This window comes from Chryseobacterium cucumeris, assembly GCF_016775705.1.
Taxonomy (GTDB): domain Bacteria; phylum Bacteroidota; class Bacteroidia; order Flavobacteriales; family Weeksellaceae; genus Chryseobacterium; species Chryseobacterium cupriresistens.
In genome coordinates, this window is sequence record NZ_CP068760.1 from 1 (window position 1) to 230,686 (window position 230,686).

General features: G+C 36.2%; 217 protein-coding genes, 1 tRNA gene, 1 other RNA gene and 2 pseudogenes. 76 read left to right on the forward strand and 145 right to left on the reverse strand.

The genetic code is table 11. The features are described 5' to 3' along the window. A pseudogene (locus JNG87_RS00005) lies at positions 1 to 206 on the forward strand (IS110 family transposase); the annotation flags it as partial. A gap of 212 nt (positions 207 to 418) precedes the next feature. On the opposite strand, the gene JNG87_RS00010 reads toward JNG87_RS00005, so the two are convergent. The 3 genes from JNG87_RS00010 to speB form a co-directional block, all read right to left on the reverse strand. Then, a complete protein-coding gene (locus JNG87_RS00010; RefSeq protein ID WP_202844134.1) occupies positions 419 to 1,027 on the reverse strand; it encodes an alpha-ketoglutarate-dependent dioxygenase AlkB family protein in 609 nt (202 codons plus the stop codon). Positions 1,028 to 1,168: 141 nt separating this feature from the next. Continuing rightward, entirely contained in the window at positions 1,169 to 2,011 is an 843-nt protein-coding gene (locus tag JNG87_RS00015; RefSeq protein WP_202844135.1) for a bifunctional helix-turn-helix domain-containing protein/methylated-DNA--[protein]-cysteine S-methyltransferase, read from the reverse strand. Between the two features lie 70 nt (positions 2,012 to 2,081). Beyond that, on the reverse strand, positions 2,082 to 2,939 hold the full coding sequence (speB, locus tag JNG87_RS00020) for an agmatinase (RefSeq protein WP_062674087.1): 858 nt from the start codon (positions 2,937 to 2,939) through the stop codon (positions 2,082 to 2,084). Positions 2,940 to 3,179: 240 nt separating this feature from the next. On the opposite strand from speB, the gene JNG87_RS00025 reads away from it, so the two are divergent. Beyond that, positions 3,180 to 3,839: an HAD family hydrolase gene (locus JNG87_RS00025; protein ID WP_202840973.1), complete on the forward strand. Its 660-nt coding sequence runs from the start codon at positions 3,180 to 3,182 to the stop codon at positions 3,837 to 3,839. A gap of 116 nt (positions 3,840 to 3,955) precedes the next feature. On the opposite strand, the gene JNG87_RS00030 is transcribed toward JNG87_RS00025, so the two are convergent. The 6 genes from JNG87_RS00030 to JNG87_RS00055 all read right to left on the reverse strand — a co-directional run bounded on the left by JNG87_RS00030 (position 3,956) and on the right by JNG87_RS00055 (position 11,283). Continuing rightward, entirely contained in the window at positions 3,956 to 5,350 is a 1,395-nt protein-coding gene (locus tag JNG87_RS00030; RefSeq protein ID WP_002977177.1) for a decarboxylase, read from the reverse strand. Positions 5,351 to 5,472: 122 nt separating this feature from the next. Further along, complete coding sequence (locus tag JNG87_RS00035; RefSeq protein WP_202840976.1) at positions 5,473 to 6,348, reverse strand: tyrosine-protein phosphatase; 876 nt, start codon at positions 6,346 to 6,348, stop codon at positions 5,473 to 5,475. A gap of 206 nt (positions 6,349 to 6,554) precedes the next feature. After that, entirely contained in the window at positions 6,555 to 7,202 is a 648-nt protein-coding gene (locus JNG87_RS00040; RefSeq protein ID WP_202840978.1) for a thiamine diphosphokinase, read from the reverse strand. Further along, on the reverse strand, positions 7,192 to 7,761 hold the full coding sequence (locus JNG87_RS00045) for a cob(I)yrinic acid a,c-diamide adenosyltransferase (RefSeq protein WP_041461407.1): 570 nt from the start codon (positions 7,759 to 7,761) through the stop codon (positions 7,192 to 7,194). The genes JNG87_RS00040 and JNG87_RS00045 overlap by 11 nt, the downstream gene beginning before the upstream one ends. Before the next feature lie 170 nt (positions 7,762 to 7,931). Next, positions 7,932 to 10,352 (reverse strand): TonB-dependent receptor plug domain-containing protein, encoded by a 2,421-nt coding sequence (locus tag JNG87_RS00050; RefSeq protein WP_202840979.1) that lies wholly within the window; start codon positions 10,350 to 10,352, stop codon positions 7,932 to 7,934. A 346-nt stretch (positions 10,353 to 10,698) separates the two neighbouring features. Further along, the gene (locus JNG87_RS00055; RefSeq protein ID WP_202840980.1) at positions 10,699 to 11,283 is read right to left on the reverse strand and encodes a hypothetical protein; all 585 of its coding nucleotides are present in this window, start codon (positions 11,281 to 11,283) and stop codon (positions 10,699 to 10,701) included. A 173-nt stretch (positions 11,284 to 11,456) separates the two neighbouring features. Here JNG87_RS00055 and JNG87_RS00060 point away from each other — a divergent pair, with 173 nt between their 5' ends. Continuing rightward, the gene (locus JNG87_RS00060) at positions 11,457 to 11,948 is read left to right on the forward strand and encodes a DinB family protein (protein WP_202840981.1); all 492 of its coding nucleotides are present in this window, start codon (positions 11,457 to 11,459) and stop codon (positions 11,946 to 11,948) included. A gap of 159 nt (positions 11,949 to 12,107) precedes the next feature. Here the strand turns inward: JNG87_RS00060 and JNG87_RS00065 are convergent, their stop codons facing one another. The 4 genes and pseudogenes from JNG87_RS00065 to lptB all read right to left on the reverse strand — a co-directional run. Further along, positions 12,108 to 13,061 (reverse strand): helix-turn-helix transcriptional regulator, encoded by a 954-nt coding sequence (locus tag JNG87_RS00065; protein ID WP_202840982.1) that lies wholly within the window; start codon positions 13,059 to 13,061, stop codon positions 12,108 to 12,110. 62 nt (positions 13,062 to 13,123) lie between these two features. Next, on the reverse strand, positions 13,124 to 14,851 hold the full coding sequence (locus JNG87_RS00070; protein WP_202844136.1) for an ABC transporter ATP-binding protein: 1,728 nt from the start codon (positions 14,849 to 14,851) through the stop codon (positions 13,124 to 13,126). Positions 14,852 to 15,013: 162 nt separating this feature from the next. Further along, complete coding sequence (locus JNG87_RS00075; protein WP_202840983.1) at positions 15,014 to 15,214, reverse strand: hypothetical protein; 201 nt, start codon at positions 15,212 to 15,214, stop codon at positions 15,014 to 15,016. Positions 15,215 to 15,601: 387 nt separating this feature from the next. Further along, positions 15,602 to 16,327, reverse strand: a pseudogene (gene lptB, locus JNG87_RS00080) (LPS export ABC transporter ATP-binding protein); the annotation flags it as partial. A gap of 152 nt (positions 16,328 to 16,479) precedes the next feature. Here lptB and JNG87_RS00085 point away from each other — a divergent pair. Then, complete coding sequence (locus JNG87_RS00085; RefSeq protein ID WP_110009997.1) at positions 16,480 to 16,773, forward strand: TM2 domain-containing protein; 294 nt, start codon at positions 16,480 to 16,482, stop codon at positions 16,771 to 16,773. Positions 16,774 to 16,850: 77 nt separating this feature from the next. Here the strand turns inward: JNG87_RS00085 and hemB are convergent, their stop codons facing one another. Continuing rightward, a complete protein-coding gene (hemB, locus tag JNG87_RS00090; RefSeq protein ID WP_202840985.1) occupies positions 16,851 to 17,840 on the reverse strand; it encodes a porphobilinogen synthase in 990 nt (329 codons plus the stop codon). 118 nt (positions 17,841 to 17,958) lie between these two features. Here hemB and JNG87_RS00095 point away from each other — a divergent pair, with 118 nt between their 5' ends. The 3 genes from JNG87_RS00095 (at position 17,959) to JNG87_RS00105 (ending at position 20,645) form a co-directional block, all read left to right on the forward strand. Next, a complete protein-coding gene (locus tag JNG87_RS00095) occupies positions 17,959 to 18,309 on the forward strand; it encodes a T9SS type A sorting domain-containing protein (protein ID WP_110009998.1) in 351 nt (116 codons plus the stop codon). 109 nt (positions 18,310 to 18,418) lie between these two features. Further along, a complete protein-coding gene (locus tag JNG87_RS00100; RefSeq protein WP_202840987.1) occupies positions 18,419 to 19,330 on the forward strand; it encodes an ABC transporter ATP-binding protein in 912 nt (303 codons plus the stop codon). Between the two features lie 4 nt (positions 19,331 to 19,334). Further along, positions 19,335 to 20,645, forward strand: coding sequence for an ABC transporter permease (locus JNG87_RS00105; protein WP_202840989.1), 1,311 nt, complete (start codon positions 19,335 to 19,337; stop codon positions 20,643 to 20,645). 105 nt (positions 20,646 to 20,750) lie between these two features. On the opposite strand, the gene JNG87_RS00110 is transcribed toward JNG87_RS00105, so the two are convergent. The 9 genes from JNG87_RS00110 to JNG87_RS00150 all read right to left on the reverse strand — a co-directional run bounded on the left by JNG87_RS00110 (position 20,751) and on the right by JNG87_RS00150 (position 29,140). Next, positions 20,751 to 21,422, reverse strand: coding sequence for a porin family protein (locus tag JNG87_RS00110; RefSeq protein ID WP_202840991.1), 672 nt, complete (start codon positions 21,420 to 21,422; stop codon positions 20,751 to 20,753). Positions 21,423 to 21,437: 15 nt separating this feature from the next. Continuing rightward, a complete protein-coding gene (sucD, locus tag JNG87_RS00115; protein WP_002977143.1) occupies positions 21,438 to 22,310 on the reverse strand; it encodes a succinate--CoA ligase subunit alpha in 873 nt (290 codons plus the stop codon). A gap of 90 nt (positions 22,311 to 22,400) precedes the next feature. Further along, positions 22,401 to 23,303, reverse strand: a complete 903-nt coding sequence (locus JNG87_RS00120) for an LpxD N-terminal domain-containing protein (protein WP_202840993.1) — start codon at positions 23,301 to 23,303, stop codon at positions 22,401 to 22,403. 67 nt (positions 23,304 to 23,370) lie between these two features. Then, entirely contained in the window at positions 23,371 to 23,937 is a 567-nt protein-coding gene (gene efp, locus JNG87_RS00125) for an elongation factor P (protein ID WP_002977139.1), read from the reverse strand. Positions 23,938 to 23,954: 17 nt separating this feature from the next. Continuing rightward, on the reverse strand, positions 23,955 to 24,626 hold the full coding sequence (locus tag JNG87_RS00130) for a hypothetical protein (protein WP_137905072.1): 672 nt from the start codon (positions 24,624 to 24,626) through the stop codon (positions 23,955 to 23,957). Next, a complete protein-coding gene (gene lpxA / locus JNG87_RS00135; protein WP_076596575.1) occupies positions 24,626 to 25,420 on the reverse strand; it encodes an acyl-ACP--UDP-N-acetylglucosamine O-acyltransferase in 795 nt (264 codons plus the stop codon). The genes JNG87_RS00130 and lpxA overlap by 1 nt, the downstream gene beginning before the upstream one ends. Then, positions 25,421 to 26,818, reverse strand: a complete 1,398-nt coding sequence (locus JNG87_RS00140) for a bifunctional UDP-3-O-[3-hydroxymyristoyl] N-acetylglucosamine deacetylase/3-hydroxyacyl-ACP dehydratase (RefSeq protein ID WP_110010003.1) — start codon at positions 26,816 to 26,818, stop codon at positions 25,421 to 25,423. Further along, a complete protein-coding gene (gene lpxD, locus JNG87_RS00145) occupies positions 26,811 to 27,842 on the reverse strand; it encodes a UDP-3-O-(3-hydroxymyristoyl)glucosamine N-acyltransferase (protein ID WP_110010004.1) in 1,032 nt (343 codons plus the stop codon). Before lpxD ends, JNG87_RS00140 begins: the two co-directional genes overlap by 8 nt. A 71-nt stretch (positions 27,843 to 27,913) precedes the next feature. After that, positions 27,914 to 29,140, reverse strand: coding sequence for an HD domain-containing protein (locus tag JNG87_RS00150; RefSeq protein WP_202840995.1), 1,227 nt, complete (start codon positions 29,138 to 29,140; stop codon positions 27,914 to 27,916). Positions 29,141 to 29,377: 237 nt separating this feature from the next. Here JNG87_RS00150 and JNG87_RS00155 point away from each other — a divergent pair, with 237 nt between their 5' ends. The 4 genes from JNG87_RS00155 to JNG87_RS00170 all read left to right on the forward strand — a co-directional run bounded on the left by JNG87_RS00155 (position 29,378) and on the right by JNG87_RS00170 (position 34,044). Next, positions 29,378 to 31,018 carry a S41 family peptidase gene (locus JNG87_RS00155; RefSeq protein WP_202840997.1) on the forward strand — a complete coding sequence of 547 codons (1,641 nt, stop codon included), beginning with the start codon at positions 29,378 to 29,380 and terminating at the stop codon, positions 31,016 to 31,018. A gap of 132 nt (positions 31,019 to 31,150) precedes the next feature. After that, positions 31,151 to 32,695, forward strand: a complete 1,545-nt coding sequence (locus tag JNG87_RS00160; RefSeq protein WP_110010007.1) for a bifunctional response regulator/alkaline phosphatase family protein — start codon at positions 31,151 to 31,153, stop codon at positions 32,693 to 32,695. A 118-nt stretch (positions 32,696 to 32,813) separates the two neighbouring features. Continuing rightward, a complete protein-coding gene (locus JNG87_RS00165) occupies positions 32,814 to 33,191 on the forward strand; it encodes an MliC family protein (protein WP_202840998.1) in 378 nt (125 codons plus the stop codon). An 88-nt stretch (positions 33,192 to 33,279) separates the two neighbouring features. Continuing rightward, positions 33,280 to 34,044, forward strand: coding sequence for an exodeoxyribonuclease III (locus JNG87_RS00170; protein ID WP_202840999.1), 765 nt, complete (start codon positions 33,280 to 33,282; stop codon positions 34,042 to 34,044). A gap of 65 nt (positions 34,045 to 34,109) precedes the next feature. On the opposite strand, the gene JNG87_RS00175 is transcribed toward JNG87_RS00170, so the two are convergent. From JNG87_RS00175 to JNG87_RS00365, 39 genes are all read right to left on the reverse strand, one after another. Next, positions 34,110 to 34,481 carry a septal ring lytic transglycosylase RlpA family protein gene (locus JNG87_RS00175; RefSeq protein ID WP_202841000.1) on the reverse strand — a complete coding sequence of 124 codons (372 nt, stop codon included), beginning with the start codon at positions 34,479 to 34,481 and terminating at the stop codon, positions 34,110 to 34,112. 565 nt (positions 34,482 to 35,046) lie between these two features. After that, on the reverse strand, positions 35,047 to 35,694 hold the full coding sequence (locus JNG87_RS00180; protein WP_202841001.1) for a hypothetical protein: 648 nt from the start codon (positions 35,692 to 35,694) through the stop codon (positions 35,047 to 35,049). An 81-nt stretch (positions 35,695 to 35,775) separates the two neighbouring features. Continuing rightward, positions 35,776 to 36,402: a hypothetical protein gene (locus JNG87_RS00185; protein ID WP_202841002.1), complete on the reverse strand. Its 627-nt coding sequence runs from the start codon at positions 36,400 to 36,402 to the stop codon at positions 35,776 to 35,778. Between the two features lie 371 nt (positions 36,403 to 36,773). After that, positions 36,774 to 38,075: a 30S ribosomal protein S12 methylthiotransferase RimO gene (gene rimO / locus JNG87_RS00190; protein ID WP_202841003.1), complete on the reverse strand. Its 1,302-nt coding sequence runs from the start codon at positions 38,073 to 38,075 to the stop codon at positions 36,774 to 36,776. Between the two features lie 95 nt (positions 38,076 to 38,170). Beyond that, positions 38,171 to 38,716, reverse strand: a complete 546-nt coding sequence (rfbC, locus tag JNG87_RS00195; RefSeq protein WP_110010014.1) for a dTDP-4-dehydrorhamnose 3,5-epimerase — start codon at positions 38,714 to 38,716, stop codon at positions 38,171 to 38,173. 14 nt (positions 38,717 to 38,730) lie between these two features. Then, positions 38,731 to 39,300 carry a sugar transferase gene (locus tag JNG87_RS00200; RefSeq protein WP_202841005.1) on the reverse strand — a complete coding sequence of 190 codons (570 nt, stop codon included), beginning with the start codon at positions 39,298 to 39,300 and terminating at the stop codon, positions 38,731 to 38,733. 15 nt (positions 39,301 to 39,315) lie between these two features. Then, entirely contained in the window at positions 39,316 to 40,452 is a 1,137-nt protein-coding gene (locus tag JNG87_RS00205; protein ID WP_202841007.1) for a DegT/DnrJ/EryC1/StrS family aminotransferase, read from the reverse strand. A gap of 20 nt (positions 40,453 to 40,472) precedes the next feature. After that, the gene (locus tag JNG87_RS00210) at positions 40,473 to 41,066 is read right to left on the reverse strand and encodes an acetyltransferase (RefSeq protein WP_110010017.1); all 594 of its coding nucleotides are present in this window, start codon (positions 41,064 to 41,066) and stop codon (positions 40,473 to 40,475) included. A 9-nt stretch (positions 41,067 to 41,075) separates the two neighbouring features. Beyond that, positions 41,076 to 41,678, reverse strand: coding sequence for a sugar transferase (locus JNG87_RS00215; protein ID WP_202841009.1), 603 nt, complete (start codon positions 41,676 to 41,678; stop codon positions 41,076 to 41,078). Between the two features lie 21 nt (positions 41,679 to 41,699). After that, positions 41,700 to 42,905, reverse strand: a complete 1,206-nt coding sequence (locus tag JNG87_RS00220) for a glycosyltransferase family 4 protein (RefSeq protein ID WP_202841011.1) — start codon at positions 42,903 to 42,905, stop codon at positions 41,700 to 41,702. Beyond that, positions 42,902 to 44,038: a non-hydrolyzing UDP-N-acetylglucosamine 2-epimerase gene (gene wecB, locus JNG87_RS00225; protein WP_202841013.1), complete on the reverse strand. Its 1,137-nt coding sequence runs from the start codon at positions 44,036 to 44,038 to the stop codon at positions 42,902 to 42,904. Before wecB ends, JNG87_RS00220 begins: the two co-directional genes overlap by 4 nt. 4 nt (positions 44,039 to 44,042) lie before the next feature. Further along, positions 44,043 to 45,116, reverse strand: a complete 1,074-nt coding sequence (locus JNG87_RS00230; RefSeq protein ID WP_202841015.1) for an EpsG family protein — start codon at positions 45,114 to 45,116, stop codon at positions 44,043 to 44,045. A 3-nt stretch (positions 45,117 to 45,119) separates the two neighbouring features. After that, entirely contained in the window at positions 45,120 to 46,238 is a 1,119-nt protein-coding gene (locus JNG87_RS00235) for an NAD-dependent epimerase/dehydratase family protein (protein ID WP_202844137.1), read from the reverse strand. A 2-nt stretch (positions 46,239 to 46,240) separates the two neighbouring features. After that, the gene (locus tag JNG87_RS00240) at positions 46,241 to 46,663 is read right to left on the reverse strand and encodes a WxcM-like domain-containing protein (protein ID WP_202841016.1); all 423 of its coding nucleotides are present in this window, start codon (positions 46,661 to 46,663) and stop codon (positions 46,241 to 46,243) included. Between the two features lie 3 nt (positions 46,664 to 46,666). Further along, on the reverse strand, positions 46,667 to 47,701 hold the full coding sequence (locus JNG87_RS00245) for a polysaccharide biosynthesis protein (protein WP_202841017.1): 1,035 nt from the start codon (positions 47,699 to 47,701) through the stop codon (positions 46,667 to 46,669). Continuing rightward, positions 47,685 to 48,815, reverse strand: a complete 1,131-nt coding sequence (locus tag JNG87_RS00250; RefSeq protein ID WP_202841018.1) for a glycosyltransferase family 4 protein — start codon at positions 48,813 to 48,815, stop codon at positions 47,685 to 47,687. The genes JNG87_RS00245 and JNG87_RS00250 overlap by 17 nt, the downstream gene beginning before the upstream one ends. After that, positions 48,812 to 50,161 (reverse strand): O-antigen polymerase, encoded by a 1,350-nt coding sequence (locus tag JNG87_RS00255; protein WP_317193488.1) that lies wholly within the window; start codon positions 50,159 to 50,161, stop codon positions 48,812 to 48,814. The genes JNG87_RS00250 and JNG87_RS00255 overlap by 4 nt, the downstream gene beginning before the upstream one ends. Then, positions 50,158 to 51,276, reverse strand: coding sequence for a glycosyltransferase family 4 protein (locus tag JNG87_RS00260; RefSeq protein WP_202841020.1), 1,119 nt, complete (start codon positions 51,274 to 51,276; stop codon positions 50,158 to 50,160). The genes JNG87_RS00255 and JNG87_RS00260 overlap by 4 nt, the downstream gene beginning before the upstream one ends. Beyond that, complete coding sequence (locus JNG87_RS00265) at positions 51,269 to 52,510, reverse strand: hypothetical protein (protein ID WP_202841022.1); 1,242 nt, start codon at positions 52,508 to 52,510, stop codon at positions 51,269 to 51,271. The genes JNG87_RS00260 and JNG87_RS00265 overlap by 8 nt, the downstream gene beginning before the upstream one ends. 11 nt (positions 52,511 to 52,521) lie before the next feature. Continuing rightward, positions 52,522 to 53,163 (reverse strand): acetyltransferase, encoded by a 642-nt coding sequence (locus JNG87_RS00270; protein WP_202841024.1) that lies wholly within the window; start codon positions 53,161 to 53,163, stop codon positions 52,522 to 52,524. Beyond that, a complete protein-coding gene (locus JNG87_RS00275) occupies positions 53,153 to 54,109 on the reverse strand; it encodes an NAD-dependent epimerase/dehydratase family protein (RefSeq protein ID WP_120232066.1) in 957 nt (318 codons plus the stop codon). Before JNG87_RS00275 ends, JNG87_RS00270 begins: the two co-directional genes overlap by 11 nt. 32 nt (positions 54,110 to 54,141) lie before the next feature. Beyond that, positions 54,142 to 55,248: a DegT/DnrJ/EryC1/StrS family aminotransferase gene (locus JNG87_RS00280; RefSeq protein ID WP_202841026.1), complete on the reverse strand. Its 1,107-nt coding sequence runs from the start codon at positions 55,246 to 55,248 to the stop codon at positions 54,142 to 54,144. A gap of 2 nt (positions 55,249 to 55,250) precedes the next feature. Next, positions 55,251 to 56,264 carry a Gfo/Idh/MocA family protein gene (locus JNG87_RS00285; RefSeq protein ID WP_202841029.1) on the reverse strand — a complete coding sequence of 338 codons (1,014 nt, stop codon included), beginning with the start codon at positions 56,262 to 56,264 and terminating at the stop codon, positions 55,251 to 55,253. Positions 56,265 to 56,272: 8 nt separating this feature from the next. After that, positions 56,273 to 56,845 carry an acyltransferase gene (locus JNG87_RS00290; RefSeq protein WP_202841031.1) on the reverse strand — a complete coding sequence of 191 codons (573 nt, stop codon included), beginning with the start codon at positions 56,843 to 56,845 and terminating at the stop codon, positions 56,273 to 56,275. Between the two features lie 12 nt (positions 56,846 to 56,857). Continuing rightward, positions 56,858 to 57,982, reverse strand: a complete 1,125-nt coding sequence (locus tag JNG87_RS00295) for a DegT/DnrJ/EryC1/StrS family aminotransferase (RefSeq protein ID WP_202841033.1) — start codon at positions 57,980 to 57,982, stop codon at positions 56,858 to 56,860. Between the two features lie 31 nt (positions 57,983 to 58,013). Continuing rightward, the gene (lhgO, locus tag JNG87_RS00300) at positions 58,014 to 59,204 is read right to left on the reverse strand and encodes an L-2-hydroxyglutarate oxidase (protein ID WP_202841035.1); all 1,191 of its coding nucleotides are present in this window, start codon (positions 59,202 to 59,204) and stop codon (positions 58,014 to 58,016) included. Between the two features lie 6 nt (positions 59,205 to 59,210). Beyond that, positions 59,211 to 60,506: a nucleotide sugar dehydrogenase gene (locus tag JNG87_RS00305; RefSeq protein WP_202841036.1), complete on the reverse strand. Its 1,296-nt coding sequence runs from the start codon at positions 60,504 to 60,506 to the stop codon at positions 59,211 to 59,213. Further along, positions 60,506 to 62,896, reverse strand: a complete 2,391-nt coding sequence (locus JNG87_RS00310; RefSeq protein WP_202841038.1) for a GumC family protein — start codon at positions 62,894 to 62,896, stop codon at positions 60,506 to 60,508. Before JNG87_RS00310 ends, JNG87_RS00305 begins: the two co-directional genes overlap by 1 nt. Before the next feature lie 8 nt (positions 62,897 to 62,904). Then, complete coding sequence (locus JNG87_RS00315) at positions 62,905 to 63,726, reverse strand: polysaccharide biosynthesis/export family protein (protein WP_202841040.1); 822 nt, start codon at positions 63,724 to 63,726, stop codon at positions 62,905 to 62,907. 40 nt (positions 63,727 to 63,766) lie between these two features. Next, positions 63,767 to 65,695: a polysaccharide biosynthesis protein gene (locus JNG87_RS00320; protein WP_202841042.1), complete on the reverse strand. Its 1,929-nt coding sequence runs from the start codon at positions 65,693 to 65,695 to the stop codon at positions 63,767 to 63,769. A 356-nt stretch (positions 65,696 to 66,051) separates the two neighbouring features. Next, complete coding sequence (locus JNG87_RS00325) at positions 66,052 to 66,510, reverse strand: regulatory protein RecX (protein ID WP_202841043.1); 459 nt, start codon at positions 66,508 to 66,510, stop codon at positions 66,052 to 66,054. Between the two features lie 57 nt (positions 66,511 to 66,567). Further along, on the reverse strand, positions 66,568 to 67,833 hold the full coding sequence (gene glyA, locus JNG87_RS00330) for a serine hydroxymethyltransferase (protein WP_110010036.1): 1,266 nt from the start codon (positions 67,831 to 67,833) through the stop codon (positions 66,568 to 66,570). A 150-nt stretch (positions 67,834 to 67,983) separates the two neighbouring features. Further along, a complete protein-coding gene (locus tag JNG87_RS00335) occupies positions 67,984 to 68,886 on the reverse strand; it encodes an NAD(P)/FAD-dependent oxidoreductase (RefSeq protein ID WP_202841044.1) in 903 nt (300 codons plus the stop codon). Positions 68,887 to 69,072: 186 nt separating this feature from the next. Next, complete coding sequence (locus JNG87_RS00340) at positions 69,073 to 70,599, reverse strand: glycosyltransferase family 39 protein (protein WP_202841045.1); 1,527 nt, start codon at positions 70,597 to 70,599, stop codon at positions 69,073 to 69,075. A gap of 50 nt (positions 70,600 to 70,649) precedes the next feature. After that, positions 70,650 to 71,216, reverse strand: a complete 567-nt coding sequence (locus JNG87_RS00345) for a hypothetical protein (protein ID WP_202841046.1) — start codon at positions 71,214 to 71,216, stop codon at positions 70,650 to 70,652. Positions 71,217 to 71,341: 125 nt separating this feature from the next. Then, the gene (locus tag JNG87_RS00350; protein ID WP_202841047.1) at positions 71,342 to 72,553 is read right to left on the reverse strand and encodes an efflux RND transporter periplasmic adaptor subunit; all 1,212 of its coding nucleotides are present in this window, start codon (positions 72,551 to 72,553) and stop codon (positions 71,342 to 71,344) included. Between the two features lie 101 nt (positions 72,554 to 72,654). Further along, complete coding sequence (locus JNG87_RS00355) at positions 72,655 to 73,926, reverse strand: ABC transporter permease (protein WP_110010041.1); 1,272 nt, start codon at positions 73,924 to 73,926, stop codon at positions 72,655 to 72,657. 71 nt (positions 73,927 to 73,997) lie between these two features. Further along, entirely contained in the window at positions 73,998 to 75,227 is a 1,230-nt protein-coding gene (locus JNG87_RS00360; protein WP_202841049.1) for an ABC transporter permease, read from the reverse strand. A gap of 91 nt (positions 75,228 to 75,318) precedes the next feature. Beyond that, a complete protein-coding gene (locus JNG87_RS00365) occupies positions 75,319 to 76,008 on the reverse strand; it encodes an ABC transporter ATP-binding protein (RefSeq protein WP_034699055.1) in 690 nt (229 codons plus the stop codon). 424 nt (positions 76,009 to 76,432) lie between these two features. On the opposite strand from JNG87_RS00365, the gene JNG87_RS00370 reads away from it, so the two are divergent. From JNG87_RS00370 to JNG87_RS00390, 5 genes are all read left to right on the forward strand, one after another. Beyond that, a complete protein-coding gene (locus tag JNG87_RS00370; protein ID WP_062674779.1) occupies positions 76,433 to 77,407 on the forward strand; it encodes a ribonucleotide-diphosphate reductase subunit beta in 975 nt (324 codons plus the stop codon). Between the two features lie 108 nt (positions 77,408 to 77,515). Then, positions 77,516 to 77,806: a hypothetical protein gene (locus JNG87_RS00375; RefSeq protein WP_202841051.1), complete on the forward strand. Its 291-nt coding sequence runs from the start codon at positions 77,516 to 77,518 to the stop codon at positions 77,804 to 77,806. A gap of 55 nt (positions 77,807 to 77,861) precedes the next feature. Further along, positions 77,862 to 79,520 carry a ribonucleoside-diphosphate reductase subunit alpha gene (locus tag JNG87_RS00380; protein WP_062673967.1) on the forward strand — a complete coding sequence of 553 codons (1,659 nt, stop codon included), beginning with the start codon at positions 77,862 to 77,864 and terminating at the stop codon, positions 79,518 to 79,520. A gap of 162 nt (positions 79,521 to 79,682) precedes the next feature. Then, the gene (locus JNG87_RS00385; RefSeq protein WP_202841052.1) at positions 79,683 to 80,573 is read left to right on the forward strand and encodes a DUF72 domain-containing protein; all 891 of its coding nucleotides are present in this window, start codon (positions 79,683 to 79,685) and stop codon (positions 80,571 to 80,573) included. Positions 80,574 to 80,688: 115 nt separating this feature from the next. Further along, positions 80,689 to 80,919, forward strand: coding sequence for a hypothetical protein (locus tag JNG87_RS00390; protein ID WP_137905090.1), 231 nt, complete (start codon positions 80,689 to 80,691; stop codon positions 80,917 to 80,919). Positions 80,920 to 80,962: 43 nt separating this feature from the next. On the opposite strand, the gene JNG87_RS00395 is transcribed toward JNG87_RS00390, so the two are convergent. From JNG87_RS00395 to JNG87_RS00420, 6 genes are all read right to left on the reverse strand, one after another. Continuing rightward, a complete protein-coding gene (locus JNG87_RS00395) occupies positions 80,963 to 81,556 on the reverse strand; it encodes a hypothetical protein (protein ID WP_202841053.1) in 594 nt (197 codons plus the stop codon). Positions 81,557 to 81,783: 227 nt separating this feature from the next. Then, positions 81,784 to 82,428, reverse strand: coding sequence for an HD domain-containing protein (locus JNG87_RS00400; protein ID WP_202841054.1), 645 nt, complete (start codon positions 82,426 to 82,428; stop codon positions 81,784 to 81,786). Then, complete coding sequence (locus JNG87_RS00405; RefSeq protein WP_202841055.1) at positions 82,425 to 83,270, reverse strand: serine aminopeptidase domain-containing protein; 846 nt, start codon at positions 83,268 to 83,270, stop codon at positions 82,425 to 82,427. The genes JNG87_RS00400 and JNG87_RS00405 overlap by 4 nt, the downstream gene beginning before the upstream one ends. A gap of 90 nt (positions 83,271 to 83,360) precedes the next feature. Further along, on the reverse strand, positions 83,361 to 84,251 hold the full coding sequence (locus JNG87_RS00410; RefSeq protein WP_110010050.1) for a PfkB family carbohydrate kinase: 891 nt from the start codon (positions 84,249 to 84,251) through the stop codon (positions 83,361 to 83,363). Positions 84,252 to 84,318: 67 nt separating this feature from the next. Continuing rightward, positions 84,319 to 84,954 carry a DUF4241 domain-containing protein gene (locus JNG87_RS00415; protein WP_202841056.1) on the reverse strand — a complete coding sequence of 212 codons (636 nt, stop codon included), beginning with the start codon at positions 84,952 to 84,954 and terminating at the stop codon, positions 84,319 to 84,321. A gap of 86 nt (positions 84,955 to 85,040) precedes the next feature. Next, positions 85,041 to 87,656 carry a valine--tRNA ligase gene (locus tag JNG87_RS00420; protein ID WP_202841058.1) on the reverse strand — a complete coding sequence of 872 codons (2,616 nt, stop codon included), beginning with the start codon at positions 87,654 to 87,656 and terminating at the stop codon, positions 85,041 to 85,043. 128 nt (positions 87,657 to 87,784) lie between these two features. Here JNG87_RS00420 and JNG87_RS00425 point away from each other — a divergent pair, with 128 nt between their 5' ends. Both JNG87_RS00425 and JNG87_RS00430 read left to right on the forward strand, forming a co-directional pair. Continuing rightward, positions 87,785 to 88,249, forward strand: coding sequence for a DUF1573 domain-containing protein (locus JNG87_RS00425; RefSeq protein ID WP_110010053.1), 465 nt, complete (start codon positions 87,785 to 87,787; stop codon positions 88,247 to 88,249). A 271-nt stretch (positions 88,250 to 88,520) separates the two neighbouring features. Beyond that, complete coding sequence (locus JNG87_RS00430; protein ID WP_202841060.1) at positions 88,521 to 89,390, forward strand: polyphosphate kinase 2 family protein; 870 nt, start codon at positions 88,521 to 88,523, stop codon at positions 89,388 to 89,390. Between the two features lie 98 nt (positions 89,391 to 89,488). Here the strand turns inward: JNG87_RS00430 and rnpB are convergent. After that, an RNA gene (gene rnpB / locus JNG87_RS00435) (RNase P RNA component class A) lies at positions 89,489 to 89,812 on the reverse strand. A 188-nt stretch (positions 89,813 to 90,000) separates the two neighbouring features. On the opposite strand from rnpB, the gene JNG87_RS00440 reads away from it, so the two are divergent. From JNG87_RS00440 to JNG87_RS00450, 3 genes are read left to right on the forward strand one after another with little or no spacing between them, the layout of a single operon-like run. Beyond that, the gene (locus JNG87_RS00440; RefSeq protein WP_002976998.1) at positions 90,001 to 90,492 is read left to right on the forward strand and encodes an RNA polymerase sigma factor; all 492 of its coding nucleotides are present in this window, start codon (positions 90,001 to 90,003) and stop codon (positions 90,490 to 90,492) included. After that, on the forward strand, positions 90,485 to 91,159 hold the full coding sequence (locus JNG87_RS00445) for a beta-carotene 15,15'-monooxygenase (RefSeq protein WP_202841062.1): 675 nt from the start codon (positions 90,485 to 90,487) through the stop codon (positions 91,157 to 91,159). Before JNG87_RS00440 ends, JNG87_RS00445 begins: the two co-directional genes overlap by 8 nt. 58 nt (positions 91,160 to 91,217) lie before the next feature. Then, positions 91,218 to 92,843, forward strand: a complete 1,626-nt coding sequence (locus tag JNG87_RS00450; protein ID WP_110010056.1) for an AMP-binding protein — start codon at positions 91,218 to 91,220, stop codon at positions 92,841 to 92,843. Positions 92,844 to 92,889: 46 nt separating this feature from the next. On the opposite strand, the gene rpoN is transcribed toward JNG87_RS00450, so the two are convergent. The 5 genes from rpoN to JNG87_RS00475 all read right to left on the reverse strand — a co-directional run bounded on the left by rpoN (position 92,890) and on the right by JNG87_RS00475 (position 99,904). Continuing rightward, entirely contained in the window at positions 92,890 to 94,353 is a 1,464-nt protein-coding gene (rpoN, locus tag JNG87_RS00455) for an RNA polymerase factor sigma-54 (protein WP_110010057.1), read from the reverse strand. Between the two features lie 160 nt (positions 94,354 to 94,513). Then, a complete protein-coding gene (gene asnS, locus JNG87_RS00460; protein ID WP_202841064.1) occupies positions 94,514 to 95,962 on the reverse strand; it encodes an asparagine--tRNA ligase in 1,449 nt (482 codons plus the stop codon). Positions 95,963 to 96,700: 738 nt separating this feature from the next. After that, positions 96,701 to 98,404 carry a helix-turn-helix domain-containing protein gene (locus JNG87_RS00465; protein ID WP_202841067.1) on the reverse strand — a complete coding sequence of 568 codons (1,704 nt, stop codon included), beginning with the start codon at positions 98,402 to 98,404 and terminating at the stop codon, positions 96,701 to 96,703. 177 nt (positions 98,405 to 98,581) lie between these two features. Continuing rightward, a complete protein-coding gene (locus JNG87_RS00470) occupies positions 98,582 to 99,223 on the reverse strand; it encodes a hypothetical protein (protein WP_202841069.1) in 642 nt (213 codons plus the stop codon). A gap of 18 nt (positions 99,224 to 99,241) precedes the next feature. After that, entirely contained in the window at positions 99,242 to 99,904 is a 663-nt protein-coding gene (locus tag JNG87_RS00475; protein WP_202841072.1) for a hypothetical protein, read from the reverse strand. Between the two features lie 250 nt (positions 99,905 to 100,154). Between JNG87_RS00475 and JNG87_RS00480 the strand changes: the two genes are divergently transcribed. The 5 genes from JNG87_RS00480 to JNG87_RS00500 all read left to right on the forward strand — a co-directional run bounded on the left by JNG87_RS00480 (position 100,155) and on the right by JNG87_RS00500 (position 105,722). After that, positions 100,155 to 101,084, forward strand: coding sequence for a helix-turn-helix domain-containing protein (locus tag JNG87_RS00480; RefSeq protein WP_202841075.1), 930 nt, complete (start codon positions 100,155 to 100,157; stop codon positions 101,082 to 101,084). Further along, positions 101,081 to 101,887: a helix-turn-helix transcriptional regulator gene (locus JNG87_RS00485; protein ID WP_137905098.1), complete on the forward strand. Its 807-nt coding sequence runs from the start codon at positions 101,081 to 101,083 to the stop codon at positions 101,885 to 101,887. The genes JNG87_RS00480 and JNG87_RS00485 overlap by 4 nt, the downstream gene beginning before the upstream one ends. A 165-nt stretch (positions 101,888 to 102,052) precedes the next feature. Continuing rightward, a complete protein-coding gene (locus JNG87_RS00490) occupies positions 102,053 to 102,892 on the forward strand; it encodes an SDR family NAD(P)-dependent oxidoreductase (protein ID WP_202841077.1) in 840 nt (279 codons plus the stop codon). 166 nt (positions 102,893 to 103,058) lie between these two features. Beyond that, entirely contained in the window at positions 103,059 to 103,973 is a 915-nt protein-coding gene (locus JNG87_RS00495) for a helix-turn-helix domain-containing protein (RefSeq protein WP_202841079.1), read from the forward strand. Between the two features lie 96 nt (positions 103,974 to 104,069). Further along, a complete protein-coding gene (locus tag JNG87_RS00500; RefSeq protein ID WP_202841081.1) occupies positions 104,070 to 105,722 on the forward strand; it encodes a serine hydrolase domain-containing protein in 1,653 nt (550 codons plus the stop codon). A gap of 53 nt (positions 105,723 to 105,775) precedes the next feature. Here JNG87_RS00500 and rimM read toward each other — a convergent pair whose 3' ends face one another. The 7 genes from rimM to JNG87_RS00535 all read right to left on the reverse strand — a co-directional run bounded on the left by rimM (position 105,776) and on the right by JNG87_RS00535 (position 110,009). Next, a complete protein-coding gene (rimM, locus tag JNG87_RS00505; protein ID WP_110010066.1) occupies positions 105,776 to 106,318 on the reverse strand; it encodes a ribosome maturation factor RimM in 543 nt (180 codons plus the stop codon). Positions 106,319 to 106,332: 14 nt separating this feature from the next. Continuing rightward, positions 106,333 to 106,899, reverse strand: coding sequence for a 30S ribosomal protein S16 (locus JNG87_RS00510; RefSeq protein ID WP_062673921.1), 567 nt, complete (start codon positions 106,897 to 106,899; stop codon positions 106,333 to 106,335). 114 nt (positions 106,900 to 107,013) lie between these two features. Further along, complete coding sequence (locus JNG87_RS00515; RefSeq protein WP_202841084.1) at positions 107,014 to 107,598, reverse strand: hypothetical protein; 585 nt, start codon at positions 107,596 to 107,598, stop codon at positions 107,014 to 107,016. Next, positions 107,599 to 108,108 carry a nitroreductase gene (locus JNG87_RS00520; protein WP_120232096.1) on the reverse strand — a complete coding sequence of 170 codons (510 nt, stop codon included), beginning with the start codon at positions 108,106 to 108,108 and terminating at the stop codon, positions 107,599 to 107,601. 44 nt (positions 108,109 to 108,152) lie between these two features. After that, positions 108,153 to 108,788, reverse strand: a complete 636-nt coding sequence (locus JNG87_RS00525; RefSeq protein WP_202841086.1) for a DoxX family membrane protein — start codon at positions 108,786 to 108,788, stop codon at positions 108,153 to 108,155. A gap of 108 nt (positions 108,789 to 108,896) precedes the next feature. After that, positions 108,897 to 109,346, reverse strand: a complete 450-nt coding sequence (locus JNG87_RS00530; protein ID WP_202841088.1) for a hypothetical protein — start codon at positions 109,344 to 109,346, stop codon at positions 108,897 to 108,899. 138 nt (positions 109,347 to 109,484) lie between these two features. Further along, positions 109,485 to 110,009, reverse strand: coding sequence for an SRPBCC family protein (locus JNG87_RS00535; protein WP_202841090.1), 525 nt, complete (start codon positions 110,007 to 110,009; stop codon positions 109,485 to 109,487). A 214-nt stretch (positions 110,010 to 110,223) separates the two neighbouring features. On the opposite strand from JNG87_RS00535, the gene JNG87_RS00540 reads away from it, so the two are divergent. From JNG87_RS00540 to JNG87_RS00610, 15 genes are all read left to right on the forward strand, one after another. Then, complete coding sequence (locus JNG87_RS00540) at positions 110,224 to 112,242, forward strand: M3 family metallopeptidase (protein WP_202841092.1); 2,019 nt, start codon at positions 110,224 to 110,226, stop codon at positions 112,240 to 112,242. Positions 112,243 to 112,259: 17 nt separating this feature from the next. Then, the gene (locus JNG87_RS00545; RefSeq protein WP_202841094.1) at positions 112,260 to 112,673 is read left to right on the forward strand and encodes a hypothetical protein; all 414 of its coding nucleotides are present in this window, start codon (positions 112,260 to 112,262) and stop codon (positions 112,671 to 112,673) included. 86 nt (positions 112,674 to 112,759) lie between these two features. After that, positions 112,760 to 113,179 carry a DUF1801 domain-containing protein gene (locus tag JNG87_RS00550; RefSeq protein ID WP_202841096.1) on the forward strand — a complete coding sequence of 140 codons (420 nt, stop codon included), beginning with the start codon at positions 112,760 to 112,762 and terminating at the stop codon, positions 113,177 to 113,179. Between the two features lie 92 nt (positions 113,180 to 113,271). Then, positions 113,272 to 113,655, forward strand: a complete 384-nt coding sequence (locus JNG87_RS00555; protein ID WP_202841098.1) for a tetratricopeptide repeat protein — start codon at positions 113,272 to 113,274, stop codon at positions 113,653 to 113,655. A 28-nt stretch (positions 113,656 to 113,683) separates the two neighbouring features. Further along, positions 113,684 to 113,917: a YqaE/Pmp3 family membrane protein gene (locus JNG87_RS00560; RefSeq protein WP_202841100.1), complete on the forward strand. Its 234-nt coding sequence runs from the start codon at positions 113,684 to 113,686 to the stop codon at positions 113,915 to 113,917. 128 nt (positions 113,918 to 114,045) lie between these two features. Next, positions 114,046 to 114,366: an ArsR/SmtB family transcription factor gene (locus tag JNG87_RS00565; protein WP_047378845.1), complete on the forward strand. Its 321-nt coding sequence runs from the start codon at positions 114,046 to 114,048 to the stop codon at positions 114,364 to 114,366. Positions 114,367 to 114,431: 65 nt separating this feature from the next. Next, positions 114,432 to 114,935 (forward strand): SRPBCC domain-containing protein, encoded by a 504-nt coding sequence (locus JNG87_RS00570; RefSeq protein WP_202841102.1) that lies wholly within the window; start codon positions 114,432 to 114,434, stop codon positions 114,933 to 114,935. Between the two features lie 2 nt (positions 114,936 to 114,937). Further along, positions 114,938 to 115,351 carry an SRPBCC family protein gene (locus tag JNG87_RS00575; protein ID WP_202841104.1) on the forward strand — a complete coding sequence of 138 codons (414 nt, stop codon included), beginning with the start codon at positions 114,938 to 114,940 and terminating at the stop codon, positions 115,349 to 115,351. Between the two features lie 219 nt (positions 115,352 to 115,570). Continuing rightward, positions 115,571 to 116,302, forward strand: coding sequence for a class I SAM-dependent methyltransferase (locus JNG87_RS00580; RefSeq protein ID WP_202841105.1), 732 nt, complete (start codon positions 115,571 to 115,573; stop codon positions 116,300 to 116,302). A 385-nt stretch (positions 116,303 to 116,687) separates the two neighbouring features. Then, positions 116,688 to 117,311 (forward strand): hypothetical protein, encoded by a 624-nt coding sequence (locus JNG87_RS00585; RefSeq protein WP_202841106.1) that lies wholly within the window; start codon positions 116,688 to 116,690, stop codon positions 117,309 to 117,311. Between the two features lie 136 nt (positions 117,312 to 117,447). Beyond that, positions 117,448 to 117,969, forward strand: a complete 522-nt coding sequence (locus tag JNG87_RS00590; RefSeq protein WP_238349640.1) for a GNAT family N-acetyltransferase — start codon at positions 117,448 to 117,450, stop codon at positions 117,967 to 117,969. A gap of 11 nt (positions 117,970 to 117,980) precedes the next feature. After that, positions 117,981 to 118,799, forward strand: coding sequence for a helix-turn-helix domain-containing protein (locus tag JNG87_RS00595; RefSeq protein WP_202841107.1), 819 nt, complete (start codon positions 117,981 to 117,983; stop codon positions 118,797 to 118,799). A gap of 75 nt (positions 118,800 to 118,874) precedes the next feature. Continuing rightward, on the forward strand, positions 118,875 to 119,465 hold the full coding sequence (locus JNG87_RS00600) for an NAD(P)H-dependent oxidoreductase (RefSeq protein WP_202841108.1): 591 nt from the start codon (positions 118,875 to 118,877) through the stop codon (positions 119,463 to 119,465). 479 nt (positions 119,466 to 119,944) lie between these two features. Continuing rightward, the gene (gene tyrS / locus JNG87_RS00605) at positions 119,945 to 121,144 is read left to right on the forward strand and encodes a tyrosine--tRNA ligase (protein ID WP_202841109.1); all 1,200 of its coding nucleotides are present in this window, start codon (positions 119,945 to 119,947) and stop codon (positions 121,142 to 121,144) included. Positions 121,145 to 121,380: 236 nt separating this feature from the next. Next, positions 121,381 to 121,821 (forward strand): GNAT family N-acetyltransferase, encoded by a 441-nt coding sequence (locus JNG87_RS00610; protein ID WP_202841111.1) that lies wholly within the window; start codon positions 121,381 to 121,383, stop codon positions 121,819 to 121,821. A gap of 170 nt (positions 121,822 to 121,991) precedes the next feature. Here JNG87_RS00610 and JNG87_RS00615 read toward each other — a convergent pair whose 3' ends face one another. From JNG87_RS00615 to panD, 8 genes are all read right to left on the reverse strand, one after another. Continuing rightward, the gene (locus JNG87_RS00615) at positions 121,992 to 123,503 is read right to left on the reverse strand and encodes a helix-hairpin-helix domain-containing protein (RefSeq protein ID WP_202841113.1); all 1,512 of its coding nucleotides are present in this window, start codon (positions 123,501 to 123,503) and stop codon (positions 121,992 to 121,994) included. 5 nt (positions 123,504 to 123,508) lie between these two features. Then, complete coding sequence (locus JNG87_RS00620; protein WP_202841115.1) at positions 123,509 to 124,786, reverse strand: PP2C family serine/threonine-protein phosphatase; 1,278 nt, start codon at positions 124,784 to 124,786, stop codon at positions 123,509 to 123,511. Next, positions 124,786 to 125,829 carry a TerY-C metal binding domain-containing protein gene (locus JNG87_RS00625; RefSeq protein WP_202841117.1) on the reverse strand — a complete coding sequence of 348 codons (1,044 nt, stop codon included), beginning with the start codon at positions 125,827 to 125,829 and terminating at the stop codon, positions 124,786 to 124,788. The genes JNG87_RS00620 and JNG87_RS00625 overlap by 1 nt, the downstream gene beginning before the upstream one ends. A gap of 17 nt (positions 125,830 to 125,846) precedes the next feature. After that, entirely contained in the window at positions 125,847 to 126,485 is a 639-nt protein-coding gene (locus JNG87_RS00630) for a vWA domain-containing protein (protein ID WP_202841119.1), read from the reverse strand. Positions 126,486 to 126,573: 88 nt separating this feature from the next. Further along, the gene (locus tag JNG87_RS00635; protein ID WP_202841121.1) at positions 126,574 to 127,251 is read right to left on the reverse strand and encodes a TerD family protein; all 678 of its coding nucleotides are present in this window, start codon (positions 127,249 to 127,251) and stop codon (positions 126,574 to 126,576) included. A 27-nt stretch (positions 127,252 to 127,278) separates the two neighbouring features. After that, entirely contained in the window at positions 127,279 to 127,854 is a 576-nt protein-coding gene (locus JNG87_RS00640) for a TerD family protein (protein ID WP_047420681.1), read from the reverse strand. A 170-nt stretch (positions 127,855 to 128,024) separates the two neighbouring features. Continuing rightward, entirely contained in the window at positions 128,025 to 129,053 is a 1,029-nt protein-coding gene (locus JNG87_RS00645) for a lysylphosphatidylglycerol synthase transmembrane domain-containing protein (protein WP_202841124.1), read from the reverse strand. A gap of 3 nt (positions 129,054 to 129,056) precedes the next feature. Then, positions 129,057 to 129,407 (reverse strand): aspartate 1-decarboxylase, encoded by a 351-nt coding sequence (panD, locus tag JNG87_RS00650; protein WP_002976902.1) that lies wholly within the window; start codon positions 129,405 to 129,407, stop codon positions 129,057 to 129,059. A 399-nt stretch (positions 129,408 to 129,806) separates the two neighbouring features. Here panD and JNG87_RS00655 point away from each other — a divergent pair, with 399 nt between their 5' ends. Further along, the gene (locus JNG87_RS00655) at positions 129,807 to 130,097 is read left to right on the forward strand and encodes an HU family DNA-binding protein (RefSeq protein WP_002976900.1); all 291 of its coding nucleotides are present in this window, start codon (positions 129,807 to 129,809) and stop codon (positions 130,095 to 130,097) included. Between the two features lie 255 nt (positions 130,098 to 130,352). On the opposite strand, the gene pdxH is transcribed toward JNG87_RS00655, so the two are convergent. Continuing rightward, complete coding sequence (gene pdxH, locus JNG87_RS00660) at positions 130,353 to 130,994, reverse strand: pyridoxamine 5'-phosphate oxidase (RefSeq protein ID WP_202841126.1); 642 nt, start codon at positions 130,992 to 130,994, stop codon at positions 130,353 to 130,355. 24 nt (positions 130,995 to 131,018) lie between these two features. On the opposite strand from pdxH, the gene JNG87_RS00665 reads away from it, so the two are divergent. Both JNG87_RS00665 and JNG87_RS00670 read left to right on the forward strand, forming a co-directional pair. After that, complete coding sequence (locus JNG87_RS00665) at positions 131,019 to 131,567, forward strand: YqgE/AlgH family protein (RefSeq protein ID WP_110007966.1); 549 nt, start codon at positions 131,019 to 131,021, stop codon at positions 131,565 to 131,567. 104 nt (positions 131,568 to 131,671) lie between these two features. Then, complete coding sequence (locus tag JNG87_RS00670) at positions 131,672 to 132,256, forward strand: N-acetylmuramoyl-L-alanine amidase (RefSeq protein WP_202841128.1); 585 nt, start codon at positions 131,672 to 131,674, stop codon at positions 132,254 to 132,256. An 85-nt stretch (positions 132,257 to 132,341) separates the two neighbouring features. Here the strand turns inward: JNG87_RS00670 and JNG87_RS00675 are convergent, their stop codons facing one another. From JNG87_RS00675 to JNG87_RS00720, 10 genes are all read right to left on the reverse strand, one after another. After that, complete coding sequence (locus JNG87_RS00675) at positions 132,342 to 133,157, reverse strand: aminotransferase class IV (RefSeq protein WP_202841130.1); 816 nt, start codon at positions 133,155 to 133,157, stop codon at positions 132,342 to 132,344. Positions 133,158 to 133,235: 78 nt separating this feature from the next. After that, positions 133,236 to 133,622, reverse strand: a complete 387-nt coding sequence (locus JNG87_RS00680; protein WP_034696870.1) for an START-like domain-containing protein — start codon at positions 133,620 to 133,622, stop codon at positions 133,236 to 133,238. 188 nt (positions 133,623 to 133,810) lie between these two features. Continuing rightward, positions 133,811 to 134,986: an aspartate aminotransferase family protein gene (locus tag JNG87_RS00685; protein WP_202844141.1), complete on the reverse strand. Its 1,176-nt coding sequence runs from the start codon at positions 134,984 to 134,986 to the stop codon at positions 133,811 to 133,813. Positions 134,987 to 135,082: 96 nt separating this feature from the next. Next, positions 135,083 to 136,822 (reverse strand): OstA-like protein, encoded by a 1,740-nt coding sequence (locus JNG87_RS00690; protein WP_202841132.1) that lies wholly within the window; start codon positions 136,820 to 136,822, stop codon positions 135,083 to 135,085. 3 nt (positions 136,823 to 136,825) lie between these two features. After that, the gene (locus tag JNG87_RS00695) at positions 136,826 to 137,299 is read right to left on the reverse strand and encodes a Fur family transcriptional regulator (protein WP_002976876.1); all 474 of its coding nucleotides are present in this window, start codon (positions 137,297 to 137,299) and stop codon (positions 136,826 to 136,828) included. Between the two features lie 64 nt (positions 137,300 to 137,363). Beyond that, positions 137,364 to 139,358, reverse strand: coding sequence for a KUP/HAK/KT family potassium transporter (locus tag JNG87_RS00700; protein ID WP_110007970.1), 1,995 nt, complete (start codon positions 139,356 to 139,358; stop codon positions 137,364 to 137,366). A gap of 114 nt (positions 139,359 to 139,472) precedes the next feature. After that, complete coding sequence (locus tag JNG87_RS00705; RefSeq protein WP_110007971.1) at positions 139,473 to 140,453, reverse strand: pyruvate dehydrogenase complex E1 component subunit beta; 981 nt, start codon at positions 140,451 to 140,453, stop codon at positions 139,473 to 139,475. A gap of 20 nt (positions 140,454 to 140,473) precedes the next feature. Further along, positions 140,474 to 140,623 carry a hypothetical protein gene (locus JNG87_RS00710; RefSeq protein WP_202841134.1) on the reverse strand — a complete coding sequence of 50 codons (150 nt, stop codon included), beginning with the start codon at positions 140,621 to 140,623 and terminating at the stop codon, positions 140,474 to 140,476. 54 nt (positions 140,624 to 140,677) lie between these two features. After that, the gene (locus JNG87_RS00715) at positions 140,678 to 141,097 is read right to left on the reverse strand and encodes a DUF2147 domain-containing protein (protein ID WP_110007974.1); all 420 of its coding nucleotides are present in this window, start codon (positions 141,095 to 141,097) and stop codon (positions 140,678 to 140,680) included. A 206-nt stretch (positions 141,098 to 141,303) separates the two neighbouring features. Further along, complete coding sequence (locus JNG87_RS00720) at positions 141,304 to 143,232, reverse strand: LTA synthase family protein (RefSeq protein ID WP_202841136.1); 1,929 nt, start codon at positions 143,230 to 143,232, stop codon at positions 141,304 to 141,306. Between the two features lie 89 nt (positions 143,233 to 143,321). On the opposite strand from JNG87_RS00720, the gene JNG87_RS00725 reads away from it, so the two are divergent. From JNG87_RS00725 to JNG87_RS00745, 5 genes are all read left to right on the forward strand, one after another. After that, positions 143,322 to 144,035, forward strand: coding sequence for a CDP-alcohol phosphatidyltransferase family protein (locus JNG87_RS00725; protein WP_202841138.1), 714 nt, complete (start codon positions 143,322 to 143,324; stop codon positions 144,033 to 144,035). 40 nt (positions 144,036 to 144,075) lie between these two features. Beyond that, positions 144,076 to 144,840, forward strand: coding sequence for a 3'-5' exonuclease (locus JNG87_RS00730; protein ID WP_131435691.1), 765 nt, complete (start codon positions 144,076 to 144,078; stop codon positions 144,838 to 144,840). A gap of 2 nt (positions 144,841 to 144,842) precedes the next feature. Beyond that, entirely contained in the window at positions 144,843 to 145,241 is a 399-nt protein-coding gene (locus JNG87_RS00735) for a DUF2007 domain-containing protein (RefSeq protein WP_202841140.1), read from the forward strand. 85 nt (positions 145,242 to 145,326) lie between these two features. Continuing rightward, entirely contained in the window at positions 145,327 to 145,932 is a 606-nt protein-coding gene (locus JNG87_RS00740; RefSeq protein ID WP_202841142.1) for a fumarylacetoacetate hydrolase family protein, read from the forward strand. A gap of 59 nt (positions 145,933 to 145,991) precedes the next feature. Further along, complete coding sequence (locus JNG87_RS00745) at positions 145,992 to 146,429, forward strand: universal stress protein (protein WP_062673831.1); 438 nt, start codon at positions 145,992 to 145,994, stop codon at positions 146,427 to 146,429. 84 nt (positions 146,430 to 146,513) lie between these two features. On the opposite strand, the gene JNG87_RS00750 is transcribed toward JNG87_RS00745, so the two are convergent. Beyond that, complete coding sequence (locus JNG87_RS00750) at positions 146,514 to 146,747, reverse strand: DUF6341 family protein (protein WP_002976854.1); 234 nt, start codon at positions 146,745 to 146,747, stop codon at positions 146,514 to 146,516. A 42-nt stretch (positions 146,748 to 146,789) separates the two neighbouring features. On the opposite strand from JNG87_RS00750, the gene JNG87_RS00755 reads away from it, so the two are divergent. Next, on the forward strand, positions 146,790 to 147,695 hold the full coding sequence (locus JNG87_RS00755) for a DUF6427 family protein (protein ID WP_110007980.1): 906 nt from the start codon (positions 146,790 to 146,792) through the stop codon (positions 147,693 to 147,695). A gap of 6 nt (positions 147,696 to 147,701) precedes the next feature. Continuing rightward, positions 147,702 to 148,286: a DUF3109 family protein gene (locus JNG87_RS00760; protein ID WP_110007981.1), complete on the forward strand. Its 585-nt coding sequence runs from the start codon at positions 147,702 to 147,704 to the stop codon at positions 148,284 to 148,286. Between the two features lie 77 nt (positions 148,287 to 148,363). Here the strand turns inward: JNG87_RS00760 and JNG87_RS00765 are convergent, their stop codons facing one another. From JNG87_RS00765 to JNG87_RS00825, 13 genes are all read right to left on the reverse strand, one after another. Next, on the reverse strand, positions 148,364 to 151,207 hold the full coding sequence (locus tag JNG87_RS00765) for a M16 family metallopeptidase (RefSeq protein WP_202841144.1): 2,844 nt from the start codon (positions 151,205 to 151,207) through the stop codon (positions 148,364 to 148,366). Between the two features lie 429 nt (positions 151,208 to 151,636). After that, a complete protein-coding gene (locus JNG87_RS00770; protein ID WP_202841146.1) occupies positions 151,637 to 152,323 on the reverse strand; it encodes a hypothetical protein in 687 nt (228 codons plus the stop codon). A 249-nt stretch (positions 152,324 to 152,572) separates the two neighbouring features. Further along, positions 152,573 to 153,907: a trigger factor gene (locus tag JNG87_RS00775; protein ID WP_202841148.1), complete on the reverse strand. Its 1,335-nt coding sequence runs from the start codon at positions 153,905 to 153,907 to the stop codon at positions 152,573 to 152,575. 136 nt (positions 153,908 to 154,043) lie between these two features. After that, entirely contained in the window at positions 154,044 to 154,616 is a 573-nt protein-coding gene (locus tag JNG87_RS00780; protein ID WP_202841149.1) for a hypothetical protein, read from the reverse strand. Between the two features lie 48 nt (positions 154,617 to 154,664). Continuing rightward, positions 154,665 to 157,049: a TonB-dependent receptor gene (locus JNG87_RS00785; RefSeq protein WP_202841150.1), complete on the reverse strand. Its 2,385-nt coding sequence runs from the start codon at positions 157,047 to 157,049 to the stop codon at positions 154,665 to 154,667. Positions 157,050 to 157,306: 257 nt separating this feature from the next. Further along, a complete protein-coding gene (locus JNG87_RS00790; RefSeq protein ID WP_238349641.1) occupies positions 157,307 to 157,663 on the reverse strand; it encodes a hypothetical protein in 357 nt (118 codons plus the stop codon). A 148-nt stretch (positions 157,664 to 157,811) separates the two neighbouring features. Beyond that, positions 157,812 to 159,740 (reverse strand): ABC-F family ATP-binding cassette domain-containing protein, encoded by a 1,929-nt coding sequence (locus JNG87_RS00795; RefSeq protein WP_137905759.1) that lies wholly within the window; start codon positions 159,738 to 159,740, stop codon positions 157,812 to 157,814. A gap of 200 nt (positions 159,741 to 159,940) precedes the next feature. Beyond that, on the reverse strand, positions 159,941 to 161,287 hold the full coding sequence (locus JNG87_RS00800) for a T6SS phospholipase effector Tle1-like catalytic domain-containing protein (protein ID WP_202841151.1): 1,347 nt from the start codon (positions 161,285 to 161,287) through the stop codon (positions 159,941 to 159,943). A gap of 149 nt (positions 161,288 to 161,436) precedes the next feature. Beyond that, a complete protein-coding gene (locus tag JNG87_RS00805) occupies positions 161,437 to 162,114 on the reverse strand; it encodes a response regulator (protein ID WP_202841152.1) in 678 nt (225 codons plus the stop codon). After that, the gene (locus JNG87_RS00810) at positions 162,083 to 162,715 is read right to left on the reverse strand and encodes a sensor histidine kinase (protein WP_238349642.1); all 633 of its coding nucleotides are present in this window, start codon (positions 162,713 to 162,715) and stop codon (positions 162,083 to 162,085) included. The genes JNG87_RS00805 and JNG87_RS00810 overlap by 32 nt, the downstream gene beginning before the upstream one ends. Before the next feature lie 149 nt (positions 162,716 to 162,864). Next, positions 162,865 to 163,488, reverse strand: coding sequence for a hypothetical protein (locus tag JNG87_RS00815; RefSeq protein ID WP_202841153.1), 624 nt, complete (start codon positions 163,486 to 163,488; stop codon positions 162,865 to 162,867). A 16-nt stretch (positions 163,489 to 163,504) separates the two neighbouring features. Next, complete coding sequence (locus JNG87_RS00820) at positions 163,505 to 164,284, reverse strand: hypothetical protein (RefSeq protein ID WP_238349643.1); 780 nt, start codon at positions 164,282 to 164,284, stop codon at positions 163,505 to 163,507. Between the two features lie 62 nt (positions 164,285 to 164,346). Continuing rightward, complete coding sequence (locus JNG87_RS00825) at positions 164,347 to 164,967, reverse strand: DUF5715 family protein (RefSeq protein WP_202841156.1); 621 nt, start codon at positions 164,965 to 164,967, stop codon at positions 164,347 to 164,349. A 218-nt stretch (positions 164,968 to 165,185) separates the two neighbouring features. Between JNG87_RS00825 and aqpZ the strand changes: the two genes are divergently transcribed. Continuing rightward, complete coding sequence (aqpZ, locus tag JNG87_RS00830) at positions 165,186 to 165,902, forward strand: aquaporin Z (RefSeq protein ID WP_110008304.1); 717 nt, start codon at positions 165,186 to 165,188, stop codon at positions 165,900 to 165,902. 278 nt (positions 165,903 to 166,180) lie between these two features. Here aqpZ and JNG87_RS00835 read toward each other — a convergent pair whose 3' ends face one another. The 11 genes from JNG87_RS00835 to aceB form a co-directional block, all read right to left on the reverse strand. Next, positions 166,181 to 166,726, reverse strand: a complete 546-nt coding sequence (locus tag JNG87_RS00835; RefSeq protein WP_202841158.1) for a hypothetical protein — start codon at positions 166,724 to 166,726, stop codon at positions 166,181 to 166,183. 181 nt (positions 166,727 to 166,907) lie between these two features. Continuing rightward, positions 166,908 to 167,900, reverse strand: coding sequence for an acyl transferase (locus tag JNG87_RS00840; RefSeq protein ID WP_202841160.1), 993 nt, complete (start codon positions 167,898 to 167,900; stop codon positions 166,908 to 166,910). A gap of 193 nt (positions 167,901 to 168,093) precedes the next feature. Next, positions 168,094 to 168,864 carry a UDP-2,3-diacylglucosamine diphosphatase gene (locus JNG87_RS00845; protein WP_202841163.1) on the reverse strand — a complete coding sequence of 257 codons (771 nt, stop codon included), beginning with the start codon at positions 168,862 to 168,864 and terminating at the stop codon, positions 168,094 to 168,096. Between the two features lie 20 nt (positions 168,865 to 168,884). Next, positions 168,885 to 169,331 (reverse strand): 6-pyruvoyl trahydropterin synthase family protein, encoded by a 447-nt coding sequence (locus JNG87_RS00850; RefSeq protein ID WP_202841165.1) that lies wholly within the window; start codon positions 169,329 to 169,331, stop codon positions 168,885 to 168,887. A gap of 187 nt (positions 169,332 to 169,518) precedes the next feature. Then, positions 169,519 to 169,911, reverse strand: coding sequence for a hypothetical protein (locus tag JNG87_RS00855; RefSeq protein ID WP_202841167.1), 393 nt, complete (start codon positions 169,909 to 169,911; stop codon positions 169,519 to 169,521). A gap of 32 nt (positions 169,912 to 169,943) precedes the next feature. Next, positions 169,944 to 171,110, reverse strand: coding sequence for a hypothetical protein (locus JNG87_RS00860; RefSeq protein WP_202841169.1), 1,167 nt, complete (start codon positions 171,108 to 171,110; stop codon positions 169,944 to 169,946). Positions 171,111 to 171,198: 88 nt separating this feature from the next. Continuing rightward, positions 171,199 to 171,528 (reverse strand): hypothetical protein, encoded by a 330-nt coding sequence (locus JNG87_RS00865; RefSeq protein WP_202841171.1) that lies wholly within the window; start codon positions 171,526 to 171,528, stop codon positions 171,199 to 171,201. 229 nt (positions 171,529 to 171,757) lie between these two features. After that, a complete protein-coding gene (locus tag JNG87_RS00870; RefSeq protein ID WP_202841172.1) occupies positions 171,758 to 172,147 on the reverse strand; it encodes an acyl-CoA thioesterase in 390 nt (129 codons plus the stop codon). Between the two features lie 129 nt (positions 172,148 to 172,276). Beyond that, positions 172,277 to 172,849 carry an OmpH family outer membrane protein gene (locus JNG87_RS00875; protein WP_202841173.1) on the reverse strand — a complete coding sequence of 191 codons (573 nt, stop codon included), beginning with the start codon at positions 172,847 to 172,849 and terminating at the stop codon, positions 172,277 to 172,279. A 167-nt stretch (positions 172,850 to 173,016) separates the two neighbouring features. Continuing rightward, a complete protein-coding gene (gene aceA / locus JNG87_RS00880) occupies positions 173,017 to 174,297 on the reverse strand; it encodes an isocitrate lyase (RefSeq protein ID WP_238349644.1) in 1,281 nt (426 codons plus the stop codon). Positions 174,298 to 174,405: 108 nt separating this feature from the next. Next, positions 174,406 to 175,980: a malate synthase A gene (gene aceB, locus JNG87_RS00885; protein WP_202841174.1), complete on the reverse strand. Its 1,575-nt coding sequence runs from the start codon at positions 175,978 to 175,980 to the stop codon at positions 174,406 to 174,408. Between the two features lie 127 nt (positions 175,981 to 176,107). On the opposite strand from aceB, the gene JNG87_RS00890 reads away from it, so the two are divergent. From JNG87_RS00890 to JNG87_RS00900, 3 genes are all read left to right on the forward strand, one after another. After that, positions 176,108 to 177,589, forward strand: coding sequence for a helix-turn-helix domain-containing protein (locus JNG87_RS00890; protein WP_202841175.1), 1,482 nt, complete (start codon positions 176,108 to 176,110; stop codon positions 177,587 to 177,589). 313 nt (positions 177,590 to 177,902) lie between these two features. After that, on the forward strand, positions 177,903 to 178,556 hold the full coding sequence (locus JNG87_RS00895; protein WP_202841176.1) for a ComF family protein: 654 nt from the start codon (positions 177,903 to 177,905) through the stop codon (positions 178,554 to 178,556). A 186-nt stretch (positions 178,557 to 178,742) separates the two neighbouring features. Further along, complete coding sequence (locus JNG87_RS00900; RefSeq protein WP_137905768.1) at positions 178,743 to 179,429, forward strand: alpha/beta fold hydrolase; 687 nt, start codon at positions 178,743 to 178,745, stop codon at positions 179,427 to 179,429. Here the strand turns inward: JNG87_RS00900 and upp are convergent, their stop codons facing one another. Continuing rightward, the gene (upp, locus tag JNG87_RS00905) at positions 179,430 to 180,080 is read right to left on the reverse strand and encodes a uracil phosphoribosyltransferase (protein ID WP_062676151.1); all 651 of its coding nucleotides are present in this window, start codon (positions 180,078 to 180,080) and stop codon (positions 179,430 to 179,432) included. It abuts the gene before it with no gap. 162 nt (positions 180,081 to 180,242) lie between these two features. After that, complete coding sequence (gene der, locus JNG87_RS00910) at positions 180,243 to 181,553, reverse strand: ribosome biogenesis GTPase Der (RefSeq protein ID WP_110008006.1); 1,311 nt, start codon at positions 181,551 to 181,553, stop codon at positions 180,243 to 180,245. Positions 181,554 to 181,915: 362 nt separating this feature from the next. Here der and JNG87_RS00915 point away from each other — a divergent pair. Then, positions 181,916 to 181,986 (forward strand) — tRNA-Gln (locus JNG87_RS00915). 370 nt (positions 181,987 to 182,356) lie between these two features. On the opposite strand, the gene JNG87_RS00920 is transcribed toward JNG87_RS00915, so the two are convergent. The 7 genes from JNG87_RS00920 to katG form a co-directional block, all read right to left on the reverse strand. Beyond that, positions 182,357 to 182,878, reverse strand: coding sequence for a hypothetical protein (locus JNG87_RS00920; RefSeq protein WP_202841177.1), 522 nt, complete (start codon positions 182,876 to 182,878; stop codon positions 182,357 to 182,359). A gap of 4 nt (positions 182,879 to 182,882) precedes the next feature. Further along, on the reverse strand, positions 182,883 to 183,866 hold the full coding sequence (locus JNG87_RS00925; protein ID WP_202841178.1) for an RHS repeat-associated core domain-containing protein: 984 nt from the start codon (positions 183,864 to 183,866) through the stop codon (positions 182,883 to 182,885). A 541-nt stretch (positions 183,867 to 184,407) separates the two neighbouring features. Continuing rightward, a complete protein-coding gene (locus tag JNG87_RS00930) occupies positions 184,408 to 188,010 on the reverse strand; it encodes a DUF6443 domain-containing protein (RefSeq protein ID WP_202841179.1) in 3,603 nt (1,200 codons plus the stop codon). 5 nt (positions 188,011 to 188,015) lie between these two features. Beyond that, positions 188,016 to 191,588 carry a DUF5977 domain-containing protein gene (locus tag JNG87_RS00935; protein ID WP_202841181.1) on the reverse strand — a complete coding sequence of 1,191 codons (3,573 nt, stop codon included), beginning with the start codon at positions 191,586 to 191,588 and terminating at the stop codon, positions 188,016 to 188,018. 3 nt (positions 191,589 to 191,591) lie between these two features. Further along, positions 191,592 to 192,461 (reverse strand): T9SS type A sorting domain-containing protein, encoded by an 870-nt coding sequence (locus tag JNG87_RS21625; RefSeq protein ID WP_238349645.1) that lies wholly within the window; start codon positions 192,459 to 192,461, stop codon positions 191,592 to 191,594. After that, the gene (locus JNG87_RS21630) at positions 192,458 to 193,186 is read right to left on the reverse strand and encodes a hypothetical protein (RefSeq protein WP_227942830.1); all 729 of its coding nucleotides are present in this window, start codon (positions 193,184 to 193,186) and stop codon (positions 192,458 to 192,460) included. Before JNG87_RS21630 ends, JNG87_RS21625 begins: the two co-directional genes overlap by 4 nt. A gap of 575 nt (positions 193,187 to 193,761) precedes the next feature. After that, the gene (gene katG, locus JNG87_RS00945) at positions 193,762 to 196,038 is read right to left on the reverse strand and encodes a catalase/peroxidase HPI (RefSeq protein ID WP_202841183.1); all 2,277 of its coding nucleotides are present in this window, start codon (positions 196,036 to 196,038) and stop codon (positions 193,762 to 193,764) included. Positions 196,039 to 196,471: 433 nt separating this feature from the next. Here katG and JNG87_RS00950 point away from each other — a divergent pair, with 433 nt between their 5' ends. Further along, positions 196,472 to 196,939, forward strand: coding sequence for a heme-binding domain-containing protein (locus JNG87_RS00950; RefSeq protein ID WP_202841185.1), 468 nt, complete (start codon positions 196,472 to 196,474; stop codon positions 196,937 to 196,939). A gap of 4 nt (positions 196,940 to 196,943) precedes the next feature. Next, positions 196,944 to 197,354: a thiol-disulfide oxidoreductase DCC family protein gene (locus tag JNG87_RS00955; RefSeq protein WP_202841187.1), complete on the forward strand. Its 411-nt coding sequence runs from the start codon at positions 196,944 to 196,946 to the stop codon at positions 197,352 to 197,354. A 311-nt stretch (positions 197,355 to 197,665) separates the two neighbouring features. Here the strand turns inward: JNG87_RS00955 and JNG87_RS00960 are convergent, their stop codons facing one another. Beyond that, complete coding sequence (locus tag JNG87_RS00960) at positions 197,666 to 199,105, reverse strand: alpha-amylase (RefSeq protein WP_202841189.1); 1,440 nt, start codon at positions 199,103 to 199,105, stop codon at positions 197,666 to 197,668. Between the two features lie 188 nt (positions 199,106 to 199,293). Here JNG87_RS00960 and JNG87_RS00965 point away from each other — a divergent pair, with 188 nt between their 5' ends. Beyond that, positions 199,294 to 199,959 carry a DUF4290 domain-containing protein gene (locus JNG87_RS00965; RefSeq protein WP_202841191.1) on the forward strand — a complete coding sequence of 222 codons (666 nt, stop codon included), beginning with the start codon at positions 199,294 to 199,296 and terminating at the stop codon, positions 199,957 to 199,959. Next, positions 199,959 to 201,266 carry a UDP-N-acetylglucosamine 1-carboxyvinyltransferase gene (murA, locus tag JNG87_RS00970; RefSeq protein ID WP_202841193.1) on the forward strand — a complete coding sequence of 436 codons (1,308 nt, stop codon included), beginning with the start codon at positions 199,959 to 199,961 and terminating at the stop codon, positions 201,264 to 201,266. The genes JNG87_RS00965 and murA overlap by 1 nt, the downstream gene beginning before the upstream one ends. A gap of 384 nt (positions 201,267 to 201,650) precedes the next feature. Here murA and JNG87_RS00975 read toward each other — a convergent pair whose 3' ends face one another. Further along, positions 201,651 to 201,962 (reverse strand): NIL domain-containing protein, encoded by a 312-nt coding sequence (locus JNG87_RS00975; RefSeq protein WP_062676181.1) that lies wholly within the window; start codon positions 201,960 to 201,962, stop codon positions 201,651 to 201,653. 160 nt (positions 201,963 to 202,122) lie between these two features. Next, positions 202,123 to 202,752, reverse strand: a complete 630-nt coding sequence (locus JNG87_RS00980; protein WP_238349646.1) for a YiiX/YebB-like N1pC/P60 family cysteine hydrolase — start codon at positions 202,750 to 202,752, stop codon at positions 202,123 to 202,125. 130 nt (positions 202,753 to 202,882) lie between these two features. On the opposite strand from JNG87_RS00980, the gene JNG87_RS00985 reads away from it, so the two are divergent. Further along, on the forward strand, positions 202,883 to 203,587 hold the full coding sequence (locus JNG87_RS00985; RefSeq protein WP_202841195.1) for a response regulator transcription factor: 705 nt from the start codon (positions 202,883 to 202,885) through the stop codon (positions 203,585 to 203,587). Positions 203,588 to 203,614: 27 nt separating this feature from the next. Continuing rightward, complete coding sequence (locus JNG87_RS00990) at positions 203,615 to 204,976, forward strand: ATP-binding protein (protein ID WP_202841197.1); 1,362 nt, start codon at positions 203,615 to 203,617, stop codon at positions 204,974 to 204,976. An 85-nt stretch (positions 204,977 to 205,061) separates the two neighbouring features. Here JNG87_RS00990 and JNG87_RS00995 read toward each other — a convergent pair whose 3' ends face one another. Beyond that, positions 205,062 to 205,913, reverse strand: coding sequence for an EamA family transporter (locus tag JNG87_RS00995; protein WP_202841199.1), 852 nt, complete (start codon positions 205,911 to 205,913; stop codon positions 205,062 to 205,064). Positions 205,914 to 206,317: 404 nt separating this feature from the next. Between JNG87_RS00995 and JNG87_RS01000 the strand changes: the two genes are divergently transcribed. Genes JNG87_RS01000 through JNG87_RS01015 form a run of 4 tightly spaced genes read left to right on the forward strand, consistent with a single transcriptional unit; the run spans position 206,318 to position 212,271 of the window. Further along, a complete protein-coding gene (locus tag JNG87_RS01000) occupies positions 206,318 to 206,800 on the forward strand; it encodes an MgtC/SapB family protein (RefSeq protein ID WP_227942839.1) in 483 nt (160 codons plus the stop codon). A gap of 4 nt (positions 206,801 to 206,804) precedes the next feature. Next, entirely contained in the window at positions 206,805 to 207,905 is a 1,101-nt protein-coding gene (locus JNG87_RS01005; protein ID WP_202841202.1) for an efflux RND transporter periplasmic adaptor subunit, read from the forward strand. 15 nt (positions 207,906 to 207,920) lie between these two features. After that, entirely contained in the window at positions 207,921 to 211,016 is a 3,096-nt protein-coding gene (locus tag JNG87_RS01010; protein ID WP_202841204.1) for an efflux RND transporter permease subunit, read from the forward strand. Then, positions 211,006 to 212,271, forward strand: coding sequence for a TolC family protein (locus tag JNG87_RS01015; RefSeq protein WP_202841206.1), 1,266 nt, complete (start codon positions 211,006 to 211,008; stop codon positions 212,269 to 212,271). Before JNG87_RS01010 ends, JNG87_RS01015 begins: the two co-directional genes overlap by 11 nt. A 209-nt stretch (positions 212,272 to 212,480) precedes the next feature. On the opposite strand, the gene JNG87_RS01020 is transcribed toward JNG87_RS01015, so the two are convergent. The 5 genes from JNG87_RS01020 to JNG87_RS01040 all read right to left on the reverse strand — a co-directional run bounded on the left by JNG87_RS01020 (position 212,481) and on the right by JNG87_RS01040 (position 219,457). Then, positions 212,481 to 212,936: a DUF1801 domain-containing protein gene (locus JNG87_RS01020; RefSeq protein WP_110008029.1), complete on the reverse strand. Its 456-nt coding sequence runs from the start codon at positions 212,934 to 212,936 to the stop codon at positions 212,481 to 212,483. A gap of 24 nt (positions 212,937 to 212,960) precedes the next feature. Continuing rightward, complete coding sequence (locus JNG87_RS01025; protein ID WP_202841208.1) at positions 212,961 to 214,382, reverse strand: hypothetical protein; 1,422 nt, start codon at positions 214,380 to 214,382, stop codon at positions 212,961 to 212,963. Positions 214,383 to 214,392: 10 nt separating this feature from the next. Next, positions 214,393 to 215,577, reverse strand: coding sequence for a hypothetical protein (locus tag JNG87_RS01030; RefSeq protein ID WP_202841210.1), 1,185 nt, complete (start codon positions 215,575 to 215,577; stop codon positions 214,393 to 214,395). Positions 215,578 to 215,721: 144 nt separating this feature from the next. Beyond that, complete coding sequence (locus JNG87_RS01035) at positions 215,722 to 216,687, reverse strand: T9SS type A sorting domain-containing protein (protein WP_202841212.1); 966 nt, start codon at positions 216,685 to 216,687, stop codon at positions 215,722 to 215,724. Between the two features lie 277 nt (positions 216,688 to 216,964). After that, positions 216,965 to 219,457 carry a GEVED domain-containing protein gene (locus tag JNG87_RS01040; protein WP_202841213.1) on the reverse strand — a complete coding sequence of 831 codons (2,493 nt, stop codon included), beginning with the start codon at positions 219,455 to 219,457 and terminating at the stop codon, positions 216,965 to 216,967. 214 nt (positions 219,458 to 219,671) lie between these two features. On the opposite strand from JNG87_RS01040, the gene JNG87_RS01045 reads away from it, so the two are divergent. The 4 genes from JNG87_RS01045 (at position 219,672) to proC (ending at position 223,552) form a co-directional block, all read left to right on the forward strand. Beyond that, the gene (locus JNG87_RS01045) at positions 219,672 to 220,877 is read left to right on the forward strand and encodes a pyridoxal phosphate-dependent aminotransferase (protein WP_110008033.1); all 1,206 of its coding nucleotides are present in this window, start codon (positions 219,672 to 219,674) and stop codon (positions 220,875 to 220,877) included. Positions 220,878 to 220,887: 10 nt separating this feature from the next. Further along, positions 220,888 to 221,373, forward strand: a complete 486-nt coding sequence (locus JNG87_RS01050) for a hypothetical protein (protein WP_202841214.1) — start codon at positions 220,888 to 220,890, stop codon at positions 221,371 to 221,373. Positions 221,374 to 221,377: 4 nt separating this feature from the next. After that, complete coding sequence (gene murB / locus JNG87_RS01055; RefSeq protein WP_202841215.1) at positions 221,378 to 222,391, forward strand: UDP-N-acetylmuramate dehydrogenase; 1,014 nt, start codon at positions 221,378 to 221,380, stop codon at positions 222,389 to 222,391. Positions 222,392 to 222,748: 357 nt separating this feature from the next. Further along, on the forward strand, positions 222,749 to 223,552 hold the full coding sequence (gene proC, locus JNG87_RS01060; protein ID WP_202841216.1) for a pyrroline-5-carboxylate reductase: 804 nt from the start codon (positions 222,749 to 222,751) through the stop codon (positions 223,550 to 223,552). Here the strand turns inward: proC and JNG87_RS01065 are convergent. Continuing rightward, positions 223,542 to 223,955 (reverse strand): VanZ family protein, encoded by a 414-nt coding sequence (locus JNG87_RS01065; RefSeq protein ID WP_202841217.1) that lies wholly within the window; start codon positions 223,953 to 223,955, stop codon positions 223,542 to 223,544. The genes proC and JNG87_RS01065 overlap by 11 nt on opposite strands. 56 nt (positions 223,956 to 224,011) lie before the next feature. Between JNG87_RS01065 and lnt the strand changes: the two genes are divergently transcribed. Beyond that, complete coding sequence (gene lnt, locus JNG87_RS01070; protein WP_202841218.1) at positions 224,012 to 225,646, forward strand: apolipoprotein N-acyltransferase; 1,635 nt, start codon at positions 224,012 to 224,014, stop codon at positions 225,644 to 225,646. A gap of 36 nt (positions 225,647 to 225,682) precedes the next feature. Beyond that, entirely contained in the window at positions 225,683 to 226,900 is a 1,218-nt protein-coding gene (locus tag JNG87_RS01075; RefSeq protein ID WP_202841219.1) for a hypothetical protein, read from the forward strand. 62 nt (positions 226,901 to 226,962) lie between these two features. Here JNG87_RS01075 and JNG87_RS01080 read toward each other — a convergent pair whose 3' ends face one another. Then, complete coding sequence (locus JNG87_RS01080; protein WP_238349647.1) at positions 226,963 to 228,672, reverse strand: T9SS type A sorting domain-containing protein; 1,710 nt, start codon at positions 228,670 to 228,672, stop codon at positions 226,963 to 226,965. Between the two features lie 243 nt (positions 228,673 to 228,915). Here JNG87_RS01080 and rpmB point away from each other — a divergent pair, with 243 nt between their 5' ends. The 4 genes from rpmB to JNG87_RS01100 all read left to right on the forward strand — a co-directional run bounded on the left by rpmB (position 228,916) and on the right by JNG87_RS01100 (position 230,558). Next, a complete protein-coding gene (gene rpmB / locus JNG87_RS01085; RefSeq protein WP_002976757.1) occupies positions 228,916 to 229,158 on the forward strand; it encodes a 50S ribosomal protein L28 in 243 nt (80 codons plus the stop codon). A 6-nt stretch (positions 229,159 to 229,164) separates the two neighbouring features. Then, positions 229,165 to 229,347, forward strand: a complete 183-nt coding sequence (gene rpmG, locus JNG87_RS01090) for a 50S ribosomal protein L33 (protein ID WP_002976756.1) — start codon at positions 229,165 to 229,167, stop codon at positions 229,345 to 229,347. 20 nt (positions 229,348 to 229,367) lie between these two features. Further along, entirely contained in the window at positions 229,368 to 229,520 is a 153-nt protein-coding gene (locus JNG87_RS01095) for a DUF4295 domain-containing protein (protein WP_002976755.1), read from the forward strand. A gap of 81 nt (positions 229,521 to 229,601) precedes the next feature. Then, entirely contained in the window at positions 229,602 to 230,558 is a 957-nt protein-coding gene (locus JNG87_RS01100) for an MBL fold metallo-hydrolase (protein WP_202841221.1), read from the forward strand. The last annotated feature ends 128 nt before the right edge of the window (positions 230,559 to 230,686 follow it).

Below are 230,686 nucleotides of genomic sequence, written 5' to 3' on the forward strand. Positions count from 1 at the left end.
ATAAAAACCATCAGGATTTGTTTCAAAGAATTACAGAAAAAACAGGAATTAAAATGAAGGGATTGGTTGCTGTACAAAGAAAACTCTTGGAACTGATGTATATTTTATTTAAAAATAAAACTTTTTATCAGATAGATTTTGAAGAAAGTAGGGTAAAAATCAAAGACGTTCACCCTACGCAAGCTAACTCAAGGTCGCTTTTATAAATATAAATGTATAAAAAATATTTGGAAGTTAACACAGAATCTAAAGCCGGATGATTTTGTTCTTTTGGTTTAAGTGGGCTAAAGCCCACTTCTATTGATGGAAATGATAAGCGTAATTCTCTAAAGTCTGCGTAAACAGCTTGCCATTAGATAAAGCATCATTAGGACTCCTTCGGAGTGACAAACGTTATGGATAAAATTTCTCTTAAAAACTATTCTTCAATGGTTCTGAAAGTCAGGTTTACTCTTGGAGTTTTCACTTTTGTAGTGGGTGGAAGCCTGTGAAGCCAGTTGTCTTGGGTAGTTCCTTTCATAATTAATAAACTTCCGTTTTCGAGGAATATCTCAACTTTTTCTTTGGTTACTTTATGTTTAAATAAAAATTTTCTTTCGGCTCCGAAGGTCAGAGAAGCAATGGCTCCATGTTTTTTCAGATCTGTCTCGCCATCGCTATGGTAGGCCATTCCTTCACTTCCGTCGTGGTACAAATTAAGCAGACAGGAATTGTAGGTTTCTCCCGACGCTTCTTCACATTTTTTCTTCAGTTCCAGTAATTCGGGAGTCCAGAATTTTGCATATTTTGTCCTTTTTGAATAAGTGTATTCAAATGCTTTTTCTCCAAACCAGGCCACTTTTCTTTTGGTTAAAATCAGTTTTCCAAAGATTACCGCCTCATCATTTTCCCACGGAATCTGATTAAGCAGATATTCATAGTAAAAATCTGATTGTTCTTTGGAGAAAACTTTTCCGTAGTAGTGAACGGTTCCATCGTGTGGAAGGATATTCAGTGGATAATCTGATATTTCTTCGAAAAGACTCATCATCGTTTTAATTTTTTTTAATTAAACACTAATTACACTAATATTTTTCACAAATAACACGAATTTTTATATCAATAGGAATGGACTTTAGTCCGTTTTATTAATATGGCCCTTTATAAAATCTTTTGTGGTAAAAATACGCTACGAGTACACCTGTGATCCTTCCCAGCCTACTATCAGCTGTTTCCTGTCACTTCCCCAGCGATAACCACCGAGATGTCCTGTAGACTGAATCACGCGGTGGCATGGGATAAGAAATGCAACCGGATTACTTCCCACAGCTGTTCCCACAGCTCTGGAGGCTTTAGGATTTCCTATTTTTTCGGCTAAGGTGCCATAAGTAGACAGTTTACCCATCGGAATGGTCAGCAGACTTTCCCATACTTTCAACTGAAAATCGGTTCCTTTTAAGTGTAATTTTATCGTGTTGAGTTTTGTCCAGTCTTTATCAAATATGGACAGTGCGTTCTTTTGAAGGGCATCCTGTTTTTCAATAAAAGAAGCATTGGGGAATTTTTGTTTCAGTTCCCCGAATGCTTTTTCTTTATCGTCTTCAAAAGCCATATAGCAGATTCCTTTTTCTGTAGAAGCTGCCAATAGAGTTCCGAAAGGACTTTCGGAAAAACTATAATGAATACTAAGGCTTTTTCCTCCGTTTTTATATTCTGCCGGAGACATTCCTTCTATTTTCACAAACAGGTCATGAAGCCTGCTGGTACTTGAAAGACCTGTCTCATAGGCGGTATCAAACAAGCTTGCTTTTTCTTCCTTCAATAAATTTTTAGCATGTTCAAGACTGATGAACTGTAAAAATTTTTTCGGACTTGTTCCCGCCCAATCCGTAAAGATCTTCTGAAAATGAGCCGGGCTCAGGTGAATATTCTCTGCCACTTCCTCCAAACTTGGCTGAAGCCTGAAATTGCTCCGGATATATTCTATCGCCTTGGCAATTCTGTTATAATCTATCTGACTTTGTGTGGACATCATATTATTGTTTTTACCTCACAAATATCCAAAGAATATACGGCAGAAAAAATCCGATTCTTGCGGAATATTAGTTGTTGTTATAAATATCGTAGTAAGCAAGCATTTTGTAATATAACTTTGCAGATAGGAAAGCCGTTGGCTTAGCCATTGGTGAATCCATTAATTCTACAATGTCAAATGCTACAACGTTACATTTTTCAAATACTTTTCTTAATAATTCCAACGTTGGATACCATTGTAATCCACCCGGCTCAGGAGTTCCTGTAGATGGGGCAATAGAAGGATCAAAAGCATCTAAATCAATCGTGATATACACATTTCCCGATACTTTTTCCAATACATCGTTGATCCAGTTTTCGTTGTTGGCAATTTCGTGAGCAAAGAATACTCTTCCTTCAGGTAAATACTGCGCTTCTTCAATATCCATAGAACGGATTCCCACCTGTACCAGATTATGCTTTTGATTGGCTTCAAAAACAGCACAAGCGTGGTTGGAAGTAGAACCGTGAAACTCTGGACGTAAGTCTGTATGAGCGTCTAATTGAAGTACTGTTAAATTTTCAAATTTTTCTCCTACTGCACGGATAGAACCGATAGAAACAGAGTGCTCTCCACCGAAAAGAGTAAATAATTTACCGTCATTGTTCAAAAGCTCTTTTGTTTTCTGATAAACGGCTTCCGTCATTGCTTCCGGACTGGAGTTTTCAGAAACTTCTCCTGCCAAGTAAACTCCCTGAAGGTATGGTTCTGTCTGCGTTTCAATATCATAAAGCTCCATGTTTTCAGAAGCGTTTAAGAATAATTCCGGACCTTTATCAGCTCCTTTCCCCCATGTTGAAGTTCCGTCATAAGGAACAGTTACCAACATTACTTTCGAATTCTCTAACGTTGCGTTTTCCTCGGGAATTCCTGCGTATGTTCTCATGCTTTATTTAAAAATTTTAATGTTTTAAAATTGAAATATTGACCACAAAGATACAAAGAGTTTATGAGTTGGAGAGTAAGAGTGTAGGAGAGTTTATGAGGATCAGAATTTACCACTCGCAGTCTATTACCTGCTACCTAAAACCTATCATCTATCATCTATCATCTATCATCTATTATCTGTTACCTCTTCCCTTTCCACTCTCAACTCAAATAACTATTTTTGTATAAAACTCATTATATGCCTTTAAAAGCTGTACTTTTCGATATGGATGGTGTTATTGTAGATACGGAACCATTACATAGAAAAGCTTATTTCAAAACTTTTGACGAACTGAAAATCGTAGTTTCCGAGAAGCTGTACACTTCTTTTACTGGTGCTTCCACCAAAAGAGTCTCTGAAACATTGATTAATGAATTTAATTTAGATCAGACTTATGAAGCCATTGCTGGAATCAAAAGATCTCATTTCAAGGATTATTTTTACAATGATGATGAGTTTGATTTAATTCCGGGAGTAAGAAAACTGATCGAGCATTATCATGAAAACGGACTCAAACTGATTCTGGCATCTTCTGCTACAATGGTAACCATCAATATGGTTTTTGAAAAATTCGGACTGGAGCAATATTTCAGCGGAAAGATCAGCGGTGCCGATTTAAAAGAATCAAAACCTCATCCTGAAGTTTTTTTACTGGCCGCAGAAATGGCTGGAGAACCTGTTGAAAACTGTATGGTAATTGAGGATTCTACCAACGGAATTCTGGCAGCCCACAGAGCAAAAATTTTCTGTGCCGCATACAGAAGTCCTCATTCTAAAAATCAGGATTACACGTTGGCAGACACTGTGGTTTCTGATTATGAAGATCTGGAACTGGATAAAATTTCAAAATATTTTTAAATAAAAAAGCTCTCAGAAAAACTGAGAGCTTTTGTTTTCTATAAGTTTTGGCTAAAGCCAATTGATTTTTCTATTGAGTGTAAACGGGCTAAAGCCCATTCCTATTGATCATCAAATTATTTATAGCCAAGAAGTTTCAATACATCTTCCGGCTCCTGTTTCTCACGGAAAATCTCATATTGCAATTCGCCGTTTTCATCTTTCTGAATCAGGACGTGTCTCGGCTGAGGCATCAGACAGTGGTGTACTCCGCCATATCCTCCGATTGTTTCCTGGTAAGCTCCGGTATGGAAGAATCCGATATACAAAGGTTTTGTATCACTGAAAACAGGTAAATAAATGGCATTGGTATGCTGTTCAGAGTTATAATAGTCATCTGAGTCACAAGTCAGTCCTCCCAAGAATACTCTTTCATACGTATCTTCCCAACGGTTAAGCGGAAGCATGATAAAGTGTCTTGAAATGGCCCATGTATCAGGAAGAGTGGTCATGAAAGAAGAATCAATCATATTCCATTTTTCTCTGTCGTTCTGACGTTTCTGAGAAATGATTTTATAAAGGTTGGCCCCACTTTCTCCTACGGTAAAGCTTCCGAACTCAGTATAGATATTAGGTTCTTCTACTCCTTCCTCTTCACAGAATTTTTTGATCTGAGAAACGATTTCTTCCACCATATACTGATAATCATAATCAAAATTCAAAGAAGTTTTGATTGGGAAACCACCACCGATGTTCAGTGAATCCACTTCCGGAGCGATTTTTTTCAGACGTGCATATACACGAAGACATTTATACAATTCATTCCAGTAATATGCTGTATCCTTAATCCCTGTATTGATAAAGAAATGAAGCATTTTCAGTCTTGCGTTCGGATGTTCCGCGATCTTCTGGCTGTAATAAGGAATAATATCTTTATATCCGATTCCTAATCTTGAGGTATAAAATTCGAACTTCGGTTCTTCCTCTGATGCAATTCTGATTCCGATATCAAAAGTGGAATCAATACTTTCAGTAAGCTTATCCAGCTCTCTGTAATTATCAAGAATCGGGGTAATATTTTCAAATCCGCTATTGATCATATCTGAAATCTTTGCCAGATAATCATCGGTTTTAAAACCATTACAGATCACTTCGATATTCTTATCTACCTTACCCTTCTCATAAAGAGATTTTACGATATCCATATCATAAGCTGAAGATGTTTCTATTGAAATATCATTCTTCAGAGCTTCTTCCAATACAAAATTAAAATGACTGGATTTTGTACAGTAGCAGTAGGTATAATTCTTTTTATATTCGGTTTTCTCAAAAGCTTCTTTAAACCAGCCTTTCGCTTTCTGAATATTTTGAGAAATTCTCGGCAGGTAGCTAATCTTTAGCGGGGTGCCAAATTGTTCAACAACATCCATTAACGGAATATCGTGAAACAACAAATTGTTCTCAGAAACATTAAATTCCTCCGTAGGAAAATATAATGTCTGATCAATAAGTTCCGAGTACTTTATTTTCATTTCTAAACAAGTGAATTAAGAAATGCAAAATTGCTAAAAAAGTTTCATTTTTAGGTGTTAAAATTATTATAATTTTAAATTAACACCCGATATTGAATCTCAGAAAAATTTATCTCTGATAATCAATACGTAAACTTCTGAATATATTCTTTTCTTTTGGCATCTGAAATCCCTAATACCTGCTGAATATAGACATCTGTAGAGCCATACTTTTTATTGATCTCCTCAAATGCCGCATCAAGGTATCTTTTTTCTACCCAGCTGAGTTTTTCCAGCACCTGCAAATCCATCTTCGGATAGAGGAAATGTAAAGTATGGGCAAGGCGTAATCTTTTTTGAACAAGATTTTTTCTGTAGTTATTGGATAAAAGATATTCATTATAAACAGTCTCTTTATCAAACTTCAGAATGGTAAGAATTAATGCGGTGGTAATTCCGGTTCTGTCTTTTCCTGCAGTACAATGGTAAAGGATAGGATCTTCGGATTCCAGTATTTCCGTAATAATCCTTTTTATCATTTCCGGATCTTCGGTAACATACTCACGGTAGAAATCGATCATTCTTTTATCAGCATCGGAAGCATTTACTTTACCTTTAAGAACAAGTTTTTTGGCCTGAGCCAGCTGGTCTCCTTCATCTTCAAATGCTGAGAAGTTTTTGTAAACATTTTCCGAAGGCAGCTGATCGGGCTTTTGAACAATTTCCCTGGAGTTTCTGAGATCAATAATTTCTTTGATTCCCAACTTTTCAAAATCGTCGAAAGATTTCTTTTTAAGCTTATGAAGATGGGCACTCCGGTAAAATTTCCCTTCTTTTAAAGTTCTTCCATCTGTATTTTTGATATTTCCTACCGTACGGAAATTGGTTACTTTCCTGATCGGGATCACTTTTTCAGTTTCATTTTTACCATATTCAGGTGTTTCAAAATGCTGTGTTTTACATGAGAAAATACAGCATAATGAAATGGTGAAAACTGATATTCTGATTAGTTTATTCAATGGTTTTTAATAAGTTTTGGCTGAAGCCAATGGATTCCTGTATTTTATTAAATGGGCTTCCTTCGTCTAAGCTCAGGATTATTGCCCGTTTCTATTGATATAAAAATTAGTGCCACTTGTGAAAAACATTGGTGTAATTTGTGTTTAATGGCAGTCTTTTTTTAAAATGGGTAAGGCCCGTTTCTATTGATATATAATGAGATCCTTTAGTAGATTGTAGGATATTCTATCTCTTTATTTCCTGCAAAAAACAACACATCTCCTGATTCATACTCTATAGAAACCTCATCTTCAACGGCAAAATTCCGGGTTCCTATTCTTGAAGTAATGCTAAGGCTTTCATTAGTCAAAGGCCAATTGAGACCTTTTGTCGTGATATTATTCACTGATGGAAACGGATAAAGAGAAATCATCCTGTTTTTCGCTCCTTTCAATGTAAAATGATTGGAAATAAAATAATATTCTGAAAACTCATCATAAAATTTAATATTCATCAAGTCTTTGAATGCAAAAGCAACGGTAAGATTCCCAAGAAAATGATCCTGTTCACCACCGCTTCCTCCAAAAACATCGACCTCTGAAAAACCTTTATCCTGAATAATTTCCAGCGCTTTATGAAAATCTGTTTTTTCCTGATCTAATGTAAGGATGAATTTTTCCTCATACATATCTTCATCTGATCCGGAGTGCGAATCAAAATCGCCGGATATAAAAGCCAGCTTATCCAAAGGAAATCCCATTCTTTTTAAATAATGAAAGGCACCGTCTGTGCAGGCAATCAATTCATAATTTGCAGGGCTGGGTAATGATTTTGGAGCATCTCCGTTGATGAAAAGTAATGTTTTATCTTTCATTCGGGTTCCAGTATTCTTCCGGTTCGTTGTTCAGTTTTGAAATATATCTGGCCAATACAAAAAGATAATCTGAAAGCCTGTTTAAATATTTAATCAGTTCGGGACGTACTTCCTCAGATTCGTTCAGGAATACCAATGAACGCTCTGCTCTTCTGCATATTGTTCGGGCTGCGTGTAAAAAGGTTGCCGGTTTACCTCCTCCAGGCAGAATAAAATACTGAAGCGGTTCCAGTTTTTCGTCAAAAGCATCCATCCATTGTTCCAGTTCTTCAATTTCTGTTTCTGAAATAATGATCGGAAGACGGGATTTTCCATTGGCAAGCATCAGCTTATCCACAGGTGTTGCCGCTTCTGAACCTACGGTGAATAAATCAAACTGTATTTTCTTCAGCTGTCTCAGCACTTCTTCATCTTCGATATGGCTTTTTGCAATTCCGATGAATGAATTCAGCTCATCTATATTTCCATAACTGTCTACTCTTGCACTGGCTTTGGAAACTCTTGTTCCGCCGTACAATGCAGTCTGACCTTTATCTCCTGTCTTTGTATAAATTTTCATAGTACTAAAATACCTTTTTTTATACAATGTAAAAAGTAAAATGTAGTAATAACTTCCTGTTCTATCTTAAAAAATAAAACTGACATTAGAAATTAATGTCAGTTAGTATTTGCGTAGATGGCTTTTATATCTTTAGGAATTACTTTCCTTGCTAATTCTTCATTTATACATTAAAAAGTGTAATTAACATTAAGCTGAAAAGTGGTTCCGTTAAATCCAAACTGGTTGACCTCCCACGGATATTTGAATCTTCCTCCAAGATCTGTCACTACATCTCCTTTGCTGTCTATGACGTCCGGGTAAACATTAAATAAATTATTTACAACTCCGGAAACTTTAAGGTCATTCGTAATTTTATAGGTTAAAACTATATCTGTAACCACCTTACCGGAAAATGTCTGATCTTTGGCAGGATCAGTGGCATGCTGCCATGTAACAGAACCAAAGTAAGTATTATTAAGGTTAAAATTAAACTTTGTAATGTCATAAGACAGACTAAGGATTGTTTTTGTTTTTGGCCTTGCAGAAGTAATTCTGGATTGTTCCTTTCTGTCAAAAAAGTTTTCTGAATAGCCATTTTGCGCCAAAATAGACGGAACAGCAATATTATCGACTATTTTAGTTTCGTTATAATTGAAGGCAGCAATAACGCCTAATCTTCCTTTTCCAATAGCAGAAGTATAATAGTTCGCAACGAAATCTACTCCCTGAGTAACTGTATTGACAGCATTGGTGAAAAACTTCAGGGAAGTTATTTTATTATTGTTTAATATGACTTCCACAGGGTTTGACAGATCCGGACTTCCCGGAGCACCTGTTTTGTATCCAATATCTCCTGAAAAAAGTACACGGTCTTCAATTTTTATTCTGTAATAATCTGCTGTAATAGTAAGGTTTTTAAAAGGTTTTACGGCCAATCCCCCGGTAATGTTAAAGGCTTTTTCAGCATTTAATTTTGGAACCCCAAGGTCAGATCTTACAATTGGAGAGTCATTATTAAAGGTCCCCTGATTAGCTACCGTATTCCCTGTAATTTTGGTCTGAACATTGGAATAATATATCTGGTGCAAGGAAGGTGCACGGAATCCTGTAGAAACAGATCCACGGAAAACCAATTTATCATCCAGCAATTTATATCTTGCATTTCCTTTCCAGGAAACATTATTTCCGAAATCACTGAAGTTTTCATATCTCACCGTTCCTCCAACTAATAAGTTTTTTGTAACATCCCATTCCGCATTGAAATAGGCTCCGATATTCTGACGGTTTTTATTGACTTCATTTTGAGGCTGCAGTCCCGGAAAGGATTCTGCGCCACTTCCCATATAAGAAGCTTCTTCTCCTGCCCTTGCCTTATAGTTTTCATTGCGCACCTCAACTCCGGCTCCTAAAACAAGCGCACCAAAATCCCGGCTGACATCTATGTTTCCTATAATATTACTGAACTGATGACCACCTGCCTTAAAACTTGTTGGTGACTTTGCACCCAAAGATGTATTAATGGTATTTCCTACTACATAATCTACTGCATTAGAGCCAAAGGTGGCACTCCCGTCAAAACTCCATTTTCCAAACATTCCTTTCCATCCGGAGGTTAAATTATAATCATAAACATCTGTTTTAAATTCCGGCTGAAATCCATTGTAAACCTGCCCTTTTGGAGTTAATAAACCAAAATCTGACGGTACCCAATAGGGTGTTCTATACAAAGCGAAACTGGTCCCATTTCTATAAGTTGTACCCCCAAAAGCATAAAATTTACCCGTCTCACCTGTTGGCAATTCAAAATTTACAAACATATTGCCCACTTTGGTCTCCGGTTGCCCGATGATCATTCCTAAACCGGGATTGGCCTGCGTCCAGGCATTATCTACACCAAAAAGTTCATCTTTTGTAACAGAACCTGCGCGGTTCGTTTTATTTTGGGAAGAAAATCCTAAGGTAATATTCAGGCTTCCTGTTTTTGCAACCCTGATTCCTGTATTAAAATCTGCACCGATATTAAAACCGTCTCCTTTTGAAGTAATTCCGGAAAAGAGATTCACTGTGCTTTTCCCAACACCATTCTTAAGGATAATATTGATCACTCCTGCAATAGCATCAGATCCGTATTGTGCAGATGCTCCATCCCTCAGGACCTCTACGTTTTGTAAGGCTGCTGAAGGAATACTTTTCAGGTCTGTACCTACTTCACCTTTTCCCGGTGTATCATTTACGTAAATGAGAGCACTTTGATTTTTTCTTTTATTATTAACCAAAACTAGTGTTCTGGAAGGTCCCAAACCCCTTAAATCTGCCGGATCAAAATGGGCCGTGGCATCAGAAACAGTTTGTTGTGATGAATTAAAAGAGGGAACAGCATAGGTTAAAGCTTTGTCAAAAGTAACCTGTCCTGTAGATTTTAGCTGCGCTGCTGAAATATTGTCTATAGGAATTGCTGAGGTAATGATGGTTCTGGGCTTAGTTCTCCCCGTGGTCACCACCACTTCGTCTATTTTATTTTGTTTTATGCTGTCCTGAGCATATCCCATAACACCAGCTCCGCTTAATACTAAGACATAGATTTTTCTATTCAATAAATTTTCCTTCATGTCGATTGTTAATTATTCAATAAAACTAGTAAAAAAATTAACATTAAACATGAAAATAAAAAATATAATATCAATTCTATTTCATATTTGCGAAAACTATGCCATTTAACAAAAACAGGAATTAATACTCGAGACGTAAAGTGAATTATTAATAACATGAAAAAATATAAATCAACAACATCATATTTGTATAAAAAAATTAATTAGTTGACATCACAAATAAACATGATTTTATTCGTTCTGAAAGGTAATTTTCAATGAGTTAAGATGGGTTCGCTTTGGCTCGCAATGACTGGAAAATGAATGGAAATAAAAAAATGGCCGGGAGAAACCGGCCATATCCAAATTATTTATTTACCTCTACGTATTGTATGATGGTCTGATTTTTTGGGTTGTAGATAATGGTACTACTGTTCGGAAATCTTTTCAGCTTATAATACTGAATATTTTTATCGGATTTAATATCTTCGAGAATACTGGTGTCAAATGTATTATCAGGAAGAAATTTTGATAAAAAGCTTATTTTGTCAATAATGTTCTGGCCATCAATCTTTCTGGTAGTTTTATCAGATTTATTTTCATCAGACGTTGGCTGACTTTCCAAAAATGGCAGCAACACTGCAATGTCGGCTTTATATTTAAAGATATATCCTTCTGGTCTTCCCGGAATTTTAATTTTCTTTCCTTTTTCTTCAGAAACAATGGAAGCCCCTGTACCAGGGAAAACGGTATTAAACTTTACGTCTTCGGCGTTGGTTAAAGAATTTATAGATTCATTGACTGTTTTCTTTACTGTTTCTTCTACAGCCTGCTGTGTTTTTTGTTGTACTGCTTCGGTTGTTTTCTGGACAGTCTGGTCAATTTTTTCCTCAATCTTATTGCATGATACTAATAAAAAACCAGTAATAACAGGCAAAATATACTTCTTCATAATTCTAATAATAGCGTTTTTTTTATTAATATCCTCTTTTCTAACGTAAAAACGGGCCAGGATATTTTAGCAAAGAAAAAAATATTTTTTCAATATGAAAAATCCTGCTGACAAACTGTTGTCATAACCCTCTCTTACCTTTGTATCAACAACAAACAAAAAAACAAAACATTATGACAACTACAGCAACAGCCACTAAACAATTCATGACTACAGATCAGTTATTAAAAGACTGGCAGGGACACAGAAATCTTACAAGAAGAGTGATTGAAGCTTTTCCTGAAAAAGAATTATTTGAATTTTCCGTTGGAGGAATGAGACCTTTTGCCAAACTTGCCACAGAGATGATCAGCATTGCAGGTCCTGCTTTGAAAGGAATCATTGAAGGAAATATGGAAGGTTATAATGAAGAAGGCTTCAATCCTTCAACTAAAGAAGAGTTATTAAAAAAGTGGGATGAAGAAACAGAAGTGATCAACCACTATTTCAATCAAATTTCTGAAGAACGTTTCCAGGAAGTATTCAACCTGTTCGGACAATATGAATTCCCGGTGTATGAAAATATCCTGTATTTTATTGATAACGAAATCCACCACCGTGGGCAGGGATATGTTTATTTAAGAGCTTTAGAGATTGAACCACCTTTCTTCTGGGAGAGATTTTAATACAATGGGAAGGTAAGATTGCAGAAAGGATAAACAAAACTTATATCTTTTTTTGCGACACATCAAATTTTCTTATTTGCAATTCTGCCTTTTCCTTAAACCATTTCATTTATTGCCTCAATTAAGTCTTTAAACCTCAACAGTCTTGTTGGGGTTTTATTATTGATGTCTTTCAACCATTTTTACAAGCAGTTCATTCAAACGGATGCGAAGACTTTCCGGTTCCAGAACTGTAGCATAATCTGCAAAAGTAATGAGCCAGCGGGGAAATCCATCACTGATCCATTCTGTTTCAAAGGTGAGTTCCATCCCCTGCTCGGTTTCCACTTCTTCTATCAGTCCGTAATATTTTTTAGAATTTACCAGGTGATTCATGATTTTTTTATCAACCAGCAGCCTAGCTTTAACCTTATTTCCGTTTGATTTTTTACGGTAATCATTCACTTGTCCGTATTCCTGTAAAAAAGGATTCTGTGTTTTTGAGATTTCCAGAATTCGGTCGATACGAAACTGTCTAAAATCTTTTCTCAAGGTACAGTAGGCCATGATATACCAGAAATTAAATTCGAAAAACATCCCGACTGTTTCAATCGTTCTGTTGTTTACTCTTTCATCTACGGTTTTATACCTGATATTGAGCTGGGTTTTCTCCGCAATGCTTTCGAGAATGATAGGAATTACGTTTTTAAGAGAATCTCCGGAATCTGTATGAAAACTGAAAACATCAATCTGCTTCTCGATATTTTTAATCAGATTTTTATCAGAATATTTCAGTACCGAACGCACTTTTTCCATAGCTGCCTGATAGTGATTTCCCAGGCTTTGGTGGGAAAATTTCTGCATCAGTTTTTCAGCAGTAATGAAACTTAACACTTCTTCTTTGGTAAACATAATCGGAGGAAGCTTATAGCCTTCCATTAAAGAATAGCCGTTTCCCGCTTCTCCAACAATAGGAATACCCGCATTTTCCAGGGTTTTTACATCACGGTAAATGGTTCTGATGCTTACATCGAATTTTTCAGCCAGATCCTGTGCGCGTACAACAGGTTTCGACTGCAACTGGGTAAGGATAGCCGTTACCCTATCGAGCTTTTTTAAATAGTGATCGTTCATGATGGAGCAAAGCTAAAATTCTTTTTTGAGGTATGACTTATAAATGAGATAGCTTTTTGACTTTAATTTTCTTTAAAAGTATTCACCAGTTTATCAAGATTAAGACTGCGTGCAGAGGCATCAAAAATCTCACGGTATGTTCCTTCTTTGTTATAAAGCTCATCATGAGTTCCATTTTCCACCACTCTACCTTTTTTCATCACATAAATCGTATCTGAATCCAGAATCTGTGAAAGAGAATGGGAAATGATGATCACCGTTCGTCCTTCTTTAATAGCATCCAGAGAATTTTTGATCTGTTCTGTAGCAATGGCATCCAGGCTGGCTGTAGGTTCATCCAGAAAAATAATCGGTGGATTTTTAAGGAACAGTCTGGCAATGGCAATTCTCTGCTGCTGTCCTCCTGAAAGCTGGGTGGCATCATGCTGATATTTTTCAGGAAGATCCATGATCTGATCGTGCAGATAAGCTTTTTTTGCAGCCTCCTGAATTTTTTCAAAACCGGCATTCATATCTCCGTAGCGGATATTATCTTCTATGCTTCCCTGAAAGATATGATTTTTCTGAAGTACCAGCCCCAGATCACTTCTCAGGAAAGTATTTTCATATTCATTAAGGTTGACTCCATCCAAAAGAATCTCCCCGGAATCAGGAAGGTAAAATTTGCATAAAAGATTGATGACTGTTGATTTTCCAGCTCCGCTCAATCCTACCAAAGCAGTCGTTTTTCCGTTTTCAATTTTCATGGAAACATTGTGTAAAGCTTTCGTACCGTTAGGGTAAGTAAAATCAACATTTTTCAATTCAAAAGTTCCTTTGATTTCTTTTTCTACAAAAGTACCGTTTGATTCTGTCTCATTATCTGCATTTAAAATATCGAAATATCCTTCGGCATAGATCATGGCATCGTTCATATCATCATAAATCCTGTGAAGCTGCCGGATCGGTGCCGAAACATTGTTGAAAAGCATAATATGAAGCATAATTGCTCCAATGGTCATTTGCTGGTCAAGCACAAGATAAACGGTTAAAAGAATGATCAAAACAACACCGAACTGCTCAATAAAAGTTTTTAAACCATCATAAATAAAATTGGTTCTTCTTGTGATCATCTGGCTTTCCATCAGCTCCATCTGAAGGTCATATTGTTTTTTCCCTTCAAATTTTTCCCGGACAAAACTTTTAATGACCATAATAGAATTGATCAGGTTCAAAAGTCCAGAGGTCTTTTTTTCTCTCTGATTCCTAAGCTGACGCCTCACTCCGCCCAGTTTTTTGGCCTGCAGGGAGCTGATGTAGAAATAGATCGGTACAATAATCGTAGAAACCAGTCCCACATACACATTCTGCATATACATAATGATGAGGGCAATAATGGCATTGGAAAAAAGAGGCAGGATATCAATAAAAAAGTTCTGAACCAATCTGGTAAGACTTTCTATTCCGCGGTCTATTCTGATCTGTAATTTTCCGGATTCATGGTTTTCATCATTAAAATAAGCAACTCTATAGGTTAAAATCTTATCAATGGCTGATTGTGCCAGCACTGAGCTCACATTGATCCTTATTTTTTCGCCATAAAATTTCTGTCCGAAGTTGATAAAGATGTTCAACAATTCTTTCCCCAGTAAAATAATGGAAATAATAATGAGAATATGAATTCCCTCCGACATCGGATGCGGAAGATGCGTAAGTTTAGTGACTTCATCCACCGTGTATTTCAAAACAATCGGGTTCACCTGTGCTGCCAGAGCTCCCAGAAAAGTAAGAAACAAGGTTCCGTAAATCATAGGTCTGTAAGGTCTGATGAACGGGACAAGCTGTTTATAGATTCCGAATAAGGTGACAGTTCTGTTAAAAGGTTTAGCCATAGAAATCATTTTAAATGAAAAACGTACCGCTTTCAAAAGAAAAAGGTACGAATTATTATTAACTGGTCATCTAGGATTTATTTAAAAATCTTTCAATGTACCATCGTCATTAATGTATTTGAATTGGTAGTTTGGATCAATTATCTTCCCTCCCATTTGTACAAAAGGCCCCCACATTCCTAACCAATCTTCAAAATCATTTTCAACAGATGTATCCCAGCGGATTACGGTTGAACTTTTATGGAACTGTACATCCACTATAATACCATATTCATTATCCAAATAAACTTTGGTTCCTACTTGAAAATCTTCATATCTATAAAGATCATCCATTTATCCTTCAAATACATAAGTTGTAAGATAATGCAGCTCTTTTCTGCTGGCTTCTTTAGACTCTGCTTCTGCCTGTTCTAAAGAATAGTGGGAATTGATTTCCTTCTTCTGTAAAACAAATGAATTGTTAGCGTTCTTATCCACTACATCATTGAAAATATGTTCAATTTCAGAGTTCGCTAAGGTTGCAAAGCTGACTTCTTCAAAGCCATGTAACAATCTAAGATCATCAAACTGACTGAAATTTTCATTCACAAATCCCTGCAGCTGTGATTTTGAATCAAAATTACCAGCCCAGATATTGTAAGCGTATTTCTTCTTTTTAGGTTTATCTAAAATACTTTGATACACGAAGTTTTCACCCAGATAGGCTTCTCTTACCTGTGGATCATTGGCAAGATCTTCCGGAAGTCCTTCTTTAAGGATCTTTCCTTCAAACATAATATAGGTTTTATTGGTAATCGCCAGGGTTTGCTGTACGTTGTGGTCGGTAATCAGAATTCCGATATTTTTATCAACAAGACTTCTTACGATTTTCTGAATATCTTCTACGGCAATCGGGTCTACCCCTGCAAAAGGCTCATCCAGAAGAATGAAGTTCGGGCTTGTGGCAAGACAGCGTGCAATCTCGGTTCTACGTCTTTCTCCCCCGGAAAGAAGATCTCCTCTGTTTTTACGAACATGCTGTAAAGAAAACTCTTCAATCAGTTCATCACATTTGATCTGCTGTTCACGTTTTGAAAGCTTGGTCAGCTGTAATACGCCCATGATATTTTCCTCTACAGATAGTTTTCTGAAAACCGAGGCTTCCTGAGCAAGATACCCGATTCCCTTCTGGGCTCTTCGGTACATAGCATCGGTAGTAATCTCCTGCTTGTCTAAGAAAATTTTTCCTGAAGTAGGCTTAACCAACCCTACAATCATATAAAACGATGTGGTTTTTCCTGCCCCGTTCGGACCCAGCAAACCAACAATTTCTCCCTGTTGAACCTGTACAGAAACGCCTTTTACAACTTTTTTAGGACCGTATTCCTTGATTAAGTTTTCTCCTCGTAAAATCATAGGGCAAATATATCAAAAATATAAACTTCACTTATAGGTTAATATCAACTTGTTTACGTTAAACGCAAACTTATTCATTTACAACCTATTGTAACTTTTCACTACTTTAATCTACTTATCGTAAAACATCAATCAATTATAAATAGTAAGAAATGGAAAATTACGGTTATACAAAAACAGAAAATGTGCAAAACCAGCAAAGCAATGTTCCCTACCGTTCAGAAAAGAAAATCCCTGCTGCTATATTGGGAATTCTTGTGGGATGGCTGGCTTTAAATAAATTTTATCTTGGATATACGAAGGAGGGAATTATTCAGCTTGTCCTGAATGTTGTTACATTAGGAGCTGCCTCTGTTATTCCTTTTATCGAAGGTATTTTATATCTTTTTATGAGCGATAAACAATTCGATGATACGTATGTGTATGGGAAAAAAGGATGGTTGTAAAATTATTATTACTTCGTTAGAAATAAAAAGAGACTACCGATTGAGTAGTCTCTTTTTTATCTGAATGAACTTAATCATTATTTATGTAAAAGAATAGCTGCTTCTTTTGCAAAATAAGTAAAAATCATATCTGCACCAGCTCTCTTGAAACAGGTCAAGCTTTCAATGATCGTTTTGTCATTATCCAGCCAGCCGTTTTGAGCCGCTGCTTTTACCATGGCATATTCTCCGCTTACATTGTATACTGCAATCGGAAGATCGATGGCTTCACGTACTTTGGAAACAATATCGAGGTAAGGAAGTCCCGGTTTAATCATGATTACATCGGCTCCTTCATCTATATCTTTAAATACTTCATTCAAGGCTTCGCGTGAGTTGTGGAAATCCATCTGATATGTTTTTTTATCTTTCGGAATTTCCATATCATCTTTCGGAGCACTGTCTAAAGCACTTCTGAAAGGGCCATAGAAAGAACTTGCATATTTGGCAGCATAACTTACAATTCCTACATCTGTAAATCCGCTTTCTTCCAAAGCTTCACGAATGACCATTACTCTGCCATCCATCATATCACTTGGTGCTACAAGATCGGCTCCTGCTTCTGCATGAGATACCGACATTCTTGCCAGTGCATCATTGGTAGCATCATTTACAACTTTTCCGTTTTCAATAATTCCATCGTGTCCGTAGATTGAATAAGGATCTAAGGCTACATCGGGCATCACAATCATTCCCGGAACGGCATCTTTAATGGCTTTGATCGTATTCTGCATCAATCCGTCTTTGTTCCAGGCTTCTTTTCCTGTATTGTCTTTCAGATGTTCTGACACTTTCATGTACAAATTGACAGCTTTTACCCCCAAAGAAAATAATTCCTTACATTCCTTCACTGTTAAATCTATACTCCGCCTGAAAATTCCCGGCATAGACGGGATTGCCTCCTGCTTGTTTTCGCCCTCCATTACGAAGATCGGCATTACAAAATCATCAGTTGTAAGCACATTTTCTCTTACCAGACTTCTGATAGATTCATTAACTCTAAGTCTTCTATTTCTTGAATGTATCATTTTGGAATACTTTTTGAATAAGTTTCTACAAATTTAATATAAGTTCTGCAAAAAACTATTGTACGAAATTGCAGAATGTATTACATTTGTTATATATATTCGAGAAATTATAAATTTGATGAAAAAACTTTTACTTTTATTTCTATTTGTAGGCACTTTTGTTGGTTTTTCCAACAATTTCAAAGCTCAGCTTAGAGAGCCGGGTTCCACCACTCAAAAGGCGGATGACGGCGTACTGCTTGCCTATCCAAATCCTGCAAAGGATTTCCTTATTATTAAGGCAAAAGATTCTTCTTTAAGAATCAAAAGCGTGACTTTTTATTCAATTTTGGGTATGCAGGTCGCTAATTATACGGTGAATATGAATTCCGGAGAGATTAATATTGAAAAATTAAAGCCCGGAAAATATATGATCCGATATATTTTAAGTGACAACACACAGAAAGTTACTCAAATCGTGAAACAATAAATTAAAATCCTGATAATCATCAGGATTTTTTCTTTTTACATTAATTCTGTTTTAATATTTCCGTAACTTTCGGGACTTTTTCATACTAATAGTAAAAAGAAACGATTTAATGCTAAAAGCTGAACATATTAAAAAGACCTATAATGCCGGAAAAAAGGTCGCCCTGGATGATTTCAGCATCCATGTCCCGAAAGGCAGTATTTATGGCCTTTTAGGTCCTAACGGAGCCGGAAAGACTTCTTTTATCCGTATCATTAACCAAATTACTCAGGCAGATTCCGGAGAAATCCATATCAATGGCCAAAAGCTTAATCCAGGTCATATTAAAGATATTGGCTATATGCCTGAAGAAAGAGGACTGTACAAAAACATGACGGTTGGTGACCAGATTCTCTATTTCGGGGAACTGAAAGGCATGAAAAAAAGTGATGCCTTGAATGAAGCCAAAAAATGGTTTGAAAAGCTGAACATCGACCAATGGTGGAAGAAAAAGCTTTCTGAACTTTCTAAAGGAATGGCTCAAAAAATCCAGTTTGTAGTTACTGTTCTTCACAGGCCTCATCTTTTAATTCTTGATGAGCCGTTTTCAGGTTTTGATCCGGTGAATGCCAACTTAATTAAAGATCAGATCATTGACCTTAAAAATAACGGAACGACCATCATTCTTTCTACCCACAGAATGGAAAGTGTGGAGGAAATGTGTGATTATGTTGCGTTGATCAACAATTCAAAGAAGATTATTGACGGAAGGGTTTTTGACGTAAGGGAAAAATTCAAGAAAAATATTTTTGGGATTACGCTTTCTGAAGTAAGCAATGATCAGTTTGAAAATTTCAGAAACAAATATGAGATCTTCAATTTATCCAATGAAAATAATCTTGTTTCTTTTGACCTGAAAAATGAGCAGAGCCAGAATAATGTTCTTCTTGATCTTGTACAGGTAGGTAAAGTGAGATCATTCGACGAAAGAATACCAAGTATGAATGAAGTGTTTATTAATGCTGTAAGTAACCATTCTTAATTTTATGAATAATATTTTTTTAATTACCAAGAGAGAGTTTCTTACCCAGGTTAAGAAAAAATCCTTTATCATATTGACTCTGCTTGCCCCTGTCCTGATTATTGCTTTCGGAGCAGTGGTAGGGCTAATGTTTAAGGCGAATGAATCGCATAGTATCATAGAAGTGGTTGATAAGAGCGGCTTGTTTACCAATCAGCTTCAATCAAATGATAAATTAAGCTATGTTTTTGTTTCTGCAGCGGATGAAAAGTCCAAGATTAACAATCTAAAAGGGAATGAATCTCTCGATGGCATCCTGATTCTTCCACAGCTGAAAAACCAGAATTTTGATGAGCTTGAAAAGGAAACCAGACTGATTATCAACAGTAAAATCGGGTTTGACACAAAACAGAGAATTGTATCTGATATCAGTAATGTTGTCCGAAAAGAAAAGATCAAGCAGCTGGGTATTCAGGAAACTCAATTAAACGATCTTGATAAAAACTTCAGCTTAAAAACCATCAACGTTACGGATAATAACAAAGAGGACTCGGATCTTGTTTTCGGGGTGAAATCCGGATTGAGTATGGTACTGATGTATGTTACTTTTATGTTCATCATTATTTACGGGGTAAGGGTGATGAGAAGTGTACTTGAAGAAAAAAACAACCGTGTTGTAGAGATCATTATTTCTTCTGTAAAACCTTTTGAACTGATGATGGGTAAAATTCTGGGAGTAACCATGGTTGCACTGACCCAGTTTCTGATCTGGATTACCATGTCTGTTATTGGTGCATTGGTACTCAATACAGGGTTCTCTCCTCTTCAGAAGAATATTCCGGGGGGAAATGAGGAGATGGCAAGTAAACTGGATATGGGACAGCTTGCTACCCAGATTTCTCACAGCCTGCTGGAGTTGAACTTCCCGCTCATCATTTTTGTATTCATCGTATTTTTCCTTTTAGGATATATCTTCTATAGTTCTATTTATGCAGCCATTGGGTCTGCAGTGGATAACGAAACAGAAACCCAGCAGTTTACTTTATTTGCTATTTTACCGCTGACATTAGGTATGTATGGAAGCTTTACATTGATGAACAATCCGGAAGGTCCTTTAGGCTTCTGGTTATCCATCATCCCGTTTACTTCACCGGTTGCTATGATTGCGAGAATTCCGTTTGGAGTTCCTGCATGGCAGATTGCATTGTCTATTACATTATTGCTGGTAACCACTATTTTCATGATCTTCCTTGCCGGCAAAATCTATCGTGTAGGAATTTTAATGTATGGAAATAAAGCTACATTAAAAGAGCTTTGGAAGTGGATTAAAGGGTAATGGCTAAATAACGGAAAAGCTGAAAACGCTGATTGATTTGCCAACTGATATAAAATAAAAATCCCGGAAACTGCGTTTCCGGGATTTTTTATATTCTGAAATATTCTATTTGAATATATAGCTTAAAGTAAGTGCAATTACCTGTTCTGATTTTTTCTTATCAGTACCTTTGGTTTCTTTAGCAAGACCAGGATAAGTATCGCTTAGGCCTAAGTCATATTTTACCGCTACTTCAAGTTGTCTTTTGTAGCTATATCCTACGCCCAGACCAAGTCCCCAGTTAAAACTGTTCGCCTTACCGTTTACGCCTGCCGGCTGGTTAGGATCAGTAACATCGGGATCATAATAAGGTCTGCTTACAGGAGCGTCTTTAACGTTCTGGCTCAGCAAGAAGTTAAATCTAGGTCCTATCAATCCAAAGAATTCTGATTCTGCTTCAGAAAAATATCCTTTGAAATAAAGAGGCACACTCAGGTAGTTATTAGCATATAATGCGTCATAACCACTTACCCCTTTAGCATCTTTATCTTTTCCTGTTTCTCCTGCACCATAATACAGAACTTCAGGTTGAATAAAGAATTGGTTTGCCTTTCCTACGGGAATCAATGCCAAAGCTCCAGCCTGGAAAGTGTATCTTGGGCCTGAAGGATTATGGGCGTTAGATACTCTGGAGTAGTTTAAACCTCCTGTCACTCCAAATCTTGTACTTTTCCACTGCACTTGAGCAAATGATAAAGCAGAAAGCATTAAAGCTGAGGCTAATAAAAGTTTTTTCATATGCTGGGTTTTATATTATCCTAGAATCTTAGCTACAGTAGCACCAATATCAGCAGGAGAATCAACAACGTTGATACCGTTTTCTCTCATGATTTCCATTTTTGCCTGAGCTGTATCTTCAGCACCACCTACGATAGCACCTGCGTGTCCCATTGTTCTTCCTTTTGGAGCAGTCTGTCCGGCGATGAAACCTACAACTGGCTTAGTAGATCCGCTTGCTTTGTACCATCTTGCAGCTTCAGCTTCAAGACCTCCACCGATTTCACCGATCATTACAACAGCTTCAGTTTCAGGATCGTTGATGAATAGCTCTAATGCTTCTCTTGTCGTTGTTCCGATGATTGGGTCACCACCGATACCGATTGCAGTAGAGATACCGTAGCCTGCTCTTACTACCTGGTCAGCAGCTTCATAAGTAAGCGTTCCTGATTTTGAAACGATACCTACTTTTCCTTTTTTGAAAACGAAACCTGGCATAATACCAATTTTAGCTTCTTCAGAAGTAATGATTCCAGGGCAGTTTGGTCCGATTAATCTGCAGTCTCTGTCAGCGATATAAGATTTTACTTTTACCATATCAGCTACAGGAATACCTTCAGTAATACATACAATTACTTTGATCCCTGCTTCAGCAGCTTCCATGATAGCGTCTGCTGCGAATGCCGGTGGTACGAAAATGATACTTACGTTTGCTCCTGCTTTTTCAACAGCGTCAGCTACTGTATTAAATACCGGCTTTCCCAGGTGCTCGCTACCTCCTTTTCCCGGAGTAACACCACCTACTACGTTTGTTCCGTATTCAATCATCTGACCAGCGTGGAAAGTTCCTTCGTTCCCTGTAAATCCTTGTACAATTACTTTAGAATCTTTGTTTACTAAAATTGACATTTTATTGTTGTTTTAATTTATTTATTATTTTATTAATGCTCACAAATTTACTCAAATTTCTTTGATTTTGGATAAAACCTTTGGAATTGTTTATTTGAGATTTCTCAGTTTTACTTCTTTTTTCAGATAAGTTTTAAAATCTTCTGCAAACATCCCGATATAGGTTCCTTTTTCAAGATCTCTGTTGACGCCGGTTTTTCCCAAAAGTACAGATCCCGACTCAATTTTGTTTCCGGAAGCGATTCCTACCTGTCCCCATAATGTCACTTCATCACCGATGATACAGCATCCTGCAATTCCAACCTGAGAAGCAATCAGACATTTTTTTCCGATAATGGTATCATGTCCGATCTGAATCTGGTTATCCAAAACGGAGCCTTCCCCAATGATGGTAGAGTCTGTAACTCCTCTGTCAATGGTACAGCCGTTTCCAATCTCCACATTGTTTTCAATAACAACATTTCCAACAGAAATCAGACGGTCAAAATTTCCGTTTAATTTTCTGTAATAAAATGCATCACCTCCTAAAACGGTGTTGGACTGAATAATTACGTTATCTCCGATTTCCGTACGGTCACCAATGACAACATTAGGAAAGATTAAGGTATTTTTCCCGATTTTCACGTTGTTCCCGATTACTGCCGAAGAATGGATTTTTGTTCCCTCTCCTATTTCAACATCGTGTAATTCTTCCGTGAAATTATAGATTCTGGTAAAATGGGTATTGATTTTATTAAAGTCTCTGAAAGGATCATCAGAAACCAAAAGCGCTTTGCCTTCCGGGCAATCTACTTCTTTATCAATTAAAATAATAGTAGCTGCAGAGTTTAATGCTTTGTCGTAATATTTAGGGTGATTCACAAAAACAATATCACCTGGTTTTACCATGTGAATTTCATTGGTGCCCAATACTTCGAAATCTTCAGGGCCTACAAATGCAGAGCCTATTAAATCTGCAATGGTTTTAAGCTTTTGCGGAGAATGGAATCTCATAACAATAGATTTTCTTATAAAACAAAATTCGGAGTGCTGATGCAAACCGAATTTATGTAAATTTTATTTATTCTTTTACTCTTTCTAAGTAGCTGCCGTCTTCAGTGCTTACTTTAATTCTGTCTCCCGGTTCAATGAACAAAGGAACCATTACTCTTGCTCCTGTTTCAACGATTGCGTTTTTAAGAGCATTGGTTGCTGTATTTCCTTTTACACCCGGATCAGCTTCGATAACATCAAGGTATACGGATTGTGGAAGTTCAGCAGAAAGTGGAGTTTCATCAGCTTCTTTCAAAATGATAGTCACTTCTTCACCCGCTTTCATAAACTGAGAGTTCTCAATCATTTCTTTGTTGATGTATAACTGAGAGAAATCATCATTGTTCATGAAGTGGAATCCGTTCTCATCATCATACAGATACTGGAATTTTCTGGTGATTACTTTTACTTCATCAATTTTGTGTCCTGCAGAGAAAGTATTATCAATTACTTTACCGTTCGTCACTGACTTTAATTTTGTTCTTACGAAAGCAGGTCCTTTTCCCGGTTTTACGTGAAGGAACTCGATTACTTTATAAATATCATTGCTATATTCGATGCATAGCCCTTTTCTGATATCGTTACTTGTTGCCATTAATATATTATATTCTTTTATTTATTATTCTCTTTGTTCACCAAATCAATTATATCCTCTAAGTAATACTGATTGGTCTTTAGTTTTGAAATGACTTCAGGATCATTATCTGTGAGCTTCACAATAAGTTTTGTATCTACTACCAATCCGAAGCTGACATCTCTTTTATCAGAGGTATTATTTGATTTTTCAATATCAATCAAAAGAACCTTGTAAGAATTTCCTTTTTTATCCTTCCATGCAAACTTAGGAGTCAGCCCTGCATTTAAAGCACCTCCCAGCAAACCTCCTCCATAAGGATTATTGTATGAAATTGCTTTTTTATCTTTTACTTCATCAAGATAGACCAGAAAATATTTCTTCCCAATTACATTGACTCTTGCAAATGTATCAAAAGAATAGATATACGCTGCATAGGTCATACTAAAATACAGATTATCCTGATATTTCATCAGCCATGCTCTATTCTCCTTCTTTGCTTTTTTATCCGTATCTGTATATCTGAATGGAGATATTTTGATGTAATCTTCATTCTGACTTTTTACTTCTGCATAAACACTGGGTTTAGCAAGGCTGTCTTTTTTATAGTCCGAGAAGCCGTAATAGAACTCCATACCTGTTATTCTCTGGTTCTGGGACAGATAAAAATGGGAAATCGCCAGTACAAAAAGGAAAGACAATTTTTTCATCAGTTACTCTCTTTACCGGTTCCGTATCCTTTTACGATACCTCTTGGTGAGTTTTGAATAAACTGTAAGATCTCATCTCTCTCAGCCGTTGGAAGCATTTCTTTTTCAATATGGGAAATAGCCTGTGAAACGTTCATCTTCATCTGGAAGATGGCTCTGTAGATTTTCTGGATTTCAAAGATTTTCTCATTGGTAAATCCTCTTCTTCTTAAACCCACAGAATTGATACCGGCATAAGACATAGGCTCTCTTGCAACTTTTACGTAAGGCGGAATATCTTTTCTTACCAGAGTACCTCCGGAAATCATGACATGTTTTCCGATTTTACCGAATTGGTGAACTGCTGATAAACCTCCCATTACAGTATAATCTCCAATCTCCACATGTCCTGCAATACCACAACCGTTTACAATGATAACGTGATCTCCGATAACACAATCATGGGCAATATGCGAGGTAGCCATAATAAGGCAGTTCGCTCCTATTTTAGTATATCCCAAAGCCTTTGTCCCTCTGTTTACGGTAACACATTCTCTGATTGTTGTATCATCACCGATAATTACCTGGGTATCTTCACCATCAAATTTCAGATCCTGAGGAATTGCAGAGATTACAGTACCCGGAAAAATCCTACAGTTTTTTCCTATTCTTGCGCCATCCATAATGGTTACATTAGGACCAATCCATGTTCCTTCTCCAATTTCTACATCCCCTGCAATGGTAGTGAAAGGTTCTACGATTACATTTTTGCTGATTTTCGCACGTTTATCTACGGCTGCTAATTGATGAATCATTTAATCAACTTTATTTTTTGCAACTTGAGCCATAAGCTCTGCTTCTACTGCTACAGTATCTCCAACATATCCATACCCCTGCATATGAACAATTCCTCTTCTGATAGGCTCTATCAATTCAATTTTGAATATAAGTGTATCTCCCGGAATTACTTTTCTCTTGAATTTCACCTTATCAATTTTGATGAAATAAGTAGAATAGTTTTCAGGATCCGGAACGCTGGCCAATACAAGAATTCCTCCTGTCTGTGCCAATGCTTCTACCTGAAGAACTCCAGGCATTACAGGTTCTTTAGGGAAGTGTCCCACGAAGAAAGGTTCGTTCATGGTTACGTTTTTCAAACCTACTACGTGAGAGTCTGAAAGTTCAAGAACTTTATCGATCAATAAGAACGGAGGTCTGTGAGGCATAAGCTTCATAATTCCGTTGATATCGAATACTGGTTCTTTTGTCAGGTCAAAATCCGGAACGTTTTTCTTTTTCTGCAATTTCCACTGGCGGTTTAGTTTTTTCGCAAACTGAGTATTCACAAAGTGTCCCGGTTTGTTAGCAATAACTTTACCTTTTATTTTTACTCCTGCCAAAGCAAGGTCACCGATTACATCCAGTAATTTGTGTCTCGCCGCTTCGTTAGGATAGTTTAAGTTAAGATTGTCAAGAATACCGTTGGGTCTTATCGATACATTATCTTTCCCAAAGGCTTTCTTTAATTTTTCTGTAGTTTCAGGAGTAAGATCTTTATCTACATATACAATGGCATTGGAAATATCTCCACCTTTGATCAAACCATGATCTAAAAGCATTTCCAATTCATGCAGGAAGCTGAATGTTCTTGCTGATGAGATTTCGTCTTTAAATTCTGAAATATTTTTAAGAGTAGCATTCTGAGTACCTAATACTTTAGTCCCAAAATCTACCATAGTAGTTACCTCGTAAGTATCCGAAGGAATGATTGTGATTTCCGAACCAGTAGCCGGATCACTGTAGGTAAGAACCTCTTTTACAACAAGATATTCTCTTGCAATGGCTTGTTCTGCTACTCCCACACTTTCGATAGCTTCCACAAAGTATTTTGAGGATCCATCCAAAATTGGTGGTTCAGAGGCATCCATTTCTAAAATTGCGTTATCAATATCACAGCCAACAAGGGCTGCCAGAAGATGTTCGCAAGTGGTAATTTTTACCCCTAATTTTTCTAATGTAGTTCCTCTTTCGGTTGCTACCACATAATTTACATCAGCTTCTACCTGAGGATGTCCCTCCAAGTCTGTTCTTACAAATACAAAACCTGTATTTTCTTTAGCAGGTTTAATGGTAAGTTTTACTTCTTTACCTGTATGAAGGCCAATTCCAGAAAGAGTTACCTCTTGCTGAAGTGTTTTTTGCATATCACTCATTAGTATTATCTTTTGAGTTATTCTCAAGATTATTTATTCTATTTACAATTCCAGGTAAGTTCCTGAAATGAACATAACTCCTTAAATAGTCATTGTAACTGATTGCTGGTGAACCGTACAAAGTTTCTCTGTCATTAACACTGGAATTCACTCCACTCTGAGCCTGAATTTTCACCTGGTTTCCTATTTTGATATGTCCTACGACACCTACCTGGCCACCAATCTGATTCCAGTCTCCGATAGTGGTGGAACCTGCAATTCCTGCCTGTGCAGCAATTACGTTGTTCTGACCAATTTTCACGTTGTGGGCAATCTGAATCAGATTATCAATCTTGGTCCCTTTACCTATTATTGTAGAACCTATTGTAGCTCTGTCGATACTACAGTTTGACCCGATTTCTACATCGTCTTCAATGATTACATTTCCAAGCTGCGGAATTTTCTTGAAGCCTTCAGCCGTTGGCTGGAAACCAAAACCGTCTCCTCCGATTACCGTGTTGGAATGAATCACACAGTTATCTCCAATAATACAGTAGTCGTAAATTCTGGCACCACTGTCTATCTTACAGTTTTTACCAATTTTCACTCCTTTCCCTATATATACATGTGGATAGATCTGTGATCCTTCCCCGATCTTAGCTTTCTCGGAAACATAAGTAAATGCCCCGATATACGCTTTATCTCCTATGACAGCGGTATCATGAATAGATGAACCGTTCTCAATACCTTCTTTTCTTCCCTGCATTTCCTGATATAAATTCATCAGAATCTGAAAAGAAAGATAGGCATCTTTTACAACGATTAAGGTAGGGTTATAATGATTTTTCTCCAGAAGTTTTTCCGAAACGATGATAACAGAGCATTTTGAGCTATCCAAAAAATGAGAAAACCGATCTTGTGCTATAAAAGAAAGATGTCCCGATTCCCCATTTTCAATTGGTGAAACTCCCGTAATAAGTGCATTCTCGTCACCTATTATTTTTCCGTCAATAAAACTTGCAATTTGCGAAGCTGTAAATTCCATATTCTGCAAAGATAAGAAATTCTATAATTTGCAAACATGTTTTAGTTTCAGATCGTAAATTTTAATATTCTTTAAGAGTCCAGTCTGGAGATATCTCTTGGAAACATAAGGATATAGCGGGTCGTCTTATTTACGATTAATCCTGATAAAAGCTGATCTTCCGACTCATGCAGCCTTGTTCTTTTTCCATTTTTATGCAGTAAATAAATGGGCTGTTTCTCTGCATGATAAGGCAATAATTTTCTTTTAATTTCATGAACCAATTCATCACCATTATCGATTCCGAAAAGTTCGTTACTCTTTTTTATTTTTTCCTCAATTATTTCCTGGCCAAAAGGATGTGATGAAATAATTGTTTTAGGCAAATTTCTCTGAATTACACATTTACACCAGTATGACAATACAAAATCTTCTGAATTCTGCCATTCTTTCATGGCCTGAATTACATCATTATCATCAAGCTGAGTAAATCTTTCTATATCTTCATCTGTGGCACCGCTCTTTTCACGGTATAAAAAATATTTCAGATTGTCTGTTGCCGGAAGTTCTACCCCCTGGGAAATCAGATATTTTGCCCTTTCAAGGATTTTAACCAAAAGAAACTCTGCCAAGGCTGAAGTTTTATGATAATACACCTGCCAATACATAAACATTCTGGCAGTAAGGAAATTTTCAATGGAATAAATTCCTTTTGCATCAATCACCAGTTCGCCTTCTTCGCAGACATTCATCATAGAGATAATTCTCTGGGTATTAATATTTCCTTCGGAAACACCTGTAAAAAAACTGTCTCTTTTAAGATAATCCAAACGGTCAACATCCAGTTGGGAAGAGATCAGCTGATTAAAAAACTTTCTGTGATACTTCCCCTGAAACATTTCAATAGCCATGGATAGTTGGCCCTGGAATTCCTCATTAAGCTTATTCATCAGCAGCAAAGAAAGATTCTCATGATGCCAGTCATCCATCAGCATACTTTCCAATGCGTGTGAAAACGGACCATGACCGATATCATGCATCAAAATGGCCAGCATCGCTCCTTTTTCTTCTTCCTCAGAAATTTTCACTCCTTTCTGCTTCAATGTTTCTAAAGCTGTAAACATCAAATGCATCGCTCCAAGAGCATGATGAAATCTTGTATGGGTAGCACCGGGAAATATCAGGTTCAGAAGTCCGGTCTGCCCGATTCTCCTTAATCTCTGAAAATAGGGATGCTCAATGATATCAAATAAAATTTCGTGTGGAATTTTGATAAACCCGTGAACAGGATCGTTGATGATTTTTAGCTTATTCTGCATTGAAACTTCAGTATTAGTAAACAAAGTTAGGCATTTTAAAATTTAGCCTTTTATTAAATTACTATTAAGATTTTGGGATAACATGATTATACACCAAATATTTTTCGTCAAAAACATCTTCATATCAACTTCAGAAATTCATAAATATCTATTTATTATCAATTCGAGATTTTTTGAAAACCTTTTGCGTCTGTTATATTAAAGGATTATCTTTGAGAGAAAACACAGCAACCTTTAATGAGACGCTTCCCGCTTTTCCTCTTTTTACTTTTAAGTTTGAACATTTCCGCACAGATCATCACTGAGACCCAAAAGCTGGAATCTCTTTGCAGGATTTGGGGATTTTTAAAATATTACCATCCCCGTGTGGCAAAGGGAAATCTTAACTGGGATAAGCAGCTTTTTCAAAAAATATATGAACTTGAAAATATTAATGATAAACAGTCTCTCAATAATTTTTATTCTGAATGGATTGAGAGTCTGGGAGAAGTTCCGCCATGCAAAGAATGTTCAGCTAAAGATCAGAAGGTGTATTTCCTTAAAAATTTTGATCTACGCTGGATGGACAATTCACAAATTTTCTCTGATGATGTATCTCAAAAGCTTCGTTATATCGAAAAAAACAGAAATATTGGAGACAATCACTTTGTGGGAAAAGGGGGAAGAAAAATATATTTCAGGAATGAAAAATCCTATGGGTCTCAATTCACTTCCACAGCCATTAGTTTACTGGAGTTGTTCAGATACTGGAATTACGTGGAATATTTCTTTCCTTATAAATATGAAACCGATCAGAACTGGAATGATGTCCTTACAGAAATGATTCCCAAATTTCTATTGGTTGATAATGATGAAAATTTTCACTTAACATTAGCAGAACTAGTGGCTAAAACGGATGATTCACACGCTTATCTTTCTTCAAAGGAGATTCAGCTTCATCTGTATGGTCAACGAAAAGTTCCTGTAGAATATATTTATGCTGAAGGAAAACTAGTGATTACAAAAGTTAATGACACACGGCCTGAACATCAAGGCCCACTGCATACCGGAGATGTTATTTATGATATTGAAGGAAAAACTATTCCACAGATGATCAACAGTTTGGGAAAGTATGTACCTGCCTCCAATTCATGGGGCAAGGTCAGCAAAATAAAAGACAAGCTGCTTTTCACTAGCAATGATTCTGTTTCTTTAAAGATTGAAAGAGAAGGACAAAATATAGAAATAAAAACCAGAACATATCTTAGTAAGAATATTATTCGTGAAAAGAAACCTGTTGTAAAAAAGTGGAAATTGATGGATGATGAAAAGACAACCGGATATGTTAATATGGGGATGATTGAAAAGGATGATCTTGATGAGATGTACAGCAGTTTAAAATCCACAAAATCCATTATCTTTGATCTCAGGAATTATCCAAAACAAACGATTGTACCCTTAAGCTTTCTTCTTCTTCCCAACCCGGTAATCTATTATCAGTTTACTTTTCCTGATACCAGCTATCCCGGCAAATTCTACAGCAGAAAAAATGTCATCGGCAGGAAAAATCCTGAATACTATAAAGGAAATGTCATCGTTTTAGTAGATGAGAATACACAAAGCCAGGCAGAAACCACGACAATGATGTTCAAACAGCATCCGAAAGCTAAAATTATTGGTAGTAATACTTCAGGAGCCAACGGAGATGTCATTATGTTTAAAATTGCTGATCTCAATACACGGTTTACAGGCCTAGGTGCTTATTATCCTGATGGCAGGGAAACCCAAAGAATAGGAATCATTCCCGATATTCTGGTAAAACCAAGTATTGAAGGGATAAAAAACGGAAAAGATGAAGTGCTGGAAAAGGCTTTGGAGTATATAAAAACCACTAATTAAGTGAAGTGAAAATGTGAATTATCCTACGCCATTTTCATTTAACTTATATTTAACTTTTAATCTTTTGAATTTGTGAGATTTTAAAAGGATTTGGTCAACATTTTGATAGAATAACCATGTAAAAAATAAATTATGTCAGAAAAGATATTATGGATCGATGATGAAATAGATTTACTTAAACCTCATATCGTATTTTTAGAAAAGAAAGGTTATCAGGTAACCCCTGTTAACAATGTCAATGAGGCTTTGGAGCTTATGGATTCAGAGAAATTTGCTTTAACGCTAATTGATGAAAATATGCCGGGTATTTCCGGTCTGGAGGCAATTCCTATGATTAAGGAAAAAGATAATGCCTTAAAAATCGTCATGGTAACCAAAAGCGAAGAAGAACACATTATGGAAGAAGCGATCGGTTCCCAGATTGCCGATTATATATTAAAGCCTGTAAATCCCAATCAGATATTACTGTCTTTAAAGAAAAACCTTCAGCAGGATAATCTTGTGGAACAAAAAACAATTTTACAATACCAGCAGGAATTCAGAAACCTTTCCATGGAACTTTCTTATTTGAGAACGTATCAGGAATGGGCTGAGTATTATAAAAAGATTCTTAGCTGGGAAATCAAATTTGATAAGGTAGCAGACAATGAATTTGCCGATCTTCTGCAGTCTCAGAAGGAAGAAGCCAATATTCAGTTTGCCAAATTCATTGAGAAAAATTATGAAAACTGGCTTACAGATTCAGACAAACCGATGATGAGCCACACGCTTTTCAAGGAAAAAGTGAAGCCTGAAGTGGAAAAAGAGAAAGTTCTTTTACTGATGGTGGATAATCTTCGGTATGATCAGTGGAAAGTAATCGAACCTTTATTTACAAAATACTACAATAAAATATCGGAAGATTATTATTATAGTATTCTTCCGACAGCAACACAATATGCAAGGAATTCTTTCTTTGCAGGATTAATGCCGTCTGAGATAGAAAAACGCTTCCCTGATAAATGGTTTAATGATAACGAAGAAGGAAATAAAAATGAGTTTGAGCGTGACTTCCTGGAAGATCAGATGAAGAGAATCGGTCTTGGTTCAAAGTCTATGAAGTATCTTAAAGTACTGAACGCTGATTTTGAAAGAAAGATCTATGACGATTTCAACCAGCATAAAAATAATGACCTGCTGGTTATTGTGTACAACTTTATTGATATCCTGTCGCATGCAAAAACAGACAATCATATTGTAGACCAGCTGATTCGTGATGATAAGACTTTCCGTTCCCTTACCTTCAACTGGTTTGAAAACTCTTCTTTATTGAAGATCATTAAGGCAGCTGCAGAAAACGGATATAAACTGGTGATCACAACAGATCACGGTACTGTATATGTTAAAAAGCCAAGTAAAGTGGTAGGAGACAGAGAAACTTCTACGAATATCAGATATAAAACAGGCAAAAGCTTAACGTATGATGACAGTGATGTATGGGCTATTACCAATCCGGAAAAGCTTTTCCTGCCCAAAGGAAATTTAAGTTCGAAATATATTTTTGCTAAAAACAATATATTCCTGGCGTATCCTAAAAATTACAATCATTTTGTTAATTACTATAAAGAAACTTACCAGCATGGTGGAATTTCACTTGAAGAGTGTATTATTCCTATCAGTATTTTAGAACCCAAGTAGTTTTTTTCATAGTTTATTTAATTTTGGGTTTAAAGGCGGAAAAAATCTTGCGATTTTTTCCGCCTCTTTTTTAAGGCACTTATTTTGCATATCAACAGACAACCTTAAATATATATTTATGAAAAAACACATTTTTATTGCAGCAGCATTCTCAGCATTATTTTTAACCTCATGTAATAAAGAAAAGACAACAACAGATTCTACTCCCGCTTCTGTAGACAGTGTTGCATCCAAGCCATCTGATTCAGCAGCTGTTTCAGGTACTCAGGATGAAATTGTAAAAAGTACTTCGAAAGACAAGAACGGGAAAACCCTGGATATGACTTTCAACAATACCAAAAATACGGCTACTTTAGTATTCAACAATGAAACCATTGAGCTTCAGGGACAAAAACCTGCATCAGGAATATGGTACAAGAATGACCATTATGAACTGAGAGGAAAAGGCGAGGAAATAGAACTGACAAAAGACGGTAAAACAGTTTTTAAAAATTAAAATCACTTACTCAGTATATAAAAGTCGGATTTGAAATTCAGAACCGGCTTTTTTTATTTCCCTACATTTGAAAAAATTTATTTTGTTTATGAGATTAATCACCTACAATGTTAATGGAATCAGGGCGGCTTTTACGAAAGATTTTCTGGGCTGGCTGAAGACTGCCGATCCGGATATCATCTGTATTCAGGAGAGTAAGGCCGGAAACGATCAGATAGACATCGAAAGCCTTGAAAAATTGGGATATCACAGTTATTGGCACTCAGCGGTAAGAAAAGGCTACAGCGGGGTCGGAATTGCCTCAAAAATAAAACCCAACCATGTAGAGTATGGTTGTGGTATCGAAAGCTATGATAATGAAGGAAGAATCATCCGTGCAGATTTTGACGGATTTTCCGCGATTTCGGTATATGTTCCTTCTGCATCTAATATTGAGAGGTTAGATTTTAAAATGCAGTTCTGCCATGACTTTCTTGGGTATATTAAAAATTTAAAAAAAGAAATTCCTAATCTTATTATCTCCGGAGACTTTAATATCTGCCACGAGGCTATCGATATTCACAATCCTGTCGGTTTAAAGAATGTTTCAGGGTTTCTTCCTATGGAAAGAGAATGGATGACCAATTTTATCAATGAATGCGAACTGATTGACAGTTTCAGGTTCTTTAACAATGAACCTGACAATTATACATGGTGGAGCTACAGACAAAACTCAAGGGAAAGAAATAAAGGCTGGAGACTGGATTATAATTTCACTTCCTATAGTTTAAAGGATAAGCTCAGCAGGGCTGTCATTTTAAAGGAAGCGGTACATTCCGACCATTGTCCTGCTTTAGTCGAACTAGATGTATAAAAAACAGATATCCATACAAAAAGCCAGCTGAATCAGCTGGCTTTTTTTTAATTTAAATCATAAAATTAATCGACAATTTCATATTCGACTGGAATAGTACCATGACTGATATCTCCAATCTCATCGAACGCAGCTTTAGACATATCTAAAGATCTTGATGAATGGTAAGGCCCTCTGTCATTAATTCTCACTATTACCTCTTTACCATTTTTAAGGTTGGTTACCTTAACATTTGTTCCAAATGGAAGCGTTCTGTTTGCTGCAGTAAACTTTGAATTATCAAAGATTTCTCCGCTAGCGGTTTTTCTACCGTTAAATCTATCGTGGTAGTACGATGCATAACTTGTTTTTTTCGCATCTAAGGTATTACTTGTAAATGAGTAAACACCTAGGGTTGAAATCATCATTATGATTACGAGAATGAATCTTTTCATCATTTTGAACTTTTATTGGTTTTGACGGGACAAAAGTATCAGGAATCTTCAGAAAACCCTACTCCATATGTTAAAATCAGTTAACAAAACACTAATAAAAAGTTAACAATCCTTGCAAAGCACTATAAATAGGGCTTTTAAGTTACACTGTTAAAAAATGTTAAAAAAAGATCTAAAAAGTTAACGTAATTAACTAATTCATGCATAATTTAAAAATAACAAATCTAAAATATATTGATAATCAATATTTTACAAAAATCATAAAGTTAAAATAAAATTTCAAAACTACTTGTTAAAATTTTAAAGTCTTAAAATTCAACTTTAGGAAAAACTTTTCTCAGAAGCTCTTTAGCTTCATCTGTTGAAATTATGCAATTGATTTTTAACACCTTTTATTTTGTTAAAATGTAAAGTCTGATTCATTATCAGTCCATATTTGATTTCAATTGTTCAAAAAGTGATTCAATCACGATGTATTACCCGAAAAAATAAAAGAACATCCTTCTCTGTAAAAAGCAAAAAACCAATGATTTCTCATTGGTTTTTTATTATATAATTAAGTATTATACTATTTTAAATATTCTAAAACATAATCATATGTACCACTTGGATATACTACAGACATACTAGGAGAACCTGTAACAGCAGCTCCAGTAGATATATCATATGAATACAATTCTCTGGAATATACATTATTAGTACCTGCCTTATAAATAGTAATTCCGTACAATGCTGTAATTCCACCTGGCGCTGGAATTGTTACTGCAGTAGTAGTTCCATTTGCAGTAAAAGTTCCTTTGATACCATAAATCTGCGCATTATTTACTTGTCTGTTTGTAACAGTTTCAGTAGTAAGAATATTTTCTTTCGGAGCAGACCCTAATGGTAACCATTGTCCTGAAGCCGAAGAGAATGCTGGTGTTGGAGTAGGGTTGCTGAAATAGTAAAAACCTACACCTACCGTTTGGTTTCCGATACCTGATCCTGTAGCAGGAGTAGTACCAGCAGTGGAGTTATATACAATCATCCCATCATATGCTGTAGGGAAATTAAGTGCACTAGTTACTGGTGTTACAAAAGTGAACGTAGTTAAATTTGTTCTAGGAAATGCTAATCCTTTACCATTACTAGTTGATGTTGTAAAGCCGTTTGCAGAAGCATCTAAGAATACGGATTGTGTAGCTACTGTAGCACTGACAGTACCATTTGATCTCAATTGAGCGAAAAAAGTGCTTGATGCCGCAACAATGGCAAACAATGCTGATGTTAAATATACTTTCATAATTGTGTTTTGTTATTAGAATGAACTATAGCTATACCAGTTTGTCCCATCACAAATATAAGACAAAGATCCACCTGATTGAAGAGGTGTCGTTGAAGCAGTACTATGAGCTCCCGATACACTAAAGAAGGCTCCATTGGTTGCATCTATAAATGTAATAGTTTTACCGTTGGTTTTCGTTAATGTAGCTAAGTTAAATGTAACATTTGAAGTAACCAGGATTGCATTATTCAAGTCTGCATCTGAGATTGTAGAAGCTGTTTGTGCTCTTACAGTCATTCCTGAAGGAGCTGCACCACCCCCAAAAGGCTTCCATTCTGGAACCGTATTATCAAAATAATAGAAACCAGGGCCAGTAATTTTAGCTTTTCTAGCTCCTGTACCGGTTCCTGAAGTAATGTAAACAATGGCTCCATTTTGAGGCGCAGCATATGTTCCACTAGTATCATCCTTAGCGGATAATTCGGCTGCTGTCATACGAGGGACTAATAAGGCGTCAGGTCTTGCATTATCCGTAGTGTTTGCTACTACATCTAAAGTCGCGGCAGGTGTGGTTGTGTTAATCCCCACTCGCCCCTGTTGAGCTTTAGAAACAGCCGAAAGGCCAACAAGCATAATTGCTGTTAATAAAAATTTTTTCATAAGTTTTTAAAGATTTTTAATTACATTTTTTTTCATCAATATTTCCAAAAAGAGATGATACATCTCAACTTGTGAACATTAAAACAAAGCCAAAGTAATACAATAACTATTTCAATTGACTTTTAGCTTATTTAATGATTAACTTGCTGAAAGCACATGATTTAAAAATATTGCTTCTTGCGCAAATTTAAGGATAATTTTCGATTTTAATTACATTATAAAAGAAAATTAAAAATTCTTAATTACACAAAAAACTCTAATTATATGATTATCAATAAAATAAAAATATATTACCGAGAAAATTCTATGTTAATTTTCATTAATAATTTGATTTTGGAAATACTATTTTGACTTGATTAGTAAGCCTTTAGCTAAACTAACTCTCCGTATAAGTCAAACTCTTCGGCAGAAGTAATTTTCACGTCTGCAAATTCACCAATAGAAATATAAGTATCTTCGGCTGAAACCAAAACCGTATTATCTACATCCGGTGAATCGTACTCAGTTCTTCCGATGAAATAATTACCTTCTTTACGGTCAAAAATACATCTGAATACTTTACCGATTTTTTCCTGATTTTTTTCCCATGAAATCTGAGACTGCAATTCCATAATTTCTTCTACTCTTGCCTCTTTTACTTCCTGTGGAATATCATCTTCCAAAACATAAGCTGTAGTATTCTCTTCATGCGAATAGGTAAAACATCCTAATCGGTCAAACTTCTGCTCTCTTACCCATTCTTTAAGTTCCTGGAATCTTTCTTCTGTTTCACCGGGATATCCAACAATAAGCGTTGTTCTGATTGCCATATCAGGAACTTTCTCTCTGAATTTTCCTAAAAGGGCATCTGTTTTCTCATGCGTAGTTCCTCTTTTCATAGATTTCAACAAGTCTGAATTGATGTGCTGAAGAGGAATATCTATATAATTACAGATTTTAGGTTCTTCGCGGATAATATCAAGAACATCTTCAGGGAAACCGCTTGGGAAAGCATAGTGAAGACGAATCCATTCTACTCCTTCTACTTTTACCAACTCTTTTAAAAGATCACCTAATGCTCTTTTTTTATACAGATCCAACCCATAATAGGTAAGATCCTGGGCAATAAGAATTAATTCTTTTGTCCCTTTTTTTGCCAGTTTCTGAGCTTCCAAAACCAGTTTTTCGATGGGTGTTGAAATATGCCCTCCTCTCATCAAAGGGATGGCGCAGAAAGAGCATGGCCGGTCACAACCCTCAGAAATTTTAAGGTATGCGTAATGTTTTGGAGTTGTTGTTAATCTTTCTCCTACCAGTTCATGTTTATAATCTGCTCCCAGATGTTTTAAAAGTACCGGAAGATCTCTTGTTCCGAAATATTGATCTACATCCGGGATTTCTTTGATCAGATCCGGTTTATATCTTTCAGACAGACATCCTGTAACGAATACTTTTTCCACCTCGCCTCTGTTTTTAGCGTCAACGTAATCGAGGATCGTATTGATAGATTCTTCTTTGGCATTATCAATAAATCCGCAGGTATTGATGACCACAATGTCCCCACGGTCTTCGTGAACCACTTCTTTGCCATTGGCTTTCAGCTGGCTCATTAATACTTCAGAATCATATACATTCTTGGAACATCCAAGAGTGACTACATTGATTTTCTTCTTCCCTACAGATTTTGTACGCATCGTTTTGATTTTGAGTCTGCAAAGATACAAAATATTGGAGAGTTAGGATTAAAAAATAAAAACCACTTTATAAAAGTGGTTTTCAGGGATATGCTTTAAAAGTTTTTTTCTTTAAATCCAGGAGCGTTCTGATCTTTTTCGGAAAGTATGGCATCTTTTTCATCTACCTTCCAATCGATATTAAGATCAGGATCATTGAATTTTACACTGCCTTCTGACTCTTTATTGTAAAAATTATCACATTTATACGAAAATACAGCATGGGTACTTAATACAGAAAAACCATGTCCGAAACCTCTCGGCACATAAAGCTGTAATTTGTTTTCAGCAGTAAGTTCTATTCCGAACCATTTTCCGAATGTAGGAGAATCTTCCCTAAGATCTACAGCCACATCCCAAACGCTTCCTTCAAGACAGGAAACCAGTTTTGCCTGGGCATGTTCTCCTTTCTGAAGATGCAGGCCTCTTAATACTCCGTAGGAAGATCTGGAAATATTATCCTGCACAAAGTGCCCGTTCATTCCGGTAAGTTCTTCGAATTTTTTTTCATTAAACTTTTCAAAGAAGTAGCCTCTTTCATCTTCAAATATGGTAGGCTCTATGATGTAGCAGTCTTTAAGCGGGGTTTCTTTAATTTTCATAATAGTTAAAAACTCTATTTCAATGTGGTTATTAATGTTTTAAACAAGATCTTTATATCGTTTTTGAAAGACATCTTTTCAAAATAGTCCAGATTCATTTTTACTTTGTTCGGAAATAACACTTCATCATTGTAAGCTAAAGGATCTTCCTGGTTTTTCAGAAGGTATTCTTCGTCTCTATATTTAATACTTGCTTCACAGGTAAGCCCGGGTTTCAGCTCCAGAACTTTCCTGTCTTCTCCGACAAGTTTATCGTAATATCCTTCAATATCAGGCCTGGGACCTACAAAACTCATATCACCTTTTACAATATTAAACAATTGCGGAAATTCATCGAGCTTAAATTTTCTGAGAGTCTGCCCTATTTTTGAGCATGTTCTCTTCTGTTCATGAATTGTTTTAATCTTAAAAATGGTAAAAGGCTTTCCATACTGCCCTATCCGGGTCTGAAAAAAGATTCCGTTGGAAGATGTATCCAGACTTGCAATCACAAATAAAATAATCAGTACAGGCATAAGAAAAAGGATCAATATTGCCGATAAGACAAAATCAAAAACTTTTTTCCAATATTTATACTGATTCATTAAGTTCAAATAATATTAAAGTCCAAAGTAAGAATGAACAACCTTTGCTATTCTTTCTTTGTCATCCTCTGACAGATTAGAGCCTGAAGGAAGGCATAATCCGTTATCAAAAAGTTTTTCAGAAACATTCCCGCCATAATAAGGAGAAGTTTCAAAAACCGGCTGCAAATGCATAGGTTTCCAAAGCGGTCTTGATTCTATATTATCTTCTAAAAATGCAAGTCTTAAACCTTCTCTGTTTTTTCCTGTCATTTCCGGATCAACAATCACTGCAGATAACCAGTGGTTGGAATAAAAATCATCATTCGACTCTGAGAGTACAGTTACCCCTTCAATATTGCGGAAAAGGTCAACATAGAAATTGTGCATTGCTCTACGGGCAGCAACCCTGTCCTTAAGCACTTCCATCTGTCCTCTTCCTATTCCTGCTACAATATTGCTCATTCTGTAGTTGAAACCGATGTGTGAGTGCTGATAGTGGGGAGCATTATCTCTGGCCTGTGTAGAAAGGAAAACGGTTTTATCTTTATCTTCCTGAGTATGACAAACCAAAGCTCCACCTCCTGAAGTGGTAATAATTTTATTTCCGTTAAAACTTAAAATTCCAAAACGGCCGAATGTACCGCAAGCCTGTCCTTTATAAGTTGAGCCCAGGGCTTCAGCAGCATCTTCTATCAAAGGGATCTGGAATTCCTGAGCAATGGCAGTAATTTCGTCCATTTTTGCCGGCATACCATACAGATGTACTACAATGATTGCTTTAGGTTTTGTTCCTTTTTGGATTCTGTCTTCGATGGCTTCTCTCAGTGCTTTAGGGCACATATTCCATGTAACCGGTTCACTATCAACAAAAACAGGAATTGCCCCACAATACGCAATTGGATTGGCTGAAGCAGAGAAAGTCATGGATTGACAGATCACCTCATCGCCATGTACAATTCCGCATTCGATAAGAGCAAGGTGTAATGCTGCAGTACCTGCAGACAGCGCAGCCACTTTTACACTTCCACCTAAAAACTGCTCCAGATCACCTTCAAATCCGTTAACATTAGGTCCCAACGGAGCTACCCAGTTTTCTTCAAATGCTTCGTTGATGTATTTTTGTTCATTCCCTCCCATATGCGGTGAGGACAGCCAGATTTTAGTATTCATATTTTTGATTAGTAACTTGTTTATATAATATTTTTCTTGATAATTCTCCCCGGATTTCCCACAATAACTGAGTAATCGGGAACATCGGTAATGATGACTGCACCGGCACCAATTACACACCATTTTCCTATTTTGATTCCCTGGATTACAGAAGCTCCTATTCCAATCTGAGAGCCTTCACCTACTTCCACTCCTCCGGCAAGTGCTGAGTTGGGAGAAATATGAACAAAATCTTCAATCACACAATCATGATCTACAGATGCATTGGTATTGATGATACAATGTTTTCCAATGGCCGTATCTGCATTAATTACCACGCCTCCCATGATTACTGTTCCTTCTTCTATTTTCACAGAACCTGAAATGATTGTTTTGGGATGTATTAAAGTGCCAATTTTATGATTAATCTGTTCTGCGATTTTCTTACGGATCAGATTGTTGCCAATTGAAATAATCAGTTTTTCTTTATCATCCGGTAAATTATTCAAAACCGGAGATCCATAGCATTCCTTTTTAGTGACATCCTGATCTATAAATGCCTTAATTTTTATGTCATTAGCAGCAGCAATATCTGCAATTACCTTTCCATGTCCGCTTGCTCCAAATAAATACATAGCTATTAATTAATTTCCTTGAAATGGTTCTATGGTAACGTGTCCATCGGCTGAAATACCTTCTTTTATAAAAACTTTCTTTATAGTAAGAAATATTATTTTCAGATCCAGGATAAAGGATACATGATCCACATACCAGACATCTAAATTAAACTTTTCTTCCCAAGAAATAGCATTTCTACCGTTAATCTGTGCCCAGCCGGTAATTCCCGGTCTTACTTCATGTCTTCTTGCCTGATGATCATTATAAAGCGGCAGATATTGTACCAGTAACGGTCTTGGCCCTATTAATGCCATATCTCCTTTCAAAACATTAATCAGTTGAGGAATTTCATCTATAGATGTTTTACGGACAAACGATCCCACTGCCGTAAGTCTCTCTGCATCTGGCAATAGATTACCTTCAGAGTCTGTTTTGTCATTCATTGTTTTGAATTTTATAATGGTAAAAATTTTACCGTTTTTGCCAGGTCTTTTCTGAAAGAAAAAAGGTTTCCATTCATTTGCGATGGCCAAAGCAATAAAAAAAACAATAAACACAGGACTTATTATAAGCAAACCGGTTAAGGCTAATATAAAATCAAAAACTCTTTTTACAAAAACACGATACATCTTTTTCTTTTCTCTTTATTTTTAAGCGTTAATAATTTTATCATAAGATTGTTGTACCAAAAATTCTCTTTCCAGGAATTTTCTGCTGTTTTCTCTCATTTCTTCAAAATCATTACTGTCCATTTCTACAAATTTATCTATTGCTTTTATCATCTCCTGAAGATTTGCCGAATGCACGGCTATGCCACAATTATTCTTAACTACATCTGTTCCGATATCTGTAGAAGAGTCTGTAGCTGTAAGGACCGGCAATCTGAACTCAAGATATGAGAGTAAACGAGATGGATAATTCGGGATGGTGAAATCTTTATGCAGAAAGATCAACCCGACATCACAGGACTGTACCAGCAGGTCATACTCAGTTTTTGGAATAGCAGACAAAAGCAAAGCATTTTTGGGGCGGAAAGTATCAAACCACTTCCTCATTTTGCCAAATTCTGTTCCTGAGCCCACTATCACAAAAAATAATCTGTCATCTTCTGATTTAGTTTTTAAGGTTTCTATCACAAAATCAATTCCCTGAGGTTTTCCCAAATTCCCACCATAAATAAAGATTTTCCTATTTTCAGGGATGCCATACTTAGCATGAATTTCTTTATATTGGTAACTCATTTCTTTATTTATAGGTAAGAGCTCAATAGCATTTGGATTTACCTCCAGTTTTTCTTTGGGAATAAAAGGATTATGCTCCATCACAAATTTTAGATTGGCATCAGACATACACCCAATTTTATCTGAAATCAAATATAATTCTTTTTCTTTATTTCTAAAGTAGTTGTATAGTAATCCTTTCTTAGACATCAGCTGCATATCAACAGCATTCTGGGGGAAGATATCCTTTAGGAGCAGATATGTTTTAGCCTGATCTCTTTTTTTGATATATTTAATAAGGTTTGTAAAAGTAATAGGAGGCGTGGCATAAATAATCAGATCAAATTTTACTTCTGGCAAGTGTTTATTGATGGCTCTCAGAAATAGTTTATCGATTGTTAAGGTAGAAATTCCCTTTTCAATAAAGTTCGTTTTCTGGATATTAAGTGTCTTTACATTCAGAAAAACAGTATTCCCTTCTTTTTTCACATTAGTTTTTTGATTTTCGCATCTTTCAACAGGGGAAACTATATACAGGTAATGCCCATGCTGGGAAAATTCCCGCATTAAATCTTGATAAATACCACGTTCTTTTAAGGTATTTATCTTCACTAAGGTAAGAAACATTATATTCATAATTTACTCCAGACTACTCTGTTAACGTAATCGGTATAGCTTACAATAATTCTAACCGTTTTTTCTGACACATTGGGCATAGAATAATCTGCCACAAGTCTGTAGTTTCTATTTTCTCCTGTCTGCTGCTGCTTAAGCTGTACCAATCCCTGCAAAATTCTCTCAGGAGATAATCCCACCATCATAACAGAAGCTTCTTCCATAGCTTCAGGTCTTTCATGTGCTTCTCTGATGTTAAGCGCTCTGAAATTAAGGATTGAGGATTCTTCTGAAATAGTACCGGAATCCGACAGTACAGCATAACTTCTCATTTGAAGAGCATTGTAATCATGGAACCCAAGGGGTTTTAGAAACTGAATTTCAGATCTCACCTGCACCTGCATTTTATCAATCATATTTCTTGTTCTGGGATGAGTTGAAAAAATGATTGGATATTGATATTCTTCTGCAATTGCATTAAGGCTGTTGATGAGTCCTCTGAAATTTTTATCTGAATTAATATTTTCTTCTCTATGGGATGATACTACAAAATACTTTCCTTCTTCAAGATTTAATCTAGTAAGAACATCGGAATTTTTAATTCTGGGAAGATAATGATTCAGAACCTCGTACATCGGGGATCCCGTCTTAATGATTCTGTCAGCAGGAAGTCCTTCTCGCAAAAGGTATTCTCTGGCAATATCAGAGTATGTTAAATTGATATCTGAAATGTGGTCTACAATTTTCCTGTTGGTTTCTTCGGGAACTCTTTGATCAAAACACCTGTTTCCGGCTTCCATGTGGAAAATCGGAATCTGTCTTTTTTTGGCAGGAATAGCACATAAACATGAGTTTGTATCTCCGAGTACTAAAAACGCATCTGGCTTCACTTCCTCGAGAAGCGGATCAATTTTAACCAAAATATTTCCAATTGTTTCTGCAGCTGTTTTTCCTGCTGCTTCCAGGAAATGGTCAGGTTTTCTTAAACCTAAATCGTCGAAAAAGATCTGGTTAAGTTCATAGTCGTAATTTTGTCCTGTATGGACTACAATGTGTTCTACTGCTTCAGAAGTATCTAAAGCGGCTAACACTCTTGATAATCTAATGATTTCCGGCCGTGTGCCCACGACTGTCATTACTTTTAATTTCATCATATGGTTATAAAAAAGTTATTCTTATAAAATGGAGAACTACAAAGGTAAAAAACGCGAGTAAAGTTTGCGAGAACAACCTGTATTTGTTTCTCAATTTTTCATCGTTATTAATAAAAAACGGATAAAAAATGATTAATGAAGCTAAAAACCAGGATAAATAGGCAAATCTATGAGCGTGATTTACTCTTACCAAAAATAAAAATATAGTATTTGTAAAAATAAAAACATTCACTATCCTATGATAAGTGACATCTTTTATCTTTTCAATGAATATAAAATAATAAGAAATTGCCATGATAACCGAACTATAGGCAATCAGATCCCAACGGAATACCTGCTCATCAATATTTTCTATAAAATATTGTGCTCTTTCATCCGGGATTAAGTTGGCAACAGTATGTTCAATTTCAATTCCAAAAAAATAAGAAGCAGGAATTGCCAATCCCCAAATCCAATAGAATTTTCTATCAACTTTGCTTATCAGTCCTGAGAAGATATATACCAATACCGGAAGTCCCAAAGAAAAATGAGATCCAAATGCTAGTAACATGAGTAAAGACTTCCACCATTTGTTTTTAATAAAAACCCCATATAAAAACATGACGGATGCCATCCCCTGTCTGATACCATATACATTATAATTCCAGTAATAAAGGGAAGCTGTATGACAGATAAAAAATAATATCCAGTGCTTTTTAGAAATATGTTTTGATACCAATACCAACAGTGCTACCGATACTAAACCACATAAGATAAAAAAACCTCTCTCATTGGTAATATAAGAGGTAAACAAAATAAAATACCCGAAAAACAAATCCTTATTCGGCATGGGCGAAATACCTTCTACACGTGCTATATCAAAGAATTCCCTATACATTTCGGAGTCTGTGAAACCAGTGATACCTACGGGTCTGAAACCAATAAGGATAACTAAAAACAGAGGAATAAGATAGAAATAGCCTGTATTTCCATCTATACTGAGTAACCGTTTTTTTGAATAACTATCTATCACAACTGCTGTGACCAGCAATGATGTAAACAGATAGAATACAATTGAAAAAGCAACCGGTGTATACATTGATTATACTTTTACGAAATATGTATCAGGATCTTCCGGGTTGAATGCTTCGTTAATCCAAAAAATGGTATAAAGATCTTCATTTCCTATATTCTTAATATTATGGGTATACCAGATAGGCATATCTACATAAGCGGGCTCATCCCCTTTCAGATAAAAATCGAAAATTTCATCAGTATCAATTTTTCGCAACTGGATAAGTGCTTCTCCTTTTATTACTGCGAACCTTTCAATTTTTCTGGTATGAAAATGGTCTCCTCTCGTAATTCCGGGAACTGTTGTAGAGAATGAACACTGACCGCCTATTCCAAGTCTGATCACCTCTACAAAAGCTCCTCTCGGATCTGTATGTTGTGTGAATTTGACAGGATAATGGTTTTTAATATCAAAATAACAACGGAAAGTATTAAACAAGTTCAGATCAAAAGCTGATGTAAGCTGTGGAACCTCACCATTATCAAAATATAATTTTTTATAATTTTCAAGTTTTAACAATACTTCAGAGACTTTATTTACTGAAGTATGCTCTACTTCGTAAAACTCTTTGGAATCTGACGCTTCTATCTGGCCGATGATTTCCTGTACGAGCTCTCCTACGTAGATTAGCTTCACTTCGCCGTCATTATCAATAACAGGGGTTTCACCATGTGTAAGCTTGTAACAGAAGGTGGCAACGAAAGAGTTATAGTTTGGCTTTCCAAAAGGTCCGAAAACATTAGGAATAATCATTCCTGTAAATTTTCCGCCAGCTTTTTTTGCCCAGTCTGCCAAAAGCATTCTTCCTTCTTTTTTCGATTTTCCATATAGATTATCTCTTTCTTCCTGAGAAGATGATGAAAATAAAACATGAGCCTTTGATTCCGTTCGTTCCAAAGAATCTATTAATTTCCTTACGAGTTCAATATTGTTACTGAAAATCACTTCAGGATCCGGATGACGATTCATTGCTGCAAGATGTACAATGACATCACATTGTTTTGCAAATGCATCCAGCTGATCCGGATGATCAAAAAAAGATCTGTCAAACTCAATCCTTTTATACCGCTCAGGCTTTAGCCCCAGTGTATTGTACAGATGTGATCCTACAAAACCGTTTTGTCCGGTTATTCCTATTTTTATCATCATTACATATTTTCAAAATAATCCAGAGGGAAACGATGGTCATCATCAATTTCACCTAAAGAATAATTTACCATTACTAAAAGTTTCGATCCCTTTTCTTTTGCCTGAATTGCAGAGGCATACCCTGCCGGCATATGAAGTACATCCAATTTTTCGTCATTCAACTCAAAAGTAAGAATCTGAAGATCTTTTGAGGGTTCACCCCAGTGATCAATTTTTACCAATTTAATCATAAAAGCTCCCTGGATGGCTGTAAACCAACGTTGTTCTGTCTTATGTCCGGCCCATCCTCTTATATAATCGATATTACTATTCTCAATGCAATATATTCTTTTTATTGCAGAAGCATTATAATTATTATTGAAAAACAGATTTCCTCTTTCATCAGCATATTTTCCACCCTCAATAATTTCCGGATTATTCATTTTTTAGTCCGGATATTGCATTACATCTTCTCCTAATACTTCTTTTCTGATCAAAGGAAGCTTCAAAAGAAGTTTTTTCATTCCTTCAACATCCTGCTGCTTCGTATTATGAGAATGATAATCTTCTATTTTTGAAATGTCTTTCATACCTTCTGAAAAATACTTATCATAATTAAGATCTCTGTTATCTGCAGGAATTCTGTAGAAATCTCCCATATCTTCTGCCTTCAGCATTTCTTCACGTGTACAAAGAGTTTCATAAAGCTTTTCCCCATGTCTTGTTCCAATTACTTTTATCGGACTGCCTGCTTTAAACAATTCTTTAAGAGCCTGAGCCAGATCACCGATAGTTCCTGCCGGTGCTTTATTGACAAATAGGTCTCCAGTATTTCCATTTTCAAAAGCAAATAAAACAAGTTCGACAGCTTCCTCCAATGACATTAAAAATCTCGTCATCTTTGGATCTGTAATAGTAATAGGTTCACCGTTTTTAATCTGTTTAACAAATAATGGAATCACAGAACCTCTGGATGCCATAACGTTTCCGTATCTCGTAAGACAAACTGTTGTATTTTTCAAATTTCTGGAAGCTGCTACTACTACTTTTTCCATCATTGCTTTGGAAATACCCATAGCATTGATAGGATAAGCTGCCTTATCCGTACTCAAACAAATCATTTTCTGAACATGATTTGCTTCAGCTGCATCAATTACATTCTGTGTTCCTTCTACATTGGTTTTTAATGCCTGCATCGGGAAAAACTCACACGAAGGTACCTGCTTCAAGGCTGCAGCATGAAAAACATAGTCTACTCCTCTCATAGCCTGTTCAATACTTCTGTAATCTCTTACATCTCCGATATAAAATTTCAGTTTATCATTTTTAAATTGATTTCTCATATCATCCTGCTTCTTCTCATCACGGGAAAAAATACGGATTTCTTTAAAATGATCGGTATTGATAAATTTTCTTAGAACGGCTGTTCCGAAAGAACCTGTTCCTCCAGTAATTAGTAATACTTTATTTTGAATATTCATGGAAAATTTTTATTATATTATTATAATGACTGATAAAAGAATAGCTGTTCTTAAAATGTTTCTGAGCATTCAGACTCATTCTTTTAAAGTCTTGTTCATTCACGTTACTGATCATTTCTGCAATAGCCTCAGGATCGTTATAATTTACAAAAAAACCTGTTTCTTTATCCAAATTCATATACTGAATGTCTCTGTATTGGGTTGTAATCAGCACACAGCCATTCTTTAATCCTTCTATCAGAGATATAGGCTGCCCTTCTGCATTATAATTGGTGGGTAGAATCAAAAAGTCAGCATTCTTTAAAAGCTGATCTTTGGCTTCACCCTGAACCAACCCTTTATAGACAACATTGTCTTCCAGCTTATTTTCTTTCACAAAATTATGAAAGTAATCTTTTGCTTTTTCAACGCTGTCAAAAGTCACATCATCCGAGTTACTTAAAAAGTTTCCACAGAAATAAACTTGTGGAGAAATATTATATTTTTCTTTAAGAATCAGGGACGAATGCAAAACATCCAGATAGCCTTTACTCTCAATAAGATTAGAAAGATACAGGATCACCGGTCTGGTCGGATTATATTTTTTTTCTATTGACTCGTCGTTATCAAATTCCGGAATTCCATTAGGAACTACCTTTACTTTTTCTTTATAGTTATCTACAAAATCAAAAAGATCAGTATATACTCTGGACAAAACAATAATACAGTCACATTGGTCGTATGTTTTTTTGATTATTTTCTGAAGGAAAGGAGACTGTTCAAGATAGAATGTTTTAAAATTGCCTCCATGCAGGTGGGCTACGATTTTCTTTCCGAATAATGCAGAAATCCAGACAAACATAAAATCTCTGTAAAAGCCCAGTCTGGACTGTGCTACTGCAATGTAGATCATCTTTGACTTACCTATTGTCGTTATATAAAAGTAAATCAGTTTGATGCACGCTGTAAGATATTCCAGTATCTTCTGAAAATTACTGTCGGTATCTACGCTTACTGTGATATACTTGAACGGAATCATTTGCTTTTTCAGTTCGTCCAAAAGCATATCAAAACATATAGACTGACCACTTATATTTTTAGGGGAGGATTTTACTCCCATTAAAACAAATTTCATCTTTGTAGTTTTATATTACCCGGGCTAAAAATTCTGATAATAACAAATACAATTACCAGGGTAATAGAGTTAATAATAATATTAAGGAGACCAATATTCGAAAAGGCAACAGATCCCGAAATAAAGAGTGTATAAAAATAAATATATTTAAATCGTCCTTTCTTACATCCCTGATAGAGAGTATTGGCAATTCCTCCAAGAAGAAAGTAAGCCAATAACAGTCCTATAATTCCAAAGTTCATATAGGCTGCATAATTACCTACAGGAAAGGAAGTCATATAATCATCATCTACACGGTAAGGTTTATCAATAAACCGTTTTTCGTTTGACATTACTGCCAGGTAAAGGCCATCATCTCCTTTTGGTAGCTTACTTACATCGCTTCTTATAATGGGATGCAGTAAAATTTTTACTACATCTACATATCCTTCTCCATACCAGAAGCCATGTCTGTCAAACATATCTATGATAAATAAATACCTATCCAGTCCACTCATATCAGAAAGCAACTGATAAGACTGATAAGAGTTTTCATCTTTAGTTGTCATCACAGATACCAATCCTTCATTATTCCATGCTGCCGTTCCTCTGAATTTTGGGATGATATACATTACTCCGAAGAAAAGTGCCATCAATAAGATGTACTTGGGCTTAAAGAATTGTTTAATAGATGCTGGCTTTTTTATTTGTATAACAATAAAACAGAATATAAGCATGTACAATATCTGAGTACGTCCGCCGGTAAGCAGGGAAGATAACAGGAAGGTAATAAAAAACACTCCCAGGTTGATCTTTTGTACCAAGTTTAACCGGTCTCTTAAAAGATAGAGATATAATATATAATATCCGATAATTTGTTGAGTGAAATAGATATATCCCAGTTTACTTATATTTTCATTTCTATTGATAAAAATTTGAAAAAGATTGTCAAGCTGTAAGGATTTAAAGTTATAAACAGAAAGTAAGTAAAATATAATACTTAATAAAAATAACAAATTCTTACTTTGTCCCACCGTAATAATATCCAGCTTACTAATCAAAGAACTTAACATTTTTTTCAGAAAAGATACAGTCCCTACAATAAAAAAAATAATACAGCCTACATGCAAAAGAATATACTTGAACAGCAAGTTATTTAAATTATCAGTATCAACAGGTGTATAGATAATATCAGGATGTTTCACTATATAGAACATATAGGGAGTAGCCAATACCGAAAAAAACAATATAATATTTATGGGTAAAAGAAAATCATACTTTTCATACCCAAAAAGCCTGTAATTCTTCCTAAAAAAGAAAAATACCAGAGTAAGAAATATTATATATAATATTATAAAAAAAATCATCTAAACTGTTTTAGAATTTTCTCATTGATAGAAAGAAATGCGGGCCATGAATATTTTTCTTCTGCCAGTTTTCTACATCTTGCAGGCATTCCATCCTTTTCAGAAATATTTAATATTTCCAACACTTTTAAAGCTATATTTTTAGGATCTGTAGTAGATATTCCACCTACATTTTCGTTACAATAGGTATCAAGGATCATAAATCTTTCTTCCTCATTATCAGCAAGCATAATGACTGGGACTCCTGAACTGAAAGCTTCAAGTGTTACCAGTCCTAAATTGGGACCGTCCACAGTTTGTAAGTAAAGATCAAACATTGGAATAACTTCATTAACATTATCTATAAATGGTCGCAAAAAGACTTTATCCAATAATTGAAAATCTTTTATCATACCCAGTAGTCTTTCTTTTTCAGGACCTTCTCCATAGATAACACCTATTGTATCTTCATCCTCAATATGTCTGAAGGCTTCTACAAAAAGATCAACCCTTTTTATAGGATAGAGTCTGCAACATATTCCAACAATCCTCTTATTTAGAGGTAAATTAAACTGCTCTCTCTCTTTTTTATCGGCAACATTAAATTTATTAATATCTACAGGGAGCCTGTTGATTATTACTTTCGAAGGATCTACCTTATTTTTTTGCTTTAGCTGTAAAGATAGGTATTCACTCAGTCCGATAAAAATGTCCGTACTTCTATTAGGCAGGTTAGTTTTCCAGATAAATTTTTCTTTGGCATCAGCATTTTCATATACATGCATGGTTATATATATGATTTTAATTTTTTTATTAAAAATTTTTAATAACCAAAAAATCAGTGCAGAATCAGGCTGGCTACAGTATATTGTATCAATATTATGATCCTTAAGGTATTTTTTTACTTTAAAAATCTTTGAAAGCATTTTAAAAGTATTGGTTCTATCAGAATCATCAAACTGATGTATTTTTTTTCTATCAATAGCAGGGAAACGTTCCAGTAAATCCATATTGCATGAAAAAACAGCATAATGCAGATTATCATACTGCTGCTCCAAATTTTCGAATAACTGTGCAGAAAAACTTTCTGCCCCCCCAAAACACAGTGTATTAGAAACAATCAATATGTTATTCATTTCCTTTTAAAATTTGTTTGTTAATAATATACATAGAAATACCAAATAAGCTACCACACCAAAGTATATTATATCCTAAAAAAGCAATTACAGACCCCGTAAGACCAAAATAAAACGTAAACGGATAATATAATAATGCTGCAACAACAATCATAAAGACTGAAAAATACAAGGCCACTTTATTTTTATCCATCACTGTAAATAGGTAATTGTAAGGTATCTGGATGAAATAAACCAAAATTGAAATTAAAGATAGTTTCAATAACCACAAGTGGTTCATATCAAAATTCTTGAAGAGATAATTGATGTAGTCTGAAACAAAATAAGAAATCAATAAAATAATAAGTCCTGCAGCAAATAATGGAATTGCAAGTTTTATTGAATTTATTTTTAGCCTTTGAAGTGACACTTTATACCATTCTACCTGTTTATTAATCAAAAAACTACTGATTGCACTTGTAAAAATAGAAAATATCCCCAGAATAGTAATAATTATACTAAACAGACCAAAATCCTCTGGGCTGCATATCTTTTTTACAATAAATAAATTCAGCTTTGCAGATAATAAGTATATGGTGCTGCTCATTAACAGGGGCAATGTTCTTTTAAAAAGATCAGTCTGATAAGTATCAAGAAATATGATTTTTTTAACAATTCCCTTTTCAAAAAAAAGAAGAATAAAATTGACCAAACACCAGATTATACTGTTTAATAAAAATATATAGCTGATCTGATGGAGATCAAACCCCTTATAAATCCCAAGAATGACAAAGGATATAAGGCTTATATAGTGCATGCTTTTTAATATTGAAAATTTTAAAATTTCCTCCTTAGAAAGCAATGTATAATAATAAGTTTCAGACAAAGAATCGATTCCTCTGGAAACTATCATTAGCAGTACTATTTCGCTGAAAAGGTTTAGTTCCAATAGTACAAATGAAATAATAAATATAGATAATGAAATCAGGATTCTAATGATATATAAAGATATGGCATATTTATCCCTAAGTGCTGTCTTCAGTACAAAATCACGCCGCATAGTTGTTAACAAGGCAACAGCTAAAACACTGGAAACCAACTGCCCCACAGTATTAGCAAATGTAAGTTCTCCAATTTCTGCTAGAGATGCTTTCTTGGAAAAAGAGATCAGGATAACAAAAACTGAAAATCCGGCAATATACTCCGGTGCAGACATCAACAGCATATTTTTGAAAGCTCTAATTTTATGTTTCATAAATCTCCTATTTAGTCTGATTTCTCAGAATATTCCTTTGCAGGATTACCTTTTACCATTTTATTATCTCCAATGTTACCAACCACATTGCTTCCTATACCAATAAGACTTCCATTGCCTATCTTTACTCCATTTCTGAAATTTGAAGAAGCTCCCAAATAGCAGTTCTCTCCGATGATGACATCTCCACAAATAGTATTATTCGCTGCAACCAAGGTATAATCCCCGATTTTAGAATCATGATGAACAACAGTATTAGGGAGAATACAAATATGATTTCCTATTTCTGCGTTTGCAGTAGCTACAACTCCGGCCATAATAAGGACGTTTTTTCCTACCTTTACATTCCTTCCGATAACAGCTTTAGGATGGATAAGTGTTGTAAATCTGTCAGTCTCTATTTCAAGCCCATCAATTATTTGCTTTCTTTTTTTATAAGAATCAGGACTGCCATTGACAGCCAGGACTTTAGCTTCAGGAAATTCCTGAAATGCCTCTCTGCTATAAATTTTAATGCCATACTGTTCCGTTCCGATCATCGAAGGATTATCAGAAATAAAACCTATACAACACTGCTCTTCAGACAGACAGTCTAATGCCTCAATACCAGTCCCGCTATAAGGAAATATTAATATTTCTTCTTTAGTTTTCAATAGATTTAAAGTATTCAGCTGTTCTTAAAATACCTTCTTCAAGATCTACTTTTGCTTCAAAGCCTAAAATTTCTTTTGATTTTGCTACACTTGGGATTCTCATTTCAATGTCAGCACTAAGAGCATCTTTGAAGATGATTTTACTGTTGCTCTTCAGTACTCTGCATACAGATTCAGCTAAACCTAATGTTGTAATAACCGTTCTCTGGTTACCTAGGTTAAAGCTTTCTCCGATAGCTTTCGGATCTTCAATACATCTGATCAGGCAGTCTACAAAATCATCAACAAAGCACCAGGCTCTGATTGCCGTACCGTCTCCATAGATATAGATATCTTCATTTTTAAGCGCTTTTTTGATGAAAATCTGTAAAGCACCTTCCCCGGTTTGTCCAGGACCATATACGTTGAAAGGTCTTACAGTAACCACCGGAAGTTTATGCTGCTTGTAATACGCGTGAGCCAAATGTTCTCCGGCAAGCTTACTTACTGCATATACCCATCTTGCTTCTCCTACGCTTCCTGCAACCGCAGTGTCTTCTTCTCTACTTTTGAAAGCGTGGCTACCAAAAATTTCAGAAGTACTGAAGTCTACAAATCTGTCTTTTATTCCATTTATTTTTGCTGCTTCCAACGCATTCGCAGTTCCGATCATGTTTACGCTCATTGTTCTTACCGGATCTTTGATTACAGTATCAATACCTGCAATACCTGCTGCGTGAACAACAACGTCAGCACCTTTCATGCTTTCTGTTAAAAATGCTAAGTCTAAAACATCTCCTTTGATGACCGTCAAATTCTGGTGATTTGCTAACCCGCTTGAACTTAATGTATCTCTGTGAAAGTTATCATACACCACAATTTTATTATTCTCTATGTAATGTTTAATCAGAGTATTGGCAATAAATCCTGCACCTCCGGTGATAAAAATCGTTTTGTTAGTTATCATTTTAAATAAATTTTTTTTGATTCGTTATATCGTTATATTTTGTTGACTATTTGCGAGATTTTGAAGACTGTATCTTCTGTCAGTTTTTCATACAATGGTAAGGCAATTCCCTTAGAATATGCCCTGTAAGCATTCGGGAACTTTTCTCTATAATCCAGATTGTATTTGTCTGCATAGTATTTCATAGCAGGAATACATTGAGCTCCGTAGTTTGCCCCAATTTTATTACTTCTTAAAAATTCAAGCACTTCATTTTGCTGTAAACTGTCGTCGATTAAGACGTGAAAAGTCTGCCATGTATGGTTTCTTCCTTCAGGCACTACAGGTAATGTGATCTTTGGGTTATTAATTTCCGATAGATACACCTCTGCCAAAGTTTGTTTCATCGTAAGGATATTATCCAGTCTCTGGATCTGGCTGTGAGCCAGTGCTGCCTGAAAGTCTGTCATTCTATAGTTGTATCCTGCTTCTACAAATTCCATTCTGCCATCCTGCATTTCAATACCATGATTTCTAAGTATTCTTATCTTAGCTGAATACCCGGCATTATTTGTTGTCAGAATTCCTCCCTCACCGCTTGTAATACTTTTACGCGGATGTAACGAGAATGAACCGAAATCACCAAATGTCCCTACTTTTTTGTTATTCTGGGTTGCTCCCAAAGCACATGCAGCATCTTCAATAACATACAGATTATGCTCGCGGGCAATATCCATTACACTTTCTATGTCGCAGGCTAAACCAAACTCATGAACAGGGATAATAGCTTTTGTATTCGGAGTAATAACTTCTTTTATTTTATTGACATCAATATTAAATGTATTTTCATCAATATCTACAAAAATACATTTTGCGCCTACCAGTTCCACTACATTAGCTGTAGCCACATAACTGAATGCAGGTACAATGACTTCATCACCAGCACCAATTCCTAATGTAATTAATGCCAGGTGCAAAGTAGAAGTTCCGTTACTCAGAGCTGAAGCATATTCTGCTCCCAAATAATCAGAGAAGAAGGTTTCTAATAAACCAACATTCTCTCCCTGCACCAGCATTCCTGATTTTAAAACATCCACAACACGGTTAATATCTGTTTCATTAATATCCGGGCTTGCCAGCGGAACAAAATTTGACAACATAATTAGTTTTTTAATTGATAAATCCTTTCAATAATATCTACTACTTTCAACCCTTCCAAAGCATTTGTTGTAATAGTATTTCGTCCTTTTAACACGTCTACTACATTTTCAATAATGTAGTGATGGTTGGCTGCAGAGCCTTTGTATGCGCCATAATCATTTCCAGGGTTTGTAGGTGGTAATTCTGGCATTACATAATCTTTCACATTGCATACCTCCACTTTATCCATATATTGGCCGCCAATTTTTATAGCACCGTTCTCTGCAATAATTGTCATTGAACTTTCAAGGTTTTGATTCCATACTGAAGTAGAATAGTTTAATGCTCCCATCCCACCGTTTACGAAATCGAAACTAATAAATCCTGAGTCTTCAAAATCTGTAAGAGTCTGATGATTAAAATCTGCAAATTTTGCCTGTATATTGGTAATATCACCGAAAAGCCAATACATAATATCGATAAAATGAGAAAACTGTGTAAATAATGTTCCTCCATCCAGATTTTTCTTTCCGTGCCATGACTCCGGCTTATAATATCTGTCATCACGATTCCAGTAGCAATTAAGCTGAACCATGTATATTTCACCCAATTTTCCGTTTTCTACCATACCTTTCACCCAAGCAGAAGGTGGAGAGTAACGGTTTTGCATTACCGCAAAAACCTGTTTGTGTTTGTGCAAAGCCTGGAAAATAAGTTTTTCCGCATCCTGCTTGTTCAAAGTCATTGGTTTTTCCACTACAATATGCTTTCCGGCATCAATGGCTTTATAAGATTGTTCAAAGTGGAATCCGTTGGGAGAAGCGATATTGATAACATCTGCTTCTATCCCTGATTTCAAAAATTCATCTAACGATGCAAAGAAAGGAACATCGTAGCTTTCAATTCCTAAAGCAGCTTTATCCTTTATGTCTATAAGAGCTACAAGCTCACATTCTGAATTTCTTGTGATCATCTCGGCATGTCTCTTGCCAATATGTCCGCAGCCCACTACTGCAAATTTTATTTTTTCACTCATTTGCATATTTAAATTTTTGAAACTTTATTATTTTCTAATTTATATTTTTCTCCACTTTCTTCACAAACGGCAATATTATCTGCATCAAACTGAAGTTTATGCCCGAATTCGCTCATCCAACCCATTTGTCTGGCTGGGTTTCCCACTACCAATGCATAATCCGGAACTTCTTTTGTAACCACAGCTCCTGCACCGATAAAAGCGTACTGACCTATATTGTGCCCGCAAACGATAGTTGCATTAGCACCGATGGAGGCACCTTTTCCAACATGAGTCTTCAGATATTCATTTTTTCTGTTTACTGCACTTCTGGGATTTATCACATTGGTAAAAACCATTGAAGGACCTAAGAAAACGTCATCATCACATGTTACTCCTTCATAGATGGAAACATTATTCTGAACTTTTACATTTTTCCCCAAAACGACTTTAGGTGAAATGACAACATTCTGTCCAATATTGCATTTTTCGCCCAAAATGCAACCTGTCATCAGATGTGAAAAGTGCCAAATTTTGGTTCCGTTTCCTATTTGACATCCATCGTCAATAACGGCCGTTTCGTGTGCAAAAAAATCCGACATATCTGCTTTATATTAATTAAAATAATTCTTAATTTCTGTAATAATAATATCCAGTACTTCCTGATCAAATTCTGTATGTACAGGAAGAGAGATTACTTCTTTGCAAAGCTTCTCTGTAACCGGAAGACTAAAACCTTCTTTCACATATTGAAGAAAAGCTTCCTGTTTGTAAAGAGGCAAAGGATAATATATCATACTTGGAATATTCTTTTCTGCCAGATATTTTTGTAATCCATCTCTTTTTCCATTTTTCACTCTAAGGGTATACTGATGAAATACATGGGTAGAATTCGCAGCTCTTTTAGGAGTTTGAATTTCTGATATACCAGCAAGATTGGCATCATAATAATCCGCCATTCTGTTTCTGGAAGCTGAATACTCATCCAAATGTTTAAGCTTAATTTTCAATACTGCAGCCTGAATGGTATCCAATCTTGAGTTACAGCCTAAAACTTTATGATAGTATTTCTTTTCCTGACCGTGATTAGCAATCATTCTGATTTTGAAAGCCAGTTCATCATCATTCGTCATCAATGCACCTCCATCGCCATAACATCCAAGGTTTTTTGACGGAAAAAACGAAGTACATCCGATATGTCCGATAGTTCCCGTTTTTTTTACAGTTCCATCTGAAAATGTATAATCAGAGCCTATTGCCTGAGCGTTATCTTCTATAACAAAAAGGTTGTGTTTTTCTGCAAATTTAAGAATTTGTTCCATATCAGCACTTTGGCCATATAAATGAACAGGAACAATCGCTTTGGTATTGGGGGTAAGATATTTTTCAAGACCTTCCAGCTGTATATCAAAAGTATCTTCATTTACATCTACCATTACAGGTTTTAATCCTAAAAGACCAATAACTTCAGCAGTCGCTACGTAGGTGAAAGCAGGGCAGATTATTTCATCTCCAGGCTGCAGCTTAAAGGCCATCATGGCAATCTGAAGAGCATCTGTTCCGTTAGCACATGGAATCACATGTTTTACTCCCAGATATTTTTCAAAATCCTGTTGAAATTCTTTTACAGCAGGACCATTAATAAATGCAGTATTATCAATACATTCCTGAATACTAATATCTACCTCTTGTTTTATTTTCAGGTACTGACCTTTAAGGTCAACCATTTGAATTTTCATATTTTAGTTTTTTGAGTGGATATAAAGTGTTTTAACTTATAATAAGTTCACTAATTTTATTTCCTATAGAAAGGCAAGATGTAGCCGCCGGAGAAGGAGCATTTCTAACATGAATAATATTTCCGTTTTTCACGATGTCAAAATCATCAATCAATCCTCCATTTCTGTCACAAGCCTGTGCTCTAACTCCTGAACCTCCTGATAAAAGATCATTCTCCTGTATTTCCGGTAGAAGTTTCTGAAGTGCTTTTGTAAATGCAGATTTGGAAAGTGAACGGTACATTTCTCCCATTCCCGTTTTACCATATTTTGCTACAATTTTTCTAAATCCTGGCCATAGCATGGTTTGCATGGTTTCATTGAAATTGAAATCGAAAAAATGGTATCCTTCTTTTTTGAAGGCCAGAACAGCATTAGGGCCGGCTTCAATATTACCGTCAATCATTCTGGTAAAGTGAACACCGAGAAATGGAAAACTGGGGTCAGGTACCGGGTAAATAAGATGTTTTACCAGGTATTTTTTTTCATCCTTGATTTTATAATATTCTCCCCTGAAAGGAATAATGACCACATCATTTTTTTCATTGGTCATTTTGGTTATCTTATCAGAATATAATCCTGCACAGGAAATAAGTTTTTTGGTCTTAAACTCGGAAATATTAGTGCTGACAATAATTTCAGATCCTTTATCAATAATGTTTTTTACTTCATTATTAAATCTTACTTCACCTCCTGATTCTTCAAAAAGTTCTTTTATTTTTTTTGCGATTCCAGGATAGTCGATAATTCCGGTTTGTGGAACTTTAATTGCTTTTACGCCTTCACAGTGGGGTTCAATTTCGCGAAATTCTTCTCTGGAAAGATATTTTAAATCCTGAAGTCCGTTTTCAACTCCTCTTTTATATATATTATCTAAAAGGGGTAATTCTTCCTGTGAAGTAGCTACAATTATTTTTCCGCAAAGATCATATCGTATGCCGTATTTCTCAGCAAAGTTAATAACGGAATTATACCCTTCGATACAGTTTTTAGCTTTAAGGCTTCCCGGTTTGTAATAAATCCCACTATGGATTACTCCACTGTTATGTCCCGATTGGTGCAATGCCACATCGTTTTCTTTTTCCAAAATGAGAATCTTAGAATCAGGATTTTTCAGCTTAGTCTGATAGGCTGTAGCCAATCCTACCAGACCTGCACCAATGATTATAATATCATAGCTCATGATCTTTTATAATCTTGCATCAACCAGATTTCTGTCTAAACATGCTTTGGTATCAAAAACCACTGCATTTTCTTTTTTAAGCAGATCCAGATCCATTTCCAGGAACTCATTATGAGATACTGCAATCACTAAAGAATCATACTTTTTACCTTCCTGAAGAACGTCAAGAATATCAATTCCATATTCGTGCTTTACTTCTTCTTTGCTTGCCCACGGATCATAAATATCAACATTTACTCCGAAATCAGCAAGTTCTCTATAGATATCTACAACTTTAGTATTTCTGACATCCGGACAGTTTTCTTTGAATGTAACTCCTAAAATCAGCGCATTCGAATTTTTGATCACTCCTCCTTTTGCAATCAGAAGCTTCACGACTTTAGCAGCCACAAACTTTGCAATAGAATCGTTTACTCGTCTTCCAGATAAGATCACATCTGGATGATATCCCAGCTGTTCCGCTTTGTGTGCAAGATAATAAGGATCTACGGAAATACAGTGTCCTCCCACCAATCCTGGTTTATACTTAAGGAAATTATATTTTGTTCCTGCAGCTTCCAATACATCATTCGTATCAATACCTACCCTATCAAAGATTAATGCTAATTCGTTAACAAAAGAAATATTAACATCTCTCTGTGCATTTTCAATAGCTTTTGAAGCTTCTGCAACTTTAATACTAGGTGCTTTATGAGTTCCGGCTGTAATGATTTTCTTATATAGATTATCTACTTCTTCGGCAATCTTTTCTGTAGAACCTGAAGTTACTTTTTTAACACTGGTAAGCGTATTTACTTTATCTCCCGGATTAATTCTTTCCGGAGAATAGCCTACAAAAAAGTCTTCATTAAACTTAAGTCCTGAATATTTTTCAAGAACCGGCACACATTCTTCTTCTGTACACCCAGGAAAAACTGTAGATTCATAAATAACAATATCATCTTTTTTAATAATTTCTCCCAACATTTTTGAGGCCGAAATCAATGGATTAAGATCGGGAGCATTATATTTATCAATAGGGGTAGGAACTGTTACAATGAAAACATTAGCTTCAGCAATATCAGATAACTGGCTTGTTGCTTTATAACCTAAAGAGCCATTAGATTCCCTGTATTTTTTCAGTCCGTTATTTAATTTATCAACATCAGCTTCAAGCGTTATATCCTTTCCGTTATTAAGCTGATCAACACGCTGTGTATTGATATCAAATCCAAAGACAGGATAATGATCTGCAAATTCAAGAGATAAAGGAAGACCTACATAACCCTGGCCTATAACCGCTATTTTATATGTTGTTGCCATTAACTAAATTTATTTTTTATTTTTTGAAACCAAGATTGTTCTGTATGCTGGTTATAGCCATAACCGTATTTGTTACTATATCCTAAATTTTCTCTGCTTACATCATTAAGAACAAATCCTACATTTCTGATTTTTTTCTGATCAATATTTCGGTTGGCAAATTCCAATAATGCCTTTTCTGTGTATTTAGATCTGGAAACATAAATGGTTACATCAGAAAGTTCAGCAATAAGGAAAGTATCTGTTACAAGAAGCAATGGCGCAGTATCAAGAATAATATATTCATATTTTTCTTTCAATTCCGTCAGAAGAATTTCATAACGGCCGTTAGATAGCAATTCTGTCGGGTTCGGTGGAATCATTCCTGAATAAATTACATCCAGATAAGGATTAAAAGATGATACATGAATAATGTCTTCAAGTTTAGTATCGTCATTGTAAAGATACTCCGTAAGCCCGGCAAGTCCTTTTCTGGCAGGATTATATCTCTGAAGCTGCGGGTTTCTGATATCAGACCCTATGATAATTGCTTTTTTCTTAGGATTGGCTAATGTTAAAGCCAAGTTTACAGATGTGAATGTTTTCCCTTCTCCTTTTACCGTTGAAGTAACAAATACTATTTTTCCTTTTTTCTCTTTTGAAAGCATGAAATTCATATTGGTAATAAGAATTCTGAATGCTTCCGCCATAGGAGTAATATCATTCATTTTAACAATCTCAGAGTCTCCTTTTTCAAGACTTGGCAGTTCTGCAATAATAGGTGCATGTACCAGCTTTTCAAGATCGTGTTTTGTAACAACCTTATTGTTGAAAATAGTAGATAAATAAATAATCAAAAATGGAATTAAAAGTCCCAAAAACAATGATGAAATAAGGACAATCTTTCTGTTAGGTGCAATAGGGCTTGATGACGCGTATGCTTTATCTATTATTCTTGCTTTAGGAGCAGTAATAGACTCAGCAATTGCTGTTTCTTCTCTCTTTTGAAGTAATAACAAGTATAAATTCTCCTTAATCTGCTGCTGTCTTTCAATACTTCTGAACATTTTTTCAATAGAAGGAAGTTTAGATATTTTATCTGAAACTTTATTCTGCTCACCAAGATATTCATTTCTTGCCAGCTCAAGACCTGTTTTGTTTCTCTGCAAACTCTGCTCAATAGATTGACGCATTGTGTTGATCTGTTTGGTAATATCTACCACTGTTGGGTTTTCTACAGTTGCAGACTCTAAAAACCTGTTTCTCTGAAGAACAAGCTGGTTGTAAGTAGCAATTCCTGCAATAGCTTCAGGGTTTTTCAGTCCTACATTGGAAGGTAAAGCCTGATACTGGCCCTGTTTATTTACAAAACTGATCAAAGCATTAGTAAGTTCCAGCTGCGCATCTACATCAAGCTGTTTTTCTCTTGCTGCGGCAGAACTTTCCAGGCTTATTTTTGCTTCTGTTTCAAGATCTGTAAGGTTATTTTTGGATTTAAATATTTCTTTTTGACTTTCTACATCCCCAAGTTCTCCAGTAAGTCTTTTAATTCTGTCTTCAATAAAGTCCAATGTCTTTTTAGATTCAGAATTCTTATCTAAAATAGCGTCATTGTTATATGCTACAACCAAAGCATTAAGTACATCTTCCGCTTTTGTAATTTGTGGATAGCTCATATCCAATTTTAATACAGTAGCATCCTTATTAATTAAGCTAACCGCAAGCATGCTTTGCAGCATGTCTACTTTTGCATCTACTGTTGAAATGTAAAGTTCAAGATCATTCAGATTTACTTTTTTTAAAGCAGCCGGATTATATTTATCATTTTTAGTGATAATAATATTGGCAAAGGGAAGACCTATTGTCTTACCATAACCGGTAATAATTTCTTTTTGAGGTTCGTCTGTACTTACTATTAGTTTTTCCCCCTCTATTTTTAGCAGAACAGGAGTAGAAATCCCCCCCGGTTTTTCATTAATTACCCTTACTTCAATCGGTGAGGTATCTTTATAGAGTTCAATTTTTCTAAGTTTAGACTTTGCAAAAATATCGGTCTGAAGGTTTTTATTAATGACTACTTCTTTCATTAGTCTTTTTGACTTCAGCATCTCAATTTCATTAGCAATACTGTTTGTTTTCAGACCACCTAAATTCGAAAAGTCTGGTAAAACACCCAAATCATTATTTATGGGAGACGAGGAGTTTTTAGCATCTTTTACAAGTACTGTTGTCTGTACATTGTAAACAGGAGTCATAAACTTCAATGCAATATAGCCAATTACCAAAGCAATAAAGGCACTCAGAGCAAACCACGGCCATTTTCTTAAATAGGGCTTTACTATTTCATTAATATCAATATTCCTTGAACTATTTTCTACTTCTAAAGGTGCTGAAGACTGTTGGGTGTTCATTAATTTTTTTATTTCTTAAATAAACTTATTACTACTGCTATTGCTGTGATAGCTATAGAAGCTGCCGTAAGGTAAAGAGTTGTATTGGGATTCTGTTTTGCTAAAACATCTTTGGTATTACTTGAGGAAACAATAATGGCATCCCCTTGCTTCAGGTTGTAATAAGGAGAATTAATGAGATTGGCATCCCGAATATTAATACGGCCATGAGAAACAACACCATTTTCTGTTCTGATTACCAATATGTCTTCTCTTTTCCCATATTGCGTCAGGTCACCAGCCATACCTAATGCATTTAAAATAGTTGCCTGCCCGCTTGCTATAGTATAGTCTCCCTGTCTGCTGACTTCTCCAAGTACTGTAACTTTAAAATTTGAGAGCCTGATATTAATTGTTGGGTTAATAACATATCTCGTCATTTTTTCTCTAAGTTCGTCTTTAAAAGCGGTCAGACTTTTATCCGATGTATTCAGTTTACCTAATATAGGGAAGTCGATATCTCCATTTGCATCTACAATATAAGTTGGTCCTGAAATTACTGTTGATCCCTGATTAGGAGTATTTCCGCCGGCCATTGCATTTGTCTGGATAAGTTCTGAGGAAGAATAATTCTGATTAAAAGGCTTTACAACATCCATATCTTTTGCAGTGATCAGAATAACCAACTGATCTCCCACCTGGATTGTGTTTGCTGAATTTTTCGCAGATGCATTAATTGCGACCTGTTCTATATTCTGCATATAATTTAAATCATTCTTAGCATTGGGGTTCACTTTGCAGGAAATCACCAAAGAGGACACCAATACTAATGTTAATATTTTTCCTTTCATTATCTTGTTAAATTGTGCAAATATACATTTATATTTTTTCCTATTTATCCAAAGCTTCATAAATTGAATTATTGCTTCGGAATTCCGGCACTATTGTTTTAAGAATCCTTACAACCTCCACTTTATCCCTTCGCAGGGAAGCCTTGGTAATTTCTTTAGTAAGCCTGTCTATATCTTCAAATCCCATTGAAGGATCTTTAGAAATCATAATTTTGTCGTTATGAGTAGGAAGTGTTTTTGCATCATCACTCAGAAGTTCTTCATACAGTTTTTCTCCCGGTCTCAATCCCGTATAGATGATCTTGATATCTATATTAGGTTCGAATCCTGATAACTTTATCATTCTTTTCGCAAGATCAATAATTTTTACAGGCTCACCCATATCAAAAACAAAGATCTCACCTCCTTCTCCCATTGTTCCGGCCTGAAGTACCAGTTCACATGCCTCAGGAATTGTCATGAAATATCTTACAATTTCCGGATGAGTAATTGTTACCGGCCCTCCGGCTTCAATCTGCTTTTTAAAATGAGGAATTACAGAACCGTTGGATCCTAATACATTTCCAAATCTTGTTGTAATAAATTTGGTAACGTTACCTTCAACATTCTGAAGCGATTGTACAAAAAGTTCAGCAGCACGCTTTGAAGCTCCCATTACATTGGTTGGATTTACAGCTTTATCTGTAGATACCATTACGAACCTGTTTACTTTATACTTGCTGGATAGTTTTGCAACAATCTTAGAACCTAATATATTAACAAAGATCGCTTCATGAGGGTTTTCCTCTACTAAAGGTACATGTTTATAAGCAGCCGCATGATATACCATTGAGAAATTATAGGTCTGGAAAAGAGATTCCATCCTGTGATGATTGGATACATCTCCCAAGACAAATTTGAAAGCGATATGAGGGAACTTTTCTCTCATTTCAAGTTCAATTTCATAAAGTGGTGTTTCTGCCTGATCTAAAACGACAATCAATGAAGGATTGAAAAGAGCAACCTGTCTTACGATCTCACTTCCTATGGATCCTGCTCCACCGGTTACTAATACTGTTCTATCAAAATGTCTGCTTTTAACTTTTTCGTTCTGAATTTTGATAGGTTTTCTATTTAACAAATCTTCAATCTGAAGATTTCTAATAGATCCACCCAGATCACTGTCTCTCAGTTTTTGTACTGATGGTGCTTTAAAGACATTAAGATCTTTCTCTAAAAATAGATTCACCCATGAATTCATCTCATCTCTGGCCATCATTTCTTTAACAATAAGAACGCCGTCAATAATAAGATCTTCTTTGGTATTTTCTTCTATTTTTTCTTTTTCATAAATGGGCTTTCCCAACAGGGACGCTCTTTTAGAATCTGTTCTTTGTGTCAAGAAACCTACTACCTGATAAGGTAAACTCGGGTTATCAAGAATTGCACGTGCAATAGCAATAGACTGCTCATCAATTCCCAATACTAAAATTCTTTTTTTCAGTGCGCTTCTTCTGTATTCCCTCACAATATGGAAAAATTCCTTCACATAGAGTCTGAAAAGAAATAATCCCATAAATGAAATTACGAAATAAAGCATCAGATAAGGAGTAAGGATAAACTTACTTCCTGTGATCCAGAAATAGCAGATGTTTATTGTTCCGATAGCCAGCATTGTGCAAAAACAGGATATCAGAAGCTTAAATAAGTCTATAAATGTGGAGTGACGGATAATCCCGGCATAAGTCTTGAAGACATACATAAAAGCAGCATTCACAAGGATAATAAAAGCGAAAATCAGGCTTTTATCATCATGATATATAAATTCCTGCTTGGTAATCTTTGCGATAATGTAAGTGGAAAGAAATAAAGATATTACAAGAATAATAATGTCTATTACAAGAATTATCCATCTAGGAAGATATCTTACGTCTGAGAGATTGACAACATTATCCCCTCCAAATATTGTTTTTCTAAGAGAATTGTACATTGTCTGTATTGGTGTTCATATTTAATTAGGTATAATATCTGATTATCCAATCAAAGATAATTTTGATACAATCATGCAAAAATAAATAAATTTATTTCAATATGTTGAAATCAAAAATAAATTTGATGTTATATTTATAAAATCTAACAATTTCATTTCGATACAGCTAAATCCAGAGACAAAAATCATACCATATAAACTCTTTATGAAGATAATATTTACCTGTATAAATTCTTGTTATCAGCTGTTTTTCTTTAAAATAATTATTAAATGTTTATATATCAACATATTTCCATGAACTGATTGTTTTTTTTCTATAAGTCATACTTCAAGTTTTTTTTTAAATTTATTAATATTTAGCCAAAAATATCGATTATTTTCTCATATTCAAAACCTTTACTCATCAAATGTTTTATAGTTTTGGTTTTTTTTTGATATTCTTTCAAGCCTGTTTGTTTGGTGTAATAATTATCATAAATTTTTCTGATTGTTTTTTCATAATCAACATCATCAATTTCATCAAAACAGGAATTTATCAACTTTTCAGAAATCTGTTTTTGTTTCAGATTGATTTTAATTTTGGTTTTCCCCCAATGTTTGATGTAAAATTTTCCCCGGATATAGCTTCGGGTAAATCTTTCTTCGTTGAGATAATTTTCTTTCAGAAGAAATAAAATTATTTCTTCTTTCGCTTCATCAATAAGCAAAAACTCCCTCATCTTCTGTTCCACTTCGGCATGACAGCGATCCTGGTAAACACAGTAATTAACCAGTTTCTGTTTAATTTCGTCGAAGGTATACGATTTCTTTTCCATTTGAATAAAAAAAGAATGAGCAATCCGCTCATTCTTTATATGATATTGGAATGTCTGTTAGTAATTGAACAGAGCTTTACCTTCCATTAATTCGTTCACTTTCTTTCTTACAGATCCAAGAACCTCTTCATTTTTGATATTGTCTACCACTTCAGAAATCAATCCTGCAATAGTATCCATATCGTTTTCTTTCAATCCTCTTGTTGTAATCGCTGCAGTTCCCAATCTGATACCAGATGTTGTAAATGGTGACTTATCATCAAAAGGAACCATATTTTTGTTACATGTAATATCAGCAAGTACCAATGCTTTTTCGGTTTCTTTACCGTTTACCCCTTTATTTCTAAGGTCTACCAGCATCAGGTGATTATCTGTACCACCACTTACGATATCAAAACCTCTGTCGATCATTGCTTTTGATAATGCCTGAGCATTAGCTTTAACCTGTTTTGCATAATTTTCGAACTGTACATCCAAAGCTTCCCCGAAAGCTACAGCCTTACCAGCAATCACGTGCTCAAGAGGTCCTCCCTGAATACCCGGGAATACAGCTCCGTCCAGCACCTGGCTCATCATTTTGATTTCTCCTTTTGGAGTTTTGTGACCGTATGTATTTTCAAAGTCTTTCCCCATCATGATCATACCTCCTCTTGGCCCTCTCAGCGTTTTGTGAGTAGTAGTAGTTACAACATGGCAGTGTTCGAATGGAGAGTTTAATAATCCTTTTGCCACTAAACCAGCCGGGTGAGCGATGTCTGCCCAAAGGGTAGCCCCAACTTCGTCTGCTACTTCTCTGAATTTAGCATAATCTAAATCTCTGGAATACGCTGAGAAACCTGCGATAAGCATTTTTGGTTTTTCTCTCAACGCTACTTCTCTCATTTGGTCATAATCAATAAGGCCTGTTTCCTGCTGAACTCCGTAAGAAACTACATTATATTGAATTCCTGAGAAGTTCACTGCAGAACCGTGAGTAAGGTGTCCTCCCATTGAAAGGTCCATCCCCATAATTTTATCACCTGGTTTCAAAACTGCAAGATAAATGGCTGCATTCGCCTGAGAACCGGAATGTGGCTGAACATTCACATAGTCAACTCCAAAAAGTTCCTTAGCTCTGTTGATGGCTAAAGTTTCAACCTCATCTACTACTTCACATCCTCCGTAATATCTTTTTCCGGGATATCCTTCAGCATATTTATTTGTCAGTACACTTCCCATTGCTTTCATTACATTTTCAGAAACAAAATTTTCTGATGCAATAAGCTCTAAACCATGGGTTTGTCTTTGTCTTTCCTTTTCAATCAGGTCGAAAATAATATCCATTTTACTTTTAGTTTTTGAAATTTTCACCCCAAATGTACGGAATTTTCATCGAGATTTCCCTATTGAAAAAATGATTTTTAAACACTAAAAAATGAAAAGACCCATGAATAAATCCTGTATTATGATTGTCTTTATTGTACTAAAAAGCCTCTAAAATTCTTCATCTGACAGTTCCTTATTCACTACGGCTCCTGCAAAATTACCCTGTGCAACGGCATTGGCTACGGAGCGCATCATGGTTACATTATCTCCACAGGCAAAAACTCCGGGAACGGTTGTTTTCTGCATCATATCTACTTTAATAAATCCCTGTTCTGTTATTTCACAACCCAGATCATCAACATTGATATTTTGTTCAAAAGGAATTTTCGCATACAAAGCCTGTAAAGGAATTTCCTTTCCATTTTTGAAAATAATTCTTTGAATAAAGCCGTTCGTATGTTCTATACCTGCAATTTCATCTTCGTTAAGAATGATTTTATTCTGATTTAGTTTTTTAAGCTGTTCTTCGGTAAAAGCTGCTTTTCCATTCGTAAACAGTGTGAGATTTTTAGTCAGATTAAAAATCAGTTTCGAAAATTCATAAGCCATATCTCTGTTGGAAAGAATTCCCGTAACCTCGTTTTTCACTTCATAACCATGACAGTATGGGCAATGTATCACAGAAATCCCCCAGCATTCTGCAAACCCGGGAATATCCGGCATTGTATCTTTTACGCCTGAAGCCAGAATCAGTTTTTTAGCCTTAAATTTTTCACCGGAGGAAATTTCAACCTCAAAACCTCCGATCACTTTTTCTGTTTTCGCTACAGTTCCGTTATAAAAATGTACTGTATTGTATTTTTCGACATCTTTTCTGGCAAGCTGTGCAATTTCTGATGGTGTTTTCCCATCGTGAGTGACAAAGTTATGAGAATGCGGAGTTTGTCTGTTGCAAGGTTTTCCGTTATCAATAATCAGGACATTTCTTAAAGATCTTCCCAAAGCCATTGCTGCAGATAATCCTGAATAACTTCCTCCTGTTATGATGACATCAAAGTTTTTGTTTTCCATAGTTTAGTTGATAATTGATAATTGATAATTGATAATTGATAATTGATAATTGATAATTGATAATTGATAATTGATAATTGATAATGCAAAGTTAATCTAAAATCAATTAACGCAATAAAGTTGCAATAACATTTATCTATTAGCTTTATCCTATCTGCAAATCATCATTTCCAACGTTATTGAAAACTATTTCCATTCATTTTTAACTTCGATAATTTCGTCCTGAATTCTCTTGTTGATATCTATTTTCGCTCCCTGCAAACTGAAAATTGCAGTTCCTCTTTCTCTCGCGTAAGGATTGGTAATGGAATCTTTTAATGTTGCAACTTCGAAAAAGGAACCGGATTCTTTAAGTTCTTTTCCTGCTTCAGATGCCTCTTTAACCCTGATCACATTTTTATATTTTTTGCTTACATCTATCCAATTGATATAATCTGCATTAAATGACACTGCCACGACTCCGGCTTTTGAGTAATAATTAATAGCTCCGGTCTGTCCGTAATTATCACATAGTACCATGGTATTTCTGGTTTTTGACAATCTGGAATACTCTTTATCTACTTTTTGAGCCAGCTCTTTCCAACCCTGCATATCAGCAAAATCCTGTGGCAGCGGATGATCTTTTCCATCTTCCCAGCGAAGCAGTCCTAATTTTTTATACTGGCTTTGGTGGGATACGATATATTCAGGACTTTTATTTGGAAAAGCCACATTATACAAAGGCAGGAATAAAAGTATTGGAATAAGTATGCTAACCGGTTTTAAAAATCTTTTCCAGCCTTTTTCAAATACATTTCCGAGAAAAACAGCACCAAAAGCAATATAAACAGGATAGAGCCCTATCGCGTAGTAATCTTTTGCTTTAAAGAACAAAAACAAAGTAATTGTGATGATATAGCTCCAAAAGAAAAACCTGTATTTTTCAAAAGGTTTGTATAACAGCAATGCTCCCCAGCCAGCAATAATCACAAAAATAACTCCGGCAAAAAATAAAATCTGGGATTTCATAAAATCCATTCTATCTACATGTACAAGCTGCCGTTCAGAAAGTTCTTTCATATGATGGACAACCGGGAACTGATTCTGATACTGCCAGAGGAGATTAGGAAAAATAATAATTAAAGCCAAAACAGCTGCCCAATATATATGAGGCTGCATAAAAACCTTCCTTTGCTCCGTCAGTAATAAGGCAGGAATAAGCCCTAATAATGAAAAGGCAATATTGTATTTATTTAATAATCCGATTCCGACAATGACGGCTCCTGTGTAAAGCCACTTTACTTCTTGGGAATTGAAATATTTGATCAGGCTGTAATAAAGGAAAAGCCAGAGAAAGATCTCCAGAGATGTCGGCTGGAACAGCATATTGACCCGAAGAAGTACTGAAAATAATATTCCTGTAGAAGCCAGTATTTTAGCAAACAGGCTTCCCTTGAGTTCTTCCACAACTTTCCATGTAAGGACAATCGTCAAAGTTCCAAACAGAGCTGGAAAAAATTTAACCCAAAATATGGAATTCCCCAACATTTTAATGATCCAGGCTATCCAGGAATTGGCAGGCGGAACCGAAAGATATCCCCATGCAGGATGATTCGCCTGATCAAGATGCAGGTATTCATCCCGGTGAAGTTCATACTCAGGGCTTATCAGAGAGTATTGAAGGGCAAACTTTGCAACGATAAAAAGAAACAGAATCCAATAGTCTTTTTTCATGGGATATAGTTTGGAATTTTAAAGATAAGACAGTTTCAACCTCTTTTCCGTTACAATATTATTTCAAATCTGTTATCAATAATTTCAGTTTTTATCTTCTGGATATTGTCAGACCAATACTTTATTTCGTCATTCTTCTCAGGACATTTTTCTATAGGAAGCTTCTGGCAGGCAGCTAAATATTCCTGATATGTTTTCAATATATTATTCAGATACGTTTCATAGTCTTTAGGATTTCCAGGAATATACCCTATTCCATCACAGCCACATGAGTGAAAGCATTTCCCTGTTTTAAAAAGGCTTTCTATAATCTTCCATTCTTTGAGAGCTGTTTTTTTAGGGGCTTTAAAATCTTTCCCCATATCAGCCATCATACTGCTGCATTCAGGACATTTTATAGTCCGGTTTTCAATCTCTGAAACAATTTTTTCCAGCTCTTGTGTTCCTGCCTTTGTAAAAGCATATCCTACATTACGGACTGACTTCCCTGGTTCATGGTATACTTTTTCTTTTTCGATCCTTTTTATAATATCATAAGCATCCGGCTGTTTAAATGATTTCCGGCATTTGAAACAGACATAATGTGATTTATAAGTTTTCTGGGCGTAGCGACACATTTTTTCATGGATTTATATATTCAAATATAAGAATTTACACCTGCAAAAGATTTTGACGTAAAAAAGAATCCCCGAGAAAAAAATTCCTCAGGGATTCACAGTTTAAAAGTGTATAGTGTAGTTTATTATTTTTTATTCGCTTTTTCTTTAAGCTCTTCTTTATCTTTATCAGATGGATTCCACACTTTAATTTCGGTGTCTTTTGTAATATTTGATCCCGGAAGAATCTGAACATTGATCCCATCACTTGCTCCCAGTTTTACATATACTTTTTTGAATTTCCCGTCTTTTTGTTTCACTTCCACGAAAGGAACATCTTTTCCTTGTTTCTTTTCATACTGAATTAAAGACTCATCCAATAATAATGCATTTTTCTGAGAACTTAAAACAATTTCACCGTTGGCAGAAAAACCTGCTCTAATATACTCATTATTAGGATTAGTTACATTACCTTCTACCGGAAATTTAATAGTTCCTGCATTATCCTTACCTTTTGGAGCAATCATGGTTAGTTTTCCGGGGAAAGTTTTATTCTGAAGAGCACCGATCACGATGTTCATATCCATACCTTCACTTAGCTTTCCGGCCTGGGCTTCATCAATTTCACCTTTAAAGATCAGAACATTCAGATCTGCCACTGAACAGATGGTAGTTCCGGCGTTAAAGTTATTGGCTTCAATCACCTGGCTTCCTGCTTTTACAGGAACTTCAAGTACAGTACCTGATGCTTTGGAACGGATTTCTGTAGTGGCCAAACCTTGTCCTTTAAGTTCAGGAGTTGCCCCTGTTTTAGCGATCTGCAATCTTTTTTGAGCGGTATTCAACTGCTGCTGGGCATTTTTCAAAGTCTGCTGCTGAGAGTACAACTGCTGCTGAGCGTTCAGATACTCCTGCTTAGAAGCGACTCCCTGCTTGTAAAGCTTATCCTGCATATCAAACTGCTTCTGCATGTTTCCTACATTCATCTGGGCATTACTGATCTGAATCTTTGCATTCTGAACTTCCTGCTGAGCGGCATTTACTTCAGAGATACTCGGAACAATTTTTACGGTAGCAATTAACTGCCCTACTTCTACCTTATCTCCTTCTTTTACTAAAATTTTATCTATAATCCCTGCAATGTTGGGCTTGATTTCAATTTCTTCTTTGGGAACAATTTTTCCTGTTGCCATTACTTTATCATCCATATTCTGAACGGTAGGCTTACGGGTAAGGAAAGCTTCTCCTTCTTTAGAGTTTGATTTGATAAGATAGCCAAGCCCTGAGAACAATGCCACTGCAAATAAAAGCCCTAATACTATATAAATGGCTTTTTTCCAGGTGAATTTCTTTTTCATATGTATAGTTTATTTTTTATTCAATAGATTGAAAGATTTAAAAAGGCTGATTCTCTATATCCTCTTATTTAAATCTTAAAATTGTTTTATTTTCAAATTAATTACTCTGTTCTTAATGCTTCAATAGGCCTGATCTTTACGGCTCTCTGTGCCGGAATCATCCCGATTATTAATCCCAGAATCACCATAACAGCCATTGCAGCAAATACGTTTCCGTAGTTCACTGTCGGATTATAGAAAGGAAATGAATCCTGACCCTGGGTAACCGCATTGAGAATCATTAATACAAAGATTCCAAACATGAAACCTATTAATCCCGAAGAGAGTGTAATGACAACACTTTCCAGGAGAATCTGATTTCTTACTTCAGCAGGCTTCGCTCCTAACGCTCTTCTGATCCCGATTTCTTTGGTTCTTTCTTTTACTGTAATCAAAAGGATATTTGAAATCGCAATGACTCCCGCAAGGATAGTCAGTGTACCTACAATGATTGTTAACAACTGCATTCCCGTAAGGAAACCTGTGAGCTTTTTAAATTCTTTTCCAAGGTTGAAACTTCCGAAAGCATTGGTATCTTCAGGGGACACTTTATTTTTGCTTTTTAAAACCTGTTTTACATCTTCTTCTACGGAATTGACATTGGCATTCGGCTTACTGACAATGGCAAACATGTCTATCTGATCTCCTGCATTATACATTTTCGTATAAGTGGAAAGTGGAATAAAAGCCGTTTGGTCATTTTCAAATCCTCCTCCTTTTTTTACCCGGAAAACGCCGATAACATTGAAGAACAGCCCTTTAATATTGATTGATTTTCCTATTGGATTCTCTTTTTTCTTGGAATCGAAGAAGTTTTTGTAAATCTCTTCTCCAATAACAACTACATTTTTATTCCCGGAAACATCGGCATCATTGATATAACGTCCGAAGATCAGTTTCTTTTCTGAAATTTTATTTCCCACAGAATAATCTCCGGTAAGCGAATAGGTTCCGTTCTTACCGTTTCTGGACATTGCTTCTCCGGGAGTTCCTGTAAAGCTTCCTCTCGCATTTTGCGGCGAGATATAATCTATGGCTGTTACTTTTCTTTTCAGCATTTCCATATCGTTTAAGTTCAGATGAACTTCTCTTCCTTTAGGAAATCCTTCATAGGGAATTGATGTTTTTTGTGCCCACAGGAAGATTGAATTGGTGGCAAAACCGGAAAATAATTTATCAAAACCATTCTCCATTCCTTTTGCTGCTCCAAGAAGGCTTACATACAAAAACATTCCCCATCCTACACCGATCATGGTAAGAAATGTCCGGAGTTTATTATTCCTCAATGAATAATAAATTTCCTGCCAAGTATCTTTTTTAAATATGATATTCACCTTGTTGAATTATGAGTTATACATTATGAGTTATGAATTCCATCAATCTGCATTTTTGCCTTTTGTTTATATTATTCCGTTCTCAGCGCTTCAATCGGTTTGATTCTGGAAGCTCTGTATGCGGGTACAAATCCTGCGATCAGTCCTGAGAAAATCAGTGCAATGAATGCCATAATGATGGATCCCCAGCCTACACTTGGGTTTTTAATAAAAAACTCTTCAAGGCTGTTCCCGATAAGGTTTAAGGTCAAAACACCTATTCCTACTCCAACAAGTCCGGACACCACTGTAATCACAACACTTTCCTGAACAATCAGCCCTACAATTCCGCTTGGTTTTGCGCCAATAGCTTTTCGTACTCCGATTTCTTTGGTTCTTTCTTTTACGATATACACCATAATGTTACTGATCCCAATGATTCCGGCAAGCAATGTTCCTAATCCGATAAACCCTACAATTGCTGTAAGTACCGCCATAAACATGAATGTGTCGTTCATATTTTTAGCATTATTCCAGACACGGACACCGTTTTCATCATCAGGAGAAACATTTTTCCTTGATTTCAGCTTATCTTTAAGTTCATCTCCGTATTTAATGGCTTCCTGAGGAGTCAGTTTATCACTGTATGAGATATAGGCAATATTCACCGTATCGGAACCTTTTTTCATCTGCTGCAAAGTGGTAATCGGCACCGTGATATGTCTTTCATCCCAGTCTCCACCATCATCTGAAAATACGCCCACCACTTTAAACATAGTTCCATTGATATCCAGTTCTTTTCCTACAGGACTTCCGTTCTTGATCAAATCCCGCTGTACCATTCTTCCAATGACTGCCACATTTTGCTTTCCTTCCAGATCTCTTGGAGAAATATATCTGCCGTCTATCATTTTCCGGTTCTCAATCACCTGCTCTCCGGGTTCTGCTCCATGGATCTGATAGATTCCGCTTTCTTTACCATATTTCACCATTAAACTGGCATTGTATCTCGGGCTGGAAGCTCCTACATTTTTTTTCTCAGCGTTAATAAGAAAATCATAGTCACCATTATTCAGTGTAACGGTTCGGTCTGACTGCAGTCCTTTATAGGCCAATGTCGTTTTTCCGGTAGTAATGGTGATCAGGTTTTTGGCATCACCTGAGAATCCTTCAGAAAAAGCATTCTGAAGACCTGTTCCAATTCCAAAAAGTACGATGAAAATAAACAGTCCCAAAGCTACTGTAAACCCTGAAAGCACTGTCCGAAGTACATTACTCCGGATAGAACTGAATATTTCCTGCCAACGATCTAGGTCAAACATTTTTATCGGTATTTAAAGATTGAAAAATTTAAAGATTAAAAAACAGAATCATTAAATTTTCAAATTATCTCATTTTCAAATTATCAAAATCCTAAAGCACAATCTGCTTAATAAACTCATCACTTTCAATAATCCCATCTTTCAGTACTACATTTCTTTTGGTCTGTGCAGCTACATCAGGCTCGTGGGTTACAACGATGATTGTTTTTCCTTCATTATTGATATCCTGAAGAAGTTTCATAATATCATGAGTTGTTTTGGAGTCTAATGCTCCGGTTGGCTCATCTGCCAGTACTACTTTAGGATCTGTAATCAAAGCTCTTGCAATGGCTACTCTCTGCTTCTGCCCTCCGGAAAGTTCACTTGGAAGGTGGTTTGCCCATTGTGCCAATCCTACTTTTTCCAGATATTCCATAGCTTTCTGATTTCGCTCTTTTCTTGGTACATTCTGATAGTACAAAGGCAGGGCAACATTTTCCAAAGCTGTTTTATAATTGATAAGGTTAAAAGACTGGAAAATAAATCCCAGGAATCTGCTTCTGTATTCTGCAGCCTTTACCTCGGATAAATGTTCAATAGGAACTCCATCCAACTCATAGGTTCCGGAATCTTTTTCATCCAGAATTCCAATAATATTAAGAAGGGTAGATTTTCCGGAACCGGAACTTCCCATAATGGAAACAAACTCCCCTTCAGAAATATTCAGATTAATTCCTTTGAGAACATGAAGCTTGCTTTTCCCTGTATCGTATGACTTATTTAAATCCTGAATTACTAACATTAAGTGATGTATGTTTTATACCCAATAAGTAGATGATATTTTCAAATTGTTACAAGAATAAAAATTTATTCAAATATTTTTTTGTTTAATACATTAATACTTTATTAATAATACTTTACAAAATATTGTTTAACTGTAACTCCCAATTTATATCTATTTATCCTCAAGATTGCTGTCCAGCCTATTATCCGAGCCAGTTTCATGTAAATGTGGAAAACTTTTCAGGCTAAAAGTCAGCCTATTAGTATTTACCCCTTTCAAAATCAGTTCTTTTTTTCGAACTTTGCTATTAGTTCTTTACAAGAAATATGAATTTGGGGAAGTGAATAACTTTAATTCACAACTTCCAGATAAACAAAAAGTTAAGTATTTCCGGAACGTTATCCACAAGGATCTAAATTATTTAATTATAAAGATATTTAATATGGGAATTTTTGATAAAAGAGTAAGTTATAAGCCATTTGAATACCCGGAGGTTCTTCAATTTGTAGAAGCCATCAACAAATCGTTCTGGGTGCATTCGGAAGTGGACTTTACTGCAGATGTTCAGGATTTTCATTCGCAGTTGGAACCACATGAGAAGCATGCTGTGAAAAATGCGCTGTTAGCCATTGCACAGATCGAGGTGTCTGTAAAGACATTCTGGGGAAATTTATACAACCACCTACCCAAACCGGAATTCAATGGATTAGGATCTACTTTTGCAGAATGCGAATTCCGCCATTCTGAAGCATATTCCCGTTTATTAGAGGTATTAGGATATAATGATGAGTTCCTTAATGTTATCGAAATTCCTGCTGTAAAAGGAAGAATAGAGTTTCTGGGAAATGCTTTAAAACATGCTAACTCTGCAACACCTAAAGAGTATGTTTCCGCTTTATTATTATTCAGTATTTTAGTGGAAAACGTTTCTCTTTTCTCGCAGTTTGCCATCATCCTTTCTTTCACAAGATTCAAAGGGTTTATGAAAAATGTTTCCAATATCATTGCATGGACTTCCGTAGATGAGCAAATTCACGCTAACGCAGGAATTTATCTGATCAACAAAATCCGTGAGGAACAGCCTGACTTGTTAACAGACAGCGATATCGAAGACATTTACACTTTGGTGGATGAATCTATCGCAAGAGAAGGAGACATTCTTAGCTGGATCTTTGAACTGGGAGAAATCGACAACGTTTCTAAAGAAGATCTGTTAAACTTCATGAAATACCGTGTGGATGACAGCTTGAAGAAAATCAACATGAAAACAAAATACAACATTACGCCTGAACAATACAGACCAATGGTATGGTTCGAGGAAGAAGTTTTCGCCAATTCATTAGATGATTTCTTTGCAAAAAGACCTGTTGACTATACAAAACACGATAAGAGTATTACAGCAAACGATTTGTTCTAATATTGGGGCGCGAGCGAAGCGAGCGTCAAAGCGGTCAGTATCAGGACTACCCTTTTCTGATTAATAAGTGAAATTGTTGTTCATCAGTAAAGCACAAATACAAAAGAAATGATTAATGTAATAGTAACCTATACGGTAAACCCCGAATTTGTTCCAAACAATAAAACCAATATCCAAAAATTTCTGGTAGACTTCAAGAATTTAGATGCTTCCACTTTTGAATATAAGGTTTTTGTAAAGGAAGATGGTGTTACTTTTGTACATTATTCAAACTACATCAATGAAGAAGTTCAGCATGAGGTTTTGAATGTTCCGTCTTTTAAAGAATTTCAGAGATTAAGAGATGAAAGCGGGCTGAACGGTTCCCACAAAGTAGAAATTTTACAATCAATAATATAAAAAAACAAAATTCCGGAGTGATTCTCTCATTCCGGAATTCGAAAATATAACATCTATGGAAGAGCAAAATTCAAATATATGGTGGCTCAATGAAGAGTCTGAGCAGATGCTGAACAGAGGATATCTGTTGAAAGGTGAAACGGTAGACGGCGCTATCGACAGAATTACCACTGCCGCTGCAAAAAGGTTATATAAACCTGAACTTCAGCCGGCTTTCAAAGAGATGATCACGAAGGGATGGATCAGCTTCTCTTCTCCTGTATGGGCTAATATGGGAACAGAAAGAGGTCTTCCTATTTCATGTTTTAACGTTCACATTCCGGACAGCATTGAAGGAATTACCCACAAAATGGGTGAAGTTATCATGCAGACTAAAATCGGAGGTGGAACTTCAGGATATTTTGGAGAGTTGAGAAACAGAGGAACCGCTGTAACGGATAACGGAAAATCTTCAGGAGCTGTTTCATTCATGAAGCTTTTCGACACGGCTATGGATGTTGTTTCTCAGGGAGGAGTAAGAAGAGGTGCCTTTGCTGCTTACTTAGATATTGACCACGGGGATATTGAAGAATTTTTATCCATTAAAGATATCGGCAGCCCGATTCAGAACCTGTTTACCGGAGTATGTGTACCGGATTACTGGATGCAGGATATGATCGATGGTGATATGGAAAAACGTAAAGTTTGGGCAAGAGTATTGGAAAGCCGCCAGCAAAAAGGGCTTCCGTATATTTTCTTTACAGATAACGTCAACAGAAATAAACCTCAGGTTTATAAAGACCTGGGAATGACCGTGAATGCAAGTAACCTTTGTTCTGAAATCATGCTTCCGTCTACTATGGAAGAATCTTTCATCTGCTGTCTGTCTTCCATGAACCTGGAATTGTATGATGAATGGAAAGATACAGACGCTGTAAAACTGGCAGTATACTTCCTTGATGCTGTATTATCAGAATTTATTGATAAAACTGAAGGAAACTATTACCTACAGGGTGCAAGAAACTTCGCGATGCGTCACAGAGCTCTTGGATTAGGAGTTTTAGGATACCACTCTTATTTACAGAAAAACATGATTCCGTTTGAAAGTTTTGAAGCGACTCAGTTCAATGCGAGAGCATTCAGACATATCAAAGAGCAGGCTGAGCAGGCTTCAAGAGAACTTGCCAACATCTATGGAGAACCAGAAGTATTGAAGGGATACGGATTAAGAAATACCACAACAATGGCTATTGCTCCTACCACTTCAAGTTCTGCCATCTTAGGACAGACTTCTCCGGGAATCGAGCCTTTCTCTTCCAACTATTATAAAGCAGGTCTTGCGAAAGGAAACTTTATGCGTAAGAATAAATACCTTGCACAACTATTGAAAGAAAAAGGACTGGATAACGAAGAAACATGGAGAACAATCATGCTGAACCACGGATCGGTACAGCACCTGAACGAGCTTACTCCTGAAGAAAAGGCAGTATTCAAAACGTTCAAAGAAATTTCTCCAATGGAGATTATTTCTCAGGCAGCGCAGAGACAGCAATATATTGATCAGGCACAGTCTCTGAATCTTCAGATTCCTTCTACAATGCCTGTAAAAGATGTCAACTACCTTTATATTGAAGCCTGGAAAAAAGGAGTTAAAACACTTTACTACCAAAGAAGTTCATCTGTTTCAAAAGAAATGATGGTTAACTTCGTATCATGTTCAAGCTGCGAGGCATAGGACCAAGTAATAAACACGCTATATTTACAAAAGCATACCGAAAGGTGTGCTTTTGTCGTTTTCAATACTGATTCTGTCTGATTACTTTCCATAGAAATCATAGAATGCTCTGAGATTTTTGGTTTATATTTGTGTTCATTGTTTAATACCAAAACTACAGATATGAAATTCGGACAAGTAGAAGACCCATCAAAAATAGATTTCACATTACCTAAAGATCATCCCAGAACGAAAGAAATACTGGCCCTTAATAAAAAAGGCCTGGAAAATATTTCTATCGGGTGTGCAAAATGGAATAAAACAGATCTCAAAGGATTCTATCCTAAAGGAACCAAGGATGAACTCACCTATTATGCCACTCAGTTTAATTCTATCGAATTGAATGCTACTTTCTATGGAATGCCCACTCCGGATCAGGTAAAAACCTGGAAAGAAAAAACACCGGAAAATTTTAAATTCTTTCCTAAAATCACAAATACCGTTTCCCATTTCAGAAGGCTGATTGATGTGACGGATCCTGTGACTCATTTTGCTTCCGCTGTTATTAATTTTGATGAAAAACTGGGAATGGCTTTCCTTCAGCTTCATGATAATTTTAAACCTAAGGATTATGACAGACTGGAAAAGTTTGTAAAGGAATGGCCAAAAGAAGTTCCGTTAGCCATAGAACTCCGAAATACGGAATGGTTTACCGATGAAGAAATACTTAATACAACATGCGAACTCTTTGAAGCTCATAATATTACCAATATCATTGTAGATACTGCAGGAAGAAGAGATATGCTTCACATGCGTCTTACCACACCCAACGCATTTATCCGTTATGTGGGAGCCAATGCAGAAAGTGACTACGAAAGACTGGATGACTGGCTGAAGCACCTTACCAAATGGAAGAAAGAAGGTCTTCAGAACCTTTACTTCTTTGTACACCAGAATATTGAAAAAGCATCTCCTCTATTATCTGCTTATTTTATCAAAAAAGTGAATGAGGAATGGAAAACGGATATTCATATTCCGCAAATGGCAGCAGAAAGCACCGGAACCCTCTTTTAATATGATATAAAGTCAATGTGGAGATAGACTGTAGCTTATTCCTTTACATAACGAAAAAATTCATATATTAGAGTATAATGTATTTCACTCAACATTATACTTTAAAACATAAATCATGGAAAAGGAAATTTGTACAATCAGTATTGCTACCAACTGGCTTGGTGATGACTATATTTTTTATGAAAACCATACGATAAAAAGAGTATATGATAATCACAGTCTGAATTTCAACAAGATTGAATGGCTTGAACCCAAAGAAATCAGTAAACAAAATAAGGATAGATTGATTAAAGCCTGTCCTGAAGAGTTTAAAGAGCGGATTATGCAAATTCTGGATTATCCTTAATAGAAACAAAAAGGTAATGAGTATTTGAAACTCATTACCTTTTTTATTTATTTTTTCTAAGAAGCAATACGAGATTGAGAAACAGGAGCAGGAAGTCTAATGTAATCCAGATACCTAGCTTTGTATTCTCATAATTATAAGCATCCACCTGTTTTTTGGCAGCATCAGAAAGCTTCATACTTTGATTGATGTAGTTCTGCACTTCTACAATCTGGTCGATATTTTTATTGGGTACAGAATGTTGAGAAAAGTACACAAGGTTTTTCTTTCCAAGATAGCCTGCAATCCAATATTCATCAGACTTATCCATTTTGAGATACTCTACTCTGTAGTACTCCGGACGTATTTTTCCGATATGTTTAGGTTCAAGAGTAGTGTTCTGATCTGTTTTATTTACTTTGATTAAATAAAAGTCTAATGCCTGTGGAAGCTTATTAATCACCTGAAGCCCCACAGAATTATCCACGAATGCCACAGCACTTTTCTTGATAAACCAATACGTAAAAACAGAAATTGAAAAAACCACCGTTACAATACGAAACAGCTTTGTCCATCTGGCCACGCTTCCTGATTTAACCTTAAAGAGAACCAAGGAAAGAACAGAAGCTAAAAATATTATGAAAATAATGAGTGTCATATTTTACAAAGATACTTCTTATCTCTATTTTATCCATGTCCAAGGCCAATTTTTAATTTTAACCAGCCCTAAAAATAGTTTTTTATCTTTATTTCCTTTGAAGTAACCTGGCATATATGTTCATAAAAACTATCCGAACAGATAATGTTAAATACCATATTTATTCAGATAGTTAATTTTTGGCAAGCAGAAGCAGACTCTGATTCAATTCATTCCAATTCTATTTTCTAATCTACATTCCATTCTTTATAAAACTGGTCGAGGAAATTCAGCATATAATTATGTCTTTCTTCGGCCATTTTTTTCCCTTTTTCAGTATTCATCATATCTTTCAGAAGCAGTAATTTTTCATAGAAATGATTAATAGTGGTCCCGTTAGATTTTTTATACTCTTCTTTTGACATTCCCAGTTTGGGCTTCATATCCGGATGATACATCAGATTATTTTTAAAACCTCCAAAATTGAACGTCCTGGCAATTCCAATAGCGCCTATGGCATCAATACGGTCTGCATCCTGTACAATCTGAAGTTCAATGGGTGGGTTTACCGGCGCCTGATCTCTGTTTTTGAACGAAATATTTTCGATTACAAATAAAACCTTCTGAATGGTTTCTTCAGGTACATTCTGCCCTTCAAGAAATACTCTTGATATTTTGGGAGCGATGGTTTCATCTCCGTTATGAAATTTAGGATCAGCAATATCATGAAGAAGGGCAGACAATTCCACGACCTCTTTGTTACAATCTTCTGTTTCTGCTATCTGAGCAGCCAGTTTCCAGACCCTTTCAATATGGAACCAGTCGTGCCCGGCTTCTGCCCCTTCTAATTTTTCTTTTACAAATGCTACTGTGTTGTCAATCGTACTTTTCATTTATCTGTCAGTTCATTTAAAATAATATCCCAGAGTTTGCTGTTGTAACTTCTAAAAAAATTAATATGTCCGATTTCTTTTTTATCAGATTCTGAAGCAGCCACCAGTCTGTACGTAGGTTTAAGATTTGAATAGGTATTATTTAATAAACTTAATACTCCTTTTTCTGTTAACCATACATCATCTTCAGCCCGGATTACAAATACTTTCTGAGTTAAATTTTTAGAAAAATCATCAATTTTTTCCAACAGCTTGTTGGTTGATTTCTTGTTTAAAATTAAGGTTCTCCAGTCATATGCACAATTTTTTGGAAGACTTTCTCCCAATCCAAACCAATGCGCCGGAAAATATCCTAACAGTGAAGTAGTTAAAGGCTGCGCAATTCCAAAGCCTAAATACGCTTCAACTTTTGTTCTCCCTTTAAGGTTTCCTACAAAGGCATTTTGAGTTCCTACAAAAACAAATTCTTCAAAGATGTTGGAATCCTCATTCATTCCCAGAATCAATGCACCTACAGAATGCCCCAAACAGTACTTTTTATAGTCTTTAAATTCTGATTTGATATATTGAGTTACCGTTTTATAATCTTTTGAACCCCAAAGCCTCATAGAGCCTTGAAATCCTCTCATATTTTTCGGTTTGGAAAGTCCAATTCCCCTGTAGTCATAGGTAATGACTGTAAATCCCTGTTCACAAAAGTAGCTGGCAAAAGAAAAATAGATCTGCTGCTTTACTCCTGTCGCCGAATTGATCAGTAATAATTTTCCATGGTCTCTTTCCGGTTTAAACAAATGGGCAGTTAGTGTGACATGGTCTTCTGTGGTTAATATTAGTTTTTCCATAGTATAAAAAGAAAAAATCCACTATAAAAGTGGACATTTTACTTATATTTTTATGTTAAGTTTCAGACTTTTGATATGTCGTAAATAGCTTTAGGAAAAGAAATCTGAGATTCTTGGCAATCCTGTCTGAGAGCCTTTGCCTCCTGAAACCCTTGATGAAACTTCATTCCCGAATTTCACACAATCTTCGATAGAATTCCCATGGCATAATGCAATGGCAAATCCTGATGTAAATGCATCCCCCATTCCCATTTTATATACTTTTTCGTCCTTATCGTTTCTGTAATATTTCATTTCTGTACCATCAAAGTAAATGGTTGAATTGGTGTCATCCCTTACAAATACCTTATTGAAATATTTTTTAAGAACTTCTTCTCTTTTTTCTTCCCCAAAAATAACATACAGCTCATTACTTTTAGCCACAATAAAGTCAACCATTTCTAAAATTTCTTCACTGACTCTCATGGCAGGTGAGGCATATAATCCTACCTTTTTCCCATATTTTTTAGCTTTTTTAACGGTATGCTCTACAACATCCATAGAGACTTCAAGCTGTACCAGCACAAGATCGGTGGTGTTGAAATATTTCTCAGCTTCATCTATATGCGATTTGCTGAGATATTTATTGGCTGCAGGTACTACAACAATTGCCGCATTTCCGTGAGAAGTCGTCACATAGGCCGTTCCCGTAGCTTCTTTATCTGTTTCATGAACAAATCCTACATTTACATTTTCACTTACCAGATTCCTCATGATCTGCTGTCCAAGAGGATCCATCCCAACGCATCCGATAAAGTATACACTTGCTCCCAACCTGGCTGTACCTACTGATTGATTAGCACCTTTACCTCCAAAATAACTATCTGATTTGACAGCTAAGACGGTTTCATTAGGCAAAGGAAGTTTTTCGGTTTCAAGAACCAAATCTATCGATGAGCTGCCCACAACAATAATACGAGGTTGTTCTGATGAGAAATTCATTGTGTTTTGTATTAGCTTTAAAATTTATAACTGACAAAATTGTGTCTCAAAAATAACTAATTTAAAATTAACTTATCTCAATAAATTCAGTAATTATTTTCACGGGTTGTTGATCTTTATCATAAGCGATATAGCTGGCATAAAATCCTTCTCCATATCCGGTTTCAAAAGCAAATATAGTTCCGGGATGGTCCTTTGCCGGCTTGAGAAAGGCATATTGATCTATGGCACCGTTTTCATCAAAGAAATAATCATGGAAAAACTCTTCATAGATTCCCATAAAATCTCCTCCTTTATTCTGATACAATCTCTGTTCCAGTTCGTTAAGACTGTTTTGGGTATCAACATCCATCAGGCATCCCATCCCGCTTTCTACAGGATATCCAAACACTTCTCCTTCTTCAAGATCTTTTATTTTCTGTCCTGCTGTGGTTGCCAGTTTCCATTCTTTAATTTCGGAATCACTGAATATAATCTCGGCATAGGCCACACAGTTACTTTCTCTTTCTTTATGAAGCATTACCGAAAAATCTCCTTTTGGAAATTCTGTAGTGAAAGGAAGCATATCATTGGTGATCAAGGGATCACAGGCAACCAGTTTCCCGCTTGAAAGATAAATCTTTCCTACTTCAAAACTTTCAAGTAACGGACTTTCTACAAAGTCTTTCGAGAATAGTTTTTGTATGTTTTCTATATGTGTCATTGTATTTATTCTTTTAAACCATCAGGCTGGATACAATTTTCATCTGTACCCAGCCTGAGATTTTGACAAAATTTATTGTCTATACTTTATAAACTTTTCAGTTTTTCTTCAAGGATCGCAATCTTATCCTGAGCATCTTTTTGCTTTTGACGCTCTACTTCTACGATTTCTGGTTTTGCATTCGCAACAAATTTTTCATTGGAAAGCTTCTTCTCTACTGAAACCAGGAATCCCTTCAAATATTTCAGTTCTTCCTCAGTTTTAGCTTTTTCCTCTCCTAAATCTAAGTTTTCACTTAAAGGAATAGAAACTTCAGTTGCTCCTACCAGGAAGGTAAAACTCGGCTTATCAGTTTTCTGTCCGAAATGGATATCAGAAACATTAGCAAGCTTTCTTACTACAGCTTCATTGGCAAATTCAGATGCATTGGTATAAACCTCAACTGCTTCTCTTGGTGATATTCCTTTTGTCTGGCGGTAGTTTCTAACTCCTGAAATCAATTCAGCTGTGATTTCAAAGTTTTTAATTACTTCTTCATTAAAGCTTTCTGCATTCTTCTGTTGAGCAATAACCAGCGCATCATCAATACTTCTTTCTGAAATCAACTGCCAGATCTCTTCAGACTGGAATGGCATGAAAGGATGAAGGAGCTTCATCAATTCTTCAAAGAAATAGATCGTTTTATGATATACTTCTTTAGAAATTCCTTCGCCATAGTTAGGTTTAATCGCTTCAAGATACCAACCGCAAAAATCATCCCAAATTAATTTGTAGATCAAATGCAATGCATCAGAAATTCTGAATTTCTCGAATTGATCATTAATTTCAGCAATTGTTTTATTAAGCTTGTTTTCAAACCACTCAATAGCCTGATTATCGGTTTCAATAGCTGGCTTATCTTCATGATTCCACATATTGATCAGACGGAATGCATTCCAGATTTTCGTCATGAAATTTCTTCCCTGAAGCATTAAATCTTCATCAAAAAGAAGGTCATTTCCAGCTGCAGAACTCAATAGAATTCCTACACGTACTCCATCTGCTCCATATTTGTCCATTAATTCAAGAGGGTCCGGAGAGTTTCCTAAAGATTTTGACATCTTTCTTCTCTGCTTATCTCTTACAATTCCTGTAAAATAAACATTTTTAAACGGAACTTCTTTTCTGTATTCCAATCCGGCCATAATCATTCTGGCTACCCAGAAGAAAATAATATCCGGACCTGTAACCAGATCAGAAGTAGGATAATAATAGTTGATATCTTTATTTTCACGATCAAGTAATCCGTCAAAGACAGACATTGGCCACAGCCATGATGAGAACCATGTGTCTAATGCATCGTCGTCTTGTCTAAGGTTTTCTGCAGTCAGATCCGAATTTCCTGTTTTTTGTTTGGCCAGTTCTAAAGCTTCCTCTTTAGTTTCTGCCACTACGAAATCATTTTCTCCTTCTCCAAAGTAATAAGCAGGAATCTGCTGTCCCCACCACAACTGACGGGAAATATTCCAGTCACGGATGTTTTCCATCCAGTGCTTGTATGTGTTTTTGAATTTTTCAGGATAGAACTTAACCTCATCATCCATTACTACATCCAAAGCGGGTTTAGCAATTTCAGACATTTTTAGGAACCATTGTACTGAAACTTTAGGCTCAATAACGGCTCCAGTTCTCTCGGAAGTTCCTACTTTATTTACGTAGTCTTCAGCTTTCAGCAAAAGATCTTTTTCTTCAAGTTCTTTTGCAATCTGCTTTCTTACGTCAAATCTGTTTTTCCCTGCGTAATGTAAACCATGCTCATTAAGATTTCCGTCATCATCCAGCGCATCAATCATTTTCAGCTGATGTTTCTGTCCGATTTCGTAGTCATTAACGTCATGTGCAGGAGTAATTTTCAAAGCTCCTGTTCCGAATTCAATGTCAACATATTCATCTTCAATGATTGGGATTACTCTGTCAACAATCGGTACGATTACATTTTTACCTTTCAGGTGTGCATATCTTTCATCATTCGGATTGATACATACCGCTGTATCCCCGAAAATAGTTTCAGGACGTGTAGTAGCTACTGAAAGGAACTCTTCTGAACCTTCAATCTTATATTTAAGGAAATATAATTTCCCGTTTTGCTCTTTAAAGATTACTTCTTCGTCAGAGATATTCGTTTTCGCTTCCGGATCCCAGTTCACCATTCTATAGCCTCTGTAGATGAGTCCTTTATTATATAGGTCTACGAAACTTTTGATAACCTGCTGCGAAAGTTTATCTTCCATAGTGAACCGGGTTCTGTCCCAGTCACATGAACATCCCAGTTTTTTCAACTGCTCAAGGATAGTTCCTCCGTATTTGTGAGTCCAGTCCCATGCGTGGGCTAAAAACTCTTCACGGGTAATATCTGACTTATTGATTCCTTCAGACTTCAATTTAGCAACAACTTTAGCTTCAGTAGCAATTGAAGCATGGTCTGTTCCCGGAATCCAACAAGCATTAAACCCGCGCATTCTTGCACGGCGGACCAGAACATCTTGAAGGGTATTGTTCAACATATGCCCCATGTGTAGTATCCCCGTCACGTTTGGCGGAGGAATAACCACGGTATAGGGTGGTTTGTCGTTAGGTTCTGAGTGGAAATATTTGTTTTCCAGCCAGTAATTGTACCATTTCTGTTCTGTTTCCTGTGGATTGTACTTTTCTGAAATCTGCATAAATTCTATTTCTTTGGCTTGCAATTTGCAAAAATAGTCTAAAGAAAAAAATTTTTAAGCATGAATTAAAATAATTTTTAACTTTGTTTCACAAAATTTATCTAACAAACGTATTAACATTCAAGAATATGAAAAAATTAATTGCAGGAATTGCACTATTCGGGACATTTGCTCTGGCATCTGCACAAACCATTACATTTGATAAAACGACTTTCGATTATGGTACTATCAAGCCTAATGCTGATGGTACAAGATTCTTTACAGTAACGAATTCAGGGGATAAGCCTTTGATTCTTTCAAATGTAAAACCTTCTTGTGGATGTACAACTCCTGAATTCAGCCAGGATCCTATCATGCCTGGAAAGTCTGCGAAGATCAAGGTTGGATACAATACAGCGATCCCCGGCCCTTTCAACAAAATGATTGAGGTTTTCTCTAATGACCCTGCAAACAACAGAAGTGTAATCTACATCAAAGGTAACGTAGACGCAAACGCTCCTGAGCCAAAAGTACTGACTCCTGCTGAGCAGAAAGAGGCTGCCAAAGCTGAGAAAAAAGCTGCAAAACTTGCAAAAAAGACTGCTGCAAAGTAAGCTCTACTCAAAAAAAATAAAAGAACCGTCTCTATTGAGGCGGTTTTTTTATTACATTTATGTTTGATTAGGTGGAAGATGATAGGTAATAGGTTGCAGTAAATGTATGGACGCTGATCATATATATGATTTAGGTTTTAGCTCCTTGGTTTTTTTTAAATGGCTGGGCTAAAGCCCACCCCTATTGAGTTTTAATAACATCTTTACTTTTATCTTTTTACTTTTATCTTTTTACTTTTATCTTTTTACTTTTATCTTTAAATAAAAAAATATGGACACCGACTTCTCAGATAACTTTAAGGTAAGTGGAAAATTTTCTATAAAAAAAGCATCAACATCTTATAATGGAAAGCTCACTAAAGAAGAAGGAGAGCAAATGCTGATTCAGGAGAAGGAAAAACTTCGTGAGCTGCAGGAAAAATTATATGCTGACGGAAGCCAGTCTTTGCTGGTGGTATTACAGGCTATGGATGCAGCAGGGAAAGACAGTATGATTGAGCATGTTTTCGGAGGAGTGAATCCTCAGGGATGTAATGTAACCAGTTTTAAAACACCCAGCTCGAAAGAATATTCTCATGATTTTTTATGGAGGCATTATCTGGCACTGCCACAGAAAGGAATGATCGGGATTTTCAACCGTTCTCATTATGAAAGTGTTTTGGTTTGTAAAGTACATCCTGAATATAATCTGAGTGAAAAGACATGGTCTTCCGTAAAAGATTTTGACAGCAAATTCTGGGAAAACAGGTATGAGAGCATCCGCAATTTTGAAAAGCACCTTTCACAGAATGGAACTACTATTGTGAAGATATTTTTACATGTTTCTAAGGATGAACAGAAACAAAGACTTCTGGACAGAATTGATGAACAGGAAAAAAACTGGAAATTCTCAGCCGGAGATCTTCCTGAAAGAGCGTTGTTTGGCCAATATATGGAAGCTTATGAGGAAGCCATCAATGAAACATCAAAAGATTATGCTCCATGGTATGTAATCCCGGCAGACAGTAAATGGTTTGCAAGAGTAGCAGCTATTCAGATTATTATTGATACCCTGGAGAAAATGAATCTCAAATATCCTACTCTTTCCGATAAGGACAGACAGGAATTACAGGAATCCAAAAGACAATTGGAAAGTGAATAAAATAGGGTTGGATGGTGGAAGCGTGAAGACGGAGATTTAAAATCATTACGTTTTGAGAAACTTCATTCTTCAAGCCTATGACTTCCAGCTTAAAAAAAACCACGAGAAAATCTGTAAGCCGGATTCTGTACTTCCGAAGAAGTGCCTGTTATTTATCTACGTATTACATTGCTGCAATACTTGAGCTGATTACCCCTCGGCTTTCAGGACGAGCCGCCCCTATTTTCATTGCTGAAAAGAACCGATATACTTATCATTGCACCGCAAAGAGTTTACCTGGTTTCACTACAGCCGAACTGTACCTGCTTTCTGTTGCACTTGTCCTACCCTCACGGGTGACGGATGTTATCCGCTTTGCTGCTCTATGGTGTCCGGACTTTCCTACCTCCTGTAAACAGGAAATCAACAAGCCGATTTTCTCGCAGATGCAAAGGTACACAAATTTTGTGGTAAAAAGGCAAAACGGTAAAATGGCTAAATGGTGTTAGTGCTGCGTAAACGATATGGATGTATCAATATTATTCTTGCATTTTTTTACCTTTTTACTATTTTACATGATAATTTTCCCCTAATTACCAGTTTATTATTATCTTCGTGCCATTATATATCTATGGATTCCAGAGAAAAAGAATTTGCGCAGCTTATCAAAGATAATCAGGGACTGATTATTAAAGTATCGCGTTTGTATACCAATTCTCTGGAAGATGAAGAGGATCTTTTCCAGGAAATCGTGTTACAGCTCTGGAGAAGTTATGATTCTTTCAAAGGAAACTCTAAAATTTCCACATGGATGTACCGTGTAGCGCTCAATACAGCCATTACCCTCTTTAGAAAAAAAAGCAAAAGCCTTCCTACCAATGAGCTTGATATCAACCACAGAGATTTTGTGGAAGATGATGACGAAAAACAACAGCAGGTATCACTTTTGTATACGGTAATCAAGACTCTTCCTAATGTAGAAAGAGCCATTGTCATGATGTATCTTGACGATCTGCCTTACAAGGACATTGCAGAAAACCTCGGAATCACTGAAGTTAATGCACGTGTAAAAATGAACAGATTAAAGAAAACCCTTAAAGAACAGATGGAAAAATATGCCTGAATTTGATTTAGATAGCTTTAAGAAAACATGGCAGGAACAACCTGTCCAGCCTAAATATGACAACAAGGAGATTCTTCAGATGTTGAATAGAAAATCACGTAATTATGTGAAGTATATTTTCTGGATCAGCGTTATTGAATTCCTGTTCTTTTCTGTATTTGGGTTGTTCTACTTTTTTCAGGAAGAAGAGTCGGAAAGTTTTCGTAAAATGCTGACAAGATTGGGTGCGCAGGAAGCTCCTGAAGTAGAAAGCAACTTCGGCCATGCCTATCTGGCTATAAAAATCTTAAGCTTGTTGATTACAGCTTATTTCGTCTTGAAATTCTATCAGAATTACCGGAAAATAAAGATCGAGGAAAATCTGAAAGGGCTTATCACACGAATCATCAAGTTCAAAAGAACGGTGAATGCCTTTATTCTGATCAGCATTGTATTGCTGCTGCTATTCACTTTTGTGCTGATCGCTTTTATATTATATATATTAGATTCCCAGAATATACAGCCTACCAGCTCCAGTCTCACCATCATTATTGTTGGAATTACTGTCAGCACACTACTGGCAATCTCTATGATCTGGGTTTATTACAGACTGGTATATGGTACTATTATTAAAAAGCTTGATAAAAATCTGAAGCAGCTTAAAGAGATAGATTCTCAGGAAAATTAATATACATAGGCATAGTTCGGGATATAATCATTAATTTTATTCCACCAAATCTTAAACTATGCCCTTATCTTATGTGTATGGAACTTCTGACGTTTCATTATTAGGACAGACCATCGGAGCCAATCTTAAAAGTACTGTCGAAAAATACCCTCACCAGGAAGCACTTGTCTGCGTTCATCAGAATTACAGAGCGACTTATCAGGAATTTTACAATCAGACCACAGCTGTTGCAAAAGCTTTATTGTTTTTAGGAGCAAAAGCAGGTGACAGAATCGGGATCTGGTCTTCCAACCGTTATGAGTGGGTACTTTTACAGTATGCCACTGCCAGGATAGGAACTATTTTAGTGAATATCAATCCGGCTTACAGAACTCATGAACTGACCTATGTACTCAATCAGTCCGAAGTTCGTTTTATTTTTTCTTCTTTAAGCTTTAAAACCAGCAATTATAAAGAAATGGTTGAATATGCAAAAGAAGTTTGTCCAACCCTGGAGCATGAAATATTCTTTGATGAAAACTGGGAATATTTTGTGAATAACGGCCAGGAAATTTCAGACGAAGTACTTCACAGTTTTGAAGAACATGTACAGTTTGACGATCCTGTTAATATCCAATATACTTCCGGAACAACCGGTTTCCCGAAAGGGGTTACTCTTTCTCATCATAACATTCTCAATAACGGTTATTTTATAGGGATCCGATTGAAATATACTGAGAAAGACCGCGTCTGCATTCCAGTGCCCTTCTACCACTGTTTTGGGATGGTTATCGGAAATATGTGCTGCACAGCTCACGGGGCCTGTATGGTAATTCCGAATGACAGCTTTGATCCGGAGATTACTTTAAAAGCTGTTTCAGACGAAAAATGCACTTCTTTGTATGGCGTGCCCACCATGTTTATTGCGGAACTGGCAGTAAAAGATTTTGACAGCTATGATTTTTCAAGTTTAAGGACAGGTGTTATGGCTGGTTCCGTATGCCCTCCGGAGATTATGAAAAAAGTGGAAAGCCTTATGAATATTAAAGAAATGAGCATCTGCTATGGGATGACGGAAACTTCACCAGTATCTACTCAGACTTTAATAGGAACACCGCTGGAAAAACAGGTCAGCACTGTAGGAACTGTTCAGGATCACCTTGAGATCAAAATCATTGATGAAAACGGAAGGACTTTAAAACGTGGAGAGCATGGTGAACTTTGTACCAGAGGATATTCTGTGATGCTGAAATACTGGAATGATCCTGAAAATACAAAGAAAGTACTGGATGATGCCCGCTGGATGCATACCGGAGATATGGCTGTAATGGACCAAGACGGTTATATTACTATTTCAGGAAGGATAAAAGACCTCATCATCCGTGGTGGAGAAAATATTTCGCCTAAAGAAATTGAAGACTTTTTATATACGTATACCAACATTCTGGATGTTCAGATCATTGGTGTTCCGAGTGAGAAATTCGGGGAAGAAGTAATGGCCTGGATAAAGGTGAGAAAAGGATTTACCATCACGGCAGAAGAACTTCAGGAATACTGCAAAGGAAGGATAGCCCATTATAAAGTTCCGAAATACTGGAAATTTGTAGATGAATTCCCAATGACCATTTCCGGAAAAATAAGAAAGGTGGAAATGAGGGAAATTTCAATGAGGGAGCTGGGACTGGAACACGTAAAGCAGGGCTAAATTAAAAAACAAAAAGCATTTCAGACTGAAATGCTTTTTTTATATTTTAAAGTTCTTTTCTTAATCTTGCGACAGGAATATTGAGCTGTTCACGATATTTTGCAATCGTTCTTCTGGCAATATTATAGCCCTGCTCTTTCAGGATCACCACCAACGCATCATCTGTAAGCGGCTTTCTTTTATTCTCTTTACTGATCACTTCCTGCAGATGGGTTTTGATCTCTTTGGTAGAAACTTCTTCTCCATCGTCATTGGTTAAACTGTCTGAGAACAGATCTTTAAGGTATACAATCCCGTTCGGTGTATCTGCATATTTGCTTTTTACCACCCTTGAAATCGTAGAGATATCAAAACCTGTAATATCAGCAACATCTTTTAAGATCATTGGTTTCAGGGACTTTTCGTCACCTGTAATGAAATAATCTTTCTGGAACTTTACAATCGCTGTAATCGTTTGTAATAAGGTATTTTGACGTTGATTAATCGCATCAATATACCATTTTGCAGCATCCAGTTTTTGCTTGATAAATAAAGCAGCCTGTTTGTGTTCCGATGAGTTTTTATCATGGGAATAGGTTGTCAGGATATCTTTATATTCTTCAGACACTCTTAAAGTAGGCGCATTTTTGCTGTTCAGCATAGGAATTACCTGTCCGTCTTTCACCTGAATTACAAAATCCGGAATAATTTCCTGATTGATCGTAATCGTCTGGGTATCAAAGTTTCCTCCAACCTTCGGAGATAATTTTGAGATTTCATCCAGCGCATCTTTCAGATCATCTTCTTCAATATCATATTTCTGAATGATCTTGTTATAGTGCTTATTGGTTAAGGCATCAAACTGATGTCTTAAGATATTGGCAGCCAAAGAAACAGCTTTATCAGAGCTTACTTTCTTTTCGATCTGCAGTAAAAGACACTCCTGAAGGCCTCTTGCTCCCACTCCCGGCGGATCCAGCTTCTGCACATAGTTTTCAAGGATATCCTCCACTCTTTCTTTAGTGGTATAGATTCCCTGTGAGAAGGCAAGATCATCAACAATTGATTTGATCTCTCTTCTCAGGTATCCGTCTGTATCTAAATTTCCGATAAGGTATTCTGCAATCTTAAGATCTTCCTCACCGATATTCACCAGGTGAATCTGTTCTGTAAGATAATCATATAAGGACTGTCCTTCCGTTAAAAGACTCTCGTTATCAAATTCTTCATCATCCGGAGAATAGTTGCTGGATGCGGTTTTATAGCTGGGTTCATCGTCATAGATATATTCGTTGACGTCGAAATCTGTCTCAATGCTGTCTGTACCCTCATCCTGATAAGCGTCTTCAAGGGAAGAATAGTCATCTTCCTTAGAATCTTCTTTTGCAATTTCCAAAGCTGGGTTTTCTTCCAACTCCCTCTCCAACTCCTCTTCAAATTCAAGAGTATGAAGCTGAATAAGCTTCATCAACTGAATCTGCTGAGGGGCCAGCTTCTGTCCTAATTTGAGTTGTAAGTGTTGTTTAAGCATATTCTTATTTGGCGTTTTAACATAACATATTCTACGAATTTAATAAATTTATTTGATAAAAAACATATTTAGCATGATTTTTGCATTACTTGTCCTAATATAATAAACTATTAAAGAATAAAAAAAGCCTTAACTTGTGATTAAGGCTTTTTTTATTGTTCTAGAATTCAGCACTTTTGGGTGTTCTAGGGAAAGGAATTACGTCTCTGATATTCGTCATTCCTGTTACGAAAAGAACCAATCTTTCCAATCCTAAACCGAAGCCTGCATGCGGCACAGAACCGAATTTTCTGGTATCAAGATACCACCAAAGTTCATGCTCATCTACGTGCATATCTGCCATTTTCTGTTTTAAGACATCTAATCTTGCCTCTCTCTCAGATCCTCCGATGATTTCACCGATACCAGGGAAAAGAACATCCATAGCAGCAACGGTTTTGTTGTCATCGTTCAGTTTCATATAGAAAGCTTTGATTTCTTTCGGATAGTCAAATAATACTACCGGGCTTTCAAAGTGTTTTTCAACAAGATATCTTTCATGCTCAGACTGAAGGTCTGTTCCCCATTTTTCAACAGGGTACACAAATTTTCCTTTTTTATTTTCTTTAGAGTTCAATAAAATTTCGATTGCTTCTGTATAGCTTACACGCTTGAAACGCTTCGCTACCACATTCTGAAGTTTTTCGATAAGACCTTCTTTTGCTCTTTCTTTTTCCGGTTTTGTCTTTTGTTCTTCTGTAAAACGGTTATCCAGGAACTCAAGATCATCTTTGCAGTTATCCAATACATACTGGATCACATATTTTAAGAAATCTTCCGCAAGGTCGATGTTATCTTCAAGGTTGTTGAATGCCACTTCCGGCTCAATCATCCAGAACTCGGCAAGGTGTCTTGTCGTGTTGGAATTTTCAGCACGGAAAGTAGGTCCGAATGTATAAATTCTTCCCAATCCCATAGCTGCAGTTTCTCCTTCCAACTGTCCTGAAACGGTAAGGTTTGTTTTTTTACCGAAGAAATCCTGTGCAAAATCAATTTCACCTTCTTCAGTTTTCGGCATATTGTTCAGATCAAAGTTGGTTACCCCAAACATTTCACCTGCTCCTTCTGCATCTGCTCCTGTAATTACCGGTGTGTTGATATAGAAAAACTGATTCTGGTTGAAGAATGAGTGAACAGCAAAACTTACTGCATGACGCACTCTGAACACCGCTCCGAAAAGGTTTGTTCTGAATCTTAAGTGAGCCTGCTCACGAAGTTTCTCAAGACTGTGTTTCTTAGGCTGAAGAATTGTACTCTGAAGTTCTTCTGTAAAGTTATCTCCTAAAATAATGATCTTTTTAGCAATAATTTCCACAGATTGTCCTGCTCCCTGGCTTTCCACCACTTCTCCTACCACTTTCAGGGAAGAAGCCGTACTGATATTTTTGATGATTGCTTCATCAAAATTTTCGAAATCAACAACTATCTGCAAATTATTAATCGTAGAACCATCATTAAGCGCAATAAAGCGATTAGCACGGAAGGATCTTACCCATCCGTAAACAGTAATGTCATGATGTAATACTTTCTTGTAATCCTTTAGGATTTCTTTGATCGTTTGCTTTTTCATTTGTTGATGATAAATTTTTTATATAAAAATTAATGTCTGCAAAGTTACAAAAAAACAGCGCAACTTGATGATTGCGCTGTCTTTAAAAATCATTTAACTGGTATTTAAACTCTCAGTTCAGGAAATTCACCTTTTCTTCTTCGGACTCTTCTGCATTTTCAGGTACATTTCCACTCAATATTATCCTGAACTTCAATAAAATCCGGAATACCCGGAATGAACACTTACACGATCACTTTTAAAAAGAATAAAATATGATTTTATTCTGAGTTTTCATGGAATTAGTTATTGAAATGGTTATTAGTTTTTAGATGATACGTTCGTGGTCATTACCGGGGCTTACATCCATTTTTAGACTATACTATACTTTTAAACTGTGGCGGATTCACCGGATTTATACTGTTTAATGATTTTTAAATAATCACTACACTTTATATTCTAAATTTCTAAACAAGTACTTCATTATTTACATTTAATTTTCTGGTTATTATTTCTGTTTTTACCCTCATTTGTTATTCTTTTTCTGATACAATTCCAGACCTGGATTTTAAATAATCAGGAGTTTGAAACTGATATCTTGTATTGTGCACATACAAAATAAATGATTGTGTTTTTACCTGAAGCAAAGATGCAGGAAGTGAAATAATGATACAAGGGAATGGTTTATAGATTCATAAATTTATATACCTAAAATCATGAATCTATAAATAATATTAAACTGAAAATCAATCGATTAAATTAATCCAAAGACATATTTTCAATTTCTTTCAGGTAGATAGAAAGTGGTGTTCCGGTTCTTTTTTTGAAGGCTAAAGTGAAAGCCTGTTCATTATTATATCCTAATTCTTCGGCGATAAAAGGAATTTTATAAGACCTGAATTTTTTGTCATTGGCCAGTCTGCTGATGGCATAATCAATACGAAGATCATTGAGATAGGTTGCAAAGTTTTTCCCTTTGTAAGTATTGATAATTTCTGACAGATATTTTGAGTTTGTTTTTATTTTTTTGGCCAGACTTCCCAACGTGATTCCTTTATTCAAAAACTGATCTTTGCTTTCAAATATCTCAAGTTCATGTAAAATATTCCTGGCAATATCTTCAGAAATAGTTCTTGATGTTTTATCTTCTGTATTTTCTGTGAGAAGAGGTTCTGATGAAATTTCCTTTTTAATTTCCCCGTCACTTTTTCTCCCTACCCTGTTTTCATTAACGGATTGAATAAGATCCTGAGCGATCTTTTTATAGTTCTTTTCAGATTTTTTATATTTAAAATAAACGTTGATAAACAGCAAATGCGAAATCAACAAAAGGCTCAACACAATATAAAAGAGGCTTTTTCTTTTTGTAAGTTCATTGGTAATATCCTCTTTCTCCTGCTGCAGTTCCGGAGTATCATATCTTCTGGGAAGCTCTCTGGAAATATACCTGAACTGTGTATACAGTACCTGATCCACCTTTAAAAACCGGTCCACATAATACAGCTGCTTTTCTATATCATTATTTTCTTTATAATGATCAATGAGGTAAGTATATACATCTCTCAGCTCGGGATAAATATAATTCGTTTTAAGAACCAAAGAATCGATCCTGTGGAAAAAGCCTGCTGCTTTTTCTTTTTCCTGAAGTCCGGCATAGGATTTTCCCAGGTATAAAAGAGTGTAATTCTGGTCTCTTTTATCATTAGTATTTGTAAAGAAATATTTTTCGCACTCCAATAAGGCGTTAATTGCTTTCTGATAATTTTTCAAATGCAGATGGTAAGATCCCAGCAGCCCAAGATTCTGGTAATATCGGTAAAGATTTTTATTTTTTCTGGAATCCAGTAAGCCTTCCTGTATCAATGTATAAGCAGAATCCATTTTATTGATCTCTATATAGGCGTCTGCCAGATTCAACTTAAGAGATTTCTGTTCATCTTCATTCATATAATCGGTATCATACGCATAATGTCTTAAAACTTTAGCTGTCTCAGCGTGTTTACCAATATAATTATTAAGGGAGGCAATACTGATATGTGCCATGGCAATCTGCCTTTTATTTCCTTTTTCTTTTGCATATTTCAGACCTAAAATATAATTGTTCAATGCAGCCTGAAGATTATCATTTCTGAAATACAGATTCCCTTTTAAAAGATAAATTCTGGCCGGATATATATTTTCTTTGGAATTCCTGGTGATCTGTTGTAAGCTGTCAAGATATTTTAATGCAATGGGCAGAGTTTCACCAAAATGGAGCATAACATATCCTTCAGCAATCTGAATCGTATTTTTTTCAGATTTTGCTTTTTTAAGATAGCTTTCTGCAATGCTTTTACTGTTCACATCCCCGACATGGCTGTAGAATTCTTTTTCCAATTTGTCATAAGACCGTTTTTCGGGAATATTTTTTTCAGCATTATTGGTTTGTGCATGAAAAAACACATTCCCAATAACCAATAACATTAGTAAATATTTTAATTTCATCACTCATCCTGGCTATATTACAAAAATATTATTTTTCTTCAGTAGATACACCACAGCTTTTGCTTTTTTCGTGTATTTATCCATATTTTCATTAAAAACAATGGTAATTTAATCAACAAAAGAGAGACAGCTTAAAAAAACTGTACTCTCTCAAAATTATTTCCATTCTATTTTACCTTCCATATAATATACCCTTCCGTTGTCTTCATAGAGAAGATCATAGCCCTGAGAGGTAAGATAGAAATGACAGACTTTCATTTCATTGTTTCTATCTCTGAATTGAATTACTGCAGGACACATTTTCGCCCTATCCATTTTCTTCACCATTACATCAAAATTCTTCTGAATATTTTTCCTGCTATACAAGGACAGCATTCTGTCGTCAATAAAGCGGACATATTTCAAAGATGACAGAGGATAGGTAATTAATTTAAAAGGCTGTCCTGCGAGCTTCGCAGCATTCTCATTGAAAAAATTTGTGATCGAAATACTGTCCTCGGTAATACTTTTCACCACACTTGATTCATACCTTTGCCCATCCTCAAACTCCATACTGTAGATGGCTTCCATTTTAATGGCAAAACCTTTCCCGGACTTTCTTAAATCTATCAGATCTGTAAATTCTTTTCCTTTTTTAATGACAATCAATACGTTCCCTTCTCCAAAATCACAGTCATAATATTTTTTATAATCGAAAGGTTCTTCAATATGGGGTTTCAAGGTATCATTCACTGTATTTTGTGAAAAAACACGTATTGACAGCATCAGTAAAAATAAGATCAGTGTATAATTTTTCATGGCTTGATGATGTAATGGTTAAAACTTATTATGGTGGCTCTTCTGGAACGCCTTTTTTGTTTTCTGATTCTTAAAATTCCAGTTGATAAGAGGAAGCTTCCTTCTTCCGTTCTCATTCCAACCACCAATCTGGATGCCCCGGAAATCCTTACACTGATTATACAAACCGATCTGAATTCCTCTGCATTTCTGCCCGATATTGGCCAATGGTGCTACAGAAACACCTTTCATCTCGTGATGCACATTAAAAAAGGGAGAAACAGACATTCCATTGGTCACCGCATACGTATTGATATTACTCGATACATTAATTTCCAGTCCGTTTGTGACGGTAGGTTCCATATTGATAAGCGACAACTGCAGACCGTTAATAGTATTCATTTTTTTGCGGGGAACTACCACATAATCATTATTACCTGGTAATTGTAGGTTGAAAAGCATTAATGGCGGCAAGAAAATGCCCACAAAATTGAATCCCATGCCTAAGCCATTTACCTTTTTAGGCTTAAAATGATCTTCTTCATCATAATATTTAAATAAAATTCCGTTGACATTTTTTACAGTCTTTGAGGGTGAAGCGGCAATCAGTCTTGGTTTCAAAGAATCTACTTTCAGGCTGTCTGAGGCATACATCAGAGTATTGACTAAAAGAACTGCTATTAATAAGATCCGTGTTTTCATAACTCGTTATTTTAAAATTACAGTTCAAAATTATCTGCTGAAGATCCAGTTCCGAATGTGAAAAAAAATTAAAAAATATACCCGGTTTGTGAAAATCGCAAAATGTAGGTTGGAAGAAGGAAGAAGGATCCTTTCAACATCCAATACTTCCCTTCTCCAAGCTTCAAGCTTCAAGCTTCAAGCCTTCTAAAAACAAAAAATCAAAAACTCTTTCCACAAAAAATACTACATTTGTGAAAATCACAAAACTATGCACCAGGAGGCTTTATTGAAGGAAATCCGAAGAAAAATCGGTGAGAAATCTTTGAATGATGAGATCGCCAACATTCTTAATATCAGTTATGATGCCGCTCACAGAAGAACTTCTATGAAAGCCAAGTTCAGTTTTGAAGAAGCACTGGAGCTCGCCAAATACTATCAGATCTCATTGGATCAGTTTCTGGGAACGGAAAATCAATTGGTTGTCAAAAGAACACAGCCTGTAAAAACTACAGAAGATCTTTTAAACTATTTTGAAAACTCTCTGAAGATTTTGAATGTTTTTCAGAACATTAACAATTCTAAAGTATTTTATTCTGCAAAAGACATCCCGTTTTTTTATACTATTTCACATTCAATGTTATCCCGTTTCAAGTTTTATGTCTGGATGAATTTACTGAATCAGGATAAGTTCTTAAGCCCTTTCCATGGGTTTACTATGGAATACCATTCTATAAAAAATGAGATGCTGAAAGATCTTTATGATAAACAAAATGTAACGGAAATATGGAATGACACTACCATTATGAGTGTATTGAGACAAATTTCATTCTATTATGAAATGGGATTATTAAAGAAAAATGAAGTGGATCTTATTCTGGAAGACCTAAGAAAATTACTGGAAGAACTGGAGACTAAAACACTGGAAAAAAATAATTTTCAGATCTATGTCAATGATTTAGTAATTTTAAACAACAGTATTTTATTCAAAAATGAAGAACAGTGTTCCTTTTTTGTGCCTTTCAGCATGTTTGGATATATGATGACCAATGATAAAATGACGTGCGAAGATTCTCTGAGCTATTTTGAACATCAGATCAAAAACTCAAGATCACTGAACGAATCCGGAAACAGAGAGAGGAAAATATTTTTTAATAAGATGTATGAGCAGATCGACAGATTAAAACAAAATTTATCATGAACAGCCTTCGTAGCGGCGAATATTTTGGGGAAACCAATCAAATGGTCAATTTGGAAGGATTGACCATCACCGATACGGAGTATACTCATCCTTACGTAGACTGGCATTATCATGAAAATGCTTATTTCACTTTTCTTCTACAGGGCACCATGACAGAAGGAAACAGAAAAGAAACCTACGGCTGTTCTGCAGGGACATTATTGTATCATCATTGGGAAGATCCGCACTATAATCGTAAACCGGATATTTTCACAAGAGGCTTTCACATTGAGCTTTCGCAAAGCTGGTTTGATCGGTTTGATATTCAGAAAAATAAAGTGGAAGGAAGTTTTAATATCAAAAATCCTGCTTTAAAACTATTGGTTTATCAGATGTTCAAAGAAACCAAAACCAATGATATTTCTTTTGATCTAAATATTAATCAGTTATTACTGCATCTTTTCAACCAGTTAACTCATCAGAAGGAAAATACAGAAAGAAAACCTTTGTGGGTAGGCCGGATCAATGAAATTCTGCATGAAAGCTTTACAGAAAATCTCAGTCTTACAGAACTTTCCAAAACACTGAACATCCATCCTGTTCATCTCAGCAGGGAATTTCATAAACATTTCCATTGCAATCTGGGGGAATATCTCAGAAAATTAAAGATTAATAAATCAATGGAACTTCTCAATTCACCTTCTTCTTTAACGGATATTGCTCTGGAATGTGGTTTTTCAGATCAGAGTCACTTTATCCGATGTTTTAAAGAAAATATCGGAATTACTCCTTTGAAATACAGGAATCTGTTGAAAAATCATTGAAACTTGATTGTTTGAGATTCTTCATTACATTGCATTTCATTGAGACTGACACGCGTTAAATAACATCATTCACGATTTGGATACATCATTCCCCGATTTGGATACATTTCCCTTTTCGTAAGTTTTCATCTTTGTACCATCATTTAAACAAAAAAATATTTAAAAATGGAAACAAAAAAAGTATGGTTCGTGACAGGAGCTTCAAAAGGCTTAGGGTTCGAGTTGGTGAAAAAATTACTTTCAGAAGGATTTCAGGTTGCTGCAACAAGCCGTACCGTTGAATCCCTGATCTCCAACATTGGAGAAAGTTCAGAAAACTTCCTTCCGCTCAGCGTAAACATCACAGACAATAATGATATCAAATCTGCTATTGAAAAAACAGTAAACCATTTCGGACAAATTGATGTAGTGGTCAACAATGCAGGTTACGGCCAGATCGGAACGCTTGAAGAACTTACTGATGAGGAAGCAAGAGAAAATTATGCAGTGAATGTTTTCGGAACTTTAAATGTGATCCGAAACGCCATGCCTTATCTGCGTAAACAAAGGTCAGGAAACATTTTCAATATTTCTTCTGTCGGAGGATATTCTGCTAATTTTCCAGGCTGGGGAATCTACTGTTCTACAAAATTTGCGGTTGCCGGATTTACGGAAGCGCTGGCTGAAGAGGTAAAAGATTTCGGAGTTCATGCTACCGTGGTTTACCCGGGATATTTCCGTACCGATTTTCTAACTAAGGATTCTGTGAAAACGCCCGCCAATCCTATCCAGGCTTATGAAGCAGCGAGAAATTCGGAACAGGCTCACCTTAATGAAATCAATGGAAATCAGCCTAACGATCCTGAAAAAGCAGCGGATGTCCTGATTCAGATCAGTAAAGAGAAAAATCCTCCAGTACATTTATTATTGGGTGTAGGAACGATGGAATTTCTGAATAACAAAATTGATATTTTAAAGAAAGATGCTGAGAAATGGGAAAGCCTGACTGTTTCTACTGCAATTTAATATAATCATGTCCTTCGACTCCGCTCAGGGTGACATTTCTAATACTGAATGTTTTAATTTATATTCCTGAATTCGATATAAAACTTTAGAGAGATCAGTCTTAGCGGAGCCGAAGACTTTTTGGATCAATGTGTTATCATTTTGAAAAAACAACTAACTTCGTTATATGAAACAACCTGTTCGTTTTAATTCTATATCCGATTTTCATGCTTTCTGCGGACTTCCGAGTCCTGAGCATCCGCTGATCAGCCTGATCGATTACAGCAAGGTCCGCTATGTTGTAGAAAATGAAGAATTGAGATGGATCCAGAATTTTTATTCCATTGGTTTGAAAAAAAATGTTACTCCAAAGTTCAATTACGGGCAGCAGCAATACGACTTTAACTCCGGAGTGCTCTGTTTCGTTTCCCCGCAACAGTATTTAAGCCTGGAAATCAATCCGGATATAGAAGCAGAACCTACAGGATATTTATTGCTTATTCATCCTGATTTTCTGTGGAATACTTCATTAACCCGGAAAATAAAGTCTTACGATTTCTTTAGTTATAAGGTGAAAGAAGCACTTTTCCTTTCTGATAAGGAAGAGAAAATCCTTGTTGATCTATTTAAAAATATCGAGCGGGAATATATGGCCAATATCGATAAATTCACGCAGGATCTGATTATTGCCCAGATTGAATTGTTACTGATTTATTCAGACCGCTTTTATGAAAGGCAGTTTTTCACCAGAAAAAAATCAAGCCACGAATTGTTATATAAATTTGAAGACATTCTTTCTCAATATTTTGAAAACGGAAACCTCCTTGAAAACGGAATTCCCACAGTGAAATGTATTGCCGAGCAGATGAATATTTCACCTAATTACCTTGGAACGCTCTTACGTCTTCACACCCGGCAAAATACACAGCAGCATATTCAGAATAAATTAATTGATGCGGCAAAAGAACGTTTAAGCACCACCAATTTGTCTGTCAGTGAAATTGCTTATGAGCTGGGCTTTGAGCATCCGCAGTCTTTCAGCAAACTTTTTAAGCAAAAAACAAATCAGTCACCAGGAGAATTCAGAAAGCTTTTCAATTAGCAGCGCTTTGAAATGATCATTATAAAATAGCAATGTTAATTTCATTCTATTTCACTCTAAAGAAGTTTATTATTTTTGATTAAATACTTCTTTGATATGAAATCATTTCTACTATTGATCTTTATTTTTATATTTTGTCTACATCACGGGCAAAACAACAATATTGTCAATCCTGAAAAAATTGAAAATCCGGTTCAGAAAAAAAATAGTGGAAAGATTGTTTTCCTTTCACAAAATACGCCGCTGGACAACCTGAAAGATTCAGATATTCTCACTTCTACTGTATTTCAGGAAAACGGAGATCTTGGTATTCATGCTTTTTTTGATAACTCGCTGATCAATTATCTTCATCAGCTTGAACCCGGCTGGACTATGGATGAATTGTTGAAAAAAGGAAATTATCAGTTCTCATTTTATGTAGACGGAAAACTTATTTATCAGGAAAATATCAATACAGGAGCGGGAACTTCCGACCATAAAAAATTCAAAACCAGCTTACGAATTCCTCTTCTCAGCAGCAAAAATGAAGATTCCTGGGGAAGGTATTTATGGATGCGTTTTTATATGGCTCACGACGGAATTGATGCACTTTCAGCAGGCAATCATGTTCTAAAAATTGAAATCCGCCCTTACCTTACCACTTACACGATCATAACGGGATCAGTCATTGCAGAAGGACAAATCAATCTCACTGTTCCTGCTCAAAACACTACAGAGCAGCAAATCGCCATTCAACCTATTCAGTCCAATAGCGGTTGGAATATTTCACAGGAAAGAATCAATACGGAAAGCATCAGAACTCTGAATAAGAAAATTGCAGAAAACAGGTTCAAAAATATCACCGGAATAGCTGTTATAAAGGAAGGAAAATTACTTATTGAAGAATATTTTAACGGATCCGGAAGAGATTCATTACAGGATACGCGCTCTGTTGGGAAATCTTTTTCTTCTGCTTTAACGGGAATTGCAATCCAGGATGGATATTTAAAAAGTGAAAATCAAACTCTGAAAGAATTTTATGATCTTAAACTTTTTAAAAATTATTCTTCTCAAAAAGAAAATATTACTATAAAAAGCTTACTGACAATGAGTTCAGGATTTGACGGAAATGATGAAAATTCTGAATCTCCGGGAAATGAAGAAAATATGTACCCGACAGAAAACTGGGTAAAGTTTACGCTGGATCTGCCTTTGACAGGGAATAAAACCGGTAAAAACTGGAGTTACTTTACGGCAGGTGTTGTATTATCCGGAGATATTTTGGATAAAACAGTTCCAAAAGGTTTAAAAAATTATGCAGATAAAACATTATTCCAGCCACTCGGAATCACCCGCTATAAATGGCAGTTTACACCACAGCAGAAGCCTTCTTTGGCGGGAGGACTCCGTATGAGACTACTGGATCTTGCAAAATTCGGACAGTTGTATAAAAATAATGGCGACTGGAATGGAAAAACGATATTGAGTAAGGAATGGATTAAAAAATCCTTCACCAATTATTTTCCTGATCATCCTGATTTCGAAGGATATGGCTATCTGTTCTGGCGAAAGATTTACAAGGTGGGAAACAAAAGTTATGAAGCTTTCCACTCCAGTGGAAATGGAGGAAATAAGATTATTATTTTCACTCAGATACCAGTTGTCATAGTAATTACAGCGCAAGCCTACAACAAGCCCTACGCACACCAGCAATCTGAAAAAATAGTACAGGATTATCTTTTACCCGCCTTAAAAATGAGTAATGAATAATCAGTAATGAGTAAGTAATGTAGAAAAGTGAGAATGAATTGCTTATTGCTAAACTATTCGTCTTTTTTTGAAGGAACCAGAAAAACATCAATAAGACCTTCAGGAAGTTCCATTTTGATGATTCTTTCTTCTCTGTCTACCTCAAGAATCCAGTCTTTGATCATTGGAATAACCACTTCTTTTCCATCCAGATTGGTAATGAAATACACCTGTGCTGTCTGATCGTTCACAGATCTGATCACGCCACAGTTGTTATCATTCTGATCAAGAATTTCAAATCCGATGATTTCGTGGTAATAGAATTGTTTTCCTGAAAGTTTAGGCAGTGAAGCAAGCGGAAGGTAAACACTTTTACCCAGCACCTGATCTACCATAGCTTCAGAAGAGTTTTTGAATGCAAGATTCAGAGCATCCAGTTTGCTCCATGATGATTTTTCAATAAAAAATGGAACCAATAATCCGTTGATTTCAACGAATATTGATTCCAATTTATTGTAAAGCTCGGGTTGATCGGTATCCAATTTAAGGATCACGTTACCCGCAAGTCCATGTCTGCGTGTGATTTTTCCTAAAAAATAGCAATCTTCTTTACGCATAACAGGTTTTGTTCTTAAGCTTCAGTGTTTTCTTCAGTTTCAGCAGCAGGAGCTTCTCCTTCTGTAGCTTCAGCAACAACTTCTTCAGCAGGTGCATTAGCAGCTTCTTCAGCAGCTTTAGCATCAGCTTCAGCTTGTGCAGCAGCAGCAACTCTAGCTTCGTTTACTTTTACTTCAGCTTCTAAAGCAGCTTTCTTAGCATCAGCTTTAGCAGTAGCTAAACCTTCTACTTTACCTTGTACTTTAGCATCTTTAGCTTCTACCCAAGCATTGAATCTTTTTTCAGCTTCAGCTTCGTCAAAAGCACCTTTAGCTACACCACCTTGTAAGTGTTTTTTGTAAAGAGCACCTTTGTAAGATAAAATAGCTCTAGCAGTATCAGTAGGCTGAGCACCGTTGTTTAACCACTTTACAGCAGAATCAACGTTCAATTCGATAGTTGCCGGGTTAGTAATTGGGTTGTAAGTACCTAGTTTTTCGATGAATCTACCATCTCTTCTAGCTCTAGAATCTGCAACCACGATGTGGAAAAAAGGTTTTCCTTTTTTACCGTGTCTTTGTAATCTGATTTTTACTGACATAATGTTTGAATTTTACGGGAACTCGTCCCAGTTAAATATTTAAGAGTGCAAAGATAGTAAAAAAGTTTGAAGTAAAGAGCTCTGAGTAAAAAGTTTTATAAAATTCATTATTTTTTAACTAATCAGTGCAAAAGAGAATACTGTTGAAATAATCACAGAAATTAAAACTGCCATAAAAACAACAAAATTATCTCTTGTTTTTCCTGTAATCCCATAGATCACCAAATAGTTGATGATATACGCAGGCACCAGTAGAAAAAATGAAAACTGCCCGGTAGATGTAAGCACAGCCTTAAAAAAAAGACTCCCGGTTACAGAAGCTATGATAAGCCCTAAAAGACTTTTAAAAATGATTTTCTCATCTATCTTATCATTTTCTTTGACTTTTGAAAACTGATCAAATTTATTCAGAATAAAAATCTTTAAATCGCTGCTGCTAATCATTTCTGAAGAAATATTTTCAAGGATAACATCTATATTTTCTCCCTTTTGTACCCTTTTGTGTACTTCAAATGAGATTCTCCCTTTTTCTTTGACTAAAACTTTCCTGTATTCTGCTGTTTTTACAAATTCATCATAATTGAATTGCTGACTGATGGCTTCCCGCAGTTCATCATTGACTTTACCAGTATGATCAGTCATATGAAGATAGGCAACATGAAGATCTTCTTCATTATAATTTCTGTAAATATTCTTCATCTACACCGTTCCCATATAGAAAAGTCCAAGGCACTTCTGGTTTTCCTCAATGGTCAGAGAGTCTTTCAGCTCGTCCACGATTTTAGGAGAACTCCAGTAACACCCGATATTATTTGCTGTACAGCTAAGATACATATTCTGAACCGCCATTGAAGTCGCTGCTATTTCTTCCCATTCAGGAACCATTCCGCTGAAGTTGACAACAATAGAAACCACAACATTGGCTTTATTGATTTTAAAACCGATATCGTTGTATTTTTTTTCTAAAAAAAGTTGTTCTGGAGTAACGGTCTTATAGATAGCCTGCATTTCTGCTGCCAGCTGTGCTTTTTCTTCTCCTTTGAATATTTTGAAACGCCAAGGCTTAGTACGTTTGTGATTGGGAGCAAACGTGGCAGAATTTACAATCTCTTCCAAAACTTCCTGAGATATTTCTGTGTCTGTATAATCTTTCGGGAAAATACTTCTTCTCTCCTCTATAATTTCTTTTAAAATGGTTGCTTTACTCATACCTGCAAATTTACAACATGAAATTCAATCTTCATTTTAAAATGTTAAGGATGTATAGCCAGTTTACGATTTTTATACGCCTGATAATTGCTTATGATAAATGTTGCTGCAATGATTAAAACAATCAGAATACTCAGCCATTTTTCATAGACTTCCCCTTTTGCCGGGTTCAGCATAAATAACACAATAAAACTTATGGAATATACTACCCCGGCAATGATCCATCTGTTATCGGGATCAGGATATTCCTTCACGGTACTTGCTTTATTGTAATTAAAAACAGGAAGCAGTTTATGTTGATCCCAAATGACCAATATCAGTACGGCAATCATCATTAAGGAGGTGATTATCCAGGTCCCCGAAAAGGAAAGGCTGAGGGTAATAACCCAGATATTACTCAAGATAGCCAGAAACATCAATGCTCCCAATGTTGCAAAGCGCTGTGTCATCAGTAAAATTCCGGCTGCCACCTGTGCCAGTCCTAAAAAATTCCAATACAATCCGGATTGATATAAAGCTTCAAAAAAGTATCCGATTGGGTTATCAGCTGAAATTCTGGTAAACCTCTCTCCCATAAGCTTTATTAAACCTGATGGAAAAAAAGCAGAGCCTACGAGATAACGAAGGTGAATAATGATCCACTGATTAATTCTGCCTGTTCTTAATTGTTCAAATTTCATAGTATAGTATTTTGCATAGCAAGGTACTAAATAAAAATAAAACTTCAAATATAAATTTGAAGTTAATCTTATTAAGATGAATAACTATATGATACTGCAGAATCTTATTTACAATACCTCTACAATCTTCTGATGGATTTTATTCAGGGTAAACTCGTCTCCGGGTCTCATTCCCATCATTTTTTTAGCCATGGGGCTTTCCGGAGAAATAGCGTAGAATCTGTCGCCCTCAAAAAAGAACTCTCCCAGCGACACGGAAATGTAGAACCTGGCTTTATTGGTAATCACCAGTGAACCGAGCTGTACCCTTTCTGTAGCTGTATTTAGAACCTTTGCCATATTCCTCCTAAGATCATTCAATGCGCCAAGTTGCCGCTGCATCTGATAAATTTCCTCCTGCATTTCTTCTCTCATGCTGTCATATTTCGGAGTTTTTTTGATGTCACGGCTGGCTTCCATGGTAAATTCGATAAAGTTTTTCAATTTTTCAATTTTCTCTGCGATGGTGGTCTTCACAAAGTCTCTGATATCACTTTTTTCAAATACAATCTTCTCCATACAATCTATTCTTTATATAAAGATAATATTTTTAGAATAATATTTCAATGACTTAACATAAAATAACGCTTCCTCAATCAACATGATGGGTAAAAAGAATTTAATAAAAAAGCCCTGTACATTGTACAAGGCTTCCTATTATTTTTCAGCAAGTCTCTTCAGATCTCCCAGTCCCTGACTAAACATTTTATCCATATTACTGTCCATCATAGGCTTCATAATTTTCATCATGGTATTCAGCTCATTATCTATCATCCAGGTCACTTTTGTACCGCTGCCCTCAGGAGTCAGTATGATATTACTTTTAGCAGTTCCCTCAAAAGGCTGTATGAAATGAAGCTGGGTTCCCAGTTTTTCATTCGGGATAATTTCTGTGATAGACTGTTCTCCTTCACTGCCGTCACCCTTCCAGTGATAAGAGCTGCCAGGCTGGTTACCCGCACCTGAATAAGTGACAGAAAAGTTTTTGATTTCTTTAGAAAAAGGATCCCAGGTATTGTATGCTTGTAAAGAGCTGGTATGCTGCCATACTTTTTCCTTTGGAACATTAATGACAATTGATTTTTCATAGTGATAATCTTTACTGAAAGCCAGCATGGCAATGACAGCATAGATAAGAATCAGTACGATGATAATACCGATAATTTTTAAGAGTGTTTTCATAGTCTGTATATTTAAGGTTACTTATTTAATGATGACTTTTTAATCTGTTCTCAAAATTAAATATTCCCACATCACTCCTTCTTTCCATATGACAAGATTAATTAAAGATAAGGTATTTTTGTCATACCACACCAGTAAGGCATTATTTTTGAGTGTTTCAGCTGTGATTCCCGATGAATCATTAAATTTACCTTATCTAAAAAAGATCAAAAAAATGAATATTTTAACAGAAAAATTTAACACTCCATATCATTCGGCTCCGTTCAACAGTATTAAAAATGCAGATTACCTGCCTGCATTCAAAGATTTAATTCAAAAATCTGAAGCGGAAATTGATGCTATTGTCAACAATTCTGATGCTCCCACATTCGAAAATGTTATTGAAGCTTTGGCCTATTCGGGAGAACAGCTGGATGTGGTTTCTAATATTTTTTTCAACTTAAATTCGGCAGAGACCAGCGATGAGATCCAGCAGATTGCCCAGGAGGTTTCTCCGATTTTAACGGAATATTCTTCAAAAATTTCTCAAAACGAGGCCCTTTTCAACAAAATCAAGAAAGTATATGATGAAAAGGGAAAATATAATCTCAACGAGGAACAGGAAATGCTTTTGAATGAGACCTACAAAGGTTTTGTAAGAAGCGGAGCTTTACTGAATGAGGAAGACAAAGAAAAATTAAAGAAAATCAGCATGGATCTTTCTGTAAAATCTTTACAGTTCGGACAAAATGTTCTGGCTTCCACCAATGCTTATTTTAAACATATCACCAATAAGGAAGATCTAGCAGGAATTCCTGAGGCGATCATTGATCAATATGCGGAAGAAGCGAAAGAAAGGAATCTTGAAGGCTGGGTAGTCACTTTACAGTATCCAAGCTATATTCCATTCATGACCTATGCTGAAAACCGTGAACTGAGAAAGGAACTGGCTTTAGCCAATGGTAAAAAGTCTTTCGATGGTGGTGAATTTGACAATCAGAATTTGATTAAAGAACTTCTGAATTTAAAACAACAAAAAGCTGAACTTTTAGGATATAAAAACTATGCTGATTTCGTTCTTGAAGAAAGAATGGCCAAGTCTCCGGTGAAAGTTTTCGATTTTTTAAATGAACTTCTTACCAAAGCAAAACCTTATGCCGATAAAGAAATTGAAGAATTAAAATCTTTAGCAAAAGCTGACGGAATTGAGGAAATGCAAGGTTACGACCATGCATTCTATGCTGAAAAACTTCGTAAGGCGAAATTCGACCTTAATGATGAAGAATTAAAACCTTATTTTCCATTACACCAGGTGCAGGATGCTGTATTCGGACTGGCTGGAGAACTTTTCGGACTGACTTTTGAGGAAAGAAACGATATTCCGAAATATCATGAAGATGTAAAGGTATATGAAGTAAAAGAGAACGGAAATTACAAATCATTACTATACGTTGATTATTTTCCAAGAAAAGGAAAAAGGGCCGGTGCATGGATGACCAGCTACAAAAACCAGTATAAGCGAAACGGCGAAAATTCCCGTCCGCATATTTCAATTGTCTGCAACTTCAGCAAACCGACAAAAGATACGCCTAGCTTATTGACCTTCCAGGAAGTGACGACTCTATTCCACGAGTTCGGGCATGCTCTTCACGGGATGATGGCAGATACTCAATATCCTACTCTTTCCGGGACTTCTGTAAAATGGGACTTTGTGGAACTTCCATCACAGTTTCTGGAAAACTTCTGCTATGAGCCTGAGTTCCTGAAAACTTTTGCAAAACACTATAAAACAGGAGAAGTTCTTCCTGACGAAAAAATTGAAAAAATCGAGCAGTCCAAAAATTTCATGGAAGGTTACCAGACTTTAAGACAACTAGGTTTCGGACTTCTGGACATGAATTATCATACTAAAGTGGCAGAACTGGAACATGAAAGTGTAAAAGAGTTTGAAGATAAATATACCAAAGCAACCACTCTTTATCCTTCGAATTCTGAAACAGCGATGAGCCCAAGCTTCTCTCACATTTTCCAGGGAGGATATTCAGCAGGATATTATTCTTACAAATGGGCGGAAGTTCTGGATGCTGATGCTTTCCAGTATTTCAAAGAAAACGGAATTTTCAATCCTGAGATTGCAGCCAAATATAAAGTCTTGCTTTCTTCGGGCGGAACAAAAGACCCAATGGAGCTTTACAAAAGTTTCAGGGGCAGTGAGCCGAAAGTGGAAAGCCTGTTGAAAAGAGCATTTGGATAGGATATATCTTGAAAATCATGACAGAAGAAATCAACAAGTTAGAGGCTGTTTTTAATCAATCTTTAAAAACAGTTTTTGAACGTATAACTCCTAAAAAGATTGATGAAATTCTTGACAAAAGAGATTCAACAAAGTTTTCTGATGAATGGATGAAGGCCTATCAGGAAATTGAAGAAAAATCTTTTGATGAAGAAACCGAAGACAAAATAAGTGATATCCGGAAGGAAATTTTTATTTCCACCTTCAGAACCACCGGCTCTTCAGATCTTCCGGCTTATATTTCCGATGATTTTGGTTTGATCTGCTCTTACTACGTTCATCAGGTTGAAAACAGCTGGGTAACCAATCTGCTTTTCACTTATCTTCATCATCAGATTCCAGATGGTGAACTGCTGAAAACAGAAAAAACAATAAAAGAACTGATTCAATAGATCAGAAAACACAAAAAAAGAACAGCGTTTGCTGTTCTTTTTTGTTTTAAATTAGCCGCTCGAAAACCTCAAATAATTCCTGATCCATGACCATTCAAGAACAAATCCACGACTATATCAACAGCCAGCCTGAAAAGAAACGTAATGATATGCTCGGGCTCCACCGCATCATTCTGGAGCTTATGCCGGATGGCCAGCTGTGGTTTCTGAATGGTAAAGACAATGACAATAAAACAGTTTCCAATCCTAATATCGGGTATGGATTTTATACATTACAATATGCTGACGGAAAAACCAGAGATTTTTACCAGATTGGGATGAGTGCCAATACCACAGGGATTTCCATTTATATTATGAATATCAGTGACAAAACTTACCTTTCAAAAACATACGGAGAAAAGATAGGTAAAGCTGGTGTAACAGGATATTGTATTAAGTTTAAAGCTTTAAAAGATATTAATATTGAAATACTGAAAGCTGCCATACTGGATGGACTCAAAGAATAACTTTTTTATTTCTGTAAAAAAATACCATATCTTTTCCAGGAAAGCTAAATTTGTACAGGAAACGAATAGTATCCATTTTGTAATTTTAAATAATGAGCACGTTAAAACAAAGATTAGAAAACGTAAAAAAACTTCAGGCCAAAAGATGGGAAAACGAAGATCACTGGGATACTTTAAACGATCTGCTGATCAGAGAACTGGATGAAATTTTACTGGTTGAGCCTGAAAACACTCCGGCTTTAATTAATATGGGTGCTGTTTATTCCGATATGGGAGAAAATGAAAAAGCACTGGAATATTTAAATACAGCATTAAATTTAGGTTCTGAAGACAAAAATCTGTTTGTCAATCTTTCCATTGTGCTTGTTTATATGGGAAAACATCAGGAAGAGTATCTTGAATATCTTGAAGAAGCTGAGGACAAAACTGAAGATCCTCTTACTTTTAAAGCACATTTTGATCCGCAATCCCTTTAAAAAATCATTTAAATTAAAACTTACAATCATGTTACTGGCCATATTATTACCCTTTTTATCTTTTATCGTCCGTGGAAAAGTTTTCACCGGAATCATCTGTCTGATTTTACAAATTACCCTTATCGGATGGCTTCCTGCGGCAATCTGGGCAGTTCTTTCTTTAAACAATGAAAGAGCTGACAAAAGAAATGACAGATTGATCAAAGCGATGCGGAAAATAAAAAATAAAACTGCTCAAACCCATTACAAGCACCTGTTTTAAAACCAATTAACAGATATCATCTATTATTTCTTAGTTTTTGATTTATAATTTTTATCAAAAAAAATTGCGAAACCGAAAAGTTGCACATATATTTACAACCATATGGTTTCATTTAAAAATCATCGTTTATGAGAAGAGATATTTTTCAGGCTATAGCAGATCCCACACGCCGGGCTATTATTGCACTGATTGCAGTACAGGCGATGACACCCAATGCCATCGCAGAGCATTTTGATACCACCAGACAGGCTGTTTCAAAACATCTGAAAATTCTGACGGAATGTGAATTGGTAACCCAGAATCACCAGGGAAGAGAAATTTATTACTTTTTAGAAATTGATAAAATGAAAGAAATAGATCATTGGCTGGAACAGTTCAGAAAGATTTGGGAAAGCCGTTTCGAGCAGCTTGATACCTTACTGGCAACATTGAAAAGCCAGCAGAAATAAAATTCAGCAATGTAAAACCTCATATTTTCATCATTTAAGCCAAAAAAACTATAAAAAATATTATTATGAAACATCATCTTCAGTTCGATTTTCTGGCAGACAAGGAAAAGAACACCCTTACGATCAGACGTGAATTTATGGCAAACCGGCAAATGGTTTGGGACTGTTACACAAAAAGTGAACTTCTTGACCGTTGGTTTGCTCCAAAACCGTTGACCACGAAAACAAAATCAATGGAATTCCGTGAAGGCGGACACTGGCATTATGCAATGGTAGAGCCTAATGGAACAGAATACTGGGGCTGGGTAAGCTACCACACGATAAACCCAATAGATTCTTATACATCAGGTGATGCTTTTTGTAATGAAAAAGGAGAAATCAACACCCATCTTCCTCAGGCAGAATGGACAGTAACTTTCACTGATAAAAATGAAAATACCCTTGTAGAAACAATTGTTCACTATCAGTCCTTAGCTGATCTGGAAACCATTATCGAAATGGGTATGGAACAGGGAATGATGGCAACTCTTGAAAAACTCGACGAATTATTATCATCATTAAATCAATAAAAATGAGCCACAAAATCACAGTTTCTGCAGCCATCAATGCAGATGCACAAAAAGTATGGAATTATTACACCCAACCGGAACATATCACCCGGTGGAACTTTGCTGATCCTTCCTGGCAGTGTCCTTCCGCTTCAAATGATATGAAAGTCGGAGGAAAATATGCAGCAAGAATGGAAGCAAAAGACGGAAGTTTCGGTTTCGACTTTGAAGCTGTTTATAATGAAATAAAAGATGGTGAAAACTTTACCTATACCATGCCGGACGGAAGACAGGTACATGTTGACTTTAAAGAAAACAATGGCCAAACCCATGTAGATGTAGCTTTTGATCCTGAAAACCAGAATCCTGAAGACATGCAGAAAGGAGGCTGGCAGGCAATTCTTGATAATTTCAAAAAATATACGGAATCAAATTAAAAATTTTCAATTGAGAGTTGATATAAAGCTGGATGTTTTACATTCAGCTTTTATTTTTAAGGGATCGGAAACCTCTCATCTCTGATATTGTCGTAAATTTATATTTCAAAATCTGGAATATCTGAGATTAATATCAGAAAGAACAGTAGTCTTTGATCCTTGTCAAGGTTTAAAACCTTGACAAGGATAGATAATTAAGAACCCCATTTTTTTGAAGCTATGAAAGAAAACAAATACGATAATCCTTCATTTTTTGATCAATACGAGAAAATGCTTCGTTCTCAGATAGGATTAGAGGGAGCAGGAGAATGGCACACCTTAAAAAATATGCTGCCTGATTTTCAGGGAAAAAATGTTCTTGACCTTGGCTGTGGTTTCGGGTGGCATTGCCGCTATGCGATAGAACACGGAGCAAAATCTGTAACCGGAATTGATCTTTCAGAAAAAATGCTGGCAAAAGCTATGGAAATCAATAATCTTGAAGGAATTCAATATGAAAGAAAAGCCCTTGAAGATGTTGACTATCCTGCCGAACAATTTGACATCATATTGAGCTCTCTTACCTTGCATTATATAGAATCTTTTGGTACCATCGCTCAACAGATTTATAAATGGATTATTCCCGGCGGATCATTTGTATTTTCAGTAGAGCATCCTGTTTTCACTGCAGAAGGCGGTCAGGATTGGGTATATGATAAAAATGGTGAAAAAACCTGCTGGCCGGTAGACCGTTATTTTATAGAAGGAAAAAGGAACACTACTTTTCTGGGAGAACATGTCATCAAATATCACCATACTTTAACTTCTTATTTAAATACATTATTAAAAGCAGGTTTTAAAATCAAAGAAGTTATTGAACCTCAACCAGAAGAAGAGATGTTGAAAGAAATTCCGGAGATGAAAGAGGAACTCCGCAGACCAATGATGTTGCTCATTTCAGCTGAAAAATAATTTTCGACCAGAAATTCCCGCATGCATTCCCCTTATTATCTGATGATGTAAGAAATACTAAAAAAACAATATCATTTTCTGTTTTTCATTCGGAAGAACATCGTCCGGAACTTTAAGAATATCGATCATTACAAAAAACATACAGAGAATAGTGATCAAAAATTGGAGAAAGCCGTTCACCATGGTGGTTCTGTTTTTACCCCAAAAGAATTGATGAAAATATGAATTTGCTGCAGCAGAGTTCGAAGACCCGGAAGGAAACAGAATTGCAATGCAAAAAACAATACAATAGCATACCATTCATTGCATATTATTTTTTTTAATACAGTTGATGCATATTTTGTATATTTAAACAACCATTTGAAATCTAATTTGGTAAATAACTATGGCGGAAGAACTATATTTCATCAAGACCAATCCCACTATTGCCAAAATTAATTTGTACAATAAACTCAGCCGTGAAGAAGAACATATTCTGAAATTTCTTCAGCCTGAAGCGAAAAACAGCCTTGAAACCATTAAAGAAAAAGTAAAAAGTTCTGTTGAAGAGCTTACTCAGGAAGAACTTCTGCTTATTTTTCAATGGTTTCACAAAGTATATTCTTCAGATCACGAAGAGACCAAAACACAGCTTTTCATCAATGGTATTGATCTTTTTTATGAAATTCCAACAACCGTTCATGCCGAGAATTTCCTTCAGATCCTTTCCGATTATGAAAAACTGCTGAAACAGGACATGAATTATATTGTGGATGCTAAAAATTTCAATCAATTTCTGATCTACGGAATATTTCTGACAGAGATGATTAACAGAAAACAAAATTCTGATAATATCCTTTGTGAATATCTGAAACCGGATAACCAGTCTTTGTACCTTCTGGCAGAAGATCAATGTGGCTTGAAAGATTTTGATCCTGCCATCATCCCGGATCTTCAGCATTACTTTACCGATCTTTATGATCTGACTAGATTTTATAAGGGATCTATCATCAAGCTTGAACAGGAATAGAAAATTATACGGTTTATGTAACATCCTGCATTCAATAATTGTCTTTTATAGTATTGAACCAGGATAAAAACTATAACATAGCCGGCAGTTTCCTTTTACGATGCGGAACTGCTTGCTTTTTTATGAAACTTCTGACATGAGATTAAAGAACAGCAAAAGCTTTATGAACAACTTTACATCAGATAATCAAATCATCATCAGGAAAGGAGCCAGTGATGATCTTCCGGAAATGTTGCAGCTTTTTACGGCAACCATAGATGAAGTATGTAAAAAAGACTATGATACTCGACAGCTTGAAGCCTGGAAATCCGGGGCTGGGAATGAGGAGAGATGGATGGAAGTGATCCGTGATCAATATGTTTTGATTGCGGTCATAAAAAATAAGATCGCTGGTTTTTGTACACTTGCTCACGGAAATTATATTGATCTGCTTTTTGTACACAAAGATCATCAGCATCAAGGTATCGCAGCCATGCTTTTTCGTCAGATTGAAAAAGAAGCTTTGCTGAATCATGAAACGAAGGTTACTGCAGATGTAAGCAAAACAGCCAGACCATTTTTTGAAAAAGCAGGCTTTCAGGTTGTTCAGGAAAAAACGGTCTATGTAAAAGGAGTTCCTTTGACCAACTTTACAATGATAAAATACCTCATCGCTTAATTTTCAGGCTTATGGAATTACATTCTGAATATAACGAGTACAGAATTTCTGTTCCTCAGGAATTTGAAAATGTATTTACTCATTTTTATTTTGCTGAAAACACTTCCGAATCCTCCATTACCAAGACGCTTTTACCTACTTATCAGACAATTCTGTTACTTTGTTTTGGAGAAAATGCTACGATGTTTACGCGGGAAAAAACGATGATAAGTGTGGACAAATGCATGGTATTCGGGCCGGTAAGACAAGCTTTTGAATATACACTTCCCGCAGGATGCTCTATTTTGGTTGCCAATTTTAAGGATGATGCATTCTTCAGGTTTTTTGGAAAAATATCTATTGAACAATCGGTAAAACATCCGAATGAATTACTGGAAGAAAATTGTTTTACAGACCTTTGGCATCAGCTTAAAAGCTTAGATTCAGTCACAAAACAGGTAGATTACATCCTTGAATTCTGTAAACCTTATCTGCAGGATCGGGACATTACAGGACAGCTGTTGAGTAGTTTTGAGAATGATCTGTTAAATCCCGTTAAAGTAATTGCAGAACAGACTCAGCAGACAGAAAGAAACATCCAGCGAAAGCAGAAAGAGCAGTTTGGCTATTCTTTAAAAGAACTTAACCGTTACAATCGATTTTTAAAAGCTATACAAATCATTGAAAAGGAAACTGAAAGGCAAAACCCTGTCAAGTGGTTTACGATCATTGATGAATGTGGCTATTATGACCAGAGCCAGCTTATCCATGATTTCAGGCATTTTATCAACATTTCTCCGGCTCAATATTTAAAATTCCAGCAGGAAATCTGTAATCCCAGGTCCGGATAGACCGTTTCGTTTTCTTACAATTTTTGAGAAGGACGCCGCAGTACTTTTGTCTCATTAATCTTAACAATCAAAACAATGAGACATTTAATCATTTACGCGCATCCAAATGAAAACAGTTTAAATCATCATCTTTTAAACACAGTTGTTGAAACCCTTCAGTTTCGTAACGAGGAAGTTGTTGTGAGAGATCTTTATACCATAGACTTTGATCCTGTACTTTCTCTGGATGATATGCAGGGACAGCGTATGGGAAAAGTTTTGGATGATGTAAAAACCGAACAGGAATACATTTCGTGGGCAGAGCAGATTACTTTTATCTACCCAATCTGGTGGACCGGACTTCCTGCGATAATGAAAGGATACATAGACCGTGTTTTCAGCTATGGATTTGCCTACCGTTATGATCAGGGGATACAGAAAGGACTCCTGAAAGGTAAAAAGACGGTGATTATCAATACCCATGGAAAATCTCATGAAGAATATGAAAAAACAGGAATGGATAAAGCATTGACACTAACTTCTGACAATGGCATTTTTATCTATTCAGGGCTTGAAATCATCAGGCATTTATTTTTTGATAAAGCAGATAAAGCTTCTCCCGAAAATCTGGAAATCTGGAAAGGTCAGATTAAAAATTTATACTCTGAACATGTTCTTAACTATTAATTTTTTTCTTTAAAAAAACTTATTGAAAAATGAATGATTTACCCTTTATCAGAAGCTTTATGCAAGGCAACTAAGAAAATAATAAAATACAGTTTTTACATCTTTATCCTGTATTTTATTTTTAAGGGATTTATGGCATGAAATTAGCTTCAAAAATCGCAAGTAAAATTGTTTTGAACCATTATTTTAAGCCATTAAGATTGATGGATGGTTAAGTTTTTCTTTTAAAACAAATCTTGTTATAACCCTGCAATGCGTCTTAATGGTTTAAATATTGGATCCTCAGGAATTCCCTGTATATTTGCATCACAATGAAACATCTGAACAGTATATTACGTCTTCCATTCTTCAGTGAATATTACACTCCGGGCTATCGTTCGGGAAGACTTTCTATATCTATAATCCAATAAAATAATCTAACGTATATATAGAGCCCGGACATTACCTGTCCGGGCTTTTTCATTTTAAAACTATTCAACATGATTCATCCATTACAAGAAAATGTAGCTATCATCCTGCCTGAAAACGGTCTGGAAGAAAAACTGGCTCTGGCCTCTAAAGAAAACAGAAAACTTTCCATCAAACTGGGTTTTGATCCCACGGCTCCGGATCTTCATCTGGGGCATGCTGTGGTCTTAAAAAAACTGAAACAGTTTCAGGATCTGGGACATCAGATCATTATTGTTGTGGGAAGTTTTACAGCAAGGATTGGCGATCCCACAGGAAAAAACAAAGCAAGAAAACCTTTAAGCGCTGAAGATGTACAGCATAATGCCCAGACTTATATCAATCAGCTTTCAAAGGTAATTGATGTACAGAAGACAAAGATTGTTTTCAATTCCGACTGGCTGGATGCCCTTACTTTTTCTGAGGTGATCCAGCTTCTTTCAAGAGTTACCGTTGCACAGCTGATGCACCGAAATGATTTTAATAAAAGGTTTACAGAAAATACACCTATTGCCATGCATGAACTGGTTTACCCGATTCTTCAGGGTTTTGATTCTGTAAAAATTGAGTGCGATATCGAGATGGGAGGCACAGACCAGCTGTTCAACTGCACGATGGGAAGACAGCTTCAGGAGGTGCATCAAATGCCCGCTCAGATTGTCATGTGTATGCCCTTACTGAGAGGTCTTGACGGAAAAGAAAAAATGAGTAAATCCCTGAACAATATTATTGGATTGACGGACGAACCCAATGAAATGTTTGGAAAAACCATGTCTATTCCAGATACTTTGATTGAAGAGTTTATCAATCTTACTACCGATTTTTCTATGGAAGAAAAAACAGCAATTTTTTCCCGGTTAAACGAAGGCGAAAACCCAATGAATATTAAAAAAATCATTGCTAAAAATATCGTCAGCCAGTACCATGATTTGGCTTCAGCTGAAGATGCAGAACAGTTCTTTATCAACCAGTTTCAGAATAAAAATTTTGAAGATAAAGTGTATGAACCTGTAGCTATTGGTTCATTGAAAAGCATCAAAAATAAAATTTCTATCGTTGAACTTTGCCACCAGCTTAAAAATGACCTCAGCAAATCTGCTATCAGGAGATTGGTTGAGAGTGGAGGAATTCAGATCAATACCATTAAAATAACAGACGCAAATGAAGAGGTGGAGTTGATCCCTCAAACTAAAATTAAAATCGGGAGAAGGGGCTTTTTTGAGCTGGTGTAAGGCTGGAAGATGGAAGCTGGGAGATGGAAGTTTCTGGCAGACGTGAAACATCTGAAGTTTTTTGACTGGAATATTTTTTTTAAAACAGAAGTTACAATAAAAAATGCAGAAGTTCTCCACAGCACAATAATAGCTTCCTTCTTCCATCTTCCACCCTTTACAACCTTTAACCTATGCAAGAAGAAATAGGACTGAAAATTGCATTCAAGTAAGAGCTTAATTTCTTATTTTTGAATATGAATCTTAACCTGCGCTATCAACAAGCTGATGATACTGATATTGATTTTCTTCTCGATCTCAGAATGAAAACCATGAATCCTCATTATGAAAATTCCGGGCTTTCTATCGACAGGGAGACAACTTTGCAAAGAATTCTGTATCAGTTTGAAAAGGCCAATATCATTTTTTTAAATGATCAGCCCATCGGGCTGTTAAAAGTAGACAGAACATTTACCAATATTGAGGTTCTGCAGCTTCAGATTGATCCCAGTCAACAGGGCAAAGGGCTTGGAAAAAAGATCTTGTCAGATATTTTAGAAGAAGCTTCTTTAGCAGGGAAAACGGTTTCATTAAGTGTTTTAAAAACGAATAAAGCACAGCATCTTTATAAAAGTCTTGGGTTCAGAATTGTGGGGGAAGACCAGTATTCTTATTTTATGGAAACGGAAAGACAGTAAATGTTTTTTAAAAATTTTAGCTAAAGCCGTTGAATGTTTCCCTTTGATTTAAACACAAATCTCACAAATAAATGAGCACAAATAGCCACGATCATCTGTGAGATTCTTCATTACATTTCATTCCATTCAGAATGACACTCCGCAAACAAGCCTTGATTACCCGTTAGTCTTTACTGGTTTGCCATGGTTACGTAAATCAATCTTCCGCCTTCTTCTGAGGAAAGCAGTATTTTTTTACCATCGGTAAGTTCAACCATAGAGCCTGGTGGAATTTCTTTCTGTTCTGTGATATCCTTCATTCCTGATAAGCTTTGGTTGACCAATACCCATCTTCCCTGGTGGAACGTAAAATATCCTACCGGCATTTTATCCTGCATCGTCAGATTCTCGTTGCGTATCACTTTCCTGGAAACATGCCATTTGAAAAGATACTGATTATGATAAACCATGAGCCTGTGATTTTCCGGTTTCCATACCTCATCATCAAATTTAAAATATAAGTCTAAAACGGGTAATGTTCCCTGATGTGGTGTTCCGCAAAACGGGCATTTGGGATTGCTGGTATTATCAAAGACGTACCATTTTTCTGTACAATCCGGATTAAGACATGGTTGGATCAGATCTACGGTTTTCAACAAAGCTGTTTCCCATTCATTGGCAGTGGGACGTCTGATGGGATCATGTAATCCATCAACGAATGTCTTTCTGAACAATTCTGAAATATAAGGGCCTGTAACCGTATAAGGAATTTTCTGAGGGTCGCCCCAGAATGCATCCCATTTTCTGAGATGATCGGACTTCACATGGTTGGAATTATTTTGCGGATGTTCTACAAACATTGCTTTTTCTCCCATGGACAGAATTTCATCTTTTTCAGAATCCAGGTCCCAGATTTTACCTCCACGCAGCGGATGCCTTCTTAGCAGATACATATAAATGAGAACCGCAAGAGCATGCAGGTCTGTTTTTTGATTGGGTAAATGCCTGTCCGGATCCTGAAGTTTCAGATGTTGGGTTTTTAAAACTTCAGGCGCAATAAAGTCGGCGGTTCCTATGACTTCCGGTGGAAAGAGTCTGGGAACCACAAGACCGTCAATATCGATAATACAGGCAGATTTTGTAACGGGATCTACCAGAATATTGTTATAAGACAAATCGGAGTGTGCCAGTCCCATCTGATGCAGCTTTTTCACTCCTCTGCTGATATTGACTGCAATCTGAAAATAGCTCAGCCAATCTCCCAATTCTGACCGATCCAGTCTCAACGGATACTGCTGATTCCGGAACATGGGAGCGGTAAACCACTTCCCCACTTTATCCTGTCCCTGGATATTATCCGAACCGATATAACCTTTGGCAAAATAAAATTTATGGTGATAAACAGGAACTACAATTCCCGTTAGTTTATTTCTTTCAACAATATCATAAGGCCATCTGAATATTTCGTTCAGAAAGTACTCTGAAGCATTTCCACTCTGTAAACTTTGCAGATAAGTGGAAACAATTCTCATGATTCTTTCTTTTTGTCCTTCATCCAGCGGATTCCGGTAAAAAGCAACTACATATTCTTTATCAGGCGAAAAATAAACATCCTTCACCCCGCCCCGGATAGGGTTTTCATCTACGTATTCATAGGATTTGGCTGTGTCCAGAACAGAGACAACCTTAATGGTCTTTTTCATTCGTATTAATAGATTATTGCCAATGTACGGTCATCATGATTTCCTCTGCTCCAGAAATCGCTCCAGATTAAAAGTTCTTCATCAATCTTTTCATCGTTGATAAAATCTACTTTCGCCCTGTCATCATTATTCCCGGCAAGGTCTTCAAAAAGTGCTTTCCAGTTTTCTGTGTCTTCCAGTTTGTTTTCGGTGGTAAATTTAGGATCATAAATGCCATCTGTCATCAACACCAGATAAGAAAAATCTTCTACACAGGTGATCTGAAAACGGGAAGCTATTGTATCATTAAAAATTTCTTTCATGGTGATGAAACGTGTCCCTCCACCAAATTCTCCCACATCCATCCGGTTTAAAAGCTTAACTTCAGAAAAATCCGTGTTAATAAGATTGATCGGGCAATCTCCCACTCCAAAACTCAGCACAACATATCCGAAGCTGTACTTTTTAAGCAAAATAAAAATAAGGGTTGCATGCAGATCATTTACTGAAAAATCATTTTCCACTGCTGTTTTTTCCAGTGTTTGATAAACATGTAAAACACCTTCCGATAAGATATTGATGATATTCTGTTTAGATTCTGACTCATTTTCTACGAAAGATTGGCCGTTATACAGCATGCTGACGTTATTTTCAATCTGGTTTAAAGTCTCCTTTGAGTTAAAAAACCGGTTGATCGTTTCTGTTGCCAGTCTGGAACCTTCTCTTGCAGCTTTTGCTGAGCCCGCTCCATCTGAAACAGCAATAATATTCCAGCCATCGGAAAGCCTATTTACAGCAAAATCGTCTTCACGAAATTTGCCTTCATGCGCATGGGAACGTCCTCTTTTGGAAGCCACCACAATTTTTTTGTCTGAAAAAGAACCTTTCAATGAGTCTTCTTCCGGTTTATAAAAAGCTGCGTTTGTATCGCTTGGAATATTCTTCCATAAGTCTTTGGGATCTGCGTTAACGAAAAGTTGTATTTTCTTAGTCTCCATCTGATGCTGATCGTGAATATGATAAAACTGAATATCCAGATGATACATATTATTGGTAACCGGGATTCCTGAGATTGTATTGTTTTCAAAAGTAAGCCCTGTTTCTTCAATGTTTCCAATATTCTGAATCTTTATGTTCGGGAAATCTTCCATATCGAAAGTGAATTCATAGAACTGCTTTGCACTGGCATTTTTCAATATCCAATGAGCATCTTTGAACTCTTCTTTTTCTTTAAAAACAACAGCTTGTTCCATCGTCTTTGACTTGGATTCTGCGGCAGACTTCCTGAAAAATTTGCCCATCATTAGCCCAAAGTTCGGTTAATATCAAATCCTCCTCCGGAAAATCCGTAATAATCCGAAGTTCCGCACCACGGACATTTGCTGTACCCTTCTCCTCTCAGACAGTGTATACCTCCGCAAGAGCAGGTGGCCAATGCAATAGGATTGGCACAATGAGGACATGAAGTACCTCCATCCAGTTCTTCTATATTGATTTTAAGATACGTTTTCTGATGGGAAGAAAGTCTGTAGTAGGCTTTTTCATCAATTTTATATGCTCCGTCCAGTCTGTAATATCTTGTAGCCATTCCCGGTATGCTTGATTCTGCGAATGCTTTTTTAAACTTCATCAGATAAAGCTTTTCCGTTTCCTGGCATTTTCCGTTCAATACTACAAAATTATTATCCGGGAATCTCTGTTCCATTTCTGGATCTACTTTCTCCAGAATCATGGAATCTATTTTAGACAAATTAATTCCTTCTTTTTTGGCTTCTGTGACACTCTGGCTGGTTGTTTTAATAGAATCTGTTACCCATTTGAAAAACTCTTTGTAAGAATTCTCATCAGAATTATTGAACAGTAAAACATGGTCTGCCAGAGATCCGAGAAGTTTATAATTGGTATTTTCTCCAATAGAAACAGCAATAGTGTTAGATTTTCCGTTGTATTTGTTATTCCATCTTTCAATGGCTTTGGTCGCATCATCAGTGGGCACTCCGTCTGTAAAAAGAAACACTATAGGTTTCCAGTCGCCTTTTCTTTCATACGTTGTTTTCACAATATCCCTGTCAATACAATCCATTAGTTTAATTAAACCCTGGGAAAGTGATGTACCACTTCCGACCGGAATTTTAGGCGGATAAAAACTGATAATATCCTGCATCGGCGTAATGATTTCAGCTTCTCCCGCAAAACCAATCACGGAAATGTAGACAGTTTCAAGTGAATAAGGATCTTTTTTTAATTCCCTGATGATATTGGCGATCCCTTCCTGTACCTGCTCAATAGGTTCTCCTACCATAGATTCGGAGACGTCTACTAAAAAATAAATAGGCAGTCTTCTCATGCTGTAAAGACAATTTTTTAAATAATAATAGTAAGCTCCGATGGTGGCGGAGGTAATGTGATGTTTTCTCCTGTATTCTGAGATTGTCCTCCCTGCGTAATGGAAGAACTCACCCATTTGAAAAAGGAAGAGAGGGTAATGGCATCCGTAGTATCAAGCTTTACCACATGATCTGTGAGTTCCTTCAGAAACTTTTCATCAGCTTTCGGGCCTGCTGCACATCCTACGATAGCACCAAATTCCAGTCCTCTGATCACCGGGATCATCTGCCTGTATTTCTGAATATCCGAAGGTTTTCCATCCGTAAATATAAAAAGCAGCGGCTGCCAGTCTCCCTTTGTATCGGCAGATTCTTTTACAATTTCCTTCTGCATCAATTCTGAAACCATTTCCAGGGCTGCTCCTGTATGCGTCGGACCACTATCCGGACAGGTAATTTCCATGGGATAAAAGCTCGCCAGGTCTGTTAAGGGTATCATATTTTTAACATCTCTATCGAAGGTAATAACACTCAAATGCAGGCTGTCCATTGCCTGCGGATCTGCACGGAGCATACTGATAAGGCCGTTGAGACCATTATTCAGTGCCTGAATAGGCTCTCCGTTCATGGAACCTGAAGTATCTAATAAAAAATAAGCTAATAATCTCCTGCTCATTATAGACAAGTATTAATTCGAAGCCGTCGGCGGAAGTCTTCGACTTCCGCCGACGGCTTTTATTATGATTTGATAAAAATTTGAGAATCTAGTTGGAATATGCGTATTGCTGTCTCAGAATATCGATAAAATTATCTGTATTGTGTGGTTCTCCCACAGCACGGAATTTCCAGTCTCCGTTGTGGCGGTATGCTTCTGCAAAAACCATTGCACATTTACCATTCATACTTGAATCACCGGAAAGGCTGTATTTTGTAATTTCTTTTCCTGTAGCATCTACAGCACGGATAAATGCATTTTCAATCATTCCGAAGTGCTGGTTATTGGTTCTTCCCTGATAAATGGTAACCAGGAATACAATTTTCTGATAACTCTGATCCAGCTGATCCAATCTTACAATGATCTGTTCATCATCTCCATCTCCTGCTCCGGTTCTATTGTCTCCGGTAAGCCATACATTTCCGCTTGGATGCTGCATGGAGTTGAAGAAAACCACATCTCCCTGGTAAAGCCCCATCTGTCTTCCGTCATTGGTCTGTACCGTTCTTCCCAAATTGGCTACTTTTCCGTTGCCATCTAAAAGAAATGCTACTGCATCAAGGTCGTATTCTGCTTCTTTACTGAATAGTTTTCCAAAAAATCCACCTCCCTGCTTTCTTACGTCCCATCCTAAGCCGATGGTTACTTTTGAAAGATCATACACGCTTTCGCCGCGGTCATTCTTTCTTAAATCTATCGTTTGTCCTTTCTGTAAATTAATTGCCATAGTTATAGTTTTTGTGTATCTGATATTTTATTTGATGATTTGCCCTTTGTAGTATTTTTCAAGAAAGAAGCCAAGATCTGCTCTGTATCCTATTCCTGAAGCTTCAAACTTCCAGCTTCCGTTTCTTTTGTACAGTCTTCCGAATTCTACACCGGTTTCAATAGAAAAATCCTCATCCAGTTCGTATTTTGCAATCTCCTGGTTTGAATGGTTATCTACTACTCTGATATAGGAATTTCTTACCTGTCCGAAATTCTGTCTTCTTCTTTCAAAGTCTTCTATGGTTACCACAAAAAGGATCTCTTCTACTCTTGAATCTACTTTATCCAGGTCTATAATGATCGCTTCATCATCGTCACCATCACTGTTTTTACCACTCGGATCATCTCCTGTATGGATAAGGGCTCCATCCGGAGAATTTAAGTTATTGTAAAAAACGAAGTATTCTTCGCTTACTAATTTTCTGTCAGAATCAATCATGATTGCAGAAGCATCCAGGTCAAAATCGTAGCCGGTTCCTTCATTCGGATCCCAGCCTAATCCAATCGTCATTTTCGTCAATCCTATCTCGATCTTTTGTCCTTTCTGTAGATTAATTGCCATAGTGTTTTATATTATGATTATTTTTTGCATTAAGATAGAAGTGATTTATGAACTGACCAAATTTATTCATTAAAAAAATATTTTATACAACTCAATTAAAAGAATTTAAGCCACAAAATAAAAAGGTCCAATTAAAAAATTGAACCTTGTATTATATAAAATGTATTGAATTAATTTTCAAATTCTTTATCTGAAACAGCAACATTTCTTGCTTTTGCCAGCATGGGAATGGAAATTAATCCCATCACCAGCATAATCACAATCTGCAGCGGTAAAGAAATAAAGGAGTACGTAAGTCCCATTTCACCGCCAAAATCTGCACTTTTCCCTACTGAAATAAACAGCGCCATAAAACCATACTTCATGGCAAGGTTATACGCTCCGATTCCTCCACTGGCAGGGATAATCATTCCTAATGTTCCTACTACAATAATAAAGAAACCGTCTGCAAAGGTAAATGCTGAAGTTTCAGGAAGAGCAAAACATACCAGATATGCAGCAAAGTAATAGCAAATCCAGATTCCTAATGTATAAAGAATGAATTTCCCTTTTTCTTTTAATTTAAAGATGGAAGTTATCCCCTGAAAAATCCCGTCAATAAAGCTAACCACTTTTCCTAAAAAAGGAATTCCTGAAAGTTTCTTTTTAAATACAAAGAACAAAACTGTTCCTGCAATCAGAATAGAAAGAACCAGTATGATCTTGTTGGGATTCATTGTTATTCCTGAGTTTTTATAGAATGACAGAATGGCTTCGTATTTAAACAATAACGTCAGTCCTAAGAAACCAAGCATACAGATCAGATCTACTACCCTTTCCAGAATAATAGTTCCGAAAGATTTATCTACAGGTACTTTTTCCACCCCATATAAAGCGGTTGCCCTTGCTACTTCGCCACTTCTGGGAATTGTAAGGTTCATCAGATAACCAAATGAGATGGACCAAAGCGCATTGGAATTGGAAATTCTGTGTCCCATCGGCTCCAGCATCAGATTCCAGCGTATCGCTCTGAACCAGTACGCCAGAAGACCAAATACGGAAGCAAACAATACCCAGATATAATTAGCTTTTGCCAATGACTTTTGAATGACTTTAAAATCCAGACCTCTTAAGGCAAGCCATAAAAAAAAGCCTGCAAAAGCAAGCGATATTACTATTGTAAGTATTGATTTTACCGGACTTTTTGATATTTTCTCCATGTACTACGTAAGAAGATTTGTTTTTTCATCCGGGAAAACGATTTTTGGCTGGAAGTCTTTTGCTTCTTCCGGAGTCATCTGAGCATAGGCAATGATGATAATGATATCATCTTTCTGTACTTTTCTTGCTGCAGGACCATTCAGACATACTTCACCTGATTTTCTTTTCCCTTTGATCACGTAGGTATCAAAACGTTCTCCGTTGTTCACATTCACGATATAGACTCTTTCTCCCACTACCAGACCGGCAGCTTCTATAAGATCTTCATCGATCGTTATACTCCCTATATAATTAAGGTCAGAGGCAGTTACTCTCACCCTATGAATCTTAGACTTGAAAACTTCTATTAACATGTTGCAAATTTATTAATAAAAATTAATAAAACAGGCGTTTATTATCATTTTAAAACTCCCACAAACACAGGTGTTTAATTTAACAAAACACAAGAAATATAAAAATTACTTATAAATTTAATAATCATATGGTCAAAAAAATTAATTCTTCATACACAATTTAGGATTTAATAAATACGAAAAATAATATTAACTTTTTGCTAAAGTCAATACACATAAGCATTTGGCATGATTTTAGTAACCTGTAACGTAGATTTTCTGTGAAAAGTGGAATTATCATATTTTAACTGATTTCAGTGAAATGCAAAAAAATTGCACAAGTTTTAATAAAAAAATTGCACAATTAGAAAATAGTACTATATTTGCTATAATTACGAACTAACTTTAATATTAAAAATTATGAACAAGTCTGAATTAATCGACGCAATCGCAAAAGATGCAGGTATCACTAAAGTTGCAGCAAAAGCTGCTCTAGAGTCTTTCATTGGTAACGTTACAACTACATTAAAGAAAAAAGACGGAAAAGTTTCTTTAGTAGGTTTTGGTACTTTCTCAGTAGCTGAGAGAGCGGCTAGACAAGGTATTAACCCTGCAACTAAAAAACCGATCAAAATTGCTGCTAAAAAAGTTGCTAAATTCAAAGCTGGAGCTGATTTATCAAATGCAGTTTCAGGTGCTAAGAAAAAATAATCATTCAGATTACAAAAATTCAGGGCTGTTTCTTAGAAACAGCCTTTTTTTATGTCAAATTGTGACCGGAAATTCAACTATTAAGAAGCTTTAAGTGGTTTAGAATTATTAAGTTTTGGCTAAAGCCGATCATCATATCTAATAAAAATAAGCGGGCTAAAGCCCGCTTCTATTGATATTACAAATTTTATATTTTCAAGCGCCTTATCTCCTATTGAAAACCGCCACTTCTAACTTCTAACTTCTAACTTCCCATTACGGAGCCAGTCTCGAGATTTTCCAGTCAAGATCTTCAAGCTCATAAATAATCCTGTCATGAAGACGATTGGGTCTTCCCTGCCAGAATTCAATTTCATAAGGTCTTGCAAGATATCCGCCCCAGTGGGCTGGTCTTGGGACTTCCGTATTTTCATACTCCTTTTCCAGCTCTTTTAATTTATCTTCCAGAAATTCTCTATTGGGAATCTCCTGGCTTTGCGGAGAGACCACAGCGCCGAGCTGGCTTCCTTTCGGCCTGGAATGGAAATAACCGTCGCTAAGGTTTTCTGCCACCTTTTCAAGATCAGCTTTGATGATAATCTGCCTTTCAAGATTAGGCCAGAAAAAATGCAGGCAGGCTTTATGGTTGTTTTCTATTGCTTTTCCTTTTTTGCTGTGATAATTGGTATAAAAAATAAATCCTTCATGGGTATATGCTTTAAGCAGTACCATTCTTGTTCTTGGGCACCCATCTTCTTCTACTGTAGAAACCGCCATAGCATTAGCTTCTGAGATCATCGGACTCTCATTGGCTTCCAAAAACCAGTCTCTGAACTGTTCAATTGGATTTTGTTTTATCTCACTTTCAATAAGTTGGGATTTCTCGTACACTTTTCTTCTGTCGTGCAGGTTTTCCATAAATATTTTTTATTAAATTTGAGTATGAATCACTCATACAAAGGTAAAATATTAATCTCGACACCCGACATTTCCGGCGATATTTTTTCAAGATCGGTAGTATTGGTTATTGAACATAATGAAAGTGGTGCATTTGGTTTGATATTGAATAAAAAGAACAGCCAGATGAGTAGCAAATTCAAAGATTTTTTTGACTTTAAAATTGAGGTATATGATGGAGGACCTGTAGAAAACGACAAGGTATTTTTCATTGTAAAAGGCAAAAGAGTTACAGAGATCTATACAGACATTACTGATGAATACTATCTTACAGAAGATATCGAACGTATTATTAATGCGGTTTTAAGCAGTGAACTGGATATCAACCATATCAAAATCTTTTCAGGATATTCCGGATGGTCTTCTCATCAGCTGGATACTGAAGTTCAAAGAAAAATGTGGACGGTAGTGGATGTTTATAATCTTGATTATACGCTTCCCAATGATCAGACACTCTGGAAATCTATTATGCAGAATCTTGGAGGAGAATTTCTTCTCTGGGCCAACTCTCCTGAGGATATTTCATTAAATTAACAATATCCCTTTCATATGATTAAAAATAATTAACAAACTTTAAGATTCTGTTAACCAATTTTAAAGAAAGTTTTTCCGTTATTTGAAAAACTAAAATCACTGATATGAAAGGTATTACACTACTTGCTTTATCAATATTTTCTACAGCGTTTTTATCATTTACTCCTATCAGCAAAAAATACATTGTCATTGATGCCGGACATGGCGGAAATGATTTTGGGGCTGCTTATGGTGAAATTCTGGAAAAAAATATTGCATTAAGCATTGCTAAGGAAATCCGGAAAATCAATGAAAACCAGGATAAGTATGAGGTCATTTTAACAAGGGATGCAGACAGTTCTCCTACCCTTGCTGAAAGAACAGATCAGATCAATAAGCTGAACCCTGAAATGGTCATTTCTCTTCACGTTAACAGTTCTCCTCAGAAGGAGAGATCTGACAACGGATTTGAAGTTTACGTTCAGAATTCTGACGTATCAAAGGAGTTGGCCGGAAAAATCTATAAGAAATTCAATGCCCGTAAAATTGAAGAACGCCAAAATCTTCACATGCTAAGAGAGACCAAAGCACCTGCTGTATTGGTAGAACTTGGTTTTATCAATAATTCCGATAACAGGAATTATATTACCAGTGAGAAAGGGCAGAAAGAAATCGCACAAAAATTTGTTGAGATTATCAACGAATATTAAATAAAGAAACAATTTCTGATTTTACTCAGAATAAAACCCGGTAAAGGACTTCTGGAACTTTGTTGTTTACCGGGTTTGTCAATTTTTATGAATTAAAACTTTTCTTCCAGCTTTCTACCAATCCGGAGAAACGCGAGGTTTCAAAAGTCTTGTTTCTTATCTTACCTACAGAAAACATACCTTTCTCATCAGAAATCATTAAAATTTCTTCAGCCTTCTGAGATTCAAATGCGATAATCTCGTGTTCCTGAATATCTGCAAGATTATTTTTATGTAAAAAAGTAACAAAGTTTTCCATCAAAGGAGAAATGTAAGCTCCTTCCGTCTGCTTTGGTACTTTGATAACATCACCTTCCAAAAAGAGAAGGTTTCCGGCAGTGGTACGTGCTATTCTTTTGTTTGGATTCAGAAGGATCACATCGTCAAGATCATTTTCCTGCGCATAGATCACTCCGTAAATATTTTCCGGACAGTGAACCCGGATATTGCTCAAAAGGTTGTTATTAACATTAATTTCCTTAATCAAATCCAATTCCAGAGGTCTTTGATGAACAGCAAGCACATCAGCCATTTCCGTCACCTCGTAAAAATAGGAAACGGAAGATTTGGCCAATGTCATTCCATCATTATTTCTGAACACCTGGAAATTGATAATTCCATTGCTTATGCCTTTGCCTTCAATAATTTCTTTTTGAAAAAGGGTCTGGAAAAACTCCAGCGTGTAAGTCAAAGGAATATTCAGTCTCATCTTTCTCATGGAAGCCATTAGAAAAAAATAGCATTCTTCGTCCATGATCAATCCACCATTTCTTAGAAAGAAAGAAACTTTTACTGAGTCTCCCCAAAGAAAAGCTCTGTTCTTTACATGTAACTCGTCTGATGTAAAATATTGATTTTCCAAATTTTGATGTAATTTATTTACAAAAAAATAATGAACGATAAATCGTTCATCAGTTTTATCATTTCATATAGCCCGGTATTATGCCGCACCTAGTTTTATTCTAAGGTTTTCGATAAGATTTTCCCAATACATTGCATTTTCCTCTTCATCACCTTCTTCACAGAAGTCTGTAATATTTAGAGCCAGATCTTCTGTAATATCATCAATTGTGATAGTCATTTCAAAGAAATTTTTTGTTCCTTCATCTTCTTCCCATCTGAAACGCACGAAACCTTCAGGCTTATATCTGATCAAAGTGGCCTTCTCAGCAGGACCTCCACCCCAGCTAAAAAAGAAATCATCGCCTTTCTCTGTTACCTCATCCGCAAACCATTCAGACAATCCCTCTGCAGTCGCCAGATATTCATACAAAATCTCTGATAAACAGTGCATTGGAAATTCGTAATGGACTTTATGTTTCGCCATATAATCTTTGTTTTATCGTCCCGCAATATATAAATTAATTTTTTTATTACGCAAAAAAACAATTACTTTTTTATAGAATCTGCATGATATTTATCACTGGATTTAAATCCCTGTGATGGTAAGTTTTAAAGCTAAAAGTTACCATGCAAGACATAAAAAAATCTCTCCTTTCCGGAGAGATTTTATCTTTAGTTTTCATTCAGTATATCGAGAATAATCTGACACCCTTCTCTTATTTCATCCAGAGATAATGTAAGAGGCGGAGAGATTCTCAGGTATTCATTTCTGTACAGCTGCCAGAAAACAATAAGCCCTTTATCCATGCATTTTTTAGCTACTTCCAGTGTGTATTCAGGAGTTCCTAAGTTCACGGCAAGCATCAGCCCTTTACCGTTGATATTTTTGATTTTAGGATGAACCAAAAGTTCTCTGAACAATTTCTCTTTTTCCTCTACTTCATTCATTAAGCCGCTTTCCAGCACTTCTTTCAATGTTGCATAACTTGCAGCCGCAATCAACGGGTTTCCTCCAAAAGTAGTAATGTGACCCAATTTAGGAGAATGTGAAAGCGTTTCCATGATTTCTCTGGAACTCATAAAAGCTCCTACAGGAACACCGCCTCCCATTCCTTTACCCATGACAAGAATATCAGGAACGATACCAAAGTGCTCGAAAGAGAATAACTTCCCTGTTCTTCCAAATCCCGGCTGTATTTCGTCTAAAATTAAAAGCGCTCCTACTTCTTCACATCTTCTCTTCAGTTTGATCAGGTAATCGTTATCCGGTACCAAAAATCCTGCTGCTCCCTGAATGGTTTCAAGGATAACACAAGCCGTCTTTTCTGTAATTTTATCGAAGTCTTCTTCATTGTTAAATTCAATAAAAGAAACCATCGGTAATAAAGGACGGAATTCTCTCTTGTGAGTTTCATTTCCTGAAACACTCAAAGCGCCGTGGGTATTTCCATGGTAAGAGTTTTTAAAGGAAACAATTTCTTCTCTTCCGGTGTATCTTTTGGCTAATTTTAAGCTTCCGTCAATGGCTTCCGCACCGCTATTCACAAGGTATGTAACTTCCAGGGGATCAGGAGTAGCTTCAGCAAGCAATCTGCATAGTGCTACAGGCTTTTCCTGTGCATATTCACCATACACCATTACGTGTAGGTATTTATCCGTCTGCTCTTTGATAGCATCCACAACTTTAGGATGTGAATGTCCCAGCGTATTGGCAGAAACTCCTGCTACAAAGTCAAGATATCTTTTTCCGTCTGTACCGTAAATATAGCTTCCTATTGCTTTCTCTACTTCAAAACCTGCAGCAAATTTTGTGGTTTGAGCCTGATATGTAAAAAAATCTTTATGCATTTCCATTGTCTCCAAAAATTTCAGCAAAGCTATAAAAGATTCATTAAACGTTAAAATTAATCCACAAAAAAGACCAGCATTTTACTGGTCTTTCTGTTATTTTCTGGTACGTTTAGGTTTTTTAGCTTCTTCTTTGGCCTTTTCATCATCTATGGCTTTCTGTGCTTTATCGAAGAGCTCATTATCTGCTGTATATTGTATTTCTTCGTTATTCGGAGTGTCTACAAGGATGTCCTGCCATTTCCGGATCCTGTCTTTGGTATTCCAGTTAAAATCCGGGAATTTTCTTTTTGACGGCTCTATCATACTCATCGGATAGGTATCGGAAACAGCTCCGATACTGCAGGAAATAATCTGTAATGCTCTTTCTTCAAACAATGCTCCGATAATTCCGCAGGTAGACAAGGTAATCCCTATTCTTTCCGGTTTTTTGGTTTCCTGATCGGTATCATCAACATAGACGATAGATTGGGCGTTTCCAACTACTCTTGCTTCTTTAATAGCATTTTTCTCATAGTACACCGTCATGAATTTCCCTTTCACCTGATTGAACTCATCTTTCAGGTTCAGGGAGTCTACTTTACTGATGGCAAAGGCATTTCCAATTACTTTTAAGGAATCAATATCTTCCGTTTTGGTATTGAAGTAGGCTTCTACTTTATCTCCGGTTACCTGCTTTTCACCGCTCCAAAGAATCGGGTTGGTATACATATGCATGATTCCGTCTGTTTCGTTGAAAGCAATGGAATCTGCTCTTCCCTGTGCATTGGATTTATAAATACGGGCTTTTTTGAAGGCTCTAAGATAGCTTTTCTTCACTTTGATATCCAGTGAGTCCGGTCTTTGATAAGAAATAATTTTTTCTGCAGCGAAATAAATGGAGTCTTTTTCCATCACTTTTACAGCATACGGACTTTTGGTCATCATTGCAGAGTCTTTTTTCTCAAAAATTTCTCCGTATCCTCCTTTTATGTATCTTTTTTCTTTAGGATCATCCAGGGTTACATTGCCTGTTGCTTTACCAAACCCTGAAATCTGATTGTAGTACATATCATCACCGGTAAGGATTTTTTCATTGTAAAATATCCTTGAGTTTTTGGTTAAATACGCCTCCTTGGAATCCATTTTATAGGTTCCTCTTTCCGTATAGATTCTGTTTCGTGGATTGGTTTTGCTGGTAATGGTTGTAGGACCATTAAAATCGGCAATTTTTGTGTTTTGATTCTGTTTGATATTTGGACCTTCTATAGTATACTGAGGGGTTTCAATCTTTACATTTCCTGTAAGGTCAACTACTCTTGTATTGAGAAAATAAGTTCCTACTTTAGCATAGGTAACATTCTGGCCATCCGAGATCGTTCCTCCTGTATTAAAATACGCTTGATTAGCCAGCCTGTCATAATACAGAATATCTGTTTTTATGGTCTGTTTAGGATCCGTCAGGACCACATTTTTTCGGGCAACACCTTTCTGGGTATTGGCATCATATTCCATTTCTCCTGCTGTGATTACAGAGCCGTCTGTATTTTGAAGTCTTGTATTACCTATTGCTTTTACAAAGTTTTCTTCATTATACAGAACTACTTCATCTGCAGTAAGAATGGATCCCTGATGTTCTATCTGAACATGACCGGTAAAATATTGATTCCCGTCGTATTTTTCAGGATCTTTCTTGATTTCGTCTGCGTGGATGATCTTTACTTTATCTTCAGGTCTCACCTGTTGAGGCTGAGTGGGTGAAGGAGCCTGCAGATAAGGATCTCTCTTCACAGGAGTTTTATCCTGCGCAAAGTTGAGCGTAGAAATAAAGAGTAACAGAAAAAGGGCTATTCTCATTAATTAGTCATTCTTAGTGCCATAGAAATATAGCGAATGAGAATCAATTTTTACGCCAAATGCTTCTTCAATGGCTTCTTTGATTCCTTGGATTCTTGGGTCACAGAATTCAATAATTTCCTCAATCTCTTTATCAGAGTCTTTTTTGTAGATCACCAGGTGATCATGCTGTTTGTCAAAATAAGACTTTTCATAAGACGAAGAAGTCAATGTCTTTTCTCCGAACTGATGCTTACGGATTAAACCTGCATCAAGGAAAATTTCAATCGTGTTGTAAATCGTTGCTTTGGAAACGTGATATTTCTTCTGCATCATCAGAAGATACAGATCATCAACATTGAAGTGATGATCCATATTATAAATTTCTTCCAATATCGTATATCTTTCAGGTGTGTTTCTGAACCCTTTTTCTAATAAGTAGTTTCTCAAAACATCCTTGATCAAAGCTATATTTTTTTCTTTTTGTATTGTATCCATTAAAAAAATTATCTACAAATTTATTGAATTTTATTTAAATAGATAGTATGGTTAATACAGGTGGCTACGAGTTGTGACGGAAATACCCGGACTGCTCGATCTTATTGTCATAAACTGTTAATTCTGTGATCGGTGCAGATTCCACTTCAACATTGTGCGAAGATACTCCCCAGGCCTTAAAGTCGTCACTTCCTATATACTTCACAAAGTTGTAAATGTTAAGAGTAATCTTTTGTTTAACAGTTAAAAGGATATCGTTGATATAGGTGTTATCTATGATGACATATTTAAGATCCGGCGGTATATCATGAGCTCTTAAAGATGGATGGCTGCTTCTTGAAGGAATGGTTCCGTCCGCCATTAAGTCTTTAAGAACCATATTGAAATAATCGTTGATTCTTCGGTCTACTTTAAATCCTAAAAGGAAATTGATCTTATAGACGGTTCCCGGAAGAATCTCGTCTACAGTATATCTGAAAGTATAGGGATCTTCCTGATTGACAATACTCAGGATAAAATAATGATCTGCTCTTTTCGGCTGTTTTTTGATGATGGAATAGATAATTTTGGATTCCACTTCATCATTTCTTTTTGCCCTGCTCAGGTAAGCAAGATTGGTAGCATATTTCGGAATAGTTTCGTCCAGCTTCATGTCTTTAAGGATAGACACATATTTTTCTATTTTCACAAACTGGATAAATCTTGTTTTGATCAGTCTTCCGTTGTACCATGCATACATAGAAACTCCGATAGAACCTGCCAATACAACGGTAATCCATCCACCTTCCATAAATTTGATGATGTTGGCACTGAAGAATCCTAATTCGATAGCCATGTAAACCATTGCGAAAACCAGAATCAGAACCTTGCTTACTCTATGCTTCAGCAGCCAGAATACTAATAAAACGGTGGTCATCAACATCGTTACGGTAATGGAAAGTCCGTAAGCGGCTTCCATTTTTCCTGATTCTTTGAAATGCAGAACGACAATGATACACAGGATAAGAAGTCCCCAGTTGATTCTTGGAATATACATCTGTCCTTTTACTCCGGAAGGGTAATCAATTTTCTGATTCGGCCAAAGGTTAAGAGACATTGCTTCTGAGAATATGGTGAACGAACCTGTAATCAATGCCTGGCTGGCAATAATTGCAGCGGCTGTTGCTAAAATTACTCCCGGAATGATCATCCATTCCTGCATGATTCCGAAGAACGGGTTTATTACAGAGAAACCTGGTTTGTTATGATTGGTCAGAAGCCATGCGCCCTGTCCAAGATAGTTTAGAATAAGCATGATCTTAACGAATGCCCAGCTTACTCTGATGTTTTTAGCTCCGCAGTGTCCCAGGTCAGAATACAGTGCTTCTGCTCCGGTAGTACAAAGGAAAACCGCTCCAAGAATGACAATGGCACTCGGAGAGTTAACAATGAGCTTATAAGCGTAATAAGGGTTGAAAGATCTTAAAATCTCAAAGTTTTCACTTAAATGCATCACTCCTAGGCCTCCCAATACCAGGAACCAAACTACCATTACCGGACCAAAAAATTTTCCGATAAAACTGGTCCCGAACTGCTGTACCACAAAAATGGCAATCAGAATTCCGATGGTGATTGGAACAACAGGAGTATGGGGATTATAAATTTCAAGACCTTCAATAGCTGACATTACCGTCAGTGATGGGGTAATTACTCCGTCTGCAATAAGTGCCGCAGCACCAATAATCGCAATAAGGTACAGCCATCCTTTTTTAAGGTTTCTTACCAATGAAAACAAGGCAAGAATACCTCCTTCACCTTTGTTGTCTGCTCTCAAAGCAATGATCACATATTTGATTGTGGTCTGCAAAGTAAGGGTCCAGATAATACATGAAAGAGCTCCTTCTATGTATTCATTGAAAGGCATATTGCTTCCCTGGGATCTTGCATTCACAATTGCTTTCATTACGTAAAGCGGAGAGGTACCAATATCTCCAAAAACAATTCCTAGAGACACTAAAACTCCTATGAAGGAAAGTTTCTTTATGTCGAAGTGGTAGCCATCTTCTGTAACTTCTGCCATATCAGCTTAATTTATTTTAAAGGCGCAAATTTATACTAATTTTATGACGTCAAGAATTTTTCTTCATGAATATAATAAATGAAAAAACTTCCTTTCGGAAGTTTTTTTCTATAACTATTTTACGTACATCGCTTTTTTGATCTCCTCTTTTACTTTTTCAAGTTTTGGGAACCATTCTGCAAATAATGCTGCAGAGTAAGGTGCAGGTGCATCAGGAGTAGTAATTCTCTTGATAGGAGCATCTAAATAATCAAATGCTTTTTGCTGTACCATATAAGTAATTTCTGAAGATACTGATCCGAATGGCCAAGCTTCTTCTAAAATAACCAGTCTGTTTGTTTTCTTTACAGATTCTAAAATTGTATCGAAGTCAAGAGGACGAACAGTTCTAAGGTCGATAACTTCTACAGAGATTCCTTCTTTAGCCATATCTTCTGCTGCCTGTAAAGCCAGTTTCATGATCTTTCCGAAAGAAACCAGAGTAACGTCTGTACCTTGTCTCTTGATATCTGCTTTTCCTATTGGTAAGTAGTATTCTTCTTCAGGAATTTCCATTTTATCTCCATACATCTGCTCAGATTCCATGAAAATAACAGGGTCATTATCCTGGATCGCTGTTTTTAACAATCCTTTTGCGTCATAAGGGTTAGAAGGTACCACCACTTTAAGTCCAGGGCAGTTGGCAAACCAGTTTTCAAATGCCTGAGAGTGAGTAGCTCCTAATTGTCCTGCAGAAGCAGTAGGCCCACGGAAAACAATTGGACAATTCCACTGTCCGCCACTCATCTGACGGATTTTCGCTGCGTTATTGATAATCTGATCAATTCCTACCAATGAGAAATTGAATGTCATAAATTCTACGATGGGTCTGTTTCCATTCATTGCAGCTCCCACAGAGATTCCTGTAAATCCAAGTTCTGCAATCGGTGTGTCAATTATTCTTTTTGGACCAAATTCATCCAGCATTCCTTTTGAAGCCTTATATGCACCATTATATTCTGCAACTTCCTCCCCCATCAGGTAGATGGATTCGTCTTTACGCATTTCCTCGCTCATTGCCTGTGCAATTACCTCACGAAAAGTATATTCTGCCATATTTTCTTGAAAAATTTAGACTACAAAAGTAGTGTTTTTTTATTATACACATCATAAAAACGCTCTTCATTTCCATGAGAAGTCATAATATTAACTGTATTTAAAATAAATTTTTCTTCCTGATGTCCCGTTCTTGTGGATTTTCCAGCTTCCTGAGAATTTTTGTTCATAAAAAATGACATCTCATTTCTGAAATGTCATCTAAAATTCTATTTAAACTTAAATTAATTAGCTTTCTCCCAAACCTGGGTTCTTCCTAATAAAGATAATCCTAAGTAACCTCTTACGTTCAGTTTATCACCGCTTCTTGTAATGGTACATTTATATGTTTTTCCTGTTTTAGGATCAGTGATGGTTCCTCCTGTGAATTCATCGCCGTCTTTTTTCAGTCCCCTGATGATTTCCAATCCTAAAATTGGTTTTCCTTTTCTGTCATCTTTACAAGCCGTACAGTTTGATTCAGCTGGTTTTATCAATAACTGAGAAACTTTCCCATAGTATTTTCCGTCTGATTTTTTGTACACTTCAACAATAGATTTTGCCTGTTTTGTCTCATCATCTATCGTCTTCCACTTACCTTCTATCTGTGCAAATGTAAGTACACCACATAAAGAAAGTGCGAACGTTAACAATATTTTTTTCATATTTCTTATAGTTTTAATTTTAATACAATATTCTTATCTACGTATTGATAAAAATATAAATTAATTTTCAACGAACAAAAACTTTTATTATACAAAGCATAAAGAGGATATAAAAAGTAAAATCGCTAAAATGCGAAAAAGCTAAATTTCAATCGGCCTGTTGATGTTTTCGCAATTTTACAGATTTACCTTTTTGCCATTTCGCCCTAATACAGTTTCCTGTTAATCACTCTGTCCATGTAATCCTGATACCACGCTTTTGCTGTTTTCTTTCCCTGCTCTACTTCCGGATTTTTAACCTCATTAACCAGATTCTTTTCAAGGCCCAGATCAGATTTATCATATACCCCTACTATTTCTTTTCCGTCAAAACGATAAATATAATTTCCGATCATGAACTGCTCCATACTTCCGTCAGAATTCACAACAATGAAAGGATATTCCTTATCGCTCACCAGACTTCTTCCCCAGCTTCTGATAGGCTTGTTATATCCTATAAGGTCAGCCAGTGTAGGATATATATCTGCCTGCTGTGCAATTTCCTGGCTGACTCCTTTAAGCTGGTATTCAGGATTCGGAGAATAGAAAATCAACGGAACAGCATAACGGTTCATCGCTTTTTCATATTCCGGATAATAGACCTGGTTGGTATGATCTCCCGTGAAAACAAAGATCGTATTATTGAACCAAGGCTGTTTTTTAGCTGTTTCAAAATATTTCTTTATTGCATAATCCGTATACTGTATCGGTTCATGCATTTCTATTTTTCCCTTTTTAAATTTTCCGTTGTATTTTTCAGGAATTTTAAAAGGGTGATGTGATGAAGCCGTAAACACAGTAGTCATAAAAGGCTGTTTCTTTCCTACATTTTTTGCAAAATACTGAAGGAAAGGTTCGTCCCAGATAGCCCACATTCCATCAAAATCTTCATCATGATTATATTCTGTTTTCCCGAAATAATGCTTAAATCCTAATATATTTCCGAAACCAAGAAATCCCATAGAACCATTTGGCGCTCCATGATAGAACGAAGTGTCATAGCCAAGGTCATTACATACAGAAACAATAGACTGGATTTTCTGATTGGAATAAGGTGATCCCGTAAATGCATCCGTAAGACTCGGAATTCCTGCCAATACGCTGCTCATCCCATGAATTGATTGTCTGCCGTTTGCAAAAGTATTCGGAAAAATAAGACTCTGGGTTGCCAGACTGTCCATGAACGGAGTATAAGAAACGTAATCTTTAATATTTTTATCTTTATTAAATGCCCCGGAATATTCTCTCCCGAAAGATTCTACGATGAAAATAACAATATTCGGACGGTTCTCTACTTTTCTGTCGTACACTTTATAAGGCTGTACATACTCTTCTATATCTTTTTCGCTCACAAAATGAACTTCCTTGAAATTATTGGTATTTAAAGTCCTGAAAAAGGAGAATGTACTGTTGAGCACCATATTACCCTGCAGAGGATTGGTTACAAAACGGGTTGCATCCACCATATTAATCGGTCTGGTACTGTGTTTAAAATCTCCTCTGATTCCTCCCACAACCAGCACCGCTGTGATACATAAAGTAATAATGGAAGTAATAAAATAAGGTAGTAATTTCAAAGGTTTCACCTCTTCTACTTTCACCTTTTTATAAAGGAAAACCCATAAGATCATCAGGATCATATACCATATCAGTACGAAAGGATGTTGTCCGATAGAAATCATCAGTACCTTAGAAACATTGGATTCGTGCTCAGCTACCTGAAATACTGCTGAAGTAAGCCTTGCCTGTGAAAATTTATAGTAAATAAAATCTCCGAAGTTCATGGCATAAGCAATCCCGTTAGTAATAAAATACAGCCAAAAAAGAACTTTCTGGAAAGTTTTCTTTGTGTTGATGACCAATGGCAGTAAACTAAGCAATATAAACAGTGCATTAACATACAAAATGGCTGTGGTATCAAAAGCAGTACCATGGAAAGCCAGCTTTATATATTCTGAAACGGAGTCTACTTTAATCAGATCTTTATTGAAATACCAGAATAAAAGTCTGGCAATCTGATAAAAAACATAGGCCAGAAAAATCCTGTAAACCAATGCCAGAACTTCCTGTTTTCTAAATCCTTTTAAAAATTTCATGGGGCAAATTTACATCAAAATCATTTTAATGCGTTTTTTAGTTCATATTATTTTGAGTTAGAATTTTTAAAAACTGTAATTTTGTGTTTATGGATTTTATAAAGAATAATCTGGCCAATGCTTTAACCCTGGCTAATTTATTTGCAGGCTGTGTAGGTGCAATACATTTAATTTTAGGAGATTATCAGACAACGGCAATCTGCCTTATTCTCTCTTCGGTTTTCGATTTTTTTGACGGCTTTGTAGCCAGAGCTTTAAAATCAAATTCCAATCTTGGCCTTCAGTTGGACTCGCTTGCGGATATGGTAAGCTTTGGAGTGATCCCAGGACTTACGATGTATAAAGCCCTTGAACCTTTTGGAGCTGAGCTTTTGGGAATGCATTTCCCATTTGAGATCAAGTATCTGGGACTCATTGTCACAGTATTTTCCTGCCTGAGGCTTGCCATTTTTAATTTGGATGAAGAGCAGCGTTATTATTTCAAAGGATTGAATACACCTACCAATACCGTTTTACTGTTCGGTCTTTATTATGCCTTTAAAGAAACCGGAAATTTCAGCTTTTTATTTGATCATGAATTGCTATTAATCCTGCTTACTCTTCTTACTTCATGGCTTCTGATCAGCCCGATCAGGATGATGGCTATGAAATTCAAATCAAAACAATTAAAAGATAACTATCCAAAAATTATATTACTGGCAGGAGGAATTGCCATTCTTTCGATATTCCAGATTGTAGGAATTCCTATGCTTGTTATTTATTATATGCTGGTATCTCTCATTTTTCAGGGACAGCTAAAATAATTATTAAAATAAAACACATTTCAAATTATTAATCATTGACATGAATTTAAAACTCCATAAACCGCTTTGTATTTTTGACCTGGAAACCACAGGAACCAATATCGGAAAAGACAGAATTGTTGAAATATGTATTTTAAAAGTAAACCCGGATGCCTCCAGAGAGAGCAAAACATGGCGTGTAAATCCTGAAATGCCGATTCCAAAAGAATGCAGTGAAATCCACGGGATCTATGATGAAGATGTAAAAGATGCTCCTACTTTCAGGGATATTGCCGCTAAAATTATGGAAATGATTTCAGGAAGTGACCTGGGAGGATTCAATTCCAACAGGTTTGATGTTCCGCTTTTGGCTGAAGAGCTTTTAAGAGTAGGAATGGATTTTGATCTGAGTAAATTCAGACTGGTCGATGCACAGACTATTTTCCATAAAAAAGAACCTAGAAATTTAGGTGCAGCTTACCAGTTCTACTGTGGAAAAACATTGGAAAATGCCCACTCTGCAGAGGCTGATGTAATGGCAACGTTTGAAGTTCTTGACGCTCAGGTTGGAAAATATGATGATATTCCGAATGAAATAGCACCGTTAAGTGAATTTACATTCCATAATAAGAATGCAGACCTTGCCGGATTTATCGGATATAATGAAAAAATGGAAGAAGTTTTCAACTTTGGAAAATATAAAGGACAAGGCGTGAAAGCGGTATTCCAAAAAGACTTAGGATATTTCGGATGGCTTCAGAACGCTGATTTCCCGTTGTATACCAAAAAGATTTTTACAAAAATTCAATTATCAAGCAGGTTTTAAAAATGTCTGATCTGGTACGTTTTAAATTTTATGAAACTGCCCTTGAAGCTAACAGGGACAAGCAGATACTGGCTGAAAACGGTATCAACAGTTTCATTGCGAATGAGCAGCTCATCCAGTCGGATTGGCTTCTGTCTCAGGCGGTAGGCGGCATACAGCTTCAGGTATTTGAAGAAGATATGGAAAAGGCCCGGCAGATTCTGCAGGACTATAAAGACAATGAACAATACTCGCTGGAAGTAGAACATACCATTGAAGATCCTGAGTTTGATTTTGTCTGCCCGAAATGTGGTTCCAATCATATTTACAGGGATGACAGTGCTACCAGTTTCTTTGGAATTTCATTTCTGACGAGCCACAAATTCAAATGTTACTATTGCGGGAATGAGTTTACCCACTAATCTATTCAGGAATCAATAGTCTTAAACGATCTAAAGATTACTTCGTCCCTCGCAATGACGGGGTTAAAAAATATAAAAAAGAGTTATGAAAATAATCTGCATAGGAAGAAACTACAGTGAGCATGCAAAAGAATTAGGAAATGAAATTCCTGAAAATCCTGTTATCTTCATGAAACCGGATACGGCAGTTCTAAAAGGGAATGATTTCTACATCCCTGAATTCTCCAATGATATTCACTACGAGCTTGAAGTGGTATTAAAAATTTCAAAGGGAGGAAAATATATTCAGAAAGAAACAGCGCACAAGCATTATGAAGAAATTGGCCTGGGAATAGATTTCACAGCCAGAGATCTTCAGAGCGAACTGAAATCAAAAGGGCTTCCATGGGAGCTTGCCAAAGGTTTTGACGGCTCTGCTGTGGTAAGCAGTTTCTTTAAAAAAGAGAACTTCAGTCTTGAAAACCTTCAGTTTTCGTTATTAAAAAATAAAGAAAAAGTACAGGATGGCAATACAAAAGATATGATGTTCAATTTTGATGATATTGTAGCTTTTGCTTCTCAGTATTTTACGTTAAGGGTAGGTGATCTTATTTTCACAGGAACTCCAAAAGGGGTTGGCAAAGTAGAAGAAAATGATATTCTGGAAGCTTATCTTCAGGAGGAAAAAATCCTTGATATCCGAATATTATAAGTATTTAATATCAAAGTCTGACAAATTTTTCCTATCTTTAGGTAACAAAACTAGAGGTTATGATAAATATTGTATTACCCGTAGATTTTGGGGACAAGACAGACCAATTGGTAGACGGTGCCATAAAATTTGCAAAACAGCTTAACGGCAGAATTTACCTGATCCATGTAGCGCCATCAGATATCGGCTTTGCCATTGGCGATATGGGATTTCAATATTTTCCGGAAGTGGAAGCCAACGAAATCCGGGAAGAGCTGGTACAGCTTAATAAAATTGAGCAAAGAATCATCAGCCATGATATTGATTGTGAACACCTTTTAAAACAGGGACTTGCAAAAGATATTATTCTGGAACATGCAAAAGCCAAAAATGCTGATTATATTGTGATGGGATCACACGGCAGAAGCGGAATTTATGATGTATTCGTGGGAAGCTTAACCAAAGGGATCACGAAAAGTTCAAGCATTCCTGTGCTGGTACTTCCGATTCACGACTAAGAAAAAAGAAAATTTTAATCGTTAGTAATAAAAAAACCGATCAAACCTATTGTTTGATCGGTTTTTTACTATATAACCAATTAATTAACCTTCTTTTTTGTAGATATTCGGATCGTAGTAAGGGTGCTTACCTTCCGTTGGAGAATAATAGTCTTTATCTTTATCGCCACCTAGTGTAACCACCAGTACGTAGCACCAATAAGTGAATAGTACACAGCAAACTATAAATAGAATCCAGTTTAAAACATTACCGAAAGCATCAAAGAAACCGAAAGACCATTTGAAAACTTTGCTTAAGAATAGAAAGAAAGACGTCATTATTTTCCTTTTTTAAATTAACTTTGTACAAATTTATAAAAAATGTTTAAATTACTTTCAAAAGAAAGCAATATTTTTTCAATTCCTGTTTATATTGGTTTTCTTCTTTTAGTAGTCATAATATTTAACATACTGAATTTCAATACTTACGAAGCCATAGTTGCCGGAATAACTTTTCTGGGAATTGCTTTGGGATATTTTTGTTTTCACAGTGTTGCCCTTAATTATCAGACCCATCTGCCCTTATTTTTATACACCTTTTTTATTTTCGGGCTGTATCCCGGAAATCTGGATATAGGAATTGCAGTTTCTCTGCTTACCAACTCTTTCCTTATCCTGCTTCTGACGAGTGCAGATGAAGATATCAGGAAAAAATCCTATGTATTGGTAGGATCTATTGTAGCCCTGAACTTTATTTTTCTTCCTACCACCTGGCCAATGGCTGTTTTTGTGATCATTCACGTGATTGCAACCTCTGCCAAAATCGGGTTGAATCTTTTCAGATTCCTTCTGGGAATTGTTCTGATTACATTCAGTTATTTTTCTGTCATGTATTTCGTTCAGTTCACTTCATGGAATATCGATTATTTTCCGTTTGGAAAAATGAAGCCGGTAACAGATTACACGGAACTTCTTCCGCTGATTCCTGTGGTTCTGATGCTTATTTATGCAGTGTATGACCATTTTAAAAATTATAACAAGAAAAGTCCGATAAGCAGATATAAATACACTTTCCTGCTGGTCTTTTCTGTAGCACAGCTCGTTACCATCATTCTATATATGAATAAAAGCTATGAGTATTTGCTGCTCCTGGCATTTCCTTCAAGTATTATTCTGAGCAGAATGATGAGATTTTTACCTAAATACTGGATGCGTGAAGCCAGTGTTTGGCTTATTATTATTAGTTTACTGACCTTCAAAGCGGGTACAGTTTTTGATTTATTTTAGAAAATTATGATTCAGATAGACGATAAATTGATTTCTGAGGAAATTTTTTCCGAAGAATTTGTTTGCAACCTTACGAAATGTAAAGGTGCATGTTGTGTGGAAGGAGATGTGGGAGCTCCGTTGGATAAAGACGAGCTTGAAATATTGGACAGTATTTTTGACAAAATAAAACCTTACCTTACTCAGGAAGGTATTAAAGCCCTTGAAGAACAGGGAACATGGACTACTGATCCACACGACGGAATGTATGTTACTCCAATGGTGGAGAACCGCGAGTGTGCCTATGTAACCTTTGATGAAAAAGGAATTACCAAATGTGGTATTGAGAAAGCATATGAAGATGGTGCAGTAGACTGGCAGAAACCTATTTCATGCCATCTTTACCCAATCCGTGTTACGGAATATTCTTCATTTACCGCATTGAATTATCATGAGTGGAATGTATGCAGCGATGCCTGTACGCTTGGAAAAGAACTTCAGGTTCCTGTGTATAAGTTTTTAAAAACTCCACTGACGAGAAAGTATGGTGAGGAATTTTATACTGTTCTGAGCGAAGCTGCTGAAGAATGGAAAAAAGAGTATGGTTCTTAACCGATACACATTCGAATGAAATAATAAAAACCGCAGATCTCTCCGCGGTTTTTATTTTTGTTATCAATAAAGATGAATTAGTTCGTTGTACCTCCTTTTTGGGTTTCATTTTTTTTAGCATTCTCCCAACCGTCTTCAGGCATAAGTATGGCTACATTTTTTTCTTTTGTCAGATATTTCCTGGCAACATCCTGAAGGTCTTTTACCGTAAGTCCTTTTACTTTATCCGGGTAATTCAGAATATTATATTGATCACTTCCGTCTAATTGATTTTGAGCAATTCCCTGTAACCAGAATCCATTGTCTTTAAGACTTGTTTTATATTCATTGTATTCTCCTTCTTTGTATTTATCGAGATCTTTTTGTTCAGGGCCCATGTCTATCAGTTTTTGTAATTCGGCTACTGCACTTTTTGTAAGCTGATCTACATTTTCAGGGCCACAAGGGAAATTAATGCTAAAATCATAGGCACTGTAAGGGATTTTACTGAAGCTTCCGCTTGCGCTTCCGCCGTAAATACCGCTTTCGTCTTCTCTCAGTTTTTCGAGGACTTTAATCGTAGCGACCTCTCCAAGAGCTGAAAGTGCCATAGCTTCCTTCTCATTATAAGGCGCTTCTCCGCTGTAAGAAATTGTGACAAGGCTCTTCGGTTCTTTTCCTTTTTTATAAACCTTTGTATATCCTCCTTTCACTGGTCTGTAGCCTGTATCTTTAAATGTAGACGATTTTCCGGTAGCAGGAAGGGAAGCAATATACTGCAGGATCTCACTTTTAAGCTGTCCTTCATCTATATTCCCCACAAAATAGAAGTGGAAATTACCTGCATTGGCAAACTTATCTTTGTAAATATCATATGCTTTTTTATAATCTGTATTCGCCCAGTCTTTTTCGGTAGGTTCAAGGCCGGTAAATCTTGGATTCTTCTGATTGATAAATTTGGAATATTCACTGGAGAAATAGTATTCCGGATCAGAATCCACATTCGCCAGTATGGCAGATTTCTTTGTTTTATAGGTGTTGAATGATTCCGGGTTATAATTTAAGTCTGTAAAGCAGGCATAGATCAGTTCCATGGCAGTCTTCAGATCTTTTTTCGAACTTGTTCCTGAAATACCTTCTGTAAGACCACCGACATAAGAGCTTACACTCACCTGTTTTCCTGCAAGATAGTGAGCAAGATCTGTCTTTGAAAGCCCTGCTAATCCGGCTTCCAGTAAAGCATCAAATGCAAATTTTGTTTTATTGTAATCGGCATCCGGAATGACAGACAGTCCTCCCAGGCTTATTGCTGCAAAAACAATCTCATCATCCTTAAAATCTGTTTTCTTGAAAGTAACCTTAGCACCGTTGTTCAAAGTCCATGTGGTCGTTCCTAATTTGGCGTCTGCTTCTGTTTTAGTAATTTTCCCTTCGGATTTAAAAGGTTTTACTAAGCTTTCAGTTTTCTTTTTTTCTTCATAAGGTTTAAGATCAGCCACTTTTACAGCATCAAATGTCTTCAGAACCATCGCCTCTTTTGGCATGGTAATACCTTCCTTTTTTGGACCTGTAATAATAATGACCCTGCTGTCATTCTTTACCCGCTTTTTGATAATTTCATTGGTCTGTTCCAGCGCTATGGATGGAAGAACTTCTTTAATATGTTCATATCCCCAGGTAATTCCAGGTATTGGCTCCTGTCTCAGGAAATGGTTCACGTAGCCATCGATAAGTTCACCGCTTTGGTTTTTGTCTTTGTTGTTGTAAGCCCATTCATAAGAGGAAAGCATCCCGGCTTTTGCCCTGTCCAGTTCAGATTGGGTAAATCCGAATCTTTTGGCTCTTTCCACTTCTTCCAAAAGAACTTTCAACGCATTCAACTGGTCGCCGTCTTTTGTAGCTGCGGCACCCTGAAATGCTTCTTTGTTTCTTGTGTAAGTTCCTCCATGGTATACTGAACCATAAGTAAAAGGAGGATTTGGAGAATTAACCAGTTCTGCCAGTCTGCTGTTCAGCATAATATTTACAAGGCCTTCAACAATACTTCTATCATATTGCTGCACTGTTACATCCGGCTGGTACACTTCAGAATCTTTGATAATGAACTGCACTCCTGAAGCCGTAGCATCAGGATCAGTCTCAATAGCAACCAGTGCTTCTTTATGATTCGGAAGATCAAATGATTTTCTTTCTCTGGGTTTTGAAGGATTTTTATATTGGCTGAAGTTATTCCTGATCTTTTTCTCTATTTCATCCACATTGATATCTCCTACTACCACAATTGCCATCAGATCCGGACGGTACCAATCCTGATGGAACTTCCGGATAAGATCAGGTCTGAAGTTTTCCAGCACTTCTTTTTTACCGATAGGAAGTCTTTCTGCGTACTGAGATTGGTATAAAAGCTTTGGCAGGTATTTATCCATCATTCTCTTATCCGGTCCGAGACCTAATCTTAGCTCTTCCAGTACCACTCCTCTTTCTTTATTGATCTGTTCATCAGAAAGTGTTGCGTTAAATGCCCAGTCTTCCATTACTTTCAGACCGGCATCCAGATTTCCAGGTTTATCCAACGGGACAGGAAGCATGTAGACGGTTTCGTCAAAGCCGGTGTAAGCATTAAGGTGCTGCCCGAATTTTACCCCGATAGATTGTAAAAAGTCTACTAATTTATTGTCAGGAAAATTTTTGGTTCCGTTGAAGTTCATATGCTCCATAAAGTGAGCCAGTCCTCTCTGATTTTCGTCTTCAAGAATAGATCCGGCATTGATTGCCAGACGGAATTCTACTTTTTTTTCCGGTAAAACATTTTTTTTGATATAGTACTTCATTCCATTGGAAAGAGTACCGATTCTTACGGACGGATCCACAGGGATGTTTTGTCCATAGATATTGACAGACATCAGGAAGATGGCTGAAAACGAAGATAACATTCTTTTCATCTACATTATTTTTTGACCTTTCAAAAATATCAATTCTCCCAGTGACCGGGCTTTAGCAGAGGGTTAAATTCAAGTTAAAAAATTTAATTATTATAAAATGAAAGCAAATTGTTTCTTTTATATTACTTATATTGATTTTTAATTAAAAACATTCATTAATTATTTAAAATAGACTAATTAAAAATAATCTCATCTGATTCATTTTTCTTGAAATTACGGTTAACAGATCCATATATACTTCTTTTAAACCCAAAAAACCGTTGTAAAACACAACAGTCATATTATTTTGATTAAAAAAATTCAGTTATTAAACCTGATTTCTGAAACACTGCAATAGCATATTAAGAAAACTTATTGGCATTTGGTTCATATTTTCTACCATAAAAAAACCGGGAATTCCCGGTTTTGATGACTTAAAAAAGTATTTTATTATTTAAAATCAGCATCCGTTACTCCGGAGTTGATCAAAACTTTTGTTGTTTTAATGGTCATTTTCTGACCTCCACCCTCAGCTTCCACTTCAGCCGGGAATTGTATTCCGTCTACAGCCATATAGCTTTTAATGGTTGCCTTTCCTTCACCGGCATCCGTCTTATACAAAAGTCCGGTTCCGGCATCGAAATAGAATTTTCCTTTATCGGAAGACAAAACATTATACTCTTTTCCGTCAAGTTTTTCTGTAGATACTGTCTTGAAATTAGATGCATCAAATGCTAAAGCATCCATTGGTTTTCCTTTCATCAGGTCAGCAATCTTGTCAGCAGGAATATCTGTTTTAGTTCCCATCTGATCAAAATATCCTTTCTCACCGTCAAAAAGCTGCACCATTTCTTTTCCCATAAAAGATTGTACAGATTTGAATTTATTTCCTAATTTCTTAGTTGTCATTTGGATTTCCATTCCCTGCACGGCAACGGTATTGTCAGTAATGGTAGATTTTACAGCGTCTAGTTTATCTTTTCCACCTAGTGCTTTGAAATAATTATCAATAACCTCTTTAGGTGTAAGTTTTGATTGTACGGCTTCTGTTTTAGCAGATGCAGCCCCTTTCTTCTGAGCTGCTGCAGGTACTGAGAAAAGTACAGCGCAGAAAAATGGAATGATGATCTTTTTCATATTTATAATAAAGTTTAAAGGGTAAATATAGGAATATTGGCGGACATACAAATAAGTAATGAGTAATGAGCAATTAGTAATGATTGATAAATTGATAGTTGATGATTGATGAATGCTCTACAAGAACTTTGGAAACAAAAACCCGGCCAATTGGTATACGGAACATATCTGACGTAATTCTTAGAAGAGATTTACAACAAAAAACCGCCAAAAAATTGACGGTTTTCAAATATTTATATCCGGGTATAATTATTTCTTAAGTTCTTCTAAAAATTCGTCGTGAGAAATTTTAGTTTCTTTTTTAGTCGCTTTTTCAAGAATTACATCTTTCAGTTTAGCCATAGCTACTTCAGAAGAAATTTGTCTTACCTGCTCCTGGTCTTTCAACATTTCAACAGCATATTTCTGGATTTCTTCATCTCCTAAGTGGTGGATTCCGTAGATAGCCAATTGGTTTTTCACCAACTGTTCAGCCTGAGCCAATACATCAGCATAGTCAAGGTTGATTTCGTTCTCAGTCATCAATTTACCTTCGATGATCTGATATTTCAACTGGTTTTTCTCAGCTTCAAGAATTTCTTTAGCCTGTTCTTCAGATTGGATATTCTGATTAGAGAATAATAACCACTTCACAAGGAAAGATTCAGGAAGTTTTACTTCTTCTTTCTCAGTTACCTGCTCCAATACTTTATTCACAAAGTGAACATCAGCATTCTGCTGGAAATACTCGTCTAATTCAGTTTTTACTTTATCTTTAAGCTCTTCTTCAGACTTGATGTTTCCTTCTCCGTATACTTTGTCGAAAAGATCCTGGTTCAGCTCAGCTAAGTTTAATGAATAGAAATCTTTCACTTTAACTTCTACTTCATTGTGGTGTAAGTGCTCAACTTCTTCTTTGCTGAATCCTAATTCTTTAGCTAATTCTTCATCACCTGCAAGAGTTTCTTTAGATACTTTTACAGATTCCTCCATTTTCAACCCTTTTACCAACTTGAAAGCTTCTTTGTTTTCAGCTGTAATAGTAAGGTTTTTTGGGTGGTGGTGGTGCTCACCTTCAGCATCTTCTTCCACAACCTGAGAAACTTCTAAAGCAATGTAAGAATCTTTAGTGATTTTATCTTGAGGAACCTGCTCTGCGAAACGCTTCTGCATGTTTTCAATGCTCTTACCGATTTCTTTGTCAGAAGCTTCTACTTTGTAGTGAGGAGCTTCATATTTAGCTAAATCTATAGTGAATTCAGGCTCAAATCCTACTTCGAAAGCAACTTCTAATTGATCAGCATTGTAATCGAATTCGTTTACTGGCTGAGGAACAGGCTGACCAACTAATCTTAGTTTGTTTTCATTAACATAGTTGTTTAAAGCATCAGAAACTTGTCTGTTGATTTCTTCAAATGCAATACCTGCTTCATATTGTTTTTTAACCATACTCAAAGGCACTTTCCCTTTTCTGAATCCAGGAACTTGCGCATTTTTAGCATAATTAATCAACTGCTTCTCTACTTTTTCTTTGTAGTCAGATTTTTCCAATGTTACTGTAAGCAATGCACTTACATCATCATGGTTTTGTGCGGTAACCTTCATTATTGATTAAAATTTTAGGTTGCAAAAATAGGAATTTTTTATGAAAAAAACTCATTTAAAATCAACTTATAAAGCCAAATATTGTTAAATAAAAAACCACCGGAAAATTCCGGTGGCCCAAACAAGATTAATTGTCCTAATTACTTAGGTTGTATTTTGCCTCAGCATCTGTTTCTCCTCCTACTACGCTTCCCCAGGCAGTTCCTGATTTGGCATCATTTACGCTTTGTGGAGAGTGAATCAGAGTTAATTTTAAAAATGGTTCTGTTCCATCAACAGCTTTTACAACAGTCCATTTTGTTCTCAGTCCTACTCTTTTGCCATCGCTTCTAAGATCACTACCATCTACTCTTTCAATAGTAATATTAGATTTTGGGAAATCAAAAATTAAAAAATGTTCGTTTTTAGCATCGATGATTTCCTGAGTAGCATCTTCATTTCCATTTTTAAATTTTGCCTGAACAGTATAGGTTTTACCATTTGTAAGCGGAATCGTAGGTGTTCCTCCTGCTCCGATACTGTAATCATAAGTCTGAGTAGTTCCAGCCGCATCATCTGTCACCAACAAAAGGATGTTGGTAAGTTCTTCCTGAGGAAGATCATCTTCTTCTGCGGAACCGTTTCTCTGACAAGAAGTAACAACAGTAACAGTGATGAATAAAACAGCTAATAATTTGATAATATTTTTAGTATTGAATAGATTTTTCATTTTTTAAGAATTTTAAAATTGTAAAATTTTTGATTGAATAGTTAATCTTTAGAATCTGTATCTAAAGTTTAAAATAAAGTTTCTTCCAGCCTCATTTGCAAAGAATCTTAAACGGTTCAGATATTCTCTGTAAGAAGTATTGAAAAGATTGTTTACGATAAGTCCTGCAGAAAGATTTTTGCTGATGTTGATTCCGGTTTGGATATTCCAAAGTGAATATCCGTTGGGTGGAGTACTGAAATCTATTTCCTTGTCCACCAATTCACCATTCACATACAGCTCTAATGTGGCATTTCTAATCGGAAATCTGGTTTGTTTTAAAAATGTTTGATTTTCAACAGTGAAATAGAAGTTGCTCCAGTTCTGTTTTTTAAACTGCAATGCATTGGAAAAATTTGGGGGCATCATTAAAATTAACGGCTCATCATGGGTATCATCCTGACCATACACGTAGCTTCCTTTTCCTACATAGGTAAGGTTATCAGTAAGTCTCCAGTTGACATCCAAATCCACTCCATACATTTTTGCATCAATCTGCTGATAAGCCCATTCCGGAAATACACCTCTGATTGTTCCTTTAATTCCTACAGGAATTTCATTAATGAAATTTTTAGTAATGAAAAAATATGGATTCACAGAGACATTTAACCCTTTCAGAACATTAAACTTTGAGTCAACATTCAAATTAAACTGATGTCCCTGTTCATTTTTCAATCCCATATACCCGGTTTCAATAATTCCTGCAGAATGGTGCAGTCCATCTGAAAATAATTCAGCGACATTAGGAGATCTTCCCACTTTTGCGTAATTAAATTTCAGATCAAAATTAGCATTGGGACGGTATTCCAAACCTGCATTGAAAGAAACGTTATTATAATTTAGCTGAGGGCGTGTTAAAACTCTGTTTTGATCTGTTTTCACATAAAATTGTGGATAAGCATCTGCATATAATTTTTCCCAGTCACTTTTATCATACCATTTGGTTACATCATAACGGGTAAAGTCATATCTTGCTCCTGCTTCAAAATTGAATTCAGGTGAAATTTTATATTTGAAAACAGAATATGCTCCCGCAGAATATTTATCGTAATTGGGTATCAGACGTCTTGCTTTGGTTGCCGGATCTGAATAATTGTTTTGAAAACTTGCATCAATTCCGGTTTCTAAAGACCATTTTTCCCTTTCTAATAAATCATTAATGTTAAATTGATGTGTCATGAGCTCCATATCAAGTGAGGGAGTTTCGTTTAGATTTCCTCTTCTGATATCATATTCCTGTCTGTGATTATACTGATAGCTATACGTTGCAGATAGTTTTCCTATATTTTCAAATCTTTTGAAAGCTGAAACTTTTGCGATATGATGCTCAATAACCTGTCTCGGATTATCAATATCATAAGTGAATTTGCCTGAATATATTGGCGGATTGGCATTCATGGCTCTGTCATAATCTTCAGAAGTTGAGACGTGTGAATCTCTTAATATCCCTATGTTCTGATTCGTCAGATAATAATCAAAGGAAATTCCTCTTTCATAAGTATTATTTTGAACAGTGAAATTGAAGGAAGAAAAATCCATTCCCGTATTTTTCAGATTATAATTGGGAGCACTCTGATCCCCCAGTTTCTTAATGCTTCCTCCAGATTTTACAGCCCATCCGTTTTTCCACACTCTGGCAACATCTGCATCTAATCCAAGCCCCCTTCCATTGGAGATTCCGGTAAGTCCGATTGAACCTTTTATGGTATCTTTTTTAGGAAAAATTTCCGGTTCCATTACCACAACTCCACCAATAGCATCGCTTCCATATTTCAAAGCAGATGCTCCTTTTATCACGTCGATATGTTGAAAATTATTAATATCAACATTCGGAGCATGTTCTACTCCCCATTCCTGCTCAGCAAGACGTACCCCATTGTTCAGAATACAGATACGGCTTCCATACAACCCGTGAATAACAGGTTTTGAAATATTATTCCCGGTCTTCAAAGCAGTTACCCCTGAAATTCTAGATAATAAATTCCCAAGATTGTCTGTAGAATTTTTCTCTATATCAGATTTATTGAGTGTTTTAACTACCAGTGAACCATTATTTTTATGACTTCCATGAATAGTCACAGTTTCGATATCTTTAATATGGTGTTCCAGTGTAATCACCAGCTGAACATCCTTATCAACTCCTATATTTTCAGTATAATCATTGCAATCAGGATGTTGAGCAATGAGTGTATACTTTCCTGCAGGAATTTTGTCAAAAGAAAACTGACCTTTCTTATTGGTTTTAGCTGTAAAGTTCCCGATTTTAATCACTGCATTTTCCAGCCATGTTTTATCATGGAAATCCTGAACGGTTCCCTCTACAGTATAAGTTTTTTGTGCACTTGTAAATACTGATCCACAAAAGACCAGCAGCAGGCAATATATCAATTTCATTGTAAATAGATTGATTGCGCACCCTTTTCAACAGGGTACATTTTCGTTAAAATTTGTGAGAAGGGCTAGTTTTAAATGTACAATGTAAAAGTCTAATGTCTGATGAGAGGTTAGAGGTTAGAAGCTAGAAATTAGTAATTGAACATTATTTAAATACCAATTACAAATTAACAGTTGTTTTTCCAGCAACTTTAAACCTTAAACCTTAAACATTGAACTTTAAAGTACAGAACTTTAAACCCTATAGAATCTATGAATTATGCAAATGCGGGCGGTCCCCGAAGCTGGAAGGTGAATTTGGTCTGTGACCAGATTTTCTCCTGAATGGCGATGATTTGTTTTACTTCATGGCTGTAATGCTCAAAAGTAAAGTTGAATTCTTCAGGAGCTAATGTATGTCCGGTAACCAAAAAGTGGCAGGCCAGACAGTCGCCAGCTTTCTCTTTAGTAACGGCTTTCGTCATTGTATTCTCTGCTTTTTTAAGATGAAAAGCCTTAAAATAGTCTACAGAATCATGATGGTGAAAGCTTTGAGAAAGCAGCGCAAGGAAATACACTCCAAACAACAGTTTGGAGATAAAACTCTTTAGGTTTCTGCTTTCTTTAAAAATCATGGTTCAAAATTATGAAAATAATTTAATTGTTTCCTTAAACTTTTATTAAATTACTTAATAACTGTTGACAATAGGTAGAAGTAAATACGGTTTTGTTACAAAAAAAATGCTTCATCATTTTTGGTTGATAAAGCATTTATATTGTAGTTTAATCCAGTTGGGTTCCAAGATATTCCCACTCCTGTAAAGCTGTATCCAGCTCCTCCTTAGCTTTGTTGTATTCTTCTAAGGTTTCATCTGAAGGATTTTCTTTGGCAAAAGATGCTTCCATCTGCTCTACTTTTGTTTCAAGCTCAGAAATTTTCTCTTCTACTTTCTTTATTTTATTCTGAATATTTTTCTGTTCTTTCGTCACAATATTTGAAGACTGGCTGCTGCTTACAACAGGTTTTTCCTCTACTTTCTTGGGTTCAACCTTTACTTCCGTATGAAGTTTGGCTTTTTCTGCAGAAATCTCTCTGATGGTTTCTTTCTGTCTGTACTCAAGATATTCATTGATATCACCAAGGAATTCTTTCATTTTCCCATCACGGAATTCGTAGATTTTATCACAAAGTCCCTGAAGGAATTCCCTGTCGTGAGAGATGACAATTAAAGTTCCTTCAAAATTCTGCAGTGCCAGCTTGATAATTTCCTTAGACTGGATATCAAGGTGGTTGGTAGGTTCGTCCATGATCAGCGTGTTGAAAGGACGAAGCAACAGTTTACAAAGTGCCAGACGGTTTCTCTCTCCTCCGGAAAGTACTTTTGTTTTCTTAGTAACGGCATCTCCCTGGAAAAGGAAAGATCCTAATAAGTCTCTTACTCTTGGTCTTGTTTCTTCTGTTGCTGCATCTTCAGCTTCTTCCAGAACCGTTTTATTAGGTGTTAAAACCTCTTCCTGATTCTGAGCGAAATATCCAATGTTGACATTATGTCCAAGATTCCAGGTTCCTGAATAGTCTTTGATATCTCCTGCCAGGATTTTAGCCAGCGTAGTTTTTCCCTGACCGTTCTGCCCCAGAAGGGCAATTCTGTCTCCTCTCTGAACGATGAAGTCTACATCATCAAAAATCTGCTTCTGTCCGTAGGCTTTTCCAAGATTGATCGCTTCGAAGATCACTTTTCCCGGAACCATAGACTGTACGAAACGGATATTGAATTTTGAAACGTCTTCGTTATCCACTTCAATACGTTCAATCTTATCTAATTTTTTAATAAGTGACTGCGCGAAAGAAGCTTTGGTAGCACTTGCACGGAACTTATTAATGTTATCCTCCATTTGTTTGATCTCCGCATCCTGATTCTTTTTAGCCTGAATCAGTTTTTCACGGCGGTCTTCTCTCATGATCAGATACTTGGAATAGTTGGCTTTGTAATCGTCAACTTTTTTATTGTTGATATCAAAAGTACGGTTACAAACCGCTGTCATAAACTGTTTATCGTGACTTACCAGAACAATAGCTCCGGGATAATCCTTAAGGAAGTTCTCCAACCAGATGATGGATTCCATATCCAGGTGGTTGGTAGGCTCATCGAGAAGCATGATATCGTTCTTCTGAAGAAGTAATTTTGCCAATTCGATTCTCATTCTCCATCCTCCGGAAAATTCATCGGTGATTTTCTGGAAATCATCTGCTTTAAATCCTAAACCGAATAACACTTTTTCCATGTCACCCTCAAGATTGTAGGCATCATGGTTCATCAAAAGGTCATTCAGCTCGGTCATTTTATTAATCAGATCCGTATAGGAATCACTTTCGTAATCTGTTCTTACAGTCATCTGGTGATTCACTTCTTCAAGCTCATTCTTCCAGGCATTGATCTGTTCAAAAGCCTGCATGGTTTCTGCCCAGACCGTTCTTCCTTTTACGAAATCAAGATCCTGCTTCAGGAAACCAATGGTAACACTTCCTTCAGTGACAACTTCTCCCTCGTAGAAATTAATTTCTCCGGAAAGCATTTTCAATAAAGTGGATTTTCCTGCTCCGTTTTTACCAACGAGACCCACTTTATCATCCTTTTTAATGGTGAAATTGACATTTTGAAATAAATAATTTCCTGAATGATGTAATCCTAAACTTTGAACCGAAAGCATCTTAATTAATAATTAGTAATGAATAATGAATTTTCGGGTGCAAAAATACGGAAAAAGAAATGAATAGCCGAGAAATAAAAAAACAGGCCAGAATTTGGCAATTTTTCTCTGTAGGTAAAACATTAAACCGCAAAAAAGGAGACACCATGAGATGTCCCCTAACCTAAATTTAAAACTGAGAAGTATTTTCACGAATGCTTCTATTCATTTACTCTAACAGCTGCCGGTGTTTTTACAATAGAGCGAAGCCAGATATCATTATTGGGAACGTTTGTTCCATAAAGAAAATCTGCAACAAAGCTGTCTTCCGGCAGATGAAGTTCTACGGAAAGTCTTTTTGTCCGGCTTGTTTCATCAACGGAGGTACTGCTTGATACATTTAATCCGTTATTGATCAGCTCAATATTAATTTCACGCTGGGTTCTGTACCGGAAACTGTTACTGTACAATCCGAAGTTTGATGAAATATGCGTATACTCTGCAAATTTTCCGAAATCATATATTGGCTTTTTGTTTCCGGAAAGATCCTTCAGATATTCTTTCATTTTACTATAATACCTGTTAAGAAAAGAATGTTTATTATAATCTGTTCCGAAATAGGCTTCATTTTCTGTACTAAACACTGACAATATGATATTGGTCTCATCCATCATCAGTTTTCCATATACTTTTGAGAGGTCGTTATATACTTTATCCCTGCATACAAATGCCTGCGAAAGTCCATTCACTGTTTCCACTTTATATTCTGAGAGCAATGCATCCCAGATTTTATTTCCATCAGCACTGGTTTTTGCATTTCTGATATCTGAAACATAGCTATGCAGATCATCAACATTTGCGAAATCTGTAGAAATATAAACAGATTGCGGTCCTTCAAGATAGCCGCCTCCAATATCGGCATGATCTCCGGGAACGAATACTTCTTTCCAAACTGATGATTTTTTTTCTGATTTCTGATCCTTCATTGTTCTTGAATTCTCAAATAAGCCGGTAAGCGGAAAGAAAAACCTGCCCTCATTAGCTGCACAGAAATGCAGAGCATTCTCTATCTGTACAGACATATTCATATTATAGGTATTAAAAGGTTTGGACTCTACCGTATCAAAAAGCCCCAAAAATTTTATTCTGCAATTTCCCACAGCATAATGAGTCAGAAGCTGATTACATAAGGTTCTTGCCAACATACCTCCCCGGCCGAATCCGTATACATAAAAATGGTATTCTTTGGTGTCATCATAGGCTATTTTTTGCACAAATTCCCCTGCTTTCTGAAGTTTATCATCAGATGAATAACCACTTCCATAGGGTGGGTTTGCACATGTTGCCATAGCAAAATTATTATCTTCATGCCCCGTTACAGTACCAATTCCTTCAATATATATCTTTTCATCTCCAACGAACAGACTGTATAATTTATAGATATTGCTGAAAGTCCCGTAGTAACTTTCATTATTATTCAGCGGTTTATCCGGTGAAAGGATATTGACTCCATTGTTTCCTGTGCCGTCAAAGAAAATCCCGACGGAAATCACTCTGTTACCATTCATGTTTCTACTTTAATTTTTTATTACAGATCCTGTTGTGTTTTTTTCAACTGACATCCCTTAAAGAGACATTCCAAAATAACAGAAGAAAAACAAGGTTAGCTAGAGTGAAAAGTACCAAATAAAAAATTCCGTATTTCTACGGAATCAATTTATATTTTTTCAAGGGAGTAAATATTGTTGACAATAGCATAGATGACGATTCCTACTGTATTTCTGGCTCCGATTTTTTCGAGAATACGCTGTCTGTGACTTTCTACAGTTCTTGGGCTGATAAAGAGTTTTTCTCCGATTTCGTTGTTAGTCAGTTCCTGACAGATCAGCTTTACCACATCTTTTTCTCTTTCGGATAATTCATCTTCTGTTTCAAAAAGAGAATTTTTCTTAGCAGAACTGTTCATATAAGTAAACAGCATCTGATGATCTTCAGCCGTAAAAAAAACTCCGTTTTTGTCTACCATTGTAATGGCATCAATAAAGGTTTTCTTATTCGAATTTTTCGGCAGAAACGCAGATACTCCCAGTTTGACCATATATCCGAGAATTGAGGTTTTATAATGGGATGACAGGATAATAATTTTAAGATCAGGATATTTTTCCTTGAGGATTTCTACCAGTTCAAAACCGTTCATGGGTTTCATCTGAACATCTACAAGAGCAATATCAGGAAATTCATCTTTTGAAAGTTTTCCGAGGTCTTCTATAAAATCGGGGCCATTATCTGCGGTAAGGGTTACCGATATATTTTTTTCATTGGACAGCAGCATTTTTACCCCTTCGAGGATCAGCTGTTCATCATCAATCAGTGCTAGTTTGATTTGGGAACTCATGATATTTTGGAATTTTTATGATTAGACGACTTCCTTTGTTTGAAAATGTTTTTTTCCATTTGTGTGTGGCATTCATAGATTTGATGCGGGATTCGATATTTTTTATTCCCATTCCTTTTTTCACATCTTCATATTCAAAGCCCTGCCCGTTATCCGAAATCACTACAGCCATATTGTCAGGATAATCTTTCATGTAAATCCAGATATCCGTTGCGTCCGAATGTTTGATCACATTGGTAGTAAACTCCTGAATAATTCTGTACAGCTGTACTTCCACAAAAAGATCTTTCTTTTCATATCCCTGCATTACCTGCAAAGAGATATTGATTTTGTGGGAAAGGTTGGCTATTAATTCTTCAACATATAAAACCAGCCCTACCGACTCCAGGTTTACAGGGTATAATGAATGGGAAATACTTCTGGCAGCATCAATCAGGGAAGACATCTGACCGTAGATATTTTTTTTGATGAGCTCATCGCCCTGAGTATCCAGATTATTTAACCATAAGGAAAGGATATTGAGACGGTTTCCGATATCATCATGAATCATGACCGCAATTCTTTTTCTTTCTTCTTCCTGGGCTTTGATGTTTTCCAGCACTAATTTCTTCTGATGGAGAACTTCCGCCTCATGCTGTACATTTTTCTCCTTAATGATTCTGGTTATAAAAGCTCTGTACGCTAACAGAATAAAGGATACTATAACTGTTATGGTAACAATTATAAGGATCAGCAGATTGATATTTAAAGTTACTTCTTTAATCTGATAAAAGTGTATAAAAATGAACAGTACAAAATACCCGAAAGAATATTATTGGCACTGAGAATTGTATAGTAATCATTTTCCGACAGATTGGCAATCTGATGCTGGATGATAAAAATAAATACCGAAACGGAATAGTAGAAAAAAATACTGGCATCTACGAGAAGAAAACGGTTCTGTAGAGAGGTATTCTTAATCTCACGGATCAATGTAAACCCGGAAAGACAGATGATGATGATATTGGAAACTACTTTCGCAATATCGGCATTGGCAGGATAATCAAATCCATATTTCGAGATCATAAAGCCAGCTGCCAATGCACCTGTAATCCACAGAACAGGTTTTGGCCAGTCCAGTTTTCTGACAAATAAACCCGTCAGAAGGAAAAATTCTCCTGCGATATATAAAGGATAGAGGAATGAAGTATCATTCAGTCTGAAGATATAAGGCAGCGCCAGATTCAGCAGCTCAATAAAAAAAAGAAAAGCAATACAATGAAAATATTGCTTTTCTTTATGATTTAATATGCGGTATTTTGCTGCTCCCAGCAGTATAACAGATAGAAGCAGTGCATAATTCAGGAATAAAATTGCCTTATAAAGTCCAGCCATTCCTCAGTATATCATTTTAAAATTCACTTCCTACATCCACATCCGGAATACGGCAGATAGGAGGACACGGCTTTGCCCAGTCATAAGTATTGGAAATCACTTCTGCTCCCAGTTCTGCATTCCTTAGATTTTCACGGAAAGAGATAAAAATAAGGGTTACCAGCATTTTTCCATAGATATCATTGTATCTGATACCAAAAGAACAGGTAATACCAGCCAACCCTTCATCTGAAAGGCAAAGGTCTGCTACAGGAACATAGAATTTTCTGAAAATTCCGCTGCCTTCATTTTCTCTGCTCTCTTTATAAAACCAGTCCATCCCCTGGTTTCTCCAGCGTTCAATAGCATCTACAGCTTTGTCCTGCTCAAGAACCGGTGTATTGGAAACCGGGAATCCCATATTGGCATTCTTCTCCATACTCTCAAGATCTCTGGAAAGAACCGCATTTCTGATGACGGTATATTCCTGGATTTCCTGCAGCCTCAGATCTTTATCAAGTTCGGTAAGGAAACTGTATGGATATTCTTTTACATCTATTTTTTCCCCGTCGTTATTCATAGGATAAAAAATAAGAATCAACCGGTCTCTGTAAATTCCTACTGCAGCACAGAAGTCTTTATAATCACTGAACCCTTTCATCCATTCAAGGTGTTCTCTGGAAATATTAAAAACATAGTTGGTAGGGATAAGCTTTTGAATCCTGGAAAAGTCTGAAAGAGATGCTTTCCACTCATTTGATGCTGTCCTGCATTCTTCTACAGGCAGCATATAGTCTACAATGTTTAATGTTGACATAAGCATAGTTTTTAGTCGTATAAAAATATAGAAACTAAATATGCTACGCAAGAGGATTTTAATTAATAATTTTTCACAGTAATATGATAACAGCTCTGTTGTTTCTCTTTGATGAAATATATTCTACCAGCTTTCTCATAGTACTTTAAAACTTTCTCCAATGCCAATTCCATTTTCGGATTGTACTTTAAAACGTTGTTGAATCTTACATAAGAAATGTCAAAAGAATTGCCATAATTGTGTGAACTAATCCCTAGTGATGCGTTGGAATTCACTCTTCTAAGCCTGCATTGGTCTTCAAGCGTTCTGGTAATGGATGAAACAGTAAATGTACCGCCTTTTGTATCCTTGCTGAACTTAGAACCTATTTTTTCCAGCGTGGTTTTTGCCTTGGATACCATATAAGCCCTGCTGTAATCAAGTTTTTGAACACGATATCCTTTACCCGATTTTTTTATTTTGTGGAATTTGCCGCTGTTGATGTATCTCTGCACTGTTTTGGAATCTTTCAGCAGCTGTACCCCAAAACTTTTTGAGGCATCAAGATGAGATTTATAAAGCGGCGTAGGTTCAACCTTCAATACAGTGGCAAGATCATAGCAGGGAAAAGCTTTTTTAGCTGCCTGCGCATAATGTAAACTATAAATAAAAGGTACAAAGACCACACAAAAAAACTTTCTCATTCACCATCCTTTTAAATTACAAATGAAAGATAAAACATTTATGTTATATCTTTCAAAACCGACTATTATACTCTCTAAACAAATCCCAAACAAACTTTACACCAAATTACAGATTTTGTAATTTTTGTTCTCTCTTTTTTGAAATATTTTTCAGATTTATCTTTTTACTTTAAGATTTAAATTTTACATTTGAGATACTTTAAACAATAAACAACATGATAAAAAAACTTTTCGCTGAATTTTTCGGCACATTTTGGCTTGTTTTCGGAGGATGTGGAAGCGCTGTTTTTGCAGCCGGTGTTCCAGATATTGGCATCGGACTTTTAGGAGTTGCTTTAGCCTTCGGTCTTACTGTTCTTACCATGGCTTACGCTGTAGGGCATATCTCAGGAGGGCATTTTAATCCGGCAGTTTCTTTTGGACTTTTAGCAGGAGGAAGATTTTCTGCAAAAGACCTTATCCCTTACATTGTAGCACAGTGTCTGGGAGCAATTGTAGCAGCAGGATGCCTGTATACGATTCTTAACGGAGCCGGAGCGGTAGAATTCTCAAAACCTGGAGATTTTGCTACCAACTTCTACGGTGAAGCCGTTTATAACGGAAAAGCTTTCAGCATGGGAGCTGCATTTCTTGCTGAGTTTTTATTAACCGCCTTTTTCCTTATTGTAATCATGGGAGCTACGGATAAGTGGGCTAACGGTAAGTTTGCCGGTCTTGCCATCGGTCTTGCTCTTACGTTGATCCACCTGATCTCAATCCCGATTACAAATACTTCTGTAAACCCTGCGAGATCACTTTCTCAGGCAGTCTTTATGGGAGGAATTGCTATGTCGCAGCTTTGGCTGTTCTGGGTTGCCCCTATTTTGGGAGGAGTTGTAGGAGGTTTAATCTACAAGTTCTTACTTCAGAGAGATACTGCTGAAATTGCAGATTAATTTTAAAATACTATTCAATGATAAAATCCTGTCAGGCGGCAGGATTTTTTTTATTTTCTGATTTTGAATAATTGTTTTGAAATTCTTTGTAAACGCAAAGTTTTTATAAAGATGAATTTTTATTTAAGGGAGAAAAGTGGTTACGACTACGTCGTTGATGAAGTGATAGGTTTTACAACCGATTAATAAAAATCAATGAAATTGATTCCTTCTTTGCTTTCTTAAACTTTAAATATAGAAAATAAGTCTTTGCGTTAGAATAAGAAACCTCCTTAATTTTATTTCAGTTTTTTGATTTCAAAAGGATTTTTAAAAATCAGTTCCTCGTGCTTTCCTTTGATCTCCATTTTACGCTGGAGAAGATTCAAAGCCATCTTCCTGATAAAAAAATCCTTGTCATTCAGTTTCCAGTAGGAATCTTCATGGAGTCTTTTAGGCTGGCGAATCAGATAAAATTCGGTATCCCAGGTATCTGCATTGTGATAGAATTCAATAATTCCGCAATGTTCCGGAATTAAAGCAGCATCTACCATTCCCATCGGGAGCAAAAAACTGAAAGAATTACACATATAATCCCCACAGGAAATTTTATCGTGTTTCAGAAATTTTTCTCCGGTGTCTTTATTCAGGTATGATTTTTTGAAATCATTTTTAAAATCACTTTTTGAAAGTTTAATTTCAATTTCATGACTTCCACCTTCCGAATCTATGATTAAGATGTCTGCTTCCCAATCTGCCTGAAAATAATTCGTCAGTACGATTTCTTTTTCAAAATCGCAATGGGAATGGATGTAGGCGTGTATGAGTTCTTCTATTTTGATCATTTTTTTATGATGGTAAAGATATTTTTAATAAAACGCAATGCCCGCAAAGTTTTTAATAGCCAAGTGTTTAAAGGCTCGCAAGGGCGTTTCACTCAGCAAAAGTTTCAAATTATTTTATGATACAAAAATTAACAAGTGGAGCGAATTGACAATTAACAATTGCTTTCTTCGGTTTAAATCATCAGCTAACCAGTAAACTACATCCTCTGATATCTGAATGGTCTATTCTTCCTAACACCTGAAATTTATCACCGATTATTTTTCCTAAATCCTGTGTGGCAATAAATGAGCAGGAATGGGTATTGGCAAGATCAATAATATTAATAGCTCCTGTGCGGCCTTCTTTTTGGTACGTTAAGGGATCTTCTGCATTGCGAACCATAATTCTCATCCAGTTGGGACACTCATATTCATTATTTCCAAGGGAGTAAGCCTGTGAAAGTAACTCTGTCATAGAATATTCTGAATAGATTTTCTCCGTTTTAAGGCCTTCCTGAAATATTTTAAGCAATTCATCCTTGGTCATTTCTTCCTTCCGCCCCTTCATACCGCCGGTTTCAATCACTATTAAATTTTCAGGGAAATTCAGGAATTCTTCGCTTTGCTCAGAATGACAGTAATCAAGAAAGTCTAATAAAGCAAAAGAAACTCCGAAAAGAATCACTTTTTTATCCTGCAAGGTGTTCAATAGTTCAAAGAGTTCAGCATGATTATAAAGGAAATATCCGTTTTCCGGCTTGGCAGATTTTTTCATCAGATAATCTACCATATAGATGAGTGATGAATTCTGTCTCTCAAGATAACTTGGAAGCAGCCCCAGAAAAATAAAATCTTCCGGTTTTCCGATGAACTGTTCAAAGCTTTTATAAATACTCTCCTCATAAAGTTCCGGATCTGCGATGAAATGTTTGGAAAGGTTCATCTGGGTGGTTCCTGAACTTTGAAAGAAAAGATCCGTATCCACATTTTTATCCAGAATCTGATGATTTTTAAACATTTCAATAGGAAGAAACGGAATCTTCACCAGACTATCTACCTCATCGGGACTAACCTTCAGAAAATCAACAAATTTCCTGTATATTTCAACATTTTCATATTGATAACGAAATGTTTTCAATGAGGCATTCAGGAAATCCTGTTCAGTCTGTATGTTGAATATATTTTTCAGTTCCATAATTTTTTAAGTTTCTTAATCCCCGGCTGCAGGGCAATTATAGAGATAGAATATTTTTTTAATAATTTTTTAATGCATAAAACCTATTTTGGTAGACTTATTGCAATGACTTATCCGGAATATGGATTAAAAACAAGAGTGGGTTTTCCACCCGTTCGAAAGTTACCTCTTTTTAGAGGTAATTTTTTTTGCTTTATTTTTCAAAAGTTTCCAGTTCAAAATCTTTTTCAAAAACCCCGTAAGTGAAATAGGAAATCCAGTCTCCAAGGTTGATATATTTTGCATTCTGTTCCAGATCCAGTACCATAGGCAGATGTCTGTGTCCATAGATAAAATAATCAATCTTCTGGGTTTTCAGCTTTTCTTTGGAATAAATGATGAGAAACTCTTTATCTTCTCCCAGAAAAGCCTTGTCCTCTTCTCCTGAGATCATTTTATTTTTTTGGGAAAGATACAATGCTACTTTCATCGCAATATCGGGATGAAGCCATTTGAAAAACCATTGTGCCACAGGGTTTGTGAATAATTTTTTCATTCTTTTATAGCCTTTATCTCCAGGTCCCAAACCATCTCCATGGGCCAGCAGAAACTGCTTCCCTCCCATTTCAAAATATTGTTTCTGATAGAATACGGTACACCCGATTTCTTCTTCCAGATAATCTTTCATCCAAAGATCATGATTTCCGACAAAGAAATAAATATGAATTCCTCTGTCTTTCAATTCTGCAATTTTCCCGAGCACCCGGACATATCCTTTGGGAATGACATGCTTCCATTCGTGCCAGAAGTCAAAAAGATCACCCATTAAAAACAAAACCTGCGCATCTTCCTTGATCTCATCCATCCAGCGTATAAATCTCTCTTCCCGCACCTTGCTTTCCTTTGGTGTAGGGGCACCAAAATGCTGATCCGAAGCGAAATATACTTTTTTTCCAGGTTCTAAATTAATTGTTGTTTTTAACACCTTCTGAGTTTTGTGAAAAATTATTGATTATCTTCTGCAACCCATTCTCCATAAGAGTTTTCTGTCTCATGAAGTTTAAGATAGGCTAAAGAAATTCCTTCGGGAAGTCTCGATTTGATTTTAGCAGCAATGGCATACAACATGTTTTCACAGGTTGGCTGGAAGCTGCAATAGATTACTTTATGTCCTTTCTGTTCAAGGTCATCTCCCAGTTCTTTGTGTGGAGACAGCGCATTGACAAGAACCGCATGGTCCCATACATCTACGATTTCAGATTTTACGATACTTTTGATATCTCCGAAATCTACCACCATTCCATTTTTAGGATTTTCAATATCATTAATCGGTTTTCCTTTCACTGTTACAAACAGTTTATAGGAGTGCCCATGCATATTTTTACACTTCCCATCGTAGTTGTAAAGCACGTGAGCCGTTTCGAATGTAAAAATTTTTGTAATACGTATCATAGTACAAAGATAGGATAAAACAGCTTAATAGAGAAAAGACTGTTTCTATTACAACGATTTTAAAATATTCTTTTTAGAAAAAACCTGAAAATAATATTGTTGAAATAGAAAGTTTCATGGAGATGTTTGTTTGATGTTTCCCTAGTAAAAACAGCGGTCGTTTTATTCTATTACATTACAGGAAAAATTATTCATTATATTCTGGTTTTAATTGACCGGTTTGAAAGCCTAATTCTCTCAAATAATCAAGTCCGTTTTGTATTTCCATTGAATTGAAACCGGACCATCCTTTTTTTAACCCCATTACAATTAACTGCCTGATGTATTTAGGCTTATTGAGATTTATCTCATCTTCTGAACCTGTGATTTTATTCATCAGTTTCACACCTGATTTTAAAGGCTGCCCCATTACATAATCCTCGACAGTCATAAATTTGATGATTAGAGGGGTTTGCTTTTGTCCGTTTAAAAATACTTTTACAGTCAAAGTATTAGTTTTAGTTTCAGAGTGATATTGATCAGAAACCAAATACAAGTATTCTATAGTATTGACAGTTATTTTTCTTAACTTATTTTTCATTACCTCGTTCTTCTACCCAGATATTTCAGACATTATCTTATCGTTTTTTCAAACTTGTTAATAATGGTATACGCTTTATCTTTTACAACAATATCATAATTTCCTTTATCCAGGATTAAAAAACGACTGTCTTGGGAAGTATTGAGTTCAATGATATCCGCAGGAACACCTTCCTTTTCAAATTCACCTTTTCTGTAAGCTAAAACCAGGGCCGGATAATTTGAAATTTTAGAAGAAGGAATTTTGTAAAACTTCCTGTTTTTACTCAACATCCAATGCGGCCTTCCGTTGATGTATTTAGTAACAGGATGAATGATTTTAATATCAGTATACAACTCCTTGTCTTCTCCATTGTATATTCCCTTATTTTCATCTTTCAAAACAACAGGGATGGTATTATTTATCAATCTTAAAAGCGGTTCATTATACTTCAGGCTACTTTTTTCTGAAAACTGAGTCTGGTCAATCGTAAAAGGATTGATCCCCGTCAGGTCGGAAAGTCGCCCCGCCATTGTTTTCTCCCAGGATTTATGAACCCCTTCATAAGCATGCTGATAGCCACAATAGATCAGATATTTGCCTTCTTTATTTTTCTGCATAAAATCGAAGATATTGTTTGCCTCTCCTATTTCCCTTTGTTTATTATTTCCTTCTGCTTCATATGAGAAAAGCTTGAACCCAATTTTCAAGGCATTGTAAATAAAGTTTCCGAATTCCGGTTCTTTGGAATAATATCCACTGTTAAGAGCAGCAAATTTTGTGGTGTTTACAGAGTCACCCGCTAATGTTTCAAGTCCCAAATATCTGTAACCTTTGTCATATAATCCCTGAAGTAAGGAAGATGCGAAAGTTCGGTGACTGGCATTGTGATGGGCTTCATTAATGATGATAATCTGTTCACTAACGGATCTTTCTAAGATATAATCTTTTGCGTTGACGGGGATTAATTTCGTAAACTTCAAACTATCTGCAGTGCTCAGCTTTTTCACTCTTCCAAAAGTCATATCCCAACTTTCCAATGCAGATTTATATTGTCCGCTTATCGAGTAAAATGTTGCAGCCATCTGGCTTCTCCAGGATTGACTTTGGGTGGAGTCTGCCACCTTTTTTTTAATATCATCTGTAAACCAGTAAGGATTTTCCTGGCCATAGCCCGCCATGCTTAACAAGAGTAAAGTCAGTGAATAAGAGAATTTCATATGTATCTAGTTTTTGATTGATAATTGTCATCCGATAAGCTACAAATTCAGAGCCAACAGTACAAGAGGCCTGGCTCAAATCATTTCTTTATAAGTTATTTGCAAATTTTGATTTATTTACAGTTACTTTATTCTTAAAAGCTTTATAAATATAGTATTGGTTGATATTATTCTGAGTAATCAAAATAGGTTCAGCATTATCCTCAATTACAATTTTAGAATATCCCAGATCTGATGAAAAGGCATTTGAATTCCATGAATAATACAATTCAACGGCTTTAATTTTATCAAAATCTATTTTTCTCTCTTTTTGGCTCTGTTTATCCAATACTATGATTTGCTTTTCTAAAGGATCAATTTTAGCTTCTTCCCTTAAATTTCGCAAATAATATTTTTTTCTGATTATTGCTGTTCCCAAAAAGAGATAAGTAAGAAAAGAAAACAGTAAAACCGGAACAGCAAATGAAAATATCTTTGATAATGAAAGTTCATTCCAGTTCAGAATCATTTTACGTACAATGGCACCAGAAATAAAAACAGTAAAACACAGATAAAAATACCCCAATATCAAATTGCCTACAATTTTATTCTTTTTATACTCAAATTCCATTTTAACAAGTTAAAATTGTTTTACTCTACACCTTGTTCTAATTAAAAAACTTCTCCAGCCAGTCGTTTTCCAGACGTTTTATTTTTTTGGTTTCAGGATCAAACAGAATCCAAAGCGTACTTGAGTCTACCACAAGTTCTTCATTGCAATAGAACTCAACTTTTCTTGGCTGTTTGGCTCCTTCGGGAGTCAGAGGATAAGTTCTTACCGTAATGATATCATCCAGATAAACCTGTTTTTTATATCGGATATGATGATCCAGAAGCATCCAGGCGTCGTTTACATATTCTGTTTGCTGTTTCAGAAGATCCCAGTGCTCTGCTGCCACTTCTTCCACCCAGTGTACATATTGTACATTATTCACATGGTTGTTCTGATCAATATGCTCTTCTGTTACTTTGATCTGTTTTTCGTACATCAAATTCATTCTCCTGAAAGTTTACTCAAATGTATCATTTTAAAATAAAACTTTCTTCATCCAGCCACTCACTTTTGTCCATAAAAAAACGGAATCATCGTTCTGATTCCGTTACAATATTCAGTATATTGAAAATTCTTATTTAGATTTCCCGGCTGGCTTGGCAGTTGTTGCCGTAGCCCCTAATTTGGTTTTCACAGTAGCAGTGATATCTTCGCTTCCGTCTGTGTAAAGAAGGTTATTAGATTCCTGTGATGCTACATCAAATACAAAATTCAGGTTTCTTTCTTTTGCTACAGCATAAATAGCATCTTTTACTTTCTTCTGTAAAGGACTAAACAATTCGTTTTGTTTGGCAGAAATATCTTTAGCAGCCTGTGTTCTGGTTTCCTCTATCTTCTTACCTAAAGCCTGTAATTCTGTTTGTGCTGCAATCAGTTCTTTGGTCACAGCTTCTTTATTGGCTTCGCTTAACGTTTTTTCTTTATCCTGTGCCGCTTTCAATTTAGTCTGATAATCACCGATAAGCTTCTCAATTTCAGTCTGCCTGGTCTTAGTCAGGTTATCAATAGTAGTTCCTATAGTTTTTACTTCAGATAAACTTGCAAAAATGTCCTCTGTATTTACACTTCCAATCTTCTGTTGAGCATGTACAATATTTGCAGTAAGTGTTAATCCTAACGCAATAAAAATTGTCTTAATTAAATTCATTTGTAATAATATTTTTTTTCGCTCCCAAATATAACTCAAATTTCAATTACTTATCATGTAATTATTAATTTGAAATTACATGGTGTAAAAAACAGGTTTAAACAACTTCAGACAAAGAAAAACCTCCTCAAAGAGAAGGTTTAACATCAAAAAATATGGAAAAATGACTAATGGAACTGTGCTGTTTCTGTAGAATCTTTCATTGCTACAGTAGCTGAGGAACCGTTGGTAACAATATTCTGCACTTCATCAAAATATCCTGTTCCTACAAAAGATTGATGCTTCACCGCTCTGAATCCTTTCTGCTGTAGTGCAAATTCACGCTCCTGAAGTTCAGAATATCCTGCCATTCCTCTTTCTTTATAAGCCAGTGCAAGCTCAAACATGGCTGTATTCAAAGCATGGAATCCTGCAAGGGTAATAAACTGGAATTTGTACCCCATTTTAGCCAGCTCTTCTCTGAAAGTAGACATTTCTTCCACACTCAGTTTTGCAGCCCAGTTGAATGAAGGTGAACAGTTATAAGCAAGCATTTTTCCAGGGAATTTTGCATGAATTCCATCTGCAAATCTTCTGGCCTGCTCCAGGTCAGGATTGGAGGTTTCCATCCAGATCAGATCAGCATATGGCGCATAAGACAGTCCTCTATCGATTCCCTGCTCAACTCCGTTTCTTACCACGTAAAAACCTTCAGAAGTTCTTTCTCCGGTTACGAATTTCTTATCTCTGTCATCAATATCAGAAGTCAGTAAATCTGCTGCATCCGCATCCGTTCTTGCAATGATAAGACTTGGAACGCCCAATACATCGGCAGCCAGACGCGCTGCTATCAACTTATTGACCGCTTCCTGAGTAGGCACCAATACTTTCCCGCCCAAGTGGCCACATTTTTTAGCGGAAGAAAGCTGATCTTCAAAATGTACGGCAGCCGCTCCGGCTTCAATCATTTGTTTCATCAGTTCAAAAGCATTCAGATTACCTCCAAAACCTGCTTCTGCATCGGCAATAATAGGCACCAGATATTCTTTATTTCCTGTTCCGCTTACAGACTGCACCTGATCCGCTCTTAGTAAGGCATTATTAATTTTCTTTACCACAGAAGGCACTGAATTGGCCGGATACAATGACTGATCCGGATACATCTCCCCTGACAGGTTAGCATCTGCAGCCACCTGCCATCCTGAAAGATAAATTGCTTCCAGGCCGGCATCCACTTCCTGCACCGCCTGATTACCTGTCAGTGCACCCAGTCCCGCCACATAATCCTGGGTATTTAATTTATCCCAGAATTTTTTGGACATTTCTGTCGCAATAGTGTATTCAATGGTATAAGAACCGCGAAGTTTAAGAACTTCTTCTGCCGTATAAGGTCTTTTTACACCGTGCCAACGTGGATTTGTCAGCCAATCTTGCTCAATAGCCTGGATTTGTTCTTGTCTTGTTTTCATAATATTTGGATTTTGTTTGATTAGATTTTTGGGGTTCGGGTTACGAGGTTCGGAGGTACGAGATATAATTCTCAAACTTTCGGACACTTCTACTCTCTCACTCTCCAATTAGATAAAAGGGTATGCTTTAAGGGTTAGAAATTCTTCAAAATTTTCGCAGAAAATCAATTCATTGAAAAGTTCTTTGGCGAGGTTGAATTTTCCGCTTTTGAATCGGGTTTCACCTACATATTTTTCAATATGATCCATTTCTTCTTTTTCCCACTGCAGTACCATGCTTCGGGTTAATGTTCTGTCGTCACTCAGAACTGCTTCATTTTTCAGCCATTGCCAGATTTGTGTTCTTGAAATTTCTGCAGTAGCGGCATCTTCCATCAGATTATAAATAGCGGCAGCACCGGTTCCCATCAGCCAGCTTTCAAGATAAAGAATTCCTACATTGATATTTTTACGGACTCCTTTTTCTGTGATTTCTCCTTTGGGAATTTCCAGCAGCTGGCTTTCTGTTATATGGTATTCAAATTTTTTATCGATCTGATTTTGGGAAGGCATAAACTGGTCAAAAATTTCTTTTGCGACAGCTACCAATGCGGGATGTGCTACCCAGGTTCCGTCGTGACCGTTTTTTACTTCCCTTTCTTTATCATTTCTTACTTTTTCAAAAGCAATAGTATTGGCTTCGTCATCATCTTTTACAGGAATCTGGGCAGCCATTCCGCCTATTGCATGTACATTTCTTTTATGGCAGATTTCAATCACCCTTTTTGAATAAGCACTCATAAAGGGAGATGTCATGGTTACCTGATCTCTGTCCGGAACAATAAATTCGGTAAGGTTTCTGAATTTTTTAATGTATGAGAAAATATAATCCCATCTTCCGCAATTCAATCCTGCGCTGTGTTCTTTTAATTCAAATAAAATTTCATCAATCTGAAACGAAGCGGTAATCGTTTCTATTAAAACAGTCGCTTTAATGGTTCCCTCCGGAATTCCGAGATAGTTTTGCGCAAAAACAAAAACTTCATTCCACCAGCGTGCTTCTTTATAATGTTCCAGTTTTGGAAGATAGAAGTAAGGACCGCTGCCATTTTCCAAAAGCTGTTTTGCATTTCTGAAGAAATATATTCCAAAATCAGTCAGTGATCCGGAAGCTTTTTCTCCATTGATTTCAATATGTTTTTCAGGAAGGTGCAGGCCGCGTGGACGAACCTGTAAAACAGCCGTTTTTTCATTAAGGGTGTATGCCTTTCCTTTTTCGTTCACAAAATCAATAGTCCGGTTAATGGCATCAGAAAGATTAATCTGTCCCTGAATACAGTTTTCCCACACTGGCGAGCTGCTATCTTCAAAGTCGGCCATAAATGTAGAAGCACCGGAATTCAAGGCATTGATAATCATCTTGCGGTCAACAGGACCGGTAATTTCTACTCTTCTATCCAGCATATCGTCAGGAAGCGGAGCACATACCCAATTTCCATTCCGGATGTCTGCTGTTTCTTTCAAGAACTCAGGAAGATTTCCTTTATCAAAATTTTGCTGAGTAATTTTTCTTTCTTCTAAAAGTTCAAGTCTTTTATGATTAAAGTTCTGATGAAGCGAAATCAGAAAATCTGCCAAATCGGGAGTAAATACTTCCTCAAACCGCTTCTGTGCCTTTATTTCTAATTGAGTCTTTGTTTCCATAACCTATTGATTTTGTGATTTGATATTACAAACATAAATAAAAATTTTCACAAATAGCGAACGTTCGCTAAATTTATTTAAAAATTATTATGCGAATAATCGCATCTAATTATTTATATTTGAAGTAATGAATTCAGAAAGCGACTTTATCAAAACAGTTTTCGGGCTAAAACTGAAACAGCAGAGACAAAAGAAAAACTGGTCTCTGCAGGATCTTGCTGTAAAGACAGGATTATCAAAATCTTACCTCAACGAAATTGAAAACGGGAAAAAGTATCCCAAGCACGATAAAATCATTCAGCTTTCTGAAGCACTGAGCTGTACTTTTGACGATCTGGTTTCTACCAAACTTGATAAAAGCCTTTCCCCTTTCAATGAAATCCTGCAGTCTGATTTCTTTAAAGAAGTTCCTCTGGAGTTATTCGGAATTAATAAAAACAACCTCATCAGCATTATCAGCGATGCACCGAAAAAAGTAACGGCTTTTATTAATGCCCTGATCGAAATTTCTCAGAATTATAATCTTGGTAAGGAAAGATTTTATTTTGCCGTCTTAAGGTCATTTCAGGAATTATATGATAACTATTTTCCGGAAATTGAAGAAAAGGTTGATCTGTTTACCCGGGAAAATCAGTTACAGCCCGGAAAAGATCTAAAGTCTGACATCCTGGAGGCAATTCTTGCAGAAAAATTCAGTTACACCATTCAGTCTGAAGATTTTGAAAAATATGGAACTCTGGATAACCTCCGCTCTCTTTTCATTCCTGAAAAAAAATTATTACTGCTGAATCAAAAACTGGAAAAGGATCAGAAAACATTCATTCTGGCTAAAGAAATCGGCTTCAATGTACTAGAATTAAAAAACCGTCCCAATACCTATTCGTGGCTTGATTTCGGAAGCTTTGAAGAAATTCTGAATAACTTTTACGCCTCTTATTTCGCAGGAGCATTGCTCATTTCAAAAGAACCTGTCATTGAAAAAACCTCAGAATTTTTCCAGCAAAATACATGGGAACCTAAAAATTTTGAGAGTCTTATCAGCAGTTTCACCCACTCGCCTGAAACATTTTATTACCGGCTGACCAACATCCTCTCGGCTGAAATGGGAATTAAAGATCTTTTTTATTTATGTCTGGTAAAAAAGAAAAATTCGGATAAAATTCAGATTTTAAAAGAGCTTCATCTTAATCACCAGCAGGCTCCTCATGCCAATGCAATGAACGAGCATTACTGCAGAAGATGGATTGCGGTAAAAAATCTTGGTGATTTAAAAGAAAATGAAACCCTGACGGATGCTCAGGTTTCTCATTATAAAGATCAGGGAATAAGTTATCTGGTAATTTCTACTTCACAAAAAAATCCATTCTCAGATGGAAGTAACAGAAGTTATTGCCTAGGGATTTTACTGAATTCCCAAACGATTAAAAAAATTGGTTTTATCAAGTCTCCTTCCTTAAAAACCATTAATGTAGGGGTTACATGCGAATCCTGCAGTATTCCTGACTGTGAAGTGAGACAGGCTCCACCGGTAAGACTGGAAAAGGAGCATTTTAATATGAGTATGAAGAATGCTGTTGAGAAGATCAGGAAGACGTTTGATGATATTTAAAAAGTGAATCGTGAATTATCAATGCGCTTCGCTTGTGAATTTTTATACGGTTCGGGGTGCTGGATCAGGTTTGTGAATAATAGATTTGCTGTTGAAATTCACGGGTAAGTTATTTTTCTAAATGTGGAGTTCACAAAGTTTTTTATACTATTTAATAGCTTTTCGGCCGCTATGGCATTCCACTCAACAACGAAAAAATTCCTTTTGATAAATGAAATCATTAGCTCATAAAATTCGCGAACAATAATAATTCACTATTGACATTGCGAAGCAAAAATTGACAATTATTTTCATATCTTAGTAAAAACACACTATGATATTAGATATATTGTTTCCTAACCGCTGCATCCACTGCAGCAGAATCATTGATCCTGAACTTTTGGTTTGTGATCTTTGTTTCAGTCAGATTCACTTTACCCATTACAATTATTTTGAAAATAATCCGATTAAGGAAAAATGCAGTTTATTTTTTCCGGTTGAAAACGCATTCGCTTTAATACAGTTTGAAAAGGAAGGTTTAAGCCGTCAGATTATTCACGATCTGAAATATAGAAGCAGGGAAAAAGCAGGAAAAATCTTAGCCGATTGGACAGCAGAACGACTTGATTTCAAAGATAATTTCCCTGACCTTTTAGTAAGTGTACCGCTTCATCCAAAGAAACTGAAGAAAAGGGGATATAACCAGCTGCATTTATTTACTGAAACTTTATCTTCGTTTTATAACATTCCTTTTGATCATAATTTAATTAAACGAAATCATTATTCTAAAGCACAGGCCTTAAAAGACAAGAAACACAGACTGGAAACTGTCAATACATTCTCCACAACCAAGCCTGTTACCGGAAAACATATTCTTTTGATTGATGATGTTTTCACGACAGGAAATACGGTTTCATCAGTGGCGTGGGAGATTTTAAATGCAGGAGATAATAAAGTAAGTGTTTTGGTGATGGCTGAGGATGTTTGATATGGGAACGGATGCGAGTTTCGGGGTGCGGGTTTCGGGATTCGGGATTCGGGATTCGGGATTTTCTGTACGGAGAAATAATCAAAATATTTTTAAATCCGAAAACTCTCAGACACTCTTACACTTCCGCCTCATCCATTTTCACGATTCAATTCTTTTTCCTAATTTTCAGAAAACTATACAACTATGCCCAATCTGATTTTACTGCACGGAGCTTTAGGTCACAGCGACATTTTTAAACCTTACCTGAATGTCCTGTCATCCTATTTTACAGTTCATACTCCTCTTTTTTCAGGACATGGAGACCTGAAACTTCCTGAAGACGGCCTCAATATTAAAAAGTATGTCGAGGAATTATCCGAGTATTGTAAAGTGAACCATCTGACAGACGTATCTATTTTCGGGCACAGTATGGGTGGTTATGTCGCACTTTGCTACGCAATGGAAAATCCTGACAATGTAAATTCTGTTATAACACTGGGCACAAAGTTCGACTGGACTGAAGAACAGGCTTTAAAAGAAAGTAAGATGCTTAATCCGGATGTTATTCTTGAAAAAATTCCGCAGTATGCCCAGCTTTTAGAATCACAGCACGGAACAAAGTGGAAACAGCTTCTTCCTGGTATTGCTGATTTAATGATTGATTTAGGTAAAAATCCGCCTCTGGAAAATAATTTTGCTACGATTACCACTCCCGTTCAAATCATGGTGGGTGATAAAGATAATATGGTAACGCTGGAAGAGAGTTCAAGGGTTTACAGAAGCCTTCCAAATGCAAAACTGGCCGTACTTCCGGATACAAAGCATCCTATGGATAAAGTACGACCTGATTTATTATTGAACTTAATAAAAGATTTCTGGAATCTTTCTTAATTATCGCTGAAGTTTTTCTCCGTAGCTCAAATCTCCGGCATCTCCCAATCCTGGTGTGATATACCCTTTTGAAGTTAAGTGTTCATCAATTGCTCCTACCCAGATATGAGCTTCAGGATATGCATTCTGAACAGTTTCAACTCCCTGTTTCGATGCAATGGCTGCAACAATATGAAGCTGGGTTGGATTTCCGTTGGTCAGCAAATCTTTGATGGCTTCAATAAGAGAAGCACCAGTTGCAAGCATAGGATCAGCTACAATAAGGGGTCTGCCTTCAATGCTTGGGCACGTAAGATAATCCTGTTTGATTGAGAAATAATCGTTGGCATCATGTTTTCTGTAAGCTGCCACAAAACCGCAGTCTGCTCTGTCTAAATAGTTCAGGATTCCTTCGAATAACGGAACACCTGCTCTTAAGATGGTTGTAATAACCGGCTGCACGGCTATTTCCCTGCTTTTTATTGTATCTAAAGGAGTTTGAATTTCAACTTCTCTGTACTCCAGTCCTTTACTGATTTCAAAAGCGGCAATCTCCCCGATTCTTTCCATATTTCTTCTGAATCTCATTCGGTCATGCTGGATTGTAACGTTTCTAAGTTCGTTAATCCATTCGTTGACAAGAGAAAAGTGTTGCGATAAAATAGTAAGCATGAAAATTTTATTTTTAATTTCAGTTAATTGATATTAATTGCCGCAAAATTACAACTAAAAAACGAATTGAAAGATCGGGCTGGAAGAGAAAGTCTGGTTGGGTGATATAAAAATCTCCGGCAAGCTTCGCTTGCCGGAGATTTCCGATGAACATTTGTTCTATTATTTTTGTCTGAAATACACTTCAATCGGAACTCCGGTAAATCCGAATTCTTTTCTCAGCTGATTTTCAGTAAATCTTTTATATGGTTCTTTCACATACTGTGGAAGGTTGCAGAAAAACACAAACTGTGGTGACGGTGTAGGAAGCTGAACACAATATTTGATTTTGATATATTTTCCTTTCAATGCCGGCGGCGGTGTATTTTCGAAGATCGGAAGCATTACTTCATTCAGTTTTGAAGTTTTAATTTTCTTCTTACGGTCTTCATAAACCTGCATAGCTACTTCTACAGCCTTCAGAATTCTTTGTTTCGTTAAAGCTGAAACGAATAAGATTGGAATATCTTGGAACTGACCAATTTTATCTTTGATTGATTTTTCAAAATCACGCATCGTATTGGTCTGCTTATCCTCGATCAAATCCCACTTATTCACTAGGATTACGATTCCTTTTCTGTTTTTCTGAGCCAGTCCGAAGATATTCATATCCTGAGATTCCCATCCCTGTGTAGCATCCACCATGATGATCACGACGTCAGAATATTCGATAGAACGGATCGATCTCATTACAGAGTAGAATTCAAGGTCTTCGTTTACCTTAGACTTTCTTCTCATCCCTGCAGTATCTACCAACACAAATTCGTGTCCGAATTTGTTGTATAAAGTCTGGATACTATCTCTCGTAGTTCCTGCGATATCGGTTACAATATTTCTTTCAACATCCAATAAAGCATTAGTCATCGTGGACTTTCCTACGTTTGGACGACCTGCAATCGTAATTTTAGGCAATCCTTCAAATGGATCTTTATACTCTGTAGTAGGGAAATCTTTAACGATATCATCTAACAAATCCCCCGTTCCTGAACCTGTAGCAGAAGAAAGTGTGTAATATTTATCAATTCCTAACTGATAGAATTCTGTTGCAGGAAGTTCTTCCTTGGAAGAATCTACTTTATTGATAACAATATAAATAGGTTTGTTGGATCTTCTGAGAAGTCTGTAAATTTCGTGGTCTGTATCAGTAAGTCCTTCTTCTACGTTCATCATAAAGATAATAGAAGTGGCTTCATCCACCGCTAATTGTACCTGCTTACGGATTTCTTCTTCAAAGATATCATCTGTACCTACATCATAACCTCCGGTATCAATTACCGTAAAGTCTACTCCGTTCCAGTCTGATTTTCCGTAGTGACGGTCTCTGGTAACACCAGCTGTAGAATCTACAATAGCTTCTCTTCTTTCTAATAAACGATTAAAAAGCGTGGATTTTCCTACGTTGGGACGTCCAACGATTGCGACAATATTTGACATAAAAAATGTTTAATAATCCTTTTGCTTTGCTCAGGATATGTTATTAATGGGTTACTCCAACTTTTGGAGCCCAATTTTTTTGCAAAGATAAGGTTTTATTATTTAACAGATTGAAGCTGGGAGAAGGAGGCTGGATGTTATTATCCATCGGATAAATTAATGTAAGCCCTACTCTTTCAATCTAACAATATATCCACAAATCTACTGTTTATGGGTAGAAGAAGATTTTTTTTAAAATTTTGTTGAAAAATAATTCTTTGGATATCAATACATAAAGCTATCTTCTTACTAATTATGTTAATTAATCTTTACTTTAGATTTTCATATTTAAAATAATTTCTATAATTTCGCGGCATAGAAACAGACCCATGGTGTAGCGGTAACACTACTGATTTTGGTTCAGTCATCTGGGGTTCGAATCCCTGTGGGTCTACAAACCATCCTTTTTCAAGGGTGGTTTTCTTTTTCTTTTACAAATTCCATTAAGCGTTAAATCTTATTCTCGGGTTGTCGGCATTATTTGAACCTGTTTATAAACAAAAAACTACCGCAAAAATAGCAGTGGTTATTATTATTTCACCAGACGAAAGGATTCGTGCGGTAACTTGGGGCTATTTGTTATTCGTGGACACGAGCGAGACGCTCGCGACAGCAGGGGCTTTTACTACCCACCTACCAATATCTACCATGTGAAGTTTTGCACCTGTCTCACTGCGACTCTTTACTATTATATTTGTAGCACTTACAGCTTACTATAAAGAGAGACTGCCTCAAAGGTAGTCTCTCATATTTACTATATAATTTTACTCTTCGTAGTCCTTTGAAAATTTTATTCCTTTTCTCATAAGCAATTCTTTTATTTCTTTTGATTTTTGATATGGAGATGTTATGCGAATAATTTCATTTTTAGAATTAAATATAATATGCCAATTTTTTACATTGTAATCTATTAGCTCTTTTGCTAAATTGAAATTTTTATATTTAGTTTCTTTAAAAGAGTTTTTTAAAATATTTGATTTTTTAGATGATTCATCTATAACTAATTTATAACCATCTATTTGATAGACTTTAGTGTATTTTGCATCTTGCAATAACATTGGACTTACAAAAGTAACATCCACCCAATAGCTATTTTCATAATATTTACTGGTATTAGCTCCAATTAATAATATGTTTTCCTCTTTACTTAGAATCTTTTCTGAGTTTCTATATTCAATATATGTTTTAACTATATTTTGATATAAGTTATTTTTCTTTTGGCTGTTAAAATTATTTTTACAACTACAAAGAATTATAATGCACATTAGTAAGAAAAATCTTTTCATATTTTTATTTTTTTGTTCTACCTGTATATACAGATGCTTCATTACTATATCTAAAATAGCCTACCTTAGGCGTATATTGATATGAATTTTTAATATTATCATACTTTACACGATCACCTAAAGGTAGTGATAATTCACTTACCCATGTTCCATTTCTAAGAAAAGAAGTAAATCCTGATGGACCAGGTTCTGAACCTGGTATATGAGAGTGAACCCTTTCTTGAATAGTTGCCATATTTATAAAATGAGAAGAGCTTGACCCTGGTAGACTTACATTAACATAACCAATTGTCTTAGCTATACTAGAACTCGAATTAGCTGTATGATTGGTAGTTATAATATTTGTAGAAAAACCATCTGAAAAACCTAATCTATCCTGTCCAAATTCGACTTTTGTATTACTAGCAGCAAATTCAAAAAACTGGGTTGCAACATCATAATTTTGTATTTGCAAGTAGGTATATCTAGATGATCCTGCTTCTCCATCATGACCTTGTGTTTTAATGTTTTCTGTCTTAGCATCTCCTATCTGCGAATCTCCTGTTGGATTTGATTCTGATACGTTTATTCTTGCAATTTGTATAGACTTGGATTCATCTTCATTAGTAATTGTATCATAAGCATTATTGTCTTTTGTTCTTTCTATAGTACCATCATTAAATATCTTAATCTTATCTTCTGCCTGCATTCCATCAGGATCGATAAATCTTATCGGATTATTAAAAGCATAGTTATATGGAGAAAATCTTCTTGAAGTTTCAGCAAGAGGGTCAACCACACCCCATCTCCCAATATCCGGCATATAGAATCTCGCTCCATAATCATACATCCCCGTCTCTTGCAACTCCTTTCCGTTGTACTTATACTTTTTGAAACTATTCTGTCCAAAATAAGCATTACCGGTTTTCAGATGGTTCATTCCAAAAGGATAATAATCATTACCGTCTACGATTTCAAGAGCGCCTGTGCTGTTTTTTGCAAAGCTCACACAGACATTTCCTAGGTGATCTTTGTATTGATAAAATTGTTAAAATACTACCACACGAAAGGATTCGTGCGGCAGCTTGGGTTTTCTTATTTATCTGCCACACGATACAATCGTGCGGCAACGAGGTGGGTACCTACCATTGCTTTTATTGACCAAATAAAATATTTAAATTGGATAGTTAAGATGAAATTATTTTAAATAAAAAAACCATTGCAATTGCAATGGTTTTGGATAACGCCAATATTTATGATAGAATATTATTTCATTCTATCTTAGAATAATTATTTATGATAAAATACCTGCTCCTTTTATCTTAAAAATAACATAAATTACCGCAATAAAATGTGTTAAAAGTAAAATAGTGAGAATTAAATAAATAATTGCTTTGTACTTCTTGTAACTATAAATACAAAATAACAGTATTATTATTTCATAAAATAACAAAAAATAGAAAATATTATGATTCTGGCTTTTAACAAAAAAATAATATATAATAGCAAATATTAGTAATGAAATTATTGCTATGATGCCATTTGTTTTTTTATCTAGTCTTAACATTTGAATTAATTTTAGCGCCTTTTTCCCATTTTACTGTATATCCCATGGAACTCATTCCGTAGAAATACCTATTATTTAAATTTAAAACACTTCCCTTAAAAGAGGTAAACCAACTTAAATTACTGTTCAATATTTGAACTGAAGTAGGACTAAGTTTATTATATTCTGCCTGAATTAAATGCTGTTCATTAATTAGATTTTGTCCATCCCAATTGATAGCATTTTGCCCTTTTAAAACGGGTCCATTATATAAATCTTGTAAGCTACTCCAGATATGATCTAATATCAATTTATTTCCGCTTCTAACAAATCCTCTAATTTCCGTATTAGAAATGTCAATGCCAAATAAATTATCATATCTCCCAATTAAATTTTTCAAATTGTCCACTGTTGAAGCAGCAGCACCAGCCCATCTAGTTTGGAAGCCCTTTTTTTCTGTGGCTGTTTGAAACCATCTATAAAAATCTGCTCTTTGATCTAAATCAGCATACTCTTTACTTCCATTAGCTTGTTTAATATTATATTCATTAGCATTTTTCCAAACATTGGTATTGTTTTCCCTATCAGACTTTCTCCAATCTCCTTTTCCTAATCTGCCTTTGTAGTTATCAGGATATTCTTTTTTAGGAGAATAACTACTCTTTAAAAACATGAATGCTGCTTGTGCATGTTCCTCCGTGTAAGAGGTACCTGAGGCTGTTTCTACAATAGCCATTCCATCTGGATCAGTATGATTAATGGGATCATTAATACTGAAACTATATGGTGACCATAGTGTATATTTTTCGGCTAATGGGTCAATTACACCCCATCTTCCAATATCTGCCATATAGAATCTCGCTCCATAATCATACATTCCAAATTCCTGAATTTCCTTGCTATTATACTTATAACCTTTATATCCTCCTAAATTAGATTTAGCTCCGCCTATATGGTTTGCCCCAAAAGCATAATAGTTATTTACATCTGTAATTTCTAGATTTCCTTCACTGTTTTTAGCGTAGCTTACTCTTGCATTTCCTAAATGATCTCTGTATTGGTAAATATAACGATTTTCAGTAAAACTATAAAAACCTTCTGTTGTTGGCACAAAATCTAATAACCAACCCAAAGTACCAAGAGGAGGAGGGTCAAGAAGGATTGGATCTTTAAATGCTTCCTGTTCATAAGCTACACTAGTCCTACACCATAAACAAGGCTGTACGGTTTCTGAAAAACTATACTGGAAACCATCTATATAATCAGTAAATGTATAAGAAGTGGATTGACCCCTACCCCCGCCTGATGTATTTGTTTTACGAAGTTTTGTTCCATCAGCGCGGTATAAATAGCTTAAACCGAAATTTATAGATGTACCAAAAGGATCTGTTTGACTGATAGCAAAGCTATTAGGCAAATTTAAGTAATTATAAGAAATATTTTGGATTCCTTTATCCTTCATATTAATCATACTTCCATTAGAGTCATAATCAATCAAATTATTCCCACCTTCATAACCTGTACTATTTGGTATATTTTCAATGACTTTATCAAGACGATTTCCTGTGTATTGATATTCGAGATCATCAATCATTGTTGTTGTTGGTGAAAATACCAGGGGAGCAAATCTTTTCAATGTTTTGATGTTTCCATTTAAATAATAGGTTAACTTTTCATCATAATAGTTCGAATTTCCTGTAGTCGGTTCTTTATAGAAAGCATTTTTTAATCTGTTTAAATTATCATATTCATAATTATATCTTTTCAAAATACCATCTTGTGAATTTGCCCAGTCAATTTCTGCAATATTTCCGTTAAATCTTCCTGGAGCTATATTTGAAGATACAGGATTATTGTATCTCAGTTCATACCCGAACAGTTTCCCGTTAAGATTAGCGGGGTCATTAATTTTGGCTAGCCATCCACGGATATTATAGTTATATGTAATATCCTGCAAAGGGCTGGAAGCTATAATTCCTCCAACTTTTTTATTGGTAATCTGAGAAAGTTCATTGTACGTATTTTGAGTCAGATATTCGACAGAATTACTGTCGACCTGATGGGTGTGAGTCAATAATCTATTTTGAGGATCATACGTGAAATTTTCTGTAATAACTCTGTCCGTATCAGTATCCAATCTTTTGTGAGTTGTTATAGCCCGCTGAACCACTCCTGCAAAATCTAATTTAGATTCAGTTTTTGTACGCCCTCCTAAGTGATTGATAGAATAAGATCCAATAGTTCTACCTTTTTTATCATAATAAGTGTAATTTTTCGTCCAATTATCATCTTCGATGTTTTTAACCAAACTCATGACAGGAAGACTTTTGGTGCTTCTTCCATCAGAAGTAGGCAAGTCAGGTAGTGTAAGTTCTCCCTGAATAGCTGAAGGAAAAGCAGGATTAAAGCTGTATGCTGGATAAGAATCGTAATAGTTTAAAGACAATAAGGTAACCCATTTACTCGCATTGGGATAGGTAGTGTCAGGATTGTTATAATATACATTCATTCCCTGTCTTTCAAAAAAGGAAGTATCTATTCTATTAACATTGTTGGAAGCATATCCATTAATAATATTCTGTTCTTCATACCTTTCCCCTCCAGTTCCAATTCCTGTAATCGCAACTCTACCAAACTGATCATATTTTGTATATATCCACTGTCCTTTGTTTTTTAGCTCTGTGTCTCGTGTAGCAACTAATCGATCTTGTTTGTCATAGAGCATGTATTCCCAACCTTTGTTCGGAATCTTCTTTTCAACTAATCGATCCCAAATATCATAACGATATTGATAACAATAATTATCTAGTAAAGTTTGATCAATTTCTGTATTAACAGATATTGTATTTAAAGAAGCTACGGGAGGGATTATGAAAACCAAATTCTGAAAACTGTCATAAACATAATATGTGTCTACATTCTGTGTACCATCATTTTTACGAACTAAAATTGTTTGTCCTCTTCCGTTTTTGAACTCTATAGAAATATTGCCATCCTCATCTGTAACAGTATTTTTATATAGCAGATTCTGTCCATAATTTCCAGAAAAGCTAACAGTAGAACTTGTTGTCTTATTTGCCCAGACTGTAGATGCAGTATATTTTTTCACTTCACCATCTATATTTAAATCATAACCAAATTGAATCGGTTTATTATCCCAAGAATTTCCAACTTGTCTTTGTTTAAGTACTCTATTCAATGGAGAATCTTCCAATTGTTTCTCAGTAAAAATCTTTTCACCACCATAAATATTTGCTGGATCTATGATAGGATATGGATTATGACCTTCAGTTTGCGTATATATTAATCCATTATTTGTAGATGTTTGCGGAATTGGTAAATAATCTCTTCTCTGCCTTCCAAAATTATCATAAACAATAGGAGTCACCACATCTCTTCCAAGTGGACTTGCCTTTACATTGATTATTTGTTTAGGTCTTCCTAATCCATCAAAATACTGAACTGTTTGAGCTTGCTTGGCTGTTGTAGAGGAGGAAGTTACCTCTTCCAAATAGGTTCGGGTTTGGATATAATTTTCTGTTATTGTTTGTGAATGTAATAAACTTGTCACAAACAATGTACTTATTGGAATTAATATTTTTTTCATCGTTATTAATTTATAGGGAAATAGAATTCATAATTATATGATGTATTATTAGGAAGAGCATTTCCTGAATGTGTTTTTAAAATAACATCACCATTAGTTTGAATAGTACAATATATTTGTCCATTATAAGAGAGAAAGTCTGTTGTTGGTTTACACGTCCCCGTTATGGTAGCAATCTTAACACCTGTTGTTGCCCAAGGTAGATTGGCTGAATTTGACCCAGAAGAAAATCCAAAAGATAGCTTATAAGAGGAGTTTTGCGAAACAGAAACACTGCCTCCTCCTGAAATACCTAATGATGAGTTAAAAGAAAGTGAGCAATATATTGGAGTACAGATTCCATTTGAATTAGCAGCATTTTGTCCGTTTGTATTAATGTCATTTAGAGCTTTTTGATCTGCGTCTGACTGGTCTATTATTGAAGTATACTGCCCAGCAGGAACAATATAATTATAAACACCTCCTATTGCCCCTGATCCACAATTATTTCTTGTGAAAGGTTTACTTTGTAATGAATTGTAAAAAGTAGTAGGTACATAATTATATTCATTTTCTTTTAAAATTTTTCCATTTACATCAATTATCTGCTTTAGACGATTAGATGAATCATAAAGATATTGTTCTCTGATTCCTGATGGAGGAATAATATTCGTTACACCAACCAAAGGATTATAAGTGTAGGAAGTAATTTGATAACCGTTCATTTCGGGTCTCTTTCTCAATCCATCAATAGCATTAAGTAAATCTTGTTCACTTGTGGCATCAATATCAGCATCGGACTTATCAATAATTCCTTGTAAAAACTGGCTGATTGAACCATAAAATGCTCCTTCTATTTTAGCAATAGGAAGTGTTTGGTGATATCCCCATACTATTGTTGTCGGAACACCAGCAGTATTTGTATACTCTAATAAATTACCTTTATTATCATAATTAGTATATTTAATTACTGTTTTATTTTCAACAGTATAATTGGGTGGTTGAACCTGACTAGTTTCGACAACTGAAGTAGGATTTAAATGAGAGGCATTATCGTACTTTGTGGTAAATTGAGAATAATCTTCTCCCCCTTTGGAAATAACCTTTGAAATAGGAACAGAAACTATATTTGCATTAAATAATCGTTGATTATCAGCAGGAGTAGCATAAGATATCTGTATAGATTCAGTTCCCCCATCAGGAAAGGTTGTAGTTTTATTATTTAAATTATTTAAACCACTATATAAATAATTACTCTCAGTAGTAAATATTTTATTATTTAAATAATCTTTTTTTATTGATTTTGATAACAAACTTTCTTTTGAAAAGATTGGATAATAACCCAATACTGTTACACCATGCTGGTGGCTTTCAAAAGCACCATTAAAGGAAATTACATTCCAAACTGATCTTGAATTTCTACTTAATGATGTGCCATAGTATACATTGGAATAGATTTCCGAATAAATATTATCAGTTTGTTGAACTTTATTCATTGAGGAATCATAAATAATTTCACTTAGTACTTTACCATTTTCTGTTGAATTAGTAGATTTGGTGGATGGCATACTAATAGGAATAACTCCGTTTTGCAAATAATAATGAGAATCAGATGTATTTGAATAATTTGTTTCAATAGAGCCATTATTATTGTTTTGGGCATCTTTCTCTGTTTTTATAACTTTGGAATATCCAATATAATCTCCCGAAGATATAGGGGAAGAAGAATTATTATTATTACAACTCATAGAAATAATACCCGATGATTGTGAGTCTGCTGATTGAGAACTATTGTTAATTTGTAATGTAGAATATGTATTTTTATTAAATAAGAATAAAGGGTTTGTCGTTATTCCATCAAAATACTTAAATTCAGTCTTTCCGATAAACTGATTGTTTATGTCTCTATTAGTTTGACTAGCTAGTCTCAAGCCATTGCCAACGGTTAGTTTTCCATAATCATATTGATTAAACAGATTGGACGCACTGTTTAGCTCATATTCAAAAGAAGAAGAACCTTTTGTAGGATAAAAAACTTTAGTTAGAATAGCAGATTGAGTAAAATTAATATTGGCTTGCTTAAAATTATTGTTATAATTATTATCTACAGGTACAGGAGTAGGATAACTAAAATCATTAGGATTTAAAAATAGGGTTTTATTGTTAAAACCACCATTTGAATATCCCCAATAATCTACGCCTGTTGACGACTTTGATGGTAATAGTGTTTCATTATAGCCAAATGTATAAAGGTCACTATTTATCTTTACCGATAAAAGTTTGAGTCTCTTAGTTAGCCTATCTTGTGTATAGATTTGGTTCGGTTGTGTTAAAGTTATGGAATTTTGAGAATTGAAATAATCATAATTTAAATTAATAGTTTTTACAACCTGATTTATATTATTCTGTTCCTCAATTCTATCTAATTTTTGGGTTGGAAAATCAAGTCGATCAGAATAATAAAAATTAACCTTTCCAAAATTTCCAGATATATTATTGATAAGTAAATAATTTTGCTCAGTTGACCAATTAATTATTGGTGGAGCCATGAATCCTACAGTTTGAGAACTACTAAGAGGGTTCATAGATGAGCCAGGATATTGCTCATCAAATTCTCCTATCCATGAAAAATTTTGTGTATTGTCTAAAGGCAATGACGAGTAATGATACGTTTGATTACCATATGTATAATTTAACTTTTGTCCAACAAAGGGCAAATTTCTTACATTTGAATATTCATTATAAGTAAAATTAATATCATTATTGTTTATATCTGTTATTTTTGTGATAACATAATTCTTACTTACACTGTTGAGTGTTTTAACAACTTCAACTTTTGCAAAATAGTATTTGATTCCAGTAGGATCAATAATTGTAAAATATGTACTATCACTGTAAGAAATTTTATATCCCTTTTTGTTTAAGCAATAAAAAATAGGATTAAAGGTGTGGTTAGTAATTCCTGTAGGATAATTATTTATAACGAATTCCAGTTTTTCTCCAAATAAATTACATGTAAATATATCTGGAGAAGTATCAGTGTCAACTGTGAAAGGGGCAGAATTATGTAAATCTGCAAAATTCCCATTCAATGGCAAAAAGCCATCAATCGTTTTATAATAAGAATAGGCATCTTTAGTAGGTTGTGAAACAAATCCTGCTGGAAGAGGTTGAACACTGTGTGGAAAATAATTATTAAAAGGATTGGCTGATTGAGTAAAAGGTGCTAAATATTTAGCAACATCATCAAAATCACTATAACCTCCTAAGATAGATTGCGTAATAGTGGGAAGATTTATATCCCAGCCCAGTCCTACTGATCCTGCCTCTTGAGCCACTTTAATACCATTTCCTGAAATATATCGTAAAACTAAAGGAATCTTAATTGCACCCGACTCAGCAGTCAATAATGGAATTTGCGGACTATTAGTTCCTGTATATTCTGAATTTTGAATATCTCCATATCTTAAAAATGTTGCTGTTGATGGAGAATTAGGAAAATTTTTAAAGTAATATTCACTGTATTTATTTTGATTATTCTGAGCATGAACAGTAAAAAATGCTCCTAATACAAAACTTAATATTATATTTTTCTTCATTTATTATTTCTTAATCAATTTAGCATTTGTCGTTTTATTTGTATCAGTTTTTATAGTCACTAGATACGCTCCCTGAATCAAATTCTGAGTATTTATCTTTGTTACTTTATTCTTGGTTTTCAGGCTCTGTAACTGTCTTCCGCTCATATCATACAGTAGAATATTTGCATCCTTAAAATCAAAGCCAATTTCCACGTAGGCATAATCTGATACAGGATTTGGATAAATTTTGATGTCATATTTTTCAATCAGCTGATCTACTTGTCTATCTCCCAGCTTTACAATCTTCCAGTTTTCTTTTCCCAGTTCTTCAGCACTGGTCCCTGCCAGAATAATAGAACCGTCTCTGTTCAACTTTAAATCAGAAAGTCTTTCTTCCTTTTTTCTGGATTCTCCTTTGACGTGCTTTCTCCACTGCTCATTTCCGTTTTGGTCGAGATAAAGCATCCAGAACGTTTCATCATCTGTTTCTATTCTTCCTTCTGCCTGAGTATACCCCCCCAGCAGAATGCCTTTAGACTTCCCGCTTCCATCTTCCTGCTTCCCGCTTATTCCACTCATTCCCATCAGGACATCACGGTTTCCAAAATTGTAAGACTTCTGCCACTGTTCATCTCCTCTTTCATTTAAAGAAATCAGCCAAAGATCTGTTCCTTCCTCTAATCCGACGGTTTTGTTTCCTGATCTTTCCGATCTGGATTCCCCGCCAACGATAAATCCATTGGAAGTTAAGGCCAGTGTTCTGATATGATCATCACCTTTTCCTCCAAAGTTCTTTTCCCATTCTATTTTTCCGTTTTTATCAAGCTTTACGATCCAATAGTCACCTTCACCGAAGTTGCTGCTGGCTTTGGAATAAGCGTCGATCTTCACACCACTTCCAGCTTCCCGCTTCCCGCCTTTACTTCAGAACTCCTCGAATACATTCCCAGTAAAGCTCCTCCATCTTTGGTAGGGATTATCTTTTCGACTTCATCTAAACCACGCCCTCCCAATGTTTGTTCAGATAGTGTTTTTCCGTCTTTGTCTAATCTAATGATCAGGACATCTTTTGAGCCATGACCTTTAGATGAGTTTTGTACACTTCCAGCAACAAAGAATCCCTGATCTGTAGTCTGAATCACAGCTCTTGCTTCTTCATCTGATGAGCTTCCTAAAGTTTTCTGCCATAATTCGTCACCTAATTCATTGATTCTAATTAACCAAATGTCTGAGCCACCTTTAGAATCTTCCTTTTTATCAAGTCCTTTTCCTGAATATGATGAACCTGTGATCAGAAAACCACCGTCCTGAGTAGTAACCGTTGAAGATAAATAGTCGTGATTGTTTCCAGAAAAATACTTTTCAAAAACCTGTTCTCCCTGCTGGTTTAATTTTATCAGATGGAAATCGTAACCGTTGTTCTGCTTGCTGTTCTGCCTAAGCTTATCGGTCTGAATACTGCTTCCCGTGATCAGATACTGTCCGTCAATTGTTGTAGTAATCTGGCTTAAAAAATCCTGAGCTGAGGACTTTATATCTTTCTGCCAAAGTACCTCTTGGGCAAATATGTCCGTAATAGTGCATAAAGACAATGCACACATGTAGAGTTTTTTCATACTTGTGTTATTAATGTTAAGTAAATATTGATTGATGTATTGTGTACATAGAAATACACAAATTATCGAGTGTAATTATTGTTTCATGGTCATGTTTTTTAATGCTTACAAAATTAAAATTTTTAAAGTTTATCCCAAAGAAAATTGATTAACTTTCTTTAATAAAGCAAAGATATACCAGCAAAGCGACAATACTTGTCGCATTACATTTTTATAAAAAAAACTTTAAAATAATATATTGAGTTCGTAAAATTTTGATAAGTACTCTTCTATGATATTTCTTGATAAGTTTTTTATATCTGATTCGAAAATAGGATAGTTTCTGATTAACTACAATTTTTTTGTTATGATTTTTTCAGATCACTTAAACATCTCTTTTTTAACACTTAATAGATTCATTTTATTCTCAATTGAATAAATGCTCTATAATATTTTTCTGCTAAATATGTGATTAACATTTATAGTAAAACTGATTATTAATAATTTAATATTCTTCAAAATAAAAATTCAATTAGTGGATAAATAAAAATCGGCTGCCCTTCGGGCAGCCGATCCTATTATATAAAAACTATTTCTTAAATATCAAACCTATCCAGATTCATCACCTTCGTCCACGCCGCCACAAAATCTTTTACAAATTTGTTTTGTGCATCGGCACTTCCATATACCTCAGCCACGGCTCTCAATTCAGAATTGGAGCCGAAAACAAGATCCGCACGCGTAGCGGTCCATTTTGGCTGGCCGGTTTTCCGATCAGTTCCGATATACAATTCTCTGTCATCTGACATTGCTTTCCACTGAGTTCCCATATCCAGAAGATTTACAAAGAAATCATTGGTAAGAACGCCCGGACGGCTGGTGAATACACCATGTTTTGAACCGTCAAAGTTCGTATCCAAAGCACGCATTCCTCCTATCAGTACAGTCAGTTCCGGAGCGGTAAGAGTTAATAGCTGTGCTTTATCAATCAGTAAAGATTCTGTAGACACCGTATATTTTCTTTTCAGATAATTTCGGAATCCATCAGCAGCAGGCTCAAGGTAACCCATAGATTCTACATCCGTCTGTTCCTGAGAAGCATCCATTCTTCCCGGGGCAAAAGGAACTTTTACGTCCTGACCCGCATTTCTGGCAGCCACTTCAACAGCAGCATTTCCTGCTAGTACAATTAAGTCTGCCAATGATATTTTTTTACCTCCGTTTTGAGAATCGTTGAATTCTTTCTGAATTCCTTCCAGAACATTTAATACTTTATTCAATTGAGAAGGATTGTTGACTTCCCAGTTCCTTTGAGGCTCCAGTCTGATTCTTGCTCCGTTGGCACCACCACGTTTATCACTTCCTCTGAAAGTAGAAGCGGAAGCCCAGGCTGTAGATATCAGTTCTGTATTGCTTAGTCCTGAATTTAAAACTTTTGATTTCAATGCCTCCACATCATTTTCATCGACCAGTTCGTGGTTGACTTCCGGAATAGGATCCTGCCAGATCAGTTCTTCCTGCGGTACATCCGGTCCCAGATAACGGGCGCGTGGTCCCATATCTCTGTGTGTTAATTTAAACCATGCTCTGGCAAACGCATCGGCAAACGCATCAGGATTTTCGTAGAAGTGTCTTGAAATTTTTTCGTATACAGGATCCATTCTTAACGAAAGGTCTGTGGTAAGCATGGTTGGTTTATGTTTTTTGTCAGCATCAAATGCATCAGGAATGATTTCAGCACCGTCTTTGGCTACCCATTGGTGAGCTCCTGCAGGGCTTTTTGTTAATTCCCACTCATTTTCAAAAAGATTTTTAAAGAAGTAATTACTCCATTGAGTAGGAGTTTCTGTCCAGGTTACTTCCAGTCCGCTGGAAATCGCGTCTCTTCCGCTACCAGACTTATATGTGCTTGCCCATCCTAATCCCTGCTGTTCAATTCCGGCTCCTTCAGGTTCTTTTCCTACATGATCTGCCGGACCTGCTCCATGGGTTTTACCGAAAGTATGTCCTCCGGCAATCAAAGCAACGGTTTCTTCATCGTTCATCGCCATACGTCCGAAAGTATCACGGATGTCTTTGGCAGCAGCAATAGGGTCAGGATTTCCGTCCGGACCTTCAGGGTTTACATAAATAAGTCCCATTTGTACGGCAGCCAACGGATTTTCAAGGTTTCTTGAATGAATATCTCCGTCTGCATTATCATCAGTAGGAAGAACCGCCGAATGTCCTTCTGCTACTCCCTCCGAACCGTGAGCATACCGTAAATCACCTCCAAGCCATGTCTTCTCAGATCCCCAATAGACATCGGAATCCGGTTCCCAGACATCTGCACGTCCTCCCGCAAACCCAAATGTTTTAAAGCCCATGGATTCAAGAGCGATATTCCCCGTAAGGATCAGAAGGTCTGCCCATGAGATGTTTCTTCCATATTTTTGTTTGATGGGCCACAATAATCTTCGTGCTTTATCAAGACTTACGTTATCAGGCCAGCTGTTCAACGGTGCGAAACGCTGTTGCCCAGCTCCTGCTCCACCTCTTCCGTCACCTACACGATACGTTCCGGCGCTGTGCCATGCCATACGGATAAACAGAGGGCCATAATGACCAAAGTCGGCCGGCCACCAATCCTGAGAATCTGTCATCAATGCATGAAGGTCTTTTTTTACAGCCTCCAGATCAAGGCTTTCAAATGCTTTGGCATAGTCAAAATCCTTATCCATAGGATCTGAAAGTGAAGAATGCTGGCGCAGAAGATCTACTCTAAGCTGATCAGGCCACCAGTCAGAATTCTGAGTTCCTCCTCCTGCTACATTCTTCTTCATTGTTCCGTTGTGAAACGGGCATTTACTGATGTCATTCAAATCTTTTTCCATTGTCGTTTATTTATTTTTTATGTTGATTAATACAGTTTCCAATTGTGTTCTAAGAACATCACAAACCTACAACGTTTGCTCAATAAATACAATCTATTAATTTTTATCTCAATGATAGTTAAAAACTATAAATAAATATTTTCAACGGCACAATATCTGGTCAGAATTGTGGTATTAAGTTAGTCATTTTTAAGATTAACTTAAATAAAAACAACAGTATACCTTCCAATTTAGAATTACTCAACGTAAGAATGTAAAGGGAGAAGGAAGTTGAAAGGAGGATGTTTGGCGTCACCATGAAAATAACATATTAATTGCTAAAAAATACACTATTACAACATTTTCTGGAAGCTGTTCCTTCTTCCAGCTTCTAACTTTCTTTCACTAAAAATAAATTAACTATCTTTATATTTATAAAACATGAACATCCGCTATGAAAAAAATAATTGTTGTCGTTCTCGTTGTATTTATCATCATACAATTTTTTCCTATCGATAAAACGAATCCGCCGCCAACTCCCGGTATGGATTTTCTGAAAATTAAAAATACTCCTGAAAAGATAGCGCATACAATCAGAACATCATGTTATGATTGTCATTCCAATGAAACAAAGTATCCATGGTACAGCAATATCTCCCCGATGTCATGGTGGGTAAAAAATCATATTGACGAGGGCAGGAATCATCTTAATTTTTCTACCTTTGCAGTGTATGAACCTAAAAGACAGCTTCATAAACTTGAGGAATGTATAGAAATGGTTGAAAAAAAAGAGATGCCGCTTGAATCCTATTATTTAGGCCATCAGAATGCTAAACTTTCTGATGAGCAGCGTGCAGATCTTATCCATTATTTCAAAAAAGTAAAAGAAGACACGGAAAGGGGAATCCTATTTAATAAATAACGTCATGGAAAATTGGGAAAATAAGCATATTGTATTTTTTGACGGAGATTGCGGAGTCTGCAATTTCTGGGTACAGTGGATTTTGGAACGGGACAATAAAGACCAGTTCATGTTTGCTTCTCTTCAATCTGATTTCGGACAGCAGTTTTTATCTGAAAGAGGGCTGGAAACCAATGTATTCAATACTATGTATCTGTGGAAACCCGGACGGTTTTATCTGATCAAGTCAAGGGCAGTACTGGAAATAGCTAACTTGTTGGGAGGCATATATAAACTTTCGTTTATCGGAAAAATCGTTCCGGCATTTTTAAGGGACAAGGCCTATGATCTTATTTCCAGAAACAGGATGAAGCTGGCCAACCAGAAATGTTATTTACCGGACCTTCATCAGAAGAAAAAATTTATTCAGGTGTAATTAATGATTCTTACACCGTTTCATTTAACTTATAAAAAGATCATTCCGTAAGAATTTCCTACAATATTAATGCTTTGTATAGATATTCCTACGGAATGACAACTAAGACGTATAGTTTTGCTAGTTTAATGTTTAATGTTTAATGTTTAATGTTTAATGTTTAATGTTTAATGTTTAATGTTTAATGTTTAATAGAAATTAAACCGAAGAACAGTCTCTTACCAGCTTAATCAATTATCAATTATCAATTATCAATTATCAATTATCAATTATCAATTATCAATAATTACTCATTACCCATTGCTCATTACTCATAAATTCAGCGACCACACAGAATAAGAATTCGGCGGACACTGGATTTTCACCCATTTATCTCCCTGAGTTGTTGGGTACCAGCTTGAGTTCCCTGTAAAATCTTTGATCTGCTGGCTGCTCCAGTTGGTTTCTATCCATCTTTCCTGCCAGTTTGAAGACGTATTGATGTAAACTACAAGTCCCGGATTACCATTATAACCGTTACGTCTTGCAATATATTCATCATTATCGGTGTAGAGAATGGAAGTTGTTCCGGTGGCTTTGTTATTGTGAATCCAGATCAGATTGTTCAGTCGTTCCTTATTTAACCATTCTTCATAATCTCTGTAAAAAATGGTAGGATAACCTTCATGGGTTAAGATATAGGCATATGCCGGCATTTTATTGTAGATGATATCGGTATCATGATTGGCAACAAAGGTGACTGCTTTGTATGGATTTCTTTTCCACATCATATCATCATTCAAAGCATTTAAATTACCATTATCAAAGGCTTCATCCATTTTATAATAGGCCGCAAAATCAAATACGGAACTGTTGGCATTATTGGCCCACCATTCCAATGTGTTGACATTTGAATCCCATAATTCCCCGACAGAAAATCCACCTACGTTAGAATTCCAGGTGTTAACAACCCATGGTCCGAACCCCTTAACGTAATCAAACCTCCAGCCATCAAATTTCATCACATTTTTATAATATTTTGCTACGGAATCATCTCTTCCCCAAAGCCAGTCCTGCACATGAGGATTCGCGTGGCACAAATCCGGAAAGCCACCAAAAGCCCCTTCATCATTATTCCCGTAAGCATTTTTGTAAAAGTCATTATAGTTTCTCTGGAATTTTCCGGAAGCCACACCAGAAAAATTGGTCCAGGTATTAGTTCCTGTAAAAGGATTGGCTTCAGACTGCCCGCCACTGTTGTGATTGATTACAATGTCTGCATACACCTGCATGTTTTCAGCATGCGCTTTCGTAATCAATGCTTCCAGTTCGGCTCTGGATCCGAAACGGGTTTCTGTGCTTCCATTCTGATTAAAATTTCCAAAATCATAATAATCTGTAGGATCGTATCCCATAGAATATGCACCGTTCTGTGCTTTTGATGCCGGCGGCAGCCATACCGCACCAATTCCGGCATTGGACCACGCTGTTATTTTGTCTTTAACGGTATTCCACCAGTTACCACCTTCCGGAACATCCCAGTAAAAGCCCTGCATAAGAACTCCGCCACCCGGTCCGGCTACGAATTTACTTTGTGTGGAACCTGAACCGCTTCCTGTACTGAAAGGCCGGCCATCATGATGGGTCACATTCACTGTTTTGTTATGAACCTCTTCCTGCTTGGTAGGTTCTGTCATTAATTCATCACTTGTACGGCATGAGCTTATTAATGCTAAAGCCAGTAGTGAAAGGAAAAAGTTTGTTTTTTTCATCGCTGTAATTAATTATCAATCTATTAAACAAGATACAATTTTATTAAAAACAAAATCAAATAAACGGGAAATATTTTCATTTCACCTAATAAATCAAGATGAAAGGCATTCAATTTTTTTCATTAAAAAATCATAAATTTTTCAGATTCCCGAGACAATTTTTCTTTTAATGCATATATTTGCATACTATGGAATACAACACCCAAAAAACTCAGCTTCATATGCCGGAATATGGCAGAATTATACAACAGTTGGTTGAGCGCTGCAAAGAACTTCCTTCCAAAGACGAAAGGAATGAAATGGCTATGGCAATCATCGATTTTATGGGTCAGAGAAACCCGCAACTTCGCGACGAGGAAAATTATAAACATAAACTTTGGGACCATCTTTTTATTCTTGCCAATTATGATCTGGATGTAGATTCTCCTTATCCGTTCCCTACAATGGAACAGCTGGCGGAAAAACCTAAAAGAATGGAATATCCAAAACTTCAAGGTGACTTTAAGTTCTACGGAAAAAGTATTCTTCAATTGATCGAAAAAGCAATCGAACTGGAAACGGGTGATGAAAAAGAAGCCCTTATCGAGGTGATTGCCAACAATATGAAGAAGTCTTATAATGTCTATAATAAAGAACATGTGACGGATGATGTTATTTTCCGCCACCTGAAAGAACTGTCTGAAAACAGGCTGGATCTTACCGGAATAGATTCTCTTGAAAAGAGTAAAATCTATTACACCAGCAATAACAACAACAGGAACAACAATAACAACAACAGGAACAACAGCAATAATAAAAATAATAACCAGCCCAACAAAAGAAGGCATAATAACAATCATAAAAACAGAAAATAATGAGTGGAACATTTCAAATAAGAGGAGGAAAAAGACTGCAGGGTGAAATAACTCCACAAGGAGCCAAAAATGAGGCTCTACAAATTTTATGTGCGGTTCTTCTGACGGACGAAGAGGTAAGAATTAAAAATATTCCTGATATCCATGATGTGAACAGACTGATTGAAATTCTTGGAGATTTTGGAGTAAAAATTACCAAAAACGGACAGGGAGATTATACTTTCAAAGCGGATCAGGTCAATTTTGATTATATAAAATCTAACGAGTTTAAAAAAGACGGAGCCAAACTACGCGGATCCATTATGCTGATGGGACCAATGCTTGCCCGTTATGGAGAGGCTTATATGCCTACTCCCGGAGGTGACAAAATCGGGAGAAGAAGATTGGATACTCACTTTCAGGGACTTGTTGAATTAGGTGCTGAATTCAATTATGATGAGGAGGAATATTTCTATTCTTTAAAAGCTAAGGAACTAAGAGGAAAATTCATCCTGCTGGAAGAAGCTTCTGTTACCGGAACGGCTAATATTGTAATGGCAGCCGCTTTGGCTAAAGGAAAAACAAGAATCTACAATGCTGCCTGTGAACCTTATCTTCAGCAATTATGTAAAATGCTGAACAGAATGGGAGCCAATATCTCAGGAATCGGGTCCAACCTTCTTACTATTGAAGGGGTTGAATATCTGAGAGGTACTGAGCATACCATGCTTCCGGACATGGTAGAGATCGGCTCATGGATTGGTCTTGCAGCCATGACAAAATCTGAAATCACCATCAAAAATGTAAACTGGAACCAGCTTGGGGTAATTCCGAATACCTTCAGAAAACTGGGAATTCAGCTTGAACAAAGCAGTGATGATATCTATATTCCGGCACAGGAGCATTATAAAATCCAGAAATTTATTGACGGTTCTATCCTTACGATTTCGGATGCGCCATGGCCTGGATTTACGCCTGATTTATTATCTATTATTTTAGTAGTGGCTACTCAGGCCAAAGGAAGTATTCTGGTTCATCAGAAAATGTTTGAATCCAGATTATTCTTTGTGGATAAATTAATTGATATGGGTGCTCAGATCATTTTATGTGATCCGCACAGAGCTACGGTAATCGGATTGAACCAGGAAGCTCCGTTAAGAGGGACAACAATGGTTTCCCCGGATATCAGAGCCGGAAATGCCCTTCTTATTGCAGCACTTTCTGCGGAAGGAAAATCTATTATCCACAATATTGAGCAGATCGACAGAGGATATGAAAATATTGATGGAAGGCTAAGAGCTATTGGTGCTGACATTGAAAGAATCTAAAATTATTTTATTGAGCTAATCCTTTAAATAATGGCTTCGACAGGCTCAGCCTGACAACGCTTAAAAATTTCGGTTGGTATTAGGGCTTTCACCCTGAGCTTGTCGAAGGGTTATCAATAAGAAAACCTTTGTTAATTATTAATCCCGAGTATTAATATTAACTAAAGGGATAAGCCAAGAATTTTATTTAAAAACGTTCAGAATATTCTGAGCGTTTTTTGTTTTACCACCCCGTCAAAAATTCTTTGAATTTTTGACACCCCTCCGGACGAGGGGAATTTTGTCCCGGTTAATGGTTGATCTTTTTAATCTACTTTTCATGTAAAATAAAAAGCGCCCGGTAAAACCGGACGCTTTGAGTAATTAAAACTATATGAATCTCACTTAAAAATATGTTCTGCAGGTATATTCTACCGTCGTATTGATAAGTTTATTTTTATTCAGATACACTTCAAGCTGCTGAAAGTCTTCTGAATTGACATTAATATATAACTGTACTGAACCGAAACTGTACCCGTTCACATACTCGACGTTAGCAGATAACACTCTATGACAAATGCCAAATTGATTGTAGATCGTATTCATCAAATGTTCAAATTTCATTTTACCATTCAACTCTATTTCCAATAACAATTCTTTTTTAGGCAGGTTAATTTTATTTTGTAAAACCTGCAGGCCGGGATTAGGTGTAATCATTGCTAAACATTTTTTGGGTTAAACTCTGTCAGATCATATGACACTTTTGTTTTTAAATCTGTGACAAAAATATAAAAAAATATTAGTCCACCAAATTAGTAGACTAATATTTTTAAAAATTTAACATAAAAAAAGAAGCCTGTTGAGCTTCTCGTACGTTTTAATAGTTCCCTATTCTTTCTAATTTATCAGAACCCGCCAATCCGTTTGGGTTGCAACCAGGCTCTCCTTCAGGGACTTTGAGATTTTTCTTAGCATAAAATTCTTCCCAGAATGTATTCTTTTTTCCTGTTTTGGGATCAATAAATGTCATAGGCTCCAGTTTGAAAATATGTTCGTCCCGAAAAGCTCTTTCCACAAAATCTGAACAATAATAGGAATTTTCATCAAGGATATAATTGAAATTGTAAGATTTTCCAAGCATGGAATTCGCTTTTTTAACCGCTTCAGGAATTGCTTTCTGATATTCCGGTTTTAACCGGTAAATAATCACTTCCTGACCTTCTTCTTTCTGATCTTTAATAAAGTCTTTTAAATCCTGTCTCTGAGAACCGCCTTTTGGTGCAGCATGCAGAACAAACATTTTGCGGCCCTCTTTTTCCAGAATTCCTATATGATCAAATGAAGCTGTTTTTTGTTTTTGAGTTACATTATTAATCGCTCCGGAAAGCCCTGTTTCTTTTGCAGTTACAAAAAGCAGGTCTCCGTTTTTGAGATCTTTAGTACTTTCCGAAACATTATTATTACACTGTACCAATAATAACATCAGACCGTATAAAAGTCCAGCCACAAACCTCTTTTTTAATCTAAATTCAAACATTCGATTCTATTTTCGGAACCAAAATTACAAAATAGAAATCATTACATTTGTGGGAATATTGATCTATTCTTCACACCAACCCAAACACTCCAGGAATTTTATGCCCCATATTTTATTAATTGAAGACGACGACAGACTTTCAAAATTGATTACAAAGGGATTTCAGGAAGCAGAGTTTGAAGTCACTGCAGCTTACGATGGAAATACCGGTATGAAGCTGGCTTTACAAACCCATTTTGATCTGGTAGTGACAGATATTGTATTGCCCAAAAAAGACGGCCTTGAATTCTGTAATGAAATCAAAAGTTTAAAACCCAATCTTCCTGTCATTATGCTTACTGCACTGGGAACTACGGATGATAAGCTGGAAGGATTTGATGCCGGAGCTGATGATTATCTCACCAAACCTTTTGAAATGCGTGAACTGGTGGCAAGGATCAAAGTACTTCTGAAAAGATTTTCACAACAGCCCCACCAAAAGATTTCTGTTCTTACGTATGAAGGTGTTGAAATGAATCTGGAACAAAAAACCGTGAGCCGCGATCATACGCCTATAAAATTGACCCCGAAAGAATTTAATCTCTTAAAATTCATGATGGAAAATTCAGAAAGAGTGCTTTCCAGAATTGAAATTGCAGAAAAAGTGTGGGAAACCCATTTTGATACGGGGACCAACTTTATTGATGTCTATATCAATTATCTCCGGAAAAAAATAGATAAAGATTTTGCAACCAAACTGATCCATACCAAAGCCGGTATGGGATTTATTCTGAAAAAAGGCTACGAAACAGGTATTGTACAGTAAGTATTGAGATAAATTAAAAATATCCGGATGAAAATAAGAACCAGACTTACCCTGCTTTTTACCTTAATCACTGCAATGCTTTTAAGTATTTACAGTATTTCGATCTATTATTCATCCAAAGAAGCCAGAGAGCAATCTTTTTACAGCGAACTTCAAAATGAAGCGATTGCCAAGGCCGATTTATTTTTCCGAAGCTCACTCCCCGAGCAGGAAATGCACAAGCTTTATAAAAATAATACCAGAACGCTTAACGAAGTTCAGGTAGCGATTTATGACAGTAATAAGGAGCTGGTTTATCATGATGACGCCAAAGTAGATTATGTAAAGGAAACTCCGGAAATGCTTTCTCAGATATTTCAAAAAAAGAAAATTAATTTCTTTCTCAATGATCTGCAGGTCATCGGAATCGTGTATCAGTATGAAGGAAAAACGTATGCGGTAACTGCGGCAGCTTATGATCAGTACGGATATGATTATCTTACACATCTTCTTACCATCAGTATTATCTCGTTTTTCATTATTCTGATCTTGATCTATCTGGCCGGAATATTTCTTTCTAAAAAAGCATTGAGTCCGCTGACTGAAATGGTTATTCAGATAAAAAAAATAACCGCCGGGAAATTACAGTTACGCCTGAAAACAACCAAAGAAAAAGACGAACTAAATGAGCTTGCTGAAAACTTCAATGGAATGCTGGAACGGCTTGAAAATTCTTTTGATTCGCAAAAGCATTTTGTATCCAATATTTCTCACGAACTGAGAACACCTTTAGCAGCCATCATCACCGAACTGGAACTCGCTTCTGAAAAAGATAAAACCAAAGAAGAGTATCAGGAAACCATTCAATTCGCGCTGGATGATGCCCGGAATATGGTAAAACTGTCAAATAGTTTAATGGATCTTGCCAAAGCAAGCTATGATCCCGATGAGATCAGTTTTTCGGAAGTACGTCTTGATGAAGTTCTTCTGGAATCTTATTCCAAAATCACGAAAGATAATCCGGGATATAAAGTTTTAATGAACATTGAAGATTTGGTAGAAGAACACCAGCTTACCATCCTGGGAAATGAGTATCTTCTTCAAGTTGCCTTCAACAATCTTATTGACAATGCCTGTAAATATTCTCCGGAACATACTTGTCTGATTGATGTAAGTACGGATTCAAAAATCCTTACCATCAGTTTTACCAATACCGGAAATAGCATTAATAAAGAAGATTTACAGCATATTTTTGAGCCTTTTTACAGGAGCGAAAACTCCAAACATGAAAAAGGTCATGGAATAGGATTATTTCTCACCGAGAAAATTATTCTGCTCCACAATGCAAAAGTCAAAGTTGTATCGGAAAAGAATAAAACTATTTTTACGGTAGAGTTTATTACCCAGTAATTGATCAAAAGCTTCATTCAAATGTATTTGAATCTTAACTTCCCTTAAAACCTTAATTAGCTTAATGGTTTTTAAAATTTCTTATTTAATCATGAGAAAGAGATTTTTTATTGAAAACGGTCGTTCCTATACTCGCTGTAATCACACAGGCAATAGAAATCCATTGTAAAAAAGATAATTCTTCAGCAAGAAAAACCAATCCTGAAAGTGCTGCAAATGCAGGTTCCAGGCTCATCAGAATACTGAATGTCTTTGCCGGAAGTTTTTTGAGAGCCATCATCTCCAGTGAAAAAGGCAAAGCACTCGAAAGAACAGCCACGCCAAGTCCTTTTATGAAAATAGAAGGAGTAAGATTGAAAACGGCTCCATCCCAGATGGTAAAGGGAATAATGACAAGACTGGCAAATATCATCCCGGTGGTAACCGCATCTTTTCCATCCATTATTTTGGAGACCTTTCCACCCATTACAATATACAGGGCCCAGAACATCCCTGCCAGAAAGGCCAATCCAAGTCCTAACAAATCGACATGATCATTTTTCCACGGAACAATTAACAAAATTCCCACACAGGCCAGTAATGCCCACACGACATCCAACAGTTTACGTGACAATGCCAATGCGAGAAATAATGGCCCGGCAAATTCCACAGTAACAGCCAATCCCAGCGGAATCCTTTGAATCGCCATATAGAAAATAAGATTCATTGCAGCCAATCCAACTCCATAGATTGCACAGTATTTCCATTTCTGACTGTTAAATTGTAAAAACTTAGGTCGGTTAAGCAAAGTAAGCAAAACAGCAGAAAGTACAATTCTTAAAGTAACCGTACCAATCGCTCCGATTACAGGAAAAAGCTGTTTTGCAATGGAGGCTCCTCCCTGCACACAGATAATCGCTAAAAGCGTAGCCGGTATTGCTAAGTTTGATTTTTTCATTTCTAAAATATATAATTCAAAAGATATTGGAAGGAAGTCTCCGGGATTTAACAAGCTTTTATTTCATATGACAGATTGTAAAATTCATCATACAAAAATCAGCCTCCAAATGTATTGAAATTTTATCGCTTATCATGGGTACAGTTTACACATATTAAAAGGATATAATAAACAACTATTTCCTGCAGAATCATCAAAAAAACAGGAAGGAACTTTCTCTAATGATTTTCTAATCACATTCTAAAGCTTTTCTAACGGCAAAAAAGGGCAGTCAGTTTTACTTTTGCACAGTAAAAAATAAAGCAATATGGACTCAGATCCTTACAGTAATTATCAATCTTAAAAGCTTTAGTTGTACTCACTTTTCCCGTACAGCTGAAAAGCTTACAAAAACAGGAAAAGTTATGAATACATTCGAATTTACCCTTCGTCTCCTTACCGCATTTTGTCTGGGAGCCGGTATTGGCTTCGAAAGACAGTGGCGCAAAAAAAATGCAGGTCTCCGCACCAACACTCTGGTATGTATCGGTTCTGCTGCATTTGTACTGATTGCTATCAGAATTGGTGGCGATGCAGCCGGCCGAATCACCTCTTATATCGTCAGTGGAATAGGTTTCCTTGGCGGTGGTGTTATCATGAAAGACGGCCTTACCGTAAGAGGATTAAATACAGCAGCCACATTATGGTGTTCAGCAGCCATAGGCGCATTATGCGCTTTGGGATATCCTCTGGAAGCCTTTATCACAGTTCTCTTCATTGTATCTACCAATATATTCCTGAGACCTACTCTATCCTCTCAGAAAGAAGCCAGAAGCAAAAAATGGTTCAGTACCAGGAAAAATAACAAAGAAAAAGTAAAAATCAGCAACAGCACTCAATTGTATTAAGATCATGAAAAAAATAATCTTAAGTAGTATTATTCTCTTTGCAATCTCTTGTAAAGACAATGCACCTCAGCAAAACAAAGATCCGGAAATCATAACAAAAGGTAATCAGATCACCATTCCGGAAACTCATCCGGTTTTCAAAAAAATTAAAACACAGATGGTAACCGAACAGGAACACAGCGACGGAGTGGTTTCAGCGGGAACAATCCAGGCAATTCCCAATCACTACGCGGAAATTGCCAGTCCTTTTTCCGGAAGAATTACAAAATCTTTTATTCAGCTTGGACAGAATGTTTCTGCCGGAAATCCACTTTTTGAAATCCTCTCATCAGATTATTTTTCAGTTCAGAAAGATTATACGGATGCTTTAAATGATGTACAGCTGTCAGAAAAAAATTACAGACGTCAGCAGGATCTCGTTAAACATGGAGTCGGAGTACAGAAAGAGCTGGACGAAGCGGAAACTGATTTTAAAAATAAAAAAACATCCCTTTCCAATGCCTCTTCTGCCTTGAAGGTTTATAACAGCAAAGGAGGAGGCATAGGAAGTCCGCTTGTTGTAAGGGCTCCCATTGGCGGAGAAATTATTTCCAACAAAATTGTCAACGGGCAATACCTGAAGGGAGATGCAGATCCTGTAGTAATCATTGCAGAATTATCAAAGGTCTGGATTTCCGGTGATGTAAAGGAAAAAGATATCCGTTTTGTCAACATTGGCGACCAGGTTTCTGTAAAGGTAAGTGCCTATCCCGACAGAAATATTACCGGAAAAGTATATCACATCAATGAAATGGTGGATGAAGATACCCGAAGCATTAAAGTTCTTATTGAATGTGATAATCCGGACAGAAAATTAAAGCCGGGAATGTACGCCACCGTGAACTTTTCAACAACCCCTGAAAAGACAGTGATGATTCCTGTAACAGCTTTAATGCAGGAGGACAGTTTACAATATGTATGGATAAAAACAGGAAAAAACCAATTTACCAGACGTTCTGTGACAACGGGAGAAACCGATGAGAAAACTGTAAGAATCATATCAGGATTAAAACCCGGAGAAACCATCATGACCGAAGGCGGAATTTATATGCCTGATACAAAATAATGTAAATGAAAAACTATGAAGAAATTATTGACAATCTCTATACAGAAGAGATGGCTGATGCTTGCCCTCTTCTTTTTACTGGGATTCTTCGGATACTATTCCTGGACCAGATTATCCATAGAAGCCTATCCTGATATTGCCGATGTCACTTCCCAGGTGGTAACGCAGGTTCCGGGCCTGGCCGCTGAAGAAGTAGAACAGCAAATTACCATTCCTTTGGAAAGATCTCTGAACGGACTTCCCGGAATGCATGTGATGCGAAGCAAAAGTACCTTCGGGCTTTCCATTATTACGATAGTATTTGATGATGGTATTGATGATTACTGGGCAAGGCAGCGTATTCAGGAAAGACTGACTGATGTGGAGCTCCCTTATGGTGCACAGCCGGGATTAGATCCCCTTACCTCTCCCATCGGCGAAGTGTATCGTTACATTATTGAAAGTAAAAGCCACAGCCTGCGGGAATTGACAGATTTACAGAAATTTGTCATTATTCCCCGAATCAAACAGGTTTCAGGAATTGCTGATGTCACCAATTTCGGAGGAATGACCACCCAGTTCCAGATTGAGCTGAATCCGCATAAGCTTGAACAGTACGGTTTATCCCTGTCAGAAGTTACCGAAACAATATCCAAAAACAATGTCAGTGCCGGAGGAAGTATGCTTCCCCGTGGAAACCTTGCGTATGTAATCCGCGGAATTGGTTTGGTAAAAGACCTGGATGATCTGGGAAAAATTGTAGTGAAAACCCAGAATGGGGTTCCTGTTTTCCTGAATGATGTTGGAACACTGAAATACGGAAACCTTGAAAGAAAAGGAGTCCTTAGCTACACAGACCGAAAACGGGATTATTCTGAAAGCGTGGAAGGAATTGTACTATTGCTAAGAGGACAAAATCCTTCCGAGGTACTGGAAGGTGTGCATGAAGCGATTGAAGAACTGAATAACGAAACACTTCCACCCGGAGTAAAGATCCACCCTTTTCTGGACAGAACAGATCTTGTAAAAACAACGCTTACCACAGTTTCTCATACCCTTACCGAAGGAATTGTACTGGTTATTATTGTACTGATTGTATTTCTGGGAAGCTGGCGGGGAGCATTACTGGTAGCGATTACCATTCCGCTTTCTTTATTATTCGCTTTTATACTAATGCATTTCACCAATATTCCGGCTAATCTTCTTTCACTGGGAGCGATTGATTTTGGAATCATTGTAGACGGAGCCATCGTCATGCTGGAAACCATTCTCAAGAAAAGAGAAGAAAATTCTGAAGACACACTGGAAGAAAAAACAATTATCCAACGAGTGATTGAAGTGGCAAAACCTATTTTCTTTTCCACGATCATCATCATTACCGCTTATCTACCTCTGTTCGCTTTTGAAAGAGTAGAAAAAAAATTATTCACCCCTATGGCTTTTACTGTTGGATATGCTCTGTTGGGAGCTCTTGCTGTAGCATTACTTCTGATCCCGGGATTAGCGTATGTGATCTATAGAAAACCACAAAAGATTTATCACAATAAATGGCTGGAGAAATTAAGTACAGCCTATGGAAAAAGCATTGAAAAAATAATGCAGACTCCTAAAAGAGTTCTCATTCCCATTATGATTGTTTTGGTATCTGCCGGAATTCTCTCCTGGCATGTGGGAAAAGATTTCTTACCTGAACTGGATGAAGGCTCTATATGGCTGCAGGTAAAGCTTCCACCCGGAATTTCTTTAGCCCAATCAAAAGAAATGAGTGATACCTTACGTGCCCGCACGCTGAAACATCCTGAAATTACGTATATGATGGTTCAGGCAGGACGTAATGATGATGGTACCGACCCATGGACCGCTTCCCACTTTGAAGTATCAGTCGGAATAAAACCTTACAGCGAATGGCCTTCGGGAAAAACAAAAGCAGACCTCATCAAAGAACTTGCTGCAGATTATAAGGACATGCCGGGATTCACCGTCGGATTTTCACAACCTATGATTGATGGAGTTATGGACAAAATCTCCGGAGCGCACAGTGAGCTCGTGGTAAAAGTATATGGAGAAGATTTTAAGGAAACCAGGCGAATTGCAGAAAATGTATTGTCTACTTTACATACAATTCCGGGTTCGGCAGACCTTGCCATTGATCAGGAGCCACCGCTACCTCAACTGCAGATTATTGCCAACAGAGATAAAATTGCTCAGTACGGACTGAATGTAGCAGATGTGGCCGACCTTATTGAAGTGGCATTGGGAGGAAAAGCCATCTCCCAGATCTTTATCGGCAATAAAGTATATGATATTTCATGCCGTTACACAGAAGACAGCCGCGATACTCCGGATAAAATCGGAAATCTGATGCTGACTTCAGCTTCTGGAGCCAAAATACCTTTATCACAGGTAGCAGAAGTGAAATTAAGTACCGGAGAAAGCACAATTACCCGAGAAATGAATAAACGACATCTTACGGTAAAACTGAATTTAAGGGGCACCGATCTTTCTTCTTTTCTGAAAAAAGCACAGGATACAATTGAAAAAGATATCCAATACGATCATGAGAAATACCAGATCAAATGGGGCGGACAGTTTGAAAATCAAAACAGGGCATATTCAAGGCTGGCATTTATTGTTCCGCTGGCATTAGCTATTATGTTTCTGCTGCTGTATGGTGCCTTTGGAGATTTCAGGCAGGCTTTGGTACTGATGTCTATCGTTCCGCTGGCTTTATTTGGGGGAATGCTGGCTCTCAATATCCGCGGAATGTCTCTGAATGTATCTTCTGCAGTAGGATTTATCGCTCTCTTTGGAGTGGCCATCCAGAATGGAGTAATCATGATCTCTCATATCAATGATTTGCGTAAAAAAGGATATGAACTGAAAGAGGCTGCCATCAAAGGGGCAAAAGACCGTTTCAGACCTGTACTGATGACCGCGACGGTTGCTGTCATCGGATTATTTCCGGCATCGCTGGCCACAGGCATCGGTTCTGATGTACAGCGCCCACTGGCAACAGTAATTGTTTACGGGCTGATGTTTTCTACCATTTTAACCTTATTCGTGCTTCCGGCTATTTATTTTATGGCTGAACGCCGAAACAAAAAACAAAATTTAGAATCAGATGAAAATTAGAGTTCGTTTTATCATATTATCTATCGTATTGCTCAGCATTACAGGGATGAAGGCACAGGAAAAAGAACTTTTACCCTTTGAAGAATACCTGAGTCTTGTAGGAAATAAAAATTTAGGCTATGCTTCTCAAAAATACAATGTAAGCATGTCCGAAGCAGCGATTCAGACGGCTAATATGTTTCCTGATCCTGAGCTGGAAATGGAAACCACCAATAACGGAGTAAGACAAAGTATGGGTTATGTGTATGGTACCTCACTTGGCTGGACACTTGAATTGGGTGGTAAAAGAAAGGCCAGGGTAAATCTGGCAAGAGATCAATCGGAGCTGAGCAAAATACAATTGCAGGATTTTTTCAGGAATCTTCGTGCAGATGCCAGTTTAGGATATATTGAGGCTTTAAAATCCAAGGCTTTGCTTGAAGTACAGCAGGATTCTTATCAAAACATGCAGCAATTGGCAAAATCCGACAGTATCCGCTACCAATTGGGAACGATAACATGGGTCACTTCCAAACAGAGTAAGCTGGAAGCAGCTTCTTTGCTCAATGAAGTATATCAGGCTGAAAGTGCAGAGCAGCAGGCTCTCACCGGTTTATCTGTATTTCTGGGAGATGGCAAAATTACAGGCAGAGATATTGCCGGAGATTTTAATGCTTTCAACCGAGATTTTAATATTGATGATCTGATTCTTCAGGCTTTAAATGAAAGAGCAGATTTATTGGCTGCGAAACAAAATACAGAAGTAACCAAAAGCCAGATCAGCCTTGAAAAAGCTAATCGCATCATAGATTTGGGCATCAGTGCCGGAGCAGAACGGCATACCGAAGCTACGAATGAAATTGCTCCGTCTCCCACTGTAAATGCTGTCAAAATGGGTATTAGTATTCCTTTAAAATTTTCCAACAGAAGAAATGCCGGATTGAAAATAGCAGAAATGGCCCATTCGCAGGCAGAAGTTGAGCATAAACAGATCGAACAGGAAATAAAAGCTGAGGTAATGCAGGCTTATCAACAGTACACTGCCACTCAGAAACAGCTCAGACAATTTCATAACGGAATGCTTTCTGAGGCGAAAAGTATTCTTGAAGGAATCACTTACAGCTACAAAAGAGGAGAAAGCTCTATCCTTGAAGTATTGAATGCGCAGAGAACCTATAACAGTGTTCGAAAAGATTATTATGAAGCTCTAGCAGATAATGCTGCCGCTTTGATTGAGCTGGAACGTAAAGCGGGAATCTGGGATATTCATTTTTAGCTGGAAGAGGGAAGCTGGAGGATGGAAGTTTCTGGATGTCGATGAATAAATACACATCATTTAATTAACTTTTTAATATTCAGATTGCTCATCAAGGAATAACAACTGATAGTTTTTAAACACAAATATAACTTCCTACTTCCTACTCCCATCTTCCAGCTTCCAGCATAAAAAAGAGCCCTGAAATCAAATAGATTTCAGGGCTCTTTTTATTTCTTATACTGTGATTCATAAATTCCGATCCAGTCATCAGGCGTCATTTTCTGACTCAGCTCGGCAATCAGTTCAAAAGGAATATCTTCTGTTTTTTTGAAGCGGACACAGGATTTACCCATATCCAGCTTTTTCTTCGAATATTTGGGATATTCTCCTACGAACCAATCCAGAAGTTCCGGCTTGGAATATAGTCCCATATGATACAAAGCTATAAAATTCTTCTGGGAAGCAAGGTTGATAAAAGGCAACGGTGTCCCGGGTGCACAATGATATCCGGCAGGATAGGTTGTCAAAGGAACTACCCAGCCTATCATCCCATAATTTGAAGCGTCTTCAAAACCTTTCGGAAGGTTGTCGTTCACCGTATCAAAAAGTTTTTTAAAAGCTTCCTGTCTTTCTTCAGGAATTTTTGAGATATAATCTTCTATAGAAACCGACTGAATCTGCATGTGATAATTTTTTCTAAAATACGATTATTTTATAAAATTGTACACACTGAACATCTGAACCTCCTTGCTGCTCTTTTGAAGGAACATCATTTTGTTGACATTCGGAACGTACTGAATCATATTTCCATCTGCAAAACCGTAGTTCTGGAAGAAATTTCTACCTTTATAATCGAGGCTTACTTCCTGAGGTTTCAGATTGGCGAAGTCAAAAACTTTCATAGAAAATCCTGTATTACCAAATGCTCCTTTAGGATAGAAAGCGGAAATATAAAGTTTATCTCCTGCTTCAACCACATGAATTCTTTTTCCGGTAGAAGTTCCTGCTGCTACGAATTGCTTTACTTCACCTTCTTTATTAAATTTGATCAGCATTCCCGCATCCAGAGAATATACAGGATCAGGGAAACGGTTCATTGCTGTAGGCATCGGTCTTGTCACCGTCTCCTGCTGAACAGCCATTAAAGTTTCATCCCCTTTTACAATCGTTTTGATGACTTTCACATCACTCATGTCTTTGCTTCCAGCCAGATTGGTATTGCTGATGACTGCTTTCCCAGACTTCATATCATAGTACATTACCGTTCCAAAAGTACTTGCTCCAATGGTAACCGCTGCATTTTTTCTTCCAAAAGTTACCAGGTAATCATTATCATTTTTACTGAATGCATATAATTTTTCAGGAATATATTTATCATCGAACGGAAGGTCTTTATCTTCCGTATTGGAAACCAGTTCCAGCTTGTAAGCTTCCTTCCAGCCTGTTGCTTTACGTAATAGAACGATTTTCGCCGAGTTAGTTAATGTCAAAGACTTTTCAACATAATCATTACTCAATGTTATTTCTTTGTTCCAGACCGGAGAAAGTGTTCTCAAATCCATTACCAGCACATCATTGACATTATCTGTCTTTTTATTCGCATATCTGTCATTGAAGATGGCTGCATATTTCCCGTTTTCTGAGAAAAGGACATAAGTAGTTCCTGATTTGTTGGTAGACTCGATGCTGTATTTTGCAATACTCTTTGTTGTAAAAGTACCTTCTTTTCTGCTGAAAACATGCTGGAAAACTTCTTTTCTGTTTTCTTTTCCGAAATACTCTTCCGTAAATGCTATAAATTTATCATCATCAATCTGTTGTGACCCCAGATAATTGTGAAGAACACCATTCGTTTTGTTGGCATAATCTTTCACATAAGTATCCACAAGACTTCCGTTCTGATCCAGTTTTCTCATCAGTAATTTCTTGTGAGGAAAAACATTTCTCATCAATCCGTCAATATTAATAGCACTGAACATATAAGAATTGTAGTCATCTGCCAGTACCAGTTTATCATCCGTTTCAAGATTGGCATCCACTGTGAATTTTGTTCCTTCTGTTACTTTCGACTGTGCAAAAGAGTACACAGAAGCGGTAATTAATGCCGAAGCAATAATCTGTTTAATCATATCGTTTTCTTTAGTTATTATAAATTTTTTCTTCCAATCTTTTCAGTTCAAGATTAGCATCGTAGGATAGTTTAATATCCACTAAATGCTCCTGTAACTCATTTAAATATTTCTCTGCTTCCTGATAGTTTCCTAAAGCAATATTCAATCTGATCAGGTTAAAATAAAGGTATTCTCCGATCTTCTGATTGTAAACTGCTTTCTTATCGTTGTAATTTACTTTTGTTAAAGCTGTTTTCCAGAGATCAATTCCTTTCTGCATATTCTCCATGGCAATTTTGTTCGGTGCATAATCCGATTTTGCCTGAAGTTTTTTCAGATTGGTGGTCACATAGATATACGCTTTCTCCAGATCATCATACTCTCCTTTGTTCTTCACAGTTGCCAAGGTCACGGTAGAATTGATGGTCTGATACCCAAAATTTTCATTGATAATATTTCTTGTACGGTCAATCGTTCTTTGCAGGAATCTTTTTTCCTGAGCATTCAGATTAATTTCATTAGTCGGAACGCTTGCTATTTCTGCAAAATCTGAGAAGTAGGTTTTATCGAACTTTACTGTACCGCCTTGCTTCGCTGTGATTTTTGTAGGCTGGTTGGCAAAAGTTTTCCCCTGATTGTCCTGAAAATTTGTTCTTTCCATTTCAATGACAATATCAAGATAATTTCCACCTTTTGAAAAACCAGTCACATCAATTTGAGAAGCCAGAATTTTGTTATCTACAATTAAAGCATCCCTCAGATCAGGCTGCTGGTACACCGGCATTGGAGGAATATTAAGGATAGGTCTTGAAGGAAGCCTCAGTACAGGAGCTCCATTGGTTGCTGCAATTTTTTCAACAGCTGACAATTTGCTGTATTCTGCAGATTCAAGTTTGTATTTTTCCTGAAGTTTTTTTACTTCAGCATCATAGTCTTTTAATCTTTCCTGATGCTCATACTTGGCATTTTCAACATTAGTCTGGTAATTATCTACCTTTTTCTGGTGGTCTTCTTTTGAAATTCTGATGACATCATCTTTTGTAATATTGTAGGGAGACTTTACCGTAATCGTATAATTTCTGTTGGAAAGTTCCGTAGGAAAAACCGGCTCTTTTAAAAGCTGGAAACTGATTATTTCTTTATCAATTCGCTGAGCCTGGGAAAATTCGGAATAAAATAATGGTATTAAAAAAAGCAGTTTAAATTTATTCATGGATATTATAGTTTTCGGTGCAAATGTATAATAATTTTATGGACATTTTCTGATAATATTTTGTCCAGTTATTATCAAAACTGGTCACAAAAAAGGCAACCGCACGAGTGCAGCTGCCTACAGAAATTATTGACTCAAAAATTATTATTTTTTCAAGGCTTTTACTGTTGATTTTGAACCATCTTTAAAGTCTATCGTCAGCAAGTATAAACCGGCATTCAATTCTCCTAACTGAAGTTCATTAGTTGGATTGTCAATAGTTTTCACTACTCTTCCCGCTACATCTGTAACTGTTATAGCCTTAACATTTTTTACATTATTAATATGAAGTGCATCTTTAAAAGGATTTGGATAAATATCTCCTTTTTTAAGACCATTTACTTCAGCGGTACTGAGTTGTGTATTTTTTTCTGCAGAAAAGGCAAAAAGATTGATAATACCATCACCTCCGCTTTTTGTCAGGGTTACACTTTTTACAGGTTTAGATTGGTTCGCCGTATCAATATTCAATGCAAACTGATATATTCTGGGATTAGAGCTATCAGCTTCTAGATCATCATTACCCACAACAATCCTTCCCAGCCCCTGAACCGCATAATTGGCTCCGCCATACCAGTCAGCAATACTTATATTGGAAAATATCTGAGAAGTATTATCGGTGAATGTCACAGTAGCCGTTACAATAGCGCCGCCACTTCCGCTTGTAGCAAGCATATATAATTTTAAAGCTGTTGATGGAGTCACAAATTCAAGTGTTCCATATTCCCCGGTACTTTCCAGCCTCAGCGAATTATTGGAATTCAGAGCTCCCAACTGATAACTTAATCCGGGAGTCGAGGCTACTACAGAATTGAGAATACCATTAGCAGGTACACCAAAAGTTAGCGGCGGATCAGAACTCACAGCTTGAAAATCTGTTGCAACAAAAGCATAACCTTGCCCATCAATGTCATTGGTAGTAGAATCATAAGCAGATCCGATACCATTAGCAATTACATCAGCGGTAAAGCCTGAGGAAACCGGCATGGTTTGATAATTCTGAGCCTGCATGGCAACGGTAGAAAATAAAGCAATGTATGAAAGCTTTTCTAAAAATAGTTTTTTTTTCATAATGAGATGTTTTTTGTGTTGAATCTAATCCAAAAATAAAAAACCAATACTAAAAAAGCTATTTCCTAAAAAAATAAATAACATATCGACTTAAATTCTAAAAAATATCTACAAAAAAACTAAAATTATCAACACTCAAAAAATATGTAATGAATATTATTTACTTACTTATTCTCAATAATAGATTTTGGAAGTCAGAAAATTATCCGCGTTATAAAAACAAAAAAGGCAGCCGCACGAATGCAACTGCCTACAGAAATTATTAACTCAAAAAATTTTATTTCTTAATGGCTTTTACCGTTGATTTTGAACCATCCTTAAAGTTCATCGTCACTAAGTATAAACCGGCATTCAATTCCCCTAACTGAAGTTCATTAGTTGGATTGTCAATAGTTTTCACTACTCTTCCCGCTACATCTGTAACAGTTACAGATTTTACATTTTTGATATCTGCAACATGAAGCACATCTTTAAAAGGATTAGGATATACATTCACATCTTTTTTCTTCAGATTTGTTTCTGAAGTGGATAAAGAGGTAGCTACTTCAAAGTTAAAATCAATAAATTCTCCTCTTGAAATAGCAGAACAAGGGTTTGAAGGGGCTGTACTGTTATAATCAGTCACCACTCTCATTCTATAAGATCCAAGAGGTGTTCCTGCAGGGACTGTGATAGATCCCGACGTACTTGTAACATAAGTATTGGTTACAAACATTCTTTCTGAAGCTTCAAAAGTTAAATTATTATTCCAGTCTACCCAAACCCCAATTCCACATGTAGGACCACCGGCCGTAAAAGATACGGAAGTACTGGAGCCAGGAGCATTGATTATTTTGTTACTGGTTGTTGTTAAATTCTGATATCCGCCTGCAACACTTGAACCGGATGAATAAGCCATATCTACAAGTCCTCCTGTAGAACTGAAGTCAGAAAGCCATGAATTCTGAGAAGTAGATGAAGGTAAGCAATACCCTGTTCTGAATGTAAGCACCTCACTCCAGATACTTTTATCAGCAGCACTGCATACAGATCTTACCCATACATAATAATTGGTATCAGAAGATAATGAACTTAATGGTGCAGAAGTCGTAGCAGAAGTTACAGAATTGGAAGCGTTCAAGACAGTAGATGCATCAGGTGCAGTATTCGTTGTACTGTAGTATACTTCGTATCCATTTGAAGGAACCGAAAGAGGAGCAGTCCAGCCAATTGTTGCAGAGTTCACTGTAAGATTGGATACCGCAACTGCAGTCGGCTCAAGGCAGGAAGGAATATCCTGAACGGTAATATTATCAATATAAATAGAACGTGAAGAACCTCCTAAACCGTGTTTAAATGCCAGTTGCAAATCAGAACCCGCAGGAATATTCACTGTATATTGTGCATGCGTAGTTGTAAGGGAAATAGGAGCTCCTATCTGTGTAAAGGATGCAGGATCCGCAGGGTTCGATAGTGTTCCCACCAATAAAGTATAATTACTACCTCCGGCTTTTGCATAGAATCTCACACGTTTGGTCCCGTCTGAAAGGTTTACCGCTGGAGGTGCAACCAACATCTGACTGCCTGTAGTCCCACTCGAGTTATTCATGTAGTAAGAATTAGGTGCTGAATAACTATTGGAGGTTGATACATAGCCATAACCCGAAAATGAAGGAGTTTCCAAATATGCCCAGCAGCTTGGAGCATTGGTATTGGTGCTTGAACCTGTACTTGTCGTATCAAAGTTTTCTGTATAAGGAACCGTGAAAGTAGAACATGCCGTTTTAAATGTTCCTGCAAAAGACCATACACTCTGTCCCGTTACAGTATTACAGTTGGATCTCACCCAATAATAATAGGTTGTATTGGAATTAAGACTTCCTATTGTTGTACTTGTTCCTGTTACTCCCTGATAAGTAGGTGTTACCGTACTTGCCGGTATTGTGCTGGAAGTACTGTGGTACACATCATAACTGGCAGCACTGCCTGTCCATGAGACTAAAGCAGAATTGGCTGTGATTCCGGAAACGGCCTGCAATACAGGAGGCATACAATCCGAATAGGCATCTGCCGAAAAAGCAAAAATATTCGGTATACCTGAACCGCTTGCTTTGGTTACCGTTACGCTCTGTATTAGTTTTGCCTGGTTCGCAGCATCTATTGCCAGTTCAGCCTGATATAATCTTGGATTGGTTCCGCCCTCAGGAGAGGGGATATCATCACTGGCACCGGGAGTAGCCCCGGGCTTTTTAATCCTTCCTATTCCCTGGATGGCAAAACTAGGTCCATTATACCAGTCAGCAAGACTGATACCTGAAAACGTCTGCGAACTGCCATCGGTAAAATTCACCACTACATTTACCGTAGAAGTACCACTTCCACTTACAGCAAGCATGTACAATTTGGTTGCAGCTTTCGGTGATGTAAATGCCAGGGTTCCGTTATCATTAATTGCAGCCAGTCTTAAAGAGTTGTTCGCACTCAGACCGGCCAGTTGAAAACTCAGCCCCGGAGTAGTTCCCACTACAGAATTAATAACCCCATCAACAGGAATACCATAGGTAATAGCTGCACTTGTTGAGGTTAACTGAAAATCTTTAGCTACAAAAGCATAAGAAACTCCATCTACGTCATTGTTTGTAGTAATTGTGGAAGAACCGATGCCATTAGCAATCACATCAGCTGTAAAGCCTGAGGAAATGGGCATGGTTTGATAATTCTGAGCCATCATAGCCGTGGCCGAAAACAGAGCAATAGCAGGTATTACTCTAGAAAATAAATTTATTACCATTTTAATCACATTTGAGGCGAAATTTAAGAAAAATAATAACACGAAAATATTATTTTTAACATAATCATAAAGTTTATTTTAAATACATGAAAATTTAATATTAAACAATCAAATTTTAAAGACAACATAAAACGTATGAAACATCTTCTTATTGATTCTTAATTTTATTATTGAGAAATTAAATCCTATTTTTGTCATACAAATTTTTTGAACAATGCCGAATATTTCAAACAGAGCACTGCATATGCCGCCATCGCCGGTAAGAAAACTGGTTCCTTTTGCGTTACAAGCAAAACAAAAAGGAATAAAAGTATACCACCTTAATATCGGACAGCCTGATATTGAAACTCCGGAAACAGCTTTAAATGCTTTAAAGAACATCGATTTAAAAGTATTGGAATATGCTCTTTCTGAAGGTAATATAGAATACAGAAAGGCCCTTACTGAATATTATCATTCATTAGGCTTCTCAGATCTTACTCCTGATAACTTCATTGTTACCAACGGAGGTTCTGAAGCACTTAACTTTGCGATCTCTACTCTATGTGATGAAGGTGATGAAGTCATTATCCCAGAACCTTACTATGCCAACTACAATGGGTTCACCAGCACATTTGATGTGAATGTAGTAGCTGTACCTTCTACAATTGATACTGGTTTTGCTTTGCCGCCTGTTGAAGAATTTGAGAAAAAAATTACAGAAAAAACAAGAGCGATCATCATCTGTAACCCTGGTAACCCTACCGGATATCTTTATACCCGTGAGGAACTTCAGAAACTGGCAGAAATCGCTTTGAAATATGATATCGTCATCATTTCTGATGAAGTATACAGAGAATACGTATACGATGGAAAGCAGCAGATCTCAATGCTCGATTTCCCTGAATTAGCTGAAAACTGTATCATTATTGACTCTGAATCCAAGCGTTACTCTATGTGTGGAGTAAGAATCGGATGTATGGTGACACGTTCCAACAAGATCCGTAATGCGGCGATGCTTTTTGCACAGGCAAGATTAAGCCCGGTTCTTTTAGGACAGATTGCAGCAACGGCAGCACACCAGAACGACGGCCCCTACATCAGAGCAGTAAGAGAAGAATATACCCACAGAAGAAATGTACTGGTAGATCTTTTAAACGCTATTCCTGGTGTGATCTGCCCTAAACCAAGAGGAGCTTTCTACTGTGTTGCAGAACTTCCGGTGGATGATACTGAAAAATTTGCCCAGTGGCTACTTGAAAAATATTCTCTTAATAACGAAACCATCATGGTAGCACCTGCGGGAGGCTTCTATAGTGATCCTGAATTAGGTAAGAAACAGGTAAGAATTGCCTACGTACTGAAAGAAGAAGATTTAAAAAGAAGTGCTGAAATTCTTAAAGAAGCTTTAAAGAAGTACAGAGAAGAATTCAGTCTGTAAAAATATATTGATGCCGACAACAAAAAAACTCCATCTGAAAATCCTGTTTTCGATCCTTTTGCTGTCGGCATTTTTTTCCTGTGATTCCAAAAAGACAGAGCCATCTGTTTCTCAAAAAAATCCACATGAGATTACATTCATCAGCGTATCCGACATCGGAGGACATCTGGGAAACTACAGAATTGTGAAGGCCACAAAAGATTCTGTTTTTGCAGAACAAGGGATGACAGCCAATCAAACCCATAAATCATGGGTATCTGCTATGAATTCCGAAACCTGGAAAAAGCTGGTATCAACAATCAATATTGTAGATCTTGATCATATCAAAAGTTCTCCAAGCCAACAGTCTGTAGACGGAACAGATGAAACCTTCCAGATCCGGACTCCCAAAAAATCACATATCTATGTGAATGCTTATGCAGATACTTTACATTACAAGCAATTACAGCAACTTAAAGAACAACTAAACAAAATTCTCCCCAAAGAATACCAATAAAAACATGCAGGAAAATTTTTCACTACGACCTTACAACACATTTGGTGTTGAAGCCAAAGCCCGTTATTTTACGGAAGTTAATACTATTGATGAATTAAAAGAGGCACTTATTTTCGCGAAAAACCAAAATCTTCAGCTTCTGTTCCTGGGAGGCGGAAGCAATATTCTTCTTACCAAAGATTTCGATGGTCTTGCTATCAGACTTAATTTAAGAGGTATTTTCGAAGAAATCATCAATGAAAATGAGGTATGGGTAACCGCAAAAGCAGGTGAAAACTGGCATGAATTTGTAATGTACTGCCTGCAAAAAAATTATGGAGGACTTGAAAATCTTTCTTTAATTCCGGGAAATGTTGGAACTTCTCCGATGCAGAATATCGGAGCTTACGGAACAGAAATTAAAGATATTTTTGTAAGCTGTGATGTATTGGACCTGGAGAATCTTGAATTGAGAACTTTCAATCTCGAACAATGCAGGTTCGGATACAGGGATTCTATTTTCAAACAGGAAGGAAAAGGCAGATATGTTATTCTGGAAGTTACTTTTAAACTGACTCAAAAAGATCACCATATCAAAACCGAATATGGAGCAATTCAATCTGAACTCGAAAATCTTGGCATTGAAAATCCAACCATTCAGGATGTTTCAAAAGCAGTGATCAATATCCGTCAAAGCAAATTACCGGATCCTAAAGAAATTGGAAATGCCGGAAGTTTTTTCAAGAACCCAACCATTCCTTTAGCTCAGTTTGAAGCATTAAAACAAAAATTTGAAAATATTCAGGGTTACCCGAATGGAGATGGGGTAAAAGTTCCTGCCGGATGGCTGATTGAACAATGCGGATGGAAAGGAAAACAAATCGGAAATGCAGCTTCACACAAACTGCAATCTCTGGTGATCATCAATGCAACCGGGAGTGCTACAGGAAAAGAAATTTTTGATTTTTCTACAGAGATCATTAATTCTGTAAAGGAAAAGTTTGGGATAGAACTTGAACGGGAAGTGAATATTATTTAATCTAAAAATATATAAAGGCTGATTTGTATGAATTTAGTCTTTTTATATTACTTATTATCTGTAACTGTTGGATGAACGCAAAGTCGCAAGGATCTTTTATTTTTCTTTGTTATTATTTTAAGGCGCAAGGATTTTATCTTCGATAACATTTAATGCTGTACGATCTTTGTGCTACAAAAAGATTAACCTTATTTCATTCTCACCCTTGCTGAAAATCTCGATTTTCTCGCGTCTTAAAAACGGCATATTATTCAAAATCTTTAAGCCTTTGCGCTCACCCAACAAAAATTAATTCAGAATCATTTCATATCTAGTCTCCGGAAAATCATTATTTTAGCTTAAAAATTACTAGTTGTGATGAAAATAGCTATTCTTGGTGCCGGAAATATGGGGCTTTCTTTTTCGAAATCATTCTTAAAATACGAACTGATCAAACCTGAACATCTGCATCTTATTATCAGAAGTCAGGAAAAAATCTCCAAAATAGCTGACGAATTTCCCAAATCCAAAATCTCCACTTTCGAAGAGGTAAAAGATATTGATGCTGATTTAATCATCATTGCAGTAAAGCCTCAGGATTTTCAGGCGGTTGCCCACAACATTCAATTTACTTTCAAGGAAAACCAGATGGTCTTATCCATCATGGCAGGGATTAATATTGAAAAAATCCAAAAATTGCTAAATCATCCGCTTGTGGTAAGAGCAATGCCGAACTCTCCTACCCTTCTGGGAATGGGAATCACAGGGTATACTGCTGCCAACGGAATTTCTTTCAGCCAGTTAATCAATATTGAAAGATTATTAAACAGCACAGGAAGATCGGTTTATCTGGAGGATGAGGAACTTCTGGATGGTGTCACTGCCCTTTCAGGAAGCGGCCCTGCCTATTTTTATTATATTATTGATGCTATGATTAAAGCCGGCATTGAAATGGGAATTGAAGAAAACCTTTCCAAACTTTTTGTAAAACAGACGATGCTGGGAGCTTATCATCTGATCAATAATTCGGAAAAAAATCTTGAGGAACTGATTAAAGATGTTGCATCCAAAGGAGGAACTACTGAAGCTGCTTTAAAAACATTTGAAGAAAACAGTTTCAAAGAAATTCTGAAGCAGGGAATTCTGAACGCTGAAAAGCGTGCAAAGGAACTTAATAATTAAGTTTCCTATCCAAAAATCTGCGTAGCAACCAACCAATATATACCCCGAAAGTATTCAGGAGGATATCATCTACCTCAAATATTCCCATTCTGGTAAAATATTGAAGCGCTTCCACAATAACAATACATGAAATAAAACCAAATATCAGGGGTTTCAGCTTTTTCAGTCCGGGAATTACCCAGCCCATAAACCCAAAAGGAATAAACATCATAATATTACCCAAGACAATTGTTACTATATCTATGGTCTTAGTGGGACCCTGGATAAATTTGAAGGTAGAAAAAACTGGTTCTACGGTGATGAGATTTTCCTCATACTGAAATCTGCCCATTCCCAAAAACATCAGATAGAACAGAAACAGAGTATACGGAACAATTATGATTGTATAAATTTTCTTTAACATCGAACTGCTAATATATTCATTTCAAAAACATTAAATTTGTGTATTAAAATAATTTAATGAAATACGTTCTGCTTACACTTATTTCAGCAATGCTGCTGTCGGTTTCATGGCCAACTTATGGGGTTCCGTTTTTTATATTTTTTGCTCTTGTTCCTCTTCTGATGATGGAACATGGCATTTCAAAATTTTCTGATTATAAAAGGAAAAGCTGGGTGGTCTTCGGATTATCTTACCTATGCTTTGTCATCTGGAACGTAGTCACTACAGGATGGCTGTATGGTTCAAAGAATCCGGATGGAAGCCACTCACTGATGGCTGTTTTATTCCCTGTATTAGTCAATTCTCTTTTATATTCTCTGGTATTCCAATGTTATCACTGGTACAAAAATGCTCAGGGAACGTATTGGGGATTAGGCTTTTTAATTGCCATCTGGATGAGTTTTGAAAAATTTCATTTAGGATGGGAACTGACATGGCCGTGGCTGAACCTGGGGAATGTATTTTCAGACTATCCCAAACTGATCCAGTGGTATGATACTTTGGGAGCAACCGGAGGAAGCTTCTGGATTCTGGTCATCAATGTTCTGATTTTTTATACTGTAAGAACATGGGAAGCCGGAAGAAAGAGAAAAGACCTGATCAAAAACTCCGCTATTGTTGCTGCTTTAATTGTTCTGCCGATGATTATTTCAATAATCAGATACAACAATTTTGATGAAAAGCCAATCGGACAGGTTAATGTTCTGATGCTTCAGCCGGATCTTGATCCTTATGCTGAAAAATACTCCAAAGATAGCCTGACTATAGAACAGGATTTATTAGCGCTTGCTGAAAAAAACTCAACCGGTAAGATTGATTATTATATCGCCCCGGAAACCGCTCTTCCGGGAAGAGGATCTATTTCCGAAACAGGTTTTGAAAAGAGTTTACTTCTTAATAATATCAAAGGATTTTTATCCGGTCACCCGGAATCTGTTTTTGCTACAGGAATTTCTTCACACCGATTCTTTTATAATCCTACCGACTTACCTAAAGAAGCTTACCAGATTAACAGCGGTGTTTGGGTGAGCAGTTATAATACTGCCATTCAACTGGTGCCTAACCAAAAAGTACAAGCTTATCACAAAGGAAAACTGGTGCCAGGTGTTGAAATATTCCCTTATATGAATGTTTTGAAACCATTATTGGGAGATGCCATGCTGAATCTTGGAGGTACTGTAGCTTCTCTGGGAACAGACAAAGAACGAGTTGCCTTTGCAAATCCTTACAACAAAGGAAAACTAGCGCCTATCATTTGCTATGAAAGTATTTATGGTGAATTTGTAACAGACTATGTAAAAAAAGGAGCTAACTTTTTAGGTATTATGACCAATGACTCATGGTGGGGCGTTACCGAAGGGCACAAACAGCTTTTATCTTATGCTAAACTGAGGGCTATTGAAACAAGAAGAGAAATCGCCCGTGCAGCGAACAGCGGAATTTCAGCGCATATAAATGCTAAAGGAGAGATAACAGCCGATACTTTCTATGGTGACCAGACAGCCTTATTCGCAAAGGTAAACCTGTATGATACAATGACATTTTATACAAGAGCAGGAGACCTTCTTTCAAGGTTTTCCATATTTGCGTTAGGATTCCTATTGTTCTACTATCTGATTGAATGGTTCAAAAAGAAAACAAAGAAAGCGTAATCCGAAGATTAAGTAAATTTATTAGATAGAGATAAAATGAAAGAAAAAATATTCAGATACAGATATTCTCTCATTTTTCTGGTGTATTGTCTTGCAGTATACTTTTTAAGTAAAAATGCCAGTCTTGTATTTGAATGGAAGGTAATCATGGAAGATTTTTCCGTCTATCATGATTATTATTACCTAGGCAAACCTTCGGCTTATATGCCGCCTTTATATCCTTATTATTTACTTTTAATAGAAAGTATTGTTAAGACACCAAAGTGGGTTATGATTTCATGTGTTCTGCAGTCTGTCATTTTATTTTTCTCGGTTTTATTACTTGTTGTGTCTTTTGAAGAAAATGCGATAAAAAAAAACAGGTATTTCTTTGCTTTTGTGGGTGTTATTTTTTTTCCGCCTATTCTTTTAGGCGCTACAAAAATCAGTTCATTTGCTCTTACACTATCTGTATTCAGCATTTTCTTTGCGTTAGTATTGAAATTATCACAGAAGGTCAATGTAAAAAATATAATATTAATTTCAATATTTTCAATAGCCGGGCTGTATCTCCGGTTTGAATTTCTGTTTTTAATGATCAGCTCAGCAATTATGCTGATCGGATATAAAAAAATAAAATATTACAACCTTCTGCTTGTGTTTGTATTTATTTTCATTACCTATCTTCCATGGTGTATAAGAAACTATGAAAAAACAGGAGTATTCCATTATTCAACTTCTCTCAATTATAATTTCGCAAAGGGGAATAATGAAAAATATGATATTTTCTCAAGTGAAAACCTGCCGTATGATCCGGCAAAAAAAATGATATTAACCGATGAATATCTCCGTCAGAATTTCACAGATGAGAAACAAATAGATCAATATCTGCAACAGCTCAATAAAAATTTCATTTCGGAGCATCCGGAACAGTTTATTAAAAACAGTTTAAAAAAAATAGGAATCAATTTTTTAAATTATTATCCAGGAAACTATAATTTCCCAAGCGTTTACATAATGTATCTGTACTCTGTTATTTTACTCGTTTTTAATTTGCTTTTAATTTACACAATTATTCAAAAGCTAAGATTAAGATTCACATTTGATGCTGCATTTCCCGGAGTTATTTTCATTTTCTATTTATTGTTTTATTCTGTAGCACCGTTACCAAGATATTTCCTGTTATATTTCCCGCTATTTTTCCTTTTTGTATTTCAGAATTTGAATGATAAACTCTATTTATATTTGTTGAAACTCAAAAAGACAAATGGATAAAAAAGAGAAAAGCCAGCTGGACGTCTGGCTTTTCTCATTGATAGAAGATAGAATTGATTCAATTACTTAATCGTAAGTTTCCTGGTGGTTATTTCGTTTTTTATCTTCAGTTTTAATACATAGATTCCTTTTGGTAAATGAGCAACATCAATAGACTGATCTCCATTGATACTGATATTCAGTTTTCTTCCGTCCATCGAATACATTTCAACTTCTGAAACTTTTTCTCCTTTTATATAGACTTTATCTGACACAGGGTTCGGATAGATAACAAGATGCTTTTCAGATTTGATTTCCGCTGTTCCCAAAACACTTTGGGCAGAAGCGTCAGAATATACTTTTGCAGCATCAATTGATTTCACACTCCAGTATACATTCTGAACAGCCTGATCAAGCTCAAGGAACCATGATGGTGTCGTTACCACATATTTGGCAATATCATGAGCTCCCTGCGTAGTTCCTACCGAGATCTCATAACGTAATGCACTCATCGGAGTTTTATCATCAGAAGCACCACTCCATGTAAAATTGAAACGGTTTCCGTTTTTAGTAAGATTCAGTTGCGTTGGTGCTGTAGGTTTAGCGTTTGCTTCTGCAGCATTATTTTTAAATACTTTAGTCAGTGAAGGCAGATCTGAAGCAGACCAGTCGAATCCACCCAATAAGATGTCCGGATGATGATCATTATTAAAATCAAAAAGCTGTACCAGCCCTGGACCTCCAAGGGCAGTAATCCCCGTTACAGTTCCTTCATTGAATGTATGATTGGAAACATCATAGATATAAGTCTTCACAACAGCATTGTAATTTTCATTTCCTGAAATAATAAAGTCGTAATAGCCGTCATTATTTAAATCTCCGACACTTAGTGCAACATCAGAAATATCGCCTGCTTGAATTATATGAGGAGTTAATGTTCCGGTACCATCATTCATTAAAACAGCAGAATAGGCATCATCGTTGGCATCTCTTCCAATCACCACGATATCCTGAAATCCATCAGCATTAAAATCTGCAAAATCTATTTTCCCCACTGAGACAGGCGCAAGATCCTGTGTAGGAGTCAGAACTCCTGTCTGGTTCATGTATACTTTGGATATAGCATCTCCGTTGATGTCTGATCCGATAATCACAAGATCCAGAAGATTATCATTGTTAAGATCTACCACTTTAAAGCTCCCGCTCTGGGTTCCATCTACCCAGTTTTCTGTAAGATCAAAACCGGCACCCGTATTTTTGTAATAATCCAGACTATTTCCAAAACCTCCTCCGTGAGCGTATTGAGTTCCATTAAGGGCATAATCAGGCTTTCCATCATGATTAAAATCAAAAACTTCCAGGGATCCATAAATTTTTCCCGGCAGTTCCGCTTCTTTTACAAATCCTGACCCGGTGTTTTTGAAGCGGTATTGTTTATAATTAACAACATCCATATAACTTAGCCCTGTAGAAATAATATCCAATAACCCGTCATTATTATAATCAATGAATTTAATATCTCCCAGATGGGTCACATCTGCTCCCAACCCTGCAAACGGCAACAATGTTGTTCCATTGTTCTGATATACTTCATTATACGTACTGTCCACATTTCCATCGCCATCAGCATCTATCGCTCCGTTGAGTACAATATCCAGCGTACCGTTGTTGTCTATATCTGCAATATCAGCTGCAGAATAATAAAAATTATTCATATTAGTCTGCACTTCAGTAAAATTCTGAGCCATGATGCTGACTGGTACCATAGAACATAAAATATAGATCTTCTTCATAATTGTTTTTATTTAGATTAATTAAAAACAAAGATAGAATATTAAATTTTCCGGGTGAAAAAAAGGCTGTATGAAATATATCAGCACTGATTATCTGCTGTATCCCAAGGATTCTGCTATTTTAAAAATTCAATATTATTAATCAGCCACTTATTTGCAAATATTTTCCAAAAGATTTGTCTATCTAAAAAATTCTTCGTTATTTTGCACTCTCAAATATTATACAAATAAGAACATCGAGATATGTCAAGAATTTGCCAAATAACAGGAAAGCGTGCAATGGTTGGTAACAACGTTTCTCACGCTAATAACAAAACGAAGCGTCGTTTTGAAATTAACTTATTAGAGAAGAAATTTTACCTTCCGGAGCAAGATAAGCACGTTACACTGAAAGTATCAGCTCATGGATTGAGAGTGATTAACAAGATTGGAATCGAGGAAGCTATTGAAAGAGCTACTAGAAACGGATTGATTAAAAAGAATTAATAAATCATGGCAAAAAAAGGAAACAGAGTTCAAGTAATCCTTGAATGTACAGAGCACAAAGAAAGTGGTATGCCAGGAATGTCAAGATACATTTCTACAAAAAATAAAAAGAACACTACAGAAAGATTGGAATTGAAAAAATACAATCCTGTTCTTAAGAGATCTACCATTCACAAAGAAATTAAGTAATTTATAAATAATAACTTACCATGGCAAAGAAAGTAGTAGCAACCCTACAAAGCGGTCAGTCTAAGAAGATGACTAAAGTGGTGAAAATGGTTAAGTCTTCTAAATCAGGAGCTTACGTTTTCGAAGAAAAAGTAATGAATGCTGATGAAGTAGATGGTTATTTAAAAAAATAATCAGTACTTTGTTTACAATATAAAAAACTACTCATTTTTTGAGTAGTTTTTTTGTTATATTCGTTTCATAAAAAACACATTATGAAGCAATTCTTTATTTTATTTTCAGCCATACTATTCACCGCGCCTTCCTATCATTCTCAAACCCTTCAGAATAAAAGAAGCTCTACAGAGAAAGTAAAAATTATTATTTTGGGAAATGTACAGGATGCCGGCTCTCCTCAGATCGGATGCCGTAAAGAATGCTGTGTGGATCTCTGGAAACATCCCCGGCCCGACAGAAAAGTATCTTCTCTGGGAGTCATCGACAAAGAGCTGCAGAAAAATTATATCTTCGATGCCACCCCGGATTTCACTCAGCAGCTGCAATTCCTGATGGAGCATTCAGCCGATCCAAAAAAAGCCGTGCCTGATGGTATATTTATTACCCATGCCCATATCGGACATTATACAGGTCTTATGTTTTTAGGAAAAGAAGGTATGAATTCCAAGGATGTTCCCGTCTATAGCATGCCAAGGCTTAAAAAGTTCTTTGAAACCAGTGGGCCATGGTCCCAGCTGGTCCGTTTGAGTAATATTATTCCCCATGAGATGCAAAATGAAACACCAATAAAGGTGAACTCTCATTTAGAAGTCACTCCTATACAGGTTCCTCACCGTGATGAATATTCGGAAACAGTGGGTTTCCTTATTAAAGGACCTCATAAAAAAGCATTATTCATTCCGGATATAGATAAATGGAATAAGTGGAAATACCATATTACAGATCTCATAAAAACAGTAGATTATGCATTTCTGGATGGTACATTCTATGACTCGGAAGAAATAGGCTACAGAAATATTGAAGATATCCCGCACCCCTTTGTAGTGGAGAGTATGGAACTGTTTAAAAGCCTGCCGCCTGAATATAAAAAAAGAATTTTCTTTATCCATTTTAACCATACCAATAAAATTTTAAATCCTGATAGCAGACAGAGTAAACAGGTTATTGAAAAAGGTTTTAATATAGCACGCCTGGGAGACGAATTTGACTTATAATTGCAATCAGTTTCTTTATCAGACTGTAATAAAAACCCTGCTGCTGAATATCAGGAAATAAAAATAATAAAGACTTTGTTTACATATAAAAAAACAACTCCTGTTTTGGGTAGTTTTTTTGCTATCTT

Bases quoted from the DNA above. Each gene is read 5' to 3' on its own strand.
- tyrS (WP_202841109.1), top strand. From the start codon at position 119,945: ATGATTCATCCATTACAAGAAAATGTAGCTATCATCCTGCCTGAAAAC.
- rpoN (WP_110010057.1), bottom strand. From the start codon at position 94,353: ATGCTTAAACAACACTTACAACTCAAATTAGGACAGAAGCTGGCCCCT.
- JNG87_RS00130 (WP_137905072.1), bottom strand. From the start codon at position 24,626: ATGAAAAAATTGTCTTTCCTTTTTGTACTGGCGATTTCCCATTTTTAT.
- JNG87_RS00735 (WP_202841140.1), top strand. From the start codon at position 144,843: ATGTCTGATCTGGTACGTTTTAAATTTTATGAAACTGCCCTTGAAGCT.
- JNG87_RS00570 (WP_202841102.1), top strand. From the start codon at position 114,432: ATGAAACATCATCTTCAGTTCGATTTTCTGGCAGACAAGGAAAAGAAC.
- rimM (WP_110010066.1), bottom strand. From the start codon at position 106,318: ATGCGTAAAGAAGATTGCTATTTTTTAGGAAAAATCACACGCAGACAT.
- JNG87_RS00785 (WP_202841150.1), bottom strand. From the start codon at position 157,049: ATGAAATTGATATATTGCCTGCTGCTGGTCTTTTGTGGATCAGTATTT.
- pdxH (WP_202841126.1), bottom strand. From the start codon at position 130,994: ATGGAAAACCTGCACGACAGAAGAAAAGTGTACGAGAAATCCCAACTT.
- JNG87_RS00425 (WP_110010053.1), top strand. From the start codon at position 87,785: ATGAAAAAATTAATTGCAGGAATTGCACTATTCGGGACATTTGCTCTG.
- JNG87_RS00800 (WP_202841151.1), bottom strand. From the start codon at position 161,287: ATGAATGGTAACAGAGTGATTTCCGTCGGGATTTTCTTTGACGGCACA.
- JNG87_RS00555 (WP_202841098.1), top strand. From the start codon at position 113,272: ATGAGCACGTTAAAACAAAGATTAGAAAACGTAAAAAAACTTCAGGCC.
- lhgO (WP_202841035.1), bottom strand. From the start codon at position 59,204: ATGAGCTATGATATTATAATCATTGGTGCAGGTCTGGTAGGATTGGCT.
- JNG87_RS00325 (WP_202841043.1), bottom strand. From the start codon at position 66,510: ATGGAAAAGAAATCGTATACCTTCGACGAAATTAAACAGAAACTGGTT.
- JNG87_RS00695 (WP_002976876.1), bottom strand. From the start codon at position 137,299: ATGGATACAATACAAAAAGAAAAAAATATAGCTTTGATCAAGGATGTT.
- JNG87_RS00310 (WP_202841038.1), bottom strand. From the start codon at position 62,896: ATGAACACCCAACAGTCTTCAGCACCTTTAGAAGTAGAAAATAGTTCA.
- efp (WP_002977139.1), bottom strand. From the start codon at position 23,937: ATGGCAACAAGTAACGATATCAGAAAAGGGCTATGCATCGAATATAGC.
- JNG87_RS01015 (WP_202841206.1), top strand. From the start codon at position 211,006: ATGAAAATTAGAGTTCGTTTTATCATATTATCTATCGTATTGCTCAGC.
- JNG87_RS00870 (WP_202841172.1), bottom strand. From the start codon at position 172,147: ATGAATTTGATGTACGAAAAACAGATCAAAGTAACAGAAGAGCATATT.
- glyA (WP_110010036.1), bottom strand. From the start codon at position 67,833: ATGGATATTATTTTCGACCTGATTGAAAAGGAAAGACAAAGACAAACC.
- JNG87_RS00715 (WP_110007974.1), bottom strand. From the start codon at position 141,097: ATGAAAAAAATATTGTTAACGTTCGCACTTTCTTTATGTGGTGTACTT.
- JNG87_RS00210 (WP_110010017.1), bottom strand. From the start codon at position 41,066: ATGTATTTATTTGGAGCAAGCGGACATGGAAAGGTAATTGCAGATATT.
- JNG87_RS00335 (WP_202841044.1), bottom strand. From the start codon at position 68,886: ATGGAAAACAAAAACTTTGATGTCATCATAACAGGAGGAAGTTATTCA.
- JNG87_RS00985 (WP_202841195.1), top strand. From the start codon at position 202,883: ATGCCCCATATTTTATTAATTGAAGACGACGACAGACTTTCAAAATTG.
- rimO (WP_202841003.1), bottom strand. From the start codon at position 38,075: ATGCGTACAAAATCTGTAGGGAAGAAGAAAATCAATGTAGTCACTCTT.
- JNG87_RS00450 (WP_110010056.1), top strand. From the start codon at position 91,218: ATGCCCTTATCTTATGTGTATGGAACTTCTGACGTTTCATTATTAGGA.
- upp (WP_062676151.1), bottom strand. From the start codon at position 180,080: ATGCTTACTATTTTATCGCAACACTTTTCTCTTGTCAACGAATGGATT.
- JNG87_RS01035 (WP_202841212.1), bottom strand. From the start codon at position 216,687: ATGAAAAAAAAACTATTTTTAGAAAAGCTTTCATACATTGCTTTATTT.
- JNG87_RS00960 (WP_202841189.1), bottom strand. From the start codon at position 199,105: ATGAAAAAAACAAACTTTTTCCTTTCACTACTGGCTTTAGCATTAATA.
- JNG87_RS00535 (WP_202841090.1), bottom strand. From the start codon at position 110,009: ATGAAAACACTCTTAAAAATTATCGGTATTATCATCGTACTGATTCTT.
- lpxA (WP_076596575.1), bottom strand. From the start codon at position 25,420: ATGATTCATCAATTAGCAGCCGTAGATAAACGTGCGAAAATCAGCAAA.
- panD (WP_002976902.1), bottom strand. From the start codon at position 129,407: ATGTTAATAGAAGTTTTCAAGTCTAAGATTCATAGGGTGAGAGTAACT.
- JNG87_RS00515 (WP_202841084.1), bottom strand. From the start codon at position 107,598: ATGAAGAATATTTACAGAAATTATAATGAAGAAGATCTTCATGTTGCC.
- JNG87_RS00690 (WP_202841132.1), bottom strand. From the start codon at position 136,822: ATGAGAATAGCCCTTTTTCTGTTACTCTTTATTTCTACGCTCAACTTT.
- JNG87_RS00790 (WP_238349641.1), bottom strand. From the start codon at position 157,663: ATGATTTTTAAAGAAAGCAGAAACCTAAAGAGTTTTATCTCCAAACTG.
- JNG87_RS00770 (WP_202841146.1), bottom strand. From the start codon at position 152,323: ATGAAAAAGATCATCATTCCATTTTTCTGCGCTGTACTTTTCTCAGTA.
- JNG87_RS00745 (WP_062673831.1), top strand. From the start codon at position 145,992: ATGATAAATATTGTATTACCCGTAGATTTTGGGGACAAGACAGACCAA.
- JNG87_RS00345 (WP_202841046.1), bottom strand. From the start codon at position 71,216: ATGTGTCGCTACGCCCAGAAAACTTATAAATCACATTATGTCTGTTTC.
- JNG87_RS00200 (WP_202841005.1), bottom strand. From the start codon at position 39,300: ATGAATCAGTATAAATATTGGAAAAAAGTTTTTGATTTTGTCTTATCG.
- JNG87_RS00340 (WP_202841045.1), bottom strand. From the start codon at position 70,599: ATGAAAAAAGACTATTGGATTCTGTTTCTTTTTATCGTTGCAAAGTTT.
- JNG87_RS00500 (WP_202841081.1), top strand. From the start codon at position 104,070: ATGAAATCATTTCTACTATTGATCTTTATTTTTATATTTTGTCTACAT.
- JNG87_RS00595 (WP_202841107.1), top strand. From the start codon at position 117,981: ATGGAATTACATTCTGAATATAACGAGTACAGAATTTCTGTTCCTCAG.
- JNG87_RS00930 (WP_202841179.1), bottom strand. From the start codon at position 188,010: ATGAAAAAAATATTAATTCCAATAAGTACATTGTTTGTGACAAGTTTA.
- JNG87_RS00760 (WP_110007981.1), top strand. From the start codon at position 147,702: ATGATTCAGATAGACGATAAATTGATTTCTGAGGAAATTTTTTCCGAA.
- JNG87_RS00015 (WP_202844135.1), bottom strand. From the start codon at position 2,011: ATGTCCACACAAAGTCAGATAGATTATAACAGAATTGCCAAGGCGATA.
- speB (WP_062674087.1), bottom strand. From the start codon at position 2,939: ATGAGAACATACGCAGGAATTCCCGAGGAAAACGCAACGTTAGAGAAT.
- JNG87_RS00470 (WP_202841069.1), bottom strand. From the start codon at position 99,223: ATGAAAAATTATACACTGATCTTATTTTTACTGATGCTGTCAATACGT.
- JNG87_RS01005 (WP_202841202.1), top strand. From the start codon at position 206,805: ATGAAAAAAATAATCTTAAGTAGTATTATTCTCTTTGCAATCTCTTGT.
- hemB (WP_202840985.1), bottom strand. From the start codon at position 17,840: ATGATACATTCAAGAAATAGAAGACTTAGAGTTAATGAATCTATCAGA.
- JNG87_RS00710 (WP_202841134.1), bottom strand. From the start codon at position 140,623: ATGAACAAAAATTCTCAGGAAGCTGGAAAATCCACAAGAACGGGACAT.
- JNG87_RS00705 (WP_110007971.1), bottom strand. From the start codon at position 140,453: ATGGCAGAATATACTTTTCGTGAGGTAATTGCACAGGCAATGAGCGAG.
- JNG87_RS00765 (WP_202841144.1), bottom strand. From the start codon at position 151,207: ATGAAAAGAATGTTATCTTCGTTTTCAGCCATCTTCCTGATGTCTGTC.
- JNG87_RS00615 (WP_202841113.1), bottom strand. From the start codon at position 123,503: ATGAAAAAGACCATTAAGGTTGTCTCTGTTCTGGACACAGCCAAATCC.
- JNG87_RS00110 (WP_202840991.1), bottom strand. From the start codon at position 21,422: ATGAAAAAACTTTTATTAGCCTCAGCTTTAATGCTTTCTGCTTTATCA.
- JNG87_RS00600 (WP_202841108.1), top strand. From the start codon at position 118,875: ATGAGACATTTAATCATTTACGCGCATCCAAATGAAAACAGTTTAAAT.
- JNG87_RS00825 (WP_202841156.1), bottom strand. From the start codon at position 164,967: ATGAGAAAGTTTTTTTGTGTGGTCTTTGTACCTTTTATTTATAGTTTA.
- JNG87_RS00060 (WP_202840981.1), top strand. From the start codon at position 11,457: ATGACAACTACAGCAACAGCCACTAAACAATTCATGACTACAGATCAG.
- JNG87_RS00990 (WP_202841197.1), top strand. From the start codon at position 203,615: ATGAAAATAAGAACCAGACTTACCCTGCTTTTTACCTTAATCACTGCA.
- JNG87_RS00245 (WP_202841017.1), bottom strand. From the start codon at position 47,701: ATGAATATTCAAAATAAAGTATTACTAATTACTGGAGGAACAGGTTCT.
- JNG87_RS00645 (WP_202841124.1), bottom strand. From the start codon at position 129,053: ATGGAGAAAATATCAAAAAGTCCGGTAAAATCAATACTTACAATAGTA.
- JNG87_RS00175 (WP_202841000.1), bottom strand. From the start codon at position 34,481: ATGATGAAAAGATTCATTCTCGTAATCATAATGATGATTTCAACCCTA.
- JNG87_RS00895 (WP_202841176.1), top strand. From the start codon at position 177,903: ATGATATTAGATATATTGTTTCCTAACCGCTGCATCCACTGCAGCAGA.
- JNG87_RS00530 (WP_202841088.1), bottom strand. From the start codon at position 109,346: ATGGAGAAGATTGTATTTGAAAAAAGTGATATCAGAGACTTTGTGAAG.
- JNG87_RS00350 (WP_202841047.1), bottom strand. From the start codon at position 72,553: ATGAAAAAGAAATTCACCTGGAAAAAAGCCATTTATATAGTATTAGGG.
- JNG87_RS00935 (WP_202841181.1), bottom strand. From the start codon at position 191,588: ATGAAGAAAAATATAATATTAAGTTTTGTATTAGGAGCATTTTTTACT.
- JNG87_RS00640 (WP_047420681.1), bottom strand. From the start codon at position 127,854: ATGGCAATTAATCTACAGAAAGGACAAAAGATCGAGATAGGATTGACG.
- JNG87_RS01040 (WP_202841213.1), bottom strand. From the start codon at position 219,457: ATGGTAATAAATTTATTTTCTAGAGTAATACCTGCTATTGCTCTGTTT.
- JNG87_RS00900 (WP_137905768.1), top strand. From the start codon at position 178,743: ATGCCCAATCTGATTTTACTGCACGGAGCTTTAGGTCACAGCGACATT.
- JNG87_RS00120 (WP_202840993.1), bottom strand. From the start codon at position 23,303: ATGAGATTCCATTCTCCGCAAAAGCTTAAAACCATTGCAGATTTAATA.
- JNG87_RS00815 (WP_202841153.1), bottom strand. From the start codon at position 163,488: ATGGCTGGACTTTATAAGGCAATTTTATTCCTGAATTATGCACTGCTT.
- JNG87_RS00725 (WP_202841138.1), top strand. From the start codon at position 143,322: ATGGATTTTATAAAGAATAATCTGGCCAATGCTTTAACCCTGGCTAAT.
- JNG87_RS00390 (WP_137905090.1), top strand. From the start codon at position 80,689: ATGGAAAAGGAAATTTGTACAATCAGTATTGCTACCAACTGGCTTGGT.
- JNG87_RS00220 (WP_202841011.1), bottom strand. From the start codon at position 42,905: ATGAATATAATGTTTCTTACCTTAGTGAAGATAAATACCTTAAAAGAA.
- rpmB (WP_002976757.1), top strand. From the start codon at position 228,916: ATGTCAAGAATTTGCCAAATAACAGGAAAGCGTGCAATGGTTGGTAAC.
- JNG87_RS00155 (WP_202840997.1), top strand. From the start codon at position 29,378: ATGAGACGCTTCCCGCTTTTCCTCTTTTTACTTTTAAGTTTGAACATT.
- JNG87_RS00860 (WP_202841169.1), bottom strand. From the start codon at position 171,110: ATGAAATTCTCTTATTCACTGACTTTACTCTTGTTAAGCATGGCGGGC.
- JNG87_RS00655 (WP_002976900.1), top strand. From the start codon at position 129,807: ATGAACAAGTCTGAATTAATCGACGCAATCGCAAAAGATGCAGGTATC.
- JNG87_RS00375 (WP_202841051.1), top strand. From the start codon at position 77,516: ATGATTAATGTAATAGTAACCTATACGGTAAACCCCGAATTTGTTCCA.
- JNG87_RS01075 (WP_202841219.1), top strand. From the start codon at position 225,683: ATGAAAGAAAAAATATTCAGATACAGATATTCTCTCATTTTTCTGGTG.
- JNG87_RS00525 (WP_202841086.1), bottom strand. From the start codon at position 108,788: ATGAAATTTGAACAATTAAGAACAGGCAGAATTAATCAGTGGATCATT.
- JNG87_RS00170 (WP_202840999.1), top strand. From the start codon at position 33,280: ATGAGATTAATCACCTACAATGTTAATGGAATCAGGGCGGCTTTTACG.
- JNG87_RS00410 (WP_110010050.1), bottom strand. From the start codon at position 84,251: ATGAATTTCTCATCAGAACAACCTCGTATTATTGTTGTGGGCAGCTCA.
- JNG87_RS00495 (WP_202841079.1), top strand. From the start codon at position 103,059: ATGAAACAACCTGTTCGTTTTAATTCTATATCCGATTTTCATGCTTTC.
- JNG87_RS00875 (WP_202841173.1), bottom strand. From the start codon at position 172,849: ATGAATTTAATTAAGACAATTTTTATTGCGTTAGGATTAACACTTACT.
- JNG87_RS00560 (WP_202841100.1), top strand. From the start codon at position 113,684: ATGTTACTGGCCATATTATTACCCTTTTTATCTTTTATCGTCCGTGGA.
- JNG87_RS00240 (WP_202841016.1), bottom strand. From the start codon at position 46,663: ATGAATAATCCGGAAATTATTGAGGGTGGAAAATATGCTGATGAAAGA.
- JNG87_RS00490 (WP_202841077.1), top strand. From the start codon at position 102,053: ATGGAAACAAAAAAAGTATGGTTCGTGACAGGAGCTTCAAAAGGCTTA.
- wecB (WP_202841013.1), bottom strand. From the start codon at position 44,038: ATGATGAAATTAAAAGTAATGACAGTCGTGGGCACACGGCCGGAAATC.
- JNG87_RS01025 (WP_202841208.1), bottom strand. From the start codon at position 214,382: ATGATTAAACAGATTATTGCTTCGGCATTAATTACCGCTTCTGTGTAC.
- lpxD (WP_110010004.1), bottom strand. From the start codon at position 27,842: ATGGAATTTACAGCTTCGCAAATTGCAAGTTTTATTGACGGAAAAATA.
- JNG87_RS00185 (WP_202841002.1), bottom strand. From the start codon at position 36,402: ATGAAAAAATTTTTATTAACAGCAATTATGCTTGTTGGCCTTTCGGCT.
- JNG87_RS00685 (WP_202844141.1), bottom strand. From the start codon at position 134,986: ATGCATAAAGATTTTTTTACATATCAGGCTCAAACCACAAAATTTGCT.
- JNG87_RS00575 (WP_202841104.1), top strand. From the start codon at position 114,938: ATGAGCCACAAAATCACAGTTTCTGCAGCCATCAATGCAGATGCACAA.
- JNG87_RS00445 (WP_202841062.1), top strand. From the start codon at position 90,485: ATGCCTGAATTTGATTTAGATAGCTTTAAGAAAACATGGCAGGAACAA.
- JNG87_RS00255 (WP_317193488.1), bottom strand. From the start codon at position 50,161: ATGATTTTTTTTATAATATTATATATAATATTTCTTACTCTGGTATTT.
- JNG87_RS00700 (WP_110007970.1), bottom strand. From the start codon at position 139,358: ATGGCAGAAGTTACAGAAGATGGCTACCACTTCGACATAAAGAAACTT.
- JNG87_RS00285 (WP_202841029.1), bottom strand. From the start codon at position 56,264: ATGAGTGAAAAAATAAAATTTGCAGTAGTGGGCTGCGGACATATTGGC.
- JNG87_RS00665 (WP_110007966.1), top strand. From the start codon at position 131,019: ATGAATCACTCATACAAAGGTAAAATATTAATCTCGACACCCGACATT.
- JNG87_RS00550 (WP_202841096.1), top strand. From the start codon at position 112,760: ATGACCATTCAAGAACAAATCCACGACTATATCAACAGCCAGCCTGAA.
- aceA (WP_238349644.1), bottom strand. From the start codon at position 174,297: ATGAAAACAAGACAAGAACAAATCCAGGCTATTGAGCAAGATTGGCTG.
- JNG87_RS00030 (WP_002977177.1), bottom strand. From the start codon at position 5,350: ATGAAAATAAAGTACTCGGAACTTATTGATCAGACATTATATTTTCCT.
- JNG87_RS00835 (WP_202841158.1), bottom strand. From the start codon at position 166,726: ATGATCAAAATAGAAGAACTCATACACGCCTACATCCATTCCCATTGC.
- JNG87_RS00050 (WP_202840979.1), bottom strand. From the start codon at position 10,352: ATGAAGGAAAATTTATTGAATAGAAAAATCTATGTCTTAGTATTAAGC.
- JNG87_RS00475 (WP_202841072.1), bottom strand. From the start codon at position 99,904: ATGAAAACACGGATCTTATTAATAGCAGTTCTTTTAGTCAATACTCTG.
- JNG87_RS00265 (WP_202841022.1), bottom strand. From the start codon at position 52,510: ATGAAACATAAAATTAGAGCTTTCAAAAATATGCTGTTGATGTCTGCA.
- JNG87_RS00250 (WP_202841018.1), bottom strand. From the start codon at position 48,815: ATGAAATTTGTTTTAATGGGAGTAAAATCCTCCCCTAAAAATATAAGT.
- JNG87_RS00295 (WP_202841033.1), bottom strand. From the start codon at position 57,982: ATGAAAATTCAAATGGTTGACCTTAAAGGTCAGTACCTGAAAATAAAA.
- JNG87_RS00485 (WP_137905098.1), top strand. From the start codon at position 101,081: ATGAACAGCCTTCGTAGCGGCGAATATTTTGGGGAAACCAATCAAATG.
- JNG87_RS00850 (WP_202841165.1), bottom strand. From the start codon at position 169,331: ATGATACGTATTACAAAAATTTTTACATTCGAAACGGCTCACGTGCTT.
- der (WP_110008006.1), bottom strand. From the start codon at position 181,553: ATGTCAAATATTGTCGCAATCGTTGGACGTCCCAACGTAGGAAAATCC.
- JNG87_RS00730 (WP_131435691.1), top strand. From the start codon at position 144,076: ATGAATTTAAAACTCCATAAACCGCTTTGTATTTTTGACCTGGAAACC.
- JNG87_RS00420 (WP_202841058.1), bottom strand. From the start codon at position 87,656: ATGCAGATTTCAGAAAAGTACAATCCACAGGAAACAGAACAGAAATGG.
- JNG87_RS00840 (WP_202841160.1), bottom strand. From the start codon at position 167,900: ATGGAACTGAAAAATATATTCAACATACAGACTGAACAGGATTTCCTG.
- katG (WP_202841183.1), bottom strand. From the start codon at position 196,038: ATGGAAAAAGATTTGAATGACATCAGTAAATGCCCGTTTCACAACGGA.
- JNG87_RS00610 (WP_202841111.1), top strand. From the start codon at position 121,381: ATGAATCTTAACCTGCGCTATCAACAAGCTGATGATACTGATATTGAT.
- JNG87_RS00625 (WP_202841117.1), bottom strand. From the start codon at position 125,829: ATGAGAAGACTGCCTATTTATTTTTTAGTAGACGTCTCCGAATCTATG.
- JNG87_RS00405 (WP_202841055.1), bottom strand. From the start codon at position 83,270: ATGGAAAAACTAATATTAACCACAGAAGACCATGTCACACTAACTGCC.
- JNG87_RS00040 (WP_202840978.1), bottom strand. From the start codon at position 7,202: ATGAAAGATAAAACATTACTTTTCATCAACGGAGATGCTCCAAAATCA.
- JNG87_RS00140 (WP_110010003.1), bottom strand. From the start codon at position 26,818: ATGAGTGATATGCAAAAAACACTTCAGCAAGAGGTAACTCTTTCTGGA.
- JNG87_RS00055 (WP_202840980.1), bottom strand. From the start codon at position 11,283: ATGAAGAAGTATATTTTGCCTGTTATTACTGGTTTTTTATTAGTATCA.
- JNG87_RS00805 (WP_202841152.1), bottom strand. From the start codon at position 162,114: ATGAGTTCCCAAATCAAACTAGCACTGATTGATGATGAACAGCTGATC.
- asnS (WP_202841064.1), bottom strand. From the start codon at position 95,962: ATGAAAAAGCAAACGATCAAAGAAATCCTAAAGGATTACAAGAAAGTA.
- JNG87_RS00855 (WP_202841167.1), bottom strand. From the start codon at position 169,911: ATGAAAAATAAGTTAAGAAAAATAACTGTCAATACTATAGAATACTTG.
- JNG87_RS00750 (WP_002976854.1), bottom strand. From the start codon at position 146,747: ATGACGTCTTTCTTTCTATTCTTAAGCAAAGTTTTCAAATGGTCTTTC.
- JNG87_RS00370 (WP_062674779.1), top strand. From the start codon at position 76,433: ATGGGAATTTTTGATAAAAGAGTAAGTTATAAGCCATTTGAATACCCG.
- rpmG (WP_002976756.1), top strand. From the start codon at position 229,165: ATGGCAAAAAAAGGAAACAGAGTTCAAGTAATCCTTGAATGTACAGAG.
- JNG87_RS00630 (WP_202841119.1), bottom strand. From the start codon at position 126,485: ATGAGCAGGAGATTATTAGCTTATTTTTTATTAGATACTTCAGGTTCC.
- JNG87_RS00025 (WP_202840973.1), top strand. From the start codon at position 3,180: ATGCCTTTAAAAGCTGTACTTTTCGATATGGATGGTGTTATTGTAGAT.
- JNG87_RS00720 (WP_202841136.1), bottom strand. From the start codon at position 143,232: ATGAAATTTTTAAAAGGATTTAGAAAACAGGAAGTTCTGGCATTGGTT.
- JNG87_RS00070 (WP_202844136.1), bottom strand. From the start codon at position 14,851: ATGATTTACGGAACCTTGTTTCTTACTTTTCTGGGAGCTCTGGCAGCA.
- JNG87_RS01045 (WP_110008033.1), top strand. From the start codon at position 219,672: ATGCCGAATATTTCAAACAGAGCACTGCATATGCCGCCATCGCCGGTA.
- JNG87_RS00095 (WP_110009998.1), top strand. From the start codon at position 17,959: ATGAAAAAACTTTTACTTTTATTTCTATTTGTAGGCACTTTTGTTGGT.
- JNG87_RS00430 (WP_202841060.1), top strand. From the start codon at position 88,521: ATGGACACCGACTTCTCAGATAACTTTAAGGTAAGTGGAAAATTTTCT.
- JNG87_RS00100 (WP_202840987.1), top strand. From the start codon at position 18,419: ATGCTAAAAGCTGAACATATTAAAAAGACCTATAATGCCGGAAAAAAG.
- JNG87_RS00065 (WP_202840982.1), bottom strand. From the start codon at position 13,061: ATGAACGATCACTATTTAAAAAAGCTCGATAGGGTAACGGCTATCCTT.
- JNG87_RS00635 (WP_202841121.1), bottom strand. From the start codon at position 127,251: ATGGCAATTAATTTACAGAAAGGACAAACGATAGATTTAAGAAAGAAT.
- JNG87_RS00365 (WP_034699055.1), bottom strand. From the start codon at position 76,008: ATGTTAGTAATTCAGGATTTAAATAAGTCATACGATACAGGGAAAAGC.
- JNG87_RS00795 (WP_137905759.1), bottom strand. From the start codon at position 159,740: ATGCTTTCGGTTCAAAGTTTAGGATTACATCATTCAGGAAATTATTTA.
- murA (WP_202841193.1), top strand. From the start codon at position 199,959: ATGAGTGGAACATTTCAAATAAGAGGAGGAAAAAGACTGCAGGGTGAA.
- JNG87_RS00320 (WP_202841042.1), bottom strand. From the start codon at position 65,695: ATGTACAATTCTCTTAGAAAAACAATATTTGGAGGGGATAATGTTGTC.
- JNG87_RS00995 (WP_202841199.1), bottom strand. From the start codon at position 205,913: ATGAAAAAATCAAACTTAGCAATACCGGCTACGCTTTTAGCGATTATC.
- JNG87_RS00440 (WP_002976998.1), top strand. From the start codon at position 90,001: ATGGATTCCAGAGAAAAAGAATTTGCGCAGCTTATCAAAGATAATCAG.
- JNG87_RS00385 (WP_202841052.1), top strand. From the start codon at position 79,683: ATGAAATTCGGACAAGTAGAAGACCCATCAAAAATAGATTTCACATTA.
- JNG87_RS00565 (WP_047378845.1), top strand. From the start codon at position 114,046: ATGAGAAGAGATATTTTTCAGGCTATAGCAGATCCCACACGCCGGGCT.
- proC (WP_202841216.1), top strand. From the start codon at position 222,749: ATGAAAATAGCTATTCTTGGTGCCGGAAATATGGGGCTTTCTTTTTCG.
- JNG87_RS00305 (WP_202841036.1), bottom strand. From the start codon at position 60,506: ATGGCAACAACATATAAAATAGCGGTTATAGGCCAGGGTTATGTAGGT.
- JNG87_RS00920 (WP_202841177.1), bottom strand. From the start codon at position 182,878: ATGAAAAGATTTTTCTTACTAATGTGCATTATAATTCTTTGTAGTTGT.
- JNG87_RS01000 (WP_227942839.1), top strand. From the start codon at position 206,318: ATGAATACATTCGAATTTACCCTTCGTCTCCTTACCGCATTTTGTCTG.
- JNG87_RS00780 (WP_202841149.1), bottom strand. From the start codon at position 154,616: ATGAAAAATCTATTCAATACTAAAAATATTATCAAATTATTAGCTGTT.
- JNG87_RS00950 (WP_202841185.1), top strand. From the start codon at position 196,472: ATGAAAAAAATAATTGTTGTCGTTCTCGTTGTATTTATCATCATACAA.
- JNG87_RS00965 (WP_202841191.1), top strand. From the start codon at position 199,294: ATGGAATACAACACCCAAAAAACTCAGCTTCATATGCCGGAATATGGC.
- aceB (WP_202841174.1), bottom strand. From the start codon at position 175,980: ATGGAAACAAAGACTCAATTAGAAATAAAGGCACAGAAGCGGTTTGAG.
- JNG87_RS00160 (WP_110010007.1), top strand. From the start codon at position 31,151: ATGTCAGAAAAGATATTATGGATCGATGATGAAATAGATTTACTTAAA.
- JNG87_RS00480 (WP_202841075.1), top strand. From the start codon at position 100,155: ATGCACCAGGAGGCTTTATTGAAGGAAATCCGAAGAAAAATCGGTGAG.
- JNG87_RS00260 (WP_202841020.1), bottom strand. From the start codon at position 51,276: ATGAATAACATATTGATTGTTTCTAATACACTGTGTTTTGGGGGGGCA.
- JNG87_RS00620 (WP_202841115.1), bottom strand. From the start codon at position 124,786: ATGATGGGCAAATTTTTCAGGAAGTCTGCCGCAGAATCCAAGTCAAAG.
- JNG87_RS01095 (WP_002976755.1), top strand. From the start codon at position 229,368: ATGGCAAAGAAAGTAGTAGCAACCCTACAAAGCGGTCAGTCTAAGAAG.
- JNG87_RS00590 (WP_238349640.1), top strand. From the start codon at position 117,448: ATGAGATTAAAGAACAGCAAAAGCTTTATGAACAACTTTACATCAGAT.
- JNG87_RS00235 (WP_202844137.1), bottom strand. From the start codon at position 46,238: ATGATAAAAATAGGAATAACCGGACAAAACGGTTTTGTAGGATCACAT.
- JNG87_RS00890 (WP_202841175.1), top strand. From the start codon at position 176,108: ATGAATTCAGAAAGCGACTTTATCAAAACAGTTTTCGGGCTAAAACTG.
- JNG87_RS00545 (WP_202841094.1), top strand. From the start codon at position 112,260: ATGACAGAAGAAATCAACAAGTTAGAGGCTGTTTTTAATCAATCTTTA.
- sucD (WP_002977143.1), bottom strand. From the start codon at position 22,310: ATGTCAATTTTAGTAAACAAAGATTCTAAAGTAATTGTACAAGGATTT.
- JNG87_RS00275 (WP_120232066.1), bottom strand. From the start codon at position 54,109: ATGATAACTAACAAAACGATTTTTATCACCGGAGGTGCAGGATTTATT.
- JNG87_RS00955 (WP_202841187.1), top strand. From the start codon at position 196,944: ATGGAAAATTGGGAAAATAAGCATATTGTATTTTTTGACGGAGATTGC.
- JNG87_RS00105 (WP_202840989.1), top strand. From the start codon at position 19,335: ATGAATAATATTTTTTTAATTACCAAGAGAGAGTTTCTTACCCAGGTT.
- JNG87_RS00520 (WP_120232096.1), bottom strand. From the start codon at position 108,108: ATGAGTAAAGCAACCATTTTAAAAGAAATTATAGAGGAGAGAAGAAGT.
- JNG87_RS01100 (WP_202841221.1), top strand. From the start codon at position 229,602: ATGAAGCAATTCTTTATTTTATTTTCAGCCATACTATTCACCGCGCCT.
- JNG87_RS00280 (WP_202841026.1), bottom strand. From the start codon at position 55,248: ATGTTGTCAAATTTTGTTCCGCTGGCAAGCCCGGATATTAATGAAACA.
- JNG87_RS01050 (WP_202841214.1), top strand. From the start codon at position 220,888: ATGCCGACAACAAAAAAACTCCATCTGAAAATCCTGTTTTCGATCCTT.
- lnt (WP_202841218.1), top strand. From the start codon at position 224,012: ATGAAATACGTTCTGCTTACACTTATTTCAGCAATGCTGCTGTCGGTT.
- JNG87_RS21630 (WP_227942830.1), bottom strand. From the start codon at position 193,186: ATGAAAAAACTCTACATGTGTGCATTGTCTTTATGCACTATTACGGAC.
- JNG87_RS00740 (WP_202841142.1), top strand. From the start codon at position 145,327: ATGAAAATAATCTGCATAGGAAGAAACTACAGTGAGCATGCAAAAGAA.
- JNG87_RS00775 (WP_202841148.1), bottom strand. From the start codon at position 153,907: ATGAAGGTTACCGCACAAAACCATGATGATGTAAGTGCATTGCTTACA.
- JNG87_RS01010 (WP_202841204.1), top strand. From the start codon at position 207,921: ATGAAGAAATTATTGACAATCTCTATACAGAAGAGATGGCTGATGCTT.
- JNG87_RS00315 (WP_202841040.1), bottom strand. From the start codon at position 63,726: ATGAAAGGAAAAATATTAACATTAGTATTGGTGTCCTCTTTGGTGATT.
- JNG87_RS00415 (WP_202841056.1), bottom strand. From the start codon at position 84,954: ATGACACATATAGAAAACATACAAAAACTATTCTCGAAAGACTTTGTA.
- JNG87_RS00670 (WP_202841128.1), top strand. From the start codon at position 131,672: ATGAAAGGTATTACACTACTTGCTTTATCAATATTTTCTACAGCGTTT.
- JNG87_RS00680 (WP_034696870.1), bottom strand. From the start codon at position 133,622: ATGGCGAAACATAAAGTCCATTACGAATTTCCAATGCACTGTTTATCA.
- JNG87_RS01020 (WP_110008029.1), bottom strand. From the start codon at position 212,936: ATGCAGATTCAGTCGGTTTCTATAGAAGATTATATCTCAAAAATTCCT.
- JNG87_RS00585 (WP_202841106.1), top strand. From the start codon at position 116,688: ATGGCGGAAGAACTATATTTCATCAAGACCAATCCCACTATTGCCAAA.
- JNG87_RS00540 (WP_202841092.1), top strand. From the start codon at position 110,224: ATGAATATTTTAACAGAAAAATTTAACACTCCATATCATTCGGCTCCG.
- rfbC (WP_110010014.1), bottom strand. From the start codon at position 38,716: ATGAAAATTAAAGAAACCCCGCTTAAAGACTGCTACATCATAGAGCCT.
- JNG87_RS00580 (WP_202841105.1), top strand. From the start codon at position 115,571: ATGAAAGAAAACAAATACGATAATCCTTCATTTTTTGATCAATACGAG.
- JNG87_RS00755 (WP_110007980.1), top strand. From the start codon at position 146,790: ATGTTTAAATTACTTTCAAAAGAAAGCAATATTTTTTCAATTCCTGTT.
- JNG87_RS00205 (WP_202841007.1), bottom strand. From the start codon at position 40,452: ATGAATACTAAAATCTGGCTGTCCTCACCGCATATGGGAGGGAATGAA.
- JNG87_RS00400 (WP_202841054.1), bottom strand. From the start codon at position 82,428: ATGAAAAGTACGATTGACAACACAGTAGCATTTGTAAAAGAAAAATTA.
- JNG87_RS00380 (WP_062673967.1), top strand. From the start codon at position 77,862: ATGGAAGAGCAAAATTCAAATATATGGTGGCTCAATGAAGAGTCTGAG.
- JNG87_RS00360 (WP_202841049.1), bottom strand. From the start codon at position 75,227: ATGTTTGACCTAGATCGTTGGCAGGAAATATTCAGTTCTATCCGGAGT.
- JNG87_RS00510 (WP_062673921.1), bottom strand. From the start codon at position 106,899: ATGTCAGTAAAAATCAGATTACAAAGACACGGTAAAAAAGGAAAACCT.
- JNG87_RS00215 (WP_202841009.1), bottom strand. From the start codon at position 41,678: ATGTATCGTGTTTTTGTAAAAAGAGTTTTTGATTTTATATTAGCCTTA.
- JNG87_RS00045 (WP_041461407.1), bottom strand. From the start codon at position 7,761: ATGAAAATTTATACAAAGACAGGAGATAAAGGTCAGACTGCATTGTAC.
- JNG87_RS01030 (WP_202841210.1), bottom strand. From the start codon at position 215,577: ATGAATAAATTTAAACTGCTTTTTTTAATACCATTATTTTATTCCGAA.
- JNG87_RS00975 (WP_062676181.1), bottom strand. From the start codon at position 201,962: ATGATTACACCTAATCCCGGCCTGCAGGTTTTACAAAATAAAATTAAC.
- JNG87_RS00010 (WP_202844134.1), bottom strand. From the start codon at position 1,027: ATGAGTCTTTTCGAAGAAATATCAGATTATCCACTGAATATCCTTCCA.
- JNG87_RS00395 (WP_202841053.1), bottom strand. From the start codon at position 81,556: ATGACACTCATTATTTTCATAATATTTTTAGCTTCTGTTCTTTCCTTG.
- JNG87_RS00150 (WP_202840995.1), bottom strand. From the start codon at position 29,140: ATGCAGAATAAGCTAAAAATCATCAACGATCCTGTTCACGGGTTTATC.
- murB (WP_202841215.1), top strand. From the start codon at position 221,378: ATGCAGGAAAATTTTTCACTACGACCTTACAACACATTTGGTGTTGAA.
- JNG87_RS00165 (WP_202840998.1), top strand. From the start codon at position 32,814: ATGAAAAAACACATTTTTATTGCAGCAGCATTCTCAGCATTATTTTTA.
- JNG87_RS00290 (WP_202841031.1), bottom strand. From the start codon at position 56,845: ATGTCGGATTTTTTTGCACACGAAACGGCCGTTATTGACGATGGATGT.
- JNG87_RS00465 (WP_202841067.1), bottom strand. From the start codon at position 98,404: ATGTTATTGGTTATTGGGAATGTGTTTTTTCATGCACAAACCAATAAT.
- JNG87_RS00085 (WP_110009997.1), top strand. From the start codon at position 16,480: ATGGAAAATTACGGTTATACAAAAACAGAAAATGTGCAAAACCAGCAA.
- JNG87_RS01065 (WP_202841217.1), bottom strand. From the start codon at position 223,955: ATGTTAAAGAAAATTTATACAATCATAATTGTTCCGTATACTCTGTTT.
- JNG87_RS01080 (WP_238349647.1), bottom strand. From the start codon at position 228,672: ATGAAGAAGATCTATATTTTATGTTCTATGGTACCAGTCAGCATCATG.
- JNG87_RS00230 (WP_202841015.1), bottom strand. From the start codon at position 45,116: ATGTATACACCGGTTGCTTTTTCAATTGTATTCTATCTGTTTACATCA.
- JNG87_RS00820 (WP_238349643.1), bottom strand. From the start codon at position 164,284: ATGTCAACATTAAACATTGTAGACTATATGCTGCCTGTAGAAGAATGC.